The sequence below is a fragment of the Sutcliffiella sp. NPDC057660 genome, from assembly GCF_042800035.1.
Taxonomy (GTDB): domain Bacteria; phylum Bacillota; class Bacilli; order Bacillales; family Bacillaceae_I; genus Sutcliffiella_A.
In genome coordinates, this window is the sequence record NZ_JBHVHV010000003.1 from 1 (window position 1) to 230,686 (window position 230,686).

General features: G+C 42.1%; 223 protein-coding genes, 3 pseudogenes, 6 riboswitches and 1 other annotated feature (1 of these 233 cut by a window edge). Of the genes and pseudogenes, 163 read left to right on the forward strand and 63 right to left on the reverse strand.

The window, feature by feature from the left end:
• Positions 1-350: 350 nt before the first annotated feature.
• Together ACFVAD_RS03240 and ACFVAD_RS03245 are read left to right on the forward strand one after the other, a co-directional pair.
• A complete protein-coding gene (locus ACFVAD_RS03240) occupies positions 351-1,166 on the forward strand; it encodes a GNAT family N-acetyltransferase (RefSeq protein ID WP_386636057.1) in 816 nt (271 codons plus the stop codon).
• Positions 1,167-1,258: 92 nt separating this feature from the next.
• Positions 1,259-1,990, forward strand: a complete 732-nt coding sequence (locus ACFVAD_RS03245) for a phosphatase PAP2 family protein (RefSeq protein WP_386636059.1) — start codon at positions 1,259-1,261, stop codon at positions 1,988-1,990.
• A 39-nt stretch (positions 1,991-2,029) separates the two neighbouring features.
• Here ACFVAD_RS03245 and ACFVAD_RS03250 read toward each other — a convergent pair whose 3' ends face one another.
• A complete protein-coding gene (locus tag ACFVAD_RS03250; RefSeq protein WP_386636061.1) occupies positions 2,030-2,635 on the reverse strand; it encodes a hypothetical protein in 606 nt (201 codons plus the stop codon).
• 94 nt (positions 2,636-2,729) lie between these two features.
• Here ACFVAD_RS03250 and ACFVAD_RS03255 point away from each other — a divergent pair, with 94 nt between their 5' ends.
• The 4 genes from ACFVAD_RS03255 to kynB all read left to right on the forward strand — a co-directional run bounded on the left by ACFVAD_RS03255 (position 2,730) and on the right by kynB (position 5,682).
• Positions 2,730-3,296, forward strand: coding sequence for a hypothetical protein (locus tag ACFVAD_RS03255; RefSeq protein WP_386636063.1), 567 nt, complete (start codon positions 2,730-2,732; stop codon positions 3,294-3,296).
• Positions 3,297-3,428: 132 nt separating this feature from the next.
• A complete protein-coding gene (locus tag ACFVAD_RS03260) occupies positions 3,429-3,656 on the forward strand; it encodes a hypothetical protein (protein ID WP_386636065.1) in 228 nt (75 codons plus the stop codon).
• Between the two features lie 132 nt (positions 3,657-3,788).
• Positions 3,789-5,048 carry a kynureninase gene (gene kynU, locus ACFVAD_RS03265; RefSeq protein ID WP_386636067.1) on the forward strand — a complete coding sequence of 420 codons (1,260 nt, stop codon included), beginning with the start codon at positions 3,789-3,791 and terminating at the stop codon, positions 5,046-5,048.
• A gap of 7 nt (positions 5,049-5,055) precedes the next feature.
• On the forward strand, positions 5,056-5,682 hold the full coding sequence (kynB, locus tag ACFVAD_RS03270) for an arylformamidase (protein ID WP_386636069.1): 627 nt from the start codon (positions 5,056-5,058) through the stop codon (positions 5,680-5,682).
• A 55-nt stretch (positions 5,683-5,737) separates the two neighbouring features.
• On the opposite strand, the gene ACFVAD_RS03275 is transcribed toward kynB, so the two are convergent.
• From ACFVAD_RS03275 to ACFVAD_RS03285, 3 genes are read right to left on the reverse strand one after another with little or no spacing between them, the layout of a single operon-like run.
• Positions 5,738-6,877: a Ger(x)C family spore germination protein gene (locus ACFVAD_RS03275; RefSeq protein ID WP_386636071.1), complete on the reverse strand. Its 1,140-nt coding sequence runs from the start codon at positions 6,875-6,877 to the stop codon at positions 5,738-5,740.
• Positions 6,861-7,970 carry a GerAB/ArcD/ProY family transporter gene (locus ACFVAD_RS03280; protein ID WP_386636073.1) on the reverse strand — a complete coding sequence of 370 codons (1,110 nt, stop codon included), beginning with the start codon at positions 7,968-7,970 and terminating at the stop codon, positions 6,861-6,863. The genes ACFVAD_RS03275 and ACFVAD_RS03280 overlap by 17 nt, the downstream gene beginning before the upstream one ends.
• A gap of 12 nt (positions 7,971-7,982) precedes the next feature.
• Positions 7,983-9,428, reverse strand: a complete 1,446-nt coding sequence (locus ACFVAD_RS03285) for a spore germination protein (protein ID WP_386636075.1) — start codon at positions 9,426-9,428, stop codon at positions 7,983-7,985.
• A gap of 131 nt (positions 9,429-9,559) precedes the next feature.
• Here ACFVAD_RS03285 and ACFVAD_RS03290 point away from each other — a divergent pair, with 131 nt between their 5' ends.
• Together ACFVAD_RS03290 and ACFVAD_RS03295 are read left to right on the forward strand one after the other, a co-directional pair.
• A complete protein-coding gene (locus ACFVAD_RS03290) occupies positions 9,560-11,860 on the forward strand; it encodes an ATP-dependent DNA helicase (RefSeq protein ID WP_386636077.1) in 2,301 nt (766 codons plus the stop codon).
• A gap of 274 nt (positions 11,861-12,134) precedes the next feature.
• On the forward strand, positions 12,135-12,323 hold the full coding sequence (locus ACFVAD_RS03295; RefSeq protein WP_386636079.1) for a stress protein: 189 nt from the start codon (positions 12,135-12,137) through the stop codon (positions 12,321-12,323).
• A 38-nt stretch (positions 12,324-12,361) separates the two neighbouring features.
• On the opposite strand, the gene ACFVAD_RS03300 is transcribed toward ACFVAD_RS03295, so the two are convergent.
• Positions 12,362-13,486, reverse strand: coding sequence for a mechanosensitive ion channel family protein (locus ACFVAD_RS03300; RefSeq protein WP_386636081.1), 1,125 nt, complete (start codon positions 13,484-13,486; stop codon positions 12,362-12,364).
• 225 nt (positions 13,487-13,711) lie between these two features.
• On the opposite strand from ACFVAD_RS03300, the gene ACFVAD_RS03305 reads away from it, so the two are divergent.
• The 3 genes from ACFVAD_RS03305 to ACFVAD_RS03315 all read left to right on the forward strand — a co-directional run bounded on the left by ACFVAD_RS03305 (position 13,712) and on the right by ACFVAD_RS03315 (position 16,631).
• Entirely contained in the window at positions 13,712-14,629 is a 918-nt protein-coding gene (locus ACFVAD_RS03305; protein ID WP_386636083.1) for an ABC transporter permease subunit, read from the forward strand.
• An 11-nt stretch (positions 14,630-14,640) separates the two neighbouring features.
• Positions 14,641-15,531: an ABC transporter permease gene (locus ACFVAD_RS03310; RefSeq protein ID WP_386636085.1), complete on the forward strand. Its 891-nt coding sequence runs from the start codon at positions 14,641-14,643 to the stop codon at positions 15,529-15,531.
• A gap of 86 nt (positions 15,532-15,617) precedes the next feature.
• Positions 15,618-16,631 (forward strand): YeiH family protein, encoded by a 1,014-nt coding sequence (locus tag ACFVAD_RS03315; RefSeq protein WP_386636087.1) that lies wholly within the window; start codon positions 15,618-15,620, stop codon positions 16,629-16,631.
• 715 nt (positions 16,632-17,346) lie between these two features.
• Here ACFVAD_RS03315 and ACFVAD_RS03320 read toward each other — a convergent pair.
• Together ACFVAD_RS03320 and ACFVAD_RS03325 are read right to left on the reverse strand one after the other, a co-directional pair.
• Positions 17,347-17,622, reverse strand: a complete 276-nt coding sequence (locus ACFVAD_RS03320) for a hypothetical protein (protein ID WP_386636089.1) — start codon at positions 17,620-17,622, stop codon at positions 17,347-17,349.
• Between the two features lie 89 nt (positions 17,623-17,711).
• Positions 17,712-19,550 (reverse strand): DNA ligase D, encoded by a 1,839-nt coding sequence (locus ACFVAD_RS03325; protein WP_386636091.1) that lies wholly within the window; start codon positions 19,548-19,550, stop codon positions 17,712-17,714.
• A gap of 79 nt (positions 19,551-19,629) precedes the next feature.
• On the opposite strand from ACFVAD_RS03325, the gene ACFVAD_RS03330 reads away from it, so the two are divergent.
• The gene (locus tag ACFVAD_RS03330) at positions 19,630-20,151 is read left to right on the forward strand and encodes a D-glycero-alpha-D-manno-heptose-1,7-bisphosphate 7-phosphatase (protein WP_386636093.1); all 522 of its coding nucleotides are present in this window, start codon (positions 19,630-19,632) and stop codon (positions 20,149-20,151) included.
• 14 nt (positions 20,152-20,165) lie between these two features.
• Here the strand turns inward: ACFVAD_RS03330 and ku are convergent, their stop codons facing one another.
• Positions 20,166-21,059: a non-homologous end joining protein Ku gene (gene ku / locus ACFVAD_RS03335; protein ID WP_386636095.1), complete on the reverse strand. Its 894-nt coding sequence runs from the start codon at positions 21,057-21,059 to the stop codon at positions 20,166-20,168.
• Positions 21,060-21,229: 170 nt separating this feature from the next.
• Between ku and ACFVAD_RS03340 the strand changes: the two genes are divergently transcribed.
• The 3 genes from ACFVAD_RS03340 (at position 21,230) to ACFVAD_RS03350 (ending at position 24,663) form a co-directional block, all read left to right on the forward strand.
• Complete coding sequence (locus ACFVAD_RS03340; RefSeq protein ID WP_386636097.1) at positions 21,230-22,318, forward strand: SDR family oxidoreductase; 1,089 nt, start codon at positions 21,230-21,232, stop codon at positions 22,316-22,318.
• A 478-nt stretch (positions 22,319-22,796) separates the two neighbouring features.
• Positions 22,797-23,579 carry an RNA polymerase sigma factor SigI gene (gene sigI, locus ACFVAD_RS03345; protein ID WP_386636099.1) on the forward strand — a complete coding sequence of 261 codons (783 nt, stop codon included), beginning with the start codon at positions 22,797-22,799 and terminating at the stop codon, positions 23,577-23,579.
• Positions 23,548-24,663: an anti-sigma factor domain-containing protein gene (locus ACFVAD_RS03350; RefSeq protein ID WP_386636101.1), complete on the forward strand. Its 1,116-nt coding sequence runs from the start codon at positions 23,548-23,550 to the stop codon at positions 24,661-24,663. Before sigI ends, ACFVAD_RS03350 begins: the two co-directional genes overlap by 32 nt.
• 140 nt (positions 24,664-24,803) lie before the next feature.
• Here the strand turns inward: ACFVAD_RS03350 and ACFVAD_RS03355 are convergent, their stop codons facing one another.
• Entirely contained in the window at positions 24,804-24,995 is a 192-nt protein-coding gene (locus tag ACFVAD_RS03355; protein ID WP_204419739.1) for an alpha/beta-type small acid-soluble spore protein, read from the reverse strand.
• 199 nt (positions 24,996-25,194) lie between these two features.
• Here ACFVAD_RS03355 and ACFVAD_RS03360 point away from each other — a divergent pair, with 199 nt between their 5' ends.
• Together ACFVAD_RS03360 and bcbE are read left to right on the forward strand one after the other, a co-directional pair.
• Positions 25,195-26,544, forward strand: a complete 1,350-nt coding sequence (locus ACFVAD_RS03360) for a TrkH family potassium uptake protein (protein WP_386636593.1) — start codon at positions 25,195-25,197, stop codon at positions 26,542-26,544.
• A 164-nt stretch (positions 26,545-26,708) separates the two neighbouring features.
• A complete protein-coding gene (bcbE, locus tag ACFVAD_RS03365) occupies positions 26,709-27,920 on the forward strand; it encodes a bacillibactin exporter BcbE (protein WP_386636104.1) in 1,212 nt (403 codons plus the stop codon).
• Between the two features lie 66 nt (positions 27,921-27,986).
• Here the strand turns inward: bcbE and ACFVAD_RS03370 are convergent, their stop codons facing one another.
• Positions 27,987-28,331 carry a DUF3905 domain-containing protein gene (locus ACFVAD_RS03370; RefSeq protein WP_386636595.1) on the reverse strand — a complete coding sequence of 115 codons (345 nt, stop codon included), beginning with the start codon at positions 28,329-28,331 and terminating at the stop codon, positions 27,987-27,989.
• 85 nt (positions 28,332-28,416) lie between these two features.
• Between ACFVAD_RS03370 and ACFVAD_RS03375 the strand changes: the two genes are divergently transcribed.
• Genes ACFVAD_RS03375 through ACFVAD_RS03385 form a run of 3 tightly spaced genes read left to right on the forward strand, consistent with a single transcriptional unit; the run spans position 28,417 to position 28,933 of the window.
• Positions 28,417-28,575 carry a hypothetical protein gene (locus ACFVAD_RS03375; RefSeq protein WP_386636106.1) on the forward strand — a complete coding sequence of 53 codons (159 nt, stop codon included), beginning with the start codon at positions 28,417-28,419 and terminating at the stop codon, positions 28,573-28,575.
• Positions 28,576-28,580: 5 nt separating this feature from the next.
• Complete coding sequence (locus ACFVAD_RS03380; protein WP_386636108.1) at positions 28,581-28,736, forward strand: hypothetical protein; 156 nt, start codon at positions 28,581-28,583, stop codon at positions 28,734-28,736.
• A 23-nt stretch (positions 28,737-28,759) separates the two neighbouring features.
• A complete protein-coding gene (locus ACFVAD_RS03385) occupies positions 28,760-28,933 on the forward strand; it encodes a hypothetical protein (RefSeq protein ID WP_386636110.1) in 174 nt (57 codons plus the stop codon).
• A 2-nt stretch (positions 28,934-28,935) separates the two neighbouring features.
• Here the strand turns inward: ACFVAD_RS03385 and ACFVAD_RS03390 are convergent, their stop codons facing one another.
• Entirely contained in the window at positions 28,936-30,699 is a 1,764-nt protein-coding gene (locus ACFVAD_RS03390) for a B12-binding domain-containing radical SAM protein (RefSeq protein ID WP_386636112.1), read from the reverse strand.
• 298 nt (positions 30,700-30,997) lie between these two features.
• On the opposite strand from ACFVAD_RS03390, the gene ACFVAD_RS03395 reads away from it, so the two are divergent.
• The 3 genes from ACFVAD_RS03395 (at position 30,998) to ACFVAD_RS03405 (ending at position 34,598) form a co-directional block, all read left to right on the forward strand.
• Complete coding sequence (locus ACFVAD_RS03395; protein WP_386636114.1) at positions 30,998-33,208, forward strand: PAS domain S-box protein; 2,211 nt, start codon at positions 30,998-31,000, stop codon at positions 33,206-33,208.
• A gap of 25 nt (positions 33,209-33,233) precedes the next feature.
• On the forward strand, positions 33,234-33,719 hold the full coding sequence (locus ACFVAD_RS03400) for a methylated-DNA--[protein]-cysteine S-methyltransferase (RefSeq protein WP_386636116.1): 486 nt from the start codon (positions 33,234-33,236) through the stop codon (positions 33,717-33,719).
• Positions 33,720-34,019: 300 nt separating this feature from the next.
• On the forward strand, positions 34,020-34,598 hold the full coding sequence (locus ACFVAD_RS03405) for a DUF2087 domain-containing protein (RefSeq protein WP_386636118.1): 579 nt from the start codon (positions 34,020-34,022) through the stop codon (positions 34,596-34,598).
• A gap of 40 nt (positions 34,599-34,638) precedes the next feature.
• Here ACFVAD_RS03405 and mtnA read toward each other — a convergent pair whose 3' ends face one another.
• Complete coding sequence (gene mtnA, locus ACFVAD_RS03410) at positions 34,639-35,685, reverse strand: S-methyl-5-thioribose-1-phosphate isomerase (RefSeq protein ID WP_386636120.1); 1,047 nt, start codon at positions 35,683-35,685, stop codon at positions 34,639-34,641.
• Positions 35,686-35,691: 6 nt separating this feature from the next.
• Positions 35,692-36,882: an S-methyl-5-thioribose kinase gene (gene mtnK / locus ACFVAD_RS03415; protein ID WP_386636122.1), complete on the reverse strand. Its 1,191-nt coding sequence runs from the start codon at positions 36,880-36,882 to the stop codon at positions 35,692-35,694.
• Positions 36,883-36,978: 96 nt separating this feature from the next.
• Positions 36,979-37,135: riboswitch (SAM riboswitch) on the reverse strand.
• 345 nt (positions 37,136-37,480) lie between these two features.
• On the opposite strand from mtnK, the gene cspD reads away from it, so the two are divergent.
• Positions 37,481-37,678, forward strand: a complete 198-nt coding sequence (cspD, locus tag ACFVAD_RS03420; protein WP_010192350.1) for a cold-shock protein CspD — start codon at positions 37,481-37,483, stop codon at positions 37,676-37,678.
• 1,302 nt (positions 37,679-38,980) lie between these two features.
• Here cspD and ACFVAD_RS03425 read toward each other — a convergent pair.
• Positions 38,981-39,763, reverse strand: coding sequence for a carbon-nitrogen family hydrolase (locus ACFVAD_RS03425; RefSeq protein WP_386636125.1), 783 nt, complete (start codon positions 39,761-39,763; stop codon positions 38,981-38,983).
• A 124-nt stretch (positions 39,764-39,887) separates the two neighbouring features.
• Between ACFVAD_RS03425 and ACFVAD_RS03430 the strand changes: the two genes are divergently transcribed.
• From ACFVAD_RS03430 to cbpA, 7 genes are all read left to right on the forward strand, one after another.
• Positions 39,888-41,060 carry a pyridoxal phosphate-dependent aminotransferase gene (locus tag ACFVAD_RS03430; RefSeq protein WP_386636127.1) on the forward strand — a complete coding sequence of 391 codons (1,173 nt, stop codon included), beginning with the start codon at positions 39,888-39,890 and terminating at the stop codon, positions 41,058-41,060.
• An 89-nt stretch (positions 41,061-41,149) separates the two neighbouring features.
• A riboswitch (SAM riboswitch) is annotated at positions 41,150-41,256 on the forward strand.
• A gap of 89 nt (positions 41,257-41,345) precedes the next feature.
• Positions 41,346-42,590 (forward strand): 2,3-diketo-5-methylthiopentyl-1-phosphate enolase, encoded by a 1,245-nt coding sequence (gene mtnW / locus ACFVAD_RS03435; RefSeq protein WP_386636129.1) that lies wholly within the window; start codon positions 41,346-41,348, stop codon positions 42,588-42,590.
• A complete protein-coding gene (locus tag ACFVAD_RS03440) occupies positions 42,587-43,252 on the forward strand; it encodes a 2-hydroxy-3-keto-5-methylthiopentenyl-1-phosphate phosphatase (protein ID WP_386636131.1) in 666 nt (221 codons plus the stop codon). Before mtnW ends, ACFVAD_RS03440 begins: the two co-directional genes overlap by 4 nt.
• A complete protein-coding gene (locus ACFVAD_RS03445) occupies positions 43,249-43,890 on the forward strand; it encodes a methylthioribulose 1-phosphate dehydratase (RefSeq protein WP_386636133.1) in 642 nt (213 codons plus the stop codon). Before ACFVAD_RS03440 ends, ACFVAD_RS03445 begins: the two co-directional genes overlap by 4 nt.
• A 26-nt stretch (positions 43,891-43,916) precedes the next feature.
• The gene (locus ACFVAD_RS03450) at positions 43,917-44,456 is read left to right on the forward strand and encodes a 1,2-dihydroxy-3-keto-5-methylthiopentene dioxygenase (RefSeq protein ID WP_386636135.1); all 540 of its coding nucleotides are present in this window, start codon (positions 43,917-43,919) and stop codon (positions 44,454-44,456) included.
• 120 nt (positions 44,457-44,576) lie between these two features.
• Positions 44,577-45,917, forward strand: coding sequence for a CoA-disulfide reductase (locus ACFVAD_RS03455; RefSeq protein WP_386636137.1), 1,341 nt, complete (start codon positions 44,577-44,579; stop codon positions 45,915-45,917).
• 123 nt (positions 45,918-46,040) lie between these two features.
• Entirely contained in the window at positions 46,041-46,679 is a 639-nt protein-coding gene (gene cbpA, locus ACFVAD_RS03460) for a cyclic di-AMP binding protein CbpA (RefSeq protein ID WP_386636139.1), read from the forward strand.
• A gap of 48 nt (positions 46,680-46,727) precedes the next feature.
• Here cbpA and ACFVAD_RS03465 read toward each other — a convergent pair whose 3' ends face one another.
• On the reverse strand, positions 46,728-47,507 hold the full coding sequence (locus tag ACFVAD_RS03465; RefSeq protein WP_386636141.1) for a divergent polysaccharide deacetylase family protein: 780 nt from the start codon (positions 47,505-47,507) through the stop codon (positions 46,728-46,730).
• 266 nt (positions 47,508-47,773) lie between these two features.
• On the opposite strand from ACFVAD_RS03465, the gene ACFVAD_RS03470 reads away from it, so the two are divergent.
• Positions 47,774-47,953, forward strand: coding sequence for a Spo0E family sporulation regulatory protein-aspartic acid phosphatase (locus ACFVAD_RS03470; protein WP_386636143.1), 180 nt, complete (start codon positions 47,774-47,776; stop codon positions 47,951-47,953).
• A gap of 23 nt (positions 47,954-47,976) precedes the next feature.
• On the opposite strand, the gene ACFVAD_RS03475 is transcribed toward ACFVAD_RS03470, so the two are convergent.
• Positions 47,977-48,708 carry a ZIP family metal transporter gene (locus ACFVAD_RS03475; protein ID WP_386636145.1) on the reverse strand — a complete coding sequence of 244 codons (732 nt, stop codon included), beginning with the start codon at positions 48,706-48,708 and terminating at the stop codon, positions 47,977-47,979.
• Between the two features lie 337 nt (positions 48,709-49,045).
• On the opposite strand from ACFVAD_RS03475, the gene ACFVAD_RS03480 reads away from it, so the two are divergent.
• The 5 genes from ACFVAD_RS03480 (at position 49,046) to ACFVAD_RS03500 (ending at position 54,479) form a co-directional block, all read left to right on the forward strand.
• On the forward strand, positions 49,046-49,498 hold the full coding sequence (locus ACFVAD_RS03480) for a MarR family winged helix-turn-helix transcriptional regulator (RefSeq protein ID WP_386636147.1): 453 nt from the start codon (positions 49,046-49,048) through the stop codon (positions 49,496-49,498).
• Positions 49,499-49,662: 164 nt separating this feature from the next.
• Positions 49,663-51,357, forward strand: coding sequence for a M3 family oligoendopeptidase (locus tag ACFVAD_RS03485; protein ID WP_386636149.1), 1,695 nt, complete (start codon positions 49,663-49,665; stop codon positions 51,355-51,357).
• Between the two features lie 251 nt (positions 51,358-51,608).
• On the forward strand, positions 51,609-53,099 hold the full coding sequence (locus tag ACFVAD_RS03490) for a UDP-N-acetylmuramoyl-L-alanyl-D-glutamate--2,6-diaminopimelate ligase (RefSeq protein ID WP_386636151.1): 1,491 nt from the start codon (positions 51,609-51,611) through the stop codon (positions 53,097-53,099).
• Between the two features lie 104 nt (positions 53,100-53,203).
• The gene (locus ACFVAD_RS03495) at positions 53,204-54,124 is read left to right on the forward strand and encodes a polysaccharide deacetylase family protein (RefSeq protein ID WP_386636153.1); all 921 of its coding nucleotides are present in this window, start codon (positions 53,204-53,206) and stop codon (positions 54,122-54,124) included.
• A 76-nt stretch (positions 54,125-54,200) separates the two neighbouring features.
• On the forward strand, positions 54,201-54,479 hold the full coding sequence (locus ACFVAD_RS03500; protein WP_386636155.1) for a hypothetical protein: 279 nt from the start codon (positions 54,201-54,203) through the stop codon (positions 54,477-54,479).
• 515 nt (positions 54,480-54,994) lie between these two features.
• Here the strand turns inward: ACFVAD_RS03500 and ACFVAD_RS03505 are convergent.
• Complete coding sequence (locus ACFVAD_RS03505) at positions 54,995-57,118, reverse strand: ATP-dependent Clp protease ATP-binding subunit (RefSeq protein WP_386636157.1); 2,124 nt, start codon at positions 57,116-57,118, stop codon at positions 54,995-54,997.
• 214 nt (positions 57,119-57,332) lie between these two features.
• A riboswitch (SAM riboswitch) is annotated at positions 57,333-57,437 on the forward strand.
• Between the two features lie 159 nt (positions 57,438-57,596).
• Positions 57,597-57,718, forward strand: a riboswitch (SAM riboswitch).
• A 184-nt stretch (positions 57,719-57,902) separates the two neighbouring features.
• On the opposite strand from ACFVAD_RS03505, the gene ACFVAD_RS03510 reads away from it, so the two are divergent.
• The 4 genes from ACFVAD_RS03510 to ACFVAD_RS03525 all read left to right on the forward strand — a co-directional run bounded on the left by ACFVAD_RS03510 (position 57,903) and on the right by ACFVAD_RS03525 (position 62,720).
• Positions 57,903-59,222 (forward strand): O-acetylhomoserine aminocarboxypropyltransferase/cysteine synthase family protein, encoded by a 1,320-nt coding sequence (locus tag ACFVAD_RS03510; RefSeq protein ID WP_386636159.1) that lies wholly within the window; start codon positions 57,903-57,905, stop codon positions 59,220-59,222.
• Between the two features lie 21 nt (positions 59,223-59,243).
• Positions 59,244-60,344 (forward strand): homoserine O-acetyltransferase MetX, encoded by a 1,101-nt coding sequence (gene metX / locus ACFVAD_RS03515; RefSeq protein ID WP_386636161.1) that lies wholly within the window; start codon positions 59,244-59,246, stop codon positions 60,342-60,344.
• Positions 60,337-61,542 (forward strand): homoserine dehydrogenase, encoded by a 1,206-nt coding sequence (locus tag ACFVAD_RS03520; RefSeq protein WP_386636163.1) that lies wholly within the window; start codon positions 60,337-60,339, stop codon positions 61,540-61,542. The genes metX and ACFVAD_RS03520 overlap by 8 nt, the downstream gene beginning before the upstream one ends.
• 155 nt (positions 61,543-61,697) lie before the next feature.
• Entirely contained in the window at positions 61,698-62,720 is a 1,023-nt protein-coding gene (locus ACFVAD_RS03525) for a YkvI family membrane protein (protein WP_386636165.1), read from the forward strand.
• Between the two features lie 63 nt (positions 62,721-62,783).
• On the opposite strand, the gene ACFVAD_RS03530 is transcribed toward ACFVAD_RS03525, so the two are convergent.
• The 3 genes from ACFVAD_RS03530 to ACFVAD_RS03540 form a co-directional block, all read right to left on the reverse strand.
• Positions 62,784-63,185, reverse strand: a complete 402-nt coding sequence (locus ACFVAD_RS03530; protein WP_386636167.1) for a hypothetical protein — start codon at positions 63,183-63,185, stop codon at positions 62,784-62,786.
• On the reverse strand, positions 63,161-63,349 hold the full coding sequence (locus tag ACFVAD_RS03535; RefSeq protein ID WP_386636169.1) for a hypothetical protein: 189 nt from the start codon (positions 63,347-63,349) through the stop codon (positions 63,161-63,163). The genes ACFVAD_RS03530 and ACFVAD_RS03535 overlap by 25 nt, the downstream gene beginning before the upstream one ends.
• A 433-nt stretch (positions 63,350-63,782) precedes the next feature.
• Positions 63,783-64,394 (reverse strand): CPBP family intramembrane glutamic endopeptidase, encoded by a 612-nt coding sequence (locus ACFVAD_RS03540; protein ID WP_386636171.1) that lies wholly within the window; start codon positions 64,392-64,394, stop codon positions 63,783-63,785.
• A 115-nt stretch (positions 64,395-64,509) separates the two neighbouring features.
• Here ACFVAD_RS03540 and ACFVAD_RS03545 point away from each other — a divergent pair, with 115 nt between their 5' ends.
• The 3 genes from ACFVAD_RS03545 (at position 64,510) to ACFVAD_RS03555 (ending at position 66,045) form a co-directional block, all read left to right on the forward strand.
• Positions 64,510-64,632: a DUF6254 family protein gene (locus ACFVAD_RS03545; RefSeq protein WP_386636173.1), complete on the forward strand. Its 123-nt coding sequence runs from the start codon at positions 64,510-64,512 to the stop codon at positions 64,630-64,632.
• A 173-nt stretch (positions 64,633-64,805) separates the two neighbouring features.
• The gene (locus tag ACFVAD_RS03550) at positions 64,806-65,570 is read left to right on the forward strand and encodes a hypothetical protein (RefSeq protein ID WP_386636175.1); all 765 of its coding nucleotides are present in this window, start codon (positions 64,806-64,808) and stop codon (positions 65,568-65,570) included.
• A gap of 16 nt (positions 65,571-65,586) precedes the next feature.
• A complete protein-coding gene (locus tag ACFVAD_RS03555; RefSeq protein ID WP_386636177.1) occupies positions 65,587-66,045 on the forward strand; it encodes a hypothetical protein in 459 nt (152 codons plus the stop codon).
• Between the two features lie 114 nt (positions 66,046-66,159).
• On the opposite strand, the gene ACFVAD_RS03560 is transcribed toward ACFVAD_RS03555, so the two are convergent.
• On the reverse strand, positions 66,160-67,494 hold the full coding sequence (locus tag ACFVAD_RS03560; RefSeq protein ID WP_386636179.1) for a DUF2254 domain-containing protein: 1,335 nt from the start codon (positions 67,492-67,494) through the stop codon (positions 66,160-66,162).
• A gap of 103 nt (positions 67,495-67,597) precedes the next feature.
• Positions 67,598-67,643: riboswitch (PreQ1 riboswitch) on the forward strand.
• 129 nt (positions 67,644-67,772) lie between these two features.
• Between ACFVAD_RS03560 and queC the strand changes: the two genes are divergently transcribed.
• From queC to queF, 4 genes are read left to right on the forward strand one after another with little or no spacing between them, the layout of a single operon-like run.
• Positions 67,773-68,444, forward strand: a complete 672-nt coding sequence (gene queC / locus ACFVAD_RS03565) for a 7-cyano-7-deazaguanine synthase QueC (RefSeq protein ID WP_386636181.1) — start codon at positions 67,773-67,775, stop codon at positions 68,442-68,444.
• Positions 68,441-68,887, forward strand: a complete 447-nt coding sequence (gene queD / locus ACFVAD_RS03570) for a 6-carboxytetrahydropterin synthase QueD (RefSeq protein ID WP_386636183.1) — start codon at positions 68,441-68,443, stop codon at positions 68,885-68,887. Before queC ends, queD begins: the two co-directional genes overlap by 4 nt.
• Positions 68,884-69,603 (forward strand): 7-carboxy-7-deazaguanine synthase QueE, encoded by a 720-nt coding sequence (gene queE / locus ACFVAD_RS03575; RefSeq protein ID WP_386636185.1) that lies wholly within the window; start codon positions 68,884-68,886, stop codon positions 69,601-69,603. The genes queD and queE overlap by 4 nt, the downstream gene beginning before the upstream one ends.
• Positions 69,604-69,621: 18 nt before the next feature.
• Positions 69,622-70,119: a preQ(1) synthase gene (gene queF / locus ACFVAD_RS03580; RefSeq protein ID WP_204418261.1), complete on the forward strand. Its 498-nt coding sequence runs from the start codon at positions 69,622-69,624 to the stop codon at positions 70,117-70,119.
• Positions 70,120-71,097: 978 nt separating this feature from the next.
• Here the strand turns inward: queF and ACFVAD_RS03585 are convergent.
• A complete protein-coding gene (locus ACFVAD_RS03585) occupies positions 71,098-72,849 on the reverse strand; it encodes an AAA family ATPase (protein ID WP_386636188.1) in 1,752 nt (583 codons plus the stop codon).
• A gap of 62 nt (positions 72,850-72,911) precedes the next feature.
• Here ACFVAD_RS03585 and ACFVAD_RS03590 point away from each other — a divergent pair.
• The 5 genes and pseudogenes from ACFVAD_RS03590 to ACFVAD_RS03610 form a co-directional block, all read left to right on the forward strand.
• Positions 72,912-73,136: pseudogene (locus ACFVAD_RS03590) on the forward strand (tunnelling fold family protein); the annotation flags it as partial.
• A gap of 126 nt (positions 73,137-73,262) precedes the next feature.
• Positions 73,263-73,467 (forward strand): annotated as a pseudogene (locus ACFVAD_RS03595) (hypothetical protein).
• A 50-nt stretch (positions 73,468-73,517) separates the two neighbouring features.
• The gene (locus ACFVAD_RS03600; protein WP_386636190.1) at positions 73,518-74,531 is read left to right on the forward strand and encodes a DUF3231 family protein; all 1,014 of its coding nucleotides are present in this window, start codon (positions 73,518-73,520) and stop codon (positions 74,529-74,531) included.
• Positions 74,532-74,590: 59 nt separating this feature from the next.
• Entirely contained in the window at positions 74,591-75,259 is a 669-nt protein-coding gene (locus ACFVAD_RS03605; RefSeq protein ID WP_386636192.1) for an oxidoreductase, read from the forward strand.
• 89 nt (positions 75,260-75,348) lie between these two features.
• A complete protein-coding gene (locus tag ACFVAD_RS03610; RefSeq protein ID WP_224838724.1) occupies positions 75,349-75,663 on the forward strand; it encodes an AbrB/MazE/SpoVT family DNA-binding domain-containing protein in 315 nt (104 codons plus the stop codon).
• Between the two features lie 96 nt (positions 75,664-75,759).
• Here the strand turns inward: ACFVAD_RS03610 and ACFVAD_RS03615 are convergent, their stop codons facing one another.
• A complete protein-coding gene (locus tag ACFVAD_RS03615; protein WP_386636195.1) occupies positions 75,760-75,936 on the reverse strand; it encodes a YkvS family protein in 177 nt (58 codons plus the stop codon).
• 349 nt (positions 75,937-76,285) lie between these two features.
• Between ACFVAD_RS03615 and ACFVAD_RS03620 the strand changes: the two genes are divergently transcribed.
• A complete protein-coding gene (locus tag ACFVAD_RS03620) occupies positions 76,286-76,480 on the forward strand; it encodes a hypothetical protein (protein ID WP_386636197.1) in 195 nt (64 codons plus the stop codon).
• 52 nt (positions 76,481-76,532) lie between these two features.
• On the opposite strand, the gene ACFVAD_RS03625 is transcribed toward ACFVAD_RS03620, so the two are convergent.
• Entirely contained in the window at positions 76,533-77,006 is a 474-nt protein-coding gene (locus ACFVAD_RS03625) for a sigma-70 family RNA polymerase sigma factor (RefSeq protein WP_386636199.1), read from the reverse strand.
• A 206-nt stretch (positions 77,007-77,212) separates the two neighbouring features.
• Here ACFVAD_RS03625 and ACFVAD_RS03630 point away from each other — a divergent pair, with 206 nt between their 5' ends.
• The 9 genes from ACFVAD_RS03630 to ACFVAD_RS03670 all read left to right on the forward strand — a co-directional run bounded on the left by ACFVAD_RS03630 (position 77,213) and on the right by ACFVAD_RS03670 (position 84,405).
• The gene (locus ACFVAD_RS03630) at positions 77,213-77,545 is read left to right on the forward strand and encodes a hypothetical protein (protein ID WP_386636201.1); all 333 of its coding nucleotides are present in this window, start codon (positions 77,213-77,215) and stop codon (positions 77,543-77,545) included.
• Positions 77,546-77,796: 251 nt separating this feature from the next.
• Positions 77,797-79,227, forward strand: coding sequence for a spore germination protein (locus ACFVAD_RS03635; RefSeq protein WP_386636597.1), 1,431 nt, complete (start codon positions 77,797-77,799; stop codon positions 79,225-79,227).
• Positions 79,228-79,257: 30 nt separating this feature from the next.
• Positions 79,258-80,352 (forward strand): GerAB/ArcD/ProY family transporter, encoded by a 1,095-nt coding sequence (locus ACFVAD_RS03640; protein ID WP_386636599.1) that lies wholly within the window; start codon positions 79,258-79,260, stop codon positions 80,350-80,352.
• On the forward strand, positions 80,339-81,412 hold the full coding sequence (locus tag ACFVAD_RS03645) for a Ger(x)C family spore germination protein (RefSeq protein WP_386636203.1): 1,074 nt from the start codon (positions 80,339-80,341) through the stop codon (positions 81,410-81,412). Before ACFVAD_RS03640 ends, ACFVAD_RS03645 begins: the two co-directional genes overlap by 14 nt.
• 62 nt (positions 81,413-81,474) lie before the next feature.
• Positions 81,475-82,437, forward strand: a complete 963-nt coding sequence (locus ACFVAD_RS03650; protein ID WP_386636205.1) for a nucleoside hydrolase — start codon at positions 81,475-81,477, stop codon at positions 82,435-82,437.
• Between the two features lie 130 nt (positions 82,438-82,567).
• Positions 82,568-82,948, forward strand: coding sequence for a cytochrome-c oxidase (locus ACFVAD_RS03655; RefSeq protein WP_386636207.1), 381 nt, complete (start codon positions 82,568-82,570; stop codon positions 82,946-82,948).
• A 131-nt stretch (positions 82,949-83,079) separates the two neighbouring features.
• Positions 83,080-83,892, forward strand: a complete 813-nt coding sequence (locus ACFVAD_RS03660) for an AAC(3) family N-acetyltransferase (protein WP_386636209.1) — start codon at positions 83,080-83,082, stop codon at positions 83,890-83,892.
• Between the two features lie 4 nt (positions 83,893-83,896).
• Entirely contained in the window at positions 83,897-84,214 is a 318-nt protein-coding gene (locus ACFVAD_RS03665) for a TIGR04104 family putative zinc finger protein (RefSeq protein WP_386636211.1), read from the forward strand.
• A gap of 32 nt (positions 84,215-84,246) precedes the next feature.
• Entirely contained in the window at positions 84,247-84,405 is a 159-nt protein-coding gene (locus tag ACFVAD_RS03670) for a hypothetical protein (protein ID WP_386636213.1), read from the forward strand.
• A 61-nt stretch (positions 84,406-84,466) separates the two neighbouring features.
• Here ACFVAD_RS03670 and ACFVAD_RS03675 read toward each other — a convergent pair whose 3' ends face one another.
• Positions 84,467-84,622: a hypothetical protein gene (locus ACFVAD_RS03675; RefSeq protein WP_204418275.1), complete on the reverse strand. Its 156-nt coding sequence runs from the start codon at positions 84,620-84,622 to the stop codon at positions 84,467-84,469.
• 298 nt (positions 84,623-84,920) lie between these two features.
• Here ACFVAD_RS03675 and ACFVAD_RS03680 point away from each other — a divergent pair, with 298 nt between their 5' ends.
• The 12 genes from ACFVAD_RS03680 (at position 84,921) to ACFVAD_RS03735 (ending at position 93,783) form a co-directional block, all read left to right on the forward strand.
• Positions 84,921-85,700: a hypothetical protein gene (locus tag ACFVAD_RS03680; RefSeq protein WP_386636215.1), complete on the forward strand. Its 780-nt coding sequence runs from the start codon at positions 84,921-84,923 to the stop codon at positions 85,698-85,700.
• Entirely contained in the window at positions 85,697-86,077 is a 381-nt protein-coding gene (locus ACFVAD_RS03685; protein WP_386636217.1) for a GntR family transcriptional regulator, read from the forward strand. Before ACFVAD_RS03680 ends, ACFVAD_RS03685 begins: the two co-directional genes overlap by 4 nt.
• Positions 86,070-86,774 (forward strand): ABC transporter ATP-binding protein, encoded by a 705-nt coding sequence (locus ACFVAD_RS03690; RefSeq protein WP_386636219.1) that lies wholly within the window; start codon positions 86,070-86,072, stop codon positions 86,772-86,774. The genes ACFVAD_RS03685 and ACFVAD_RS03690 overlap by 8 nt, the downstream gene beginning before the upstream one ends.
• A gap of 2 nt (positions 86,775-86,776) precedes the next feature.
• The gene (locus ACFVAD_RS03695) at positions 86,777-87,544 is read left to right on the forward strand and encodes a hypothetical protein (RefSeq protein ID WP_386636221.1); all 768 of its coding nucleotides are present in this window, start codon (positions 86,777-86,779) and stop codon (positions 87,542-87,544) included.
• Between the two features lie 212 nt (positions 87,545-87,756).
• Entirely contained in the window at positions 87,757-88,671 is a 915-nt protein-coding gene (locus tag ACFVAD_RS03700; RefSeq protein ID WP_386636223.1) for an ABC transporter ATP-binding protein, read from the forward strand.
• 1 nt (position 88,672) lies between these two features.
• A complete protein-coding gene (locus ACFVAD_RS03705; RefSeq protein WP_386636225.1) occupies positions 88,673-89,629 on the forward strand; it encodes an ABC transporter permease in 957 nt (318 codons plus the stop codon).
• A gap of 77 nt (positions 89,630-89,706) precedes the next feature.
• Positions 89,707-89,955 (forward strand): hypothetical protein, encoded by a 249-nt coding sequence (locus tag ACFVAD_RS03710; RefSeq protein ID WP_386636227.1) that lies wholly within the window; start codon positions 89,707-89,709, stop codon positions 89,953-89,955.
• 52 nt (positions 89,956-90,007) lie between these two features.
• Positions 90,008-90,337 (forward strand): hypothetical protein, encoded by a 330-nt coding sequence (locus ACFVAD_RS03715; RefSeq protein WP_386636229.1) that lies wholly within the window; start codon positions 90,008-90,010, stop codon positions 90,335-90,337.
• A complete protein-coding gene (locus ACFVAD_RS03720; RefSeq protein ID WP_386636231.1) occupies positions 90,325-91,323 on the forward strand; it encodes a nuclease-related domain-containing protein in 999 nt (332 codons plus the stop codon). Before ACFVAD_RS03715 ends, ACFVAD_RS03720 begins: the two co-directional genes overlap by 13 nt.
• A gap of 94 nt (positions 91,324-91,417) precedes the next feature.
• On the forward strand, positions 91,418-92,122 hold the full coding sequence (locus ACFVAD_RS03725) for an ABC transporter ATP-binding protein (protein WP_386636233.1): 705 nt from the start codon (positions 91,418-91,420) through the stop codon (positions 92,120-92,122).
• Positions 92,106-93,434, forward strand: coding sequence for an ABC transporter permease (locus tag ACFVAD_RS03730; RefSeq protein ID WP_386636235.1), 1,329 nt, complete (start codon positions 92,106-92,108; stop codon positions 93,432-93,434). Before ACFVAD_RS03725 ends, ACFVAD_RS03730 begins: the two co-directional genes overlap by 17 nt.
• 109 nt (positions 93,435-93,543) lie before the next feature.
• A complete protein-coding gene (locus tag ACFVAD_RS03735) occupies positions 93,544-93,783 on the forward strand; it encodes a hypothetical protein (RefSeq protein ID WP_386636237.1) in 240 nt (79 codons plus the stop codon).
• A 72-nt stretch (positions 93,784-93,855) separates the two neighbouring features.
• Here the strand turns inward: ACFVAD_RS03735 and ACFVAD_RS03740 are convergent, their stop codons facing one another.
• The 3 genes from ACFVAD_RS03740 to ACFVAD_RS03750 all read right to left on the reverse strand — a co-directional run bounded on the left by ACFVAD_RS03740 (position 93,856) and on the right by ACFVAD_RS03750 (position 96,590).
• A complete protein-coding gene (locus tag ACFVAD_RS03740; protein ID WP_386636239.1) occupies positions 93,856-94,311 on the reverse strand; it encodes a DUF2269 family protein in 456 nt (151 codons plus the stop codon).
• Between the two features lie 87 nt (positions 94,312-94,398).
• A complete protein-coding gene (gene argS, locus ACFVAD_RS03745; protein ID WP_386636241.1) occupies positions 94,399-96,093 on the reverse strand; it encodes an arginine--tRNA ligase in 1,695 nt (564 codons plus the stop codon).
• A 52-nt stretch (positions 96,094-96,145) separates the two neighbouring features.
• Positions 96,146-96,343: a binding site (T-box leader), on the reverse strand.
• 52 nt (positions 96,344-96,395) lie between these two features.
• Complete coding sequence (locus ACFVAD_RS03750) at positions 96,396-96,590, reverse strand: aspartyl-phosphate phosphatase Spo0E family protein (protein ID WP_386636243.1); 195 nt, start codon at positions 96,588-96,590, stop codon at positions 96,396-96,398.
• 292 nt (positions 96,591-96,882) lie between these two features.
• Here ACFVAD_RS03750 and ACFVAD_RS03755 point away from each other — a divergent pair, with 292 nt between their 5' ends.
• Positions 96,883-97,200 carry a hypothetical protein gene (locus ACFVAD_RS03755; RefSeq protein WP_386636245.1) on the forward strand — a complete coding sequence of 106 codons (318 nt, stop codon included), beginning with the start codon at positions 96,883-96,885 and terminating at the stop codon, positions 97,198-97,200.
• Positions 97,201-97,243: 43 nt separating this feature from the next.
• Here ACFVAD_RS03755 and ACFVAD_RS03760 read toward each other — a convergent pair whose 3' ends face one another.
• The 3 genes from ACFVAD_RS03760 to ACFVAD_RS03770 form a co-directional block, all read right to left on the reverse strand.
• Entirely contained in the window at positions 97,244-98,023 is a 780-nt protein-coding gene (locus ACFVAD_RS03760; RefSeq protein ID WP_386636247.1) for an alpha/beta fold hydrolase, read from the reverse strand.
• Between the two features lie 22 nt (positions 98,024-98,045).
• On the reverse strand, positions 98,046-98,504 hold the full coding sequence (locus ACFVAD_RS03765; RefSeq protein ID WP_386636249.1) for a hypothetical protein: 459 nt from the start codon (positions 98,502-98,504) through the stop codon (positions 98,046-98,048).
• 238 nt (positions 98,505-98,742) lie between these two features.
• A complete protein-coding gene (locus tag ACFVAD_RS03770) occupies positions 98,743-98,850 on the reverse strand; it encodes a YjcZ family sporulation protein (RefSeq protein WP_386636251.1) in 108 nt (35 codons plus the stop codon).
• 173 nt (positions 98,851-99,023) lie between these two features.
• Here ACFVAD_RS03770 and ACFVAD_RS03775 point away from each other — a divergent pair, with 173 nt between their 5' ends.
• The 14 genes from ACFVAD_RS03775 to hutG all read left to right on the forward strand — a co-directional run bounded on the left by ACFVAD_RS03775 (position 99,024) and on the right by hutG (position 114,921).
• Positions 99,024-99,920, forward strand: a complete 897-nt coding sequence (locus tag ACFVAD_RS03775) for a manganese catalase family protein (protein ID WP_386636253.1) — start codon at positions 99,024-99,026, stop codon at positions 99,918-99,920.
• 152 nt (positions 99,921-100,072) lie between these two features.
• A complete protein-coding gene (locus ACFVAD_RS03780) occupies positions 100,073-100,891 on the forward strand; it encodes a C40 family peptidase (protein ID WP_386636255.1) in 819 nt (272 codons plus the stop codon).
• 662 nt (positions 100,892-101,553) lie between these two features.
• Positions 101,554-102,114, forward strand: coding sequence for an RNA polymerase sigma factor (locus tag ACFVAD_RS03785; RefSeq protein ID WP_386636257.1), 561 nt, complete (start codon positions 101,554-101,556; stop codon positions 102,112-102,114).
• The gene (locus ACFVAD_RS03790; protein WP_386636259.1) at positions 102,101-103,597 is read left to right on the forward strand and encodes a zf-HC2 domain-containing protein; all 1,497 of its coding nucleotides are present in this window, start codon (positions 102,101-102,103) and stop codon (positions 103,595-103,597) included. Before ACFVAD_RS03785 ends, ACFVAD_RS03790 begins: the two co-directional genes overlap by 14 nt.
• Before the next feature lie 152 nt (positions 103,598-103,749).
• The gene (locus ACFVAD_RS03795; RefSeq protein WP_386636261.1) at positions 103,750-105,861 is read left to right on the forward strand and encodes an RNA polymerase sigma factor; all 2,112 of its coding nucleotides are present in this window, start codon (positions 103,750-103,752) and stop codon (positions 105,859-105,861) included.
• Positions 105,862-106,040: 179 nt separating this feature from the next.
• Positions 106,041-106,820, forward strand: a complete 780-nt coding sequence (locus tag ACFVAD_RS03800; protein WP_386636263.1) for an SDR family NAD(P)-dependent oxidoreductase — start codon at positions 106,041-106,043, stop codon at positions 106,818-106,820.
• Between the two features lie 70 nt (positions 106,821-106,890).
• On the forward strand, positions 106,891-107,193 hold the full coding sequence (locus tag ACFVAD_RS03805) for an ArsR/SmtB family transcription factor (protein ID WP_386636265.1): 303 nt from the start codon (positions 106,891-106,893) through the stop codon (positions 107,191-107,193).
• Between the two features lie 163 nt (positions 107,194-107,356).
• Positions 107,357-108,142: an SDR family oxidoreductase gene (locus ACFVAD_RS03810; protein WP_386636267.1), complete on the forward strand. Its 786-nt coding sequence runs from the start codon at positions 107,357-107,359 to the stop codon at positions 108,140-108,142.
• 28 nt (positions 108,143-108,170) lie between these two features.
• Positions 108,171-108,785 (forward strand): hypothetical protein, encoded by a 615-nt coding sequence (locus ACFVAD_RS03815; RefSeq protein ID WP_386636269.1) that lies wholly within the window; start codon positions 108,171-108,173, stop codon positions 108,783-108,785.
• Positions 108,786-108,866: 81 nt separating this feature from the next.
• Positions 108,867-109,307, forward strand: a complete 441-nt coding sequence (hutP, locus tag ACFVAD_RS03820; protein ID WP_386636271.1) for a histidine utilization transcription antiterminator HutP — start codon at positions 108,867-108,869, stop codon at positions 109,305-109,307.
• 119 nt (positions 109,308-109,426) lie between these two features.
• Complete coding sequence (gene hutH / locus ACFVAD_RS03825; RefSeq protein ID WP_386636273.1) at positions 109,427-110,926, forward strand: histidine ammonia-lyase; 1,500 nt, start codon at positions 109,427-109,429, stop codon at positions 110,924-110,926.
• Between the two features lie 115 nt (positions 110,927-111,041).
• On the forward strand, positions 111,042-112,706 hold the full coding sequence (hutU, locus tag ACFVAD_RS03830) for a urocanate hydratase (protein WP_386636275.1): 1,665 nt from the start codon (positions 111,042-111,044) through the stop codon (positions 112,704-112,706).
• A gap of 3 nt (positions 112,707-112,709) precedes the next feature.
• Positions 112,710-113,969 carry an imidazolonepropionase gene (hutI, locus tag ACFVAD_RS03835; RefSeq protein WP_386636277.1) on the forward strand — a complete coding sequence of 420 codons (1,260 nt, stop codon included), beginning with the start codon at positions 112,710-112,712 and terminating at the stop codon, positions 113,967-113,969.
• Between the two features lie 10 nt (positions 113,970-113,979).
• Positions 113,980-114,921 carry a formimidoylglutamase gene (hutG, locus tag ACFVAD_RS03840; protein ID WP_386636601.1) on the forward strand — a complete coding sequence of 314 codons (942 nt, stop codon included), beginning with the start codon at positions 113,980-113,982 and terminating at the stop codon, positions 114,919-114,921.
• 37 nt (positions 114,922-114,958) lie between these two features.
• Here hutG and ACFVAD_RS03845 read toward each other — a convergent pair whose 3' ends face one another.
• Positions 114,959-115,834 carry an NAD(P)-dependent oxidoreductase gene (locus ACFVAD_RS03845; protein WP_386636279.1) on the reverse strand — a complete coding sequence of 292 codons (876 nt, stop codon included), beginning with the start codon at positions 115,832-115,834 and terminating at the stop codon, positions 114,959-114,961.
• A 303-nt stretch (positions 115,835-116,137) separates the two neighbouring features.
• Here ACFVAD_RS03845 and ACFVAD_RS03850 point away from each other — a divergent pair, with 303 nt between their 5' ends.
• From ACFVAD_RS03850 to ACFVAD_RS03885, 8 genes are all read left to right on the forward strand, one after another.
• Positions 116,138-118,027, forward strand: a complete 1,890-nt coding sequence (locus ACFVAD_RS03850; protein WP_386636281.1) for a PAS domain S-box protein — start codon at positions 116,138-116,140, stop codon at positions 118,025-118,027.
• Between the two features lie 193 nt (positions 118,028-118,220).
• The gene (locus ACFVAD_RS03855; protein ID WP_386636283.1) at positions 118,221-120,062 is read left to right on the forward strand and encodes a GAF domain-containing sensor histidine kinase; all 1,842 of its coding nucleotides are present in this window, start codon (positions 118,221-118,223) and stop codon (positions 120,060-120,062) included.
• Positions 120,055-120,693, forward strand: a complete 639-nt coding sequence (locus tag ACFVAD_RS03860; RefSeq protein WP_386636285.1) for a response regulator — start codon at positions 120,055-120,057, stop codon at positions 120,691-120,693. Before ACFVAD_RS03855 ends, ACFVAD_RS03860 begins: the two co-directional genes overlap by 8 nt.
• A 104-nt stretch (positions 120,694-120,797) precedes the next feature.
• Positions 120,798-122,141, forward strand: a complete 1,344-nt coding sequence (locus ACFVAD_RS03865) for a sodium-dependent transporter (protein WP_386636288.1) — start codon at positions 120,798-120,800, stop codon at positions 122,139-122,141.
• 181 nt (positions 122,142-122,322) lie between these two features.
• On the forward strand, positions 122,323-123,753 hold the full coding sequence (locus tag ACFVAD_RS03870) for a S8 family serine peptidase (protein WP_386636290.1): 1,431 nt from the start codon (positions 122,323-122,325) through the stop codon (positions 123,751-123,753).
• Between the two features lie 41 nt (positions 123,754-123,794).
• Entirely contained in the window at positions 123,795-126,248 is a 2,454-nt protein-coding gene (locus tag ACFVAD_RS03875; RefSeq protein ID WP_386636292.1) for a S8 family peptidase, read from the forward strand.
• A 360-nt stretch (positions 126,249-126,608) separates the two neighbouring features.
• Positions 126,609-127,748 carry a S8 family peptidase gene (locus ACFVAD_RS03880; protein ID WP_386636294.1) on the forward strand — a complete coding sequence of 380 codons (1,140 nt, stop codon included), beginning with the start codon at positions 126,609-126,611 and terminating at the stop codon, positions 127,746-127,748.
• A gap of 269 nt (positions 127,749-128,017) precedes the next feature.
• A complete protein-coding gene (locus ACFVAD_RS03885) occupies positions 128,018-129,142 on the forward strand; it encodes a S8 family peptidase (RefSeq protein ID WP_386636296.1) in 1,125 nt (374 codons plus the stop codon).
• A 92-nt stretch (positions 129,143-129,234) separates the two neighbouring features.
• Here ACFVAD_RS03885 and ACFVAD_RS03890 read toward each other — a convergent pair whose 3' ends face one another.
• On the reverse strand, positions 129,235-130,392 hold the full coding sequence (locus ACFVAD_RS03890; protein ID WP_386636604.1) for an aminotransferase A: 1,158 nt from the start codon (positions 130,390-130,392) through the stop codon (positions 129,235-129,237).
• Positions 130,393-130,542: 150 nt separating this feature from the next.
• Here ACFVAD_RS03890 and ACFVAD_RS03895 point away from each other — a divergent pair, with 150 nt between their 5' ends.
• Both ACFVAD_RS03895 and ACFVAD_RS03900 read left to right on the forward strand, forming a co-directional pair.
• Positions 130,543-130,995, forward strand: coding sequence for a DMT family transporter (locus ACFVAD_RS03895; RefSeq protein ID WP_386636298.1), 453 nt, complete (start codon positions 130,543-130,545; stop codon positions 130,993-130,995).
• A gap of 288 nt (positions 130,996-131,283) precedes the next feature.
• Complete coding sequence (locus tag ACFVAD_RS03900) at positions 131,284-131,496, forward strand: hypothetical protein (RefSeq protein WP_386636300.1); 213 nt, start codon at positions 131,284-131,286, stop codon at positions 131,494-131,496.
• 39 nt (positions 131,497-131,535) lie between these two features.
• On the opposite strand, the gene ACFVAD_RS03905 is transcribed toward ACFVAD_RS03900, so the two are convergent.
• The gene (locus tag ACFVAD_RS03905) at positions 131,536-131,772 is read right to left on the reverse strand and encodes an IDEAL domain-containing protein (protein WP_386636302.1); all 237 of its coding nucleotides are present in this window, start codon (positions 131,770-131,772) and stop codon (positions 131,536-131,538) included.
• Positions 131,773-132,186: 414 nt separating this feature from the next.
• Between ACFVAD_RS03905 and ACFVAD_RS03910 the strand changes: the two are divergent.
• Positions 132,187-133,532: pseudogene (locus ACFVAD_RS03910) on the forward strand (NCS2 family permease).
• A gap of 49 nt (positions 133,533-133,581) precedes the next feature.
• On the opposite strand, the gene ACFVAD_RS03915 reads toward ACFVAD_RS03910, so the two are convergent.
• Complete coding sequence (locus tag ACFVAD_RS03915; protein ID WP_386636304.1) at positions 133,582-134,133, reverse strand: PadR family transcriptional regulator; 552 nt, start codon at positions 134,131-134,133, stop codon at positions 133,582-133,584.
• 316 nt (positions 134,134-134,449) lie between these two features.
• Here ACFVAD_RS03915 and ACFVAD_RS03920 point away from each other — a divergent pair, with 316 nt between their 5' ends.
• Complete coding sequence (locus ACFVAD_RS03920) at positions 134,450-135,715, forward strand: ATP-binding protein (RefSeq protein WP_386636306.1); 1,266 nt, start codon at positions 134,450-134,452, stop codon at positions 135,713-135,715.
• A gap of 238 nt (positions 135,716-135,953) precedes the next feature.
• Here the strand turns inward: ACFVAD_RS03920 and ACFVAD_RS03925 are convergent, their stop codons facing one another.
• The gene (locus ACFVAD_RS03925) at positions 135,954-136,373 is read right to left on the reverse strand and encodes a hypothetical protein (RefSeq protein ID WP_386636308.1); all 420 of its coding nucleotides are present in this window, start codon (positions 136,371-136,373) and stop codon (positions 135,954-135,956) included.
• A gap of 409 nt (positions 136,374-136,782) precedes the next feature.
• Between ACFVAD_RS03925 and ACFVAD_RS03930 the strand changes: the two genes are divergently transcribed.
• The 7 genes from ACFVAD_RS03930 to ACFVAD_RS03960 all read left to right on the forward strand — a co-directional run bounded on the left by ACFVAD_RS03930 (position 136,783) and on the right by ACFVAD_RS03960 (position 140,748).
• The gene (locus tag ACFVAD_RS03930) at positions 136,783-137,046 is read left to right on the forward strand and encodes a hypothetical protein (RefSeq protein WP_386636310.1); all 264 of its coding nucleotides are present in this window, start codon (positions 136,783-136,785) and stop codon (positions 137,044-137,046) included.
• A gap of 181 nt (positions 137,047-137,227) precedes the next feature.
• Positions 137,228-138,472, forward strand: coding sequence for an MFS transporter (locus ACFVAD_RS03935; RefSeq protein ID WP_386636606.1), 1,245 nt, complete (start codon positions 137,228-137,230; stop codon positions 138,470-138,472).
• Between the two features lie 180 nt (positions 138,473-138,652).
• Entirely contained in the window at positions 138,653-139,099 is a 447-nt protein-coding gene (locus ACFVAD_RS03940) for a redoxin domain-containing protein (RefSeq protein WP_386636312.1), read from the forward strand.
• 220 nt (positions 139,100-139,319) lie between these two features.
• Positions 139,320-139,754 (forward strand): Hsp20/alpha crystallin family protein, encoded by a 435-nt coding sequence (locus ACFVAD_RS03945; protein ID WP_386636314.1) that lies wholly within the window; start codon positions 139,320-139,322, stop codon positions 139,752-139,754.
• 17 nt (positions 139,755-139,771) lie between these two features.
• Positions 139,772-139,984 (forward strand): hypothetical protein, encoded by a 213-nt coding sequence (locus ACFVAD_RS03950; RefSeq protein ID WP_386636316.1) that lies wholly within the window; start codon positions 139,772-139,774, stop codon positions 139,982-139,984.
• 15 nt (positions 139,985-139,999) lie between these two features.
• On the forward strand, positions 140,000-140,452 hold the full coding sequence (locus tag ACFVAD_RS03955; protein WP_386636318.1) for a hypothetical protein: 453 nt from the start codon (positions 140,000-140,002) through the stop codon (positions 140,450-140,452).
• The gene (locus tag ACFVAD_RS03960; protein ID WP_386636320.1) at positions 140,449-140,748 is read left to right on the forward strand and encodes a hypothetical protein; all 300 of its coding nucleotides are present in this window, start codon (positions 140,449-140,451) and stop codon (positions 140,746-140,748) included. Before ACFVAD_RS03955 ends, ACFVAD_RS03960 begins: the two co-directional genes overlap by 4 nt.
• Here the strand turns inward: ACFVAD_RS03960 and ACFVAD_RS03965 are convergent.
• Positions 140,745-140,993: a hypothetical protein gene (locus ACFVAD_RS03965; protein WP_386636322.1), complete on the reverse strand. Its 249-nt coding sequence runs from the start codon at positions 140,991-140,993 to the stop codon at positions 140,745-140,747. The genes ACFVAD_RS03960 and ACFVAD_RS03965 overlap by 4 nt on opposite strands.
• Positions 140,994-141,006: 13 nt before the next feature.
• Entirely contained in the window at positions 141,007-141,252 is a 246-nt protein-coding gene (locus tag ACFVAD_RS03970; RefSeq protein ID WP_386636324.1) for a hypothetical protein, read from the reverse strand.
• A 204-nt stretch (positions 141,253-141,456) separates the two neighbouring features.
• On the opposite strand from ACFVAD_RS03970, the gene ACFVAD_RS03975 reads away from it, so the two are divergent.
• Both ACFVAD_RS03975 and ACFVAD_RS03980 read left to right on the forward strand, forming a co-directional pair.
• Positions 141,457-141,726: an HPr family phosphocarrier protein gene (locus ACFVAD_RS03975; protein ID WP_386636326.1), complete on the forward strand. Its 270-nt coding sequence runs from the start codon at positions 141,457-141,459 to the stop codon at positions 141,724-141,726.
• Positions 141,727-141,891: 165 nt separating this feature from the next.
• Complete coding sequence (locus tag ACFVAD_RS03980; RefSeq protein WP_386636328.1) at positions 141,892-142,881, forward strand: acyltransferase family protein; 990 nt, start codon at positions 141,892-141,894, stop codon at positions 142,879-142,881.
• A 105-nt stretch (positions 142,882-142,986) separates the two neighbouring features.
• Here ACFVAD_RS03980 and ACFVAD_RS03985 read toward each other — a convergent pair whose 3' ends face one another.
• Positions 142,987-143,367 (reverse strand): VOC family protein, encoded by a 381-nt coding sequence (locus ACFVAD_RS03985; protein WP_386636330.1) that lies wholly within the window; start codon positions 143,365-143,367, stop codon positions 142,987-142,989.
• A 145-nt stretch (positions 143,368-143,512) separates the two neighbouring features.
• The gene (locus ACFVAD_RS03990; protein ID WP_386636332.1) at positions 143,513-143,776 is read right to left on the reverse strand and encodes a hypothetical protein; all 264 of its coding nucleotides are present in this window, start codon (positions 143,774-143,776) and stop codon (positions 143,513-143,515) included.
• 500 nt (positions 143,777-144,276) lie between these two features.
• Here ACFVAD_RS03990 and abc-f point away from each other — a divergent pair, with 500 nt between their 5' ends.
• Entirely contained in the window at positions 144,277-146,007 is a 1,731-nt protein-coding gene (abc-f, locus tag ACFVAD_RS03995; RefSeq protein WP_386636334.1) for a ribosomal protection-like ABC-F family protein, read from the forward strand.
• Between the two features lie 56 nt (positions 146,008-146,063).
• Here abc-f and ACFVAD_RS04000 read toward each other — a convergent pair whose 3' ends face one another.
• The 7 genes from ACFVAD_RS04000 to ACFVAD_RS04030 all read right to left on the reverse strand — a co-directional run bounded on the left by ACFVAD_RS04000 (position 146,064) and on the right by ACFVAD_RS04030 (position 152,851).
• Positions 146,064-146,741, reverse strand: a complete 678-nt coding sequence (locus ACFVAD_RS04000; protein ID WP_386636336.1) for a LysM peptidoglycan-binding domain-containing protein — start codon at positions 146,739-146,741, stop codon at positions 146,064-146,066.
• Positions 146,742-147,073: 332 nt separating this feature from the next.
• Positions 147,074-147,841, reverse strand: a complete 768-nt coding sequence (locus ACFVAD_RS04005; RefSeq protein WP_386636338.1) for an aminoglycoside adenylyltransferase domain-containing protein — start codon at positions 147,839-147,841, stop codon at positions 147,074-147,076.
• Positions 147,842-147,907: 66 nt separating this feature from the next.
• A complete protein-coding gene (locus tag ACFVAD_RS04010; protein ID WP_386636341.1) occupies positions 147,908-148,945 on the reverse strand; it encodes an NAD-dependent epimerase/dehydratase family protein in 1,038 nt (345 codons plus the stop codon).
• A gap of 114 nt (positions 148,946-149,059) precedes the next feature.
• Positions 149,060-150,124, reverse strand: a complete 1,065-nt coding sequence (locus tag ACFVAD_RS04015) for an AbrB family transcriptional regulator (RefSeq protein ID WP_386636343.1) — start codon at positions 150,122-150,124, stop codon at positions 149,060-149,062.
• A gap of 137 nt (positions 150,125-150,261) precedes the next feature.
• On the reverse strand, positions 150,262-151,065 hold the full coding sequence (locus ACFVAD_RS04020) for an ABC transporter permease (protein WP_386636345.1): 804 nt from the start codon (positions 151,063-151,065) through the stop codon (positions 150,262-150,264).
• A 6-nt stretch (positions 151,066-151,071) separates the two neighbouring features.
• A complete protein-coding gene (locus ACFVAD_RS04025; RefSeq protein ID WP_386636347.1) occupies positions 151,072-151,863 on the reverse strand; it encodes an ABC transporter permease in 792 nt (263 codons plus the stop codon).
• Positions 151,826-152,851, reverse strand: a complete 1,026-nt coding sequence (locus tag ACFVAD_RS04030) for an ABC transporter ATP-binding protein (RefSeq protein ID WP_386636349.1) — start codon at positions 152,849-152,851, stop codon at positions 151,826-151,828. Before ACFVAD_RS04030 ends, ACFVAD_RS04025 begins: the two co-directional genes overlap by 38 nt.
• Before the next feature lie 277 nt (positions 152,852-153,128).
• Between ACFVAD_RS04030 and ACFVAD_RS04035 the strand changes: the two genes are divergently transcribed.
• The gene (locus tag ACFVAD_RS04035; protein WP_386636351.1) at positions 153,129-162,605 is read left to right on the forward strand and encodes a carboxypeptidase regulatory-like domain-containing protein; all 9,477 of its coding nucleotides are present in this window, start codon (positions 153,129-153,131) and stop codon (positions 162,603-162,605) included.
• An 88-nt stretch (positions 162,606-162,693) separates the two neighbouring features.
• On the opposite strand, the gene ACFVAD_RS04040 is transcribed toward ACFVAD_RS04035, so the two are convergent.
• On the reverse strand, positions 162,694-162,873 hold the full coding sequence (locus ACFVAD_RS04040) for a DUF3970 family protein (protein WP_386636353.1): 180 nt from the start codon (positions 162,871-162,873) through the stop codon (positions 162,694-162,696).
• A 175-nt stretch (positions 162,874-163,048) separates the two neighbouring features.
• Here ACFVAD_RS04040 and ACFVAD_RS04045 point away from each other — a divergent pair, with 175 nt between their 5' ends.
• Together ACFVAD_RS04045 and rsgA are read left to right on the forward strand one after the other, a co-directional pair.
• Positions 163,049-164,245 carry an MFS transporter gene (locus ACFVAD_RS04045; protein WP_386636355.1) on the forward strand — a complete coding sequence of 399 codons (1,197 nt, stop codon included), beginning with the start codon at positions 163,049-163,051 and terminating at the stop codon, positions 164,243-164,245.
• A gap of 317 nt (positions 164,246-164,562) precedes the next feature.
• Entirely contained in the window at positions 164,563-165,624 is a 1,062-nt protein-coding gene (rsgA, locus tag ACFVAD_RS04050; RefSeq protein WP_386636357.1) for a ribosome small subunit-dependent GTPase A, read from the forward strand.
• A 101-nt stretch (positions 165,625-165,725) separates the two neighbouring features.
• Here rsgA and ACFVAD_RS04055 read toward each other — a convergent pair whose 3' ends face one another.
• Positions 165,726-166,514: an alpha/beta fold hydrolase gene (locus ACFVAD_RS04055; RefSeq protein WP_386636359.1), complete on the reverse strand. Its 789-nt coding sequence runs from the start codon at positions 166,512-166,514 to the stop codon at positions 165,726-165,728.
• Positions 166,515-166,779: 265 nt separating this feature from the next.
• Positions 166,780-166,956, forward strand: a riboswitch (cobalamin riboswitch).
• 313 nt (positions 166,957-167,269) lie between these two features.
• On the opposite strand from ACFVAD_RS04055, the gene ACFVAD_RS04060 reads away from it, so the two are divergent.
• The 5 genes from ACFVAD_RS04060 to ACFVAD_RS04080 all read left to right on the forward strand — a co-directional run bounded on the left by ACFVAD_RS04060 (position 167,270) and on the right by ACFVAD_RS04080 (position 170,528).
• Positions 167,270-167,740, forward strand: a complete 471-nt coding sequence (locus tag ACFVAD_RS04060) for an acyl-CoA thioesterase (protein WP_386636361.1) — start codon at positions 167,270-167,272, stop codon at positions 167,738-167,740.
• Between the two features lie 66 nt (positions 167,741-167,806).
• Complete coding sequence (locus tag ACFVAD_RS04065) at positions 167,807-168,532, forward strand: YwaF family protein (RefSeq protein ID WP_386636363.1); 726 nt, start codon at positions 167,807-167,809, stop codon at positions 168,530-168,532.
• A 639-nt stretch (positions 168,533-169,171) separates the two neighbouring features.
• Entirely contained in the window at positions 169,172-169,438 is a 267-nt protein-coding gene (locus ACFVAD_RS04070; RefSeq protein ID WP_386636365.1) for a hypothetical protein, read from the forward strand.
• Positions 169,439-169,593: 155 nt separating this feature from the next.
• Entirely contained in the window at positions 169,594-169,920 is a 327-nt protein-coding gene (locus ACFVAD_RS04075; RefSeq protein WP_386636367.1) for a cyclic-phosphate processing receiver domain-containing protein, read from the forward strand.
• Between the two features lie 104 nt (positions 169,921-170,024).
• A complete protein-coding gene (locus tag ACFVAD_RS04080) occupies positions 170,025-170,528 on the forward strand; it encodes a mismatch-specific DNA-glycosylase (RefSeq protein ID WP_386636369.1) in 504 nt (167 codons plus the stop codon).
• Positions 170,529-170,778: 250 nt separating this feature from the next.
• Here the strand turns inward: ACFVAD_RS04080 and ACFVAD_RS04085 are convergent, their stop codons facing one another.
• Positions 170,779-171,936 carry an ROK family transcriptional regulator gene (locus ACFVAD_RS04085; protein WP_386636371.1) on the reverse strand — a complete coding sequence of 386 codons (1,158 nt, stop codon included), beginning with the start codon at positions 171,934-171,936 and terminating at the stop codon, positions 170,779-170,781.
• A gap of 137 nt (positions 171,937-172,073) precedes the next feature.
• Here ACFVAD_RS04085 and uxaC point away from each other — a divergent pair, with 137 nt between their 5' ends.
• The 5 genes from uxaC to ACFVAD_RS04110 are packed head-to-tail and all read left to right on the forward strand — an operon-like array spanning position 172,074 to position 177,071.
• Positions 172,074-173,498, forward strand: a complete 1,425-nt coding sequence (uxaC, locus tag ACFVAD_RS04090; RefSeq protein ID WP_386636373.1) for a glucuronate isomerase — start codon at positions 172,074-172,076, stop codon at positions 173,496-173,498.
• Positions 173,495-174,550 carry a mannonate dehydratase gene (uxuA, locus tag ACFVAD_RS04095; protein WP_386636375.1) on the forward strand — a complete coding sequence of 352 codons (1,056 nt, stop codon included), beginning with the start codon at positions 173,495-173,497 and terminating at the stop codon, positions 174,548-174,550. Before uxaC ends, uxuA begins: the two co-directional genes overlap by 4 nt.
• Positions 174,547-175,395, forward strand: coding sequence for an SDR family oxidoreductase (locus tag ACFVAD_RS04100; RefSeq protein ID WP_386636377.1), 849 nt, complete (start codon positions 174,547-174,549; stop codon positions 175,393-175,395). Before uxuA ends, ACFVAD_RS04100 begins: the two co-directional genes overlap by 4 nt.
• 21 nt (positions 175,396-175,416) lie before the next feature.
• Positions 175,417-176,064: a bifunctional 4-hydroxy-2-oxoglutarate aldolase/2-dehydro-3-deoxy-phosphogluconate aldolase gene (locus ACFVAD_RS04105; protein ID WP_386636379.1), complete on the forward strand. Its 648-nt coding sequence runs from the start codon at positions 175,417-175,419 to the stop codon at positions 176,062-176,064.
• Between the two features lie 2 nt (positions 176,065-176,066).
• Complete coding sequence (locus ACFVAD_RS04110; RefSeq protein WP_386636608.1) at positions 176,067-177,071, forward strand: PfkB family carbohydrate kinase; 1,005 nt, start codon at positions 176,067-176,069, stop codon at positions 177,069-177,071.
• Positions 177,072-177,164: 93 nt separating this feature from the next.
• On the opposite strand, the gene ACFVAD_RS04115 is transcribed toward ACFVAD_RS04110, so the two are convergent.
• The 4 genes from ACFVAD_RS04115 to ACFVAD_RS04130 form a co-directional block, all read right to left on the reverse strand.
• Complete coding sequence (locus ACFVAD_RS04115) at positions 177,165-177,425, reverse strand: hypothetical protein (RefSeq protein WP_386636381.1); 261 nt, start codon at positions 177,423-177,425, stop codon at positions 177,165-177,167.
• 199 nt (positions 177,426-177,624) lie between these two features.
• Positions 177,625-178,056, reverse strand: a complete 432-nt coding sequence (locus ACFVAD_RS04120) for a DUF1801 domain-containing protein (protein WP_386636383.1) — start codon at positions 178,054-178,056, stop codon at positions 177,625-177,627.
• 212 nt (positions 178,057-178,268) lie between these two features.
• Positions 178,269-179,096, reverse strand: coding sequence for an STAS domain-containing protein (locus ACFVAD_RS04125; protein WP_386636385.1), 828 nt, complete (start codon positions 179,094-179,096; stop codon positions 178,269-178,271).
• Between the two features lie 14 nt (positions 179,097-179,110).
• On the reverse strand, positions 179,111-180,073 hold the full coding sequence (locus ACFVAD_RS04130; RefSeq protein ID WP_386636387.1) for a D-2-hydroxyacid dehydrogenase: 963 nt from the start codon (positions 180,071-180,073) through the stop codon (positions 179,111-179,113).
• A gap of 267 nt (positions 180,074-180,340) precedes the next feature.
• Here ACFVAD_RS04130 and ACFVAD_RS04135 point away from each other — a divergent pair, with 267 nt between their 5' ends.
• From ACFVAD_RS04135 to ACFVAD_RS04180, 10 genes are all read left to right on the forward strand, one after another.
• Complete coding sequence (locus tag ACFVAD_RS04135; protein WP_386636389.1) at positions 180,341-181,108, forward strand: 3-hydroxyacyl-CoA dehydrogenase; 768 nt, start codon at positions 180,341-180,343, stop codon at positions 181,106-181,108.
• Positions 181,109-181,233: 125 nt separating this feature from the next.
• On the forward strand, positions 181,234-183,309 hold the full coding sequence (locus tag ACFVAD_RS04140) for a sigma 54-interacting transcriptional regulator (protein ID WP_386636391.1): 2,076 nt from the start codon (positions 181,234-181,236) through the stop codon (positions 183,307-183,309).
• 354 nt (positions 183,310-183,663) lie between these two features.
• Entirely contained in the window at positions 183,664-185,190 is a 1,527-nt protein-coding gene (locus ACFVAD_RS04145) for a class I adenylate-forming enzyme family protein (RefSeq protein ID WP_386636393.1), read from the forward strand.
• Between the two features lie 40 nt (positions 185,191-185,230).
• The gene (locus ACFVAD_RS04150) at positions 185,231-186,376 is read left to right on the forward strand and encodes an acyl-CoA dehydrogenase family protein (protein ID WP_386636610.1); all 1,146 of its coding nucleotides are present in this window, start codon (positions 185,231-185,233) and stop codon (positions 186,374-186,376) included.
• 19 nt (positions 186,377-186,395) lie between these two features.
• Positions 186,396-187,547: a thiolase family protein gene (locus tag ACFVAD_RS04155; protein ID WP_386636395.1), complete on the forward strand. Its 1,152-nt coding sequence runs from the start codon at positions 186,396-186,398 to the stop codon at positions 187,545-187,547.
• A gap of 24 nt (positions 187,548-187,571) precedes the next feature.
• The gene (locus ACFVAD_RS04160; protein WP_386636396.1) at positions 187,572-189,146 is read left to right on the forward strand and encodes a fatty acid--CoA ligase; all 1,575 of its coding nucleotides are present in this window, start codon (positions 187,572-187,574) and stop codon (positions 189,144-189,146) included.
• Entirely contained in the window at positions 189,143-190,246 is a 1,104-nt protein-coding gene (locus ACFVAD_RS04165; RefSeq protein WP_386636398.1) for a CaiB/BaiF CoA transferase family protein, read from the forward strand. Before ACFVAD_RS04160 ends, ACFVAD_RS04165 begins: the two co-directional genes overlap by 4 nt.
• A 58-nt stretch (positions 190,247-190,304) precedes the next feature.
• Complete coding sequence (locus ACFVAD_RS04170; protein ID WP_386636400.1) at positions 190,305-191,927, forward strand: long-chain fatty acid--CoA ligase; 1,623 nt, start codon at positions 190,305-190,307, stop codon at positions 191,925-191,927.
• Positions 191,928-192,405: 478 nt separating this feature from the next.
• On the forward strand, positions 192,406-193,296 hold the full coding sequence (locus ACFVAD_RS04175) for a TIGR01777 family oxidoreductase (RefSeq protein WP_386636402.1): 891 nt from the start codon (positions 192,406-192,408) through the stop codon (positions 193,294-193,296).
• A 133-nt stretch (positions 193,297-193,429) separates the two neighbouring features.
• The gene (locus ACFVAD_RS04180; RefSeq protein WP_386636404.1) at positions 193,430-193,807 is read left to right on the forward strand and encodes a TraR/DksA family transcriptional regulator; all 378 of its coding nucleotides are present in this window, start codon (positions 193,430-193,432) and stop codon (positions 193,805-193,807) included.
• Positions 193,808-194,160: 353 nt separating this feature from the next.
• Here ACFVAD_RS04180 and ACFVAD_RS04185 read toward each other — a convergent pair whose 3' ends face one another.
• Entirely contained in the window at positions 194,161-194,880 is a 720-nt protein-coding gene (locus ACFVAD_RS04185) for a GntR family transcriptional regulator (RefSeq protein WP_386636406.1), read from the reverse strand.
• A 292-nt stretch (positions 194,881-195,172) separates the two neighbouring features.
• Here ACFVAD_RS04185 and ACFVAD_RS04190 point away from each other — a divergent pair, with 292 nt between their 5' ends.
• From ACFVAD_RS04190 to ACFVAD_RS04220, 7 genes are all read left to right on the forward strand, one after another.
• The gene (locus tag ACFVAD_RS04190) at positions 195,173-195,478 is read left to right on the forward strand and encodes a PTS sugar transporter subunit IIB (RefSeq protein ID WP_386636408.1); all 306 of its coding nucleotides are present in this window, start codon (positions 195,173-195,175) and stop codon (positions 195,476-195,478) included.
• A 4-nt stretch (positions 195,479-195,482) separates the two neighbouring features.
• Complete coding sequence (locus tag ACFVAD_RS04195) at positions 195,483-196,820, forward strand: PTS sugar transporter subunit IIC (RefSeq protein ID WP_386636411.1); 1,338 nt, start codon at positions 195,483-195,485, stop codon at positions 196,818-196,820.
• Positions 196,813-197,136 (forward strand): PTS sugar transporter subunit IIA, encoded by a 324-nt coding sequence (locus tag ACFVAD_RS04200; RefSeq protein WP_386636413.1) that lies wholly within the window; start codon positions 196,813-196,815, stop codon positions 197,134-197,136. The genes ACFVAD_RS04195 and ACFVAD_RS04200 overlap by 8 nt, the downstream gene beginning before the upstream one ends.
• 5 nt (positions 197,137-197,141) lie before the next feature.
• Positions 197,142-198,485: a 6-phospho-beta-glucosidase gene (locus ACFVAD_RS04205; protein ID WP_386636415.1), complete on the forward strand. Its 1,344-nt coding sequence runs from the start codon at positions 197,142-197,144 to the stop codon at positions 198,483-198,485.
• A gap of 21 nt (positions 198,486-198,506) precedes the next feature.
• The gene (gene chbG, locus ACFVAD_RS04210) at positions 198,507-199,217 is read left to right on the forward strand and encodes a chitin disaccharide deacetylase (protein WP_386636417.1); all 711 of its coding nucleotides are present in this window, start codon (positions 198,507-198,509) and stop codon (positions 199,215-199,217) included.
• 119 nt (positions 199,218-199,336) lie between these two features.
• The gene (locus ACFVAD_RS04215) at positions 199,337-199,906 is read left to right on the forward strand and encodes a TetR/AcrR family transcriptional regulator (RefSeq protein ID WP_386636419.1); all 570 of its coding nucleotides are present in this window, start codon (positions 199,337-199,339) and stop codon (positions 199,904-199,906) included.
• Between the two features lie 52 nt (positions 199,907-199,958).
• Positions 199,959-200,900, forward strand: a complete 942-nt coding sequence (locus ACFVAD_RS04220) for an NAD(P)H-binding protein (RefSeq protein ID WP_386636421.1) — start codon at positions 199,959-199,961, stop codon at positions 200,898-200,900.
• A 287-nt stretch (positions 200,901-201,187) separates the two neighbouring features.
• Here ACFVAD_RS04220 and ACFVAD_RS04225 read toward each other — a convergent pair whose 3' ends face one another.
• The 3 genes from ACFVAD_RS04225 to ACFVAD_RS04235 all read right to left on the reverse strand — a co-directional run bounded on the left by ACFVAD_RS04225 (position 201,188) and on the right by ACFVAD_RS04235 (position 204,777).
• Positions 201,188-202,471 (reverse strand): ATP-binding protein, encoded by a 1,284-nt coding sequence (locus tag ACFVAD_RS04225; RefSeq protein WP_386636423.1) that lies wholly within the window; start codon positions 202,469-202,471, stop codon positions 201,188-201,190.
• 85 nt (positions 202,472-202,556) lie between these two features.
• The gene (locus ACFVAD_RS04230; protein ID WP_386636425.1) at positions 202,557-203,912 is read right to left on the reverse strand and encodes an MFS transporter; all 1,356 of its coding nucleotides are present in this window, start codon (positions 203,910-203,912) and stop codon (positions 202,557-202,559) included.
• Between the two features lie 19 nt (positions 203,913-203,931).
• Entirely contained in the window at positions 203,932-204,777 is an 846-nt protein-coding gene (locus ACFVAD_RS04235; RefSeq protein ID WP_386636427.1) for a patatin-like phospholipase family protein, read from the reverse strand.
• A 190-nt stretch (positions 204,778-204,967) separates the two neighbouring features.
• Here ACFVAD_RS04235 and ilvA point away from each other — a divergent pair, with 190 nt between their 5' ends.
• From ilvA to ACFVAD_RS04290, 11 genes are all read left to right on the forward strand, one after another.
• The gene (ilvA, locus tag ACFVAD_RS04240) at positions 204,968-206,227 is read left to right on the forward strand and encodes a threonine ammonia-lyase IlvA (protein WP_386636429.1); all 1,260 of its coding nucleotides are present in this window, start codon (positions 204,968-204,970) and stop codon (positions 206,225-206,227) included.
• Between the two features lie 530 nt (positions 206,228-206,757).
• Positions 206,758-207,702, forward strand: a complete 945-nt coding sequence (ilvE, locus tag ACFVAD_RS04245) for a branched-chain-amino-acid transaminase (protein WP_386636431.1) — start codon at positions 206,758-206,760, stop codon at positions 207,700-207,702.
• Between the two features lie 144 nt (positions 207,703-207,846).
• Entirely contained in the window at positions 207,847-209,514 is a 1,668-nt protein-coding gene (ilvD, locus tag ACFVAD_RS04250) for a dihydroxy-acid dehydratase (RefSeq protein ID WP_386636433.1), read from the forward strand.
• 21 nt (positions 209,515-209,535) lie between these two features.
• Complete coding sequence (gene ilvB / locus ACFVAD_RS04255; protein ID WP_386636435.1) at positions 209,536-211,251, forward strand: biosynthetic-type acetolactate synthase large subunit; 1,716 nt, start codon at positions 209,536-209,538, stop codon at positions 211,249-211,251.
• Positions 211,248-211,505 carry an acetolactate synthase small subunit gene (ilvN, locus tag ACFVAD_RS04260; protein ID WP_204419415.1) on the forward strand — a complete coding sequence of 86 codons (258 nt, stop codon included), beginning with the start codon at positions 211,248-211,250 and terminating at the stop codon, positions 211,503-211,505. The genes ilvB and ilvN overlap by 4 nt, the downstream gene beginning before the upstream one ends.
• Positions 211,506-211,533: 28 nt before the next feature.
• Positions 211,534-212,559: a ketol-acid reductoisomerase gene (gene ilvC, locus ACFVAD_RS04265; protein WP_386636437.1), complete on the forward strand. Its 1,026-nt coding sequence runs from the start codon at positions 211,534-211,536 to the stop codon at positions 212,557-212,559.
• Entirely contained in the window at positions 212,546-214,096 is a 1,551-nt protein-coding gene (locus ACFVAD_RS04270) for a 2-isopropylmalate synthase (RefSeq protein WP_386636439.1), read from the forward strand. Before ilvC ends, ACFVAD_RS04270 begins: the two co-directional genes overlap by 14 nt.
• Entirely contained in the window at positions 214,093-215,184 is a 1,092-nt protein-coding gene (gene leuB / locus ACFVAD_RS04275) for a 3-isopropylmalate dehydrogenase (RefSeq protein ID WP_386636441.1), read from the forward strand. The genes ACFVAD_RS04270 and leuB overlap by 4 nt, the downstream gene beginning before the upstream one ends.
• 41 nt (positions 215,185-215,225) lie before the next feature.
• Positions 215,226-216,647, forward strand: coding sequence for a 3-isopropylmalate dehydratase large subunit (leuC, locus tag ACFVAD_RS04280; RefSeq protein WP_386636612.1), 1,422 nt, complete (start codon positions 215,226-215,228; stop codon positions 216,645-216,647).
• A complete protein-coding gene (gene leuD, locus ACFVAD_RS04285) occupies positions 216,647-217,252 on the forward strand; it encodes a 3-isopropylmalate dehydratase small subunit (protein WP_386636443.1) in 606 nt (201 codons plus the stop codon). The genes leuC and leuD overlap by 1 nt, the downstream gene beginning before the upstream one ends.
• A 260-nt stretch (positions 217,253-217,512) precedes the next feature.
• The gene (locus ACFVAD_RS04290; RefSeq protein WP_386636445.1) at positions 217,513-218,457 is read left to right on the forward strand and encodes a DUF6612 family protein; all 945 of its coding nucleotides are present in this window, start codon (positions 217,513-217,515) and stop codon (positions 218,455-218,457) included.
• A gap of 58 nt (positions 218,458-218,515) precedes the next feature.
• Here ACFVAD_RS04290 and ACFVAD_RS04295 read toward each other — a convergent pair whose 3' ends face one another.
• Entirely contained in the window at positions 218,516-219,070 is a 555-nt protein-coding gene (locus ACFVAD_RS04295; protein WP_386636447.1) for a hypothetical protein, read from the reverse strand.
• A gap of 115 nt (positions 219,071-219,185) precedes the next feature.
• On the opposite strand from ACFVAD_RS04295, the gene ACFVAD_RS04300 reads away from it, so the two are divergent.
• From ACFVAD_RS04300 to ACFVAD_RS04310, 3 genes are all read left to right on the forward strand, one after another.
• A complete protein-coding gene (locus ACFVAD_RS04300) occupies positions 219,186-220,112 on the forward strand; it encodes a phosphatidate cytidylyltransferase (RefSeq protein ID WP_386636449.1) in 927 nt (308 codons plus the stop codon).
• Positions 220,113-220,174: 62 nt separating this feature from the next.
• On the forward strand, positions 220,175-220,738 hold the full coding sequence (locus ACFVAD_RS04305; RefSeq protein ID WP_386636614.1) for a sugar O-acetyltransferase: 564 nt from the start codon (positions 220,175-220,177) through the stop codon (positions 220,736-220,738).
• Positions 220,739-220,875: 137 nt separating this feature from the next.
• The gene (locus tag ACFVAD_RS04310) at positions 220,876-221,274 is read left to right on the forward strand and encodes a hypothetical protein (protein WP_386636451.1); all 399 of its coding nucleotides are present in this window, start codon (positions 220,876-220,878) and stop codon (positions 221,272-221,274) included.
• Between the two features lie 59 nt (positions 221,275-221,333).
• On the opposite strand, the gene ACFVAD_RS04315 is transcribed toward ACFVAD_RS04310, so the two are convergent.
• The gene (locus tag ACFVAD_RS04315; protein WP_386636453.1) at positions 221,334-222,476 is read right to left on the reverse strand and encodes a glycosyltransferase family 2 protein; all 1,143 of its coding nucleotides are present in this window, start codon (positions 222,474-222,476) and stop codon (positions 221,334-221,336) included.
• 402 nt (positions 222,477-222,878) lie between these two features.
• Positions 222,879-223,316 carry a cell wall hydrolase gene (locus tag ACFVAD_RS04320; RefSeq protein ID WP_386636455.1) on the reverse strand — a complete coding sequence of 146 codons (438 nt, stop codon included), beginning with the start codon at positions 223,314-223,316 and terminating at the stop codon, positions 222,879-222,881.
• Positions 223,317-223,525: 209 nt separating this feature from the next.
• Here ACFVAD_RS04320 and ACFVAD_RS04325 point away from each other — a divergent pair, with 209 nt between their 5' ends.
• From ACFVAD_RS04325 to safA, 7 genes are all read left to right on the forward strand, one after another.
• On the forward strand, positions 223,526-224,443 hold the full coding sequence (locus ACFVAD_RS04325) for an ABC transporter permease subunit (RefSeq protein ID WP_386636457.1): 918 nt from the start codon (positions 223,526-223,528) through the stop codon (positions 224,441-224,443).
• A gap of 47 nt (positions 224,444-224,490) precedes the next feature.
• Entirely contained in the window at positions 224,491-225,345 is an 855-nt protein-coding gene (locus ACFVAD_RS04330) for an ABC transporter permease (RefSeq protein ID WP_386636459.1), read from the forward strand.
• Positions 225,346-225,538: 193 nt separating this feature from the next.
• Entirely contained in the window at positions 225,539-226,186 is a 648-nt protein-coding gene (locus ACFVAD_RS04335) for an SDR family oxidoreductase (protein ID WP_386636461.1), read from the forward strand.
• Between the two features lie 69 nt (positions 226,187-226,255).
• Entirely contained in the window at positions 226,256-226,831 is a 576-nt protein-coding gene (locus tag ACFVAD_RS04340) for a YdcF family protein (RefSeq protein WP_386636463.1), read from the forward strand.
• Positions 226,832-226,924: 93 nt separating this feature from the next.
• On the forward strand, positions 226,925-227,437 hold the full coding sequence (locus ACFVAD_RS04345) for a threonine/serine exporter family protein (RefSeq protein ID WP_386636616.1): 513 nt from the start codon (positions 226,925-226,927) through the stop codon (positions 227,435-227,437).
• A complete protein-coding gene (locus ACFVAD_RS04350; protein WP_386636465.1) occupies positions 227,434-228,186 on the forward strand; it encodes a threonine/serine exporter family protein in 753 nt (250 codons plus the stop codon). The genes ACFVAD_RS04345 and ACFVAD_RS04350 overlap by 4 nt, the downstream gene beginning before the upstream one ends.
• Positions 228,187-228,559: 373 nt before the next feature.
• Positions 228,560-229,180, forward strand: coding sequence for a SafA/ExsA family spore coat assembly protein (gene safA / locus ACFVAD_RS04355; RefSeq protein ID WP_386636467.1), 621 nt, complete (start codon positions 228,560-228,562; stop codon positions 229,178-229,180).
• Positions 229,181-229,431: 251 nt separating this feature from the next.
• Here the strand turns inward: safA and ACFVAD_RS04360 are convergent, their stop codons facing one another.
• A complete protein-coding gene (locus ACFVAD_RS04360) occupies positions 229,432-230,166 on the reverse strand; it encodes a sugar isomerase domain-containing protein (RefSeq protein ID WP_386636469.1) in 735 nt (244 codons plus the stop codon).
• A 15-nt stretch (positions 230,167-230,181) separates the two neighbouring features.
• Positions 230,182-230,686 carry the 3' portion of a GntR family transcriptional regulator gene (locus tag ACFVAD_RS04365; protein WP_386636471.1) on the reverse strand. Its footprint extends 224 nt past the window's final position, so 505 of the gene's 729 nt are visible here — the last part of the coding sequence; its start codon lies beyond the right edge, outside the window; its stop codon occupies positions 230,182-230,184.

Consider the following 230,686-nt stretch of genomic DNA (forward strand, 5'->3'; position numbering starts at 1 on the left):
TTATTGTGTGGAGGGAAGCTCGAAAAGTCCATCATAAAGCAAATGAAGGACCTTTTCATGGTGTAGCGTGCTCAAAAAGTCCATCATGAAGCGAATGAAGGACCTTTTCATGGTGCAGGAAGCTCAAAAAGTCCATCATAAAGCGAATGAAGGACCTTTTCATGGTGTAGCGTGCTCAAAAAGTCCATCATAAAGCAAATGAAGGACCTTTCCATGGTGAAGCGTGCTCAAAAAGTCCATCATGCAATCTTCCTTCAAAAAAAACTCTTCCAAGAATTACAACTCTCAAGTAAAATATGAGAATATTCTTTTAGGTTGGAATTTTCTAACCTTGTATAGGAGGAAGAGAAATGATTCGACAACTAACGGAAGCAGATCATGAAATCTGCTACGACCTAGTGAAGGAACAAGCTGCAGAAAATTTATTCATTATAGGTGATATCGAAGCGTATGGCTATGAACAGGATTTTCAAAAGCTATGGGGGGACTTCGACGAGAACGGAGAACTTCGTGCAGTGCTGCTAAAATACCAGGAAAATTTTATTCCTTACGCAAAGCAGCAGAGGGATTTTGATGCGGAGGGTTTTGCGGAAATTATGCTGCAGGATCCGGATTTCTCCATGATGTCTGGCCTTAAAGACATAACGGAACGATTGGAGCCATTCTTAAGTGGCCGACTTAAGCGTAAAAGAGAGACCTATTATGCGAAATGCACCAAACTGAATTCTTCCACAACGGAAAATGTATCAACGACTGATGTGTACCTGGCTGTCCCTGAGGATGCGGAGGAACTGGTGGAGCTGCTGAATGGCGTTCCGGAATTCAGCGACTCCATTATTACTGTCGAACGAAAGCGCAGGGGGATTGAGAAAGGGGTATCTCGATCTTACTTTATAAAAGAAGATGGAAGAATGGTTTCTACTGCTTCCACTACAGCCGAAAATTCCTTATCAGCAATGGTTGTCGGTGTAGCGACCTTGCTTGAATATAAGAAAAAGGGATATGCCACGCAATGCATGGTAAAGCTTTGTCATCAATTACTCCAGGAAGGGAAAGAATTGTGCCTGTTTTATGATAATCCAGCAGCGGGAGCCATTTATAAGCGGATCGGTTTTCAGGATATCGGCTTCTGGATGATGTATTCGTATAATAAAATGAAGGGCTGAAACTATTCATTCGTTTTTAGGACGTTTATCAATTTTTCATAGTGGAATATAAGAAATATTATGAAAAAATTGTTGTGATAGGATGAAGCGTCTTGAAGATAACGAAATTATTAATGAAATCGTTGAACTCTGGTTATTTAAGAGAAAAATGGGTTGCCATCTTTCTAGTTCTGCTTGGTATGGCAGTCAGTGTGTCAGCCGGGGTGTTATTTCTGGAACTGGCAGATGAGGTCATGGAAGAGGAAAAGTTTGCGTTCGATCAGGCGATCATGAGCTTCCTTCGATTACATGAATATGATCTGGTATTTGCGAAAATGAAAATTATTACAGAAGCTGGATCGGTATGGTGGATTGCTTCTGTTACAGCAATCACTGCAGTATTCCTCTGGTTCTACAGAAAGGATAGATGGGGTGTCCTGTTTTTCATCATTGCAAATGGTGGTGGAGGACTTCTCGTCCTGCTGTTGAAACATATGTTCCAGCGTCCTCGCCCATCTTTAAATCCGGCCTATGATGGGCATGGGTTCAGTTTCCCTAGCGGCCATGCTACAGGTAGTATCATACTTTATGGATTCTTGATTTATTTGATTGCTAGGGAAAGAAAAATTATCATCGGTAGAATCGCTGTAATTACCGGATTGCTGTTCCTTACAGTCTTTGTAGGGTTGAGCAGAGTTTATTTGGATGTCCATTACCCGAGTGATATTCTGGGAGGGTTTGCCGTAGGAACGATATGGCTGTTATTTTGCCTCTTTTCCTTGGAAGTTTCAAAGATAAAAGGAAAACGAGCTTTTATAGGCAACTTGATTTCTCATAGAAATTGAAAAAGAGGACAGGGATGTCATCATACCCCTGTCCTCTTTTCATTTGGATTTCTTCTCTTGTTCTACTTGCTCCATGTACTTGTCGAGCAAAACCTCTTGATCATTGGTTTCATATTTTTTCTCCAGGACCGGTATCAATTTTTCCCATGAAAGGGCTTGTTTATATAGCTCACGATCGAATTCATGATTCAGTTCCACTATAGAAAGCTTCAATGCATCCGCAAACGCTTTTTGCTGAGGTATATCACTTTGATCTGGCCCTGCTGATATCCACTGATCCAGTTCTTCTTCTGTTACTTTCACTTCGTATTTCTCTTCTGCCACAGTTATCCAGGCTTGGTTTTCTGTCTGATTTTTCTTGGCTATTTTCAAAGCCTCATCTGGTGTCAAATCCCTCTTATTTGATAATTTCTCATCACCGAGCGCTCTTATCACCCACTTTTCCAATGTTTTATCCGCAAGATCCATGGCTTTGGCTCGCGCTACCACATCTTCAAAAATAAAAACATATTCCCCGTAGTTGAGTTCAGTATTAGCAAAAAAATTATCTAGTGGGGCATCTGTAGAAGGTTCATTTTGTTCCTGACAACCTATTAACATTAGTAGAAGAATGACGATAATAAAGATAGTTGATTGTTTTTTCATAAGCTTCACCTGTTGTTTTTCTTTTATCCTACCAAGAAACAGGAAGATGAGCAAAAAGAAACCTATTAATTAAGAATGAAAGGGAGTGACTTCCTTGTTTAAATATATGTTGAATCTATTATTTATTTTAATAGTAGGCCTAGTGGGATATCATTTTTTCGATTTTATCGATGAAGGATCGCTTTTTTCCTCCACCACTTTAGCTTCTGTACAGGAAATCGAGCATAAGGAATATGAGGAAAGTGTTATCTACCAGCCAGATCGCGAGGTAACCACTTTAGAGACATTAAGCGTCCAGCATAGCTATCTTAATGATATTACAGGATGGGGAGGCGTGGAAACGACGAACATCCGTAGTCTGATTACCTCTGACGAGTGGAAGGAACTTAAAGCTGCAGTCAATTGGATGAAGACAGAAGGATTTGCCCCATCCAAGATACTCAATGATATGGAAAATGCTCATGGATTTATTTTACTTGTGGAAAGGGAGGGAGACAGAACGGCCCTTCGTTATCTGCACCGAATTTTTCATGACCTGGATGTGACGTTAAATGAAGTGACGGAAGAAGAGGGTGATACAACCATTTGGGGTGTCACACATGCCTTTGGGAATAACCGCGATATAAGAAAAGCAAATAACCATTTGAAGAATAATTTCTGAGGTAGGCGACAGGTTTCACGCCTTCCTTTTTTTATTGGATTAAAAAGTTTGAAAAATTAGATAATATATAAAGGTTTTTGTCCTTCTTTGTAGAAATAGTAATGTGTTGAAAGGAGAGAAGGAGGAATCATAGTGAAAATCACAGAATTTATGGGGAATAAGGTATGTACCCTTATTATGGAATCCGATGGTCATAAAGTGAAAATTGAGTTTATGTATTCAGAACATCATCCAGAAATTCTTGACTATAGCTTTCGAATCAATGGCAATCCTTCCTTGCAGACAAGAAACAGAGTAAACGACTTGGCCGAAAAGAAAATGCATGCACTTTTCTTTGAACTTACACAAAATGTAATCTAATCGACTCTTCTTATGAAGGGTCTTTTTATATGACTTTTTCTACCCCTTTTGTTGGAGTATTGCTTGTTTGCATTCACAGAAAAATGAGATAATAAGAATGAAGGGGAGTGGTAGATTCATATGAGGATTACAATGGAGAAAATGAAAAAGTGGGATAGCGAGGATGATCTAAAGGGCTATCGCAATGAATTTTACATAAATGAAAATGGAATTTATCTTGATGGCAATTCACTGGGTTTATTGTCAAAAAGAGCGGAACAAGCTTTGCTCGACATACTTGATTCGTGGAAGAATCTAGGTATCGACGGATGGATGAAAGGGGATAACCCTTGGTTCTATTTTGCTGAAAGTCTTGGGGGATTGAGTGCGCCATTGGTTGGGGCAAAAAAGGAAGAAGTCATCGTAACGGGCTCCACAACCGGTAACCTGCATCAGCTTCTTGCGACATTTTATGAACCAAAAGGGCGTAGAACAAAAATTGTCGCTGACGCATTGAATTTCCCATCTGATATCTATGCCATCCAGAGTATGTTGAAGTTGAAAGGATACGCCCCTGCAGAACATCTCATTCAAGTGGAAAGCAGGGATGGAAGGGTTATAGATGAGCACGATATATTGGCTGCGTTGAACGAGGAGGTTGCTTTACTCATTTTGCCGACTGTCCTTTACCGTAGCGGCCAATTATTAGATATTCAAAAGATAACACACGAAGCCCATAAACATGGAATTTTGGTGGGGTGGGATGGCTGCCACTCAGTTGGTGCGATTCCTCATCAGTTTCATGAGTGGGATGTGGATTTTGCCTACTGGTGCAATTATAAATATTTGAATTCAGGTCCTGGAGGAGTAGGAGCACTTTTCGTTCATGAAAAGCACAATGGCCGGACACCTGGTCTAACTGGTTGGTTTGGTTCCAAGAAAGAAAAGCAGTTTGACATGGAGCATCACTTTACACCTGCTGATACGAGTGGGACCTATCAGATTGGTACACCGCATATTTTCAGCATGGCACCGTTACTTGGATCACTTAGAATGTTTGAAGAGGTCGGAATGGATAGGATCCGAAAAAAATCGCTGCATCAAACAAAAATCCTGATGGACCTCATTGAACAGGAGCTGTCGGAATACCATTTTGTCATTGCCAATCCTACCGAGGACCGCTATAGAGGTGGCCATGTGAGCCTTGAGCATCCGGAAGCTGCAAGGATATGCAAATCTTTAAAGGAGCATGGAGTGGTCCCTGATTTCAGAAAGCCTTCCATTATAAGGCTGGCACCGGTTGCCCTATACACAACGTACGAAGAGATTTATCGGATGGTCGCCATTCTGAAAGATATCATGCAGGATAAGCATTACGAAAAATTCTCAAATGAACGAGAAGTAGTAGCCTAGGAGGATCATGATGATCATATACGATATTTCACGGAAACTTCATACCGAAACACCAACATGGCCCAGTGATACACCATTCTCCTATTCCCTGAACTGGACAAAAGAAGAATCGGGGTCTGTTAATGTGGGAAGCATCGAAATGAGTGTACATACTGGGACGCATGTGGATGCACCTTATCATTTTGATGAGAATGGAGCAAAGGTCGACCAGCTTGAACTGTCTGTTTTTATTGGTCCGGCAATTGTATTGAAGGTGTCCAAGCTTAAGGGGCTGGATCGTGGGAAATTGAAAGAGCTGTTAAAAGGACATGAGAAGAAACGTGTTTTATTTAAGACAGACTCTTGGGAGGATGAAGCGGCATTTCCTGGGAGTATTCCCTCTTTGAATCCTGAAGCAGTGGCTGTTTTAAAAGAAATGTCTGTTCCATTGATTGGAGTAGACCTCCCGAGTGTTGATCAGTTGGATAGTAAAGAACTTAGCATACATCATCTTCTTCATGAAGCGGACATCGCCATTCTGGAGGGGATTGATTTAAGGGACGTGGAGGAAGGGGAATACGAGTTGATTGCACTGCCCTTAAAAATAGCCGGTGCAGATGGCAGTCCTGTAAGAGCGGTGCTTGTAGGGGAATAGTTGCATTTAATGACCTCGGATAAGAAAGTGTCCGAGGTCATTAAAATTGTCAGAATTAGTTGATTATTCCGGTCCCTGTTATTTTCACACTTATCTTGGGGATTATTTCGATATTTGGATAGGTCTCCCTCCATTTTAATTCTTCCCAGATTGAATGGTGGTGCACCCGGAGTTCCTCACCGATTTTTAGAACATCACTATTGGCTTCCTGGATTGTTGCGATGATGGGATTGGACTTCTCTTCAATGATTGCAGCAGCTTTTTCAGCCAGCTTGTCCACTTTTTGTTTATCTAGAGGGCTGTTCTTGGGATATTCTGCAATCGAGGTGCTTAACTCAAGGTGCACCTCAACCTTTATGGAATCAGGAGAATCTGCCTGGATTTTAATGGTGGGTTTAGACTTATTTATATTTATAGTCATATACTGATTTCTTACAATCTTTTCATCTCCGTGTACATTAAGGACCAATTGAGTTTTCTTCCCCTTATGGCCAGCCATCAGCAGCAATATTGTTGCATCAGAAGGGGGCAGAATATCCCCGGTAAAGACTTTACCGCTGATTAGTCCGACTCCGCTAATCTGTATATCATGAGGTTCTATTCTCTCGATAACAGGTAAAACAAAATCAGAAGATGGATCAAACATTATAGGACAAATCGTTTGGACAGTTTCATTTGCGATAATGGTATTTTCTTCGCCATTTTCCAAAAGGTCGGTTACAGCTTCGGTCAGCAATGTTTCTTTAATGGTTCCCATCTCAATAACACTGGACGCATTACCTTTTGTGATGGCAAGCTTTGCTCCAAGTGGTGCTCGTGGATCTCGGTATAGAATATCAAGTATGGAATACAGATCCTCTCTTGCCAGGTCTTCACCGATTAGATATACCCTCATCTTGCTGGGAGAGAACTCACCAGGTATTTTCCTATCCAGCTGCAACCGGGTATCCCTCAGTGTAATTCCTGATGCCTTTACAATAGCAACTGTCGCCTCTCCAGGCTCACCGCCGATGCTGACTTTTTTCGATTCTCTAATTGCAATCGAGGAAAGTATTTCTTCGTTTTCCCCCTTGTCAAATCCAACTGTAAACACAAGCTTTAAATCTTTTAGTAAACGTTGATCCCAGCAGGACGTAAGAAGCAAAAGACAGACTATCATGGTAATGGTGACGGAAAGCTTACGTTGACGGGACATGTTTTTTCTCCTTTCTATTTTTTTTCTTGAAAAATCCAAAAATCAATAAGGAGATTGGCAAGAAAAAGACAAATGAGTAGATGATGTATTGGAATAAGGAGTCTATCTTCTGAATAACGAATTTATCCTGCAAGAAGAAGCCTGAAATAAAAATAGGAATAACGATAATAGGTACAAACGGGGAATGGGACTCAGCATGAAACAGCTCCTTCAACCCTTTGCTGGCTTGGTACAAGTAAATGATAAAGGAATTTGTCATCGGTATGACCCATATGGACAAGAAAATCAAGTCAAGCCTTTCAATAATCTCAAAAGAAATAGCCTTTAACATATAGAGCACTGGCTCAGGCACTAATGTCATTTCCACCGGGCTAAAAATAATCAAGCTCGTGAAAACGAGAAAGGTGTAGATGGATATGGTAGTGACGTTCGCTAAGGTGAGTGTTTTGAATGTTTTACTTTTATCCTTTAAGAGTGGATAAATCATCAGGATAATTTCAAACCCAGTTAAGGCGATAAGTACATCCTTTACTGCAATGAAAATGTTTTTTATGCCGCCTTCCCCTACCGGTAGTATATAAGCTAAATTTGCATCGCGATAAACGGTTGAGACCAGTAGGATGAAGAATAGAATAACTCCAGTGGACAAACTGAAAAACCTGGCAATCGTTAAAATGTTATCTGTAGCCAGGTATACCGCTACAATGATAATTAATATATAAATAATCCAAAAAGGTGTCAATGTGAGAATCCATTTATTGATGAGACCTGTCTGCAGGACAGCTACAAGGGCTGCTACAGCAGTAAAGTAAAGTATATAGGCAACAATCATAATGGAACCAATGAACTTTCCGAACAGATGCTTCATGATTTGATAAATGTTTTTCTCAGGAAACCATCTAGATATGGTCAGAAAAATAAGTAACCATATCTGCAGGACAATACCAGCAAGTATTGTGGAAATCCAGCCGTCCCCCTTGGCTGTACTATGAACAGCAAAGGGGAGGGATAGAATTCCGACACCCATTTGCGACTGAATGATAATAAAATAAAGCTGACCTTGGCTTATTGATTTCTCACTTGCCTTTAGCATGAAAAATTCTCCTTAGGTTCTCGTCTTTTTCTTCATTCTTGGTTGTGTATCACTTGGTCGGGATTTGAAAAAAGGCAGTGGGGTCCTGATAATGGTATCTTTCATCTCCGAAAATCTTAAAGTGGTAAATGGTGCGAAAAATGGCGTGCCGAATGATTCCAATTTGCACAAGTGTATCAGTACAAACATCAAAAAAAAGCTCATTCCAATAAACCCGAACAGTGACGCCAAAATCATGAATGGAAATCCGAGCAAGCGAATGGATGAACCCATTTCAGAGATTGGAACAACGAACGAAGAAATGGCAGTGATGGCAACAACAATAATCATCGTATTGGATACCAGGTTTGCTTCCACTACGGCTGTTCCGATTACAAGTCCACCAACCACCCCGATAGTCTGGGCAATGGGGTTTGGAAGTCTGATTGATGCCTCACGCAAAATCTCCAAGGTTATTTGCATTGCCAACGCTTCCACGAGTGGCGGATACGGCACATATTCCAGGGAAGATTTAATGGAAACCACAATCTCCGTGGGGAGCACTTCATAATGGTAGGAAACAATCGCTATATAAGTTGCGGGAAGTGCAATTGTTATAAGGAAACCCATAATTCTTAAAAACCTGATAAAAGAGCCGAAATACCACCTGCTATTATAATCATCCGGCGATTGGAAGAAAGAAAAAAATGTTACTGGTGCAATTAAAGCGCTCGGACTATTATCTGCAATAACTGCAATCCGCCCATCCATAAGATTTGCAACCGTCCTATCAGGCCTCTCTGTACTTAACAGGGTGGGAAAAATGGATACATTATCGCTGATATATTCCTCAATATGCCCAGGTGCCAAAATGTAATCTGTATCGATGTCCGATAGACGCTTTTCCAAGTTGGCGACAGTTTTCCCGTTTGCTAAATGATCCAGGTAAATCATTGCCACTTTTGTATGGGAGTCGTTGCCGATTGAAAAATACTTGATTTTCAATTTTGGGTTTTGAAGCCTCTTTCGTATCAGATAGATATTGGTGCCTAATGTTTCGACGAAGCCTTCATGTGCCCCTCGGATAATGGTCTCGCTTCCGGGTTCAGTAATGTTTCTTTCTGTCAGCAGCTGTGACTGGAAGATCATCGCAAGAGAGTTATCTCTTTGTAACAAGATGGAGTTCCCTTCCAAAAGAAATTTTGAGATTTCCTTAATACTACTTGTTTCTTTGATAAATGCCTGAGGAAGCAATTCCTTAACATTGTCCGAGTTGCTGATATGAATTGGTTTTATTATTTCCTGCTCAATTATTTTCTTTTCTGTAATACTTTCTATGTAAATAAGAAACGCATCCTTCTCCTGATAGGGTGTATAATCCACGACGAAGTCTTCGGAATGAACAAACGCTTCCCGCAGAATCATGATATTCTCATCAAGATTTGTAGAAAGCACCCCATTCGCTTTCTTCTGTGTCATGAAAATTACACCTCCGATTTTACTAAACTACCCAATTACTATATTTTCCTGAGTTCATGAAATATTTATGCATTACTTCCAATATTCTTTTGTTATACTTGACCTATTATGTGAACGGTAGGGGTTATGGAATGGATAAGAATGTTTCCCTTAAGATATCTGTCAGAAAGCTTGTGGAGTTTGCAGAGATGGGCGGCAGCATAGACTCCCGTTTTGTTGGAACGAATATCATGCAGGAAGGGACGAAAACACATCAGCGTCTTCAGGGCAGTCGTGGCGAAGATTATGAAAAAGAAGTGCATCTGTCAATCGACTATGCATACCAGTCAATTCTTCTTCAGATCGAAGGTAGATGCGATGGGATTTTCCGTGATGAAAAAGAAACGATCATCGAAGAAATTAAGACAACTGCAAGAGAGCTGTCCAATTTGACGGAGGAAGATTTTCCGACATACTGGGCCCAGGTTAAGATGTATGCCTATATTTATGCCAAAAAGCAGGAGCTTGAAAATATTTCTGTGCGACTCCTTTTTGCCAAACGGGACAGCCTGGAGGAGAGGGTTTTCACGAAAAACTATTCCTTGAATGAACTCGAGGACTATGCGGAAGGCATTGTAATGGAATATATGGACTTTATGGGGACCATACTTGACTCCGTACAACTTAGAAATGAGAGTCTAAAACAACTTTCTTTCCCGTTTCCAAGCTATCGGGAGGGGCAGAAGGATTTAGCCAAAGCGGTATTTAAAACTATTAAGGAAAAGAAGCGGCTTTTCGCCAAAGCTGCCACCGGGATCGGAAAGACGATTTCGACCATCTATCCCACTCTGCTTGCCATCGGAGAAAAAGAGTGCGAGAAAATGATTTACCTTACCGCCAAAACGGTAACAAGGCAGGTGGCGGAAGAAGCTTTTCAACGATTAATCGAAAACGGTTTGCATCTTAAAGTGGTTACCATAACTGCAAAGGAAAAGGTCTGCTTTCAGGAAGAGGTTCGCTGTCAAAAGGAGTTCTGTCCTTTTGCCGATGGCTATTATGACAGACTTAAAGATGGCCTGAAAGACATCCTGGCCAATGAGCTGATCATGAACCGACAGGTAATCGAGGCATATGCCCGCAAGCATCAGCTTTGCCCTTTTGAATTTTCCCTCGACCTTGCGTTGTATGCCGATGCTGTTATCTGTGACTATAATTACTTCTTTGATCCAAAAGTAAGGATGCAGAGATGGAGTGAGTTCCATAGAGACACCATCGTCCTGATTGATGAAGCGCATAATCTTGCAGACCGCGCCAGGGAGATGTACTCTGCCTCCATTTCCAAATCGGTGTTCCTGCAAACAGGCAGAATCATGAAAGACATAGACAAAGAGCTTTATGGAAAGCTTAAAGCGGTAAATGATGGTCTGTTGGAGTGGAGGAAAGAGCTGCTTGATGAAAATTTGTTTGTTTTACCAGAGAAGCCGCACCACATTGTTGAGCTTGTGGCAGCACTGGTGGAAGAATGTGAAAGATGGCTCAAGGCTAACACTTCTGGTGCAGGTTATGAAGAAGTACTGACTTGCTTCTATGACGGACAGGCCTTTATAAGAGTGGCAAAAGAATACAATGCGAACTTCAAGACGATAGTCACTATTCATAAAAGTGAAGTACATGTGAAGCTCGCATGTCTCGACCCATCTTCTGTGATTAGATCTTTAACGAAGAAGGTTTTTGCCACTGTGTTTTTCTCAGCTACGATGCAGCCGCTCGGCTATTATCAGACAGTGCTCGGCGGGGAAAAAGAGGACTATCATATTTCTATTGAATCCCCCTTCAAAAGGGAGCAGCTTGAGGTGTATGGTCATGCAGTTTCCACAAAATACCGTAATCGGGACAAATCCATCGAGCCGATTATCAGATCGATCATTTCAACCTTTCATTCAAAGGAAGGGAACTTTTTGGTGTTCTTCCCTTCATATGAGTATTTAATGCAGGTATATGATGCTTATATGAAAACCGATTTGCCTGATCATGTGAGGACGATTGTCCAGCAGCCTGCAATGACTGAGGCGGACAGGGAAGTCTTTTTGAAAAATTTCCAGGCACGCACGGATACGCTGCTCGGTTTTGCAGTTCTCGGTGGGGTATTTGCAGAGGGCATCGATCTAGTTGGAGACCGACTGAATGGAGTTGCCATTATCGGTGTCGGACTTCCTAAGATCACTTTGGAAAGAAATGTCATGAAAGAACATTTCGAGGAGCAGGGCTACGATGGTTTTGATTTTGCCTATGTTTATCCCGGTATGAATAAGGTGCAGCAGGCCGGCGGTAGATTAATCCGAACCGAAAAGGATTCTGGCTTTATCTTGCTTATCGATGACCGCTACTACACCTCCAAATATCGAAGACTGCTTCCCCCTGAATGGCAGAACTTCAAAGATCTGAGAGTTTGAAACACTTATGCTTGTTAAAGACTTTATGTTAATTTGCCTAGCTGGTGATTGGAGCAATAGGCGAAGACTCCTGCGGGAGGTGGCGTTTAGTGGAGACCCCGCAGGCGAAGCCGAGGAGGCTCCATTAACGCCCCGCGGAAAGCGCAGCCTAGTGCGGAAATCAACAGCGGTTTTTAACAGGACCATTCTTTTATAAAAATTTACATTCCCTTTATGTGAAATCAATATTTGTTGGCTATGATATGGTTAAACATTTGTTTAAGGGTGATGGCCCATGAAGGGAAATTTAAAAAAGGCTTTGGAACTGCAAAGGGAATATTATATCAATAAGCTCCTTCTGATTGGAGTTTATGACTCGCTTATATTGGAGGGCATGACAACAACCGAATTAAAGGATGAATATAACTATTTTTATTATGATGTGCCCAGCAGGAAATGGAATGCAAAACGGAAAGAAATTTAAAAAAACCTAGTCTCCTGAGGAGAACTAGGTTTTTTTGATTAATTTACACTATACTCTTTTTTCAGCTCCTGCTGTGCATCTTTCCCGATATGAAGAGTCCGGGTAGGGAAGGCGATGACCACTTCTTCCTCTTCCAGGATTTCCATGATCTTGAAATTCACATCTTCTTTGACCTTCAGAAATTCTGCCCACATGACAGTGCTGGTAAAGAAGTAGATGAATACATTCATGCTGCTAGCCCCAAAATTATCAAATCGAACGAGAATGGTTTCCTGATGTACTTCCGAATGGCCGCGGAGCAGCTGTTCGATTCGTCGAGTTACCGTTTCAAGTTTTACTCTGGAAGTATCATATTGGAGTCCAAGCTCGAAAGTGATCTGACGCTTGCCCATTTTCGACCAATTGGTGATGGGCTCATTCGAAAGCGTGGCATTTGGAACAGTAACCACTGCTTGGGCAAAGGTTCGGATCCTTGTGCTTCGGAAAGAGATATCCTCGACAACCCCCTCCACACTAGGAGTTTTAATCCAATCACCCATCGTAAAAGGCTTTTCTGTCACGATGATGAATCCGCCTAAGAGGTTTTTGATGGATTCCTGAGCGGCAAGTGCAAACGCTAACCCTCCAAGTCCAAGTCCTGCAACAAAACCGCCTACATTATAATCCCACTCTTCAAGAACAATGCTCAATGTCAATGCGATTAAAATGAAGCGTAATACCTTGGTGAAAAAAGGCATCACAATCTTATCCACTTCAAAGTCCAATTTAGTAGATAGCTTCGAAAAAAGTACGGATGAAGAAGGGATAAAATTGAATACTCCCCATGCAATCAAGAAAATGATGGAAGAGCGCATCAGCCTTGATAGTGTGGCTGCCTCCATCAGTTCAAAAGGAGCCGCCTTTAAAGCGAAGAACAGACCTAATATCACAAAGAAGGTACGTACCGGTTTATCAAAGGCTATTACTATATAAGTAAATAGATCGGTTGGTGTCTTTTTGGATAGTGACAGGATCATTTTGAAAAAATATTTGGTGAACAGTTTTCTCCATAAGAGAAAGAAGAACAGAATCAGAAGGGCAACACCCAGATCCATCCAGAAATCCATATCTGTCCAGAAATCATAAGTAAATGTTTCGGTAAAGCCATTTAAGAATTTGCTCAAAGGTTTAGACCTCCCATAGATCAATATGTTCGAAGCTGCTTGGCTCCGTAATTCATCATGTCTATCAATCTATTATAAAGCATAATAATACTACTTTCAGATCCGTATTTCAATTGATAAAGAACTCTCTATTTTTTGAAAAATATATATTTTTATAGAATTCAAAATAATATAGTGGTAGTATTTTACTATATTTATTTCGGTTTTCGTAAAATGGGGGCTATTATGCAAATAACATGGAATATCACGAAATCGTTTCTATTCTTTCTTTTTGTAGCAATTCTTCTGATGTTAGCAGTTCTATTCCCTAGGTCTCCTGATATTGGTGTATCAGGTAATGCGATGACGCTTGAGTATGGCTACGAATTTTCTTGGGAGGCCTATAGGCATAATATATCCCTGTTTTTGGATGACGTGACAGACAGAGGGACGCTGGGTTTTACGAGATACAATAATCCGGCCGAAGAAGAAATTGGTTTACATATGGCAAGAAGTCTGAAGGTTATCATCACCGCCTTTATGATTACGATGATTTTTGGGGTCCTGAAGGGAATTTATGATTTTTATGATCGATGGGGTGGATGGAATATTTTTGGTAAAGGACTGACTTGGATTGTCCAGTCGATTCCTGATTTCTTTCTATTAATCTGTCTGCAATGGTTGATCATCTTCTACCTCCCATCGATAAGGATCTTCGGGCACGATCATTGGTACAGCTTTTTGCTGCCCGCCTTTCTGGTATCCTTGTATCCGATGATGTATGTGGCAAGGATCACATCCGCTGCACTAAGCAACGAAAAAGGAAAGCCTTATATTCAAGTGGCAAGGTCAAAGGGACTGACCGGTAAAAAGGTGCTGTGGAAGCATATGCTACGCAACAGTCTCTATCCTATATTTTCCAACTTGCCTGCGATGATGCTTTATCTCTTGTCAAATCTATTGATTGTGGAGTATTTATTGGACTACCGGGGTGCAGCCTATCGGATGTTTCAGGCATTTGATGTAAGCAGGGCCCTTTCAGGAAGTATGAAGTTTATCAATGAGTCGGGATTGATAATCGGGTTCGGATTAAGCTTCATGATGATTGTGTTTATTTCTCAGCTAATCAGCCTTTTCGTGCTGAAGCTCGTAGAACCAAGGTAGGTGATAGTTAGATGAAACGGAATTGGACGTTAATTGTGGGGAGTTCCTTTTTACTCTTTTTGGTATTGGTAACGTTGGCTGGTCCATTCTTACCTTTCATTGATACGGTACTGGAAAGCAAACGGGTCGTCTTTACGCAGGATGGCATTGAAACCGCGCCATTTGAACCTTCGGAAAAACATTTTTTCGGCACAGATAGAGAGGGCAGGGATTTACTAAGTGTTATTGTTGTAGGTGCCAAGGATACCCTGCTTCTGATTCTGGGAGTTGCTATATTGAGGTATAGCATTGCCATGCTGCTGGCATTATTGTCGATTAACAAAAAAGGTCCTGCAAACTGGGTCCTGCAGGGCTGGCACCAGATTTTCTCTGCACTTCCTGTTATCTTTTCTGCAATCATCCTATTGAACCTTCCAATATTTGTGTTCAACGATAATCGCTTTATCTGGGCTATTATCATTCTTGCTTGCATTGAAGTGGGACGTGTCGGCACGGTTCTGCAAAATCAGTTTTATCGAATCAAACGCACTCCATATGTGGAAGCTGGTATCACAGTAGGGGTTTCCTCGTTTACATTGTTTACAAAGTACTATATTCCGAATGCATTACCTGAACTGATTGTTCAGTTCTTTCTTGATTTGGGGAGGATTGCGTTATTGATCGGACAGCTGGGGATTTTCAGTATTTTTATTACTCAGGAATTTGTCCAGCTTTCCTACGGATCCGGGGAAATCATGAATACGAGTTTTAACTGGGCCACTCTTCTGGGTGAGGCGAGAGGCGATGTCATCCGCTCGTTCTGGATTCCGTTCTTCCCGGCCTTGGCACTGGCGTTTGCTGTATTGACATTCAATATTTTTGGAGAGGGCCTGAGAAAACATTTCCATCGTTTAGAAGCCTAAAGACTGTCGAAAATTCTCGACAGTTTTTCTTTTGTTCTTTAGAATAATAAAGGTGTCTGAAAAATAGTTCGTTAGGAGAAATAACGATGGGAACAAATCAAGATAATATGCAAATGTTTACTCATAAATTGCCTGCATGGTTGCCTGGAACCATTTTCGTCTTCCTGATTGCTTTGGCAGGAAAAGCTTTTGGAAATCTTTTTCCGGCCATAGGTGGAGTCATTTTTGCGCTCCTGCTTGGGATTATACTGCGGAACAGCTTTAAGCTGAATGAGAGGTTTCTACCAGGAATCCAATTTGTTGTACAAAAAATGTTGAAAGTCGCGATTGTACTGTTAGGTGCGACGTTAAGCATAGGTAGCATATTGGATATAGGCTCACAGTCCATATTAGTTATTTTGCTGGTAGTGACCGGCGGTATTCTAGTGACCCTATTGGCAGGAAAGATTCTGAAAATCGATAAAATGCTAAGCTTACTGATTGGAGTAGGTACAAGCATTTGTGGAGCAACGGCGATATCTGTTGTGAAAGGGGTCATTCAGTCAAAGGAAACAGTCACAGCCTATGCAATCTCCACGATTTTCTTCTTCAATATATTGGCAACGCTGCTATATCCGTGGATTGGTCAGTGGCTGGATCTTACTGTCCTGCAGTTTGGAATCTGGATTGGGACCTCCATCCATGATACATCATCGGTTGTTGCTGTCGGATATCTTGTAGGAGAGGACGTCGGGGAAGTCGCTACAACAGTAAAGCTTGTACGGACTCTGTTCATTCTTCCGTTGGTGCTCGCCATTTCTTTTATCATTGTAAATAAGAGTGATGAAAGTGCCAGCATTAAAGGGGCATTTCCCTTATTTATCATCGGGTTCCTTGTCATGAGCACTTTGTATTCTGTCGGTGTTGTTTCACAAGGAGTAAGCGCTTGGCTTGGATCTGTTGCCAAGTTTCTGATTATCATGGTCATGGCTGGCGTCGGCCTTCAGGTGGAATGGAAGAAATTTCGTGCATTGGGCTTGAAGCCTTTTATTGCTGGGTTTATCGCCTCAGTGTTTGTAGCGACATTAAGCTTGATCTATGTTTTAAATATGATTGATTAGCACCCTGGGACTCAGGGTGCTTTTTTTAGCGGGTTTGATTGAAAGCGTTTTCGTCGTATCCAGATTCAGCATTTTTTTATAAAAGGCTGTTTTCGCATTCATTGTTGCTTTAGATGAAATATACACATCAAATGTAGTCCGTTGATTGCAGCGAGGGACACAAGATTCCCCGGGGACGGATGGGAGCCTCCTCGGCTTCGCCTGTGGGGTCTCCCATGCCCTCTACTATCCCGCAGGAGTCAAGTGTCCTCCGCTACAATCAACTCACGTGTTAAACTTTATTTGCCAAAATGAAGTTTTTTAAAGTCAATCAAATTGGTTACTGAAATAAAAAATTGAGACAAAATCCAATTTTTCTATCTTAGTAAAGCAAATTTTATACTTTGATTCACCCCTGTTGGTTGTAGTGCAAGGTGTGAGACTCCTTGAAAATGCAAGCATTTTCTGCGTGCGATGTATCGCTGCCGGAGCCTTCCTTGTCCTGCGGGAGCAGCGTGTCAAGGGAGACCCCGCAGGCGCAAAGCGCCGAGGAGGCTCCCGAGGCCGCCCGCGATCGCTGCCGCCTGTAACGGAGACCAACAGGGTGTTTAATGTTACCATCTTATCTTTAGCCCAGTCCTATTCTTAAAGCAACAATATATAAGAGAGAAATCCTTATTAAATTCAATTCAAGTCACAAAAACCAAGCTCACCATTTTGAAGGTCAGCTTGGTTTTTATGAGATGATATCCTCTCTTTCAGACGGCATATCTATCTGCTGTAAGAGTACATTGCGGAGGGACGCCAGATAAAATGGGGACAGCATGGATGTGATGTCCTGCCAGTTATCCAGATTGGGCCGATAGACAATCAGCTTAACTTCCTGCAACGTAGTTTTTTGGAGATAGAGCCGGTATCGACGACTTTCCACCGGCTCTGTTTCATCCACAAACTCCAATATTAAGGTCTGGTCCATTTCTATGATTGGATGGACTATCGCAAAGGCCTGCAAAATGATCACCTTTCCCAATTAGAAGCCGATTCACAGACTGAATAGAGCTTCCTTCTTTTAATGACCATTTTTTCCAAACCTCTGACATCCTATACTTTTTTCAAAAAGGAGAGAACCTGTTCGAAGGGTTGCTGAGCTTGGGATTTTAGGTAGTCCTTGAAAGGGTCGCCCTTTTCTTTCAAACGTTCCATTACACTAAAGACCGTGAAAAACTCCGGTCTTAGATTTGTATTCACTTCGCTCCAATACAGGGGTGCGGCCACTGTAGGCTTAGTATTTCCTCTTAAAGAGTAAGGGGAAATGATGGTTTTTCCTTCTCCGTGCTGGATATAGTCTACATAGATTTTATTTCCTCGCCTCTTTTTTAAGCGCTCAATTGTAAATATGTCCGGCTCTGTGCTTACAAGATACTGTGCGATGAATTCCGTGAAAATTCTCGTGTCTTCATAAGTGAACGTCTTTTCAGGAAGAGGGAGATAAACTTGCAGCCCCTTTCTTCCTGAGGTTTTCACAAAGGCCTGAAGCTCCAGTTGTTCAAATACCTTTTGCATCATAATTGCGCCTTTAACTGCCCCGGAGAAATGTTCCACGGACGGAGGATCTAAATCAAATACAATTTCACAAGGGGAACTGTCTCCAATCTTCTGAAAAGGGATGTGGAATTCCAGAGCCAGCTGATTTCCAAGCCATAGAAGGGTTTCGAGATTATTGCATACGATATATCGGATGCCTTCCTCAAGTGATGTTTCTACAAATGGAGGGGCATAATCAGGACAGTTCTTTTGGTAGAAGCCCTCACCGAACATTCCATGTGGAAAGCGGATTGTAGTCAGTAGCCGATTTTTCAGAAAAGGGAGAATGTATGGTGAAACCTCCTTTAAATATTGTAGATAATCTAATTTTGTCACAGATTCATCCTTCCAAAGAGGTTTCTCCGGATGGGTGACAGTCACCGACTTTGGGAGGTTGATGTCCGCTTTCTGGAGGTTTTCAATTCTGCAATCCTTCACTTGGACGTCAAACCTGAAGCGGTAGAATTCCGGGTGCCGCAGTTGACCCTGATACAGCTCCAGATAATAAAGATCAATACAAATTCCAGGCTCCACATATATGAAATGACTATCTTCTTTATAGCTGTTCTCTTTTATTACCGATATGAGTGCTTGGCGTTCATCTGTACTCATCCCGTGGGAAAAGAGACCGATAGGGACGATGCCGGAATTTTTATAAAGTCCAACATGAAAAAAACCATTTTCCTTTTGATACGAAGTAATGAAACAAGTAATGATCTTATAGTTTTTTATTTTGATCCAGTCATTGGTTCGTTTGCCTTGTCGGTAAAGACTCCTTACCTTCTTAGCTATCATGCCTTCTCCATCCTCCATCTTAATTTTCTCCCAAAGAGTGTCTGCTTCTTTATGGAAAGGGACATATTGTAAAGGGGAGGAGCTGTCTGCAGTTGGAGATAATGGCAGTTGTAAGGTGGAAAAAAGATTCTTCAGTTTTTCCTTTCTTTTGAATAACGGTGTATCAAAAAGTGATTCATTCTTCATGTGCAGCAAATCAAAGACCAGATATGTTGAAGGGATGGAATGAGCGAGTGCTTCAACTTTTTCTGTTTTTTTTGTTCTGCCCCGCTTTTGAATGGCAGAAAAATCGGCTTTCTCCGAAGAGGCGAGAATGGCTATTTCCCCGTCTAAAATTAATGGGAGCGCCTGCTGAATAACGTCATTTTTCAGTAGGTTTCCCAGGAAGTTTACCACTTCAGGAAACTGATTGTTCAATAACTTACCATTTCTGCTTTGTAGCGAGATATTATCCTTTTCAAGGAAGAGAAGACACCGAAATCCGTCGTATTTTACTTCATACACCCAGTCTTCCCCGATTGGAGGATCACGGTGTAAACTCAATAGCATAGGTTTAACCATTGTAGAAATCCTTTCCTCTTGATTATCTTTACATCTATTTTGCTTTAGAAAAATAAAACTATGTCAAGAAGGTGATGTTTTGTACCAAGGAGTGTTTCTTGACCGGGATGGCGTTATCAATGAAGTACTGACAAAACGGGTCAAATTTGTTAATAACCCCGATGATTTCCACTTTCTTCCTGGATCTTTGGAAGGGATAAGATTACTGACTGAAGCGGGATTCAAGCTGTTTGTCGTTACCAACCAGGGAGGAGTGGGCCTTGGCTTTATGAAAAGCCACATGCTCGAGGATATTCATAGGTATATGCTTAAAGAGATCAGTGCTGCCGGGGGAAGAATTGAGGAAGTGGCAGCCTGTATCCATAAGCCGCATGAAGGGTGTTTGTGCAGAAAGCCTGGGCCGAAGATGATTGTTGATCTTGCGGAAAGTCATGAAATCGATTTAGCACGGTCATATATGATAGGGGACAGGGAAGTCGATATAGAGGCAGGAAATGCGGCAGGAACAAGAACCGTATTCATCGGGGACGAAGTCGGGGTGGCTGATTACCATTTCGCTTCCTTGTTGGATGCTGCGCAATGGCTTGTTAACCATAAGTAAAGCGGCCAGCTTGTTTAGCTGGTCGCTTTCTTGCGTGTTGTACGTTTTTTAGGTTTCGCTTTTTCATTCTCGCTTTTTGGCTCAGCAGTTTTCTTTGCTTCTGTTTTCTTTTTGGCAGGTTTCAATTCCTGATCCTTAGTGCGCTCTATACTCGCCTGAAGGGCGCTCATAAGATCAACGACATTGGTTTTGCCTCCCGCGTCATTGGGTGTTGCAGTTCCTTCCTGGTTGTTCACTTTTTCTTCTATTAGAGCGAGGACAGCTTCCCGATAGTCATCATGGTATTTTTCTGGATCGAATTCGGTGGTCAACTGGTCGATCAGCATGATGGCCGTCTTCAATTCCTGTTCGTTCACATCCGCTTTTTCCGGCACACTTGGTACTTCGCCAACTTCTCTCACTTCGTCCGGATAATGAACGGTTTCCATGACCAGGCAATTTTGGTATACCCGAACAATCGCAAGCTGCTTCTTGGAGCGGATCGTAATTTCCGCCACCCCTATTTTTTGGGAGCTTTCCAGCGCTTCGCGGAGAAGAGAGTAAGCCTTGCTGCCGTTTTCGCCAGGTCCCAGAAAGTAGGATCGGTTGAAATAGATGGGATCAATGTCCTTAAGCTTCACAAAATCAATGATTTTCACGCTTTTATCCTCGTGTTGTTCTTTCAATTGTTTCAGTTCTTCATCATCCAAAATGACATATTTCCCTTTTACATATTCATATCCTTTAACAAGGTCGCTTGTATCCACCTCTTTATCGCAATTCGGACAGACCTTTTCATACTTGATTGGGGTATTGCACTCTTTATGAAGAGTGCGAAGCTTGATATCCTTGTCCTCGGTTGCAGAATACATTTTTATGGGGATATTGACAAGACCGAAGCTAATTGAGCCCTTCCACATAGTATGCATGGTTCTCACCTTACTTTTCACATTTATTTTAATTATTTGGCTACATTAAACACCGCTGTTGATTTCCGCACTAGGTTGCGCTTTTAGATAAAAGCACTTTTTTTGTGCTTCCTGTTAGTTTATCCTGAAAAAAAGAGAAGAGTATTTCAAATATTGGAAGGAGGGAAATTATGTGCGGTTATTTTTTTACGGGGTTTCCAGGATTCATCTGTCAGGAGCTGGTGAAAGAATTACTGAGTGAAGAACAGCAGCTGAGAAAGTTGTATTTGTTGGTGCTTCCTACAATGAAAAGCCAGGCAATCCCCATTATACAAAACTTTCAGCGCCAATATCCTGGTACAAGCATTACGCTCATTGAAGGTGATATTACTCAGCCGAATTTGATGATAAATGACAAGGAATTAGCCTTGTTAAGGCAAGAGGTGCATTATGTTTTCCATTTGGCAGCGGTCTATGATTTGGCCGTAAAAAAGGAAATCGCCTATCAAGTAAATGTTAATGGGACAAAGCAGGTTCTTGAATGGCTTAAAACATTATCCAACCTGAAGAGGTTTGTGTATTTTAGTACAGCATATATCGCTGGTCTGAGAGAAGGCATCATCTATGAACAGGAGCTGGAGCATTCAGCGGGTTTTAAAAATCATTATGAGCATACAAAATATCTTGCCGAGGTGCTGGTTGAGATGGAGAAACAGGTGATTCCTACCACAATTATCCGTCCAGGTATCGTTAAGGGGCACAGCGAGACAGGGGAGACAATAAAGTTTGATGGGCCCTATTTTATACTGAATTTTCTTGATACCCTGAAATTCCTGCCGTTCATACCACACCTTGGAAGAGGGGAAGCGGAGTTTAATGTTGTACCAATTGACTATATTGTAAAGGGAACCTGTCATCTTGCATTTTCGGAAAAGGCTGAAGGGAAAACCCTGCATTTAACGAACCCGTCGCCTATCACAATTAGGGAGGCTTACAGTATTTTGACTGAAATTCACCTTCAAAAAGCTCCAAAAGGATCCATTCCTCTTACACTTGCGAAATCATTTTTGTGTGTCCCAACTGCAAGAAAGTGGTTGAAGGTCGAACGACAGGCATTAGACTATTTCACTTGGAAGGGTAGCTTTGATTGTTCAGAAGCGAGAAGGATTTTAACGGAAACCGAAATCAACTGTCCATCTTTTATAGAAACTGCAGAATGTATGGTGAAGTATTATAACGAGCACAAGTCCAACCGGACAAAACATATTCAGATTAGCTAAATAAGGAATGAAGCTAGCCTGAACGTCCGGGTTGGCTTCTTATTTTTTGTAATTTAGTAATCATATTGACACGGCAGGGTTGGGTAATTCGAAGTATTATAAAATTATTTTTTGTTTCTCCCCCGCAAAAATTGAAACATTCGCGTAACATTTGGTGATAGTGAAACAGCTTTCATAAAATGTAAAAGGAGGAATTAAGCAGAAATAGCAACTTTCATGGTTGAAATTGGATTATTTTATTCGCATTTAGGGTCATTACATAAGAAAGGGAAACAAAACAGTAAAAAGGGTTTGTGCAACTTTGTTGCACAAAAGTGTCTTAACAGGTTTTTACATTGACATTTTCTAGAGAAAACGTCACCTTTATATATAGAAAGGTGTCTTTTTCGAGATAATGAAAAAGCCTCCTTCTTAAAATTTGCTTAATATATGGACTCATAGATACTAAAATATCATGATTCATTAAGCAGGGAGAGAGGTGAGGCCAGTGCTGAGCCTACTTTTTAAAATCGGCAAGCGACGCACCAAGTCCCTCGAGGATGAAGTGCTAGAGATTCAAGCTGGCAATCTACAATTACAAAACCAATTAATTAGTAAATATAAACCATTTATCGCAAAGGCTGTATCCTCTGTCTGTAAAAGATATATAAATGAGACGGATGATGAATTCAGCATAGGATTGATTGCATTTAATGAAGCAATTGAAAAATACTCAAAAGACAAGGGAAGTTCCCTTTTATCCTTTGCAGAATTGATCATCAAACGCAGGGTGATCGATTATATAAGAAAAGAAAGCAAAAACATAACGGTAACGATGTCAGAGCAGGATGTTGATCAGGATGATTATGCATCAAATAAGATTGAAGCAACTTTATCAGTCGAAGAATTCCAGAAGCAAATCCATCAGGAGCAGCGTAAAGAAGAAATTCTATACTACCAGACTGTCCTTAAAGATTTTGGTCTTACTTTTTCAGACCTTCTGGAATGTTCACCAAAGCACGCGGATGCCCGCCAAAATGCTATAGAGGTTGCGCATACATTGGTTCAAAACCAGGAGTTGAAGAAGCATCTCTTTGAGAAGAAGATGCTGCCGATGAAACACCTTGAAGGTTTGGTTGATGTGAGCAGAAAAACAATAGAACGTAACCGGAAATACATTATCGCGGTATCCATTATTTTATCGGGGGATTATATATATTTGAAAGATTATTTAAAAGGGGCGGTTACGGTTGAAAAAAGGGATTGTGCTCGAAGTTCATGATGACTATGTCACAATGCTCACCCCGGATGGAGAGTTTTTGAAGTCCAGAAAACAAAAGGGGCAAGTGGATATCGGGGAGGAAATCATTTTTTTTCCTTTACATAGGGGCGCAACGGAAAAGAGGAAACTGTCATCTTTTCTCAAGATGAAGTGGGCTATTGTTACAATGCTTACTGCAGCAGTTTTGTTCCTGTCCTTCTATCCGAAATATGTAAACAATCAAGTTTATGCATACGTTTCATTGGATGTGAATCCAAGCCTGGAGTTGGGTCTGAATAAGAATATGCAGGTGGTTTCCATTGATGCCTTTAACGATGAAGCAAAATTGCTGCTACCCCGTTTGGGCGATTGGAAAAATGAAGATCTAAGTAAAGTTTCTTCTGACATCATGGAGTTGATTCGCCAAGACGGCTATCTCAAGGCAGGTGGGGAGATTGTCATCGCATCTGTTCTCCCAGACAGCGAAAATCTGGTGTTGAAAAAGAAAATCCAAAATGAAATAACATCATTATCTAAAAATTTCCAGGTGGAAAACATCAGTGTAACCACAATAGAGACTACGAGTGAAAAACGTGATGAAGCAATTAAGCAAGGGGTTTCTCCTGGTACATATGTTCAAAACGAACGTAAAACGGAACTGGTCGATTCTGAAGATACGTCAAAAGCAACAGAATTGAAAGAGGAAATTCAGGTTGTACCAAGCAAAGTTAGCGAAGTTGAGCAACTAAAGGTGAAAACTGAGCTGGAAAAGCCGCAACTTCCTGAAGCAGTTCCGAACAAAAATTGGAAAGATGCAGAAGGAAAACAAGAGAGAAAACAGCTGCATGATGAAACAAAGGACCAAAGAAAAGAAAATCGTGACAACCTTAAAGAAGAGAAAAAAGAATACCGCGAGCAGGAAAAAGGGGAAAAACCGGATCAAAGAGAAGAACGAAAACAAGAACGAAAACAAGAACGGGAACAAGAACGGGAACAAAGACGTGAGGAAAGAAAAGAAGAGCAGAACCAACGTAAGGAAGATAGAAAAAATGAGCGTGGGCAAAACAATAACGACCATCATAACCGAGACAAAGACAGACACTAATTAATTTTGACTAATGCTATTATCCAACTTATAATATTTTCAGAAAGGCTCCTTAAATCGGGAGTCTTCTTCTTGTTTATTTGAATCTGCAACAAAGTAATCCCAGAGCCTAAAGCCCTGGGACTCGCCAATTTATTTAATTATTTTCCTTTAAGTTGGGATTGTGCTTGAGCTACTAGGCGTTTGGTAATTTCTCCACCGACAGAACCGTTTGAACGGGATACTGTGTCGGAACCGAGTGTTACGCCAAACTCTTGAGCGATTTCGTATTTGATTTGATCTAAAGCCTGTTCTATACCAGGAACCAATAACTTGTTGCTGCTTCTAGCCATGGTAATCACTCCTTTTTTATATACAACTTTTGTAGTTAAGTTGTATAGTTAGTATGAGGCAAAAGAAACAATCAATACTAGTAAGTATCACACAAAACATGTAATATAATGAGGATTATGAAACTTTTTCAAACGAAGGTCGTACATAAAATAAGAAATCAGAAAACAGTTTCACATTGAAAGGGTTCCTATGATAAAAATAAAAAATGCATTCAGTAACAAAATACATCATTTTTCACCAGCACAGTTGATTTTCACTTTCTATTTAGTTGCGGTAGTGGTAGCCGTCTCGTTGCTGAGCTTACCGGTTGCCAGACAGGAGGGTGCTGACTGGACATTTATCAATGCATTGTTCACTGCAGTCAGTGCTGTCAGTGTAACTGGTCTAACAACTGTAAGTATAGTGGATACTTTCACAGTACCAGGTATCATTATTTTAGCTTTTGTTCTGCAGTTCGGTGGAGTAGGAGTAATGGCAGTTGGTACGTTCATCTGGCTCATCCTGGGGAGGAAAATCGGGCTGAAAGAAAGAAGATTGATGATGATCGACCAAAATCAATCTAATCTATCTGGAATTGTGAAGATGATAAAACAGATCCTTATTCTCATTCTTACCATTGAAATTATAGGAGCATTGATATTGGGAACATATTATTTATCCTATTATCCATCATGGCAGGAAGCCTATTTGCATGGTTTCTTTGCATCTGTCAGTGCCACGACAAATGGAGGATTCGATATAACAGGGCAATCGTTGGTGCCTTTTGCAAAGGACTATTTTGTTCAATTCATTACCATCATTCTGATCATTACCGGAGCCATCGGTTTTCCCGTTCTGGTAGAAGTCAAAGAATTTATTGCAAATAAAGGGGGCCGATTCAGGTTTTCCCTTTTCACAAAAATCACAACTATTACATTTGCCTGCTTGATTACCTTTGGAACAGTTGCCATTCTTCTAATGGAATTCAATCACTTCTTTAAAGGGATGTCTTGGCATGAGTCCTTTTTTTATGCGCTGTTTCAATCTGTTACTACTAGGAGCGGGGGGCTCGCAACCATGGATGTGAGTGAATTTACGCTTCCCACCCTGCTGATTATGAGTGGACTGATGTTTATCGGTGCCTCACCAAGTTCAGTTGGGGGCGGTATAAGAACGACCACCTTTGCTCTGAATATCTTGTTCTTATTCCATTTTGCGCGAGGCAATAAGTCCATTAAATTATTCCGCAGGGAAATCCATGAGGAAGATCTGATCAAATCGCTCGTTGTATTACTGCTTGCTATATTCATATGCTCCTCCGCAGTAATCATCTTAAGCATTACAGAAAATTTCACCCTGATACAAATCTTGTTTGAGGTGTGTTCTGCGTTCGGAACTACCGGGCTTTCCATGGGAATTACCCCAGATCTGACCACCATCGGAAAATGCGTGATCATGTGTCTGATGTTCATCGGGAGAGTAGGCTTGCTCACATTCCTATTCATACTCGAAAGCAGGCAAAAACCTCCAAAATACCATTATCCAGTTGAACGGGTCATTATTGGATAACTATACGTAAAAGTAAAAGGCCAGTCACTCACTGAAAAGCAGAGTGACTGGCCTTTTGACGTTGAGGAGGAATTTCCTGCCGGGGTCTGGCCCCTAATCGTAATATTTTTTGGCTTTTGGATTCATATTAAGAGGGATGAAATAATTTAAGGTAGGTACGCGAGATGGAACATGAGAAAAAATGGGCAATTGCTTCGCTGGCATCGATACCATTGGTCATGACTCTTGGTAATTCGATGTTGATTCCTGTTTTGCCTACTATAGAGAAGAAGCTTGAGATAACTTCTTTTCAAGTAAGTATGATTATTACAGTGTATTCTATTGTTGCGATTATTTTAATTCCTATTGCAGGATATTTGTCAGACCGACTGGGACGAAAAGCTGTCATCATTCCAAGTCTGATCATTACGGCAATCGGAGGTGTTGTTTCAGGCTGGGCAGGCTGGAAAATGAATGACCCATATTGGATCATTCTGGTAGGACGGACCTTGCAGGGGGTGGGAGCTGCCGGGGCGGCGCCAATTGTGATGCCTCTTGTAGGTGATATGTTCAAAAGTGACTCTGAAGTAAGCAAAAATTTAGGGATTATTGAAACCTCCAATACACTTGGCAAAGTGTTAAGTCCCATTTTAGGTGCAGTTTTGGCCGGTTTCTTCTGGTTTCTGCCCTTTTTTTCTATACCGGTCTTTTGTCTAGTTTCTATTCTATTAATGATTTTTCTGGTGAAATCGCCAAAGAAAAAAGAAGAGCCGCTGCCATTTAAAGAATTTCTTCAAGCCGTAAAAGCCATTTTTAAAAAGGACTGCAAATGGTTACTAGCCATTTTCTTTATCGGTTGTATATTGATGTTTGTCCTATTCGGGGTTTTATTTTATTTATCAGATCTATTGGAGAAAAAGCATCAGATCGATGGAATCAAAAAAGGACTTTTCCTGGCTGTTCCATTGGCATCACTTTGTATTGCCTCCTTTATCACTGGAAAGAAAATCGACAAAAATAAAGTATTGATGAAATGGCTGATTGTCATCAGTATTGCGGTCTTAGGCGGGGCGGTTTTCGCCAACAGCTTCTTTTCCAATGTATGGGTCACCATGGGTCTTTTCCTTATAGGTGGGATCGGTATCGGGGTGGCGCTGCCAAGTCTTGATGCGCTTATCACCGAAGGAATAGAGAAAGAGGAAAGAGGGACAATTACATCCATCTATAGCTCCATGCGATTTATTGGAGTGGCATTAGGTCCGCCAATGGTGGCGTTATTGATTAAAAAGTCAGACAATATGATGTTCTATGTATTGGCTGGAACTTGTGCCGCTGCTCTACTTATTTCTTTCAAAGGTATTGATCCGCCTAAGGGTGAAGAAAACTCCACCGGATAATTGTTAATCAGGAAAGGCAAAAAGCAGCCAGAGTAAATGCTCTCGCTGCTTTCTCTTTTCTTGCTTTCAGTCTCTTCCATAGCTAACATCCTTATCGGGATGTGTGAAAGGTACACCTTGAGGCTTCTTTGACTTTTCCACAAGCTCGCGATTTTCGCTTGAGTTCCATCCAATATCATTGGTCGGATGCACCCATTGATCTCCTGCCATGACAGAGGGGTCCACCTCATCGTTCCAGTTGTTCAAGGGAGATTCTTCTGAATTGTACAAGCTATCCCCTATTACAACACCATGCTCATTCACAAATGGTGGCTGCATTTTAATACCGGACCCTTTAAATGAAGGGGAATTAATTTGATGGGGCATCGTCTCCTCCATAAAAGGGTTTTCGAGGTCTTTATTTTTTTTCATCATCAGTTTTCACCTCCGTGGGGTATAGTTTTAGCATTTCTATTAAATAAATAAGTATGTAAGAAATGAAAAGGAGATGGGCTTGATGCACATGGAATATGGATATGCAAACATTCCCGAAGAGAAGCTTGGTGCCATTACAAAACTCGAAAACCAAATGAGGGAAGAGCTAGGGGAAGAGATTGTATTAATCGCTTATGAAAAAAACGCAAACGGGCAAGATAAACATAATTCAAGGGGGTGAAGAGTATGGCAAAACGGAAAGTGGCACATGATGCAGCAAAAAATAATAACAAGACACCGAAGGAAAGTCTGCCTGACACAGAGTTTGCAGCAGAGTATCAGACAGAGGATATGATCCGGGGTGCAAATCGCAACTCGAAAAAGGGAAGACAAGGCAGGTAAGGAGGATCTAAGGAGGATCAATAATGGACAAAGGTGCAAAAAAGAAAAAGCAGAAGCAGGCACATAAAAAGGATCATGCCATTCCTGAAAACAGATTGAAAGAGGAATTCGGTCCTGAGTTTGGAGATCCGAATGCCGCGAAAGCCTTCGAGGGTGCCATCGTGTCTAAAAATAAAAGCAAAAATAAAAAATGCTAGCATCAGCTAGCATTTTTTACTGTTGATTCCGGAATGGGAAAGACTTCCGTCTGATTCGTGGATTGATCGAAATACACGAGCAGATAGCTTTCCGCTTGTTTGATTTCACCCGTCTGCAAATAGTGAGAAAGATCGAAGGAAACAGATTCAAGCATGGTGTGCTTATACAATTCTTTTTCGTTAAGCTTCAATGTCGTGAATTTTTCCCCCAATAGTTCCGGTGACTGCAAGACGTTTTGATAAAGTGAAGATCGATCCTGCTTGGTCAGCTTGTCCTGCCACCAGGGCTTACGTGGTTTGAATTTCTGATGAAGAAGATAGTCGTACTTCATCAGACTTTCTACAACGGTAAGGGAATTCCGATCGGATTCTTCCAGGAAAGCATAAAGACGTTTGTATAGATCCTCGAGCTGATGGCCTATTCTCGCCCATCCCTGCTTATCCCAAAAAGAGCCGAAGTCCTGGAAAAAGTCGAAAGGCGTAGGGAAGACATTTGTCACCAGATGCTCCACAGTCGTATCCATTCTATGGTCATTCCAGAACTTCTCCAATACATCCTCTACCTGTTTAATACGAATGATATCATCAAAGCTCAATATGTTATTGCCCAAGATTTCATATGGAGCATGGTCCATGTAGATATAGTCATGCTCGTGGGCGCGAATTCGAAGTCCTGTTCCACGAAGCATTTTCAAAAAGCCAAGCTGAAGCTCCTCAGGTCGAAGCGCAAATACATCGTTGAACGTATTCTTGAAGGAATCGTAATTCTCTTCAGGCAGGCCTGCAATTAAATCAAGGTGCTGGTCGATTTTGCCGCCTTCCTTGACCATCGTCACCGTTCTTGATAGCTTAGCGAAATTCTGTTTACGCATAACGAGCTCGTTGGTCGCATCGTTTGTCGACTGCACGCCAATTTCAAATCGGAACAATCCTGCAGGAGCTTCTTCATTTAAAAATTGAATAACTTCCGGACGCATGATATCTGCAGTGATTTCAAATTGGAATACCGTTCCTGGCTTATGTTCATCGATTAAAAAGCGGAACATCTCCATCGCATAGCTTCTGCTGATATTGAAAGTCCGATCGACGAATTTAATTGTTTTTGCCCCGTTATCCATCAAAAATCTGATATCATCTTTTACTTTCTCACGGTCAAAGTAGCGAACTCCCACTTCAATGGAGGATAAGCAAAATTGGCAGCTGAAAGGACAACCGCGGCTTGTTTCAAAATAGGTAACGCGTTTTCCAAGCTGGGATAAATCTTCCTCGAAACGGTATGGCGAAGGAAGCTCCTTCAAGTCGACCTTATTGCGCTGTGGAGAAATTTTCTTTTCCTCGTCCTTGCGATATGCAAGACCACTGATGGAAGAGAAGTCTTTGTCCCCATTCAATTGCTCCAATAGTTGCTTGAACGTAATTTCCCCTTCGCCGATGACAATAAAATCCGCATCGCTCAGGCGGTCGAGCCAGTAGGAAACATCATAGGTCACCTCAGGTCCGCCAAGGACAATAATCAGATCCGGGTTTACCTTCTTTAACATACTCATGACTTTTATGGTCTCTTCGATATTCCAGATATAGCAGCTGAAGCCGATAACATCCGGCTTTTTCTGAATGAGATCGGAAACGATGTTCATGACGGGATCCTTTATCGTATACTCAACAAGATCCACTGTATATTCAGGTTCTGCATATGCTTTCAAATAGCGAATGGCTAGATTCGTATGAATGTATTTGGCATTGAGAGTTGTCGCAATTATTTTCATTTTAAGTCCATCAAACTCCTAGTAAATAATCTAGTTTTACAAAATTAACTATAACTAATATATCTTATCATAATAAAGGACAGCAGGGTAACGAATTCCTCATTTTCGGCATCCGAGTAATAATCCCCTCCCCTGCCATTTACTACCTTCCATTATCTACAAAAAAACTCGTAATATTACAAAAGTATTTCTGAAATGACTTTTTTATTGCTTTATGTGTCGTAGAAAAGGAATTTCAGGGTAAGCGTAGAAGTTGTTAGAGGGATATAAAAATAACTATTTTTATGGGGGAAGAGTGATGATCCAACACATGGTGAAGGAAGAAACCAAAAAGTTGGAAGCAAAAGTAGAAGAGTTGCAGCAAAAACTCCATGCCATGGAGAAGCAGAATATGTTTTTACAGCTTACTTTTGAACACGCCAATGATGCAATCATTTTGTTTAATAGAAACCTTGAATTTTTTCAAGTTAACAATAAAGCCTGTGAGCTGTTTGAGCTTTCCAAAGAACAATTGCTTCAAAGGAATCTCTATGAATTCCTTGATCTGATGTCAAAAGAGGAAGTGAACTACCAGGAAGCCCAATTGGATAAATTGGGGGAAGCCGAAAATGAGCTGATTCTGCGAATGGATGATGGAAAGGTTAAGTTTGTCGAGTATTCGGCAGTGCGAAACCCAGATGAAAGTGGACTGGACATCTGCATCATCCGGGATGTTACCTCCAAAAAGTATCTGGAAAATGAAACGAACAAAAGCAAGCAGATGTATCATGATGTATTCAATAGGGCTGTTGATGGTATTGTCGTTTTTGATAAAGAAGGTTTCTTCATTGATGTAAACCCGGCTTTCTGCTCTAACTTTGCCATGTCAAAACTGGATTTACTACAGTCAAAGCTGGATGATTTTGTAGATAATGATGCGAGATATAAAGTGGAGAAAATCTGGCTCTTACTGGACAAATATGGACGAGTGAGAGGTGAGCTTCCTGTACTGCTACATAATGGGGAAAGGAAGAGATTTGAGGTCACCATCACTGCAAACATCTATGATGACTATTATTTGGCTATTATGCGCGACGTGACCGAAAAGCGAAATATGGAGCTGCAGCTTCAAAAAAGCGAGGAAAGATTCCGGGAAATGTTCCAGCACGCATTGGATGGCATTGTACTGGTGGACAATTTCGGAAATATCATGCGCGCGAACCCTGCTGCCAGCAGAGCCTTCGAACTGCCTTTGGATGAACTGGAGAAATCAAAGCTGCAGCAGTTTGTCCAAAAGGGAACAAGCAAAGTACCTACCATCATCAAAGAGTTCAATAAAAAAGGCGAGATTCGTGAGGAACTTGAGTTCCATATGCCGAATGGGCAAATGAAGCTCTTGGAATTTACAGCTAATAAGGGCATCATTGACGGATATAATATGATCATTTTCAGGAATGTCAGTGAGCGAAGAAAAATGGAAAAGGATCTTCGCGAGAGTGAACAGAAATTCCGCAAGATTTTCAATAACGCGATGGATGGCATTATCCTTTGGGATGATTCCTGCACAATCATTGATGCAAATCCGAATGCCAGCAAGATCTTTGAGCTTTCGCGGGAAGAGTTGATGGCACAATGCCTGAAGCAGTATATTCCGATGGAACAGATAGAAGAAATGAAGCATCTATGGGATCAGTGTGAAGAAAATGAAGAGTTGAGTGGAGAACTGTGCCATGATTATGGTAAAGGTCCGCGTATTTTTGAGTTCTCGGCAAAAAAGAATGTAGTGGAAGGTCTTCATATGACCATTTTCAGGAATATTACTGAGAAACGTGAAATGGAAGACCAACTCCGCAAATCAGATACACTGACTGTGGTGGGCGAGCTTGCGGCTGGCATCGCACATGAAATAAGGAACCCCATGACAGCATTAAAAGGATTTATCCAGCTACTGCAAAATAGTATGGAAGACGGTCAGTATGCCATGTACTTTGATGTCATTACATCAGAACTAAAACGGATCGAGTCGATCATTACGGAATTCCTGGTTCTTGCAAAACCACAAGCCATTTCCTATCAGCAAAAGAGCGTGGTCAAAATTATGCAGGATACCCTGGATCTCTTAAGTGCACAGGCTGCACTTGAAAATGTCCAGTTCGCAAGCTTCAATGAAGAAGAGTTACCGGACGTCTATTGTGAACCAAATCAATTAAAACAGGTTTTTATCAATATTCTTAAAAATGCCATAGAGGTAATGCCAAAGGGTGGGACGGTTACTGTAAACCTTCAGCAATTGGAAAGCAGGCACCTCTTGATCTCCATCAAAGATGAGGGGTTGGGCATTCCAGGAGACAAAATTAAGAAACTTGGGGAACCTTTCTACACGACAAAAGACAGGGGAACAGGCCTGGGTCTTATGGTAAGCTATAAAATTGTGGAAGAGCATAATGGTACAATAGAGGTGGAAAGTGAATTGGGGAAGGGTACAACCTTCCATATCAAGCTGCCAATCACCCAAACCTTGAAAAGTTAAGTAAATTAAGACGAAGGAGATTTTCATGTATACCTATAAAAAGATGAATTCCCCGATTGGCCCATTATTCATTCTTTGTGATAATCAAAGCCTGGTTTCCATTCTGTTTGAAGAGAAGGAGTTAATTGAAAAATATCATTCAGCTAAGATGGATGAAGCTTCAGTACATGCTATGTGCGCATTGGTGGAGGAGCAATTAACCGAGTACTTTAATGGAGAAAGAATGGACTTCAGCATTCCAGTGAACTTGGAAGGCACTCCTTTTCAGATGGAAGTATGGGAAGCTCTAAGCAAAATTCCATATGGAACAGTAAAAAGCTATCAGGAAATTGCAGTGGAAATCAATCGTCCACTTGCTGTAAGGGCAGTCGGACAGGCAAACAGGAGAAATTCCTTGCCAATCATTATTCCATGCCATCGGGTGAACGGGAAGAATCAGGCGCTAGTCGGTTATGCCGGTGATAGGATAGGAATGAAAGAACAGCTATTAAAGTTAGAGGGTGTACGGTAGGGGGAAAGCCCCTATCGTATTTTTTTGTACAATCTTTATATAACCTGTATCAATTTTGTGAAAAACACATATTATTTACTAACACTAAAAAAGTTGCGTCGGTGCAAAAAAAGGGAGTGGAAGAAAGATGGGTAAAACAAATAAAATAGCCTTTTATACAAATGTATTATCTAAACTTCAAATAATCAGTGAACAGGAAAAAGAATTAATACTAAAGAATATGACAAAAAAAGGTTGAAAAACACATCAAATTCGATTATTATCTAATTAGATGGATATCAAATTGAAGAGGGTGTTTCTTTGCAGTTAAATAAGCTGGTCAGTTTTCATAAGGCGTTGGGAGATCAGACAAGGATTAAACTTCTCGTATTGCTTGCAGCCGAGCAGCCTTTAAGCGGACAAGTGCTGGCAGAAAAGTTGGGAGTCAGAGCACCGACCATTTCCCATCATATTGCAAAACTGAAGGAAGTAAGTGCCGTTTATGAACGAAGAGAAAAGAATACCATTTTTTATTTTCTGAATGAAAAATCATTGAAACAGCATTCGGAGGCGCTGTTTCATGTACTGAACAGGGGGAGAAGTGAGGTGGAGAACATGGAGAAGGATAAAGAAAAGACTCAAATACTACAAAATTTCTTATTGCCGAGCGGTTTGCTGAAGACTATTCCGGCACAGAGAAAAAAGAAGCTGATCATTTTTGAATATATCATCAAGGATCTGGAAATAGGAAAAAAATATACGGAAAAAGAGATTAACGAACATATCAGGCAATTCCATGAAGATTACGCAACAATCAGACGAGAATTCATCATCAACCATTATATGTATCGGGAAAATGGAATCTATGAATTGAATCCGAAAGAGATGTGGGCGAAATAAAGGACATGGCACATGAAAAATGTGCCATGTCCTTATTATTTCAGGTGAACAACTCTTTGATCTTCGAGCGATAATCTCCCTTAATGATGCCTTTTTCGGTAATGATGGCGGTAATGTATTCATTAGGTGTGACATCAAATGCGGGGTTGAAGACGGAAATCCCCTGAGGAGCCACCAACTGCCCTCCAATATGAGTCACTTCTTCGGAAGCTCTCTCTTCAATGATGATTTCCCTTCCCGTTTCCTTTGTCAGGTCAAAAGTGGATAGTGGGGCCGCAACATAGAATGGAATGTTAAATGCATTTGCCAAGATAGCAAGTCCGAATGTCCCAATTTTATTGGCGGTATCACCATTTGAAGTAATTCTGTCAGCACCAACAATAATGGCATTGATCCCTTTTGATTGGATGGTATGAGCAGCCATATTATCCGTAATCAGCGTAACATCCACACCAGCCTGCTGAAGCTCCCATGCCGTAAGCCTGGCACCCTGCAGAACCGGTCGTGTTTCGCATGCATAAACACTTAACGGAAAGTTCCTTTCTTTTGCAAGGTAGAAGGGGGAAAGGGCTGTTCCATATCTTGCCGTTGCAATGGATCCAGCGTTACATATCGTCAGCACTTTATCACCTTTATGGAATAGGCTTAGCGCATGCTCTCCGATCTCCCTGCAGGTTGCTTCATCTTCCATCTGGATATTGATAGCTTCGTGAATAAGAATCGTTTTCGCCTCATTCACAGAAGAAGCAGTTGTACAAACGGATAGAAGGCGCTCCAAAGCCCAGAACAGATTGACGGCAGTTGGTCTCGAGCTAGCCAGATAATCACTGTCCTTTTTTAGCCTAACCTGAAAATCAGTGATACTTGAAGAGTTGTAATCTTGAGCGGATAAGGCAAGTCCATAGGCTGCTGCAATGCCAATGGCAGGGGCTCCCCGTACTTTTAATGTCACGATTGCATCAAAAACATCCTGTAGGGTGCGAAGTTCTAGAAAAACGGTTTCCTGCGGCAATTTTTGCTGATCAAGTAATTGGATGTGGGTATCTTTCCATTCTACGGAAAGTGGTATGTTAGTCAGGGTAGTCATGGTGTTTTATTCTCCTCTTTTTGCTTTCTCCAATAAACGCTCCAAATCTTTTGTGCTGATAATGGTTGATTGCTGCAATATAAGTTGGCGCCCGAGTTCGATAGCAATCTTTTTACTAGCCAATCTTCTAGTTGAATCCTCGATACCATCCAGGTCTGCAACATGTGCCAAACCGATAGTGCGACGGATCAGTTCGCATCCGGCAAAGCCTATGGAATCTTTGAAATAATCCCTGAGAACATATTCGAGATACCCATCTGTTCTGGTGAAAGCTTCTACGCTTGAAGTCTGCCAAAGTGTAGTAAAGGTCTTCTCGAAAGTTTCCCAAACCTGATGAAGATGATAATGGATAATTTCATTGTTTTCTGTCCGTGTGATTGCCTGAAACAAAAGGTTGGCAAAAAATTGACCGATATCAAATCCAGCTGGTCCGAAGAAAGCGAACTCGGGATCAATCACTTTGGTGTCTGTTTCATTGGCAAAAATACTGCCTGTATGTAGATCCCCATGAAGCAGGGCTTCTCCATGTGTCAAGAACTTATACTTCAGTTTAGCAACTTCGAGTTTGAGAGAATCATCCTGCCAAAGTCCTTTAACCGTTCCTTTCAGTTCAGGTTCATAATCATTGGTCTCGCTATCATGGAAAGGGTCGGTGAAAACAAGATCTTCAGTAATTTTGCAGAGCTCAGGATTGCTGAAGGCTTGCTGCAATCTTTTTTTCACTTGCTGATTACAGCCGAAATCAGAAGTGAAAAATAAGGTTTTTGCCAAATATTCACCGATATGCTGTGATAATTTCGGGTAAGCTTTCCCTGCAATAAATCCGCTTCTCACAATGTCGAGATGGGAAAGATCCTCCATGATGGTTAACGCTTTGACTTCATCAGTATGGTGAACTTGCGGAACAAGCTCTGGAACTAATGGAATCGCATTTTTAAGATAGTTCCCCTCGATGGTTGCACGATGCAAGGTCAAAGGCCAGCTTTCCCCGACTACCTTGGCATATGGCAGGGCCTGTTTGATGATGAGCGCTTTATCGTTCTCATCCTGTATGTGAAAAACGAGGTTTAGATTTCCGTCTCCGATTTCCTTGCATCGAAGTTGATCGTGTTCCTGGAAGTATCCCAATTCCTTTATTAATTGAATGGCGGTAGTTTCCGTTAATGGCTCATAGCCTTCTTTTAGTGCAATTGTCATGTTTATTCCCCCATATTGTAAATTGTCAAAGGAGGGGCAGTGAAAAATAAAAGCCCCTTTCCATAAGAAAGAGGCTTGAAGATTTGATCTTCTCCCCTCTTATCTGCCAGAAATGATTTCTGCTGGAATTAGCACCGTGCCTTATGGGACTCAAGGTTCCGGCGTTAAAAGTTAACGCCCCGTCTCGCGACAGTATTACAGTCGGTTGCTGGGTTTCATCGGGCCAAATCCCTCCACCTGCTCTTGATAAGAGATCGTGAAAATATATCTCACGAATGTATTGAATTGTTGGAAAATTATCACTTGCTGAAAATAATACCAAGCCAAAAAGAGAATTGTCAACTACTTTTTTGGAGAAAGCTTTTGACTTTTTTTAGTATGGTTCGTAAAAATCGGTCGGGAAAGCTGATGTCTAACAACTAGAATAGTATGAATTCTTTGGATAAAACCTTGAAAAATAAATTGTCACCTGTTATTATTAAACTATTATTTTTGTTCGTCATGATGCAAAGTCAGAAACAAGTTTTCGTCTTGAAGTGGAATGTAGAGCAAGAATAGTAATATTATTTACGTGGGTAAACCACAAGGAGGAACAAACATGTTACAAGGTAAAGTAAAATGGTTCAATGCAGAAAAAGGTTTCGGTTTTATCGAAGTTGAAGGTCAAGATGATGTATTCGTACACTTCTCCGCTATCCAAGGCGAAGGCTTCAAAACTTTAGAAGAAGGTCAAGAAGTTTCTTTCGAAATCGTTGAAGGTGCTCGTGGACCTCAAGCTGCTAACGTTACAAAATAATGCTAGCCAAATAGAAAAGGATCCCAACTTGTTGGGGTCCTTTTTGTTTTGGGTTTTTATGGGTAGAATGTTTTCTAGCATTGAGAGTGTCGGTAGAATTTGGAGGGTATGATCAATTGGCTGATATCTGCCATAAAACAGCCGGTTGAGACCACGATAACGGGAAAATACAAGAATGATGGTCTCAAAAGGGCCGGTTGAGACCACGATAACGGGAAAATACAAGAATGGTGGTCACAAAAGGGCCGGTTGAGACCACGATAACGGAAAAATACAAGAATGGTGGTCTCAAAAGGGCCGGTTGAGACCACGTGAACGAGGAAATACAAGAATGGTGGTCACAAAACGTCCGGTTGAGACCACGATAACGGGGAAATACAAGAATCGTGGTCTCAAAAGGGCCGGTTGAGACCACGATAACGGGAAATACAAGAATGGTGGTCTCAAAACGTCCGGTTGAGACCACGTGAACGAGGAAATACAAGAATGGTGGTCACAAAAGGGCCGGTTGAGACCACGATAACGGGAAAATACAAGAATGATGGTCCCAAAACGTCCGGTTGAGACCACGATAACGGGGAAATACAAGAATGATGGTCTCAAAACGTCCGGTTGAGACCACGATAACGGGAAAATACAAGAATGATGGTCTCAAAAGGGCCGGTTGAGACCACGTAAACGGGGAAATACAAGAATGGTGGTCTCAAAACGTCCGGTTGAGACCGCGATAACGGGAAAATACAAGAATGATGGTCTCAAAACAGCCGGTTGAGACCACGATAACGGGAAATACAAGAATGATGGTCTCAAAACGTCCGGTTGAGACCACGATAACGGGGAAATACAAGAATGGTGGTCTCAAAACGTCCGGTTGAGACCGCGATAACGGGAAAATACAAGAATGGTGGTCTCAAAAGGGCCGGTTGAGACCACGATAACGGGAAAATACAAGAATGATGGTCTCAAAAGGGCCGGTTGAGACCACGATAACGGAAAAATACAAGAATGATGGTCTCAAAAGGGCCGGTTGAGACCACGATAACGGGGAAATACAAGAATGGTGGTCTCAAAAGGGCCGGTTGAGACCACGATAACGGGAAAATACAAGAATGGTGGTCACAAAAGGGCCGGTTGAGACCACGATAACGGGGAAATACAAGAATGGTGGTCTCAAAAGGGCCCTTTTGCTGAGGTCAGTATAAAAAAAGTTGTTAACCCCTTCTCCTTCCAAATCTCCAACTAAAATCTAAAAGCTAAAAAAATCCACCTTCAACAAAAAAGGTGGAGCCAAATAACAATATTTTAATAGTATTGCGGCCTTCTATCCTCAAAGATAGGAATCTGCTTTCTTACCTCATCAACCTTAGCCAGATCGATCGTGGCTGAGATGGTTTCAGCTCCTACTCCTGCTTCAGCAAGGATCTCTCCCCATGGATCGATAATCATGGAATGTCCTGCAAACTCATTTTTAGGGTCTGAGCCGGATCGGTTGCAGGCAATCACATAGCATTGGTTTTCAATCGCTCTTGCAATCAATAAAGTCCTCCAATGCGCGACTCTTGCCAATGGCCACTCCGCAACAACGAAGATGGCTTTGGCATTTTTCGTGGTATGCGCGCGGATCCACTCCGGAAACCTGATGTCGTAACAGATGAAGCCTGCGCAGTTTTCCCCATCAAGATTAAACATTCCATCTGTTTTTCCTGGCTGAAGGAAATGGTGTTCATCCATTAGGCGAAACAGATGCAATTTGCTGTATTCACCTGCAACCTCCCCGTCTTTATTAATTGTAAGCATCGTGTTGTAGATCCCTCGGTTGGTCTTTTTAGCAATGGACCCCCCGACAATATGGGCATTCTGTTCCTTTGCGAGCGATTTCAGGAATTTGGTCGTTACAAATCCTCCCGAGTCTGCAATTCTATCAAGTCTGCCCAGATCATAGCCTGTGGACCAGAGCTCGGGTAGAACGATAATGTCCGGATTATCTTTTCCTGCTTCTTTTACAAGCTCACACACTTTCTCTATATTGGCTTCGGGGTTTCCGAAGGCGATATCAAACTGAATGCATGCAATTTTCCATTTCATGTGGTGGCCCCCCTTATTGAGAAAAAATTGTTTTTTATTTTTTTAAAAATTTCTTTACAAGTTGTTTTTAACATTATATGATTTGTGACTAGGATTTCAAGAATTTTTTAAGTAGGTGAGCAAAATGAAACTTTTCCAAAAATCTGAACTATTAGATCAGCTGCCGACTCAATTTTTTGCCTCCCTGGTGCAAAAGGTGGGAAGGGTGGTTGCCGAGGGGCATGATGTCATCAATCTTGGACAAGGTAACCCAGATCAGCCGACGCCTGAACATATTGTACGTTCTTTGCAACAAGCTGTAGATAACCCCATCCATCATAAATATTCACCATTCAGGGGCAACGACTTTTTTAAAGAGGCGATAGTCGAATTTTATAAAAGAGAATACAACGTAACGCTCGACCCGAAAACGGAAGTGGCGGTACTATTTGGCGGCAAAGCAGGTCTTGTTGAAATTCCGCAATGCTTGTTGAATGAAGGAGATACTGTGCTTGTACCAGATCCCGGCTATCCCGATTACTGGTCAGGGGTTGCCCTTGCAAAAGCACAAATGGAATATATGCCGTTAAAAGAAGTATATCATTTTTTACCAAATTATGAAGATATAGATGAAAGTGTTTTGGATAAAGCGAAGCTGATGTTTTTGAACTATCCCAATAATCCCACTGGTGCAGTTGCCACATCAAAATTTTTCGAGGAGACGGTAGACCTGGCGGATAAGCATGATATTTGTGTTGTACATGATTTCGCATATGGAGCCATCGGATTTGAAGGGAAAAGACCGCTAAGCTTTCTGCAGACTCCGGGTGCGAAAGAAGTGGGAATTGAGATTTATACACTATCCAAGACATATAACATGGCAGGCTGGCGTGTTGGATTTGCTGTCGGCAACCCCAGTGTCATAGAGGCAATCAATCTACTGCAGGACCATATGTATGTGAGCATCTTTGGTGCGGTACAGGAAGCTGCGACGACAGCCCTGCTGGAATCGCAGAAATGTGTGGAAGAGCTGGTGGACCTTTATGCAAAAAGAAGGGATATCCTCATTAAAGGGCTGCAGGAAATAGGATGGGAAGTTACTGCGCCGCAAGGCTCTTTTTTTGCCTGGTTAAAGGTTCCCGAAGGATTCACATCCTCTGAATTTGCCGATAAACTGCTAGATGAGGCTCATGTGGTCGTGGCGCCGGGAATAGGATTCGGATCCCATGGTGAAGGCTATGTGCGTGTAGGTCTGCTGACAAGTACTGAACGTCTGAAGGATGCGGTGCAAAGGATTCAAAAACTGCATATTTTCTGAATACTTTGTTGACAACTAGCCGGAAGGATGTCATAATTCCTGTTAGATTTCTTTTATTTTAACCTTAAAAATATTATATATATTGCGTTTTCTTATCAAGAGCAGGTGGAGGGACTAGCCCGATGACACCCGGCAACCGACTTATGTACATAAGCACGGTGCTAAATCTTGCAGCTTTAATGCTGGGAGATAAGAGGATGTTAGGATGCCTAACCTCTTCTTATCGAAGAGGTTTTTTAGTGCTTACATATCATACCATTTCACGTGATTGAAAGGATGACAGATATGAGTGAAATTATTGCCACATACCTAGTACATGACAGAAAAGGGAACTTGGAAAAAAAAGCTGAGGGTATTGCCCTTGGTTTGACAGTGGGTTCTTGGACAGATTTGCCGCTTTTGGATCAGGAACAGCTGAAAAAACATAAGGGCAGGGTGGTTCATGTCCAGGAACTTGAACCAAGCGAGAGGGTGAACAGCTATATCGGAAGCACCGTCACCAGAGGGATAATCCAAATCGGTTACCCGAGCTTAAACTTCAGCAATGATCTACCTGCAATATTGACAACTGTGTTCGGGAAGCTCTCCTTGGACGGTGAAATCAAGCTGTTAGATTTGGAGTTTTCGAGTGAACTGAAAAGCCTATTCCCCGGACCAAAGTTCGGTGTGGAGGGAATCAGGGAACTGACGGGGATAACCGATCGTCCGTATGTCATGAGCATTTTTAAAGGTGTAATTGGCAGGGACCTCGCATTCCTTGGAAATCAACTTCGGGAACAGGCACTTGGAGGAGTCGATTTTATCAAGGATGATGAAATCCTTTTTGAGAATCCGCTCACGCCATTTGAAAAGAGAATTGCAGTCGGCAAGAAAGTTTTGGAGGAAGTTTACGAAAAGACAGGGCATCGTGCCCGCTATGCTGTCAATCTTACAGGCCGAACGTTTGAATTGAGGGAAAAAGCGAAGCGGGCAGTGGAGCTAGGTGCAGACATTTTACTATTCAATGTTTTTGCTTATGGATTGGACGTGTTACAGTGTCTTGCTGAGGATAAAAATATCCAGATACCGATCATGGCACACCCTGCAGTAAGTGGGGCAAGTACTCCATCAGAGTTTTATGGGATTTCCAACGAACTTCTTCTTGGAAAACTAGTTAGGTACGCTGGAGCCGACTTTTCCTTGTTTCCTTCCCCCTATGGCAGTGTCGCATTGCCAAAGAAGGAAGCACTGGGAATCAGAAACAGCTTAACAAAGGTCGAAGATGGAATGAAAGCTGCCCTGCCTGTACCATCAGCTGGAATCCATCCAGGCCTTGTACCGCAGCTTTATCAGGATTTTGGATTGGATTCTGTCATCAATGCAGGTGGAGGAATCCATGGACACGCTTTGGGCGCCATTGGCGGTGGTTCGGCTTTCAGACAGGCGGTTAATGGAGTGTTGGCTGGAAAAACCTTGAGCGAACAGGCTGAAACGAACCCGGAACTGAAACTCGCAATTGAACAATGGGGCAGTTTGGAGGTTGCAAAATGAGTGCAGGTCAGCCAATGATATTTTGTGATTTTGATGGAACGGTAACAGACAGTGACAACATCATTGCCATTATGAAGAAATATGCCCCACTTGAGTGGAATGAATTAAAGGATAAAGTTCTTTCGCAGGAGATATCCATCCGGGAAGGAGTGGGGAAAATGTTTTCCCTGCTTCCCTCAAACCAAAGGGAAGAAATCAGCACGTACATTTTAGAACATGCCGCGATCAGAAGAGGATTTCATGAGTTTGTGGAATACACGAGGAACCAGCAGATTCCACTTTATATTGTGTCAGGAGGAATAGACTTTTTTGTGGAGCCTCTGCTGAGTGGAATTGTGCCCCGGGGCCAAATCTACTGCAATGAGTCTGATTTTTCAGGAGAGAGCATCAGGATTCACTGGCCGCATTCTTGTGATGAGGAATGCCAAAACGAATGCGGGTGCTGCAAACCATCAGTCATTCGTAAACTTGCAGATAAGGACACTTATAAAATAGTGATTGGTGATTCCATTACAGATCTGCAAGCGGCGAAAATGGCGGATAAAGTAATAGCCAGGGATTTTCTGATTGAAAAATGCAATGAGCAATCCATTAACTATGAAGCATTTGAAGACTTCTTCGATGTGATAAAGATACTGAAGAAGCAGGAGGTGTCATCATGAGTATTCAGATAGCAAGGTGGAATGAGCTTGCAGATGTGAAGGAGGAGCTGGCTGGCCGCGATTGGTTTTTTGGAACAAGTGGAAATCTTTCGATCAAAGTAACAGATCATCCTTTGACTTTTTTTGTATCAGCAAGTGGTAAGGATAAGCGGAAAAGAACACCGGAAGATTTTCTGCTAGTAAACTATGCTGGGGAAGCGGTGGAAGAGACCATTCTGTTGCCTTCCGCCGAGACACTGCTTCATGTGGAAGTGTACGGCAAGTCAAATGCCGGTTGCTCCCTTCACGTCCATACGGTCGACAATAATGTCATTTCGCAATTATATGCAGAGCAGAAGGAGATAGTCTTTACAGGCCAGGAAATTATAAAAGCCTTGGGGATTTGGGAAGAGGATGCCTCTGTCAGCATTCCAATTATTAAAAACCATGCTGATATTCCAAAACTTGCGAGGGAGTTTTCAAAGCACATTCATGGAGACAGTGGTGCTGTGCTGATCCAAAATCACGGAATTACGGTCTGGGGAAAAACGGCATTTGAAGCGAAAAAACACCTGGAAGCATGGGAATTCCTGTTTTCCTATCACTTAAAGCTTTTAAGCGTGAAAAACAGTATTAGAGCAAGCTTGCAGGTCCATTAAAAATAAACCTTGAGGAGGAAAAAAGAATGGCTGAAATCAGAATTCATCAAACAAACGAAAGAATCAAAGTACAAGAAAAAGTGGAATCCTTTTTGACTGAAAATGAAGTAATTTATGAAAAGTGGGATACCTCCAAGCTGCCTGATTATCTTCAGGAGAATTTTGCACTGACAGAAGAAAATAAAGAGGAAATCCTAGCTGCCTATCAGAGTGAAATTGCGGACATTTCGGCAAGACGTGGATACAGAGCACAGGATGTCATCTCCTTATCCGATACCACTCCTAACCTGGAACAGCTTTTGCAGAATTTCAATAAAGAGCATCATCACACCGATGATGAGGTCCGCTATATTGTGAGCGGCCATGGGATTTTTGTCATTCAAGGCAAGGACGGCAGCTTTTTCGACGTGGAACTGGAGCCTGGAGATCTGATAAGTGTACCACCAAATGTCCGTCATTATTTTACCCTCATGGAGGACAGAAAGGTCGTAGCCATACGGATTTTCGTTACGACTGAAGGATGGGTTCCAATTTATGAGAGCCAGACAGAACAGATAAATAACTAAGTAACGAGAGGCATTTGAGTGATATGATTTTCACTCAAATGTCTTTTTTTATGAGTAATCCCCCCTTAAAGAGGGAATATAATGGAAGGTGATGAACTGATGCAAATAGGAGGCTATTTTATGGAGCATATAGTGATAATTGGTGGAATAGCGGGTGGCATGAGTGCGGCTTCCAAGCTTAGAAGACTAAAGGAAGATGTAAAAATAACCGTCTTTGAAAAGGATGAACATATTTCATATGGTGCCTGCGGTCTACCCTACTACATATCTGGAGTGACAGCGTCGCACGAAGACCTATTGGCGAGGACTGTAGAGGATTTCGAGAAACGGAATATCCAGGTACATATTCAGCATGAAGTCAAAAAAGTGGTGCCAGAGCGAAGAGTAGTGCTTGTCCAAAATCTCCAATCCGGCGAAATGATGGAAGTGAACTATAATAAACTACTGATAGCTACCGGATCAAAACCAATTGTTCCTCCATTTGTACCAAAGGATGCAGAGAATGTCTTTACTTTAAAGACCCTTAAAGATGGAATGGACATGAGAAAATACTTTCAAGAAAGAAAAGATGTGAAGAGGGTTGGGATAATCGGTGGTGGGTATATAGGGATGGAACTGGTCGAAACGATGATGGAATTACAAAAGGAAGTAACGGTCATCGAATTGCAGCCACATATCCTTCCTAACTATGATCAGGATATGGCTGAAATCTTGGAGGATTGCCTAAAAGACAGGGTGAAAATCCTGACTGGCGAAGAAGTCAAGGAGCTTCACGTTGTGGAAGGGAAGGTTACCAGCGTAAGCACGGATAAAGGGAAGTATGATGTGGATGCAGTTATCGTGAACATCGGGAATAAACCTAACACGGAGTTTGTCAAAGGTATTGGACTGAATATGCTAGATAATGGTGCCATCATTGTTGACAAACAGCAGCAAACCAGCATTCCTGCCATCTATGCTGCCGGGGACTGCGCGACAAGTAACCATCTTCTTTTGCAAAAGCCTGTTAATATTGCTTTAGGTACTACAGCCAATAAACATGGAAGAGTCGCAGCGGATAACATGGCTGGAATCCCGAATTCCTTTCAGGGAATACTTGGCACGAACGTAGTGAAAATTATGGATTGGACAGCTGCGATGACTGGATTGACGGAAAAATCTGCTAGACAGGAGAATGTAAACTTTAAAACAGTAAAAGTTGAAACAAATAGCCATGCTTCCTATTATCCTAATGCGTTGCCTTTTCACATTAAACTTGTCTATGAAAAAGAGTCAAAGAAACTGCTTGGCGCACAAATACTTGGTCAGGATGAAAGTGCGGCAAAACGGATAGATATCTATGCAACAGCCATTACATGCGGATTGACGACAGAACAGATTGGTATGCTGGACTTAAGTTACGCACCACCCTATGCAACAGTTTGGGATGCGGTTCAGATTGCAGCAAATGCGGCAAAATAAGAGGAAAATTAATAAGAATTAAAAGTTTTAATATTATGAATTTTCTTTACCTTTTTATGCGAATATGCTAATGTAAAAGTAGTTTTATCTACATAAATAGATGTGTTTTGGAGGAGTGAGGGAATGAAAGTACGTTATAATTTTGTGCCTAAGCAAGATGTACAGTATTGTGAGCCGAACTATACGGTGAAGGACGCGTATGAGAAAATTAAAGAGACAGGTTACCGCTGCATTCCCATCCTGGAGGATAATGGGAGAAGCTTTGTAGGGCTAGTCTATAAAGTGCACTTACTGGATTACCTATACGAGGGGAAAGGATCTGAAAACGATTCTGTGGAGTCCCTTATCCAAAATAAAGATGCATTCATTTTTGAGGAGGACTCCTTTTTCCAAGCGTTTTTCACAATTAAACGACTGCCATTCATTGCTGTACTGAACGAGGGTAATGAATTTCTCGGGATTCTGACTCATGCAAACGTCATGGATGTACTTGCTGATTCATTTGGAATGAAAACTGGGGGTTACACCTTGACCATCGCCACAATTGAACATAAAGGGGCAATAAAGGATCTTGTTACCATGCTGAAGGACATCAACATTGACGGCATGCTTACGCTTGATAACGGGGAGAAATATTTAAGACGGATCATCGTGAACCTCCCTGCCGAGCTACCTGAGGATAAACTGAATAAGATTGTGAAAAAGCTGGAAGAGAAAGAGTTCAGGGTGACACATGTCGATCAGATTGATGTTATGAAGTAATACAGCCGTAAAACGAGCATCTTCCCATAGGGAAAAGATGCTCGTTTTTTATTGTGGAGTGGTAATCAACTCTTTTTCTATGAGGATAGTCGATAAAGTGACAGGCTCAGCTTTTTTCTTGAGTGCAGGAATATATTGTTTCAGAACACTGGCTGTCTTTTCACCTGCAATGCCCACATGACCGATGGCAATGATACTATCATCTACTTCTGTTTTTCTGATGAGCTGGTTAGTCTGCTTTACGATATGGTTGGTTGTGTAAACCTCATCAAAAAACAATTCATTTTCCAAATAGGGTACAGAAAGTTCTGTGGCAATTTTTGAAACGACACTTTTTCTTGAGGTTTTACTGTCCAGATAGTAGAGGTGCCTTTCTTTGCAGATACCAAGGATAATCCGCATCACACGCTCATCTGAAGTGGCTTTTGATCCCATATGGTTATTGATTCCAACGGCGAAAGGAACGGCATCAATTGCCGCATTTACTCGCTTTGCAATTTCTTTATTGGAGAGGTCCGTTGTGATGGCTCCGGGACCCAGCCAGCTCCTCTTCCCTTTAACGGGTTCCATTGGAAGATGTAATATGACCTCGTGCCCCAATTCATGCGCAAGCTCCGCATCCTCTTTTGTTGTAGAAAGAAACGGCATCACCGCAATAGTCAACTTGACTGGCAGATGAAGAATTTCTTCGGTCCCCTTCATGTCATTGCCGAAATCATCAATTACAATGGCTACTCTATTACTATTCTGATGGTGCTCCTCTGCATAAATGACGATGCTGCCTAAAAACACTGATAATACGGATAAAATAGCGATGAGATTTTTCAACTTTACCACTCATTTCTAAGATGCTGTATAAGGTTTGTTATTAGGATTTTGGTGAGGTTCCATTCGACAAGATTCTCGCATTTTAATATTTTTTTGCTGGCAAATATCCTTTATTACTTTCATTTTGCACAAAATCTGTGTATTCATGCGGTCGGGTGAAAAAACTTTGTGAAAAGATTGTCTAATATTGCGATTCTATTTACATTAATAGAAATTTTTGTAATAATTCGAAAAGGAGAGCAGAGAGATAAAAGGAGCGAATTACATTGTCGTATGAAGGGTATGTAGAGAACCTATTGATTCTCATTAAAGAGAAAAGGGACTCTATGATTGTTTTGGCCAATAAAACGGGTTATATCAGTGATCAAACAATTAAATGCAGCCAGGATTTAGACAAGCTAATTTATGAGTATCAAAAAATGATCTACCAAAAGAAGTCCATATAAAAAACCATTCCAAAAGAGAATGGTTAGAAGATCTGAATCAGCCAGATCATGAATAAAAGCCCAAAGATGAAAGAGTAGGTGGAAGTGGTTTCATATCCATCACCATGGCTCTCAGGAATGAGTTCTTTATAAATGATATAAAGCATCGCTCCTGCCGCAAACGCAAGACCATAAGGTACCAAATTCGAAACGATGGAAGTAAGGTAAAAGCCCAATAAGGCCATTGGAATTTCCACTGCTCCGGTTAATGTAGCTACAAGGAATGCTTTAACTCGATTGATTTTTTGATTCATGAGGAAAAGCGCAACCAGAAATCCCTCAGGAGCATTTTGTAAACCAATCGCAAAAGCGATCAAATTTCCCGTATCATTTGCATCCGATGCATAACTGACCCCAACAGACAACCCCTCAGGTATATTGTGCAGTGTGATGGCTGCAACGATAAGCATGGCTTTCTGGTCGAATTCGATACCTTTTCTATTATGTTCAAGGTCTATATGGGGAATGGATTTTTCCAGCAATGTTAAGGTAAAGACACCCAATAATAGTCCTATCGATAAGGGGAGGATCCCTCCGTAGTTTAGTGCCTCAGGTATAAGGCTTAAGGTGGCGGCTGCCATCATGATGCCGGCAGTGAACGCTAATAGTATATCCTTCCATCTGTGTGAAATGGAATTTTTAAGAAAGAGAATCGGTAATGCTCCTAGACCTGTAGACATGGCAGCAAGGATGCTGCCTGTTAATGCTTCATTCATCACTAGTTTCCTTTCAAGGCTTTTCTTTGCCAGTAAGTAAATTGATTGTTCAGAAAAGGCTGCATAAAACTGCTCGAAGCAGTTTTTTATTTTGGTGTTAATTTATTTTTGATTATATAAAAATTAGGATATCGAGTAAATGAAAGGGAAAGCTACAAGGAAAATGTTCATTCCCCATTGTTCCATATTTTATCATACTTCTACTTAACATTGCCGAATCGACCAATTTATAGTTAAGGAAGAAGGAATTACATATTTTTCAACTTGGATTGACGAATGAAGAAGTTTACTATAACATTGGTTTTAATTCAAGATATTTGAAAAAGGAATGAAGATCATGACAAATAGAAACGATTTAGATGTCTCCCTAAAATTATTCATTGTACTTTCCAGAGCATACCGAGCCATTAATGATAAAGCCAATCAGTCCATTCAACGCTTTGACCTGAATCCAACTGAATTCGCAGTGTTGGAGCTTCTCTATCATAAGGGCGATCAGCCGTTGCAGCAAATAGGTGGGAAGATCCTGTTGGCAAGCGGAAGTATCACCTATGTAGTGGATAAATTAGAAGGCAAAGGGTTGCTTGCCCGCAAAGCATGTGCAAAAGATCGCCGAGTGACCTATGCACAGATTACGGAGGCAGGAAAAAATCTACTCCAAAACATCTTTCCGCAGCATGAACAACAAATACACAACCTGCTTGCCGGACTTCAAACAGAAGAAAAAGAGCAGGCAATCGACCTCTTTAAAAAACTCGGGCACTTTGCTGCCCAAACAGAAAAAAACTGACGGGAGTCAGTTTTTTTTTTGGTTTAATAAAGGGCCAATCAAAGGCCATTAAATAAAGGGCCATAAATAAAGGGCCATAAATAAAGGGCCAGACCCCGGCAGGATAATGCCGATTTATGTAGAATATTAAAGGGTGAATATTGTTTATAAAGGGGACGTTTATTATGAGATTTGAAGAGTTTGCATATACACGGCCAAATATGGATGAGGTCGAGAGCAGGTATAATGCTGCGTTGGTTAGGTTCGAGGGGGCTACTTCCGCTCAGGAGCAGGAGGAAGCGATCAAGGAAATCAATGAAATCAGAAATGAGTTAAGCACGGATTTTAATCTAGTGTACATTCGCCATTCCATTGATACTACAGATGAGTTCTACAAGGAAGAACAAGATTTTCTGGACGAAGTAGAGCCCTTGACAAAAGCATTGGATACAAAATATTATAAAGCACTTGTTAAATCTCCATTCCGGAATGAGCTGGAGAAAAAATGGGGGACTCAGCTTTTCTCATTGGCTGAATGTGAATTGAAAACATTTGATGATTCCATCATAGAAGACCTTCAGCATGAGAATAAACTTACGACAAAGTATTCCAAGCTAATCGCATCAGCAAAGATCTCATTCGATGGGAAAGAGTTGACGTTGGCGCAGTTGGACCCGTTTACGGAGTCGACAGACAGAGAAATGCGTAAAAAGGCAAGTGAAGCGAAGTTCGGCTTCTTTAATGAGAATAAAGAAGAATTTGATGATATTTTTGATCAACTGGTCAAACTACGCACCAAGATTGCCCAAAAACTTGGATACAAGAACTTTGTTGAGCTTGGTTATGCAAGAATGACACGTACAGACTATGATGCTGATATGGTAGCCAAATTCCGTGATCAGGTGAAGGAATATATTGTTCCATTAACTGAAAAATTGAAAGAAAGACAACAAGCGCGCATTGGTGTCCAGGATTTGAAGTATTACGATGAGGGCTTTAAATTCAAAACCGGAAATGCTACACCAAAAGGGACTCCTGAATGGATTATTGAGAATGGAAGCAAGATGTACGAGGAGCTATCACAGGAAACAAAAGAGTTCTTCCAATTCATGATCGACAAGAACCTGATGGACCTAGTGGCGAAAAAAGGGAAGGAAGCAGGAGGGTATTGTACCTATATCCCAACCTACAAAACACCTTATATCTTCTCGAATTTCAATGGTACAAGCGGCGATATCGATGTATTGACACATGAAGCGGGACACGCTTTTCAGGTATACATGAGCAGAGATTTCGATGTGCCTGAATATAATTGGCCTACCTATGAAGCATGTGAGATCCATTCGATGAGTATGGAGTTCTTCACATGGCCATGGATGGAGCTTTTCTTTAAGGAAGATACGGATAAATATAAATTCTCCCATCTGAGCAGTGCAATTTCATTCCTGCCTTATGGTGTAGCGGTGGATGAATTCCAGCATTTTGTTTATGAGAATCCGGAAGCAACTCCTGCAGAGAGAAACAAAGCATGGCGGGAAATTGAGGATAAATATCTTCCAAACCGAGATTATGATGGAAATGATTATTTGCAATCTGGCGGTTTCTGGCAACGCCAAGGTCATATTTACCGAACGCCTTTCTATTATATTGACTATACATTGGCTCAAATCTGCGCACTTCAATATTGGAAACTTTCACAGGAGAACCCGGCAGAAGCATGGAAATCCTATCTAGAGCTCTGTAAATTGGGAGGAAGCAAATCTTTCACAGAATTGGTAAAATTCGCGCAACTTCGATCTCCATTCGAGGATGGCTGTGTGGAATCAGTTGTAGGGGAAATTGAAAACTATCTGAACAGTGTAGATGATAAAGTATTATAAAAGAAAGCTGTCGGTATATCGGCAGCTTTTTCCAACGAATTCAGGGCATTTCCGACAACATTCTACTTTCCCTTTTCCCTTTACTTTTGTAGAATGGTAGTTATATAGTGAATAAATGGCTTCGATATTGATTATAGTTATTATTTGTCAATATTCGGTTAAATACATATTCAACTAATTGAAGATACTACAATAAGACGCATTGACTTCGTTTAAAAATAATATTTAGTATCAGAAAAGGAAGTGACCCTATGAATACAAATTCTTTATTTTCAAAAGTGCAAACACAAAAAATCTATGGGGAATTCCCGATTTCCATTTCTAATATTTTTTCCGATTCCAGACAGGTAACAGTGGATTCCGTCTTTGTCTGTATTAAAGGATATACAGTCGATGGCCACCGATATATTTCCTCGGCCATTGAAAAAGGTGCGAAAGTGATCGTGGTAGAGGATCTGCCGGAAATGCTGCATGAAGATGTCTGCTATGTGAAGGTGAGAGATACGGAAAGAGCACTGGGCCAGCTTGCGAATGCATTTTTTGACTACCCTTCCACCAAGCTTAGAATTGTCGGAGTTACAGGAACGAATGGGAAAACGACAGTGACAAGCGTCATTAATTCAGTGATGAGAAATGAAGGATATAAGACGGGCCTCAGTGGTACGATTGAAATCGATATCGATGGGGAAAAGTTCGAAAGCAAGAACACAACAAGTGATGTACTGACTATGCAAAGAATGTTGAAGGACATGGTTGATGCAGGTGTGACTGATGTTGTAATGGAAGTGTCCTCCCATGGACTTCTGCTTGGACGTTTGGCTGGTGTGGAGTTCCAGAATGGTGTGTTTACCAATCTGACACAGGACCATTTGGATTTTCACGGGACCATGGAAAATTATAAAAACGCAAAAGGGCTGCTCTTTTCCCAGCTCGGACAGGATCTCCGTAAAGACAAAGCGGCAATTCTAAATATGGATGATGATGCTTCCAAGGATTATATCAGTATGACGAGTGCCAGAATCATTTCATACGGGATCAACAATGATGCTGATTTCAGAGCGAGTGATCTGGAGTTTTTCGAAAATAAAACAGCCTTCACTTTACATACGGATTTTGGGGAGTACAGAATGGAAGTACCGTTTGTAGGTGAATTCAACGTTTACAATATTCTTTCCGTTATCTGTGTACTTTGGGACAAAGGAATGCCTTTTGCTAGAATTCTTAAACATCTAAGTGAGGTAACACCACCTAGTGGCCGGATGGAAACATTGCACACAGGGGATCAACGAAATGTCATTATTGATTATGCCCATACGGAGGATGCAATCGGGAAGGTGCTCGACAGTATTAAGATGTTCTCCAAAGGGAGTATCATATCCATTATTGGGACAGGCGGTAATCGAGATAAGGATAAACGTCCAAAGATGGGCAGGATTGCAACAGAGAAATCAGATTACGTCATCTTCACCACCGATAATCCATTGGACGAGCCATATGATGAAATCATCAACGGAATGGCCGCCGGGGCAGTGGATGACAGGTTTGAATGTATCGGTGACCGTGAACAGGCGATTTTCAGGGCCATCGAACTTGCTAAAGAAGACGATGTTGTATTAATAGCAGGTAAAGGACATGAAAATTACCAATTGATTGGTACAGAGTCTGTTCCTTTTAACGATGGGGAAGTAGCATTAAGGGCAATCAGAACATATCCACTTACAGAAAGTATTCCGACAACATAGATTTTACACATACCAACTGACTGAAGTGCATGGGTTTCCATGAATAATGCTTCAGTCAGTTTTTTTATTTATTATGAAGTAAATTGTCGAAAAGGGATGTTGATATGAGGGGAACCATTGGGGGAGTTTTCTTCATCTCTATCTTATTGTTGGTTGCCTGTAGTGGTCTAGAAGTGAGCACAACAAAGGAACCTGTAAGAGGGGATGAAAAAGTAAAAGAGGAGAAACCTGTTCAAAGAGAAGAAACAAAGGTGGAGGAGTTGCCAGAACTGACGGAGGAAGAACTCCACAAGCAAGAGGCCTTGGAGGAACTGACAAAAAGGGAAAATGAAGTTCTGAACCATAGTGATTATGGGGAGTCCAATGAATTCCATGAATTTGTTACAGGTGTAAAAACAAGGATGAAAACCGATGAAAAAGTCATAGCATTAACATTGGATGCATGCGGAGGAGAAAATGGCAGCGGATATGATGATGAACTGATCAGTTTCCTGGATCAGCATAACATTAAGGCGAACCTATTTTTGAATGCCAGATGGATAGAAGCGCAGCCCACTATTTTTATGGAACTTGCAAACAATTCTTTATTTACGATAGAAAATCATGGTACAGAACACCGGCCTTTATCCACTATCCCCCGTTCTGCCTGGGGCATAGAGAGTACAGCTTCAAAAGAGGAAATCGTAGCGGAAATTATCGGGAATCAGAAAATGATATTGGAGCATACAGGAAAGCTTCCAAAACATTTTCGCTCGGGAACTGCTTTTTACGATGATGTATCGGTTAAAATAGCCCAGGACCTTGGTTTGGAAGTAGTGAACTTTGATATTCTAGGTGATGCTGGAGCCACTTTTACCGCGGATCAAGTGAAAGAATCCATCCTTCAGGCAACTTCCGGATCGATTGTGATCCTTCACATGAATCACCCGGAAAGCGGGACAGCTGAAGGAGTAAAGATGGCAGTTCTAAATTTATTGGAACAGGGCTTCAGCTTTGTTCACTTACAGGATTATGAACTGGAATAATATAATCTATTACAATTCAGTTACAGCTACATAAAAAATTTGATGCAGGTCACGATAACAGAGGGAGGTTGATGTCGTGGCCTGTTTTTGTCATCTTTTATTTTCGGCAATGCTGTTTTTAAACTTTTCTGCGTGTCAATCAATAATCAAAATAGATCAAGCTCAAGAGAAGATGCCAAATCCGTATGTTATTGTCCTGATAAAAAATTCGAAAGAAGAATATCAATTGGGATTAAAGAATGATAATACGCAGAAACAGAGAAGGCGTAATCGTGTGCCTGAATTCAAAAGCCGTGGATTTCGTCTGATCATTATAAATAAAGGCTCTTTTCGCAATCCCATTGTTGCTATTTAGATAAGGTGTAGTCTTTAAATTTAGCCGTTGATTTCCGCTACAGACACTTGCTTTCCGCGGGGACGGATGGGAGCCTCCTCGGCTTCGCCTGTGGGGTCTCCCATGCCCTCTACTCTCCCGCAGGAGTCAAGTGTCCTCCGCTACAATCAACTCAGTTTTTATAACATTATTTGCTCCGTTGAAATGAAAAAATGAGACAAAGTCCAATTTTTCAAATTTTAGAAAGGCAGATTTTATACTATTATTCACCCCTGTTGGTTGGAGTGCAAGGTGTGAGACTCCTGCGGGAGATAGCGGTTGACTTGAGACCCCACAGGCAAAGCCGAGGAGGCTCAAGCAGCGCCCCGCGGAAAGCGAATGCCTGGAACAGAGACCAGCAGGGAGTTTAATGGTGACATTTTATCTTTAGCCCAGCTCTATGCAAAAAGCAACAAACTTTACGAAAAGAGCCTAAATAAAAAAGGCTTGTTGGTCACCAATTAGAAAATGGTGACCAACAAGCCTCAAATCGCAAATTAGTTAACATTTACTTTCAATTCTTCCTGTTCAACCTCCACTTGAAGAGAAGTAGGGATGTAATCAAGCTCCAGTAAAATATCAGCGATGGCATCTTCTACATGTTCCTGAATAAGTCGGCGTAATGGTCTAGCCCCAAACTGAGGATGGTAGCCCTTATCAGCCAACCATTCCTTTGCAGCTTCCGATAAATAGAGTTTACACTGATGCTCTTCGATCAGCATACCTGACAAATCATTAATCAGAATATCGACAATCTGACGCATATGCTCTTTTTCAAGCTTTGCAAATTCAATGATATTATCAAATCGGTTAAGGAACTCCGGTTTGAAATAGGACGACAAGGAATCCAGTATAGAACCTTGCACTGTATTTTCGTGCTTCTCAAAACCTACTGTAATCCTCTTGTCTGTAACACCTGCGTTACTTGTCATGATAATCACAGTGTCTTTGAAGCTGACAGTTCTTCCTTGGCTGTCCGTCAGCCTGCCATCCTCCATTACCTGAAGAAACAGCTGGAGCACATCAGGATGGGCTTTTTCCATTTCATCAAGCAGTACAATGCTGTAAGGGTTGCGGCGAACCTTTTCTGTCAACTGTCCAGCTTCCTCATGCCCGATATACCCTGGTGGAGATCCAATTAGTTTGGATACTGAATGCTTTTCCATGTATTCACTCATGTCAAAACGGATAAATGCATCCTTTGAACCAAAAAGCTCTTCGGCAAGTGATTTGGTAAGCTCTGTTTTACCAACCCCAGTAGGACCGACAAAAAGGAAGGAACCAATAGGTCGTTCTTTTCTTTTAAGACCTGCACGACTTCTGCGAATTGCTTTTGCAATCTTTTGGACTGCATTTTTTTGTCCAATCACTTTTTTATTTAAATTTGCCTCGAGATCACGAAGCTTTACTTGTTCTTCCTGTTGCAGTTTTCCAACAGGAATGCCAGTTTTTTCTTCTATGATTGCATAGATGTCATTCAGTGTAACTTCAAGTTTTTTCGCAGTGGAGCTATTTCTACTCTGCTCAAGTTTTGCTTCTTCATCTCTCAGCTTTGCAGCGTATTCGTATTTCTCTTCATCCAAAGCTTTTTGTTTTTCATTTTCAATCTGTGCCAGTCGGTAGTTAATTCTCTCCGCGTCCATTACATCCAAGGTTAAATTCTTCTTAGATCCTGCTTCATCAAGCAAATCAATGGCTTTATCAGGCAGGAAACGATCCTGAATATAGCGGTGTGACAGGCTGACGCAGGCATTTATCGCTTCTTCAGTATAGGAAACCTGATGGAATTCCTCGTATTTGGATTGGATACCTTTAATGATCTCAATAGCCTTTTCAGGAGTAGGCTCTTTTACCATAACAGGTTGAAAGCGTCGTTCCAATGCAGCATCCTTTTCTATTTGCCGGTATTCCTTCAAGGTTGTAGCCCCGATGAGCTGCAACTCACCTCTGGCCAATGCCGGTTTCAGCAAATTACCTGCATCCATGGACCCTTCCGCAGAACCTGCTCCTACAATTAAGTGCAATTCATCCACAAAAAGGATGACATTTTTTCTTTCCTGCAGTTCGTGGATGATTTGCTTCAGTCTTTCTTCAAATTGACCTCTAATACCTGTATTGGCAACAAGTGAGGCGACATCCAACAGATAGATTTCTTTATTCTGAAGCTTGGCAGGAACATCTCCGGTAGAAATATTAAGTGCAAGTCCTTCTGCAATGGCTGTTTTACCTACTCCAGGTTCCCCGATTAGTACGGGATTGTTCTTGTTTCGTCTGTTTAGAATTTCAATTACTTTCTTGATTTCTTTTTCTCTTCCCACAACAGGGTCAATCAATCCTGCTTTAGCAAGATTCGTTACATTTTTGGCTAATTTGTCCAGAATTCCACCGCCGTGTCTGGACTCTTTAGAATCTTTGGAATTTGACTCTTTATTAGGTCGATGATCATGCTCCCAAAATGGAGTGTGTCCGGAAAATCCTTGCAAGAATCCAGACGGCGTCTGTAATTTTGCTCTTTCTTCTTCAAAGCAGGATGAGCATAGGACAAGTTGCTTTTGTTCTGAATTAAATTGGAACTTAACATGAATAGTTGCTTGATTCTCTTCGCATTTTTGACAAATCATTCTTTGCTTCCTCCTTGAGAATTGTTTGACTTTCTTTGACCATTAAGGTTTAGCCATAGTATACTTTGACCTTTTTTGACTTTCAAGTATTTTGCCTGTTGGTAAATAATAGATATTATTTATTCGGTATATTTAGAAAAGTTTGTTGACTTCAGCTTGAGACTGTTGTTATAATTGCAAAAAGTATTTTTCTTTTAAAATCAAATAGCAAAACTTCTTATTAAGAGCGGTGGAGGGACAGACCCTGTGAAGCCCGGCAACCTTCAATGATGTTGAAAAGGTGCTAATTTCTGCAGAATTTTTTTCTGAGAGATAAGAAGAGGACCTTCAATGAAAGCCTCTTCTTATAGAAGAGGCTTTTTATCTGTTCAAAAAGGGGGAAAATTAAAAGTAATATTATCCGTTATTACTCAATATGGTAGATAGTAAATCAATCATACATTTAATGAATTAACGTAATGAACAAAAAACTGAATATCTCTTATCGAGAGTGACCGAGGGATCAGGCCCTATGAAGTCCGGCAACCATCAGGAACAGTTAATCTATTTCTGAAAAGGTGCTAATTCCTGCAGGCGGACTATGCGCCTGACAGATAAGAGGAGGAAAAAACCTCTTCTTATGAAGGGGTTTTTATTTTTAGCGGTAATAACACCGCTGTTGATTTCGCACTAGGCTTCGCTTTCCGCGGAAAGCGAACACCTGGAACGGAAATCAACAGGAATACGGAACACTCACTTATTTTAAGGGTAGCATTTATTAAAAATTAAAAACGGAGGTAATGACATGACCAATACAAATGATGCTTATCAATTAGAAACGCTATTGTTACACGGAGGGCAAACTCCTGATCCGACTACCGGTTCCAGAGCAGTTCCCATCTATCAGACAACATCGTATGTGTTCAATGATACTGAGCATGCCCAGAATTTATTTGCCCTAAATGAATTCGGCAACATCTATACGAGAATTGGAAACCCGACAGTCGATGTGCTGGAAAAGAGAATTGCGCTGTTGGAAGGTGGAGTGGCGGCCGTTGCAACCAGCTCCGGCATGGCTGCAATAGCATTTGCCATATTAAACATTGCCCATGCCGGTGATGAGATCGTTGCAGCAGGAAATCTGTATGGAGGAACCTATAATCTATTTGCTGTCACATTGCCGAAGTATGGGATAAAAGTGCTCTTTGTGGATGGAACGGATCCTGAGAACTTCAGAAAGGCGATAACCCCAAAAACCAAAGCGATTTTCGGCGAAATCATTGGAAATCCAAGCTTACATGTTTTAGATGTTGAAGGTGTTGCCAATGTTGCACATGATCATGACATACCACTCATTATAGATAATACTTTTGCATCTCCATATCTTTGCAATCCGATCAAGTGGGGAGCGGATATTGTGGTGCATTCGGCAACTAAATGGATTGGCGGCCATGGAACGACAATCGGAGGAATTGTGGTGGATGGAGGTACATTCAACTGGGATAATCCTAAATTCCAAGACTTTACTGAACCGGATGAAAGCTATAATGGCATTCGTTATGCAGAAGCCTTCGGAAACCTTGCTTATGCTGTTAAGCTTCGTGTCCAGCTTTTGCGCGATTTTGGCGCATGCTTAAGTCCTCAAAGTGCATTTCTTCTTCTACAAGGATTGGAGACGCTTCACCTAAGGGTGGAAAAGCATAACGAAAATGCAACAGAGCTTGCAAGATTCCTACAAGATCATCCCGCTGTTGAGTGGGTATCCCACCCTAGTCTTCAAGGACATCCGGCGCATGCATCCGCTCAAAAGTATTTGAGAAACGGATATGGTTCCATTCTAAATTTCGGAATTAAAGGTGGAAGAGAAGCGGGAAGAAAAGCCATTGATTCCATCAAGCTTTGGTCACATGTAGCCAATGTAGGAGACGCTAAATCCTTGATTATTCATCCAGCATCAACCACTCATCAGCAGCTTACAGGGGAAGATTTGAAAAAGACAGGCGTAACAGAAGATTTGATTCGCCTATCTGTAGGAATTGAATCCATCGAAGATCTGAAAAAGGATCTGGACCAGGCACTTTTCACAGCAACAGGAAAATCCACTTTGAAAGTGGAAAGCATCTGATATGAAAAGGGTGGAAGGACAGTGACAGAGTGTGATTGCAAAACAACTGCCGGTAGTGTAGGGATCGAGCGACTGGTGCTTGAGAGTGGAGAAGTATTGGGGAAAGTGGAAATTGCCTATGAAAGGGTTGGAAATAAGAATAGAGAACTTATTATAGTCTGTCATGCCTTGACAGGAAACCAATTTGCAAGAGGATCCGAGGAAGAAAAAGGCTGGTGGCATTCCTTTATCGGTCCCGGATCCTATATTGATACAAATGACTATCAAGTAATAACGATGAATGTTCTAGGAGGGTGTAATGGCTCCACAGGTCCAACCTCACTAGATCCAAAAACTGGTAAAAAATACGGAAGCAAGTTTCCGTCCATTACAATCAGAGATATGGTGCATGCTCAATATTTGGCATTAAGGGAGCTTGGGTATTCCGAAGCGAAAGCTGTTATTGGAGGCTCTTTAGGGGGAATGCAGGTGCTCGAATGGGGAGTATTATATCCGGATTATGCAGATATTCTTATTCCTATGGCTGTAACTCCTTATTTTACTGATTATGCACTGGCTTTTAACTGTATTGGAAGAAGCGCCATTATATCAGACCCACGTTGGAATAATGGAGATTATCAGGAAAATGAAATATTGAAAGGTCTTGAAATAGCCAGAATGGTTGGTCTGGTAACATATCGCTCCTCAAGTTTATTCAATCATCGTTTTAACAGGGAACAAAAACATGCGCATGGGGATTCCGACATTGAATATCAGGTGGATTCCTATATGAAATACCAGGGTGAGAAGTTCGCACGACGTTTTGATGCCAACAGCTATCTTTGTCTTTTGAGGGCAATGGACCAGTTTGATATTGGCTGGGAACGAAATGGCTGGAGGCAAGCACTGAGCCAAATTAACAGCAAAGTGTGTATGATAGGCTTTTCAAAAGACCTGCTTTATCCCACCAGTATGATAAGAGAAGCAGTGGAGGAACTGAAAGCCCATGGAATATCTGCAAATTTTGTTGAGGTTGAAACAGAATTCGGACATGATGGCTTCTTGGTTGAGTTTGACAAATGGGGGATGGAAGTAAAGCGATTGCTTGAGGAAAAAGAGAGAAAGGAAGTGACACATGTCTAAAATAAATGTGGCCCTATTGGGATATGGAACGGTTGGTAAGGGGGTATATCGTACGATTGAATCACATCAAAACCGTTTACAGAGGTTATTGGGAAAAGAGGTTAAAGTTGTTGCCATTCTTGTTCGAAATTTAGAAAAACATGTGGCGCCGGATGAACAGGTCCTACTTACAGCGGACTTTGAGGATATCTTATCACTTCCGGATCTTCATATTGTCATTGATGCAATTGTCGGCAGGGAACCTGGATTCACTTATCTGAAAAAAGCAATCGATAAGGGTTGTCATGTTGTTACTGCGAATAAAGAAATGTTTGCATTTCATGGAACCGAGCTGCAGGCTCTGGCTCTGGAAAAAGGAGTTGGATTGGGCTATGAGGCGACCGTCGCAGGAGGAATCCCCATCATCCAAACAATTTGCCAGCTTCTTCAGGTCAATCATTTTCTAAAAATCGAGGGTATTCTTAACGGAACCTCCAACTTCATATTAACGAATATGAGAAAGTTGGGGAGCACATTTGCTGAGACGCTCCAGCTTGCAAAAGAAAATGGCTATGCTGAATCTGATCCTACCAATGATATTGAAGGATATGATGCTCTTTATAAAGGCTTAGTAATGAGTCAACTGATTTATGGAGATCAGCCTTGTATCGATAGCGTCAAAAGAAAGGGAATAACACACATTCAGCCGCAGCATATGAAGGTTGCAGAGGAAGCGGATTTGAGGTTCAAACATGTGGTCACTCTTTTCAAGTCAAACAATGAAATCCAATGTAAGGTGGAACCTGTTCTTGTATCAGAATCCCATCCTTTCTATCAAGTCGAAGGGGTTCAAAACAGTGTTTCCATTACAACCGATCTGTTGGGGACTTTGCAGCTGCAGGGTCCAGGGGCTGGCATGTTTCCTACAGCAAGTGCAGTCCTAGAAGACATCATTCAGTTGGAAAAAGAACCCAAAGCATCTCCTGCGGCAAAAGATTCTGTTGCTGACCAGGATTCTTTATTACAATGGGTTATCTTTAGTGAATATCCTAAAATAGAAAATTTCGGACAAAGCATTTCGGTCATCGAAAAGCTGGATGATACAGCCTGGATTATAGAGGGTGAGGATATTCCTTCAGTGGTGCCACAAGGTTCGAGTGCAACCATATTCCCGTTAAAAGGGAGGTATGAAAGAAAGAAATTGCCCCTCCAAGTTTAATAGTTACTAGCAAATACTTGTTAGCGGAATGTTTAAAAAGCCCTTATCAAAAAACGCTTCTTTCCTGACTGCCTGTCTCATATAATGTGACAAGCAGTTTTTTCATTTTCAATGTGGAGAGGACGCAAAAAAATAGTTTAGGGGTGGGGGCGCGGTTGAGTAGAAGTTGGCTTGGTGCCTTTCAGATAGGTGCGGTTTATGTTGGGACAATAGTGGGAGCAGGTTTTGCAACCGGAAAAGAGATTGTCCAATTTTTCACCCAATATGGTTGGATAGGTTTCTTCTCCATCTTAATCAGTGGGTTTTTATTCATTTGGCTTGGCACGAAAATGATGCTGGTTTCCAAGAGGATAAAGGCGACTTCCTATAAAGAGTTTAATGAGTATCTGTTTGGGGTGTCTGCGGGTACAGTAGTCAACCTTTTCATGCTCATCATTTTGACCTGCGTCGGAGCAGTGATGCTGTCCGGGGCAGGTGCTGTATTTGAAGAACAGCTGGGCTGGCATTATCAGCTTGGGTTATTGCTGACAGTCGGATTGGCTGTGTGTGTTGTGTTAATAGGTGTCAAAGGGTTGGTGGGTGTCAACATTGTGGTGGTGCCTATCATGATTGCTTTTAGTTTTTTCATTGCGGGAAATGCCTTAATGGAGCACGGCCTCGATTTCCTGACCCTAGCATCGCAGCAGCCGTCATGGAAGGGGTGGATTTCCCCTGTTACGTATGTCGCCTTCAACTTGGCAATGGCACAGCCTGTTCTTGTACCTCTTGCAACTGAGGTCGATGATGAATGGGTCATTAAACGTGGCGGTTTTATAGGTGGCCTTGTCCTTTGCTTCATCTTGATAACCTGTCATATCTCCATCGCCTCACTGCCGAATTTCCAGACGTTTGAAATTCCTATGGCAGAGGTTGTGAAGCTTGGGATGATCTCTTTTTTCGGTATGTATGTGTTTGTCATTTACGGAGAGATTTTTACTTCTGTTGTCAGCGATATTTTCGGTTTGCAACGTCAGTTGGAAAGCATGTGGAATATTCCACGCTATATCGTAACGATTGTTCTGGTTTCAATCATATATACGATCAGCCAGATTGGCTATGGAAGTTTAATTGAACACCTCTATCCACTATTCGGCTATATAAGTATCGCATTTCTGATACTTTTGATTGTGAGGAAATGAGACAGGCAGGAAAACCGTTCATGGTTTCCCTGCCTGTCTTCATTTTTAGATTATCTCCTGTTGTCATCTTACAAACATCGCTACTATTGCAACAACAGGAATTGCTGCCATTAAAGCATTTCCTACAAGGAAAAGGGAATTAATCGTACTTTTGACTTCCGGGTAGTTCGCTGTGAGTTCATTTCGTTTTAGAAGATTTAAAATGGCATTTATCACAACACTAACGACGACTATCACTAATGGGATAATCAGGTCTGCGTCAGAATCAGCCAATGTCATAAATCCAAAAACAATCAAGACTATCGGAAGAGCTTCAATAAATGCTACAAACATAAAAAGCCTTGTTTGTATTTGAGAGATGTTCTCCGGGTGCATAGCCAGCCTTTCCATACTTGACCTGAGCAGTAAAGCTATTCCAAAGCATGCGACAACAGCTGCTATCACAAATAGATATATGGCATCCATACTTGTTCCTCCTTCTTCCATTTTCCAAAGGCTGTTTTCGCATTCATTGTTGCTATTTCTATAAATGTAAACATTAAATGTAGCCCGTTGATTTCCGTTCCGGACACTTGCTTTCCGCGGGGACGGATGGGAGCCTCCTCGGCTTCGCCTGTGGGGTCTCCCATGCCCTCTACTCTCCCGCAGGAGTCAAGTGTCCTCCACTACAATCAACTCACGAGTTATACATTATTTGCTATTAGGAAGAGCCTCAAAAAAAATTAAATTCGCTACTAAAATGAAAATTTATATAATATGTAATTTTTGTATATTTAGTATGGCAAACTTTTAACTATGAGGCACCCCTGTTGGTCGGAGTGCAAGGTGTGAGACTCCTGCGGGAGCAGCGTGTCAAGGGAGACCCCGCAGGCGCAAAGCGCCGAGGAGGCTCCCGAGGCCGCCCGCGGAAAGCGAACACCTGGAACGGAGACCAACAGGGTGTTTAATGTTGACATCTTATCTTTAGTCCAGTCCTATGCTAAAAGCAACAATCTTTACGAACAGAGCCTATCCAAGAAATAATTTTACCTTATTGAGGGGAGAAGGGTAAATATACAATTATTAAAAATTCAAAGGCATCACGACAAGCAACCAGATATCAAACACCAAATGGGAAATAATGATCAGCACCAAAGATCGTTTCCATTCGAATAATGCCCCCCAGGCGATACCTGCTGTAAAAGCAGCAGCCATAAGCATAAGGTTTCCGGACCATAAATGTGCAAATGCATAAAGACAGGCAGAAATCATAACACCTGCAGGACCGTTTTTCCATATTGAAATTGAACCCTGAATATATCCTCTCCAAAAAATCTCCTCACCCGGTACAATAATGAGTACCAGTAGCAGATAATGCCATATCTCTGATGGACCCACAATCGTATATAATCCTTTAACTTGTGTAAGGAAAGGAAGATCAAAGAGCTTGATAACAAAATAGGTCAAGAAAAAAACAAGATAAAGCAAACTGCCTGAAACGACACCAATGAGTACAGACTTAATGGAAGGTATCAGTGAAATATCACGTTGGCGTGTGAATTTCAGGCTTATAAAAAGTAGAAGTGTTAATGCTAGCGGGAATAAATGCCAAAAAAAATCGCTAAAAGTAAAGCTGATACCAATCAGGATATTGGCCAATATCCACAAGGGCAGGATTGATTTAATTGAATTCATAATCAACATTCCTTTTTTGTTGTTGCAACTATTGTAGCAGAAGAACATGTCTGTCGAATAATTGTTTTTCCATAAACAAATCATAAGAACAAGCTTGCGAAAGGAGCAGATAAGGATGACACAATCAAAGAGTCAGCAGGAACGACAAAGAAAAGTACGAAAGCAATCACAAAATGGGCATGGAAAAGTCAAGAGCTTCGAACAATTAGCGGATGAAGCGGGAAAGAAGAGCCATTAAATAAAATCTCTTAAAATAAATGGCACATCCATTTTGGGGTGCCATTTATTTTATTCACCTTTAAAGATATCTCAAAAATAATTCTTATGTCCCGTTTTCATTTACAGCTGTATAGTGGCCGGGCTTCTATCGCATACTATGGGAAGAAAAAACAGGTGAATGGGGTAGGCAGAATGGGCGAAAGCTACAAGAAAAAGAGATATGCTGCGATAATCAGTCCGTTTACAACGAGCATACTTCATTACCGCAAACCTTTTGTTGTGGCCTGGTGGGCCGCTTCTTTCCCCGGCTTTGGACATTTTATGTTAAATAAGTATTTGACGGCATTCATTTTAATTTCCTGGGAAGTCTTGATAAACAACGCTGCCCATCTGAACGAAGCCATCTATCTTTCCATGATAGGAAGGTTTGAGGAGGCGGTGGGGGTTTTAGATCAGCGTTGGATCATTTTATACATAAGCATGTACGTCTTTTCGATTTGGGACAGCTATCGTTTAACCATTGAAATGAATAAGCATTATACCATGGCATATCGGGATAATTTTCCGATTATCATCAAAAACACAAGTTCGCTTGAAATTAATCTTATGGATAAAAAGAGCCCGATCCTTGCTTTATTCTGGTCGCTGTTGACACCAGGACTAGGAAATTTATACGTTACAAGAATTCTATCGGTTATATTTATCTTAACGTGGTGGATGATTATCACATACCAGGCGAATGTATACACTGCCATCCACTTTACATTAATGGGAGATTTCAGTCATGCCAGACAGGCACTAATCCCTCAATGGCTTCTATTTATCCCATCAATCTATTGTTTTGCAGCATATGATTCCTATGTAAGCGCCGTTGAAATCAATAAGCTCCTAGACCGGTATATGAGCAGGGAGCTGAAGGAAAAATTTCAAGATCTCAATTTTAAAATGCCATTATAGAAAAGAGATGAATGTAATGTACATTTTCGCGACCTTTAAATATAACATGGAAATGGAACTTACATTACGTGAATTGGAAGAGCTCGGTCTATCCAAGGATCAGTTGCTTGTTATTCCTTTGGATAAGGTCAAATACCAATCCAAATTGATTGATTCGATGCATCGTTCAGATGGGCGCAGTTTATTGGATCTATCCGCAATTTTTGGAATCATCTTTATGCTGCTGGGTGTTATTTACGGATATGTTTTATATTTGGGACCAATTCTATGCGGACTTATTGGATTGGTCTTTGGAGTGGTATTAGGGTTTCTGGTCGACTACTATACTACGAAGAAAAGTGAGAAGAATATGAGGAAGCGTGGATCGGATGCAGATTTAATTTTGTTGATACGTTGTGAAAAGGAGAAACAGGAAAAGATAGAAAAAGTCCTCTGGAATAATCTTGTTCTAGGTGTAGGTGTGTTGGAAAGGTAAAAAGGCTACTAAAATCAGGTACCTGAAATAGGTGCCTTTTTTGTTGGAATACCCCCCCATCCTACCCTTTTTAGTCAGAAGGTTGTGGACAGAGGGAAAGGTAGGAGATTAGAATTATTGAAACATAACATGGGTAAACTCCTTTGACCTACTCAGTGAAAACAATAATTCTTTCAAGCTCTGATTAAGTCGGAGTTTCTCCATATCAAGGTAATTTTCACTTTTCATCGCTTCAATTGCGTGTTGGGTAAACTTCCATATCTCCTCCTTTCTGGGTCCATCAGAATGGTTGGAGATAATGGTAAGTGCATGAAATAAAGAAGTGACAACATCATAATCCGATTTCCCGTAGCGTATGAGGGAGGAAAATGAGATATTCAGGTATTCAAAAAAATCAGGATTACGTACTATCACTCTCAAATTTCTATTTTTATCATTAAAGTATGGTGCGGCTTCAGGCATGGAACTCAGTCTAGAAAGTATGGTGCTCAATTGCTCGATGCAATGTATGGCAGTAATCGGATCATTTATGCTTGCTGAAAGCGCTCTCACACCAATTTCTGTAACCTTTCGTATGCCAAACTCTACATCCTCCAAGGGTGCACGTGCAAGGGATACTGAGATATGGGACATGAATAATTCTTTAGAAATATCCTTTTCATTTTTATAAATGGCCAACAAGGGAGTATCTCCGTTTACATAGTCCCCTTGCTTACGTTCTACCTTTACAATGCATTCGTATTTGCAAGAAGTCTCTACCAATGAGGGGATATCTATATATTGGATGTATCCTGCTTTATCGCTCATATATATAATCGGTTTTTTTGTTGCAATATCTTGGCTTTCCCAATCATCCCATGGAGAATCAATCTGTGCATTTTCTTTACTCAGGAAACGGTCTTCCATACTACCAATGGTTTTCACAGTTATATTGTGCAGTAGATTACTCACTTGAATCCATGTTGTCACATGATGGATAAAGAAGACGAAGACAATCAAGCAGAGTATGGCAATGGCAACGGCGAATGCAGGGACAAGGAATAGTTGCTTTTCCTCGGTCTCTTTTAGTAAAAGCAGTAAAAGAATACAATAGATAAAACCACCGGTAAAGATACCTAACACCCTTTGAGTGGCATGGTCTGTAATGAAATTTTGCAGAGCCCTTGGTGAAAACTGCGACAGATAAGTGGTCAGCACTACAAGAATCGTGGAAAAAGTGATGGTAGTCATCGTCAGTAAAGATGAAGCGATTGAACTAAGTATCGTTTGCGAAAGAGAAATATCCGATAAAAGAATAATGGGAATCCAAGTGCTCCTTCCTCCTGATTCGAGTAGTAGATGATCAACAAATAACGTTATAATTGCCAAGAAGGCAGAAAGTATCCCATAGAACGCTGGTAGATACAAAAAGCTGCTTTTTATCCTTAAAAGTGCAGCTGATTTTGCCATTTACATTCCTTCTTTCCTTCATAGTAAAAGATAGTAGATTGTTACGATGAAATATGTTATAGTATCAAAGTTGAATTGAATAAAGTCTACGCAACTGGTTGCAGTAGGAGAGGTTCTAGCAAATACCCTCTATAAAAAACTAAGGACTGAACATAACTATATTCCTTAGGATATAGTTTTTTTTATTTGTTCCGATGTTATACGCTAGCCTCCATAATCAGGTAGCGTTTTTTCTGTTTTAAATAGAATTAGTTCGTATGTAAGGAGAGGTTTTTACCATGAAAAGACAAGAGAAGGCGATGGTAGTATTCAGCGGCGGCCAGGATAGCACAACTTGCTTACTATGGGCAATGCGTGAATTTGCTGAAGTGGAAGCTGTAACCTTCCATTACGGTCAGCGGCATGAATTGGAGATAGAATGTGCCAAGGGCATTGCGAAAGAGCTCGGAGTGAATCATCGTGTGCTGGATATGTCACTCTTAAGTCAGTTGACTCCAAATGCTCTAACTCGATCTGATATTGAGATTGAGGAAAAAGAAGGCGAACTTCCTAGCACATTTGTGGATGGAAGAAACCTGCTATTCCTATCCTTTGCAGCAGTTGCAGCCAAGCAGATGGGTGCAAAGCATATTGTTACCGGTGTATGTGAAACGGATTTCAGCGGCTACCCCGACTGCAGGGATGTTTTCATCAAATCCATGAATGTCACACTCAACCTTTCCATGGATTACCCATTTGTCATTGATACACCATTGATGTGGCTGAACAAAGCGGAAACCTGGCAGCTGGCAGATGAATTGGGTGCCCTGGATTTCGTAAGAACCAAAACCTTGACATGCTATAATGGAGTCATTTCAGATGGATGTGGGGAGTGCCCGGCATGTAAACTTCGAAAGCGTGGACTCGATGAGTATCTGGCAATAAAGGATAAAGGGGTTGTGTCCTCATGATGCAACAGATGTATCCACAGGTTTTTCATGATTTCCAATATGAACTCAATAAGGATATGCATATTGCAGCCGCACACTATATCCCCTCTGATGCGGCTGGAAAATGCAAGCAGGTCCATGGGCATACTTACTTTGTCAATGTTACAGTTGGCGGGGATGATCTTGATGAAGCTGGTTTTTTGGTTAATTTCAAAGATCTGAAGGTGCTTTTACATGATAAGTTTGACCATACCATTTTAAATGACCATGTAGATGTTTTCCGCTCTGACAACCCCGACTACTTTCCGACAACGGAAGTAGTGGCGAGGGTCATGTGGGAGACAATCGAGAACCATTTGGCGGGACTTCCCAATAAACCGACTTGCCTGCAGGTATTTGTACGTGAAACACCTACCAGCTATGTGGTCTATCGCCCGAAGAAGAAAGGGAAGAAGGATCAATGAGTACCAAACTACCAGTATTAGAGATTTTTGGACCTACCGTGCAAGGGGAAGGGATGGTCATCGGTAGAAAAACCATGTTTGTACGGACCTCTGGCTGTGATTATCAATGTTCCTGGTGTGATTCAGCATTCACATGGGATGGCAGTGCAAAGGCTGATATCCTTCTGCTGACTCCTGAAGAGATTTGGGAGCGCTTGGTAGGGATTGGTGGTAAGAAATTCAACCATGTTACCATATCCGGCGGTAATCCGGCTTTGTTAAAAAACATGGGAGAGCTTGTAGAGCTCTTACACCAGAACAATATTCAGGTCGCACTTGAGACTCAAGGCAGCAGGTGGCAGGATTGGCTCTCTGATATTGATGATCTGACCATTTCCCCAAAACCGCCAAGCTCCTTGATAGAAACTGATTTTAATGTGCTTGATGCTATCATCTCACGTATAAAAGCAGAACAGACATCATTGAAGGTCGTAGTGTTTAATAAAGACGATTTGGCTTATGCTAAAAAAGTCCATAACAGATATCCGCAGTTATCCTTTTTTGTGCAGGTGGGGAACGACGACACCGTCACAGAGGATAATGATAAATTGATTCAAAAGCTTCTGGCTCAGTACGAATGGCTGATCGAAGAAGTGATGCAAGACGAGGAACTGAATAATGTAAGAGTGCTGCCGCAGCTGCATACCCTTGTATGGGGAAACAAGCGGGGGGTATAGATCAGAGGAGTGTTAAATATGTCAGGAAGAAAAGATCATGAACTTGAAGGTGTCACCCTTTTAGGAAACCAAGGAACAAGCTATCTATTCAACTACTCTCCGGATGTCCTGGAGACATTTGAAAACAAGCACCCGAACAGGGACTATTTTGTCAAATTCAACTGCCCTGAGTTCACCAGCCTATGCCCGAAAACCAATCAACCCGATTTTGCAACCATCTATATCAGCTATATTCCGGGAGAACTGATGGTGGAAAGCAAATCACTGAAGCTCTATCTTTTCAGCTTCCGCAACCACGGAGATTTCCATGAGGATTGCATGAATATCATCATGAATGACTTGATTGAATTGATGGACCCGCGCTATATCGAAGTATGGGGCAAATTTACCCCGCGTGGGGGCATCAGCATCGATCCGTACACAAACTACGGAAAACCGGGAACCAAATATGAGGAAATGGCGCAATACAGACTGATGAACCATGACCTCTATCCTGAAAAGATAGATAACCGTTAATAACCGTTTTAAATTCTTGTCACATATTTTGATTAATCAGTGACCAAGAATGTGACTAAAATAATATGATGTGACCAGCATAATAAAAGGTATCTTTATATGAGATACCTCAGACTGTAGACAAACTCGTGATGATTCGAGGTTGTCTACAGTTTTTTTGTATCAGTATAATAAAGCCCGTTGATTTCCGTTCCAGGCACTGCGCTTTCCGCGGGCGGTCCGGGAGCCTCCTCGACGCTGCGCGTCTGCGGGGTCTCCCTTGTCCCTTCCTCCCGCAGGAGTCTCCGTGCCTTCCACTCCAATCAACTGAGTTTTCTAAACTTTTTGTGGAACGATAACCACGTGTATTTTAAAAAATATATAGATAACACGTGAGGTGATAAAGATGTTTTCGAAAAACAATCCTATCCAACGAGATCAACTAGAGATGGTTGCGTTAGACCAGCTTGTGCCAAACGATCATTTAGTGCGCAAGATGGAAGCAGCGCTTGATTTTTGCTTTATTTACGATCTGGGCTAACAACAGTTGCTTGCACTTCCATTTCTTTTGCAAGATTTTGCGGCAGAGTTAACTTTAGGTTTCTTGATTTCATATTATCCTCCTGAAGAGGGAGTGTCCGACGAATGAGTAGTCTCATAATTATGAGACTCTCTTTATTATAAAGAGCTGAATGTAACGAATTCACCAGAATTAGTTCTCAACCAATAATATCCTTCTTTTATTTCAAAAGAGGCTGTTTAAATGTGTATACATTGCTTGGGTCTTAATACATAAAAAAGACCACCAAGATAACGGTAGTCAAAATATGGGAACTAAGGTAGGTATGAATATTCGCAGTAATTGCTATTTATATATATTCTTCTAATGTTGCATCTGTTAGTGACGCAGGGGCATTGATGAATTGTTCAAGGATCTGCTCTATTCAGTTTTAAGAGATGTACTTGACAGAGAGAACTCAATTCTATTGTGTAAATTTATTAATCCTTCCACCATTCAATTATTTTCTTTATCAAAGGAAAGACTAATGCCTGTTCCTTTGACATTTCTTCTGCGACTTTCTCTCCGATGAGAGCCTTCCTACTATTAGGTAATTCAGGTATCTCATCGAAATTACTGTGATTAAGGTTCTCGATGACTGTATTCAGTACACTAGCGAGGATTTCTTTTGGATACATGTTTTCAATAGTTCTATACTCTTTTAATAAAACACAACTTACGTCGGCAGCATTGCATTCCTGCTCATAATTCAACTTTGATGATTTAATATTTCCGCCTTCTTCTATGCTTTTTCGTAAATCACTATCAATAATAACAATGCATTTATCATGGATTTTTTTTAAGTCTCTTGGAGGAATTGCAAATAAGTTTTCCCCTCCTAAAGGAACAATTAGTAATCCTTCATTCTCAATATCCAAATCTGCTTTATCCAAAAGGGTAGTCAATACTTTTACTTCAGTTTGTCCCTCTACAAAAATAAGTCCGTTAGCGGTTAATGATAGAGGAAGATAGGAACCTAAAGCGTGAAAGGCTTCCTCCTTTTTTTCTAAATCAACAAGACGACTAGTTGTTTTGTTTCCGTCATGTTCAATTAAGTACAATTTATCTTTAACTTTTAATTTTTGCATAAGAAAAGGTGAATGAGTTGAGAGGATAACACGCAACTCGAACTCTCTGGAGAGCATTTTAAGTAATTTTAAGAATCTTACTTGTAGTTTTGGATGTAAACCATTTTCAGGTTCATCGACGAAAACTATACTTGTGTTAGTGTGCTTTCTAAGCAGTTTTGATATCATGTATAAAACATTTGTTATTCCTGCTCCACTTCTACTTAAAGGATGTCTTTGTAGTATCTTATTCTTTGTCCAAGAGAGGAAAAGGTCTTCTTTAATAAATTCACTAACAGGATTATCTATTTCAATTCTTTCTAGGTCTGGAAATAAAACTTTACAATAATCAAAGAATCTCCTGAATTCTCCGTTCCTTCTACTTTCTTCCTTGCTTATTTCTTTGAAAAACTCAACTAATTCAGATGTGACTTCTTTATTAACGTCTATTTCTTCCAATTTTTGATTAAATAGTTTATCTCTAGTGCTGCTAGGAATTAGTAAAGAATCCAGATTTTGAAAAAAATCTCGCACTCCATATTCAATAACTAATTCGTATAGGTGTTCTGTGAATTCTAAAAATTCGCCAATTTTACTGTCTTCACTATAATTGAAATAGTTGAAGCAAAAGGAATTGAATAATTCTTTATCAACAAAATCATTAATCTGCAAAAATAAGTAGCTGCTAGGGTCAAATAAAACATTAAGAGTAATCTTTAAATCTCTTAAAAACTCATTCACTGCCTCAATCGTGACATAGATCTCTATAGCATTAAGTTGAGAGAGGTATTTTTCTAATACTCTCTTCTTTACATCGAAAATTTTGTTAATTTGAATTTGATTAAGTTGAACTTCATATTTTACAGTTGGGTGGTCTGTTAGTTGTCCTTCCACTTCATCAAAAAATCTACTACCCTCTAAAGCAGCTAACCTTCTAAATTGTATAGACTCTCCAATTCTGCTATTTGTAATTATTTGTGTACTTAAAAAACATGCTATTAAAGCAGAAGTCTTACCAGAATTATTTGCTCCTGTTAGTACAGTTAACTCACCAAGATCTAGTTTTAGAGGAGGATAAATCCCAATAGAACGATACCCCTTAACAGTAATGCTTTGAATTTTCATTATTTCCTCCATAGGTTTCATGTTTTTACATATTATACTAGTTTACCGATATATATACAAATAACCTCTGGGACTTTCACGAGGACTGCATGAATATCATCATGAATGACCTGATTGAATTGATGGACCCTCGCTATATCGAAGTATGGGGGAAATTCACCCCGCGTGGCGGCATCAGCATCGATCCGTACACAAACTATGGAAAACCGGGAACAAAATATGAGGAAATGGCACAATACAGACTGATGAACCATGACCTCTACCCTGAAAAGATAGATAACCGTTAATACCCGTTAGAGGCTGAGACAAAAGTGATTTAGTCTAAATAAAACCCGAACTAATTTGAATTTTTAAATCAAATTAGTTCGGGTCTTTTTTCGAGTATGCGTTTAGTTTATAGGTTAAACCAGCGGTTGATTGGAGTGCAAGACGAAGACTCCTGCGGGAGAAGTGGCCAATGTGAGACCCCGCAGGCGAAGCCGAGGAGGCTCACGGGTCACCCGCGGAAAGCGAAGTCTTGCACGGAAATCAATAGCGGTATTTAGAGCCGATCCCTATATTGTTAGTGTTTTGTCAGCATTTTTTAGTTTTGGCCCACGCTCATTTTTTTTTTGCTAAAAAGGGAAGAAGGTGAAAATAATAAATACTGACAAAAGGAGGAATTCAGAATGTCTCATGAGATGGTGAAGCTTTCATGCGCAGAAATCAGTACACTATGGACGTTATACCTTAATAATTCAATGTCTGTTTATGTGTTAAAATACTACCTTGAATATGTCGAGGATCCTGAAATACGAAAGGTGATTGCAGAGGCCTATGATATAGCCTCGGATAATGAACAAGAAATCAAACATATTTTTTGGAAGGAACAATATCCGCTGCCGATCGCTTTCTCTGAAAATGACCTTAATCTCAAAGCACCTCGTCTATTTGCGGATACTTTCAAGCTGTTTTACGTCCTTCAAATGGCTAAAATCGGTTTGGTTACATATGGAGGCTGTCTTGCAACAGTATCGCGGAAAGATATTCGTTCCTTATATCAAACCTTCCTTCTCAAAACAGTAGATATTTTTCAAAACGTGACAGATCTTCTGCTTGAAAAAGGGCTGTATGTAAAGAAACCATACACGACAATCCCATCAAAAGCCGAGATGGTCGAGTCCACGAAATACTTCAGTGGAATAAACCCTTTTATTTACAAACGAACTCTTAATGCAATAGAAGTTACTCATCTGAGTATGAATATTGAGACAAACCAGATAGGGATGATGCTAAGTACAGCCTTTTCCCAATGTGCGATGAATGAAGACGTGCGGGAATATATGAAAAAAGCGAAGCAATTGGCTAAAAATCATATTCATACATTTATAAATACGTTGACTAAGGATGATGTGCAGGGCCCGATGTCTTCCGATTTTTCCATTACCGCATCAACCTTACCGCCATTTTCTGATAAGCTTATGATGTTTCATACAAGTCTCATGACGGCAGCAGGTATAGGCAATTACGCAACAGCCGCTGCTGCAAGCCAAAGAAGCGATCTGGTCATTAAGTATGAAAAGTTGTCTTCCGAAGTAGCGCTGCTTGCTAAAGAAGGTGCAGATCTTATGGTGAAAAACTTATGGATGGAAAAACCGCCTTCCACAGCAGACCGGAACAGATTGGCTGACAAAGCTCATTAGTTGTAGGAATTTGAAGGATTTGATATAAAGAGAATAGAATTAGGAAGAGGAGAAACTTTATGAATAAGAAAAAGAATGCTTTAATCCTTGGGTCTACAGGATTGATCGGGAGTCAGTTGACGAATGAGATTTTGGAAAATTCAGAATACGAAACCGTTTGTACATTAGTGAGAAGGCCGACCAGCCTAAAACATCCTAAGCTGAAGGAAGTAGTTACAGACTTCTCAAGGCTTTCCGAAAATACGGGAGCGTTTCAGGTTGATGAAGTATTCATCTGCTTAGGCACCACTCGCAAGAAGGCAGGATCAAAGGAAAATTTTATTAAGGTCGACCATGATTATGTCGTAGAAGCAGCAAGACTGGCAAATGCTCAGGGTGTACAAAGGATTGCCGTCGTTTCTGCAATTGGCGCAGACTCTGAATCCCGTTTTTTTTATAATAGAATTAAAGGTCAGATGGAAGAGGCGGTAAGCGGTATCGGAATCCCATCTACCTATTTCTTCCGACCTTCTTTGCTCTTGGGAGACAGAAAGGAATTTCGACCAGGTGAGAAAATGGGAGAATGGCTCGGAAAAGCAATACAGCCTATATTGATAGGAAAACTAATAAAATACAGGTCCGTTGAAGGCAAAGTAGTGGCAAAAGCAATGGTTGCATTTATGAAAAATAGTAAAAATGGAGTACACCTTGTAGAGTCAGATCTAATACAAAAGATAGGCAGCCTATGACTAATGTTAGTTTTTCCTGTAACATCTGCAATTTTCGTTTTCTATTTGAAATATAAGGGAATACATTTAAAAAAATAGGAGTGTATATCATGTGCCATTATAAGGAATTGCGGAGAATTCGAAAATCTGGCCATTTAACCATTCCCAAAACAATAAGAGAACAGCTGGAAATTTCTGATGGCGATGTATTGATGATTATGGAAAAACCGCTGGGCTTAGTGATGAAGCCGATCGAAGAACAACATGTATTCAACGAGTCCGTCGTTTCGAATAATGGAAAAGTGAATATACCCGTAGAAATCAGAAGAAACCTGAATATAAGCGAAGAAACCCATTTTACTGTAAAACTTGATAAGGAAAAAAGTGCGGTTGTATTAGATATTTTAGAAGAGGAATTGGGTTAATTGGTGAAACACAGAGCAAAAAAGGAAGATTGCATTTGGCAACTTCCTTTTCCTTCTCTGGTAATGGAAATCCAGAGCATTTGAATTGTATCAGTATTATCCTATGACCTTGTAGTTTTTATGATTGACAACTGTTCTTTGTTCCAGCTCCAGATCACGATAGTTATTCATGTAAGTCAGATCGACTATAACAGAGTTTTCATTCACCTTTTCTACTACTCCTTGCAAACCTTCTCTAAATTCAATAATATTCCCCACTTCTGCCTTTTTCATCTTCTCTCTCCTTAAAAAGTTTTGTATATGTTAAATACTAAAGAATGGATTAAAAAAGTTATTATATACATTTTGCATTATTTTTGTAAAAACGTAAATAGTTTGAAGATAGTTTTTTCTAAATTTTCATTTAATTTAACTGTAACACTTATTATTAATGGGCATATTATGAAGGGAGTAATAATTTGTGAAGAGCACATTAACTCTAATCATTTTATTCCTTATCCCCCATAGAATCCCTTCTCCAAAAAAAGAAGGGGTTTTTTCTTTTCAAATGAAGCCTTTTCTGAAATAATACGATATTATAATAATAATCTTGACATATGAGAGACGAAGGTGAGGAAAGGTCATGAACGAAGAGTTGGCTGCAGAAATTCTGGATAAATTGAAAAATGGTGAACTTCATCAATATCTGGTGACAAAAGAGGAGTTCATGGAGTTCCGAAAAGTGCTCGTCTCCAGAGACGACTTTAAGCATTTTCGGGGAATTGCAAAACATAATGGCGAAGTGATCTACCAATACATGCAAGAGGCAAGAAGCTGAACCTTATCTTAAATGGGATAACAGCGGGTAAAAACCGTTGTTATCCCATTTACTATAGCATCACATTTTTTAAATTTCTTAACGCCCCTCTTCTCCAGGATTTCACTGCACTCGCTGTCGCCCCTGTCTCAAAGGCAATTTCCTCTATTTTCTTATTATTTATGATATATTCTACTAGCCATTTTCTTTGATTTTCTGTAAGATTCTGAGTGTAGGCTTCCATGTCTTCCCTAATGGTGGATTCATGGTAGGGGATGGCATCCAATTTAAAATCGTCAGAAGGCTCTTCTGTCGCTGCAAACTTGATTTCTTTTTTTAGGTAATTAAGCAATTTTCCCCGAATGGTGGAATATGCATAGGAAGTAAATGCTCCTTTTTCCGCTTCAAAAGTAACAGTAGCTTCCCAGAGTGCAATCATACCCTCCTGCAAGTAATAATCTTGATTTTTATAAATGTGAAGCGAATGGATAATATGATGAATCATGGGAGTAAATTGCTTTAGTACCTCTTCAAAGGGTTCCTTCATGTCTGTGATCCTTTTGAAAAGCCGGCTCTTCATTATTCCGCGGTACTTACAATGTAGGGTGTTTTTATTAATCCTGCACATCTCAGAATAAATGGTATGTGCTTAGTCAAATAGGTAGTTTATTAAGTTTTCAATGGTGTTATTTGGAAAATGGAGGTTACCTGCATTGAAATACAAAGAATTTAATAGAAAAAGGGGTAATGGCCATGGAGCATAAAAAGGAAAATGAAAATAAGCTGACCAACCAACAGATGTACTTATGGAAGAATGATCAGGAGAAGACTGTACAGGGGTTCCTATTGTTTCCGGAAAATGTCCCCGATATCCAGTACATAAAAAAGCTCCTGCGTCATATCTATATGGCAAAAGAGATGATAAAGATGTCCATATGGTTTGAAGGTGATGTTATACAGATAACAGGGCGGATCCAATCCTTCCGATATAAAGCAAACAGGCTGACGATTAAAGATATAGATAAAAACACGTACCATATTCGATTATTTGATGTGGTGGAGATTATCAGACGTCCACAAAGATAATAGTTGTTAAATGAAGAGTCCTTATGCGGGCTCTTTATTTTTTTTTTGCGTAATCATGCAAATCCGGAAAGAAGTGCATTGGATTTTATTGTATATTAAGGCGCTTTCTAGGAAAAATAACATATACAAGAATGGTCAGAGGAGGGTTTAGGTTGAAGAATGTTTTTCAAAAGCTTTTTAAATCAAAAACCAAATCTAAATCCGATTCAGGACTTGTCGAAAATTTGACAGTAAATGAACTGATTGCTCAGATGAATAAGTCAGTTGATTTCCTCCGTTTCACATGTAATACGGAGGATGGAAGAAAAAAAGTTTGGGTGAACTACTATTTCACTCTTATAGATACTGATTTCTTGCATCGGGATATTCTTCATGTTATTACAACAAAACCCTGGAATAGTCTGGAGGATCTAAAAAGTCTACTTCCAATTGAAGTGGTATCCATTTCAAAGGATTCAAATGAAATTAGGGATAAGATGCTATCCGGGTTTATGTTCATCCAAATTCATGAACATGATCAGATAGGATTACTTGTGAGATCAGAGTTTGTTCAAACACGTGCGGTTTCCTTACCTGAAGTGGAATTCAGTGTAATCGGCCCGAAAGAGTCATTTGTAGAAAATATCGATTCTAATTTGAACCTGATTCGAAGAAGGCTGAAAACTCCGATGCTGACGGTGGAACAGCAGCAATTAGGATCAATATCAAGAACGAAAATAGCCATTCTCTACATCGATGGCATCACAAATACAAATAATGTAGCGACCGTCAAAGAACGCCTATCAGAAGTCCAGTACGACCATATTAATGATAGTTCCTATATTACTCAGCTAATCTCTGATAATGCAAATACAATATTTCCGTTGCTTTTGGATACGGAAAGGCCTGACCGTGTTACTTCCGCTTTAGTTGAAGGGAAGGTGGTAATCATGGTGGACGGGTCCCCACATGGACTGATCGGGCCAACAACACTAGTAGAATTCTTCTCCTCATTCGAGGATTACTATTTAAGCTATTGGCTGTCTTCTTTCTTCCGGTTAATACGACTTTTCGGCGTTGCCTTTTCCATCTTGGTGACTCCGGTCTATGTTGCCGTTCTGACCTACCATTATGAGCTTATTCCAAAAGATTTGCTAAGCACGTTGATTTCATCCAGAAGAGAGGTACCATTGCCCCCGATACTGGAGGCGATTTTCTTGGAATTGACAATCGAATTATTAAGAGAAGCTGGAGCCCGATTACCGACAAAAGTAGGTCAAACTATCGGTATCGTGGGCGGGATCGTAATTGGAACGGCCTCGGTGGAAGCTGGGCTTACGAGTAATGTACTACTCATTATCGTAGCCCTGGCTGCACTGGCCTCCTTTACAACTCCTGTTTACAAAATGGGTAATACCATCCGCCTATTAAGGTTCCCATTCTTATTGTTTGCTGAGTTATGGGGATTGCTCGGCATAGTCTTTTGCTTTTGCATACTTGCTACCCATCTATTAAGATTAACTTCTTTGAACAAGCCGTACTTGGAGCCGATCTATCCGCCGCGAGTCCAAGATATGAAAGATGCTTTATTGCGCTTTCCATTTTCCTTTCAAACTAAACGGCCTAATCAATTAAGAACGCAGAAAAAAGAGAGAATGGCAATGAAAAAGAAACGGAAACCAAAGGATATTGATGGCGAGTAGCCAATGAAGGGAGGCAGTACATTGCAACAGGTGCCAAAGAAGTTTCAGGTTTCACCTTTTTTAGTGTTTTTTCTGATTCATAGCACACAGTTTGGGGTTGGGGCACTAGGCTTCCAGAGGATTATTGCAATGTCTGCCGGATATGATGCCTGGATAGGAATAATTATATTTGGGTTATACACGAACTTCATTATCTATTTCATCTATAAAATTTGTGAAAAGAGTAACGGGGATCTTGCGAGTGCCCACCGATTGGCATTTGGAAAGTGGATTGGGAACCTTTTCAATCTCTTATTTGTTGTATATTTTATTTTTACAACGGTAACAGTACTCAGAACCTATATAGAAGTGATTCAGGTTTGGCTTTTTCCCGATTTTAAGACTTGGCTGTTTTCCTTGTTCTTCCTGATTCTCGTCTATTACATTATTACCGGGGGTTTCAGGGTGATTACCGGAATCTCCTTCATGGGAGTCGTTCTACCTTCTTATCTGGTATTGACGCTAATCCTACCTTTGAAATATGCCGATTTCAGAAATCTTTTACCCATATTCGATCACCCAATTAAAGACATCTTGATATCAGGGAAGGATATGACCTTAAGTATGCTGGGGTTTGAAACCCTGCTCATTTTCTATCCGTTTGTAAGCAATCCTGAAAAATCAAAAAAGTGGGCTCATCTCGGAGTTTTTGCGACTTCTTTTCTTTACCTATTCCTTACACTTGTAACCTTTGCCTATTTCAGTGAAGGCAAACTGGAGAAAAATATTTGGGCTACACTTTCCATCTGGAAAATCATTGAGCTGCCATTTGTTGAACGGATGGAGTATATAGGGATAGCAAACTGGTGCCTTATCATACTTCCCAACGTATGTGTGTTTCTTTGGTGCTCCAGCCGTCTGGCTAAACGAGTCTTCCATACCAAGCACAGAACCACCCTCATCATTATCACAATATTAGTTTTTTGTGTGATGCAATTGTTTGAAGATAGGAAACTCATCAATGAGTTGAATAACTATTTGGGGCAGATCGGGTTCTACATGGGGTATGTATATATCCCGGTCCTGTTTGGAATAGTATCTTTTGCAAATTGGAGAAAGGAGAGGAAAGCAAATGCTTCTGCGTAAATGTAGTATTTTCACATTTTGCATTTTTCTCCTTACAGGATGCTTGGAAAAGGAAATCGTTGACGATATCAATATCGAGAGTGTTGAGGGGTTTGATCTTGTTGAAGGTGATGATGTAATGGGGACTTTCGTCATTCCGATTTATCAGGCGGATAAATCCATTTCAAATGAAACGTTTTCTGCTGTAGCAAATATGAATAGGAATCTATTAAGTGAGCTACAGAAAAAATCATCAGCACCCATTGTAAACGGTAGCTTGGAAGTAGTTCTTTTTAACAATGAATTAGCCGAAAAAGGAATAGTAAAACTAATCGATGCCCTACAAAGGGATGCAAGTATAGGGACTGGTCTATATCTGTCAGTCGTGGATGGTCAGGTTAAGGAAATATTAGAAGGGAATTATGGAACAGAGGGAACAGGGAATTATTTAGCCAATCTCCTTAAACATAATATAGAACGCAGGGATGTACCGACCACTAACTTACATGTTTTTCTGTCCGACTTTTATCAGAAAGGGAAAGACCCGAATCTTCCTTATCTTAAATTGGTCGATGGAAAGGTTATGATAATCGGGGCGGTTGTGATGAAGAAGGGAAAGCTCGCAACTATCGTCCCAAATGAGCAGCTTTTCTATTTTAAATTTCTTGTGGATGATTATACAGATGGAGCACTTACAATTAAATTGCCCAACAAAGAGGAATACGTTGCTTTAAGAAGTATCAAAACAAAAAGAAAGGTTGAGGTGAAATGGAAAAATGGTGAACCCCAATTTCATGTTCATCTCAAAATGGATGGGCTTGTCAGAGAGTATTCCGGGGGAAAGGTGGATCCTAAAAAGATTAAAGAGTTCCAGAAAGCGTTCGAAAAGGATCTCGAAAAGAAGTCATCCGAATTGATCATTTCCTTTCAAAAGGAAAATGTCGATCCTGTCGGCTTTGGTTATGAAGCCAAATCCCGAAAAAGAGGGTTTGATTTTAAAAAATGGGAAGAGCAGTATCCAAATGTAAAAATAATAGTAACGTCCGAAGTGAGAATAATCGGAACCGGTATTACGGAATAAGGAAAAATCAAGACACAACAGAATATATTTAAGAAAGCTACTCAACCGAGGGGGAGAGGGAAATGCCGCAAAAAGTCTTGTTATTCTGTGATCCGGGCATCGATGATTCATTGGCGATCATCTATGGAATTTTAAGTCCGAAAATTGAATTGGTCGGGATAGTGACCAGCTATGGAAATGTGAATCAAGAACAGGCTTCGCAGAATGTTGCTTATTTATTGGAATTGGCAGACAGCAGCGGTGTGGTATTGATCGGTGGTGCAAAGGGACCGTTGTCTGGGGAATTCACGCCATTTTATCCGGAAATCCACGGGGAGGAAGGGCTGGGTCCTATCCGTCCTCCAGCCACCATTAAAGGGGAGTTGCTCAACTTTGATACGATATTTAAAATAATTGAAGAGTATGGAAAGGAACTGCTAATTGTCGATGTAGGAAGAAGTACATCGCTCGCCTTGGCGTTTAATCTGGCAGGGGAGAAAATAATGAATTCCGTCAAGGGATATTATTTGATGGGAGGGGCTTTTCTGGTCCCTGGAAATGTTACAGCAGGGGCAGAGGCAAACTTTTATGGAGACCAGCTTGCTGCGGAAATTGTAACGAGCAAAGTGAAGAACGGGGTAGTCTACCCTCTGAACGTGACAAATGATGCAATCATTACACCGGAAATCATCAATGATATTGTGGCAACTGAAAATAATCCATACCAGCCTCTGATGAAATCCATTTTCGATTATTATTTTGAAGCATATCAGAAGCTTGTCCCAGGTATTAAAGGGAGTCCTCTACATGATGTCCTTACCTTATTTGCCATTTCCACTCCGGAGGCATTTAAATATGTGGAGCGGAAAATTTTTATCGGAACAGGAGAGAATGACCTGCGCGGGGTAAGCATAGCCGACTTCCGACCAAAGCCTGATATAAAACCGGGGGAGAACAAGGTTGCAATCGCCATTGAAGTTGACACACAGCCTTTTATTGAAGATTTTATTCAAGTGATGACCAATAAACTGCAAACCTCAGAATAATAGTTTATTAGATATTTAAAAGAGGTTAACGTATTATTCTATATATGGAAATTTTCTGGTTCTAAGGTATTGCTGTTATACGTATAAATAGGTGTAGATTACTAGCGTATACAGGAATGGGGGACGGGGAATGGGAATCAGATTAATAAAGATTTCAGCGGTGTATTTTTTGATTGGGGTTGGAATCGGGTATTATATGTCAACGGCACACGATTACAGTCTTACACCTGTACATGTTCACATCAATCTCCTGGGCTGGAGCTCATTGACGCTTGCGGGTATCATTTATCATTTATTCCCAACAATTGGAAAAACAAAGCTTGCTCTCAGCCACTTCTGGCTGCATAATATCGGCCTGCCATTAATGATGATCGGTTTGGCATTTGCAGTTCACGGCAATGACTCCTACTTGATCGCAACGATTATCGGTGCCAATTTAACTACTTTAGGTGTTCTATTATTTGTAATTAATATCCTGAAGAATCTTAAACAGCCTGTAGAGGCAGAATAATGAAAAGGAGGATGTACAGCAATGGCTGCTCACATCCTCCTTTTTATTCCTATTTTCAGATAATTATATATTCCTTTAATCATAGATTTGATATGATAAGTATAGATGCTTTTCGATAAGGAAGTGATAGCATGACACTGCATGAAGAGAAGATAAAGTCCACATTGGTCACGAAATCCTCCTTGATAGATGATTTTAGGAAACTTGGAATAAGAGAGGGACAAACCTTGCTTGTCCATTCTTCACTGAGTAAAATCGGCTGGGTATGCGGGGCACAGGTAGCAGTCATTCAGGCATTGCAGGAAGTGCTGACCGACAAGGGGACTCTGGTGATGCCGACCCACACCGGAGATAATAGTGATCCCAGCGAGTGGCAACATCCTCCTGTTCCTTCTGAATGGTGGGATACGATAAAAGTGGAGACCCCCGCTTTTGACCCGGACATTACTCCTACCTATAAAATGGGTGTAGTACCTGAGTCGTTCCGCAGTTTTCCAAATGTTGTTCGCAGCAGCCATCCGACACTTTCCTTTGCTGCGTGGGGACAGCATAAATATTTTGTAACTGATGGACATGGTCTTGACGAAGGCTTAGGGGAGCATTCCCCATTGGCAAGAATCTATGACTTGAAAGGGAGTGTCCTCTTACTAGGAGTGGACTATGAAAACAATACATCCATGCATCTTGCGGAACACCGACAGCCTGAAAAGACGCTTATAAAAGCGAGGAGTGCCCTCATGGAAGATGGGGCAAGAGTCTGGAAGGAATATCAGACAATATCCTATCAGGACGAAATATTCAATCAGATTGGCAAAAAGTTTGAACTGGGATTTGAGGTCAAACAAGGGTATATAGGAAAAGCTTTTTCACGGTTGATGGACCAGAAGGAGCTAGTGGATTATACATATGAATATTTTTTAAATTTATCAACCTCTAAGGAGTAAAAGCATGTCATTTCAACAATGTTTAAGCTGTAAAGAAAAGATAACATATTCCGAGAAACTGGCTTCCATTTTCTTCGGTTATCGGCCCATAAGCTGCAGAGCGTGTGGAACGGTCCATGAAGTGGACGAGCGATACCGTTTTTTGTTTTCCTTGTATACAGTCATGATCCCGGTCATTTTGGTTTATATCATAACGGCAATGTTTAGCATCGAATCACGGTTGGTTCAGGTTTTATTGGTATTACTTCTTGCGAGTGGCAGTGTTTTTTATGCAGGGACCAGAATAAGCTATCATAAAAGCAAGGTCCAGCCAAATAGATAGAGAAGCAGGAACGAAGTATAAGGGGGCAAAGAATGGAATCTATCTTTTATGCTGTAGTAGCTGTCATTATCCTCTACATCCCAATGTTCTACCGGTTAAATCGTACTCTTAGAAAGCTTGAAGACAGAATGGTTGATTTGGAAACGAAATGGGAAACTAGAAATGTTGTTCCGCTGCAAAAAAAGAAGTAGTAGAACAATATAAACGAAAACGAGAGGACCTCCAAGTGGGGATCCTCTCGTTTTTTGTTTTTCATACCTGATTTAATACCCAAATTAAAAACGTTGCAACAATAGCTAGTGAAAGTGCATGAAGAACGAATGAACTGATGAATTCCTTTGCTAATACTAAATAATGAAACTGACTTCTAGATTTGTTGCGGACAATTCTTCTTCCTCTTGTATCCATCACTTCACTCCTAAACACATGAAGAAATTAGTAATTTTATTATACAAAATATTCTAATAAATATTAAGTGATTATAGAGAAATTTGTAAAAAAAACTAAATTTATGTACATCCTTGTCAGTAGCTGTTGAGTAGTTCAGACGTAATTGTTTTATCGGCATAATATTATTTAAGTTAAGGGATCATGTCGAAAAAAATTAAGGAGAAAGCCTATTGACTGTCGAGATTGACTTAGTGTACTATCTAACTAGAACACGGTGTATGATTACATTAGTACACTAGTATTTTCGGGAGGGATTATGATGAATGCTGCATTCAGGGGGTTGTTAAGGAAAGAATGGTTGATTTCCAGGCAAACTTTTCTGTTTACTACACTAGGACTGCTAAGTGGGTGGCTAATATCACTCGGCTTTTCCATCTATCACGATCAACCTGGTATCGGGCTTGTGGTGACTACAATGATACTTGGAGGGCATATTTTTTATATCGCTGTCTTTTTGATCAGCGGATTAATAATGGAGGGGAGAACCCAACTGTGGCTGCACTCGCCTCAATCAGCCTTTAAAATCCTGTTAAGCAAAGTAGTAACTGGATTGTACTTGCATCTTGCCAGCTTCAGTATCTTTATCCTGGCAATAATCGTACTATTCGAAGCCTTTCCAACGCTCGATGATTTCAACTATTTCACTTTATTTATCTCCGGGGGGGTTGGGATAACAGCAATCGGGATCGAAATGGGCCTTTATCTGCTTTTTTACTGGGCTTTCTATCACGCAACAGGTACTCTCCCGGTTCTTGGCAAGTATAAAGTGCTTATTACTATTTCATTTGCTTTTCTCTTACATTCCCTTCTTGCTTACCTCGGAGACACTTCATTTGTAAATTTTATTTCAGGTCTATGGCCTTTGCCATTTGATCATATTGTAGGTCTTTATTTTGAAGTGGCGGATGGAGGAGGAACCATTAATCCTGACAGTAATCCGCTGACAGTTGGCTATCTACTTCTGTATCTCTTCAGAATTTCAATTTGGGTTTCAATTTCTGCTTGGCTCTTGGAGAAGGTGGTGGAAGTGAAATGAGTAATAAATATAATGCGGATAAACCGATTTATCTGCAGATCATTGACCGGATAAGCAGGGAAATCGTCCGTGGGGTCATTAAGCCTGGAGATAAACTGCCATCTGTACGGGAAATGGCGATTCAATCTGGGGTCAATCCAAATACGATTCAACGAACCTATAGTGAATTGGAGAGGATGGAGGTCGTGGAAACAAAAAGGGGACAGGGAACGTTTGTGACAGAGAATCTGGGGATGGTAGTGGAATTGAAGAAATCGATGCAGGCAAGTGTTGTAGAGAACTTTGTCAAAAGTATGAGAGAAATAGGTGTTGTGGAAACGGAAATCATCAACAGTGTGGAAGAATTCTTATCCAAGGGGGAAGGGAAGCATGATTAGATTTGATAAAGTCACAAAAAGGTTCGGTAAGGATTATGCAATAAAGGACGGAAACCTTGTTCTCGAACAGGGGAAAATAATCGGTCTCCTCGGACCAAATGGAAGCGGAAAATCAACGAGCCTGAAGTTAATGGCTGGACTTGTGAAACCGAATAATGGGGAGGTAACCGTCAATGGTAAAGTTGCCACACGAAGAGTAGCAAAGACCGTTGCTTATCTGACAGAACTCGATTTCTATTATGAACCGTTTACAGTAAATGACATGGTACAATTTTACGCTTCACAGTTTGTAGATTTCCGCATGGAAAAAGCGGAAGAACTACTTCGGTTCATGAAATTGGAGAGTGGGAAAAAAATAAAGCAGTTATCCAAAGGGAACAGAGGGCGCCTGAAATTGGTGTTGGCCCTGGCTCGTGAGGCGGATTACATCCTACTCGATGAACCATTTTCCGGTTTGGATCCGATGGTCAGAGACTCGATAGTGAAGGGGCTTCTGACCTACGTGGACTTCGGAAGACAAACGATTGTCATAGCTACTCATGAAATTGATGAGATTGAGCCACTGCTTGATGAAGTTATTTTAATAAAAAATGGAAACTTTTTGGCCCAAGAAAACGTAGAACAGATTAGGGAAGTGGATGGGCTGTCTGTGAAGGATTGGATGATCCGCTCATTTGAAGAGAGAGCGGAGGGATGAGCATGGATGTCATGAAGGGATTGATTGTGAAGGATTGGAAGTTGTCTTTTAAAGCAATGTGGCAAAATCTTTCCGTCCTTTTTATTGTATGGCTGATTAGTATAGGATTGGCAATGTATTATAATGACCCACTAATTGTAACAGGTATAGGAGGAATACTTCTAAGTGCCCACATCTTCTATATTGGGGTAGATATAGCAATCAGTCTGCATAAGGAAACCAAATCCATGCAATGGCTGCATAACCCAAATTCATCACTTACCTTACTGTCTAGCAAACTTTTTGTCTCTTTCATTACCTTCCTGTTTTCTCTTCTTATTACCGGAGGGCTTCTGTTGCTTTCGACTTCACTGCTCGAAACGCCAATATGGAAGCAGAGTGAAGAGCTATGGGAAATCGGTGTATTATTCTTAGCGATTGTCTTCGTGAGCTTGTATTTAGGTACCTGGTTGATGTTTATCTGGACAATGATCAAATGTGTAAGTATTAAGGGTGCAATAGGAAGTACGATACAGGCACTTATAGGGTTATTGGGATTACTTATTTTCTATCTTCATCAACTTTTTTTCAAATCAACAGTATACGGGAAGTTAAATGAACTTGGAAAGCTATCATTTCCAACTTTTGAAGCAACTTTTGAAAATGAGGCTGTCTCATTCGGGATGCAGATGGAAGACACATCTCTCGGTATTATTGCCTTTTATGCATTAATTAGCATTGGATTATTGCTACTATCTGCATGGTGTATGGAAAAGAAAATGGAAATGTAAAGCGATTAAGCTCTTTTCATAACATTTGTTGCTTATGATTGTAAAAAATCGGCTTTTGGATTTTTTACAGTGATTATGTACGCAATATTTAAAGAGTAAATGATATTTTATCTCGAAAAGAGCACGAAGGCAGATAAATTTACGTGTTTTTATTGTATTCGTCAAAAGCAACAATTTATGCGAAAACTGCCAATGATTAAGGGGGAAAAGGAATGAATGAAATAGCTGTAAAGCTTACAAATGTCAGCAAAGAAATTAAGGGGAAAAAGATTATCAAGGATGTTTCCTTTGAGGTGTACAAAGGGGAAGTGTTCGGCTTCCTAGGACCAAACGGAGCAGGTAAAACCACGACCATTCGGATGATGGTGGGTTTGATGGGCATCACATCAGGTGATATTTTCATAGATGGGGCAAGCATAAAAACCGATTATGAGAAAGCGGTCAGCCATGTAGGTGCCATCGTCGAAAACCCGGAAATGTATAAATTTCTGACGGGCTATCAGAATCTGATGCAGTATGCCCGCATGGTACCTGGCATATCCGAAGCTCGCTTAGCGGAAGTGATTGAACTGGTGGGTTTGACAGACCGTATTAAAGAAAAGGTGAAAACCTATTCCCTCGGTATGAGGCAGCGCTTAGGAATTGCTCAGGCCCTGCTACATAATCCTAAAGTTTTGATCCTTGATGAGCCGACCAATGGCCTGGATCCAGCAGGTATCAGGGAAATCCGTGATTATTTAAGAAAACTTGCACAGGAAGAGCAAATGGCCATTGTGGTTTCAAGCCATCTGTTGTCGGAAATGGAATTGATGTGTGACCGGATCGGCATCATCCAGCAGGGAGAACTACTGGATATCCAAAGCATCCGTGACTTTATCCAGGATGGCGTGTCCTCGTATCAATTTACTGTCTCACCAATGGGTGAAGCGCAGCAATTGTTGGAAGCGGCCGGTTTGGCAGTGACTGCGACGGATATAAATCTCCAGGTTGTCCTTGAAAAAGAGAGAGTACCAGAAATAGTGGCAAGTTTAGTAGAAAACAAGATTGCAATTTTTGAAGTAAAAGAAGTGACAAAAACCCTCGAAGACAAGTTCCTGGAAAAAACGTCACAGAAGCGAGGTGCCTAGTATGATAAACCTGGTACAAAATGAACTGATCAAATGGTTCCGCCGCCCAAGCTTTTATGTTATGAGCATCATTCTAATCGGACTATCCGTTATCGGCGTGGTATTCACAATCATGATGGGGTCCATGATGGATGACCCAAATCAAGGCCAAGAACAACAGCTTGGCTGGAAAGAACAGCTTCAACAGGATAACGAAAGCCTTAAAATGTCAATGGATGCTGAGCCCGACCGTGAGCACGGATACTTGGACCGGCAATATGCACTAAACGAATACCGTATACAAAATGATTTGGAGCCTTCATCCGAGAACTCTGTATGGACATATATTCAAGACAATCTGGGTTTGACAAGCATCATCACCCTTTTCGTGGTAATCATTGCAGGAGGTACCATCGCCAGTGAATTTACCTGGGGTACGATCAAGCTCCTTATGATACGTCCAATAAAAAGAAGCAGGATCTTGGTTGCCAAATACCTTTCCGTTCTGGTATTCATGTTCATCTTCTTCTTCATTTTCTTTGTGACCTCCTTTATTGCTGGGGCCATTGCTTTCGGAATGGAGACTGCACCGGAACTATTATATATGAATGGAGAAGTTTTCGAGCTTCATCCACTAGTCTTTATCTTATTTAAACTTCTATTGAGCTCTCTTGGCGTTATCATGTTTGCCACCATCGCTTTCATGATTTCCAGTGTATTCCGTAACAACTCCCTGGCAATTGGTATCTCGCTCTTCCTGCTTTTTACAGGTGCACAGATCACCCAATTAATCGGAATGAAATTCGAGTGGGCGAAATATTCGCCATTCGCCAATACCAACTTCAATGCTTTAATCGATGGCATGCCAATCGTTGCAGGTACCACAATCTGGTTTTCGGTAGTGATGTATCTTCTGTATTTTGTATTGCTGCATGTTGTCAGTTTCATTACTTTTGTGAAGAGGGATATTGCGGCATAGGGTTATATGGTGAACCACCTTTCATATATTTGGGGAGAGGTGGTTTTTTTGTGCGCGAAAACTTGGTTCTGCAATAAATGAGCGGTTTTTTCAAAAGAGGTAATAATCAACGTCAAGACCACCATAAAGAGAAGCAAATGATGACCGACCGGCGCAAACATATGCGAAAAGGGAAGCGTGAGAATGTCATGAGGTTACGTGAGAATAGCGGAGAGAAGCGTGAGGATAAAAGCGAGTTGCGTGACGATAGACAGGAGATACGTGAAAATATCAGCAGGTTGCGTGAGAATAGGCACAAATCTCCCTTTGAAAAGGCCAGCAACTAACTCAGGGATGCAAATAAATGAGCGGTTTTTATCAAACGAGGTAATAATCAACGTGAAGCCCCACCATAAAAAGAAGCAAATGATGATCGACTGGCGCAAACACATGCGAAAAGGGGTGCGTGAGGATGTCATGAGGTTACGTGAGAATAGCAGAGAGAAGCGTGAGGATAAAAGTGAATTACGTGAGAATATAAAGGTATTACGTAAGAATAACCAAGTATTGCATGAAGATAGACTGCAATCCCCCATTAAAAAGTCCTCAAAACATCAATCCCAGCAAGCAACATTCAAAAACATGCCGAACAATGCCTCTGCAAAAAGGTATTTGAAGTATTTTGTCAAATATGTCTACTATCACGAAAAAAGGATGTGTTGTATTTGACCGTAAAGAAAGCTAGAACCGTTTCTTTGAAAATAAGGAAATTGAAATCTGCTAATAGAAGATTATTAGTCACAGACCCAAGCTACTCTAAAGTAGAATCAGAACTTTCAAAATGTTTGGCGGGGTATAAAGGGGAACAAAGATTGGATTACTATGTAAGCCGATGGACGGGTCCGGGACAGGAGTTTTTAGTACTGAATGATTTAAGGTTATCCAACAAAGATGTACATTTTCAAATTGACACCTTGATACTGTTTCATAGCTTTTACTTGGCATTAGAGGCAAAAAATATGAGTGGAATATTGGAATTCGATCCGGTATATCAGCAGTTGATTCAAACTACTAAAAGAAACAATGTAGAAATGAAGGAATACTATTTTGATCCGATATGCCAGGTGCAGAATCAAAAGGCTCAACTTCAACAATGGTTGAAAAATAAGAAACTTCCTGATTTACCAGGTGAATGTTTAGTAGTATTAACAAATTCGAATTCTTTCGTAAAAGCGATCTCCAATCCTAACATGGTAGAAAGGTATGTGACAAAGGGAATCGGCCTTACCCAAAAGATGGATATGCTGGTGAAAAGGTATTCCAAAGAAGTTATATCCTTGAAAGACCTCCGTAAAACTGCTGCATCACTCATCAAATCCAATGAACCTCTTCAAACAAATCCCTTACAGAGATTTAACATCCAATACGAACATTTACAAAAAGGCGTATATTGCAGAAAGTGTGAAAGCATGAGCTTTAAAAGATTCAGATCAATTTGGAGATGTGTCATTTGCAACTCAGTATCAAAAGACACACATATGAACGATTTGGAAGATTATTTTCTGTTGGTGAAGCCTACTATCTCTGTTTCTGAACTAAAGGACTTTCTGGGGCTGGATCACATTTCAACCGCAAGAAGGATGGTGCAATCGTTACAATTAAACTATGTTGGTCGTACAAACGGTAGACAATATACTCTTCCGTTTTCCCATTAAATAATTCCCCCACCAATCCAAAACCTTTCCACCCCCTATTTCGTTTAAACCAATGTATCGATACAAAAAACAAAAGAATAGGTGAATGATAGTTATGATAAAGGTGAGCAAACTTTCTCATGATTTTATTGTGGGTAAGAAAAATAAAGAAACGCGAGTATCCGTCCTGAAGAATGTGGATATGTCCATTTATGAAGGAGAGATTGTTTCCATCGTGGGAAAAAGCGGTTCAGGCAAGTCGACGCTACTGAACTTGATGAGCGGGTTTATGAAGCCGACGTCCGGAACAATTGAAATTGCAGGAACGGATGTGACGAAGCTTACGGAAGCGGAATGGTCCGATTTCCGGCTCAAGAATATCGGCTTCATTTTTCAAAGCTTTCAGCTGATTCCGAGTATGAGTGCGTTCAGCAATGTGGAATTGCCCCTCAAAATAAAGGGGATATCGAAAAACGAGAGAAGAACTCGAGTACTCGAGGTATTGGACCGTGTCGGATTGAAGGGATTCGAGGAATACTATCCTAGTGAACTTTCAGGCGGTCAGCAGCAGAGGGTAGGTATCGCCAGAGCATTGATAACGAGACCTGGTATCATTTTTGCGGATGAGCCTACCGGAAGCTTGGACAGTGAAACGGAGCTGGAATTCCTGAATTTCATTCAAGAGTTGAATACAAAGGAAGGCATCACTTTTGTCATTATTACGCATGACAAAGATGTTGCAAGTGTTGCGCACCGTACGATTGAGCTGGCAGAGGGCAGTGTGATGGAAAGAGGAGAATTGTATGAAGTTCAAAGATAAATTTCAATTTGTAAGGGAAAATATGAAAAAGAATCGAAGTCGTGTTTTCATGACGATTCTCGCAACCGCGATGGGATGTGCCTTTTTAATGGTGCTGGCTTCTGTCGGGTTTGGCTTGCAGGAAACAATCATCAAGGATGTCACGCAAAACGGTGTGGTAACCGAGGTCGAGGTCAGCGGAAAAAGTAACGGAGATAATCCTGAGACAAGCGCAAGACTTACCCAAAGCGATATTGAATACTTTGAGGAAATGGAAAATGTGCATACTGTTGTTCGCCGGAAGCAACTGGATAACTGGGAATCCTTCTATACCTTGGAGGACTTTGCAAGTTATCCCGAAACAAGGGTCGTGCACTATCCATCTGAGAAAAAAGCGGGATTTTCCCTGTCTGAAGGGCGCATGCCTGAATCTCCGAATGAGGTGGTGGTCGGGTATCATCTAAAGGAAACGTTTGGCAAGGAAGTGGACGGTCAGTATCAGGAATACCAGGATAGTCTGATTGGAAAAGAGATAATTTTGTCGATCCCGCAGTTTTTCGATGAGAAAAAAGAAACGAAGGAATTCACGCTTACGATTGTCGGGATTGCGGAAGAGCCTGTCAATAAAAACAGCTACCAGAATTTTGTCAATATTACGGAAGAGAAAATGAAGGAAATTGAAGATTTTACAGGAACTGCGTATGGCGCTTTGTTAGATCCATCCATTTCTGAAGAGGCGAGGGAGACTTTGAAAAGCCAGGAATCTTCCTATTCCTATCTTGGTGTATATGCAACAGACATGGAACATGTACAAGGTATACTTGATAATGCTAGGGCGGATGGATATTATGCGTACTCTCCAATTGAGCAGCTAAAGGAAATCAATCTATTGTTTGCGGTTTTGAAAGTCGGTCTTTTGTTTGTGGGAACCATTGCCGTCATCATCGCTTCTATCGGGATTTTCAATACGATGAGCATGGCAGTTACCGAGCGGACCCAGGATATCGGAATCATGAAAGCGATTGGCGGAAGCCCGAAAATGATCAAGAGTCTTTTCCTGATGGAAAGCGCCTATATTGGAATCATCGGAGCATTAATTGGGACAGCTGCCTCCTACATGATCAGTTTTGGTGTAAATCTGGCATTGCCTCATATTATTAAGATGGTGTTCAACGAAGAGATGGGTACAGAGGTTATGCTTTCTTATATTCCGTGGTCATTGACTGCAATCTGTGTGGGAATCAGTTTGGTCGTTGCCATTCTATCAGGTCTGAAACCTGCTGCAAAGGCTACAAGAATAGATGTATTAAAAGCTTTACGGAGAGATATTTAACACAAGCTACTGCCTTTCATTGGATAGGCAGTTTTTTTATGAGCGGAAGGTGGTATAGAAGAAGAAAAGATTTACTTCGAACGACACCTAAAAAAGAAGGTAGTAAAAAATGAAATTGTTGAACGTTTCCTATATGAAAAAAGGGCAAATGATTGGCTTCTTTGATACGTTCCCTCATTCCAAGGTGCTTTTTTCCCGCGTGAAAAAATATTATTTTGTTTCCACCGTCTACTGGGATGAGAGGGATCAGGTTGTGACTCGATCGGATCTGGAAAAAATGGAGCTGCTCTTGAACAGTTATTTTGGAACGGAATCTAACTATAAAAACCGTAAAGCCTGGGCAGATTGATGTACAAAAAAATAGGTCAATGCCTTAGACTCATTTGTCATCCAAAGAGGGGGTAAGGAACTGACCTATTTTTCATGTCGGTTTGACGACCATCAGCAGGAAAATCAAGAAGCCCAGGAATGATACGAACATATACAGATTACTGAGGGCATTCAAGCCTAACACATGTTTAAGAGGCAATTGGGTGGAAGCTCGATTATCCGGATGAAGCAACCACTGCTGGAGTTCATATAGTCGTGGAGAAATAAAACCTATTACAAGGACCTGAATGGCAAGGTAAAGCAGAAGGGGTGCAAAAAGCCAGAACTGGAGAATGGAACCATATTCCCCAAATATTACGAGCAGAATACCGGTAATGACAGCGATTGTTCCACCGATTTTTGGGAAATAATCCAGTTTGTGCTGCAGAAGTATGTTATGTCGCAGGTCAGTGATGGTTTGATGTTTTCGCAATAGAATATTTCCGAAAAATGTGGGGCCAATTCCGACGATTGCAACCAAGACATGAAACCATACCAGCCATTTCATAGGCATCCCCCCAATAGATTATTACTATAATATATGAGAGAGTGGCAGGTTTCATGTGCTGGGATGTAATATTTACAGAGAATGTCATTACATTTCTTCAGGAGCACCCATTCCTAATAAATGTAAGCTTTCCTGGATAACGAGTGTCGTAGCATACACTAATGAAAGTCTACTCCCTTTTTCCTCATCCTCTGTCAGGAATTTCTGATGGCCGTACCAACTGTTGAAGCTTTGACAAACATCCACAATATACTTTGCAATAATGGATGGGTCGAAACCCTCACAAGCTTTCGTCAATGTCCCCGGAAACTCATATAGTAATTTTGAAAGATTCCAGGAATAGTCATCATTAAGTCCTTGTGATGGAGCATGCCCTGGAGCAGACCAGGAGGCTTTTCTTAAAATGGAACATGCCCGGGCATGGGTGTATTGTACATAAGGGCCGGTTTCCCCTTCAAATTTGAGCATATCTGCCAATGAGAATTCAATGGAGTTCAATCTGAAATTTTTCAGATCGTGAAAGATGATGGCGCCGACTCCCACAAGTCTTGCAACCTCCTGCTTGTTCGGTAGATGAGGATTCTTGGCTGCAATATTGCTTTCTGCAAGTTCAATGGCCTCTTGAATCACTTTTTCCAGGAGTATTATTTTTCCTTTCCGGGTGGACATTTTCTTACCATCCTTCAATAAAAGGCCAAACGGGATATGGTGCATATCCTCTGCCCAGCGTTCTCCCATTTTTTGAACAACAGATTTTACTTGTTGGAAATGGACAGTCTGCTCCTGGCCGACGATATAAAGAGCTTTTGCGAAGTTATACTCCTTTTTCCGATAAAAGGCGGCAGCCAGATCCCGGGTTGCGTAAAGTGTTGCGCCGTCCGATTTTCTGATCAAGCATGGAGGCAAGGACAGGCTTTCATCCAGTTCGACCACTTCGGCACCTTCCGAGAGTGTTAATAGATTCAACTCTTTTAAACGATTGATGATAGCCTCCATTTTATCGTTATAAAAAGCTTCCCCGTTAAAGGAATCAAATTCGATGCCGAGCAGATCATAGATTCGCTGGAATTCATGGAGAGACTCCTCGCGAAACCAATTCCACAGGGCCAATGCTTCCTCATTTCCGTCCTCCAATCTTTTGAACCATAGCCGTCCCTCGTCATCCAATGACGGATCGGTTTCGGCTTCTTGATGGAACTTCACATACAATTTTAATAGTTCAGGTATTGGGTTTTTCCGGACGGCTTCCGCTGACCCCCATTTTAAATAGGCGGCAATAAGCTTTCCAAACTGAGTACCCCAATCTCCCAGGTAGTTGATGCGGACCGTTTGATAGCCACATTTCTCCAGAATGTTTGCCAGTGAATTGCCGATAACCGTGGATCGCAGATGTCCCATGGAGAATGGCTTGGCGATATTGGGGGAGGAAAGGTCGAGTACAACGTTTTCTCCCTTCCCGATTTGAAGGTTTCCAAAATCTTTTCCCGAAGCAATAATGGTTGAAACAATTTCCTTCTGGACCTTTTCTTTCTGCAAAAAGAAATTGACATAAGGGCCAACTGCTTCCGTTTTCATCACCCATGGATGATGAATCATGGAGGAAAGGGACGTTGCAATGGCTGGTGGTGCCTGTTTTTTTAATTTGGCAAGGTCAAATACCGGGAAGGCATAATCTCCGTGCTGTGCGTACTTTGGCTTCTCGATTCTACTGGCAATCTGTTCAATCGACAGTTCCGGAAATGCATGCTGAATGGATTCAGCTATCATCTGTTTGATGTCCATAACTAACACTCTCCTTTTTGAAAATATAAAAAAGCCCGTCCCTTCAACTTAATGAAGAGACGAGCTTTGTAATCCCGCGGTACCACTCTTATTGCTTTTCCCAAAATGAAAAGCCTCTTTTATCCGCTAAAGGGGATAAACCTGATCCATTTCCAAAGTGCGCTTCCCTTATCGCATCGCATTAGGCTTCCACCGTCCCTAACTCGCTATTGTCCCGCCGATAAGCTACTCTCTTTTTCATTAATGGCTTTTACATGAATTTTAATTAATTATAAAGGTTTTTATTAAAGTTTCAATAGGTATTATCGCTTGAGATTGTTTTTCCTTGTACGCTGATCAGTTGTAAAATCAATTGTTGGAGGAATGAGAATGTTCATCATTTCATCCAGTTCTTGACTTAATTTTATCGTTTCATTAGAGGTTAAACCTGTTTTTTTAGCAGTCTGCATCATCTGATTGCGCTTTTTTTCTACTGCAAGTTGTATAAGTTTCATCATGTTCACTCCCTCTAACGATATATCCCATTATAAAGGAAAATGAACTGTAAGAAAATAGGTTATGTGTAAAAAGGAGGTATTATCGTAAAAAACTTCGTTAAACGAAAAGAGGCATATATTGTACATCTTTAAATAAGGGATGGTTAACTCGAAAAAGGTAAGTTCTTCACTTCTTTTGTCGAGAGGCAGGGATTGGGGAAGGCATCGGCGAAAAATGATTTAGAAGTCTAGAAAAAAATAATGGTATAGTAAGTTTTTGTTGCAAATACAATGAGCCAAGGGGGATTGTGCGATGAAAACGAAAGTGGAGAGTATGGAAAAAATGAATGTGTACGCCAATGAAATGGTTAGGCTATTGGTAAAAGACGGGGCAGGGCTGCAGCAGGACCAGCTCAGGAAAGCACTTGAAAATGTCCTTCGTGCCATGGTGGATATGACCAATATTCAATTGGGCCGTGAGAAGGATGCCCAAGCAACGCTTCAGACCACATTAACGAGGATGAGAATTGCGCATAATTGTTTATTCCCATATGCAACCAGTCGCGTTCAAAGTAAGATTCACATAGCAAAGGCTCTTGAAATACAAAAAATAATTATTCCTACAAAATAAGTATCCATGGACCATATGCTAACTGCATGAGGTCTTTGCTTTTTTAGGGAATAGTAATTTTCCTGATGAAAGAGTGTACAACGGCATTGAATTCGTCCGGGAATTTTGTGGGAACCTGGTGTTTGGCTTTTCCGATATAAATGACTTGCGTCTCGGGGTGGAAAGATTTGAATTCATTCTGATAGTGGTGGACATAGTAATCCCTTTGTCCATAAACAAGCAGAATCGGTGCTTTGATATCAGCGATTCTTGTTGTGCAATCATACCTCATTCCCTCTTGATACATCTGAGAAAGAATATTGGCATCTGTTTTATTTATGTAAGTTTCAAGTTCCATTCCGAATTCCTTTGTGTAGGCGTGGGCATTTCCGATAACTTTTGCCAAAAGCGGTACAGCATGAAGCTTTGCCGCAAGAATGCCAAGAAGAAACTCTCCAAATAATAGGGAGGAATTAACTTTAGGGAAAGCCCCAACTAGTATGAGCCCCTTTGCAAGACTTGGGTAAGTGATGGCAAATTCCATGGCAATGGATGCGCCATTTGAATAGCCTATCAATATCAATCTATTCAGTTCCAACTGCTGGCAAACATCGTAAATGTCCTGAGCGAGTAATGGGAAGTGAATCTTCTTTTGATTGCTGCCGCTTTTTCCATTTCCTCGCAGGTCCAGTAGCAATAACCGATATCTCTTAGCCAATGATAGCTGTTGGGTGAAGGTAATGTGCCCCATTCCTGGAGGGTGAATAAAGACAAGTGTGAGGGATCCACTTCCAATAAGACGGTAGTAGATATCGACATTATCCCTTGTAGTAGCATAAGGCAAGAATGCTCACTCCTTCTCTAGATTATTCAGTGTAGTAATGCATGAGTATCTCTCTTACGAGTAGTCCAAATGCAATTCCAGGTATGACAAAAACCATTGGGAGCCAGACTGGTCCAAGAATTGTTCCGTACACTTTTATCTTTGCTGATAGCATAAGGCCTACAGTGACAAAATAGGCACAGCTTACAAATGGCAGGTAGGAAAAAGGCGCGCTTCCACCACCGGCATCCTTATATGCATCCCACATCGCAAAAAAGTACAGGCAAGGATAGAACATCAACCACAAATAGTTTGCCTCTTCAAAAGCCCGCTTGATTTCACCATTGAAACTATACATGATAACGGAGTTGAAGTTGGCTTGTACATTAATGAGGACCTCTAAAAAAATGAATACAATGCCCTTGATATACCGTTTGTTCAATAATTGGCCGAATCCTGGTAAGGCAATGCTCCATAACAACCTTTCCAAAGACTTATTCATCGTACAAACTCATTTTATTGTAATTCCAGAACCGTGCCTCAGAACAATCGAACTCCTGCGGATGTGAAATTGCTATTCTTTTTTGGGTAATAGGCAGGGATGTATTCATTGCTAATATTCCTCCAACCAACACTTAATCTACACTTATGCTAGCCTATATTTGAGTAAATTATGTTTATTTATGATATTAAAATGAAAAACGCAGAGAAAATCTCTACGTTTCATACATCACCCATTATTAACAAAGGTAAGCTGCACCTATTATCACTAGAAGAATGAACAAAATGATGAATAATGTGAAACCAGAGCCATGTTGATCGCATCTTCCGCCTTCTGCTTTACTCATTAAACGTATCTCCTTTCAAGCTAAGATACGATACTTTATGTTGCAAACACCCAGGATGTATGGGCGTATGCCCTAGAGATTGGAACTCTTTTCGGAGATTGTAATAGGACAGAACCCATAAAACATAAAAGTAAATAGCGATATTTAATTGCTAGTGCAAGGGAGGGAATACCGTGATTAAAAGGATAAATAAACTGCAGATCGAATTGCCGATGCCCAAAAGTCCAGATCCGAATGGAGCGGCAGCGGTGCAGGAGCTGCTTGGCGGGAAGTTCGGTGAGATGTCCACCCTGAATAACTACATGTTCCAATCTTTCAATTTTCGTAATAAGAAAAAGCTGAAACCATTTTATGATCTGGTTGCAAGCATTACAGCCGAGGAATTCGGACATGTAGAACTTGTGACAAATACAATAAATTTGATGCTGAAGGGTGTAACGTATCCTGCGAACCCGAATGCAGCCCCTTTGAGAAATACCAAAGACCTTCGAAACACCCACCACTATATCGTTAATGCACAAACAGGAATGCCGGCTGATTCCATGGGGAGAGCATGGACGGGGGATAATGTTTTTAACAGCGGTAATCTCGTTCTTGACCTGCTTCATAATTTCTTTCTGGAGTGTGGGGCAAGAACCCATAAGATGAGGGTGTATGAGATGACAGATAATCCTGTAGCAAGAGAGATGATCGGGTATCTCCTTGTAAGAGGAGGCGTTCATGTCGTCGCCTATGCAAAAGCATTGGAAATCGCGACAGGTGTTGACATAACGAAAATGGTTCCAATCCCTTCTTTAGAGAACAGGGCATTCGAAACAACAAGAAAATTTGAAGCAGAAGGAATTCATCGAAAGCTGTACACCTTTAGCGAAAATGATTACAAGGACGTCGCGCTCATTTGGAAAGGCAGTCATCCGGAGGACGGTGGTAAGCTTGAAGTAATTCAAGGCACCCCTCAAGGAGGCCCAATCCCTGATTTGGAAGATCTTCCTGAGGAGTTTGCACCTGGAATATCACCGGAAGATTTTATGGAAATTGCCAAAAGACTGCAGCGTTCAGCTGGAATATAAGAATTTATACTCCTGGGAAAATAGCCAGGGGTATTTTTTATCCATATTATGGTATTATAGGAAATTATATTAGCGTTATTTGTTGGAAAATTCATGCTAAGATAATTTTGTATTGATTAACAAATTGTGAGAATAGAGGAGAATTGTACATCATGAAAAAGAAAATCATGGCAGGAGCCCTTGTAACGACATTCTTGTTTTCCGGACAAGCTTTTGCTGCTGACTATACTGTTAAATCCGGAGATTCATTATCTGCTATTGCAAAAAGCCACGAGACTACATTGAACGGATTACTCAGTTTAAACCCAGGCATAAAAGATGCAAACCGAATCTATGTGGGTCAAAAAATTACGGTCCCGAACGGCTCTGCACCAGCTGCAAGCACACCGAGTCAGCCGGCACCGGTTACGACGAGTACATACACCATCAAAAGTGGTGATTCGCTATCCATAGTGGCACAACGCCACAAAGTAACCCTGCAGGCATTATTGAATGCCAATCCTTCAATCAAGGATGCCAATCGCATTTATGTAGGACAGGTTATTTCAATACCGGGTGCAGGACAAACTATACCTGTAAGTGGGGATACCGCTTGGCAGACCAAAGCGAATGCGATCATTGAAAGCGGGAAGAAATATTTAGGTGCCGGCTATCTGTATGGTGCATCGACTACAAGAACAGATGCATTTGACTGCTCCTCCTTCACTTTAAGAGTATTTCAGGAAAATGGGATCAGCCTGCCAAGAACATCTGCTCAGCAAGCGAATGTCGGGAAGGAAGTTCCGCTATCACAAGTGCGAAAAGGGGACTTGGTTTTCTTTGATACAGACGGAAATGGAACAATCAATCACGTTTCCATCGTTGTGGACGGAAGCACCATTCTGCATTCTGCCACTTCAACCGGAGTTGCCTATGCAACGATGAATACCTATTGGAAGCCACGGGCGGTGAAGGCAGTAAGAGTTTTCTAATTTACAAAAGATTTAAAATTTGTTTATTTTGGGTTAATAAAAAGGAAGTATAGTATGGTTATAAGGTTGTTCTTTAAAGCCTTGTTGCAACAAGGATAGGCTGCACCTTTTCCATGTCGTGAAATACTCCCCTTTTCATAATAGAAACCTAGCAGCCACAACTAATTAATCATGAAGGCGACCTTACCCAAATGCTGCCTTCGCAATAAAAGGAGATGTGTCGGACACATCTCCTTTTTGCATGGGTACTTTTCCTCCGCCACAAGTCGTAGATTCCATCCTTACTTAGCGGGAGGAAATAATGGTTGAAAGAACGAGTGTAAACCATCCTGCAGTACGTATTAATTAAATCCTGATCATTCTATAATTTGGTTATAACAAATCAAAGGGATGATGGAGGATGAAAACAATGCTGTCACTCATTTTCGGTAGTAAAAAGAACCAGGATGTTTTAAACAAGCATGCTTCAATAGATGAGAAAAGAAGAGAAATATTCGCTAAATTTTTTTATCTTAACAAATATTGAGCATGAAAAAAGAAGTCGCAGGCCCTGCGGCTTCTTTTTGTATAATGGTAATAGAAATTTTAATAAAAAAATGAGATTTTTTAAAAGCTCATCTCGTTATACATAATGAAAGTCAGATGTGAAGTGAGGTTAGAGGATGCAGGACGATTCCTATTATATAAAAGAAGTGCTTCGAGGGGATAAGCAGGCCTATTCCTTCCTGATAAACCGCTACAGTAACAAGCTTTATGCAGTCATTTTAAGAATGGTGAAAAATCCCGAGGATGCAAAAGACCTGGTACAGGAATGTTTGATCAAGGCCTATTCACAGCTTGAAAAGTATGAAAGCACAGGAAGCTTTGCAAGCTGGCTGTACCGTTTGTCCATTAATCATTGCATGGACCAGTTCCGGAAGAAGAGGTTTCAGCTAGTGGAGCTGCAGGAAGAATCTAATCAATCAAACCCGGCAGTTACACCTGAGAGCCAGTATTTGCAAAAAGAAAAATATGAACATTTGGATAAGCTGTTGGAGCTTTTACCACAGGAAGACAGAATGATTCTTCTATTGAAATACACGAGAGATCTAAGCTACGAGGAAATAAGTGAACTTATGGGGCAGCCCATCAGTACGGTGAGGAACAAAATTCACAGAGCAAAGAAAAAGATGAGAAAAGAGCTTATGCAGCAGAAAGGAGGGTATTTTCATGAAATGCTTTAATTTTGATACATTGGCAGCCTATTTTGACGGAATCCTGGATGAGACAGAATCCAAAATGGTTGAAAAGCATCTGGAGTTCTGCCCGGTGTGTCGGGAGGTGCTGGATGCTTTAAAAAGAGAGGATGCATTTTTACTAGAGGCCATTCAAGCACCGAAACTTCCGCATGATTTCGATCAACACGTCATGAAAGATTTAAAGCCCTATACAAATATAAAGAAAAAGCGGTCATGGAAATTTCAGTTTTTAACTGCTGCAAGTATTGTGTTGGCATTTGGACTAGGTGCGTCGATGTATCCGCAGCTGAACACTTTCTTTGGAGAAGGGTCAGTAGTCGGTGAACCAGGACAACAGAATGTTGAAAAAGCCTTATATAGTGTGGAAGACAATGGTGTGACTTTCAACATCACAGAAGTAAGCGCAAGCCCTGTCAAAATAGAAATTTTTTATGAAATAGAACCTACAGAGGAAATGCTGGAAAGATTCAGAGGTAATCTGCTAGATAATGAAATGAATAATGTTCTGGTGTCCAAAGACTATGAGCTTCCTTCCATTATCCTTAAATCAGAGAATGGTAAAGAAGTTCCTTTTGAAAACCTAGATTTTACGAGACCAGATAGTTGGAATGGTTCGATAATTTTATTTCCTCGTGACGCCCCCCCTAATCATTTAGCAGTTGACATTGAAATCAATGAAATAATGGCTGAAAAGGGAAATTGGTCATTTTCTATACCTATAGATATGACAGAATCCAAAAAAGAAACCACGATGCTTAAGTTAGATGATACGCTTGGAATAGAAGGTCTATATCAACTGCAGCTGCTTGAATGGATAAATGCACCAAATGCAAAAATGCTGACGCTCGAGTCAACATTTTCTGATGAGGAAATGGCTAGGGTTCAGAGTTCCATGAAGGGGCGTGAAGAATTCCACTTCTGGCTTGAGCCGATTTACAATGTAAAAACTGTAGCGGGAAGGGTATTGCTTTACAGTGGTGCCAGTGTCTCTTCCACCAACGGTAATCACTTTTTGATGGAAACGGAATTTAGTTTAACTGAAAGAGGGGAAAGGCCATCTGAAAATAATAAAGAAGGAGAAAAACATATTTTTGAGCTGAACGGATTTTCAGTAAAGGAACCAGTGGTTGCGCAATTTAACCTGGATATTGAACAGGGAACGCACATATTGGACAAAAAGGCGACTGATGAGTGGATCCTTACCGGCTATACAGCAAAACTGATTGATGGGATGCTGAAAGTGAAGGTAACTGGTAAAACCAGCATCGAACATGCAATAACGGTAGAGTGGGAGAGAACTGGGCAGGATGCTGAAACAAGTTATTCGTCGATAAATGATGAAGGAGGATTCGAATTGGAATTTGAAATGACAGGTGCTTCGGACAGTGTTCAATCAGTCAACCTTGATTTCCTTTCCATCGATAAAACCGTGTTGCTTCCTGAACCGATAAACGTCCCTTTGGATTAATGAAAAAGGCAGAAGTTAACCTTTGAAATTCAGGTTCGCTTCTGCCTTTTTGTAAATGTTCGCATAATTCAGTGAAAATAAGGAAGGGAATGGTATAATGGATTGAGAGATAAAAAAGTCACCGAGAACTATTTAAAAGGGTGGAAGATGGAATGATCGAGGAGACAGTGAAGGTTAAAAGTATTTTAGACGGCAACAAGGATGCCTATGATTCTATCATTGAACGATATAAAAACAGATTGTATGGCGTAACTCTCAGGATGGTAGGTTCCGAGGGCGAAGCGGAGAGATTGGTGGAAAACAGTTTTATTGCGGCCTATGAAAGGCTAGCCCAGTATGAAGAGAAGGAGTTCTTTTCCGATTGGCTTTACCGCCAGACACTCACACTTATCAAATCGGAGGTGGCTTCTTCCAGGAAAACCACCCCAGAGGACTATATCCAATTCTACAATCCTCGTTTTCTTGAGATAGAAGAAGCGATTGCAAATCTTGAGAGCAACAACCGCTTTGAATTCCTGCTTCACCATGCTCTTGCAGAAACACCTGAAAAGCTTGCAGTGTTCCTGGATGAACAGGTAGAGGACATCAAAGGGAGATATCAGCAATCACTTAAGGCTATAAGAGGAAGACTGCTGGAGTTTGATGCGGAGACTGGCAATGAAGAATGCCTTTCTTTCGAAGAGCTTATTCAATATTTTGATGAAGACCTTAAGGAAGAGGAAAAAGAAGAATTTGAGGACCATCTGGAGTTCTGCCCTTCCTGTCGAGAAGTCCTGATAAGCTTGAAAGCGGAGAAAAGAGGCTTGGAGGACGTCATCCATTCACCGAAACTGGAAGAGGATTTCAATAGGAGAGTACTGAACAAACTTACTCCATATGCAAAAAAAGTGCCAAAGCACCGCACCTGGAAATACCAGCTTGGTGTGATAGGGATCATGGCTGCAGTCTTCATGATTGGGGCTATCGTGGTACCTAACCTGAAGCCTTTGGCGAATAAAGTGGCCACGTACATAGAGTATGGCACCATCTACAACGTCTGGACGGAAGGTACGTATAAGGCAACAGATGAAGATGTGTCGTTTGAAGTGACAAGTGTGGATATCGATCCTTTACATATGGTGGTCTATTATGAGGCTAAAAGGAAAGATCAAATCATTCCTAATTTTATGGATTTTGATATATACGAGCTCAATGCAGTGGAGCTTATCGATGAAAAAGGAAAGAAATATCCGATTGAAGTGTCTCAGCCGTTAGGCAGCATGTTCTATACACCGCAGGGGAATGAAACAGACCAGGAAGAAGATGAGCGCCAATCATTTGTTATCAAGGCTGTAGAGGAGGATAAGCTGCCGGATAAGTTTGTCCTTAAATTCAATTTTAGCAGAATGCATGGCATTCCAGGCAATTGGGACTTAGAAGTACCCATTAGGTATGACAAAGTGGAGGATAATCTTAAAGTAGTGGAATTGAATGAAATTAAGGAGATTGATGGAAAGATAGAGGTAGAGTTCCTCAAGATGATCTATGGAAAGCATGGAAGCCGATTGACTTACCATGTTAGATTGAAGGAAGAAGAAAAGAGGCGGCTGGAAAACCTTTTGAAGGAAACAAAAGATGCTGATCCTGTTCTGGAACGCTATCAAAACGCCTACGCTGACATTCAATTGCTAAATCAGGAAGGTCAATATATGGTTCCACTCTACTTTCACTCTCAAATGATGGAATGGACACCAGGTGAATTGATCACCCAGGACTACTCCCTTTATCATTATGACTATGAAAAATATGAAAATCTCGGAAAAACATCGGCGAATGGCCCTTACTTCGCCGATGTCAGGAATATTCATTACAACGAGCCTTCATTTGTCTCACTTTCCCTCCCTTTGGAGGAAGCTGAAAATAAACCACTAAATATTGAACTGGAAGGGTTGACTCTGAAGGATTTGACTGTAAGGCATAAAGAGAATGGGGATGAAGACAAAAGCTATCAAATCCTAATAAATGCAGTTAAAAATAAGGGCAAAAGTGAAAAGCAATTCAATTGGAATGTAGTCGGAGAAAACGGGGAGTATCTGGAGTTGCATTATATGGGTAATCACATACCTCCAGACATAGAAGGAGAATTTGAGCTGTTTAATGCGGAGATATTCCCTAGAGGCATCCAGAACGAGATTGAAAAAGTCACTCTTAAGGCAGAAGGTGCCTATAATGTATACATGTTTGATGAAGGCGAATTAAGAATTCCGCTGTTTGAAGAGGAGTAGAAAACTGAAACAACCGGTTATCCTTTTAACCGGTTGTTCCGTTTTGTAAGGGATGAGGCATGGTTAATGGCATGAAAAAATTTGGAAACACTTCAAAGTTTACAGGTTGGATAAAATTATGTATATTATGTTTAAATGTTTAAACATTTAATTATACGAACGGAAAGGAAGATAAATAGATGAATAATCAAACAGTATTAATTACAGGTGCTTCAAATGGCATAGGTAAAGAGCTTGCGTACCATTTTGCGAAAGATAAGTATTCCTTGATTTTAGTAGCGAGAAGTGTGGATAAGTTGGAAATGCTGGCAGCAGAGCTTAGGGAGAAATACGCGGTCGAGGTGAAAGTGAAAGCTAAGGACATATCCAATGAGGATGCCATTCATCAATTGGCACAAGAGCTGAAGGACGAAAATGTAAAGGTAGATGTACTTGTAAACAATGCAGGATATGGATTATTTGGGGATTTCGTGACGACGGATGTAAAAGACGAACTCGGAATGATTGACTTGAATGTTCGAAGCCTTACACTTCTCTCCAAATTGTTTTTACCAGGGATGCTTGAGAGGGACCGTGGTGGCATTCTGAATGTGGCATCTGTTGCTGCTTTTATGCCCGGACCGTTTATGGCCGTATATTATGCGACGAAAGCATTTGTTCTCTCCTTTTCAGAAGCATTGGCAAATGAAGTGAAGGGAACGAATATTACAGTGTCTGCATTATGTCCGGGACCTACTGAAACAGGCTTTGGTGACAGGGCAGATCTAGGTAAATCCAAGCTGTTCGACGGATCCTTGTCATCTGCGGAAATTGTTGCGCAAGTGGCATACCGGGAGTTCAAAAAGGGAAAAGTTATTGTTGTGCCAGGGATGCAGAACAAATTCCTTACCAAACTGATCCGGTTCCTTCCAAGAGAAGCAGTAACCAATATTGTCCGGAGCGTGCAGGCAAAAAAATAGAAGATAATGTCCGAAGCTGCCAGTTTCTTGGTATACTATAGGCAAAGATGCAGGATGAAGGTGTTGGACTATGAATCAAAGTGCTATTCAAACTTTCCGGGATTGTATCCCTTTATTTCAGGTGCTAGCCGATGAAGCGAGACAGGATATCATCCTTCTGCTTGCTGAACAGGAATCACTTACCGTAAATGAAATCGCGGAGTCTTCCCGGTTATCAAGGCCGGCAATCTCCCACCATTTGAAAATATTAAGAGACAATAAGCTGGTTTCCATTGAACAGAAGGGGACACAGCGGATTTATTCCCTGACCCTCGATACCTCGGTCAACATGCTGAAAAAACTGATCGAGTTGGTGGAAAAGGAATGTTTATAAATTGTCTACTTGGAAAGAACCGCGATTTTAGATTGCGGTTCTTTTATTTTTCATATAACACCACCATCGATATTACTTCCTTATCTGAGTAATCAAATACGTTACACCGGATAAAGTAAGCGCTATAATAAAGTAGATACATATTTTGAAAGGACGTGTACATATGGAATTGAATCTTGAAGGTAAAACAGCACTTGTAATGGCATCGAGCCAAGGGTTGGGCAAAGCGATTGCCACAGTTTTTGTGAAAGAAGGGATGAATGTCGTACTTGCAAGCCGGAATGAAGAAAAACTGAATGAGGTTCAAACTGAACTCGAAAATCTGCAGGGCGGTAAGGTGAGGTATATCCGGACAGATATCACGCAACCTGATCAAATTAAACAAGCCGTGCAGCATACAGTTGATTCTTTTGGGCAATTGGACATCCTAATAAATAACGCTGGTGGTCCCCCTGCCGGTACGTTTGAGCAGATAACAGATGAGCAGTGGCAGCAATCTTTTGAATTGAACCTATTAAGCTATGTGAGAATGATTCGCGAGGCACTGCCACATCTGAAGAAAAATGGCGGGAAGATTATCAATATAGCGTCATCGTCTATCAAAGAGCCGATTCCGGGTTTGCTTTTATCCAATACGTTCCGGACAGGGATTGTCGGAATGACGAAAACGTTGGCTAGTGAGCTGGCGAAGGACCGTATCCTCATTAACACGGTGGCACCAGGCAGAATAGCTACGGACCGAGTTGCGTTTCTGGATGAAGTCAACGCGGAAAAACAAGGAATCACAAAGGGTGAAATGGAAGAGAAAATGAAAAATACAATTCCCCTTGGTCGATACGGGGAGCCGGAAGAGTTCGCAAAGGTCGTTACCTTCCTTGTATCTGATGCGAACAGCTATATGACCGGAAGCTCCTTCCTTGTGGATGGCGGGATGGTCAAATCGATCTAACGGTGAAGAGAAGGGAAAATAGAAATAGATGAAACATTTATTACTGCTTATAGTCATCGGTTTTGCGATTGGAATTGTTCTTGGGTTCATGAATATTGCCTTTAATTTCTGGATTTTTGTCGCACTTCTTGTTGTTGCATTCTTTGCTTTATCTTTTCAGGACATCCGATTCATGTTTCTTTCAAGAGATGTGGTAAGAATAGAAAAGTACCTGCAAAAGAAAAGGCATGAGCCATACTACGGCTTCATTTTGGAGCTCGCGAACGGAAATCTGCCTGAAGCGAAAAAGCAGCTGGAAGACCTTGAAAAGAAGTGGAAGGGTAAAAAGACTGCAATATTCCGGGCTCAGTATTATTTGCGTGCCGGAAATATCGTAAGGGCTAAAGAAGAGGTTGAATTAATCGACCAGCAGGATATGAAAAATTATGTCCTTGCCGCCATTGCCGCTATGGAAAAAGATGATGCAAAGGTGGAAGAGTTGAAAGGAAGTCTCAAAAAGGACTGGATGAATCATGTGATTGAAACAGAGAGAGCCAAGAATAAGAAAAATTTTGCTTTGGCAAAGGAAAACAAGGAACTGGCTCTAGCTTCTACAAAAGGACTGCAATATTTTATGATTCATAAAGAATATGAAAATCTATAACTTGACAGGAAAGCTTATTCAATTTTAAACTTAAACTAGTTGATAGTTATTAGAAAATTTTCAGTATTGAGGAAAATGCAGATGGTCTTAGCTATAGAACGCAGAATTGGAAAGTTTGCCGTGCTGCTCTCGATGAGTACGGAAAAGGATGAATTTATTTTTACTCTTCCGGAGCAATGGAGTACATGTTTAGGAAAAGTTGGCTCAATGGATTCCCAAAAGGTGGTAGCTGCTATAGAAACGGCAGCCAAAAGGGAAGGAATCATCAAATCCGATGGCTATAGGGAAACACATGCTCTCTACCATGCTATCATGGATGCCTTAAGCGGCGTAACACGCGGTCAGGTTCAGCTTGGTTCAGTGATGCGTACAGTTGGTCTTCGGTTTGCAGTGGTAAGGGGAAACCCGTATGAAGAGGTGGAAGAGGGCGACTGGATTGCAGTTGCGCTTTATGGGACAATTGGTGCTCCAGTGCGAGGATCGGAGCATGAGACAATTGGACTTGGCATCAATCACATTTAAATAGAAACTATGCCCATAGTTGCTGATTTATAGGGGGCTGTACTTTAATGAACGTTTAACGTTTGTTAAAGTGCGGCCCTCTTTTGTATTTTTATTGATTAGAGAGAGGAATGATTCATGTGATTATATTAAATGGGCAGTCGTTGACTTTGGAGAAAATGAAGGCGATTTTGTTTGATAAGGAGAAGGTGGCGCCTTGTAAGGAAGCGATGCAGCGGGTAGTCGGAAGCAGGGCGGCTGTGGAGAATATAGTGCTGGAAGGTCAAGTGGTGTACGGAATTACGACTGGATTTGGGAAATTCAGTGATGTGCTTATCCCGGTTGAAGAAACTGAAATATTGCAGAAGCATCTTATCCATTCCCATGCTTGCGGGGTTGGGGAAGCTTTTTCTGAAGTGATTGGAAGAGCGATGCTTGTCCTTCGTGCAAATGCATTATTGAAGGGCTTTTCGGGTGTAAGGCCAGTTATCATTGAACGCCTGCTGGAGTATGTAAATGAGGGAATCCATCCGGTCGTCCCTCAGCAAGGCTCTCTAGGGGCTAGTGGAGATCTGGCTCCCCTATCCCATCTTGCATTGACACTGCTAGGAGAAGGAGAAGTGTTTTATCATGGCGAAAAGGTTCATACGAGTGTTGTATTGGCTAAAAAAGGGATCGTACCCCTTGAGTTGAAGGCAAAAGAGGGTCTGGCACTCATTAATGGAACCCAGGCAATGACGGCTGTCGGGGTGGTGGCATATCTAGAGGCTGAGAAGCTTGCATTTCAGGCGGAGTCAATTGCCGCGCTGACATTCGAAGGTTTGGAAGGGATTGTCGATGCATTGGACGAAGATGTGCATCTTGTAAGGGGTTATCCGGAACAGGTGGAAGTGGCTGCAAGAATCAGAACCCTTTTACATGGGAGCAAGCTCGTAACAAGTCAGGGCCAAAAGCGTGTTCAGGATGCGTATTCACTAAGGTGCATCCCTCAGGTGCATGGGGCCTCATGGCAGGTCCTCGGCTATGTGAAGGAGAAGCTTGAGATTGAAATGAATGCAGCGACAGATAATCCTCTGATTTTTGGTGACGGTGAAAAAGTCATCTCAGGTGGAAACTTTCACGGACAGCCGATTGCATTCGCAATGGATTTCCTGAAACTAGGAATGGCGGAGCTTGCCAATATATCAGAGCGTCGGATAGAACGATTGGTAAATCCCCAATTGAACGACTTGCCGCCATTTCTTAGTGCCAAGCCGGGGCTTCAATCGGGAGCCATGATCATGCAGTATTGTGCTGCTTCCCTGGTGTCGGAGAACAAAACCTTGGCTCATCCGGCAAGTGTGGACTCCATTCCGTCATCGGCGAATCAGGAAGATCATGTAAGCATGGGTACCATTGGAGCAAGACACGCCCATCAGATCATAGCAAATGTCAGGAGAGTCCTGGCCATCGAATGGATGTGCGCCATGCAAGCTGTGGAATACCGAGGAGTTCACCTTGCTGCCCCACTCATGCAAAAATGGCACCAGGAAGGAAGAGGCATCGTACCAAGCATCATCGAAGACCGCATCTTCTCCAAGGACATCGAAGCCCTCACCGAATGGATGCAACATCGGGGGAGTGTACTGTGCGGAGCGTGAAATTCCTGCTGGGGTCTGGCCCCAACATAAAATTTTTTTTAGTACAGTAAATTTCAAAACCTTTTAAGGTGATATATACAAAATAACAATCTAGTAAACGGGAGGATGAAGAAGGATGGAAAAAGTAAATGTAATCAGAGCACCTCGTGGGAGTGAGTTGAATACGAAGGGTTGGGTGCAGGAGGCTGCGCTGCGGATGCTGATGAACAATTTGGATCCTGAGGTTGCAGAGATTCCGAGTGAGCTTGTGGTGTACGGAGGAATAGGGAAAGCAGCACGAAATTGGGAAAGTTTTGATGCGATAGTCGCCTCCTTGAAGGAATTGAAGAATGATGAAACGCTTCTTATCCAATCTGGTAAGCCTGTTGCAGTATTTCGCAGTCATGAAGATGCCCCGCGCGTACTTTTGGCCAATTCAAACCTGGTCCCTAAATGGGCAAATTGGGAGCACTTCCATGAGCTGGATAAGAAGGGCCTAATGATGTATGGGCAAATGACAGCCGGAAGCTGGATTTACATCGGGACACAGGGGATTCTCCAGGGTACCTATGAAACCTTTGCGGAAGCGGCAAAGCAACATTTCAACAATACGCTTAAAGGCACCATCACTGTTACTGCCGGACTTGGAGGAATGGGCGGGGCTCAGCCATTGGCAGTAACCATGAATGGCGGAGTATGTATTGCGATTGAGGTGGATGAACACCGCATCGACCGACGCATTGAAACGAGATATAGCGATGTGAAAATGACAAACCTGGATGAGGCAATCAAAAAAGCTGAAGAGTATAAGGCTGCAGGCAAGCCATTATCCATCGGGCTTTTAGGGAATGCGGCAGAAATCCTGCCACAGCTTGTTTCGAAGGGATTCACACCTGATCTTTTAACAGACCAGACATCTGCCCACGATCCGCTAAATGGCTATATCCCTGTTGGTATGACTTTGACAGAGGCGTGCTCGCTCAGAAGCTCCGAGTCTGAGAAACTGGTGAAGCTTGCGAAGGAAAGCATGGCCATTCATGTCAAGTCGATGCTTGAGCTTCAGGAAAAAGGTGCAATCACATTTGATTATGGGAATAACATCCGCCAGGTCGCTTTTGACGAGGGAGTGAAGGACGCCTTTGACTTCCCTGGGTTTGTGCCAGCCTTTATCCGTCCTCAATTCTGTGAAGGTAAAGGTCCGTTCCGCTGGGTGGCGCTTTCGGGAGACCCGGAGGACATCTATAAAACGGATGAAGTGATATTAAGGGAGTTTGCGGATAATGACCACCTATGCAACTGGATTAAAATGGCGCGGGAAAAGGTGGCATTCCAAGGGCTGCCTTCCCGTATCTGCTGGCTTGGATATGGAGAACGGGCCCGTTTCGGCAAAATCATCAACGAGATGGTAGCAAGTGGGGAACTGTCTGCACCGATTGTCATTGGACGCGATCATCTTGACTGCGGCTCAGTGGCATCGCCGAACCGGGAAACGGAAGCAATGCTCGATGGCAGTGATGCAGTGGCGGACTGGCCGATTTTAAACGCCCTTATCAATGGAGTGAATGGTGCGAGCTGGGTATCCGTCCATCACGGCGGAGGGGTCGGAATGGGATACTCCCTCCACGCAGGAATGGTAATAGTCGCCGATGGAACGGAAGCGGCCGCAAGAAGACTTGATCGAGTATTAACCTCCGATCCGGGGATGGGTGTAGTCCGTCATGCAGACGCTGGATATGAGCTTGCCAAAAAAGTGGCGAAAGAAAAAGGTGTTCACATACCAATGTTGAAGGAGAGTGAATAAAAAATGCAGCTTGACACTCTCTTAATCAATTGCGGCCAACTTCTGACAATGGATCATGACTCCGCACATGCCAAAGGAGAACAGATGGGTTATTTGCCACATATTAAAAATGGGGCGATCGGCTGGAAGGACGGCATCATAGCATTTATCGGCACATCCGTGGAAGCAGAAGGTCTGGAAAGCTCAAAAGTGCTAGATTGCCAGGGGCTGCTCGTCACACCAGGACTGGTTGATCCACACACCCATCTCGTTTTCGGGGGATCAAGGGAGCATGAAATCGCATTAAAACAACAAGGTGTGCCATACTTGGAAATCCTTAAGCAGGGTGGGGGCATCCACTCCACCGTAGAGGCTACACGAAATGCAAGCTTTGAAGATTTGTATGAGAAAGCGACTTTCCATCTTAAAAGATTGATCAGCTATGGCATCACCACAGTAGAAGCAAAAAGCGGCTATGGTTTGGAGAAGCATGCTGAATTGAAACAGCTGGAGGTAGTGAAAAAGCTGAAAGAAGACACAAACATGGAGATCGCCTCCACGTTTTTGGGCGCACATGCGATACCTAAGGAGTACAAGGAAAACCCGGACGCATTTCTTCTCGAAATGTCAGAGCTCTTTCAGGAAATAAAAGAAAAAGAACTCGCCGAGTTTGTGGATATTTTCTGTGAGGAAGGCGTCTTTACAATCGAGCAATCAAAAAAATTCCTCGAACTAGCCAAAGAGACGGGCTTTGCGGTGAAAATTCATGCGGATGAAATAGTCTCTTTAGGCGGAACGGAGCTGGCCATTATTCTTGGAGCAGCCTCCGCTGATCATCTTATCGCAGCGTCGGACCAAGCGGTGGAAATGTTCGGCAACTCTGATACGGTAGCTGTTCTCTTACCAGGAACTACCTTTTATCTGAATAAAGATTCCTATGCCAAAGCGCGTCAAATCATAAATGGAGGGGGAGCGGTTGCGCTTGCGACAGACTTTAATCCTGGAAGCTCTCCAACGGAAAACATCCAATTCATCATGAATCTTGCCATGCTCAAGCTGAAGATGACATGTGAAGAGATCTGGAACGCTGTAACGGTCAATGCAGCTAAAGCCATTCATAAGGACGATGTGTCCGGCAGACTTAAGGTCGGTCGAAAAGCGGATGTAGTGGTATGGAACGCCCTGAACTATCAATACGTTCCTTATCATTATGGGGTGAATCATGTGCATACCGTTTTCCAAAATGGCCTTGAGGTAGCAAAGGGAGGTGCCTATCTTGAATAGGCTTCCTTACATGCAAAAAGCAGGTGGACCGGCATTTGTGGACCGGAATTATCCGAAGGCAGCGGAGCTTCTGCAGTCGTGGGACGGGAAGAAGGCGGTGGAGGGACTCGCACTGATTGGAGTGCCTCTTTCCAAGCCTTCCATCAGTCATTCAGGTGCAAGCTTTACGCCTGGCGTGTTTCGAAGGTTGCTGCAGTCTTACTCCACTTATGCTGTAGAAGATGAGACTGAGCTACTTTCATCGCCAAAGCTGTCTGATATGGGAGATATCGTCATGCATGCCACCCTTGTGGAGGAATCCTACCGCAGGATAGAAGAGGCGGTATCGTGCTTGATGGATGCGCATCCATCATGCCTTCCAATTTTTATTGGAGGAGATCACTCCATCACCTATTCCACGCTCAAAGGTCTTTCAGGAAAAAAAGGGGCGGTTGGTGTCATCCAATTTGATGCGCATCATGATCTCCGCAATACAGAGGACGGGGGACCGACAAATGGTACTCCTTTCAGAAGATTGCTGGAAGCCGATCTTCTGAAAGGGGAGCATCTTGTCCAGATCGGGATTAGAAATTATTCCAACAGTGCATTTTACCACCAGTATGCACGTGAACAGGGCGTGACAATCTTCTCGATGGCTGATGTGAAAAAACAGGGAATCGCTCAAGTTATGAAGTCTGCCATTCAATACCTGGAGGAAAAAGTGGATCATATCTATGTATCCGTCGATATTGATGTACTTGATCAGGCATTTGCACCGGGCTGCCCAGCGATAGGACCGGGTGGGTTGACAAGTAATCAGCTTTTAGAGGCCATCCATCTATTGGGGAAGCATGAGAAGGTGTGTGGCCTTGATATGGTGGAAATTGATCCAACCATTGATTTTAGGGATATGACGACTCGCGTGGCTGTGTTTTGTCTTCTTGAGTTTATGCGTGGGCGTAAATCTAAGTAAAAAAGCTTTGGCCGTTGTTGGCCAAAGCTTTTCGCAATTACTTCTTCCACAATTTATACAACGCTTGAGTACCGCTGTTTTCTTCTCCGCTTTGCGATAATTTCACATACATTTCCTTCGCCAGTGCCAATCCCGGTACATCTAAGCCCATCCGCTCCGCTTCATCCAGTGCGATCTCCATATCTTTGATGAAGTGCTTGACGAAAAACCCCGGTTCAAAATTATCGGCAATGATTCTTGGAGCAAGATTACTTAGTGACCAGCTCCCTGCCGCCCCGCTAGAAATGCTCTTCAGTACATCTTCCGGATTCAAACCTGCTGCTTCTGCGTAGGCAAGCGCCTCACAAACTCCGATCATGTTTGTAGCGATGGCAATTTGATTGCACATTTTGGTATGCTGCCCGGCTCCGGCACCACCCTGATGGATGATGTTTGATCCCATTGCCTCAAAGACTGGAAGACATGATTCAAAGGAAGATTTGTCTCCTCCAACCATAATCGTCAGTCTTGCTTCCCTGGCACCAATATCCCCACCGGAAACCGGGGCATCCAAGCTATGAAGTTGACGCTCCTTTGCTTCAAGAAAGATCTGCTTCGCAAGGGTCGGGGTGGAAGTGGTCATATCGATGACAAATGACCCACTTTTAGCATTTGCAAGAATCCCTTCTTCACCGAAATACACTTCCTCTACATCCTTGGGATATCCGACCATCGTAATTACATAGTCCGCTTCCCTAACAGCCTCACCAGGACTTCCTGCCCAACTGGCCCCCTGTGCCAAAAGAGCCTCCGCCTTCTCCCTAGAACGTGTATACACAACCACATCATACCCTCTACTAATCAAATGGCCTGCCATGCTGCGCCCCATCACACCAGTTCCAATAAACGCAACCTTTTTCGCTTCTACATTCATGTTCAAATTCCTCCCGGGGTCTGGCCCCCTATTTAAATTTTTATAATCATTGTTTTATTATTATACCAAATGTGTGGTTTCGGGCTATATTGGTATAGTTTAAATCTTGTGGAAATTAGCCATTTAATAATAGAAATACGCTTTTTGGATGTGGTGAGAGAGTTGTAATGTGTGATTATATTTAATTTGTTATAATATTTAGAAAAATAAAGAAATTTGTAGTATAATAGGGAATGTTGGAAATAATACACATCATTCAAGAATTGACAAATAGATTGATAGGATTACAAGGGAGGAAGAACGTTGGAAAAGCCTAACTCTTTGTTGAAAAAAGGAAATAACCAACATATAGAATCCATTTCAAAAATTCATCTCATCATAATCATATCTCCGACAGGCAACATTCAATATGCCTCTTCCTCATGTGCCTCCTTACTTGGTTATCACAAGCAAGAACTCATAGACACAAAGCTGGAAGACTGGATACATACAGAGGATCTTTATTTAATTGAGAGTTTGATTTACCAACCTTCCCACCAGGCACAATGTTTTTTTCGAATGAAAAGGAAACATCATGGATTCGTATGGATGGAAGCTGTACTTTCAGAAATACAGGATCCTGTACAACAATTTGAAAAAGAAATTGTACTGAAAATGTCTCAAACAATGGATATAGGTTGTGCATCCCCCCAACAATCTAACTTTACTTTGAAGACCGAGGAGAATGGTCAAGAAAATAGCACGAAGGTAAAAGAAAGCAGAGAGTTAAAAGAAAGCAAAGAGTTAAAAGAGAAAGAAGAAGGCTACTCCGCATTTGACTTGATTGAGCATCTACCGAATGGGCTTTTTTTAACGGTCGATGGGGTCATTAAATATGTCAATGAATCAGGTACAAGAATGCTTGGCGCCTGCCAAAAAAGCCAGTTGATCGATACTTCGGTCTATGACTACATCGAAGAGACCTTCCATGATATTGTGAAGCAGCGAATCAGATCGGTACAGCAGGGTTTTCGTGTGGGGCTCATGGAACAAAGGTGGTATCGCCTGGACGGAAGAATGATAGAAGTGGAGATCATTTCGAATCAGACTATGTACAAGGGGCAGCCGGCTTCCTTTGTGATGCTGATGGACATTTCGCATCGGAAAAACTTTCACAAGATATTGCAGAATAGTAGGGAACGTTTTCGGATGCTCGTGCAAAACTCCATTGATACAATAGCGGTCATTTGTGAAGAGAAATGGACATTCATCAACGAGTCGGGAGTGAAGATGCTCGAAGTCGACAGCTATGGGGAACTGATCGGTCAAAGTGTCTATCAAAATATTGACAAAGAAGACCTTCAGCATATATGGAAGACGATACATACTCATACCAACGGGAAAAAGCTGCCTGCCTTTGAACAGGAATGGACTACCATGAAGGGGAATAAGCTCTACACGGAAGTGGTGGGGATTCCCACTACATATCTTGGGAAAAATGCTATGCAGGTGATCATTCGGGATATTTCGGAGAAAAAGCAGGCAGAGGCAGTGATGCTTCAATCGGAAAAGTTGTCTGTTGCTGGCCAGCTAGCTGCTGGAATAGCGCATGAAATACGAAACCCACTGACCGCCATAAAAGGGTTCTTTAAACTCCTTGAGCGGGAAATGGACCAAAAGAAAGAGTATTTTCATATCATTGAGTCGGAGTTGAGCAGAATCGAATTGATTCTTAGCGAACTTCTGTTACTTGCTAAGCCTCATAAGGTCCGTATTCAACAAGTTTCCTTGGATACATTGCTTAAAGATGTCACGACCCTACTCGAAACGCAGGCTATCATGAATAATGTCTGGTTTGAAATGAAGCTTGATGCCAAGGACCCGTTTATACAATGTGATGACAATCAAGTGAAACAGGTATTCATCAATCTCATTAAAAATGGAATAGAAGCTATGTCAGAAGGTGGGAACATTTTCATTGAAACGGAGGATGATGGGGTAGAAGTGATCATCCGGATCAGAGACGAAGGCTCGGGGATTCCGGAAGAAATAATAGCCCGCCTAGGGGAGCCGTTCTTTACCACCAAAACCACGGGTACGGGACTCGGGCTGATGATCACCTTCAATATCATCAAGAACCATCATGGTACTGTCAGTGTCAAGAGTGAAGTGGAACAAGGGACTACCTTTGAAGTTCGATTTCCAAAAGTTTGAAGCCTAATACTTTTGTACTAATAAATATATTCCTTTTTACTAATAGTCTTTTGACTCCTTTTTCATTACGATAGATATGTGCCAATGTGGTACGAGGAACTCCAGTTGGGAAGTGAGAATTCATTGTGCCAGCTGGAGTTCCTCTTTCTATTGATACAGATCACATAAACCATTGGAAACGGCAGGGAATAATATGAACAAGAAATGGAAGGGGCTACACATCTCACAACTTTATATGGGGCTTGTAACTGTAATCGGATGGGGTCTAGTACTTTCTCAAGTGCTATCCCTATCCCCGGTTGAAGTATCATTCACTCTCGTTTTATTGATTGTTTTTCTAGGAGTTTGTGAGTATTATCCAATGCCAGTGCCAAAAGGGCACACTACCCTTACATTTCCGATCATCTATATGATCTACGTGGTGTTCGGGTTGGATCTGGTAATAATCACTTATGCGTCTATCGTTCTGGCAATCAACCTCAGTCACCGGAGACCACTGCGTATCATGCTTTTCAATCCGTCCCAGCTGGTAATCAGCTTTTATTTGGCACATGTATTCCATCAAATTATCATGGAAACCTTTCTGACAGGCAGTCTTAATCCAATATTGGATGGATTGCTTGGCTTTTCATTAATGATCACTCTCTTTTATGTGTTGAATAACGCGATTGTAGATATTGTTCTATGGCTAAGGCCGGAACCCTATACATTCAAAGTATGGTGGGGAAAAACACAGGGGGAACTCATCAGCTTTGTCGTATCCTTTATATATGGTTGCCTCATACATATACTGGGCAGTCAAAATCGTGGAGAAGTAGACATCTTCTCATTCTTCTTCTTCTTTTCTCCGCTCGTGGGACTATCCTTGCTCAGTTCCATCATATCCCGTCTGAAAACAGAGAAAAACCGGATCCGGGCTTTATTCCAATTCTCAACTGAACTGAACAAGTCCATTCCTTCCAGAGGGTGGGAAAAACTTACAAGAAAACTGCTGCAAGAATTGATGCCTTTTGAAGACTGCATACTTTTTGTGAAAAATGAAAAAGGTATCTGGGACCACACAATCATTGATGGGAAAATTCTATCCCATATGCCAATTAATGATATTCTCCTTGAATTGGAGAATATTTCGCAAATTCAGGTTTATGATCATAAGAAAGCAGGAAAAGGACCATTAGCACCATTATTGAGAGCCTCCTCACGGTCTGTTGTATATGCACCATTATTATTTGAAGGCCAATCAATAGGCTGTTTTGTCGTGACAAAAGGCCGCACCAAGAGCTTTACAATCGAGGATACCCGTTCCATTGCGACGATTGCCAACCAGCTGGCAGTATTTTTGAAAACGAGACAGCTAGTTAGCGAGCAGGAGCGAAGAATCATTCTCGAAGAGCGGAACAGGATTGCTCATGACATTCACGACGGTATCGCACAAACACTGGCAGGTGCTGTCATGAAGCTGGATACCTCCTATAAAAAACTGGAAACTCATCCTTCAGACGCCAAGCTCCTTATAGCGGACAGCATCAAGAAGCTGCGGGAAAGCCTTAAGGATGTGAGGGACTCCATCTATGCACTCCGTCCCTACCCAACCGAGCAGCTGGGATTTCATTTGGCCTTGGAAAAAAAGATAGAGGAGCTGAAAAAAGATCCATCCTTCTCTGTGGATATTCAGCTTCAGGTCCGTGGAAATCGGGGGGCCATTAGTCCGATGACAGAAAAAGTCATGTTCAGCGTGTTCCAGGAAAGCATCCAAAACTGCCTGAAGCATGCGAATGCCAGCCATCTACATATACTGATCAGCTACCAGTCAGATCATATTGTATTGAAAATGAAGGATAATGGTCAAGGGTTCTCCTTGTATCATGCCATGATCAAAGCGATGAATCAGCCTCATTACGGTATTCTGCAAATGAATGAAGCGGCAGAGAAAATAGGTGCTGCCCTTCAAATTGACAGCAAACCGAACGAGGGAACGGAAATTACACTAACAGTTCCCAAATTGGGGTTAGAAGGAGAGATTGAAAATGATTAATGTCATGCTTGTGGATGATCATGCCATACTAAGGGATTGTCTAAAAACCATCATTTCTTTGGAAAGTGACATGGAAGTGGTGGGGGAAGCCACTGGGGGAGCAGAAATGGAAGTCTTATTAAAGAGTAAAAGTCCGGACGTCATCGTGATGGATATTAACATGCCTGAGCTAAATGGAATAGAACTTACTAAAATTGTGAAAAAAGAATATCCTGCCGTAAAAGTGTTAATCCTTACAATGTATAAGCATGATGAATATTTCATGTCTGCATTAAAAGAGGGGGCGGATGGATATCTATTGAAAGATTCCCCTTCCGAACAGGTTATTGATGCCATCCGTACGGTTCATCGAGGGGAATCCATCATTCATCCTGCGATGACCAAAAAGCTCATCAGCTATCATCAGCAGGAGACCCAGGTAAAAGAGGATACTGTTCTGACAGAAAGGGAGAAGGAGGTTCTCGTTTGCCTTGTAGAGGGACTTTCCAATAAAGAGATTGCAGCGCGTCTTTTTATCAGTGATAAAACGGTAAAAATCCATGTGAGTAAAATTTTCAAAAAGCTGGATGTGAAAAGTAGATCCCAAGTAGTCATCTATGCCGTGCAGCATAAATTGGTACCGCTTCCTTAGGAGGGATTACACACTTTTCTGGATTATGACTGAATATTCCTTATACAAACACAAGAATCGTTAGTATCATAATAGACTAATCTTTGAAATAGGAGTTTTTCATAATGACACAGCATGAGCAATGGACATCAAAAATCGGCTTTATTTTAGCGGCAGCAGGTTCTGCCATAGGTCTCGGCGCCATCTGGAAATTCCCATATATGGCCGGAACCAATGGTGGAGGAATTTTCTTTTTAATTTTTATACTATTCACTCTCCTAATTGGTGCTCCAATGTTACTGGCAGAATTTATTATCGGAAGGTCCACTCAAAAGGATGCGATTTCCTCCTATAAAATGCTTGCCAAAGGGTCAAAATGGCATCTTATAGGGGTATTGGGTGTTGTTGCCTCTTTTATTCTCCTTTCCTTCTACAGTGTAGTGGGCGGTTGGATTGTCACTTATCTTGGGAAAAGCTTTATGGGAAGGTTATCCAATTTCACTTTGGATGAATATAGTGGGCTTTTTGAACAGACCATAGCAAGCCCGTATTTAGCGCTGATTGCACAGTTCATCTTTATTCTCATTACCATCTATGTGGTACAGGCTGGTGTACAAAGCGGGATAGAAAAAGCAAGTAAAATATTAATGCCATTATTATTTATCATCTTTCTTCTTCTTCTGGTCCGCTCCTTGACATTGGAAGGCGCGTGGGAGGGAGTCCGATTCTTCCTTCAGCCAAACCTGTCACTCATCACACCCAATACATTCCTGATGGCATTGGGACAAGCACTTTTTTCCTTAAGTGTTGGTATTTCCATCATGGTTACATACAGCTCCTACCTGACAAAAGGCGAAAACCTTGTCAAATCAGCGGGATCTGTGGTCGGATTGAATATTATTATCTCTCTATTGTCTGGTCTGGTCATTTTCCCAGCGGTATTCGCGCTTGGAATGCAACCGGACGAGGGTCCGGGATTAGTTTTTGTTATTCTTCCTGCAGTGTTTGATCAGCTGCCATTCGGAGTAATCTTCCTTGCAATGTTTATGATTCTATTGTTATTCGCAACACTGACCTCTGCATTTTCCATTTTGGAAATCATTGTTGCTGTTATTGTGAAGGATAACCAGGAGAAAAGAAAAAAGGTAGCCTGGATTACTGGAATCATCATTTTCATCATGGGTATACCATCTGCATTATCTTTTGGGGTCCTATCAGATATTACGATTGACGGGTTGATCATCTTTGATGCAGCCGATTATCTTGTCACAAACATTGCATTGCCTGTTGGGGCATTGCTGATCTCCATATTTGTAGGCTATCGTATTCCCAAGGATATTTTAAAGGACGAATTCTTCCAGGGGTCAACCGTAAAAAAATCGGTATTTTCCATCTGGTACTATCTTATACGTTATGTAGTCCCTGTTGGAATACTTCTCGTCTTTATTCAATCACTCGGATTTATCTAAAAAGCAAACACCGTAGCTCATGCTGCGGTGTTTTTTATGTTTTCCTACTACCAAGGTACTAAATAAGATAGTACGGATACTCTGTCTTTTATAACTGATGACTAATAGTTATGCCTTTGTGGGTATGAGAAAATACAGGTAATTATCTTACTATTCCAAAAGTTGAGAAAGGGGAAACGGAATGAAAAAAAGTGTGTCTTATTTATCAATGGGGGTTTTAATACTTGGGATGCTTTTCACAGTTTTATGGGTGCAAGTGCCTGCAACAACACAGGCAAATGTCAATAATCCCGCATTTTTGGATACGGCATTAGAAGAGGTTCTACAAACAGCAAAGGGTCCGGTTGAGGTTATCATCACATTTGATCATGATGGCGGCATCCAGCAAGAACAGGTAGATCTTTTAAAAGGGCTTGGAATAAAAAAGGGCATCACATTTGAAAGCTTGCCGGTTGCAGGTTTACTTGCTACGAAACAGCAAGTGGAAAAGCTGCTTGAAGAGGAAAGTGTCGTTTCCATTTATTTCAACAAAAGGCTTCAGTATGAAAATGAGGGTTCAACTTCCTATACGGGAGTAGATAAGGTTAGAACGGATGAAGAGCTCCGCACCCAGAATGGAGGTTTGCCGATAAGCGGAAAAGATATCGGAGTGGTGGTAAACGACAGTGGAGTCGATGGGACGCACCATGATATCAAGCTTGGACGTAACCTCGTGCAGAACGTGTTTGCAAGCTCCAATCTGAACGCACTGACGGGTATTCTTCCTATCACATATGTGGAAAATGTACCAAATACCGATTCCGACTCTGGTCACGGCACACATGTGACAGGAACTGTAGGTGGAACAGGAGCTATGTCCGGTGGGAAATATGAAGGTGTTGCTCCTGGCGCGAAATTGATTGGATACGGTTCAGGAGCCGTGGTTGCCATGCTAGATACGATCGGGGGCTTTGATTATGCCTTGACCCATCAGCAGGAATATAACATTCGGATCATAACCAATTCCTGGGGCGAAACAAGTGATGCAGGAACAGATTTTGACCCGTTCGATCCGATAAATATTGCAACAAAGAAACTTTATGACCGTGGCATCATTACTGTATTTTCAGCAGGTAATTCCGGTTCTGAAGAGGCGACCATCTCCGGCAACTATAAAAAAGCACCATGGGTCATAACGGTGGCGGCTGGTAACAAGGATGGAGAACTTGCAGATTTTTCTTCACGAGGAGTGAAAGACAACGGGGGAAGTGTAGAGGTGGATGGCACCACCTACATGTGGGAGGATAGTCCAACCATCACGGCTCCTGGTGTGGACATTATCTCTACAAGAGTGATTTCTCCACTATCAGCATTAAGCGCGCAGAAGGATGTGGAATATATTGACCCTGCTCACCTGCCGTATTACACCACCTTCAGTGGCACCTCCATGGCAGCACCACATGTTGCAGGAATCATCGCACTGCTGTTGGAGGTAAATCCAACCCTCGATACATTTGAAATAAAAGAAATCTTACAAACCAGTGCTACCAATATGGAAGGCTATGAAAAATGGGAAGTTGGCTCTGGTTATGTCAACGCTTATGAAGCAGTTAAGCTAGCCAAAATCTATTAATTGAACAGGAAAATAAAAAATAAATGAAAAGAGGTTACTCTATGAAAAAAATGTTTGCTGCTTCATGTGCCCTGATTCTGATCTTTTCCATGTTTACCACTGTTTTTGCTCAGTCCATGTCATTCACAGGATCTGTGGTAAATGAAAAGGTATGGTCGGTTTTAAGTGATGCTACAAGTACGGCACAAGTGATAGTTACTTTCAAAGGAGAAGAAAAGGCAAGCTCAGAACAGCTAGGGCTGCTTGAGGAAATTGGCATCACATCAGCAGTTACAATGAATTCCTTGCCGATAGTGGGGATAGTTGCGACCAAAAGGCAAATAGAAAAATTGGAGGCTTCTCCAGAAGTCCTTTCCATATACCTGAATGAAGAACTGACATACTACAATGCAGAGTCCACAGACGTAACAGGGGTCAATAAGCTGCGTACCGACGATTCCTTCCGTGAAAAGAATGGCGGCTTGCCTGTCTCGGGTAAGGGTGTCGGGGTAGTGGTAAATGATAGTGGAGTAGATGGAACGCACAAAGACCATGAGCTAGGACGCAACTTGGTGCAGAACGTCCTTGGGTCTACTAACCTTCAAAGTATTACAGGAATTCTCCCATTCTCCTATACAGAAAATGTCCCAAATACCGATACTAACTCCGGACACGGAACACATGTGGCAGGAACTGTGGGTGGAACGGGTGCAATGTCTGGAGGAAAGTATGAAGGAGCTGCACCTGGTGCAAGTTTAATAGGATATGGTTCAGGTGGAGCATTGTTTGTACTGGATGGAATCGGAGGATTCGATTACGCGATCACCCATCAACAGGAATATGACATTCGAGTTATTACAAATTCCTGGGGCTCCAGTGGTGAATTCGATCCGAACCATCCCATCAATATTGCTAGTAAAAAAGCCTTTGATCGTGGCATAGTTGTTCTTTTTGCAGCAGGCAACGAAGGACCAGCCGAAAATACACACAACCCTTACGCAAAAGCACCATGGGTAATTTCTGTAGCAGCAGGTGTGAAGGACGGAACATTAGCTGACTTCTCCTCCCGTGGAACAAAAGGGGTAGGGGGAAGTTTTACAATGGATGGTAAAGAATGGACGTGGGAAAATCGGCCGACTGTGACAGCACCTGGTGTGGATATCATATCTACGAAAGTCATATCACCACTTACGGCATTGGCTGCTGAAAAGGATGCGGAATTGATAGAGCCGGCACATTTGCCATATTATACGACGATGAGTGGAACCTCTATGGCAACACCACATGTAGCCGGAATTGTTGCATTGATGCTAGAGGCAAACCAATCATTATCACCTGATGAGGTGAAAAAAATACTGCAAGCGACTGCGACGAATATGCCAGGCTATGAAACTTGGGAAGTTGGAGCAGGATATGTGAATGCATATGCAGCAGTAGATGCTTCGTTTGAAAACAAAAATTATGGATCTACTCTAACTATGAATCAAACTTATCATTCAAATGTGGAGACATCCACATCAAGAGAAGAATTTGAAATGGAGAATTCATTGTTGACAGATGGGCATTATGAATTTGCTGTAGAAGAAGGTTTGACCAGCTTAATGGCAAGAGTTGATGGAAAGGGTCTTTTGGAGGAAACGGGTAACCCTATCAATCTCGTCTTGATTGCACCAGATGGAACAGAGTACAGCTCGGGGGTAAGTTTACTTTTCCCACTTTATACTGATCGGGTGGTACTGGTTGATAATCCCGTGCCTGGTACTTGGAAAGCGGAGATTCGAGGACTAAGAGGGAACGAGCTGAACCCTATAGGAATATCGCTTCCTGAAACTGTAAGAGGTTCCTTTGCTTTTACAAAAATCAATGGATTTACCGGTCTGAGTGATATTGCTGGGCATCCCGCGGAAGCGGCCATCCAACAAGGTGTGAAAGAACGACTTTTTGATGGATACAAGGATGGTACGTTCAAACCGAACTCCAAACTCACAAGGATGGATATGGCCAAATCTCTTCTTTTCGGAGCGGAGATACGTCAAAGTCTGCCTTCGCAAGGATCTTTTGCTGATGTGCCAAAAGACGATCTTCCTTTTGCCGAGGCAGTGGTTGCCAATGGTGCGGCGTTTCGAGATCAATCACATCAGCTAAAGGGAGTGATGCAACCGGCATCACCAGGAAAGTTCTCTCCAAAAGGCAGTGTCACAAAAGCCGAGCTTGCCTATACACTAGTACAGAGCTTAGGCCTGGAAAAAGAAGCACTGGATCATTCGGGAGATGTGAAGGTTACCTATAAAGATGAGCGCATCGTGCTGAAAGATCAAACAAACATCCCCGACGCCTTAAAAGGGTATGTACAAGTGGCATTAGACCTGAATATTCTAAATGCAAATTTTTCTGTGACGCAAGGAAAATATGATCTGAAGCCAAAAGTCGAAGCAACCTTTGCGCCTGGAGAAATAGTAACAAGAGGAGATTTCGCTGTGGCATTTACAAGATATTATCATGTGTACTTCAACTGAAAAATAGACAGTGATTATGGAAGAAGGAACGGAAACATTCCTTCTTCTTTTTAATTTGAGTTGGGAAAGTACGAAAGCATTTTCTTCAATAGAATGTCTGAAAATCACCTGCTTTCCCAAGCAATAAGTTCTTCAGCCAAAAATAAGATAGGTTGTGCAAGAAAAAGTGGGGGAAGGAGGAAAAGGAACGATACGTATCTTTACATAATTTCTCATTGGGCAACCAGGGCCGAAAAACAGGAACTAAAACTATGTTGAAGGCACAACTTTCCCAATATGAAATTAATATGACAGGTGGTAGACTAGCGTTAATAGCTCTTAATGTTAAGAATTATCAAAAAACTAAAGGGAGTGGAATGATTGAAAAATTGGATTAAAGGATTTTCAGTATTCATTGTAGCGTTGTTGGCATTCTCATTGTCGTTCGGATCTGCACAAGCTAATGCACAGGGACCAAGTGTTAATGAAAAGAAGCAATATCTAGTAGGATTTAAAACAAACGCAAAAGCTTTTTCAGCTAAAAACATGATTACCACTGCAGGCGGGGAAGTGGAACATGTATATAGTTATATGGATGTACAGCTTGTAACTCTTCCTGAAAAAGCTGCACTGGCATTGAAAAACAATCCAAACATCGCATTTGTGGAAGAGGATGCAGCAGTATATGCAACAGCTCAATCCACACCATGGGGCGTAACACATATTAATGCACATAAAGCACATACTGCAAATGTTACCGGGTCCGGAGTAAAGGTAGCGGTATTAGATACTGGGATTGATGCTAGCCATCCTGACCTGAATGTAAAAGGCGGCGTAAGCTTTGTCTCCGGCGAGCCAAGTGGATTGACGGACGGAAACGGTCATGGCACACACGTTGCCGGGACGGTAGCTGCATTAAATAATACAGCGGGAGTATTAGGTGTAGCATATAATGCAGATCTTTACGCAGTAAAAGTATTGAGCGCTTCCGGAAGCGGTTCTTTAAGTGGTATTGCTCAAGGGATCGAGTGGGCAATTGCAAATGATATGGATGTAATCAATATGAGTCTAGGTGGAAGTTCAGGTTCTACAGCTTTAAAACAGGCTTGTGACAATGCATATGCAAGCGGCATTGTTGTAGTAGCGGCTGCTGGAAATTCCGGAACAAGAGGCAACCAGAATACGATCGGTTATCCGGCTCGATACAGCTCCGTTATTGCAGTTGGTGCAGTTGATTCCAGCAATAATAGAGCATCCTTCTCCAGTGTAGGAGCAGAATTAGAAGTGATGGCTCCTGGCGTGAGTATCCTTAGTACAACTCCAGGAAACAGCTATTCTTCCTTCAATGGAACATCAATGGCTGCTCCTCATGTCGCAGGAGCAGCAGCATTGATCAAAGCCAAATACCCTAGTCTATCAGCCTCTCAAATTCGTGACCGCTTAAAAAATACAACAACTCCTCTCGGTGCTGCTTTCTATTATGGAAAAGGAGTCATCAATGTGGAGAAAGCTTTACAATAATTTGATGACATTCCCCTTTTTTATCAATAGAACACCTGACAATTTGTCGGGTGTTTTTTTGGTTTTATGATAGGAAAGATATAAATATGATAATAAAGTCACAGGGAAATACCATGATAAACCATTGGGAAATCGACAATGATATCTCCATTTAAAAGCCCAAAATGCTTACCTGCTTTCCCAATAACAATCCCTTACAAGCTATGCTAACATCAAAAGTAACTAAATAATTAGATTATTTAGAATTTTGATAAGGGGATGTTCTACCTATGAAAAAGATTTTATCCGTATTATTGGCAATTGCTTTGGTGCTCTCGTTTTCATTTACACCAGGGGAAGCAAGTGCAAAAGGAAAGCCGTTATTCAAAGATTATTTGATTGGGTTGAAGAATCCTGTCTCCAAACAGACAAACAAAATAGTTTCCACTTTGGGTGGATCGGTTAATCATCAATTCAAACATATGAATGTCCTGCAGGTCACGCTGCCTGAAGTGGCAGTCGCAGCTTTGGAGAAAAATCCACTGGTAGAATATGTTGAAGAGGATATCGAGTATAAAATTGATGCCCAAACGGTTCCTTATGGAATTCCCCATATTAAGGCTGATGTTGCACATTCCCAATCGGTGATAGGGTCAGGAGTTAAGGTCGCAGTATTGGACACTGGTATTGATGCGAGTCATGAAGATCTGAATGTGGCGGGTGGAGCGAGCTTTGTAGCGGATGAGCCTGATGCATTAACAGATGGAAATGGTCATGGGACACATGTGGCAGGTACTATTGCTGCTTTAAACAATAACGTTGGGGTAGTTGGTGTGTCATATGATGTGGATTTATACGCTGTTAAGGTACTAAGCGGAGCGGGAAGTGGGACTTTAAGCGGCATTGCCCAGGGAATTGAATGGGCAATTGACAATGATATGGATGTCATTAACATGAGTTTGGGTGGCAGTACGGGATCATCCACTTTAAAACAGGCAAGTGATAATGCTTATAATAGCGGGATTGTTGTGGTAGCTGCTGCAGGTAATAGTGGTTCTTTCTTTGGACTGATCAATACCATCGGATATCCGGCAAGATACGATTCCGTGATTGCAGTAGGGGCAGTGGATTCAAGTAATAACCGTGCTTCATTCTCGAGTGTCGGCAGTCAGCTTGAAGTGATGGCTCCGGGTGTTGACATTAACAGCACGCTGCCAGGCAACCAGTATGGAGCTTTGAATGGAACTTCCATGGCCTCACCTCATGTGGCAGGAGCAGCTGCGCTGATTCTAGCGAAATATCCTAACATGACAAATGTGGAAGTCAGGCAAAAACTTCGCGAAACCGCAACAAACCTTGGATCTGCCTTTAATTATGGACATGGTGTCATTAATGTGGAGGAAGCATTGAAATAAGAAAGTGGCGGATGGAAATATAAAAAAGAACAGGGGGGAACCTCCTGTTCTTTTTTATTGTTAACATAACAACCGGGGCCAGACCCCTGTTGTTATGTCAACTCCAATAAAAACTTCTCCATCCGATCCATCGCTTGTTCCAATGTTTCCATCGTATATGCATAGGACAGGCGGACGTATCCTTCTCCAAGTGTTGAAAAAGCACTTCCAGGTACAACTGCAACGCCTGCCTCCTTAACCATTTTCAATGAGAATTCAAAGGAGGACATATTGTATTTTTCAATTGAAGGAAACAAATAGAATGCACCGGACGGTTTTACAACATCCAATCCCATGGATATCAATCTGCTGTATACATACTCCATTCTTTCCTGATACTGTTCTTTCATTTCCAACGCATCATCTATGCCGTTCGTTAATGCTTCGAGTGCCGCATATTGAGAAATGGAGGAGGTGCAGGATACATTATATTGATGAACCTTCAGCATCTGCTTCATTAAGTATTCCGGTCCGAAGACCAATCCAATACGCCAGCCAGTCATTGAGTGGGACTTTGAAACACCGTTGATGACGATGGTTTTATCTCTCATTCCTTGAATAGTGGAGATTGAATGATGTTCATGATCAAATACCAATTCACTATATATTTCATCGGATAGAACAAAGATATCTTTATCCTCTAAAAGAGCAGCGATTTTCAGCAATTCCTCCCTTGGGAGCGTAACACCTGTTGGGTTTGAAGGATAAGGAAGAATGATGCATCGAGTCTTTTCTGAAATATGTTGTTGAAGCAGTTCTGCGGTCAATTTAAAATCGGTAGTGGTAGTGTCGACATGGACAGGAATTGCACCACAAAGTTTAATGATTGGCTCATAACCGGGATATACCGGTCCGGGTAATATGACTTCTGTGCCGGGTTCAAGGATGGTGCGCAGTGCAATGTCAATACCTTGGCTAGCACCGACAGTCACTATCACCTCAGCTTCCGGGTTATACGTTTGTCCATATTTTTCGGCTACAAATGTGCAGGCAGCTTTTCTCAATTCCAGTATTCCTGCATTATGGGTATAACTTGTTTGATTTGCTTCTATAGCTTGGATTGCAGCTTCCTTCACATGATTGGGGGTGGAAAAGTCAGGCTGCCCAATTGTAAGTGAAAGTACATCATCGTACTGTGTAACCAAATTGAAAAACTTGCGAATGCCTGATATCTCAATATTTCGAACGTTCTTGTTGATTAGATGCTCCATCATTAAACTCCTTTTTATATCTCAATTCCGGATAGGGCTGATATCACTTTCTACATAGTATAAGCGAGTTTTTTTCTCCTGTCCAAAGGAATATTCAGAAGAATGTAGTATAAGTATTAACAGTTGTCTCGAACGGAAGGAGTAGTTGAATTGGTTAAAATATGTTTTGTCCTCATCGCATTTTTAGGTGGGATACTTGGAGGTATCCAAGCTCCTGTAAACAGTCAGCTCGGGAAAAGGATTGGAAGTCTGGAAGCCTCGTTTGTTTCGTTTTTCATCGGGACCTTATTTCTACTTTTATTAACAACCTTCTTTGGTAAGGGGAATCTGATGCAGTTACAGAGTGTTCCAAAATGGCAGCTGGTTGGGGGGTTCCTTGGAGCATGCTTTGTCACATTTGTCATCATGGCTGTACCTAAAATAGGTGTGGCATTAACTATTATTTCGTTAATCATAGGACAGATGATCGTAAGCATGGTGATCGATCATTTTGGATTATTCGGTTCAGCGAAAATCGCCTTGAATAATCAAAGACTTTTGGGTGTCGTTCTGATGCTGATTGCCCTTGTTATTATTTATCGCGGGACAGTTGTAGTAAAATAAGTGAGATTCCAAATGTTGATATATAGGTATGAAGTGGGGAATCATGGTGCCCAGATTGGTTAAAAACAACCTCAAGTGTAAACATGTTTACGAGGGAAGTCCTACAAAAATATGAAACAAGTAGGATAGGAAAAAAATAACATGTGCGGTATGATATTATTGAACACAGAATATTCGCATAAGTCAAAATATTTACCTTCTCCATTGCCTTACGTAATGTTACTCCTTTCATCTTAGTATTACTGGGATTTGGTGTCTGTTGGATTCCGTCTGAAAGGGGAAAGAGTAATGGATATTTTGTTTGAGATTTGGTTGAGGTTGTTTGAAGTGTACGCGGAAGATTTGTTTTTTCAAGGTGAATCATCAGGGGTCTTTTCATTCTTGCTCATTGGTGTATTGGCTTATCTGTTCAAGCAAGAGAAAACAGGGCAGAATAGCAATGGCTGTTCCTGCTGCAGAAAAGAAAGAGAAAAGAAGCATACAGATGAGTCATCCCAATAATATGCAATAATAAAGAAGCGGATGCTGTCCGCTTCTTTATTAATTAATGTGGGAAAACTGATTTAGCAGTTCATTATATTCAGTTGATAGACGCTTGAATTTTTCCTGATTTCTAATACTTAGCGCTTGATCGATTTCTTTCATCAGCCGTTTTTTATGATATTGAAATACAGAGGAGTCTACAATGAGTTGTGCCATTTTCTCCTCTTTCGTCATATCTAGACTTTGGATATTCGATACAGATTGTTCTGGTTGAAAAGCAAAATGTTTATTCATAATTTTTACCCCCTGTGCGCAATTTTGGTATTGTGTAACGGGTTAATCATGAAAGGAAAGGTAGATGGAAATCCACCTGCTCCTTTGTCCTATTATCTGATATTTTACTGGATTTGTGAAGAAGTATTTTTAGAAAATTTAGATATATCAGAAAAAATAGTGGAATCTCTGTTAATAAGTGCCAGCTGACAATGGCCATTAGTTTAATTGGTTAATTTTTATATACCCAGAACTCTTTGGATGAAAACAAAGTAGAACAAGTTCTATCTATCCTTTCAAATGTGCAATCCTTAAAAATCACCAAAAAAGCGGATGATAGTATATCTATTCAAAATTCATACTTGTTTTTTGTTGAATAAACGAATATTATTATATAGGTTTTATTAATACATTCGTTTTTTGGGGGATTAAATAGTGATTGAAAAATTATTTGGACTAAAAGAATCTGGAACAAACATAAGGACGGAAGTGTTGGCGGGTGTTACTACCTTCCTTACAATGGTATATATCGTGATTGTGAATCCTGCGATTCTATCAGCAGCAGGAATTCCTTTTGACCAAGTTTTCATGGCTACCATTATTGCAGCAGTTGTGGGAACATTAACAATGGGACTATTAGCAAAATATCCTGTTGCAGTCGCACCTGGAATGGGACTGAATGCATATTTCACAACGGTAGTCGCAAGTCAGGGCCTAACCTATCAAGCTGTTCTTGGAACTGTATTTCTGGCAGGACTTATTATTATACTATTAAGTTTGACGAATCTTAGGAAAGCTCTGATTGAAGCTATCCCAGCATAAGTTTGACGAATCTTAGGAAAGCTCTGATTGAAGCTATCCCAGCACCATTAAAATATGGTATAACAGCTGGAATTGGATTGTTCATCGCATTTCTCGGGCTGAAAATGGCAGGTATTGTACAACCGAATGAAGCAACGGTGATTACACTTGGTGATTTAACGGAGCCTGCAACAGCCCTAGCCATCGGGGGATTGATTTTAACGTTGATACTCATGGCCAAAAGAGTGACAGGTGCCTTGTTTTTCGGGATGATTGCGACGGCGGTAGCGGGGTACTTTATGAACCTATTGAAATTCGATGGGTATTATTCTGTTCCGCCTCTGCCAACCTTCATCAATTTGGGAGAAGCTGTAAGCGGAGTGTTTTCCAACAGTTTATTTACAGTTGTTTTTGCATTTGTTTTAGTGACAATCTTTGACTCCACCGGGACGCTTGTCGGTGTATCTGAGCAGGGTGGCTTTATGAAAAACGGAAAGCTGCCTCGTACCAAGCAGGCTACCTTATCCGATTCGTTTGCTACCACAATCGGAGCAGCATTTGGTACTAGCCCATCATGTGCTTACATTGAATCATCGTCAGGAGTTGCGGCAGGAGGGAGAACCGGATTGACTGCAGTGGTAGTCGCGGGGTTATTCTTATTCTCGATGATCTTTTCTCCATTTATTTCGGCAATCTCCATGCTGCCAGCCATTACAGCACCAATTTTGATAATTGTAGGTTGTTTCATGATGGAAGGCCTTGCAAAGATAATGTGGAACCAGTTTGATGAGGCATTCCCTGCATTTGCCATTATTCTCATTATGCCGCTTACTTCAAGCATTGCTACAGGAATTGCCTTCGGATTTATTTTGTATCCGATCATGAAGGCTGTCTCCGGAAAGTGGAAGGAAGTACACCCTCTCATTTACATTTTTGCGGTGATATTCCTAGTTCAAATGATTTTCTTCCCGATGCATTGATAATCGATTAAACAAAAACGAGCAAGGGCCTCTTGGCCGATGCTCGTTTTTAATTTCTATCTTTCTTTTCAAATAATCCGTCCTTTGCATCCTGGTGTAATTTCTCAAGCCAAGTCAGCTCCACTTTACATAATTCATGAGCGTTTTCCATAATGGAAACAGATCCATGGGGAGCGCCTACACCGTAAAGTTGATATACTCTCTCAAGCATTTCCAATTGAAACTTTGTGTGTTCAATCCGCTCTTTCAAAATATTGGTAATCATGTCGGAATCCCAAAGGTGAATAAAAGCGAGTGCTGTATACATGGGATGATAATAATTCGTTTCAGCTTGGAACTGTTTTTTTAACAGCTCTTGAAAAGTTTTTTTTCCTTTTTCGGTAATATAGTAAATGGTTTTATCAGGTCTTGTCTGATCCTTTACGACTTCCCGTACAGCTATGTGCTCCTGTTTCAGCAGCTTTTCTACAGCGTAGTACAATGAGCCTTTTGCCAATTTGATATAATGCTCCATATGCCTCTCCTGCATCACCTGCTGCATTTCATAGGGATGTTTATCCCCTTCCATCAGGAGTCCAAGTATTACGAGCTTCATTGCCATATTCATGCACCTTCTTATTGAAACTTCTTCATCAACAGATTTGTATCCTTCTATTATAAAGGAAAGAGGTGTTCAATTCCTAAAAATAAAATTATCCTTGATTCTTAAGGGGAGAATGCAAAAGCCGATTATTTGTATCGGATTTTGCGGTTTTGTGATTTTAACGGTATTTCGACTAGACAGTTTTTGAATGTAGAACCTATAATAGGGAAGGTATGCTTTCTGGTGATAGGTACAATATAGAAAGTACAAGCAAGATTACCATTGATTTTCTGCTTTAGAAAATTGATGTACGGTAATGGAGGAACCCCCTTTAATGATCTATCTGATTAAACCCTTAATCGTCAATATAACCATCATTTTTTCGCTGTTATTCAATTCGAATATGTTTTTCCCTTTTAGTAAACGGAAGCCGTTGAATTTCAAGCAGCAAACGGTATTTGCTCTCTTCAGTGCATTTGCAGCTCTGTTATGTATGCTTTATCCAATTGAAACGCTGGAGGAAACACATTTTGATCTCAGAATGATTCCTATTATGCTAGTAACATTATACGGAGGTGCTTATCCCGGACTTTTAAGTGCAGTCATCGTTTCTGTGGTTAGATATTTCATCGGAGGAGAGTTCCTCTATGTTGGAATTGCCGTTTCCATCTTGGCTTTTATAGTTGCGGTCACTTTTCGCCCGGTTTTCTTAAAAAGTGCAAATAAGGGATTGTACGGTCTTTTTATTCTGATCTTTTATTACTCCGGTTATATTTTTATCCTCTACAACACTGTCTCTTTTCTGGAGATGAGTTTTTATCTGGTATACTTTCTTGCTTTTGCTGCGACATTTCTTTCATTAATTTATGTAGTGGAGCATTTAATTTTGGCGAACCAGCAATTTGATGAAACATTGTACCTCGAGAAATTATCCACCATTGGGCAAATGGCGGCTGCCTTTGCCCATGAAATTCGCAACCCTATTACAACTGTTCGTGGATTTATCCAGTATTTGAATACGGACACCAAGGATGAGAGACTGCAACAGTTTGCCCCTTTAATCCTGGACGAGCTTGATCGTACAAATAAAATCATAACCAATTATCTTACTGTGGCAAAACCTACATCTTTTTCATTGAAGTTCGTTGACTTGAATTTGGTACTATCCGATTCTGTCGAACTGCTGAGGCCATTTGGTTCATATAGAAATGTATCCTTGGAGCTTGAATTGGAAGGAACGCATTTCATCTATACGGATGAACAACATCTGAAACAAGCGATCATGAACATTATTAAGAATGGAATAGAATCCATAGATGAGGAAAAGGGTGGCTTTGTTAAAATAGAGAAAAAGCCTGGAGATACAAAGGGGTCTGTGATTATTACATTCATTGATAACGGCATAGGGATGTCAGAAGAACAGCTGGAAAAAATAGGTCTTCCATATTATACGACCAAGTCAAAAGGTACCGGATTAGGCAGCATGATAACGAACAGGCTCGTACATGAAATGAAAGGCAAAATACTTTATGATAGCAAGGTGAAACATGGCACGAAGGTGACAGTGATTTTACCTACAGCCAGCCATTATCGAAATTGAAAAGGCAGACTGAGACAATTGTCTTGGTCTGCCTTTTTTGCTGAAGGATATTTCAGCATAAATTGTTGCTATTGACGTACTCAAAGTAATCACGTTATAGTACTAGTCCTCGTGCTCTTTTCCGTATAGTAAATTCTTTATCACATTGAATAATATCAAGGGAAATGCTGTAAAAAATCCAAAAGCCGATTTTTCACGGACACAAAGCAACAAACTTTATGAAAAGAGCGTTGCGGACTTATTTTTTCTCCAACGATACTTTCCCGGACTCCGGGTCTACCTTATACCATCCACGGGTCATTTTTTCCGGCTGGTTATTGAAATGAACCAGATCGTATACATGAAAAAGGTAATGGTCATCCTTAAAACCTTCAAAAGTGACTGACATACTCTCGTTGTTACCCACTTGAAGATGCTTCTTTACAAGTAGTTTAGCGTCTTCTTTGGAATAAAAGCTTTTTTCGGATTTCATATTCTCTGCAGCCGACGGGAACTGATTTCTTGCCCCTATCAACATTTCTTCATTAGAAGGAACATCACCTGTATGTTGTGTCTCGGTCAAAGTGGGGGAGTTTCCTTGTGCTTCATTGTTTCCGTCTAGTATACCACACCCACTCGCCATTACTAGCACTGTAAAAAGGAAGAATAGCACTCTCATTATTTCATTCTGCTCCAATCAAATGTATTTACTATTAGTATGATTAAGGGAAAAGGGTACTATTCATTTTTTTACTGAGTGTTGAATGTGCAAACATGTTCATATCATTTTAATAGGCTCTTTTAACAAAGATTGTTGCATCAAATGTAGCCCGTTGATTTCCGCTCCGGACACAAGATTCGCCGGGGACGGATGGGAGCCTCCTCGGCTTCGCCTGTGGGGTCTCCCATGCCCTCTACTCTCCCGCAGGAGTCAAGTGTCCTCCGCTACAATCAACTCAGTTTTTTAACATTATTTGCTCTACTGAAATGAAAAAAAATGAGACAAAGTCCAATTTTTCAAACTTTAGGAAATCAAATTTTATTCTATGATTCACCCCTGTTGGTTGGAGTGCAAGGTGTGAGACTCCTTGAAAATGCAAGCATTTTCTGCGTGCGATGTATTGCTGCCGCAGCCTTCCTTGTCCTGCGGGAGCAGCGTGTCAAGGGAGACCCCACAGGCGCAAAGCGCCGAGGAGACTCCCGAGGCCGCCATGGATAAGCGAACGCCTGGAACGGAGACCAACAGGGAGTTTAATGTTGACACCTTATCTTTAACCCAGTCCTACTTAAAACAACAATCTTTACGAAAAGAGCATTTTAATAAGAAACGTTTACTAGGGATTTCCCGCTGAACATTAACTTCACCTTAAATCTGAGTAAAGAAGAAGGAGTGCGAGGATTCATTAGAGAATACTTCCTTTATCAATAATTATTGGGGGAAAGAATGTGGCAAACTTAGAGAATAAAGTCGAAAGTCAATTATACAAGGAACAAAAACCAAGGTCTCCGTGGCAGCTTTATTTTTCATTACCTATACTATCCTGGGCCCTATATGACTTTGCTAACACTATTTTTTCGTCAAATATCATTACGATTTTCTTTCCTTTCTATCTGCAGGAGGTCATTGGAACCAATGAAAGGATGGACCAGATCGCCAGCACCTTTTTATCCTATGCAAACGCTACGGCCAGTTTCTTTCTCGTTCTCTTTTCTCCATTGTTCGGTGTACTGATTGATCGTACAGGAAAAAGAAAGTCATATATCATTCCGTTTACACTGATGGCCGTATTCTGCACCATTTTCATGGGAGTATTTGCTTCATTTGAGAGCAGTCAATTACTTTTCGGATTGCCTATTACCTTTAGTGCAGTATTACTTTTGTTTGTGGTTGCCAAATTCTTTTTCCACTCATCCTTAATTTTCTACGATACGATGATGCCGGATCTCGGTTCGAAAAAAGAGATGCCACTCATTTCGGGATTCGGGATTGCAGTAGGCTACTTGGGAACACTTTTAGGTTTAACCGTCTACCTTTATGTGGGGGACAGTGGTTTCCACCGTGCATTTATCCCTACAGGCCTATTATTTTTACTGTTTTCCCTGCCATTATTTTTCATCTACAAAGATAAACCGTTACAAGTTAAGGAAAAGAAGTCATTTATCAGCGGCTATCAGGAAATCCTGCAGACCTTTAAGGAAATGCGCATATACCGGCCAGTTTTCCTGTTTATGATCGCTTACTTCTTCATCAACGATGCCATCGCAACAGCGATTGCCATGATGGCAATCTATGCTCGGTCTATCGGAGGATTTACAGCTTCTGAATTCATCCTGCTGTATTTGGTTTCCACCGTATCAAGTATCATCGGCTCTTTTATTTACGGATATATTTCAAAGAGGATTGGATCGAAATATGCTGTTGTATCTGTGGCGGGCTTGTTGATTGTTGCGTTGTTATTCGCCGTGTTTTCCATTGCTCCATGGATGCTTTGGACGGCTGGAAGCCTGTTTGGAGTAGCGTTGGGTGCCACCTGGGTCACATCCAGAACATTCATCATTGAATTGACCCCTGAAGGGAAAAGGGGCCAATTCTTCGGTCTGTTTGCTTTCTCAGGCAAAGTGTCCTCCATTGTCGGCCCATTAATTTATGGAACAATCACTCTTCTATTGGCGAGCTATGGAAATATTGCCAGCAGAACGGCACTTGGTTCATTGATAATACTTGCCTTCATAGGACTTGTGGTGACATTGAAGGTGCCATACAAAAAAGAAGCATAGAAAAAAGGGAGCTGAACCGGCTTCCTTTTTAATTTGTGTGTGTGCTTATTATTTTAATTATCTTTTTGTAATTAATACAATCTGTATTGACAGATAAGCAGTTAGAAAATATAATATAAAATATATTATATAATAATTATTATAAAAAAGTAATTGGTATAGATGAAAGGGAGAATAGACATGAAACTTAGAGAACAAATGCCTGAATTGACAGGTGCAACAGAATGGATTAATGAAGAAGTGACAAAAGACGACCTAATTGGGAAACCAACGCTTATTCACTTCTGGTCTGTGAGCTGTTATTTATGTAAAGAGGCAATGCCGGAAATCAATGATCTTCGCGATGAATATGATGACGAGTTAAACGTTGTGGCAGTTCACATGCCGCGATCCGAGGATGACCTTGATCTAGGTGTAATTCGCTCGATGGCAATGGGACATGATATTACCCAGCCGATCTTTGTAGATAGTGAACACAAATTGACAGATGCCTTTGAAAATAAATATGTGCCAGCCTACTACGTTTTTGATGCAGAAGGAAACCTGCGTCACTTCCGGGCAGGAGGAAGCGGCATGAACATGCTGAAAAAACGTATCAACAGGGTTCTTGGTGTAGAAGAGAAGTAAAGAATAAGGGGCCAGACCCCTTTTATTATTAAAGCAGCCTTGCTGGGGAATTTCCCTGTCAGGCTGCTTTTTTAGTCATTTTTGAGGAACATATAATTGCTTTTTAAAGCTCGTTTCAATCAAGCTCGTAATAATTAGTCCACCAAGTCACATATACATAAAGAGATACATTATTTGAAACATGCAGGAGGTATTTTTGACGGTACAGGGGAGGAGGGAGATGAAGAAGAATAGCAAGCAGGGTAATCCATGGGAAAACATGAATGAGAAAATAGATGATGTCCTGGGGGAGAAGTTCTGGAAGGATGTATTGCCTGTCATTCCCAAAAGGGTTCCATTAATAGATATATATGAAACACCTACACATGGATATATGGTACTGGAGCTTCCAGGACTTAATTCCTCAAAGGATGTAGAGCTATCCGTCCAAAATAATCAGCTCTTTATAAAAGGGACCATCCCCTACCCTTATCAGATGCCAAAAGAGAACCTCCTTCAAAGTGAGAGATTCTTCGGTACATTCAAGCGTGTGATTTCCATCCCCTTTTCCTTTGTTCCACAGAAATTGACAGCCCAATACAAGCAAGGAGTACTTTTGTTGACCTTTCAAAAATCAAAGCAGGAAATTCAGGTTGAAATTGATTTCCAAGACTGATATCGGGAGCTGAAAAGATGAAATTTGAATTTCATTCATTCAAAGTAGACACCCTGATGAATTCCTCTTCACTTAACAAAGGAGAAAATACAATTTTTAATGTTAAAGCCCAGAAGCAGGAAAATGAAGGGGTGGGTACTATGGTCGGGGAAAAGAATCGGATGGATAATAATACTAGTATGGTCAGGAATCAAAGTGGTAAAGAGTCGAATGAACAAAATCAAATTTAGCTGGTTGTGATCATAATGATTGAAAATAACTATAATGTTGATGACAAAGTCAAAGAACTTGAACACAAACTGGCTAGTCTTATTAATGAGATAGAAGAAATGAAAAAGGAGCGCACTATCCATTACCATATACAGCATCTGGAAATAAAAGAGGCCGCATTTGAACAGCTCCATTACCATTTGGAATCCATCAGTATTGAAAACTTAAGCCGAACCTTGAATATAGGCAATAATTTTGATGGAGGAGTACAGGGAGAGCTGCACCCTTCCCAATCTGACATGCCAAAACAAAAGATCCCCTCCATTCCTCTAAAGGGGAAGGTCGTGGATAAAACAAAATCAAATAAGCAGCAAAATATTGTGAAATCTTACTCAAAACAGAAGGAACAACCCCAAAAGGATCTTGTTCTAACTCCGAAAACCAAGGGCTACTCGGTCACCTTTAAGAAAAAGGAGGAAAACCAATGAGTTCTCCATATTCCCCCAATTTTTTCATAGGCAGTATCCGTATAGGAGTGGTTGAGAGTGCCTCCTGCATAAACATGGGGAACAATTACCCTGCACAGTTTCAAAGCAATAAAAAACATAATCAGGGGATTGGTAATATCAGCGGAGATGAAAATGATATCCATGAAACCAAAAGTTTGGTAAGCGACTCGTCCTTTATCGATATGCTTCACCAGCTGGAAAATCAGGAACTTCCTCTATGGCTCCAGGATGTCATAAAGGAAAAGCAAGGCATGGACTCTGATGATGAAAATTAGCTGCTGGATTTAACCTGAACGGGCATATCAACCATATCCGGGTCATATACAATGTTCATATTGGAGGAAGAATGATTGTCTGTACCTACGACCATTCCAAAACCCATATTTGCTTTTTGGCTGGTACTCCAATTTGACTGGACGTTGTGCCCGGTGAAAACTCCGGAGCTATTCATGATGGAGTTTATTTCAATCCGATCTAGAAGGAAGTGGACATGCAATGTCTGTTTTTTTGTATTGCGCATAGTGGCCTCCATCCTAGAATTGGGCACTCGGCTGAGGGTTGTTCAGTTCAGGATTCGTAATGGTCGTATCAACTCCATCCGTATCAATGACCACATTGAATACTCCGTTAATGCCTACCACCCCGATTTCAATTCCATTTCCCATATTGATTTTTCCTTGTGTCGACCAGTCCGGTTGATTATTTTGACCTGTGGAAACCGCCGAACTCTTACTGATGGAGTTCACATTTATTTGGTTGAAGATAATGGATACTGGCAATGTATTTCCCTCCTCCATACTTGATTGTATTCAGTGTATGAAATAATTGGGAGATAGTTATCAATTCTTAAAAAAAATTATTAATCAAATTTGTGTGCGATTTTATATAGAATTAGGCAAAAGTACTATTTTACAAAAGTTAATCATGATTTTATTTACCTTGTCATACCATATATAAATTTTAAGCAATAGTTGGGGGAAATCATGATGGTAACAAAGCAGATTATCGTTGCACTTACGAATGGACTTCACTCGAAAACAGCCCAATCCTTTGTCCAAAAGGCGCTTGCTTTCCAATCTGAAATCAAAGTGGTGCGTCACAGCAAAATAGTGGATGGAAAAAGCATTCTTGGCCTTCTTTCCTTGGGGATAGAATGCGGCAATGTCGTAACGGTGAAGGCGGAAGGTTTGGATGAAAAAGAAGCGGTGTCAATGTTGTCATCATTTCTAAAAAATGAAATAAATGTTGAATAATCCGACACGCAGAGAACGGAGCTGCGTGTATTTCTTTACAGAAAATAACATTGATAAGACGGACAGGTTTCCTTTATACTTTCCGAATATATATGTTGCTAGGTTTATTACTTCAATAAATCTGGGTAAATATCTTCGTATAGAACAGAAACGGAGGAGAACATCATGAAAACTCGCGATTCCTTCTTTGACAATGCGAAGTTTATCCTAATCTTTTTAGTCGTATTTGGGCACATCATATCCCCTTATCGAACAAATGATGAATGGATTGTGTCCATCTATCACTTTATCTTCATCTTTCATATGCCGGCATTCATTTTATTGGCCGGACACTTTAGTACTAACTTTCATAAAAAAGGATACTATACAAAAATAGTGACAAGATTGCTGGTGCCATACCTTATTTTGCAGACCATCTATACGTTGTTCTATAGCCAGCTTTATGCATCAACGGAATATTCCCTGCAATATTTCACACCAAGATGGGCCATGTGGTTCCTGTTGAGTATGATTGCCTGGAAGCTGATGTTACCGCTATTTGCCAAGCTGAAAGCCAGATACAGTGTACCTTTGGCGCTTGCCTTGGGAGTGGGAATAGGATTTTTCGAGATATCCGCGCGTTTCCTGAGCCTTGATAGAACATTTTACTTCTTTCCGTTCTTCCTGATCGGGTATTATCTCACGAAAACGGATCTATTTGAACGTGTGAAAAACGGGGCTTATCGCCCATATGCTGCTGGATTCCTGGTTCTTCTGTTTGTAGCTATCTACATCGTTTTAGGTGGAATTGATGGTGCAAGTATCCTTTATGGGACCTACACATTCTCTTCTGTGATTGACATGTTGGGCCGTGTTGGCATCTATGCAGGAAGTTTTCTCGTTACACTTGCATTCTTTGCCCTAGTTCCTAAAGAGAAATATTTCTTCACAGGAATCGGAAGAAGATCATTTTATGTGTACATCCTTCACGGATTTATCATTAAATGGTTCTTTGAGACAAGCTTCAGTGAGGCAATACACTCAACATCGGGCTATATACTTCTTATTATGATGAGTATCGTAGTCACCTTCATTACAGGAAATAAATATGTCGTAAAAGCAATACAGACGCCTTTTGGATATATGAAAGAAGGATTATCCTTGAAGAACGGCTGAAAATGAAGAACCTCCACGGTGAAGGAGGTTCTTTTTTAATATTCTTCTTTTCGTTTCAACCAATCCTTTAAATGGAGTGTTCCTAAATGAGGAGCAGGTGCACCCTCAAGTGCTGTTATATATTCCATCTGGATCGGAGAAATAATAGCTCGCAGATGGCATCCACGAATGGACTACTGCATCAGTCGTCTTAAGCCCAAAGCTTTCCGTCAAGGTGATGTCCTTTCCTTGCAAAAATGCAGGGATTTTGAGTAACTGGTCAAATTCCACATAAAATGCAAAATGTGCAGGAATAAATTTCTCCTTCGTGACCTCCCATATGCCAAGCATCTGCTCCTTTTTATCCGGGTCCCCAAGCCAGAAAAAAGCTACCCTTCTTTCTTGAATGACAATGGCAAGCGTCAATCCAAGCTTCTCGTAAAAACTGATGGCTTCCTCTAAATTCCTTGTTTTTATATGCGTTTCAAAAAGTTTTGAGTTCTTCATCCCTGATACCCCTTTTAAATTTTATACTATAAGTTTACACCGCTACGAGTGCAGGAAATCCATGCTTGGAAGTATTCTTTTCTACATCTTTAGCAGGGGAAACAAAAAAACCGCGAATCCCATAATGGGACTAGCAGTCAGGTGATCATATATTATTTATACGCTCCGTTGCCTTCATTCTTGTGACCTTCCATATGCCTAGCAAGGAAAGCAGGGTGGTCATGGTGATGAGAATAGGCAGGAGGCCGGTTAATCTGGCAATAACACTGTAAAGGATGGCAATGGAAACCATGGGTATGATGACAACGAGGAACTGTATCTTTCTATTTAGCATGGTCATTAAACTGCTACCGAGATAAACGATGATACCGAGCAGAAGGACGGACAAAAGTGTTAACAAATAATCCATTTTACGGCATATCCTCCGTTAATATTAGTAGTGGATGAACACTGTCTTCCTAATATTATACCATAAATATATAGGAATATTCAGAAAGTGCCCAAGCGGAATTTACCTATTTGTATTGACAGGCAGGGATAGGGAAAATATACTAATAGAGAAATCAATACGAGAAAAGGAAGGTACAAGGTGCGATGTGGAATTAATCTGATTTTTAGGAGAGAACTCATGATGATGAATAAAATGAGGAACCTAGAGAATTGGATTAGTCTGCCCATTTTGCCTTCCATAAGCATCGTTTGAAGACCACTAGCTATTTTGCATAGTGTTTTTTACGATACTTCATTGCGTAAAAGGCTTATTTAAGCATGGCACGTTTTCATGCACAGGACTTATCTTGAACCTCTCTAGGTACCTAGGGAGGTTTTTTTTGCGATGATTGATAAAGCTGCTCATTTTTTTATTGCCAAAACAAATAAAAACAATTAAGCAATGAGGAGGTGCTGTGTATGAGAAACATTATTCTACAAGCTAAGAACATCAACAAAAGCTTCGGAGAAAGAAATATTTTGAAAGACATTACGTTGGACATAAGAAACGGGGAGAGAATTGGGCTTGTTGGTTGGAATGGATCAGGGAAAACTACCCTGATGAGAATTCTGCAGGGACTGATAATGCCGGATGAAGGAAGTATCACCAAGTATCCGCAAGAGTTGAGTATAGGATATCTTCCCCAATCCACAGATTATGAAGGACTCCTTGATGATCATGTGTTATCTGATAATGAAGAACTTCTTTTGAGGACGACAAGCAGATTGGGTCTGGAAAAGCTGCAGCATTGGGAGAAGGAGCGTTATCAACATTTAAGTGGTGGAGAAAGGTTGAAGCTTGCACTAGCAGCAATCTGGGCAAAAAAACCTTCTCTCATATTCCTTGATGAACCTACCAACCACCTGGACTTGAAAGGAGTTAACTGGCTGGTGGATGAGCTGAATCTTTTCCATGGAGCGGCAGTAATCATTTCCCATGATAGATATTTCCTGGATAGAAGCGTCACGAAAGTGTACGAAATCGAGGAAGGTCAGTTAAAGGAGTATGTAGGGAACTATACCGATTACCGGAATGAAAAGCAACGCCAATTTGAACAGCAGGTGAGAGATTACGATAAACAACAACGGAAAATTCAAATGGTGGAAAGCCAGATTGCAACCCTTAAGCAATGGTCTGAGAAAGCGCATCGGGAGGCTGGAAAAGACAGGGGCGATTCCGAAAATAGACAGATGGGGTTAAAAGAGTTCGAAAGAGTCAAGGCCAAAAAGAAAGACAATCAGATCAAGTCGAAGACAAAAAGGCTGGAGCTTGAGCTTTCCAAAAATAAAGTGGAAAAACCAAAAGAGGAAGCGCAGGTGCTATTTGACTTTGAAGCAAGTGGTAAGCGTGGTAAGAGAATTCTTGAGGCAAAAGGGTTAACAAAGGAGTTTGGTGATCGCATTCTGTTTAAGCAAAGTCATTTTTATGTAAAGCATGGGGAGAAGATGGGGTTACTTGGATCAAATGGTGCAGGAAAAACGACTTTTATCAACATGTTGTTGGGAAGTGAGCCCATTTCAAAAGGATCTCTATGGAAAAGCGAAACCCTGAAAATAGCGTATTTGAGTCAGGATGTTAGTGATATGCCGTCGGGCAAAACAGCGATGGAATATCTGGATCTGAGCGGCTGGGAGAGGGTTTCAAAAGCTAGATCCATTTTTGCTAACATGGGAATGAAAGAAGAGAAGCTTCTAAAACCGATTTCCTCCCTTAGTCTGGGTGAACGAACTCGTGTCAAGCTGGTATATATGATTATGCAGGAATATGATGTATTGATTCTTGACGAACCGACTAACCACTTGGATCTTCCAAGCAGGGAACAGCTAGAGGAAACCTTGGCAAGCTTCCAGGGAACTTTGATTGTTGTTTCACATGACCGGTATTTTATCGAAAAGCTATGCGATAAGCTACTCCTGATTGAAAATCAGAAAATCAAAAGAGTGGAAATGGGATTAAAGGAATATGATGAAAAGCTAAAACAAAAGGTGGAGCCGGATAAAAAAGAAAAACAAGAAATGCTTGCTCTCTTGGATACGAAGATCACTGAACTATTAGGAAAAATAAGTATGGTAGTTCCAGGCACTGAAGCGTATGCAGAAATGGATGGAAAGCTATTGGAACTGATGAAAAGAAAAAGGGAAATCGGATAAGCGAAAAGACTTGGGTGAAAATTCATCCAAGTCTTTTTTTGTTTTCCATATAGGTATCAATTCAACTTAAGCTTATCTCCGACATAAATAGTATTGGAAGTCAGCTCGTTTAACTCTTTCAGACTTTTTACGGTAGTGCCATATTTCTTGGCAATGGAGTATAATGTGTCCCCTTTTTTAATTGTGATCGTATAGCTTTCGGGAGCAGGTGTCACATATAATTTTTCGCCGAGTTTAATAGTGGACGATGTTAATCCATTCCACTGCTTAAGATCAGTTACGGATGTATCGTATTTGTTGGCCAAGGAATACAGTGTATCGCCCTTTTTTACGGTGATGATTATAGGAGCTTTCACTAACAGTTTCTGTCCGGTGTAGATCATGTTGGATGAAAGATTGTTCCAGGCTTTCAATTTGGATACGGTGGTGTCATGCTCCTTGGACAGGGAGTAGAGCGTATCACCTTTTTTGACCTTTACTACGGACGCCTCCTGTATAATAAGCATTTTCCCTGCGATGATCTTTGAAGAGTTAAGATCATTCATCTCTTTCAGTTCTTCGATGGAAACGCCATATCTTTTCGACAGGCTGTATAGCGTATCGCCTTTTTTAATGACAATTTCCTCCTTGTAATAAGAGGCTGCTGATGCCGTTTCATGGGAGGAAAATCCCATTGCACCTGATAATCCAAGTGATAAAGCTAAAGCCAACGCTATTTTTTGATGTTTTTTCATGTTGTACACTCCAGTATGTCAATTTTTTTGCTTCACACTTACTTTGACGCAGCTGAAGGAATTTTGTCGCTTGTTTATTGAAAAAGGATGAGCCTGTTTTTGTTTATTTGAATTCAGTTTTACATAGAAAAAAAGGGGCGACCCTATTAAACACCGCTGTTGATTTCCGCACTAGGCTGCGCTTTCCGCGGGGCGCTGCTGGAGCCTCCTCAGGCTTCGCCCTGCGGGGTCTCCAGCCTACCGCTTTCTCCCGCAGGAGTCTTCGCCTATTGCTCCAATCAACAGCTAGATACATAAACCTAGCCTTACGATTAATAAGAAAAGCACAGCCATCAGGTTTGGTGGCTGTGCTGCTTTGTTTTTAATGCATGGATTTCCTCGAGTATATAATCGGCAAAACTAGAGAGTTCATTATTATTAAAGTCAGGTTCATCGGTTACTCCTACATAACTGGCAAGGCACTCAGAAATAAGTTTACTGTTTAATGATGATTTTATTCCCCATTCACCAGCTTCTTTTTTAGAAGAGACGACACCTTCCTTCAGGAAGTAAAGCACCCTGCATAAGTTTAATACGTAATACACCGGGTTTTCTACAATCCCTGTTTTGGCATCCTCCACATCCTTTACGATAGAATCAACATAAAAGCTGCTATCAATCGGATGGAAGGTCTTTTTAACATCTTTCCCATATAAGGTTGCACCTCTATTATAGGTAACTACTATATGTGCTGCGAGATCCGGGTCCAGGAACCCTTCACCACCACAAATAAATTGGTCATCAATCAAATAGTTGGGATGGAAGAAATGCAGCTCAAAGGGGGTAGGATAGGTGAAGTCATTTAAGTATTTTTCCTGGATAATGCTCATCTCCAATGGGTTTTGGTGACCCTGGGTAATCGGGAGGAGGCGGCTGATCATGCTTCTTTTTGTCTCATCTGCCACGCCGTCTTTCACCACCACCAAAAGATCGACATCGCTTCTATTCCGGTTGAAGCAGCCCATTGCAATAGAACCGTGGATATAGATCCCGATTAAGTTGTCTTGAAGTTCCTCAATAAAAACATGTCCGATTTTATTTAAATACTTTTTTAAGTCCATATGATTGAACCTCCATCTGTGAAATGTAATAAGGAGCCGGAAATCGACTCCTTATACATCCTAAGTCTATGATAACTGGCTGCTCTTCCAAGCATCCAGCACTTCTTTTTCCTTGTCTCTATGAATTCCGGCTTTTCGTTCTTCGTCGCTTCTAGTCTGTTCCCAATCAAGTATATCCTTGATTGTATCTTCTACAGGACGAACAGTCAGCCGATGCTGAAGGGCTTTTTCAATGCTTATCGTACTGGCACCACGCCATGGCTCGCCGCCTTCTGTCAGAGGATGTTCTTCTGGTATCCATAAGGGCATTTCCGTCCAAGGAGCCACTTTGTTTTCGAGTAAAAAGCCTTCATCCGCCCATACCAGCTCTGCATCTGAGTTTGATACCGCTTTGCAGGACAGAAGGAATTCCTCCATGGTCATGGGAGTCGTTGGCCCAGTGACATTGAACACACCAGAAACCCGCTCGTCCGCCATCTTTAATATCCAGAGAGCCATATCCCTGGCATCAATCATCTGCACATTGCGATCTTTTCTTCCTGGAGCCAGGACTTCTCCGCCTTCTGCAATCCTTTTTACCCAATATGGAAATCTATCTGAGTAATCAAGGGGACCTACAAGCAGACCGGAACGTACATGCAGCACTTTACCGGGCATGTTATTCTCTGCAGCCTCTTCACTCATTGCTTTCAAAGCGCCGTAATGCATATTGATCTGCTCGGTTGTACCATAACCGATTTTTTCTACTTCAGCATCTGACAATGTAAGGACAGGATAGCCTTCATCCAGGCCATGGGGGATCCAGTCCTTGTACACGGAAATACTGGATATGAAGGTGTAGTGGTCCACTTTGTCAGCCAATACTTTTGTGGCTTCCGTTAATTGCAGCGGAGTAAACCCGCAGGTATCGATGGCAACATCCCATTTGCCTGCTTCAAGCAATGCTAAATCCTTGTTGCGGTCCCCGATAATCGTTTCTACCTGAGGGAATAGTTCTTGATGATTGCCGCGATTGAATAGTGTTATTTCATGACCCTGCTTTAATGCTTCTTCGACTATGAATCTACCTAAAAATCGAGTGCCGCCAATCACTAAAATTTTCATATGTATGCCTCCAGGAATATTTTGATAGTAACTAATTCTATGTATATTGGAGTTTCTCCTTTAAATGACCGGTAAATTAAATAGCCCACACCAAAGTGTGGGCTACTTCAGCTTTTAAGCTGCTCTAGTGGATTCCAGCTTTCTGCCAAAATACCATTTTAACGCAGGTGGCACCACTATGATGATAAACAAGAGGCGAACAAGCTGCAGGGCACTGACGACTGCAGGGTCTCCTCCTACAGTGGACGCGGTCAATACCATTTCGATCAGACCACCCGGGGCTACACTTAAAATGGCGGTCGGCAGATTCAAGGAGGTGAAAGCGGCCAAGCCTGCACCTAAGCCGAATGAAACAAGAATGAGGGTGAGTGTAAGGCCAAAGTAGACAAAGCAGTATTTTCCCCCAAGCTTCAGATCGGCAAAGGCAATTCCTTTGCCCATCCCGATGCCAACAGTGATTTGCGCCACAATCAGCAGCAGGGGTGGCAGAGTTGCCATGTCGATAAATAGGATGTTCATGATTGCTGTCAGAGCCATTGGGACTATGACAATTCCTGCAGGGATCCTTTTCCGAAAAAGAATTCCTCCTGTTACAGGGATGGCAAACCAGGCATAATCCCATCCACCGAAAACATAGTTTGCGCCAGGAAGGACAGTATCCAATCCAGTCCCCGAATTTGTAAAGGTATGAACCACTACAAAGGGAACAAGAAACAGGACAGTGAGCAAACGGACAGTTTGAAAAATTACGACGAGAGAAGAACGTGCATTCAGGGATTCACTGGCAATGACCATTTCTGAAAGCCCTCCCGGTATGGATCCAAATACGCTTGTTATCCTATCAACAGGTATCCAGCGAGTGACAAGGACACTATTCAGGATGCTGATTCCCACTAGAATAATGGTGGAAACGACATAAGGCAACACATATGGTCCGACGGTATTTAACGTATCTGCTGTAAAGTAAAGCCCGAAGAACATCCCCAGTATCAAAAATCCGCTTTGTTTGAGAGGATCAGGACAATGCATCTTCCGCTTGCTAAGCCCTTGGTAAAGCATGACGAAGGTCAACGCTCCCAGGACCCACGGTAAGGGGAGACCTCCCAGGAAAAATAAATATCCACCAATCGCTCCTACTATATATGTTTCCGCTAATTGGATATAAGGAATATTTCGCATTCCTAAACACTCCTTTAATTCGATAAAGCAATTGTAACATAAATGGAAAATGAAAAGAGGGTTTTTTTCGGTATGCGAAGTATGCTAACAGAAAAACCGGACGATGCCAGTGCATCATTCGGTTTAAAACATACTCATTAACTCCCTGTACTCGTAAAAGCTCGAATCCCCCTGTTCCAAAACCAATAAGCGATCATAAAGGATGCCGCAGCAATGACAGGCGTCAATACCGGCAGCCATATATGCTCGTTTCCCTCGAAAAAGTAGGTGGCAGGATAGAATGCTGTAAATCCGTACGGTACCACCCAGGTTATGATCAGTGTAATGGCGCGGGGATAGATCGTTAAAGGATATCTTGCAAATTCACTTAATTGGAACACGGATACGACGATTGGAAGACTGTCTACCATCCAAAAAGAGAAAGTGATAAAAAACAGGTTGATGGCGACAAAAATGATTCCGCTCGAAAGGATAAATACAAGGAGCATAAGAATCGTGCCTATCGACCACTGAATATCGAGATGTGCACTTGCAATGGAAAGTACAATTCCCCCGATTATCAGTTGACCGAAGCCATCCTGCTGTACCCGCTCAGCTACCACCTGGAAAAATGGATTCACGGGGCGAAGAAGGAGCCGGTCGAAATTCCCTGTCTGTACATATTGCCATCCAAGCGTCCAGAGATTATCAAAGAATATGTGATGAATGGAACGCCCTAAAAAGGCGATGGCATAAATGAAAAGAATTTCATAAAAGGTCCAGCCTTTCAGCACATCAATATGGTCAAACACAATCTTCAGGAAGAACAGGGCAGTGAACTGCTGCACCATCACTGAAAATAGCCCGATGAAAAAATCTGTCTTATACTCCATCATCACCTTCAGATGATTGGCAAAATATCTACTATATAAAAAGCTATATCTTTTTGTTTTTTTCCACATATCCCTTTATCCTCCAAACACCGTAACTTTTTTCACAGCCTGTGACCACACAATCCGAACAAGGAAAAATAGGGCAACAAGCCAGAAAAATTGAGTGGCGACGGCCATCAATGCCTCGGTTCCAAATGGTATCTGACCTGTATAAATGGCGACAGGTACAAAAATCATGGCCTGAAAAGGAAGGAAGCTTGAAACCTGCTGAAACCAGTCAGGAAAGAGTGTCAAAGGGATGAGGGCCCCGGAAAAGAACTTGATGACTGCTTCCCGTAATACTCGTAAACCCCACACATTTACCGTCCAGAATGCCAGTACGCCGATGATCAGGTCCAGTTGTGTTCCAATCAGAACCCCTATAATCATACTTGGAAGGAATAACAGGAAGCTTTGCCAGGATAAAGGGGCTTGGATTCCGATAAACACCATAGCCACGATGAACATAGGGATCGTGGTGCGGACAAAACTATTTGCTTTGGATCCGAAATCCATGAAAATCAGTTTGGTCAGATAGTCATAGGGCTTCAATAGTTCCAGTGCAATATCCCCATTCTTGATGTTGCGCGCAAGCTGGTCCCCTGCACCGGAAACATAGCTCTCCAGCATCATTGCGATGACTACATAGGTAATCATGCTATCAAAGGATATGGCTGAAATTTCTGTTCGATTCTGATATACAGCAAGCCAAAAGAAATACATGATCGACAAACGCAGCAGGGTGGAGACCACATCTGCCCAGTACCAGGCTATATATGCGGTTTCGATTTTAATTTGAGATTTTAACAGCTCCCAGTACTTGCTCATGGTCCAACCCCCGCTCATAAATTTCTTGGACTACCTTTTCGATTCCAGGTTCCGTTACGGTAAAGTCGTTGATGACATGATGCTTCATCACTTCTGCAATGATTTGGCTGCCGTTGATGTCCTGATTGTTGAAATGAAGCAGAAGCTGTGAATCCGCCATTTCTTTGAGTACATAATCCTGCAGGGCTATTGGTATAACAAAGTCTTCCGTAGATTCTTCAAGTTCCAATTTTACGGTACGGTTATACTTTGTTGTCTTCTTCAATTCTATTAAACTGCCGTCATAGATGATGGTACCCTTATCTATGATGATAATGCGGTTGCAGAGCTCTTCTATATCCTGCATATCATGAGTGGTCAAAATGATGGTCGTTTCATGCTCGCGGTTCATCTGCTTGATGAACTCACGAATTTTTATCTTGACTGATGCATCCAAGCCGATAGTCGGTTCATCGAGATAGACGACTGATGGATTATGCAAGAAAGCAGCTGCCAGTTCACAGCGCATCTTCTGACCGAGTGACAACTGGCGAACCGGGATGGGAAGAAGAGGCTCAAGATCCAGAACCTCTTTGAATTTTTCAATATTCCTTTGATATGCTTCTTCCGGTATTTCATAGATGTGCTTTAGCAGCTGCAAGGATTCCTGTACAGGGATATCCCAGAATAATTGCGTTCTTTGACCGAACACGGCACCGATGTTTTTCGCATTTTTGGTCCTATTTTTATATGGGATGATTCCCCCCACGACCACTTCGCCGGCATCAGGAGTCAGGATTCCACTGATCATTTTGATTGTGGTGGATTTTCCCGCCCCATTGGAACCAATGTATCCGACGATTTCCCCTTTTGGAATATGGAAGCTGATATTATCTACAGCTGTCTTTTTGATATATCTTCTCTTGAATAATGCACGGATGGCTCCCCTGAGACCTGGTTCCCGTTCAAATAATCTGTAATATTTGCTTATGTTTTTTACTTCTATCATTCTTGTATTTCCCCCTTGATTGCGGCCGTGAAAGCACTAACAAAAGAATATTATATAGGTAGATAATGGAATAAGATAGTGGTTTTATAAAATTTTGTAATAGAGTAATTGAATTATCGACAAAAAGTGGTCATTCTAATTACTTAGGATTTCGACAAACGTAATAGGGAAATAGATTCATATTTGTCAAAAAAATCAAAAAATTATAATAATAAACAGGGATTCGTCGTTTTTTCCTGTATTTAGTAAAGCGAATCAATTTTTTGGGGGTGGCTGGATGTACAGGGGGAAAAAGAAAAGCAAGAGGAGATTGGTAGCACTACTCTTCATATGCCTTTTAGTTGTCAGCATTTTTTTACCACAGCTTGGACGTGCAACTGAAGTAACAGATGCTGAGACAACTGGCCAGGCGTTGCAGCTTCAAGATGTCGCTCTGGAGAAAGAGCGGGAAAAGGAATACAGGGAAAACGAGCTATTGGAAGGGACTCCTGGCGAGGTGGAGCTTACAAGCATTTTGAATGGTCTCGGCTGGGAAGCTCCTCCTCTTGGTACAGAAGAGAAAGAGGAGCATAATACAGATGAAAAGCTGGAGGATGCAGTGCTTGATCAGCTTGAAGAAAATGGAATGGTGAATATTATCGTCCGTTTAAAGGATAAGCCGGATGTAGAGGGCTTGTTTGAAGCTGCAAAGGAGAAAAAGCAAAGGGTGGAGCGAGTTCGGGAAGTGAAGGAGCAACTCGAAACACACGCTGAAGCATCCCAGAAAGGAATTGAAAAAGCCCTTGTAGCACTTGAGGAGAGGGGGCATGTGAAAAACAAGTCCTCCTTATGGGTGATTAATGGCCTTTCCATGACTGTGGACAAAGCAGCGTTGGAAGAACTGAAAATGCGCGATGACATTGAAAAGATAACATTAGATAAAATCATCGAGATAGAGGAAAGCAAGGTGGAGGATAGCAAACCAAATTTGCCGGAATGGGGCTTGGAAAAAATCTTCGCCACGAAGGTGTGGGGAGATTATGGGCTAAGAGGTAAAGGGATTGTGATAGGAATCATGGATTCAGGTGTTGACTACAAGCACGAAGCATTGGCTCATAACTATCGGGGGAGAGATGGAGAACATCAATATTCCTGGATAGATGTGTCCGGTCAGAACTATGCTGTCCCTTCTGATGGATTTGGACATGGTACACATGTTGCTGGAACTGCAGTTGGTGGCGGGAATGGTGCACCGATCGGAGTTGCACCGGAAGCGGAATGGATTGCGGCCAAAATCTTCACAGACGGTGGTGCAGCGACTACTTCGGGTATACATCGGGCTTTCGAATGGTTTATGGCACCAGGAGGGGATCCATCCAAGGCTCCTCATATTGTCAACAACTCCTGGGGAAGTGCAGCCACTTATAATACGGAATTCTATGAAGATGTGAGGGCCTGGATCGCCGCAGGGATTTTCCCGTTGTTTGCAGGCGGCAATGATGGTCCAGGATCCCAGACAATCGGATCACCGGGCAGTTTTCCGGAGAGTTTCACCATTGGTGCGACAGACATCAACGATCAGGTTGCCTCCTTTTCCAGTCGTGGACCTGTTTACTGGACGGATGAAGCGGGAAATTCTGTTCGATTTGTCAAACCGGATGTTTCTGCTCCAGGTCATCAGATCTATTCAGCGTGGCCGGGAGTCAAAGGAGAAGGGAAATATAGAACACTTAGCGGTACGTCGATGGCCACTCCGCATGTTGCAGGTTCCATCGCCCTTTTACTTCAGGCAAATCCAAACTTGTCCGTTGACAATATTAAGGATTTGTTGCAGCGCACTGCAAGAGTAGAACCGTATATGGGCAACCTGCCAAATGATCAATACGGAAATGGAATCGTGAACATCTATCAGGCGGTTACAGAAACAGCCTTCGCAGGGAAATTGACTGGAACTGTCGACGGTGTGGAAGGCGTCCCTGTCACCATACATATTCCTTCACAGGAGGTAAAGGTGGAAGTGACGGATGGAATGTTTGATATAGCCATCCGGGAAGGCACACACCAGGTGAAAGTGGAAGCATTCGGTTATCAGACACTTAAAACGGAAGTGACAATCAAAAAAGGGGAAGAGACCCGTGTGGAATGGATGCTTGAACCGGCAGTCGCATTTGAAATTAGCGGGAAGGTAATGGAAAAGAATTCAGGGGTTCCAGTTCCTTTTGCCTATGTAAGACTGAAAGGAACTCCTTTGCAGACAGTGAGAACCGATTCACAAGGGGAATTTGTAGTTGAACAAGTCCCTGAAGGAATATACGAACTAATGGTAACAGGGGAAGGAATCGAAGGGACTTCCATGCAGATGGAGGTGAAAGGAGTCCAACAATTAATAATAGAAGTGGTGGCAATCGCATCAGAGCAGGCACCAAACTGGACAACTGTAAACAATAACTACCAGAGAAATGCCGTTTCCCCTTATGGAATCGATGTGAATGTTCTCGGTTCAAGCTGGGAATATGCAACTGGAACGAAAGGGCAAATCCTCTTTTCGAGCCCGGCAGCAAATGATAGGTTTGTGATATTTACCACGGAGCGTGGATGGGTAACTGCTCTTGATACAGAAACAGGGGAAGAGGCATGGAGCATCCGCCTTGGGAGCACCAACCGTTCCTCTCCGACCATAGTAGAGAATACGTTATTTGTTTCAGGGGGACAGGACGGGAATATTTATGCTCTAGATCTTGCAAGCGGAAATATGAAGTGGAGCAAGAGGATCGGTCAGCCGTCTGTCTATGAATCTCCCATCTACCATGATGGAAGGGTTTATGTGGGGTCGGGATTAACCGAAAATCCCAGTGTGTATGCACTGGATGCAGACAATGGAAATATCATATGGTCTACTGAATTAGGTGGGGCATCCTTCTTTGGCGGTGCCATGGGTGAAGGGTATCTCTTTTACGGATCCTATGAAAATATGACACTGCGTGCATTGGACATGGTAGACGGGTCCATTGTCTGGAGTACCACACTCTCGGATGAAGGGTTTGCTTCAAAACCTGTATTTCACCAGGGAAAGGTTTATGTTCAGAGTTCGAATTTTGGAACAGGGTCCGGTACCCTGCATGCCATTAATGCTTCCACGGGAGAGATAGTATGGCAAAAAACAGGTATTGGCGACTCTCAGGCAGGATCACCGATTGTCTTCGAAGACATGGTCATTGCAGGTTCTTCCAACCAGCCTATACTTCGTGCGTTTCACAAGGATACGGGTGATGTGATTTGGAGCAACCGTTCTGTTGGAACGACAATGAATAATGGATCCGTAACTGCAAATGGAATACTTTTTTTCGCGGGAACAAGCGGCTATATACATGCCATTGATGCCTATTCCGGATCTGTGCTTAAAGATTTTACGCTGCCTGATTATAGCACTTCTGGTGTGGCGGTTCTTGCAGGAAATGTCTTGGTACCTCATCGCAATGGCATCATCAGCTTTCAGGCACCTGGAATTCTTGAAGGGACCATATCCGGGATGGAAGGAGAAGTGGTTGAAGCAACGGTTTCTGTAAAGGAGACCAAATCGGAAACAGATGCTTTCGAAAATGGAACTTACAGCTTTAAGCATAAGCCTGGGGACTATACGCTGAAGGTTGCTTCCTATGGGAAAAAGCAGATTGAACAGGAAATAAGGTTTGTTTCAGGATTCACGGAAAAGAGGGACTTCGTACTCGAAGATGCCGAAACCGGCTCCCTATCCCTTATTGTAAAGGATAAGAGAACTGCTCAGCCATTGGAGGCAGTAAAAGTGACAGTCCAATCGACACCACTCGAAGAGGCAACAAGCTCTGCCGGAACGCTAATTTTCGAAGAGGTATATGAAGGAACCTTCCTTTTGGAACTTTCCTTGAATGGCTATAAAAAGGTTCAGCAGGAAGTAGTAATCAAAGCGGGAGAGTCAACAGTTCTGGAAATACAGATGCAGCCGTTCGATATTGCAGTATTGGATGACTGGGAGGGAGAAGTAACCACGATTCTGAATCGCAATGGATTTTTGGCAGAAGAAAGAAACTGGGATATTGTAGAGGACATTTTCAGGTATGAAGTTGTCTATCTGAATGGCGCATACGGATCGGAAGGATGGAAACCTGATGCCAAGTTGTTCATTGAATTGATTGAAAAGGCAAGGGAGCATGATGTGAATCTAGTGTTTGCGGACTCCTGGGGTGCCAACTATGGGTCAGTCGGGCAGCTTGTGGAGTTTACCGAAGACCCGAAGGAACTAGCCCATTTTTATGGAATGGGTCAGGTCCGGATGCAAGTAGATGTGGCACATCCAATTTTCAAAGACCTTGAGCAAGGGGAACGGGTTACCCTCTTCACAAGGACTGGCGAATTTGCATGGTTCAATCAATACTCCGGAAGGCATATAGGAACAATAGGAAGTACAACACAGGGGATGAAGGGTAGTGGAGTGGCATACAAAGCAGTTTCCGAAAACAGTGCTCATCTGCTTCTTTCCAATCATGGTGCATCCCCTTGGATATCACCATTGCAGGGCTGGCTGCCTGACATGCAGTCGCTCCTGTTCAATGGATTACGTTTTCTAACTGACACAGAGTTTGGTGCGGTAACGGGTACTGTTATGAATGCGGAAGGTACTCCGGTTCAAGCGGAAATCGGAATTGTGGAAACCAACGTCTCCACAATGACAGAAGGAGAAACTGCTTCCTTTGAGCTCTTCCATGATGAAGGGGTATATACACTGGAAATCAGGGCGGAGGGCTATGCCACCCAAACCCAGCAGGTGAATATCGAGCATGGCCGTCCCGAGCAGGTTACTATTGTTCTTACTTCGACAAACGGAGATAAGATATCGGGATTTGTATCGGATGGAATGACAAAGCAGCCTCAGTCAGATGCGTTGGTGAAATTGATAAAAGATAATACTGTGGTTGTGGAAGAAGTAACCCCAGCGAATGGCAGATTCGAGTTTACCGGACTTGAATATGGGACTTATATTCTTCTGATAGAAAAAGAAGGGTACATCCAGGTGAAGCAATCCATAGAGGTGGGGAGAGCCCAGGAGGAATTGCAGCTTGAGATGTTCCCCACACCTCAGGTAGCGGTAATAGGTGACTATTGGCAAACAGATAAAAATTTCAAATCCACGATGATGGATGCGGGAATTCCTGTAACGGAGCTTCTCATCGCGAATGCTTCAGATGAGATCGGTAATTATGATGTTGTGTTTGTCAATGAAGTAAGCACCAGTTCTTTGACAAAAGCCGCTTTTGAAACTTTGATGAAAAAAGCGGATGAAGCACAGACAAGTATCATATTCGGGGATTCGTATTTTGTAGGATCCGGGATTAATCATCTAGTGAGACATAGGGAGGATCCGGAAGTACGGTCTACCATCAGCAATACTACCAAATCAGCAGGATATGTGGTAGAAGAGGAGCATTCTTTGTTCACTAGCAGAGCGGCAGGTGATTTTATCGAGCTTCTCATTCCTTCAGGCAGTAGGATTGCTGCATTTGACAACTACAGCGGATATACAATCGCTTCTGTTGCCCATGAAGGGAATCCGGCATCCCATGGTGGTGGAATAGCCTACAAACCGAGAACCTCTGGAAGCATGGAATTATTGATGAGTGCCCATGGTTTTGGAACCTATCATCATAAGGACCATTACACGGTTGAAGGAAAACAGCTGCTAGTAGATGCCGTGCTTTGGGCTGCTTATTCGGAATTCAGTGAGATAACAGGAGTAATAACGGACGAAGAAGGAAACCCGCTCCAAGCTTCGGTAAAAGTGGAGGGAACTGATTTCCATACAACGACAGATCCCGTAACAGGACAATATTCCATTGCCATCAAGGATGGGGATTATCAGATAAAAGTCGAAAGCTACGGCTATGATGCATTGACCATTCCAGTCTCCGTCAATGCAAATCTGGAGCCACTAGCAACAGCGATGAAGGTAGATGATAGAGTCAGCTTCATAACAGGTCAGGTTCAAAATGAAAATGACGGTTCTTCTGTGACAGATGTTACTGTCGAAGTGAATGGTGTACCAAGGGAAACGGTGTCCGCCGTACAAGGAAGGTATACGCTTGAGAGACTGATGCCGGGAACCTATGACATTATGTTTAAAAAGGAAGGCTATATTCATAAGAAAGTACAGGTGGAGATTGGTGCAGGGGAAGAGCTGGAACTTAATGTCACCTTGAGACCTTCCCCCACAATCGGGGTGATTGTGGATTCCACATCTTCCGGTTCAGTCACCATGAAGGACTACTTGGAAGGTAAAGGCTACAAAGTTTTGAATATGCATTATACGGATTTGGATGTGCTGGAGCAAGTAGATCTTGTCATAGCAAATTCAGATTATGACAATAGCAAGATTCCAACTGCACAGGAGTTCAAAGCTTTCCAGCAGGCATTGAACCTAACGGAAACTTCTGTGATATGGACAGGCCAGAACGGCGGCCGAGGGTCTATCAGATACCTCTATGAATATGAGGAGAATCCTTCTGTCGAGTTCAAGGGATCAAGTAGCGGTGCACAAGCATTAGTGAAGAATGAGCATCCTATAGTTGAAGGGGTGCCATTGAATGAAGCATTCCCTGTGAAGAACAACTACAATTATCATTATGCTTTTGACGGTTATGATGGGGTATCACTTGTAGACCTTCAGAATGCTTCAGGTGATCGACTCGGCAGTATGATCGCCTATAAGGGCAGAACGGTAAACTCTGTGGAAATCCTGTTAGCCAACTTTACATTCAGCGCATCCTATCATCCTGGAGCTCCAGATTATTTTGATCCAGTTAGAGAGAGGATTTTAATTAATTCCATCGATTGGGCGATTTATAACCAGGAATCAATTACTGGAGAACTATACGGGACAGTTAAAAACGAGCAGGATATGCCTCTGCAGGCAAAGGTGACAGTTCAGGAAACAGGAAGAATGGTAGAGACCAACCAGCAAGGGGAATTTTATCTGTCCCTGGCGGAAGGAAGCTACACTGTATCCATTGAATCGTTCGGTCATCTGACAAAGGAGTTTTCCGTGGATATCCAAAACGGGGAAACCTTGCAGGAGACCTTCGTGCTTTCAACCGATCAGGGAGGGGTAATCACAGCCACTCTAAGGGATGCCATTACAAATGAGCCGATTGAAGGGGGAGCTGTCACCATCATTGGGACACCTGTTACTGGGACCACCGATCATAATGGTCAATTCCAGGCTGTTGTCCCAGTGGGAACGTATTCGGTACGAGCCACTGCCCCGGGTTATGCAGCAAATGTCCAGGATGGATTGATGGTAGAAAACGGTGGGGAAGTGAATACCTCCTTCCTGCTTCAAACGTCTGAAAAAATTGCTGTCGTTGCAACGTCCCTTAATGGAAACAGGATAAAGGGATTATTGGATCAGCGTGGCTATGATTCGGAGTTGATTTTGAATAACAATATGCAGCAGTTAATCGATAACTTGAGTGACTATGCATTAGTCATTTTCAACGACAAGCATTCTAGCATGACTTCGGCGCAATTCCAAGCATTCATTGCAAAGGCGGACCAGCAGCAGGTAAGTATCATATTTGCTTCCCAGTACAGTGGAGGAACAATTAGAGATCTTTCCGATATCACTGGGGATCCAAGTTCAGTAAGGTGGGGGTATGAAGTTGGTCAAATTCAGGTGAAAGTGCTGCATGATCACCCTATCTTTGCTGGATTTATGTCAGAATATATCACAATCCTGTCAAATGGAACAAGCAGCCAGCAGTATTTTGCATATGATGCCTACAGTGGGACCACTATTGGGGAAATCACCCATTCGGACAAAGGTGTACTAGGAAAAGGTATCGGCTACAAATTCAGTAGTGCAAACTCAGTGCACGTTCTTTTATCAGGCCTGCAAGCTGGCAGCTATGGTCATCCGGAAAGCCGCTGGACCAATGAAGCAAAACAGCTTTACTTTAATGCGATTGACTGGGCTATTTCTGCCAGCCTCGGGGAAGTGAACGGAAAAGTCACCAATGCAGAAGGAGAAGGAATTCCAAATGCGGTGGTGAAAATCGAGGCGCTTGGAATGGAGACAAGAACAAATACCTTAGGTCATTATCGTCTTGGTGTCGGAACGGGAACTTATGAATTGGAAGTTATTGCCCGCGGTTATGAGGAGCAGACCAAGACAGTGGAGATTACACAGCTGGGAGAAGCGGTTGTGGCTGATTTCGAACTGTTGAAAGTGGATGGTGTTTCCATCTCCCTTAGTACAACCGATGTGGTGACCGGTGTTCCATTGGAAGGTGCAACGGTCAAATTGACCGCATTGGATGACTCAGGCTTGAAGGATGAGGGTGTGACTGATGAACTTGGTGCTATCAGATTTGGAGATTTGCTGGCAGGAGACTATGAGATTACAGTGGAGAAAGAAGGCTATCTTACTCACTTGGAAACCTTGAGCCTCACCAATGAAGATTTGGAAATTTCAGTAGCACTTAACCCGATAAGAGTTGCTGTTCTTGAAGACTGGAATAGCCAAATTACAAACTTCCTGAATGAAGAAGAACTATATGCAGAAGCCCGTGATTGGGGAATGGTGGATGACATATCCAATTATGAACTGGTAGTAGTGAACAGCAAAAATGGAACAAAGGAAGAGCTTCAGGCCCTGATGGAGGCTGCACAAGAGTATGAGGTTAGTCTGGTGTTTGTTGGTACCTGGGGAATCGGGGAAGGATCCATCCCTTTGCTTGGGGAATTGGAAGGCTATCCACAACTAGATCAGCAGGGCTACAATGAGGGAGCCGTGAAGCTTCAAATTCAACCGGAACACCCTATCTACAAAGATATCACAGCTGATGAAAAAGGGTATGTGGCGATTCATGCTGAAAAGAGTCCTTACTCCACCTTCAAAGACTATCCTGGAATTATAGTTGGAAGTATGGTTGTAGACGATCAAAGTAAAGGTACAGCGATTGCCTACCAGTATAAAGGGAAAAAACATATGCAACTTTTAATGTCTTCTTTCGCAGTTACAAACGTTATTGGACCTAATAGCGGCTGGACCGAAGATGGAAGAAAAATATTTATTCAAGCACTGGAATTTGCCATGAATATGGAGCAACCTGTTCCTGGGGCGCCAGTTTGGGAGGAAGAGATTGTACGAACAGGGGACAAACCTGTCAAGGTATCTGGGCATGGAGAACCATTTGCAACGGTTCACATCTATTTGGAAAAAGGAAAGGAACGTATCAAATTGACTTCTGTCGAGGTCGGAGCAGATGGTAGCTTTCAGGCTGAACTGTTTTTAAAAAATGGAAGCAACAAAATTCTCGCTCAAACCGAAAATTATTCAGGAGTGGGTGATTGGAGTGATAAGCTTGAAATCATTATAATCGGAAAGCCGCTCGACAAACCTGGCATTCCCAGAGTCCCTGAAAAGCTATCGAAACCGATCATTATTCCTGTACCAATAGAACCTGTAAAGCCTATGGGAGAAAAGGAAATGCACAGTTCCATTTCCATGAAACTCTCATCTATTGAAGCAGGTCTGCTTGTTGAATGGAATGATATAGGAGCCGATATGTATGAAGTGTTCAAAGGTGGAAGGAGTGTGGCAACGGTTATAGATGGATTGCAATTTTTGGACATCGAAGCCGTGGATGATCCGGGAAATGCTGTCTACCACGTCGTAGGGTATCTCGGTGGAAAGACAGTTGGCAAAAGTGAAATTGAAAAAAGCGAAGTAGAAACAGAAAACTAAATAAATTCCTCTAAATAGCATTGGGTCTTCTTTTGAAAAGAGATGGCCTGATGCTTTTTTCTCTCTTAAAATTACTGCATTTGGTGTTTCAATCTTTTCCCTTCAACCCCAGCTCCAAATAGATTCTGACTTCCTTGGAATTCTTATATTTAGGATTTCTGCTGGAATCATAGTCCTTAGATACATATTTCACATCATAAGTCTCTTCAAAAGATCCAATAAGCTTCTTCATTTCTTCCGTAGTTCCGGACATTCTGATTTTCACCATTTACATTACATCCTTTCTGAATAAAGAAGAAATTATAGCACGGACTTCTTTTCCCTACAAGTACCAGCTGTACTTTTCATTGACACTGAATAAGAAAAGTCATAAGATACTTAAGGTGATTATTGATACGACACACGAAATAAATGAACAATTTATATAGAAAGAGGGAGTTATATTGGCACCTGAGCAGCGTAAGAAAATGTTAGTTTTAATGGTCAATATGTTTATCGCCGTCGGTAGCTTCGGTATCATCATCCCGATCCTTCCAGCCTATCTGGAATCCATCGGTGAGGGAGGGATGGCGGCAGGATTGATGATTGCAATTTTTGCTGGTGCGCAGCTTGTGATGTCTCCTGTTGCTGGAAAATGGGCCGATCAATATGGTCGCAGAATAATGATCATTCTGGGACTTGCGGGTCTGACACTCTCCATGTTTGTGTTTTATGGCTTTGATTCGGTTTGGATGCTGTATTTATCTCGTGTAATAGGAGGAGTCGGTGCGGCACTGCTGATTCCGGCACTATTTGCTTATGTTGCGGATATTACAACGATGGAGCAGCGTGCAAAAGGGAATAGTTATATTTCGGCCGCAATGTCACTCGGGATTGTCATTGGACCGGGAATAGGCGGATTTCTGGCGGATTTCGGTCTGAAAATGCCACTTTTGGTTTCAGCGTTGATTTCACTCCTTGCGACAGTCTTTTCCATTTTGGTCCTGAAGGAAAGTAAAGAAAAGGATATGCATCAAGCGATGCCAACCGATACAGATCCAATGGTAAAAAAACTGGTTCAATCCGTAAGAAAACCATATTTCATTCCGCTTGTCATCACGCTTGTGATGAGCTTCGGTTTAATGGCATATGAATCTGTTCTAGGATTATTTATAGACAACCAGTATGGGGCAACTCCGCAGGAAATTGCTCTGATGATTACTGCTACAGGAATTGTAAGTGTGATTGTACAGTTGTTTGTCGTAGATCGGATCGTTCGACTTTTCGGTGAAGGGAAGGTATTGAATATCTTCATTACCGTAGCAGCTGCCGGATTCTTTTTGTCCCTGTTTGCTTCGAGCTACACCTTTTTCTTTGTCATTACATTAATAATCTTTTTGGCTACTTCCATCCTGCGACCTGTAATCAATACCTTGATCTCCAAACTTGCAGGAAATGAACAAGGCTTCGCGATGGGAATGAACAATGCCTATATGAGCATCGGAAATGTTCTCGGGCCGACATTTGCAGGAATTTTGTATGACGTGAACATCTCTTATCCGTTCATTCTTGGACTTGTCATCTTAAGCTTTACTGTCACACTATCCATGTCCTGGCAGAATCGTGAGCGTAAGAAACTGCAACAAATAGAAGCGAATTAAAACGGTCGGATAAATTCTCCACTTTTGTCTATTTACTTTTTGCTTAAAATAATCTATTATAATCTTTGTAATATAAATTTTCTGAAAGCGAGGGATGTTTTATGGAACGATTAATTGAAATGAACGTTAACCAATTAAATAAAACAGCACAGCCCTTGCAAGGTAATCGTTAATTTCCTTTCCGATATGGATAATACCGTAGATTCCCATGGGCTGTGCAATCAGCGCCATGGTTTATAAATTTTTATGAAAAGACCGTGAGAGCGGTCTTTTTGTTTTACCCAAAATTAATCTACTTTCCATTGGAGGAATAAACATTGAAACGTAATGAACTAGGTTGGAACGACTATTTGAATAATGAATTTGCACTTTACGAAGAGCAAGGCTTCACAGTTGGAAGAGTCATGCTTGAACATAAAAGAATATATCGTGTCGAAACGGATAACGGTGAGTATTTGGCAGAGGTATCCGGAAAATATCGATTTGAGGCGGAAAGCCGCGAGGACTACCCTGCAGTAGGCGATTGGGTTGTCCTCAGTGAAAGGCAGAGTGAAAGGAAAGCTACCATTCAGGCGCTGCTTCCTCGCTTCAGCAAGTTTTCCAGAAAAGCAGCAGGACTTACGACGGAAGAGCAAATTGTTGCGGCAAACGTGGATACCGTCTTTTTGGTACAATCGCTGAACTATGATTTTAATGCAAGAAGATTGGAACGTTACTTGATTATGGCTTGGGAGAGCGGGGCAACCCCAGTAATCGTCCTCACCAAGGCTGACTTGTGTGAGGATGTGGCAGCAAGAATAAAGGATGTTGAAGCTGTTGCATTGGGTGTTCCGGTATTTGCAGTCAGTGTGAAAGATGAAACGGGACTAGAAGAGTTGGCTCCTTATTTTACTACAGGTAAAACTGTTGCACTTCTGGGCTCTTCTGGAGCAGGGAAATCGACCTTGACGAACTTCCTGTTAGGAGAAGAAAAGCAGGTCATCCAAGAGGTGAGGGGTGACGATGATAAGGGAAGGCACACCACTACCTATCGGGAACTGTATCTTTTGCCCACTGGCGGGCTTGTACTTGATACGCCTGGTATGAGGGAGCTGCAGCTATGGGAGGCTGACGGGGCAACGGTCGGTCAGAGCTTTCAGGATGTGGAAGAACTTGCTGAACAATGCTATTTCAGAGATTGCAAGCATGAGAACGAGCCAAGCTGCGCGGTGCGGGAAGCAATCCGTGAAGGAACATTGGAGGAAGCAAGATATCAAAGCTATGTGAAGCTGCAAAGGGAACTTGCCTATCTGGAACGAAAAACAAACAAACGGGCACAATTGGCAGAGAAGGATAAATGGAAGAAAATCTCGACAAGTGTGAAAAGTAAGAAGAAATAGCATGCAAAAACACAAGGAAATGGCTCCTTGTGTTTTTTAATTGGAAAAGAAATGGAGCCTATGAAAAAGAAGCTGAACACCAAGTTCAGCTTCATCACCATCTATGCAGTAATCTGCACCTTGTTTGCACTCTTCATAAAGGAAACAGCAAGATCATTGAATTTTTCACTTTCTTCAATATTGCAAACATGACCGCAATTTTCGATGATTTCCATTGTAGCGTTTTCTTCGTTGGCTGCATATTTCTTTGTGCTTTCCAGGAACATGTGGTCTTCAGAACCCGATATATACAGCTTCGGGATTTTGTTTTCAGTCTCAGCCAATCTATCGTAGGTGGTGTACCCGTTCAGTCCGGATAATACCCACCCCAGATAAGCTTCTTTGGAGAGTTTATAAGCTTCCTTGATGAAAGCTTTCCGGGAATCTGAGTGATTGCTTTTTGGTAACAGTACTCTCGCAAAAATTCTATAAGGAACCATATGAGGGAGCATTTTTCTCAGTGGATAAAAGACGGAAAGTCGGCAAAGGAACTCCCCCCATTTTTTTAACTTTGGCGTAGCGCCTCCTAAAATCATCGACTTGATTGAAGAGGGTGAGCGCAGCGCAATTTCCTGCATAATAATGGTGCCAAGTGAAATGCCAACAAAATGGGCGGATTTTATTTTTAAGATATTCAGAATTTCAAGGGTTTTATCGGAAGAATACTCAAATAGATCCACACCTTTTGGATATGGAGATTTTCCATGTCCCGGTAAATCTAGTAAAAGTACATTATATTCGGAACGGAAGGGCTTCAATTGCTTGTAGAAAATGGAGTAGTTTCCTCCAAATCCATGGAAGAGCACAATCCATTCTTTTGATGTAGGGTGAATGAGTGTTTTATAGAACATAGGTTTCCTCACTTATGTTGCATATTTATATTTAGGAATACATACCCGGTTAATGGGGTAGAAAAACTTGCAAGTTTAAGTATACACACTAATACAGCCTTTTCTCAACCTTCTTTTTCTTACTATTTTGTGACAATGGAACCATGTATGGGGTATCGCACTATTCTTTGAGGCACTTCCCTTCAAAATACGCGTCGAAAATCTACAGAATATTCATTTACTAGAAGATATTGTTTAATGGTAGAATATAGTGGCAATATCAATTTAATCATCCAATCAATTAGATGTGCACGCACTTAATAGGGAATCTGGTGAAAGTCCAGAACTGTACCCGCAACTGTAAAGCTGACGAAATAGAGAACCCACTATTACTTTTGAGTATGGGAAGGGCTAGATTAGGGAGAAGCTAAGTCAGGAGACCTGTCTGATTGATGAAGTACTATCTTCTTCGGGAGGTGAGAGATAGAACGAGGGATCGAAATGAAGGCTTTTTTATCAAGGCTTCTTTCTGCATCCGTCTTTCACTCATCCTTTTGCAGGGTGAGTTTTTTTAATTGGCACTTTTAAACACCGCTGTTGATTTCCGCACTAGGCTGCGCTTTCCGCGGGGCGGTGCTGGCGCCTCCTCGGGCTTCGCCCTGTGGGGTCTCCAGCCTACCGCTGCCTCCCGCAGGAGTCTTCGCCTATTGCTCCAATCAACAGCTAGATACACCAAACATCTCTTGTTTTTTACTAATGAGGAGGATTATTAACTTATGAATACCAACAATTCCGTTTCATCCGATCAATCAAGGACCATACAGACAAGGTTGGTTCTGCCGCCGGATACGAATCATATGGGTACCATTTTTGGAGGAGTGATTCTATCCTACATAGATGAAATTGCCGCAATTACTGCTATGAAGCATTCCAGGAACGTAGTTGTGACTGCTAGCATCGACCAAGTGACTTTTCTTTCACCTGCGAAGGTCGGGGATATTCTGACTCTCGAGGCGATAGTGGCCTCCACAGGGAGGACATCCATGGAGATTTTTGTAAAAGTGGAAAATGAAAATTATGAAACAGGTGAAAAAACGACAACCACCACATCTTTTTTGACGATGGTGGCAAAAGGAAAAGATGGAAGGCCAACTCCGGTTCCAGGAGTAATTCCTGTGACAGATGCAGAAAAAATGCTTTTCAACAGTGCTTCAGAGCGCAAAAAGAAACGTCTGGAAAAAAGATAGCAGGAATTTAGCGTGGTTTAGTAGAGATATGGAAGAAGAAATGAACATGAAAGGCGGTGGTGAGAAGTGGTCGATTCATATACTGACCCGAATGCTCTAATGGAAGGGACACTACTCTTGTCATCGTCCCATATATTAGCGCTGGTTATCGCATTGTCGCTCATTTTACTGTTGTACTTTCTACGCAATGGAAAATACACCAATGTGTATGCTAGGTGGGTCATTTTTGGATGCCTTCTATTGTCAGAGGCATGGCTGAACTATTGGTATATTACGACCGATATGTGGAATACAAGCTACACCCTCCCTTTTCAGCTATGCTCCATCAGCTTGTATCTGTGCATGTGGATGCTTTTTACCAGGCAAACCTGGACATTTGAAGTGGTATATTTCCTGGGACTTGGTGGTGCGCTACAGGCATTGCTTACGCCAGAGCTTTTTTATGATTTTCCCCACTTTCGTTTTCTGCATTTCTTTGCGGCACATATTGCCATCATCCTGTCGGTTTTTTATATGCTATGGGTGGAAAAGAAGTCTGTTACAATAAAATCCATGTGGAAAGCGTTTGGCGCGCTACAGCTTATTGCCATCCTGGTATTCTTTATTAATAAGCAAACTGGAGGAAACTATATGTTTCTGGCCAGGAAACCTTCAAATGCCAGCATCATCGATTTGCTCGGACCATATCCATGGTACATCCTTTCGCTGGAATTGGTGGTTATCGTCATGTTTCTCATTCTTTACGCCCCACTACTGATTCTGAAAAAGAAAGCTTCACAAACTATAGACTAGGAAAAAGCATAATAAAGAGGCTGGGACAAAAGTGTTTTAGCCTAAGTAAAAACCGAACTAATTTGAGTTTTCGTTCAAATTAGTTCGGTTTTTTAAAAGTATTAAAATATGCATTTAGGTTTTAGATTACTCTAGCGGTTGATTGGAGTGCAAGACGAAGACTCCTTGAAAATGCGAGCATTTTCTGCGTGCGATGCATGGCTTACGAAGCCTTCCTTGTCCTGCGGGAGCAGTGGCCAATGTGAGACCCCGCAGGCGAAGCCGAGGAGGCTCACGGGTCACCCGCTGAAAGCGAAGTCTTGCACGGAAATCAATAGCGGTATTTAGAGCCGGTACTTAAATTATTCGTCTTTTTGATAGATATTTCATTAGTATTTCTTTAACGTATTTTTCACATACTTATATACGCCGAAAAAGATCACAGCAAAAACTATTACAACAAGTACATCTATTAAGACACCCATCCCATTTCCTCCGGTACATTTTACTTATAATATATCTTTAATTCCCCCAATTTTCAATGGAAGGCTGCTGGTCCCTGTTCGAACCTACAACATTTTGTAACAGTCCTGTCACATTCCCGCATTTCGTCATAGTATGTAGAAAAGCCGGAAAGGGGGGACATGGGTGGGAACCCCAATGAAATATATTCTTACCTTATTATTGATAGCTTCCATTCTTTATGGGGGATTGGCTGCATTGACGTTTAATTCCATTCAAATAAAAATCGAGAAGCTGGAAGTGCTGGAACAAGAGTTATTGGATAAAGAAGAAAAAGGTGAAGTTTCCTATACCTTTAAACAGGCCTACCTTAAGGAATATAATACGTATGTGCGTCTGCAAATACGCCTTCAATCATTTTGGATGAAGTGGATTTTTGATTTTCCAGAGTATAAAAAGCCATAGTGTTTCCCCTGATAATATTGGTACATTATTCCTTAGAAAAGGCGTCCAACCCTTGCTGATAAAGGCTTTTGGTTTTACCTTCAACCGTATAGGAAAAAACTAGTAACCAAAGTATGTTACACTATACGTAAGTCGAAATAGTTGGAGGGATCATCTTGAAAATAAATGTCTTTCTAGATGATAGTCGCACATGTCCAGAAGGGTATATCCTTGCTGAAGACATTGACGAATGCCTCACCTTGTTAGAGAATAATTCGATCGAGCATCTATCGTTGGATCATGACTTACTCAATAGACATCGGAATGGTCTTATGCTCGTTCAAATTATGGTGGAGAATGAACTATATGCAGAAAGAATTACGATTCATTCTGCAAACTCGGTTGGCAGTAAAGCAATGTACAAATACTTTAAACAAGCACAGGAAGAATTGAAAATGCCACAGTCGATAAAAGTGATTTTAAGGCCACTACCTTTATTTTAATAGATAACAATGCAAAAATCAGACGAAAGTAACCGTTCCTACTTCGTTTGGTTTTTTATTTTTGTTAAAATTGACGAAAAGAGAAATGAAATGAGGGATGTGAGTTGGATTTCATCTACGATCATATTAAAAAAGATCTTGATATTTTATTTGTTGGTTTCAATCCAAGCATACGCTCAGGGGAAACGGGCCATCACTATGCCAACCCGAATAACCGCTTCTGGACTATTTTACATCAATCGGGAATTACTCCAAGAAAATATGCCCCTACAGAGGATTTCAAACTTCTCGAGTTGAATTTTGGTCTCACCAATATCGTCTCCAGACCTACTGTCGGTGCAGCAGACATTACGAGAGAAGAATACAGAGCAGGACGAAAAGAACTGAAAAGAAAAATCGAATTAAACAAGCCCAGAATAGTCTGCTTTGTCGGAAAAGGAGTCTATCAAGAATATAGGGGGCATCGGCAAATTGATTGGGGAGTCCAGGAGAGACCGGTAGTTCCAGGTACAATTGAATTTGTCGCACCGTCTTCAAGCGGACTGGTAAGGATGAAGCTGGAAGAGATAGTAGCAATCTACAGGGAACTGAATTCATTAATAAAATAGTAAATCGGTTTGTTGAGTAGCTCATCATAAGAATCATGATGAGCATTTTGCGAGGTTGTAGAAAGGAAAAAGCCCATCATAAGGATTATGACGAGCTTTTTGCGAGGTTGTAGAAAGGAAAAAGCTCATCATAAGGATCATGACGAGCTTTTTGCGAGGTTGTAGAAAGGATAAAGCTCATCATAAGAATCATGAAGAGCTTTTTACGAGGTTATAGAAAGGAAAAAGCCAATCATTCTCCTCCGGCCCCCTATTCATGTGACCAATCAATGTGATCCATCTTCAAAAATTCTTTGATCACCGTTGCACTCGCACCAAGCATGCAGGCATTTTTTCCAAGTGATGATAATTTTAACTCCTTGCGATGGTTCATGGAGGAGGTCAAATTCTCTTTGACTTTATTCAAAATTTCCGGATGATGGGAAAATATTTCACAGTTGATAATGACGGTCTCAGGATTGAGGATATTTATGATATTGTTAACGCCGATAGCCAGGTGATTGGTATAGTCCTTGATAACTTCCTCCAATTCCTCTATTCTGCTTTCCATGAATCGATGTATTTCCTCAACAGAGCAGTCCGTTCTTCCGATTCTTTCCCTTATTGACTGTAGCAGAACTTTTTCGGAAGCATATTGTTCCCAGCATCCCTTATTTCCGCATGTGCAGGTACGCCCGTCAGGTTCCATGATCATGTGGCCAACTTCGCCTGAAAAGCCTTCATATCCAAGGAATAGCTTCCGTTGAATGATGATGCCCATCCCGATTCCGGAATACGTTGTAATGCATACAAGGTCGGTACTTTCTTTGGAAAATACTTGTTCTGCAACTGCACAAAGATTAGAGTTATTGGCAATAAAAACAGGAACCTGAAAAAAAGATTCCAGGGATCTTTTTAAATCTAAATTCCTCCATCGATGCTGTGGGGTATAAACAATGTTCTGATTATTATCCACGATTCCGTGTACTCCAAGCCCGATGCCGATAATGCCGTACCGTGAAACCGGCAAAGTAGCATTTATTTCCAAAATGATCGTTTTCAATTTTTCTTCCACGGCAGGAAAGCTTGAATCTTCAATTGGGTGAGTTTCTTTTGTAACAATATTTCCCTTGAGATCTGTGGCTGCTATGCTGATGCACGTCACATCAATATCAATTCCAACCGCATATGCAGCAGATTCGTTCATGGATAGAAAAATCGGTTTTCTTCCGCCAGATGAGAACTCTGCATATGTTTCCACTAATAGTCCTTCTTCGACCAAGTCAGCAATCTGTGAAGAAACTGTCGCCTTGTTCAAACCTGTTAACTTGGCAATCTCTGCACGGGAGATGCTTTTGTGCTGCATTATTTTTTCCAATATGATTTTTCGATTTAATTGCCGGATAAATGACGCATCACCAGTATTCAAAGGAATTCCTCCATAGATGTGATTTGAAATTATTGAATAGTGTGTAAATTAACTATTGATAAGAAAATAAGGGATGTGTATGATTATATAAAAAATAGTTTGTTTAGTAAACAAACTAAGTGGAAGGGTGCAAAAAAATGAATGCATTTATCCATGATGATTTTTTGTTGACTAATAAAATGGCTAAGACACTTTACCATGATTACGCAAAGGAACAGCCTATCTATGACTATCACTGCCATTTGGATCCAAAGGAAATTTGGGAAAATAAGCAATTCTCTTCCATTGCAGAAATATGGCTTGCTGGCGACCATTATAAATGGCGTGCCATGCGCTTAAACGGAGTTTCTGAGAAATATATTACAGGAACGGCAACTGATAAGGATAAGTTTTTCCAATGGGCGAAAACTGTACCACATACATTGGGGAATCCATTGTTTCATTGGACACATCTAGAGCTGGCTAGGTATTTTGACTTTTATGAATTGCTAAACTCGGACACTGCAGATAGAGTTTGGAATAGCACAAATGCAATGCTTGAAGGAGATTCCTTACGGACAAGGGAGCTTATTAAAGGATCGAAAGTGGAAATGATCGGTACGACGGATGATCCGACAGATACCCTCGAGTTCCATGAACGGTTAGCAGAGGATAAAACATGGAAAACAAAAGTGCTGCCGACATTCCGTCCTGATAAGGGAATAGAAATAACGAAGGATACTTTTCTTCCTTGGATTCAAAAGCTTTCCAGTGTTACAGATAAAGAGATTGAAAGATTGGACGATCTGCTTGATGCCTTAAGGAAGAGAGTGGACTATTTTCATGAGAAAGGAGCTCGACTTTCCGATCATGGAATAAGCGAAATGGTTTTTGAGACTGCCACGAAAACCGAAGTAGAAGCTATATTCCAAAAGGCATTGAGTGATACCCCGCTGTCCGTGGTGGAAGCGAGAAAATATAAGACTTTCATCCTTTTATTTTTGGGTCAAGTGTACGCGGAAAAGGGATGGACGATGCAGCTGCATATCGGTGCGATGAGAAACAACAACAAAAGGATGTTCCAGATGGTAGGGGCGGATGCCGGGTTCGATACGATTGAAGATCACCCTGTGGCACAGCCCCTGGCCATGTTTCTGGATGCGCTTGATCACAACAATCAATTGCCAAAGACCATACTCTATAATTTAAATCCAAAAGACAATTTCATATTTGCTTCATTGGCAGGGAGCTACCATGAAGAAGGAATACCAGGTAAGGTTCAGTTTGGTTCCGGATGGTGGTATAACGATCAGAAGGATGGAATGGAGAGGCAGATGACAGACTTGGCCAATATCGGTCTGCTAAGCAAATTTATAGGGATGCTGACAGATTCTCGCAGCTTTTTATCCTATACAAGGCACGAATATTTCCGCCGTATCCTTTGCAATATGCTTGGAGGCTGGGTTGAAAAAGGCGAGGCGCCACATGATGAGAGATTGCTTGGATCGATGGTGAAAAGTGTATCCTATGAAAATGCAAAGAATTATTTTGATCGTGCAACCATTTCGGAGGTGAGAAAATGAAGCTGGCTTTTCGTTGGTATGGAGAGGTTGACAGTATTACGCTCGAGTATATCCGCCAAATTCCCGGGATGAAAGGAATTGTATCGGCAATCTATGATATCCCTGTCGGGGAAGTATGGCCACTGGAGAAAATCAATCATTTGATGAATGTGATTGAAAAGAATGGCTTATCTCTCGCTGTAATTGAAAGCGTTCCCGTTCATGAGGATATAAAATTGGGTCTCCCTACAAGGGATAAGTACATTTCCAACTACAAGGAGACATTAAGGAATCTTGCGAGCGCAGGTGTGGAAGTAGTCTGCTATAATTTCATGCCTGTCTTTGATTGGACTCGATCGGATCTTGACTACCTGCTGGAGGATGGGTCAACCACCTTGATCCACGATGAAGATGCAATAGAAAAAATGAATCCTTCTTCAGGAGGGTTGGCTTTGCCCGGCTGGGACGCTTCTTATAAAGATGGTGAACTGAAGGGCCTTCTGGAGTCCTATCAAGATGTCACCGAAGAAAGGCTTTGGGAGAACCTTGCATATTTTTTAAATGAGATCATACCGGTTGCGGAAGAGGTATCCATTAAAATGGCCATACATCCCGATGATCCACCATGGTCTATTTTCGGTTTGCCGAGAATCATCACAGATGCAGAAAGTTTACAGAGATTGATAGATGTACAGCAAAGCCCATCCAATGGCATTACCTTCTGCACGGGGTCATTTGGGGCAAGGGCAGATAATGATCTTCCAGGGATGATTCGCGCTTTCGGTTCAAGAATCCATTTTGCACACTGTAGGAATGTAAAACGTACTGGACCAAAGTCCTTTGAAGAGACCTCTCATCTTTCATCAGACGGTTCTGTCGATATGGTGGAGGTATTGAAGGCATATCAGGATATCGGATTTACAGGGCCACTCCGTCCGGATCATGGCAGAATGATTTGGGGAGAAACAGGGCGTGCGGGATATGGACTGTATGACAGGGCGCTTGGTGCGGTTTACCTTAATGGAATCTGGGAAGCCCTCAACAAAGTGAAAGGGGTGGAGCAATCAACATGAATCTTCCTTTCAGGGTGAATCTAGAGGGGAAAGTGATTGTGGTTACCGGCGGAAGCGGGGTGCTGGGCTCGGCGTTTTGTGAAGCTTTGGCCGAATGCGGTGCAAAGGTTGCCATCATAGGAAGAACGGAACAAAAAGTGCAGCAGCTTGCGACTGTTATCAACGGAAATGGTGGTACAGCTATCGGATTGGCTGCCAATGTAATGGATAAGTCGGAATTGGAGAATGCCAGAGAGAAAATCCAGCTGGAATTTGGCACCTGCGATATATTGATCAACGGTGCAGGTGGCAATCACCCCAAGGGTACTACAGACCTTGAATATTTTAATCAGGGAGACCTGCAAAAAGATGTCCGGACATTTTTTGATTTGGATGAAGAAGGAATCAATTATGTTTTCCAATTGAATTTCCTTGGGACCCTTCTTCCATCACAGGTATTCGGAAGAGATATGGTAGAGAAAAAAAGCGGAACGATTATCAATATTTCATCGATGAATGCATTTTCTCCATTGACCAAAATTCCTGCCTATAGTGGAGCGAAGGCAGCGGTCAGCAATTTCACGCAATGGCTTGCTGTACATATGTCAAAAGCAGGTGTGAGAGTGAACGCCATTGCACCGGGATTTTTCCTGACAGACCAGAACAGGTCGCTTCTATTGAAGAAAGAAGGTTTGCTCACGGAACGCGCTGAGAAAATAATAGCGCAAACCCCAATGGCCCGTTTCGGTGAAGGTCAGGAATTAATTGGCACACTGCTCTGGCTAGTGGATGATCGTGCTTCAGGTTTTGTGAATGGAGTGGTCGTGCCGGTTGACGGCGGATTTTCCGCATACTCAGGGGTATAAATGAAAAGGGGGATGGAAGGAATGAAACGGTATCAGGTGTTACAACGGCTTGTCGAGCAAGGTATTGTGGCAATTATCCGAGCGGAAAGTCCGGAAGGGGGCCAAAAGTTGGCAGAAGCATGTGCAGAAGGAGGGGTGACGGCCATTGAGGTGACTTTTACCGTTCCTGATGCGGATAAAGTGATTGCGTCACTTAAGGATAATAAGGGACTGCTTGTTGGAGCAGGGACTGTCCTTGATATGGAAACAGCCCGGATCGCCATTTTGGCCGGGGCGGATTATATTGTCAGTCCCTGCTTCAACATGGAAACGGCAAAACTCTGCAACAGATATCAAGTTCCTTACCTTCCTGGGTGCATGACAGTAAAGGAAGTGGTGGAAGCATTGGAATATGGTGTGGATATCATCAAATTCTTCCCAGGTAACCTGTTTTCACCGGACGCGATAAAAGCCTTTAAGGGACCAATCCCACAGGCTTCCTTTATGCCTACAGGTGGAGTAACCCTGGACAATGTCGGTGATTGGTTCAAGGCTGGGGCAATCGCAGTGGGAGTAGGGGGAGAGCTGACTGCTCCAGCAAAACAAGGAAACTACCATGGGGTAACTGAATTGGCAAGGCAGTTTTTCAAGAAGGTACATGAGAGCAGAACAGTGGGTGTAAGACTTTGAAAGTGGTGACTTTCGGTGAATTGATGATGCGCCTTACCCCTCCGAATTACAGCAGGATTGTGCAGACTACCGAGTTTCAGGCGGTCTTCGGAGGTGGAGAGGCTAATGTAGCCGCCTCTCTGGCATTGTTTGGACATAAGGTTCAGTTTGTGACGAAGCTGCCTGAAAATGATTTGGGAACAAGTGCCCTCAGGCATCTGGAACAGCAAAGAGTCCATACTGACTTCATTGCCAGGGGAGGAGAAAGATTAGGGCTTTATTTTTTAGAGCAGGGTATGTCGGTCAGGCCTTCTCAAGTCATCTATGATCGGAAAAATTCTTCCATTGCCAAAGCACGCCAGGAAGATTTTGATTGGGAGGAGATTTTTGAAGGAGCCGACCTTTTTCATACATCCGGGATAACGCTTGGAATAAGTGATGCTGCAAGAGAAATTGCATTGACTGCTATCAAAGCGGCGAAAAACAGGGGCATCAAGACAAGCTTTGATATAAACTATCGAAGTAAGCTGTGGGGGATGGAAGAGGCTCGGGAAGCAATAAAATCCATTCTCCCCTATGTGGATATCTGTTTTGGAGGCTATTTGGATGCAGTAAATATACTAGGGTTAAAGAGTTCAGTTTCAGACGGGAATAGAGAAAAGCTTTATGAGGATCTTTTTCAGCAGATTTGCACCTTTTATGGAGTGAAAAAGGTGATTTGCACGTATAGGGAGACACATTCCGTAATGAAGCATTCTCTTACAGGTTATCTCTATTCAAGGGGCGAAGGCATTCTTACCACAGATTCGCAGACCTTTGACATACTTGATCGGGTCGGAGGGGGAGATGCGTTTGCGGCAGGCTATCTCCACGGGCATATTTCAGGTTGGAGCGATGAGGACAGTTTGACCTTTGCATTGGGTGCTTCCGTGTTGAAACACACCATTTCAGGTGATGCAAACCTGGCAACAGAAAGGGAAGTAAGAGCCTTTTTGGAACATAAGGGGGTAAGTGGGATTGTAAGGTAGGGTAATGAAAGACTTGCTATGCTAACCATGCATTCCTTTGTTCTCCTAAGAGAAATCAAAAACCCTCTCAATATGAAAAGAGAGGGTTTCTGATTACCTTAAATGTTTCGTGACATCATTGTTTTCCTGCAAGCTCCTTAATGCCTGTTTTATTTCTAGCATATTTTCAATCTGAAGGGTCAGGGTATGCTTGATCAATGAATTTTTATCCTGTTGTCCATCCTTAAAATGGGTAATGGCACTTTTCAGTAAGGTAGTGTCATTTTTCATGGAAACTTGTTCTTTCTGTATTTGTAGTTGGATCGCTTTTATTTCTTTAAGCTCTGAAAGTATCTCGTTTAATACTTTTTCCATTTTTTCGCTCCCTTTGGTTGTCCTATGCAACCTGTTCTTTTGCAAAATACCTCAAAAAAGCTAACAAACCAAGTACATATAGTATAAATTCACTTTTTTGCCAGTCTTTAAACTACAAGTTGCGATAATTACTTCTTCTCGTTTTGGAAGTAAAGAAAAAAGCAAATGAATGGGAGATCTTCCCAAGCATTTGCTTCTTTTAGTTAGTATTGTTATTTGGGTAGGTATCCTGTAGAAAACGCACAGATTGTTCTATCAACTTTTTTAATACTGCCACATCCACGTCAGCCAGATTGTTGATGTACACACATGCTTTGCCGGTGGTATGCTTGCCGAAATTCTCCAGCAGCTCTTCACGTTGTGTGTCACCTGTTGCGAAATAGAGACTTATCTTAGCCTTCCTTGGGGAAAATCCTACGAGAGGTGCATCCCCTTCATGGCCGGTTGGATATTTATAGTGATAGGATCCAAAGCCGATGATGCTCGGGCCCCACATTTTTGCTTGATAGCCCGTTGTTTCAGTAAAGATATCCAACAACTTATAAGCATCCTCCCGCTTCGTTGGATTTTCTACATTTTCAATGAATTCTACAACACTTCTATCATTTTCCTTCGTTTTTAACTCGTACATAAAAGAACTCCTTTTTGTTTATGGCTGTTTTTGCAGAAATTGTTGCTTTTGACGAATACAACATATACACGTTAATTCACCTACCATCGTGCTCTTTTCGGTGTAATAGATAATTATTTTTTAAACAATACGTAGTTGTTCTCAGTAAAAAATCCAAAAGCCGATTTTTCGTGGTCATAAGCAACATTCTTTACGAAAAGAGCCTTGTTTATTTACCGATTAAAAGCCAATGCTCCGGCAAGGGTTGGTTTTATGGAAACATTATTAAAGGAAAGTCCAAGATTGACAGTCGTTTGCGCAATTTCCGGGCGAATCCCCGAAAGAGAACATTTTACACCAATGAGGGTCAGGGCTTTGATCAACTGGAAAATCTGATCTGCCACCATGGTATCAATAATCACTACTCCTGATAGATCAATGAAAAGATGGTTGATTCCGAGCTTTGAACATTGCTCCAGGGTATGCTCCAGCATAAATTTTGCTCTGCCTGTATCGATATCTCCCACTAAAGGAAGCAACGCTCGATTATTGTCCAAGGCAATGACAGGGGAGCTCAGTTCCTGGATCATCTCCTGCTGTGCTTTGAGTTTCTGTTCGGAGACTTTCTGATGCTCTTCCACAAACCTCAGGACTACTTTGTCAAAGGCTTTAATAATCATATTGTTCCAAGTAATTTCATTATTTTTGTATGATTCATGGGTCGTGACGAACTCATGTATAAATTGAATATACTGTTCCCTTACTCTGAAAAACTCTCTTATTGTAAAGTGGATAGGGGTATTCAGGTGCTGCTCGTCCTGTGCGATGGATAAGATCCAATTCTGGAAATCATGGAAGAACTTTGTTTCCTCTTCAACGAATATCTTGCAAAGGTGCAAGTGGAAATCATAGTTTTGCTTTTTTAATGTTTGAATGACTTCCGGGTTTGTGGACGCATATACACCTGTTGAATTCTGTGTATCCAAACTTTCATACCACTGCTCTGTAAGGACTTTCGCTTTGTTTAACAAAAATGAATGCAATTCTTCATTTCTATGCATACTTACATCTCCTCTTAGTAGCCTTTAGAATAATCAACCAAATTGATTGGGGGCTGTTTCCCTTCTAGATAGTCCATGAGATTAGGCAGGAAGATATTCTCTATGACCCTTTTTGTATAGTGCTCCGTTGACCCTGAAGTATGGGGTGTGATGATGACATTTTCCATTTCCCACAAAGGACTAGTTTCTTCAAGTGGTTCTTTCACAAATACATCCAGTCCTGCTCCGGCAAGTTCTCCAGTTTGCAATGCTTCCACAAGCTCATCTTCCTTTACGATTTCGCCTCTGCCGATATTGATGATGAAGGAGGATTTTTTCATTAACCTAAATTCCTTTTCTCCAAACATTTGGAAGGTATGCGGGGTCAATGGAAGCGTGATTACTACATAATCGCACTCGGGGAGTACATGGTGAAGTTCTTCGGGAGTAAACATGTTATCCACGTTATCTGTCTCTTTACCGGAATTCCTTACGCCGAGTACTCTCATTCCAAACGCCTTGGCAATCTTTGCTGTTTCTTTCCCGATTTCCCCGACGCCTATGATCCCGATTGTCTTTCCGTGCATTTCGAGGTTCATATGGGCATGGTGCCATTTCTTTTCCTGTTGATTTTTTACATACGTATGTATTTTTCTAGTGAGTCCAAGCATCAAGCCAATAATGGTTTCCGAGATGGGATATGCATGTACACCATTCGCGCTTGTGAGTGCTATTTCTTTAGAAGCAAGCTTTTCAAGGGGCATGGTGTTCACCCCGGCACTCCAGGCTTGTATCCAACGGAGCTCAGAGTACTCACGAAGGGACAACTCCTCAAGGTCCTTCTTCCAACCGGCGATGATTTCCGCCTTATTGGCATATGGTGCCCAGACATCCTTTTCCTTACCTACAATCAGTTCCCAATCAGGAGCCAGTGCTTTGATTTTTTGTGTATACTCATCGCCGATATCCTGCGTTATAACCATGATTCGCTTTTTCATGATGAATGTCCTCCAGTACTAGTATTAACTATATCTTACCAAAATAGTGGAAAAGTTAGAAATAATAAGAACTCTTTGTAGGGATATTTCATAATTAGTAGAATAATTTTTCCAAAGTGTGGAAGCTGGGAAAAGAGATGTAGTAAAAAAATGCAGATTTCGGATAGACTGTCCAATTATTGAACACATACCTCATAAAATTGCCCGTTCTATATTGGCATGCTTATTGCATTAAAAACAGTAAGCAATTTAATAGGGGGTTATGAAATGAAGGTTGAAAATATTTGTGCACTTGTAACAGGGGGTGCATCAGGTCTTGGAGAAGCGACAGTAAGAAATATTGTAGAAAAAGGCGGAAAGGCACTTATTTTGGATCTTTCGGAAAAGCGTGGCAGAATGCTTGTAGAGGAGCTTGGTAATTCGGTCCTCTACTTCAAAACGGACGTGACCAGTGAAGAGGATGTAAGAGCAGCCTTGAAGCAAGGGATAGAAAAGATTGGTTCTATAAATGCAGTAGTAAATTGTGCAGGTATTGGCGTTGCGCAAAAGGTTCTAAGCAGGAAGGGAACACATCCTCTTGATCATTTTTCTAAAGTGATCTCCATCAACCTGATCGGCTCCTTCAATGTCATCAGGCTTGCTGCGGAAAGAATGGCATTGAATGAACCGAATGCCGAGGGCGAGCGTGGGGTAATCATCAATACAGCTTCCGTTGCCGCATTTGATGGACAGATCGGACAGGCTGCCTATTCTGCTTCAAAGGGTGGCATTGTTGGGATGACACTACCGATTGCAAGAGAGCTTGCCGCTTTCGGTATCAGGGTGATGACGATAGCACCCGGACTGTTCCATACACCGATGTTTGATTCTCTGCCGATAGAAGCGAGAGACTCTTTAGGAAAGATGGTGCCGTTCCCGCCTCGACTTGGATATCCACAGGAATATGCCCAGCTTGTTCAAAGCATTATGGAAAATCCGATGATGAATGGGGATACCATCCGTCTCGATGGTGCCATCCGCATGCAGCCGAAATAATTGCCGCAATGGAGGGTGGGAATCTTTTTTAGTGGATTCCCGCTCTTTTTTTAATTCAATTTTCTAACAATTCACGCTGTTTTCCTTTACAATGGAAGTATCCGATGGCAAAGGGGATTATTGTGATGATTCCATTAAAAGATATGATAACACCGGTCCGGTATAGGATAACTGCAGACACCTCCTTAAGACAAGCACTGGCAATAATGAGAGAAAACAAGTGGAATCTATTGCCTGTCACCAATAAGGATCATAGGCTTGTAGGTGTTTTCACCAGATCGAGCTTATATAGAATGATTATGGAACAACTGGACTTGGAAACACCTATAAGGGACTACATAAAAGAAAACGTATCGACACTTTCCATCACTACCTCCTATTCCGAAGTGGAAAGTATAGTCCGGACGAGCGCAGTTGGTACTGGGGTGGTCGTCGATGATGCAGAGAGGGTAGTCGGACTTTTTACAAAAACGGATATGGTATTGAGCCTCTTGAAAGCGACAAGTACATTAAAAGATCAGCTTGATACGGTACTGACACATTCAACTATCGGGGTAGTGATGACAGATGAGAACAAACAGATCATCTATGTAAACGAACGTGTTTGCATGATGACCGGGAGAAAGTCATCAGAGCTGCAATCTACCGGTCTATTATCTGTTTTTCCCGAAGCAGGACAAGCCTTGGAGAGTGGGGCTCCTTTTCATCCAATGAAAGTGGAAAGATTGAAAGCGGTACTCACCATGACATCCTATGAGAATGTCCGAAACAAAATAGGTCATATTATCCTTTTTCAGGATTTGTCTGAGATTGAAAACATTGCTACGGAACTTGAATCAGTAAAAAGCTTGAAGCTCTCCCTTCAGACAGCCATTGATCACGCGTACGACGGAATCATGATGACGGATGAAAAACAGTACATACAAATGGTCAGTCCATCATTATTGGAGCTATTTCAAATAGAGCAGAAAGATATCCTGTTTAAAAGAGCGGATAAGGTATTCCCGCAATTTCAACTCTCCAAAGTCTATGAAAGTGAAGCAGCGGAAGTCAGCGATTTCAAAGAAATCAACGGAATTAAATACATTGTCCATCGCATCCCGATTCTGCAGGATGGCAAGGTGGTTGGTGCGATCGGGAAAATCATGTACCGGCAGTTGAATGAAGTAAGTGAGCTTTTCAAAAAGCTTCAAAAAGCGGAAAACAAAGCGAACTATTATCATTCCGAATATCAGAAGGCGGAGTCTGCGAAATTTACCTGGGACCATATTATAAGCAAGGACCCCTATATGGAAAAGCTGAAGAAAAGTGCGACAAAAGCTGCAAAAGGCAGGTCTACCGTCCTGATCCGCGGGGAAAGCGGAACAGGTAAAGAATTGTTCGCCCATGCAGTCCACAACAGCTCAGCCCGTAAAGAAGGTAAGTTTGTAGTGGTGAACTGCGCAGCAATACCGGAGGATCTGTTGGAATCGGAGTTTTTTGGCTATGAAGACGGGGCATTTACCGGTGCGAGGAATAAGGGGAAAATCGGGAAATTCGATCTTGCCAATGGTGGTACACTTTTCTTGGACGAAATAGGGGACATGTCTTTGAATCTTCAGGCAAAACTTCTTCGTGTACTGCAGGAAAGGGAATTTTACCGGGTTGGAGGGACCAAGCGGATTCAAGTGGATGTCCGGATTATTGCCGCTACCAATCGGAACCTGGAAGAGATGGTGAAAGAGGGAATATTTCGTGAGGATTTATACTACCGTTTAAATGTGATTTCTTTTCATATTCCACCGCTCCGGGATAGAGTAGGCGATATTCCATTGTTGATCGGGAAAATGGTGACAGAACTGAATGCCGCTTTAAATACGTCAATCACAGGGATGGATACTCTTGCAAGAGATGTCCTGGAAACCTATCATTGGCCAGGGAATGTCCGTGAACTTCGTAACGTCATGGAAAGGGCGATGACATTTGCGGAGCATGGCAAAATCCAGCTTGAGGATCTTCCGGAATATATGGTGGTAAAGCGGCGTGAGAAACACATAGCTTCCTATTTGCCGGAGGTGAAAATGGCTGAGAGCGCAGAAAGGAATGCCATCGAAAATGCGCTCGAAAAGACAAACGGAAACAAAGCGAAGGCTGCCCGTATATTGGGGATAAGCAGATCTGGGCTTTATGAGAAAATTAAGAAGTATCAGTTGTTAAGATGAAGGAAAGAGCAGTCCGATTAATCTTCAGAATCATGTCAGAAGTGTCCATTTTGCGGACACTTTTTTTGTTTATTAATTTGGTTGTGTTAAAGAAAAAGTGTTGATTTTCAAGGTCACCAGCTGTTGATTGGAGCAATAGGCGAAGACTCCTGCGGGAGGTAGCGGTTAGTGGAGACCCCGCAGGCAACGCCGAGGAGGCTCCACAAGCGCCCCGCGGAAAGCGAAGCCTAGTGCGGAAATCAACAGCGGTGTTTAACAGAGCCATAAAATAAATCAGGGTAACTCAACTGCGTTTAGAATATTGGCACAATTCTTGCATGATGACTATTAACACCCATTAAAGGAGGATGAAAGATGAACATTGGAATGTATTTATCGCAAAATGCCAGAAAAGTGCCTGAAAAACTTGCAATAAGCTGTGAGGACAGGTCCTACAACTACGATCAGTTTAATCGGGAGGTTAACAGGCTCGCAAATGGATTATTTGATACCGGACTACTGACCAAAGGTGACAAAATTGCTTTCATGATGAAAAACTCCGACCATTTTGTGTTCTCTTATTTTGCAGGAGCAAAAATAGGAGCAGTCATCGTACCTATGAATTTTCGTTTAACCTCTTCGGAAATAAGCTATATCCTGGATCAGTCGGAGGCGAAGGCGGTTATTTGTGACAGTGAATTTGAAGAGGTTATCCAAAAGGCTATGGAAGGTTCCTCAGTTCAAACGGTGGTGGTCGTGGGAACAGCCAAAATTCCTGAGCACCGCTCCTACCATGAAATCCTCTCTGTAAACGAACAGGACCCGGATATCGCAGTCATGGAAACTGATGATCTGGAAATTCTCTATACTTCAGGAACGACAGGCCGTCCTAAAGGCGCATTATTCGATCATCGCCGTATATTCAATGTAGGTTTATCAATGATGATCAGTATGGGAATCAATCAACAAGAGCGATTTCTACATATTGCACCGCTTTTCCATTCGGCACAATTGAACCTTTTTCTTGTATCAGGAGTGGTCCTTGGAGCAACCCATTATATTCACAGGGACTTCCATCCGGTTCATACCCTTCAAGCAATACAGGAGCATAAGATTACCCACTTTTTCGGAGTCCCTGCGATGTTCAACTTCCTCCTGCAGGTTCCAAATGCAGGCGACTATGATCTGTCATCCATTAAACGCTGTGGATATGGCGCTGCACCGATGGCACCGGAACTCGTAAAAAAGAGCATGAACCTTTTTAAGAATGATCAGTTCTACAATCTCTGCGGTCTGACAGAAGCGGGACCAAATGGAATATTGCTTGATCCAAATGGCCATAAAAATCATCTCGGGAAAAACGGCAAGCCTTCCTTCCTGACAGAAGCCAAGGTGGTTGATGAAGCAGGCCGGGAGATTGCACCAGGTGCGGTCGGTGAATTTGTCCTTCGGGGTGAATCCATCATGAAAGAATATTATAGAAAACCAGAAGAAACGAAAGCGACACTAAAAGAGGGATGGCTTTATACAGGAGATTTGGCCACGGTTGACGAAGAAGGTAATATCACCTTGGTGGACCGCAAAAAAGATATGATCATCTCTGGCGGCGAAAATGTCTATTCCATAGAAGTGGAAGAAGTTCTCTATGAACATCCACAGGTTTTGGAGGCAGCAATTATCGGATTGCCTGATGAAGTATGGGGAGAAGCGGTATGTGCTGTAGTTGTCCCCCATAAAGAACAGATGGTAGATGAAGAAGAACTGAAGCAGTTCTGCCGCCAGAAGCTCGCAGGCTACAAGGTGCCGAGAAGAATCTTTATCGAAGAGGCACTTCCCCGAAATGCATCCGGGAAAATACTGAAATATCAGCTTCGGCAGCAACTAAATAAAGTGAAGGCTTAGAGGTGGTAAAATGAAATCGCTTTCAACGAAAAAGGGAAAGATGGAGCATCCATACTTGACCGGGGAGCATCATCAATTTCGCAAGTCTTTAAGGAAGTTTTTAGAGAAGGAAGCGTATCCCTTTTATGAGGAGTGGGAAGAAAACAGAATCATTCCCAGGTCTTTTTGGGAGAAGATGGGGGAACAGGGCTATCTATGCCCCGATATCGAGGAAAAGTATGGGGGAAGTGAAACGGACTGGGGCTATTCGGTTGTAATCAACGAAGAGCTTGAACGGGTAGGTACAGGCTTGATCGGGATTGCGCTTCATAACGACATTGTTGTACCATATCTAACCTCATTTGGGACAGATGAGCAGAAGGAACGCTGGCTGCCCCATTGCGTTAATGGTAAAACCATTACCGCAATCGCGATGACCGAGCCGGGAACGGGATCGGATCTGGCGAATATCAAGACGACAGCAAGGCTAGAAGGCGACTATTATATCGTAAATGGAGCGAAGACTTTTATCACCAACGGCATCCATGCTGACCTCGTAATCGTTGCATGCAAAACGGATACAGAGATCCGGCCAAAGCATAAAGGTGTCAGTCTGCTTGTTATCGAGAGGGGACATCCAGGCTTCAGCAGGGGGAGAAAGCTGGATAAAGTGGGGCTGCATTGCCAGGATACTGCAGAATTGTATTTTGAAGATTGCAAGGTGCCAAGAGAGAATCTCTTGGGTGAAGAAGGAAAAGGCTTTCTATATTTGATGGAAAAGCTGCAGCAGGAGCGTCTTCTTGTCGCGATTGGTGCCCAGGTTGCCTCTGAGGAGATGCTGCAGGACACGATTGACTATGTAAAAAGCAGGGAGGCATTCGGGAAGCCTGTCAGCCAGTTCCAGAACACGCAATTCAAGATTGCGGAAATGGCGACAGACGTCGAAATGGGCAGGGCTTTTCTGGATAGATTGATCGGTGAGCATATGCTTGGGGAAAATGTTGTCACAAAAGTCTCCATGGCAAAATGGAAGCTGACGGAGATTGCCCGCAATATCGCAACACAATGCATGCAACTGCATGGTGGCTATGGCTATATGGAAGAATACAAGATTGCAAGAAGATACCGTGATATTCCGGTAGCAAGCATCTATGCCGGAACGAATGACATCATGAAAACCATCATTGCAAAAAATCTGGGTTTATAGAGAAGGGAAGGTATTCAACATGAGAGAAGTCGTCATTGTCGAAGGGGTACGCTCCCCGGTAGGAAGAAGAAACGGACTATTAAAGGATATGAGACCGGACGATTTGGCCGGTGAAGTTTTGAAGGAACTTGTTAACAGAGCTGGTATTGATGCCGGGATGGTCGAGGATGTCATTCTGGGATGTGTGACGCAATCCGGGGAGCAGGCTGGGGATATAGCAAGGGTCGCTGCACTTATTGCCGGTTTTCCAATTGAGGTGCCAGGCACCACCCTTGACCGCCAATGCGGATCCAGCCAGCAGGCTGTCCATTTTGCTGCCCAGGCGATTTTGGCTGGGGATATGGATATTGTGATAGCTGGCGGTGTGGAAAATATGTCTCGTGTACCGATGGGATCCAACTATCAGAAGGCACCATTCAGTGACAAGCTGACGGAGCGCTATGAAATGATCAACCAGGGATTGTCAGCAGAACGAATTGCCGAAAACTATGGATTTACAAGAGAAGATTTGGACCGGTTCTCTTATGAGAGTCACCAGAAGGCGTTGAAAGCACAAGCGGAGGGCTATTTTGATAAAGAAATCATGCCTTTGGAGGTGACTCTGCCTGATGGGACGACCACTCTAATGAAGGAGGATTCTGGTCCGAGGGCAGAAACGTCAGTCGAAGCACTTGGTGGGCTAAAAACAGTCTTCAAGGATGATGGCGTGATCCATGCCGGGAATGCAAGTCAAATCAGTGACGGTGCAGCGGCACTTCTCCTCATGACAAAAGAAAAGGCATTGGAGCTTGGGTTGAAGCCCCGTTTCAAAGTCCATACAAGAGTAGTGGTCGGTTCGGACCCGACCTTGATGCTGACAGGGCCAATCCCTGCCACGGAAAAGGTTCTGGATAAGTCCGGGCTCTCGCTTGAAGATATCGACATTTTTGAAGTGAATGAGGCATTTGCTCCTGTACCAATGGCATGGCTGAAGGAGACAGGGGCAGATCCGGTTAAGCTGAATCCGAATGGAGGTGCGATTGCCCTAGGTCACCCACTTGGAGCAAGCGGGGCCAGAATCATGGTCAGCATGATGCATGAACTTGAGCGGACGGGCGGTAGATATGGGCTGCAGACGATGTGTGAAGGTCATGGCATGGCGAACGCGACAATTATTGAACGGTTAACCTAAACTACAAGGTTCAGGAGGAGAAAGATGTCTATTACCATAGCGAAAATCTTTGATCTTGCCGTACAGAAGTTTCCGGATAAAGAAGCGTTATACGATGTAAGGAAGAATGTCCGTCTAACCTATAAAGAATGGGATCATGAAGTGAACAAACTAGCCAATGCGTTTTTACAGGCAGGTGTGAAAAAAGGGGATAGGGTATCCACTTTTCTTTTTAACACGGAAGAACTGGCTACAACCATGCTAGCTTGTGCAAAAATCGGCGCTGTCTTCAATCCGATCAATTTTAGGCTTGGAGCGGAAGAGGTTGCTTACATTCTTGAGGATGCACAACCGAAAATCGTGGTGATGGAGCAGGCGCTTGAGCATGTAGTTTCCCAGATTAGCAATCGTTTTGGAGAGATCAGCTTCTGGAAAATTGACGGGGAACCGGCAAGCTATGCCGCAAGCTATCAGGATAAGGTAGCTGCAGCCCCAGATCGAGTGGTGGAATCGGACGTCCAGGAAAGTGACATCTATGCCATCATGTACACAAGCGGTACGACAGGAAGACCTAAGGGTGTCATCCACCTTCATCGTGAAATGGCGGAGCAGAGCCTGATTGTGATTTCGGCAACCAGACTGGAAGCTTTTGATGTTGGTCTCGTGACAGCACCGATGTTTCATTGTGCGGAGCTGCATTGTGCGATGATACCAAGAATACATGTGGGGGCAAGCAATGTCATTCTTCATCATTTTGAGCCGAAAAAAGTGCTGCAGCTGATCCAGGAGGAAAAGGTGACGAAGTTCTTTGCTGCACCGACCATGTGGAACATGCTCCTTCAGGAAAACCTGAACAACTATAATTTGAAGAGCCTGAAGCTTGGGTTATACGGGGCAGCACCAATGGCGCCTGCGCTTGTACGCGCCTGCCACGAGCAGCTTGGCATTTCACTTGTACAAGCTTATGGGATGACGGAAATGGGCCCTGCCATCACTTTTTTATCGGAAAAAGATCAGCTGACAAAGGCAGGCTCTGCCGGCCAGGCGTGCTTGAACCATGAGATCCGTATTGTAAGGACGAATGAAAATGGCCCATCAGATCCTGATGATGTGGTACAGGCAGGGGAAGCAGGAGAAATCATTGTCAAAGGACCTTGTATGATGAAGGGCTACTTCAATAGGGAAGAAGCAACACAACACTCCATGTATAAAGGCTGGTATCACTCGGGGGATATCGGTTATCTCGATGAGGAAGGTTATCTATGGGTAAAAGACCGCGTGGATGACATGATCATAAGCGGCGGTGAGAATATCTATCCCCGTGAGGTAGAGGATGTCCTATATGAACATAAGGGAATTCTCGACATTGCGGTGGTCGGTCTGCCTGATGACAGGTGGGGTGAAACCGTCACGGCGTTTGTGGTGAAAAAAGATCCTTCCCTTACTGAAGAGGAATTGGATCAATGGTGTCAGGGCAGCTCCAGGCTCGCCCGATATAAGCGACCAAGAAAATATATGTTTGTTGAGGCGCTTCCCCGAAATGCCAGCGGAAAAATCCAGAAGTTTGTCCTGAGAAAACAGATGGAGGAAATCTACATGGGAGAAGAAGCGTCCACATGATAGAGGGAATGCTCGAAGGAATCAGAGTGATTGATTTTACCAACTACCTTCCTGGACCTTTTGCCTCACAGCGATTGGCGGAGCTCGGAGCGGAAATCATCAAGATCGAGTCCGTGCATGGTGATCCAGCCCGTCACACCGGATTGAAAAGGGATGGGACGGGCATTGTCTATCTTGCAAACAACCGGGGGAAAAAGAGCATTTCGGTGGATCTGAAAAAGGAAGGCTCCCGGGATTTAATAATGGGACTGATTGATAGTTCAGACGTTGTGATGGAGAGCTATCGGCCTGGTGTGATGAATAAATTAGGGATCGACTATGAATCTATCAAAAAAAGAAACGAAAAAATCGTCTACTGTTCCATCACTGGCTACGGAGCCAAGGGTGAATGGAGCAGTCTTGGAAGCCATGATTTGAACTATATGGCTCTAAGTGGAGTGCTCGCACAACTGAAGGATAAGTCAGGTAGACCCATACATCCTTACATTACAATAGCCGACTATTTTGGCAGTTTTGCAGCATGCGAACGAATTCTTGCTGCACTTTTATCAAAGATAAGGACCGGCAATGGCAGCTATCATTGCATCTCCATTACGGATGTGATGGCATCCTTGATGGGAAATCATTTGGCTATCCATGAGGCGATAGGGGAGTCAAGTGGCATCACTCAACTTAATGGGGAAATCTTATGCTATGGAATCTATAAAACTAAGGATGGAAGATTTATCACACTCGGTGCGTTGGAGCCGAAGTTCTGGGTAAACTTCTGTGATGCCGTCGACAGGCAGGAGTGGAAAACAGCTCAATTCTCGGTCCAAAGAGAGAGCAATCCTGTTTTTATGGCTCTGAAAAAACTGTTCCAGAGCAAAAGCTTTGTGGAGTGGATTGAGTTTGGTAGACAGGTTGATTGCTGTATAGCGCCAGTTTTGGAAGTTGGGGAACTGGAAGCCTTCCCTTATTTTCAGGAAAAGGGAATCGTGTACAGAAACGAAGAAGGGCATCTCGAAGTGAATATGCATGATGGTTCCGTAAAGGATAAAGGCAAGCCGCCAATTCTCGGAGAGCATAATAGTCTGCTTGATTCAGAGGTTCGGCAATGAAAACCTTTTCAGTAAAACTGCAATCTATAAAAAGTGAATGAGGAAGGGGTAATGCACAATGATGAATGTACCTATGACTGTCAGTTCGCTACTAGAAAGAGCAGAAAAGTTTTTTCCGAATAAAGAGGTGGTTTCACGCACTCTTTCAGGTGTCGAGCGCTTTTCCTACAGAAAGATAGGGGAGCGGACAAGAAGGCTTTCGAGTGCACTTGAGAAGTTAGGTGTGCAAAGAGGGGATAGAGTAGGGACGTTTGCATGGAACCATCATCGTCACCTTGAAACCTATTTCGGGATTCCAGGTATGGGTGCAGTGCTGCATACAATCAATATCCGCCTGGCACCGGAGCATGTCTCCTATATTGTGAACCATGCGGAGGATGTTGTACTCCTTGTGGATGAAGACCTCCTGCCGCTGGTGGAACGTGTCAAGGACCAACTTGACACGGTAAAAGCCTTCATCATAATGTCTGATAAAGAAGAACTCCCAGCAACAAGCCTGCATCCTGTGTTTTCCTATGAGGATCTATTGGAGGAAGGCGACCCTAACTATTCCTTTGTAAAAGACATAGATGAAAATGACCCTGCAGGTATGTGCTATACCTCAGCAACGACCGGAAATCCAAAAGGTGTCGTCTATTCCCATCGATCCCTGGTACTCCACAGCTTTGCACTTGGACTGGCTGACACTGCGGGTCTATCTGAATATGATACATGCATGCCGGTTGTGCCAATGTTCCACGCGAATGCATGGGGCCTTCCATTTGCAGCAACCTGGTTCGGGACGACACAGGTTCTGCCTGGACCGCAGTTTACACCACAGCTGCTAGCGGAGCTTATTGAGCAGGAGAATATCACCCTCACTGCAGGGGTGCCGACCATCTGGCTGGGCCTTTTAAATGAACTGGAAAAAGGAACATACGATACATCGAGTCTTCGAGCCATTCTATGTGGCGGGTCCGCTGCTCCAAGAGGAATGATCAAGGCCTTTGAAACAAAATATGGCATTCCGTTCCTTCATGCATATGGAATGACGGAGACGACTCCCCTGGCGACGGTCTCCCGTCTGAAGAGCCATCAGACCGACCTTGATGAAGAAAAGATGCTTGATATCCGCTCCATGCAGGGCCTCCTTGTTCCGGGATTGGATATGAAGGTAATCGGACCGGACGGAGAAGTGAAATGGGATGGACAGGAAATGGGCGAGCTGTGCCTGCGGGGGCCATGGATTGCAGACGAGTATTACAAGGATGAAAGATCCAAGGATGCCTTCAGGGATGGATGGCTCCATACCGGTGATGTCGTCACCATAGATCCGGAAGGCGTCGTGAAAATAGTCGATAGAACGAAGGATCTGATAAAAAGCGGAGGAGAGTGGATTTCATCCGTTGATCTTGAGAATGCAATAATGGCACACGAAGCAGTCTTTGAAGCAAGCGTGGTGGCTGTTCCCCATGATGAATGGCAAGAAAGGCCAGTCGCATGTGTGGTTCTGAAGGAAGCGTATAAAGGCAAAGTGGAGAAGCAGGAAATCCTTGACTTCATTGCACCACAGTTCGCCAAATGGTGGCTTCCTGATGAAGTGATCTTTATGGAGGAGATTCCGAAAACCTCTGTAGGGAAATTCCTGAAGCGGGCGCTCCGGGATATGGTGACAAAGGAAATGAGCGGAGTAGTGGAATAGGGTTTTTACTTGTAGCGGGTTTCCGATTTTGGGAGGCTCGCTTTTTTGTTGATCACAGGGGGATGAAAGGGTGGGTTCACGGGTGCACTGGTGCACGGGTGTAGTGCCTAGTTAATTGTCGATTTGTGCGTTTTATCGATATCTGATCCATTTTTGTGGATATATGGAATTTTCCATTGAAATATTTATATTTTCGTTGAAATAGAAATCTGGTTCGATTCATTGATATATCGAAGCTTCCGTGGATATCAGGAATTTCCCAAGGTTATTAAGGATGCATTTTAAAGAGATTATGCCGCTTTTTTTGTTGTACCTCAAAGATGAGATGAAGTCACCCTATAAATACCGAAAATCCCAACAATTGTATCCTTTGAAGTGATAATATAGTAGAAGCACATTATCAAATTATACTCAGTTGAATATGTACATAAGTGAATCATATACAAACAAATATTGTCGTGGAAAGGACAGTGCCTATATGAATAAAAGAGTTGTACTAGCTGGAGGAACAGGCTTTATCGGGAAATATCTGGAGAATGAATTTCTGCAAAAAGGCTATGAAGTGAAGATTATCTCCAGACAGCCGCAGCATATATCCTGGGAGGACAAAAAAGGAATAATAGCTGCTTTAGAAGGATCGGAAATGCTAATTAATCTTGCTGGAAAGTCCGTTGATTGCCGCTACAATGATCATAATAAAAAGGTGATCATGGATTCAAGAACAGAAACGACTGAAATACTTGGAAAAGCTGTACTTGAAGCTTTGCAGCCCCCTGAATTATGGATCAATTCCAGCACGGCAACCATTTATCGTCATGCAGAGGATAGGCCGATGACGGAGGTAAGCGGGGATATCGGAACAGGTTTCTCGGTGGATGTAGCGAAGGCATGGGAAGAGAGCCTATTCCAGTTTCAGCTACCAAAAACCAGACAAATAGCACTAAGGATTGCCATCGTGCTAGGGAAAGATGGCGGTGTCATGATACCGTTCAAGAACTTGGTAAAATTCGGGTTGGGCGGAGTACAGGGACCAGGAAGCCAGATGTTCAGCTGGATACATATCGAGGATGTCCATCAAATTATCCTTTTCCTGAAAAAGCGAAAAGATCTTAGCGGAGTATTTAATTGCGCTGCTCCAAATCCCATTTCAAACCGGGAGTTCATGGCTTCGCTAAGGCAAAAAATGAATCGGAGAATCGGTCTGCCTTCCCCGGAATGGCTGCTTGAAATAGGCGCAGTTGTCATAAGGACTGAAACAGAATTAATCTTAAAGAGCAGATGGGTGATACCAGAGAGGCTGGAGCAGGAAGGGTATACCTTCCAGTATGAAAAAATCAATGAAGCATTGGATGAAATTATCAAAAGCTAATATCGAGTGGTTGTCCCTCTTTGTGGAAGATATGATAGACCAGTATAAACGGAACAACTTCCATCATAGCCCCTGATGCGTTTTAATTTCCGGAAAAAAGGGAATGTTCCTTATAGTCAGAAGGGAGCAGATTATGATGAAATTATCAAAAAATGAAATTAGTACAATGAAGCAGAAGCTGATCGCAATGAAAAAGAGTATAGAGGAAAAACAGGAAAATAGCTTGCTGGACGAGTCCATGATGGAATCGACCGGTGATATCACAACCGGTATCGGCAATCATCTTGCAGAAGGAAATGCAGAGCGTGTCGACCGGGAACAGGAACAAACCTTTGAACAGATTGATGAAAAGGTTCTTGGAGAAATTGATGATGCCTTAGATCGGATCGAAGAAGGTTCTTATGGTGTTTGCGTTGATACAGGAGAAGAGATTCCTTATGAACGTTTGGAAGCATTGCCGTATGCAAAAAGGACTGCAGAAGCGCAGGAGAAATATGATAAAGGATATTGATTTTCGATAAAAGAGGCTGGGGCAAAAGTGTTTTAGTCTGAGAAAAACCCGAACTAATTTGAGTTTTAAGATCAAATTAGTTCGGGTTTTTTATTTATTCAAATATACGTTTAGTTTTTAGGTTACTCCAGCGGTTGATTGGAGTGCAAGACGAAGACTCCTGCGGTAGCAGTGGCCAATGTGAGACCCCGTAGGCGAAGCCGAGAAGGCTCACGGGTCACCCGCGGAAAGCGAAGTCTTGCACGGAAATCCATAGCGGTTTTTAGAGCCGGTACTTAAATTGTTCGTCTTTTGTAAGAGTTTTTTGTTTTGTCCCATCCTCTTTCCATTTACTGAAAGTTTCTATAAAAAAATTAATAATTCCTTTCAATGACAAAATTGGCCATATCTCCCCGGAAAATTGTCTTCGAATATTCTATGACACTATCATCTTCTATATAGGCATACGTTTCCAACGAAAAGCAGGGAGATCCGACAGGGATATTCAATATCTCATGCATTTCCTTGGTCGCAGCCACGATCTCCAGGTACTCCACTGTTTTTTTAATATGAGCATTATATTCCTTCTGCAAATGACTGTATAAAGAATTTTCACAACCCTTTACATTAAGTCCTGGTGTCTTTCTCCATGGAAGATATGCAACTTCGTATTGCAGAGGCTCCTCATTTACTTCCCTGATCCTGACTAATTTGTTAACTGGATCTCCTTTTTCAAGTTCAAAGATTTCCTCGAGGGAAGAATCTGCTTGAATAACATCCAGACTTACAACTTTTATCGAGGGGTTTTTTCCCTGCATTGCTACTTGTTCAGAGAAGTTCTCCACTGTTGATGTAAGCTTTTGTTTGACTTTTTTTCCAGCTACAAATGTTCCGCTTCCTTGCTGCTTATATACATAGCCTTCCAAAGCAAGCTGCTGAAGGGAGGTTCTCACTGTTGTCCTACTGACCCCGAATTTTTCACAAAACTCCGCTTCTGTAGGCAATTTGGTGTCGGGCATATATTCACCGGACTGGATAAGCTCCAGTATCATCTCTTTCACTTGAATATGTAAAGCATTCTCTTCTTTTGACATGACCATACAACCTCCTAAAGATAGATTAATGACAAAACATGTAAATTGTCAAATATTTTAAAAAATAATTTGTTATAACAAATAATATTTGTATTGATTTAGCATATATTTATTATTACAATTATAGTACAACAACGACTATTTCTCTGTAAATGCAAGATTATATAAGAGTGGAGGGGGAAATGCCATAGAGATAAAAATTGTATCGCATAAGCGGGAAGAGCATGATATTTTAAAAGAAAGATTCATAAAAAAACAATTTGTAACCGCTTACTTGGATGGGGGAGAATCTATGAATATTCTACTATGTTGTTCTGCTGGAATGTCTACGAGTCTATTAGTTAGCAAAATGGAAAAAAGTGCAATCTCCAAAGGGATTGAATGCAAGATTTGGGCTGTGGGAAGTACAGAAGTGAAGAATCATCTCAATCAAGCGGATGTTCTACTGTTGGGACCCCAGGTTCGATATATGGTAAACCAATTGAAGAATGAGGTAAATGGAAGGATTCCTGTAGAAGCGATTAATCCCATGCACTACGGATTGTGCAATGGAGAAGAAGTTCTGAACCGTGCAATTGCATTAGCAAAGGGGGAATAGGGCTGTGAGAGATTTTCTTGAAAAATATATTATGCCAACAGCAGTGAAGTTCGGTAACAATCGTCACCTATTGGCCGTCAGGGACGCTTTGATAGGCATGATCGCCATTACCATGATCGGTTCCTTTGCCGTTCTATTGAATAATCTGGGATCCATTATCAAACCGTATGGAAAAATGATGGAGAGCATTTTCGGTCCAACATGGACGACTTTGGGTGGCGACATTTGGTGGGGAACCTTTGCATTTATGACTATTTTTGCTGTATTTGGTATATCTCATAAACTGGCAAAATCCTATGGAGATGATGGATTTGAAGCAATGCTCATCTCAGCTGCCTGCTTTTTCCTCCTGATTCCGCAAGTGGCAAACGTACCTGAAACAGAAGGCGCTTGGGGATTCATCGGATGGGGTTATTTCAATTCAACCGCACTTTTTACTGGTATTATTGTCGCATTGGCTGCTACAGAGGTTTTCATTCGATTAACGAGAGTAAAAGCCTTTATCATCCGTTTGCCGGAAGGGGTTCCACCAGCTGTTGCAGGGGCATTTGCCAAACTAATACCAGGGATGCTTACGATTTTAAGTTTCGGAATATTCGGATTGCTATTCAGAATGCTTTCGGATGGTAAGCCGTTAAACGATTGGCTTAATGCTGTTTTGGTAGCTCCATTGACTAGTGCTGCCGATTCCCTCTTCTTTGCAATACTGATTGTTCTTCTGGTACATGTATTCTGGGCAGTAGGTCTCCATGGTCCGAATATCCTGGGAGGCATCACCACTCCACTTTTCACGTCTCTCGGAACAAAGAATACGGATTTGTATGCAATGGGAGTGACGGATCTAGATAAGTACGCCATCCTCGCAGGTCCTTTCCTTGATGCGTTTGTCTACCTCGGTGGATCGGGAGCAACCTTGGGACTGATCATTGCCATGTTTTTGGCTGCGAGAAAAAGGCATAAGCAGCTGCTTGCCTTGGGTACGCCTCCTGGGGTATTTCAAATCAATGAACCTTTGCTTTTCGGTCTTCCGATTGTATTAAATCCGCTATGGCTGATTCCGTTCATTACAGCTCCAGTAATCATGACAATTGTTGCATATACGGCAATAAAAATCGGATGGGTCTATCCGGTTGTAACTGCAAGCATCCCGTGGGTGACTCCTGCAGGTATTGGTGGCTATTTGGCAACTGGTGGCCATATTTCCGGAGCTGTATTGGCCCTTGTCAACCTGGCGATTTCGATTGTCATATACCTGCCTTTTGTGTATATCAACGCTAAAATAGATGAGAAAAAACTGCAAAATAAAATTGATGTTAATGTAGGGAGTCATATTGATGCATAAAGAAAAATTATACGATATATCCTTTCAATTGATACTTTACAGCGGTAATGCCAGAAGCATGGCAATGGAAGCCCTCCAGGAAGCGAAAAAAGGGAACGTCGACCGTTCCAGAAGTCTTTTAGAAGATGCGGATAATGAGTTTCTGCAAGCGCATCGCTTTCAAACGGAACTGATTCAAGCGGAGGCAGGTGGGGACAATTATGATATTCCCATCCTGCTTGTTCATGCACAGGACCATTTGATGAACGCTTTGACAGTGAAGGATTTAGTAAGGGAGTTTATTGATCTGTACGATAAGCTTCATGAGAGAGGATAGTTGCAATGAAAAGTAAGGGATTGAAAATAGTTACAATAGGCGGGGGTTCCAGCTACACTCCGGAACTGATAGAAGGGTTTATCAAACGCTTTGAGGAATTACCGGTTAAGGAAATCTGGCTGGTGGACATTGAAGAAGGAAAAGAGAAGCTGGATATTGTCGGAAATCTGGCGAAACGGATGGTTCAAAAGGCTGGGGTGCCTATTGATATCCATTTGACATTAGATCGCAGAAAAGCACTAAAAGACGCAGACTTTGTGACCACCCAATTCCGGGTAGGCTTATTGGAGGCCAGAGCAAAGGATGAGCGAATTCCGTTGAAGTACGGAGTCCTTGGTCAGGAAACGAACGGCCCTGGTGGTTTTTTTAAAGCCTTGCGCACCATTCCTGTAATTCTCGAAATCTGCAAGGAAATGGAGGAGCTCTGCCCGGATGCTTGGCTCATCAATTTTACCAATCCAGCAGGAATGATTACGGAAGCGGTGATCCGGAACACAAACATCAAGAGAGTGGTAGGATTATGTAATGTGCCCATCGGGATGGAAATGGGGGCTGCAAAGCTACTCGATGTGGAGCACTCCAGGGTTAGAATTGATTTTGCTGGGCTAAATCATTTGGTTTATGGACTGGATGTATTTGTAGATGGAATAAGTGTGAAGGAAAAGTTAATTACGCTGCTTTCGGATCCGGACAAATCGGTGACAATGAATAATATCCATGCAATGGGCTGGGAGCCTGAATTCCTTAAAGCACTCAATCTCTTTCCATGCCCTTATCATGCATACTATTATAAAACCAGAGAAATGGTAGAGAAAGAGATTCAAGCATCCAAAGAAGACGGGACCAGAGCGGAAGTGGTGAAAAAGCTGGAGGATGCACTGTTTGAACTCTATAAAAATCCAATGCTTACCGAAAAGCCATTGCAGCTTGAGCAGCGAGGAGGAGCGTATTACAGTGATGCTGCATGCAGGTTGATTCTTTCCATCTACACTGATAAAAGGGATATTCAGCCGGTCAACACAAAGAACGATGGTGCAATAAAAGGGATTCCCCACAACTCAGCAGTGGAAATCAGCTGCATCATCACAAAGGAAGGACCAAAGCCTATTGCTGTAGGGGAGCTGCCGGTACCAGTCCAAGGGCTGATACAATCAATTAAATCGTTTGAAAGGGTTACAATTGAGGCAGCCATCACCGGAAACTATGAAACTGCGCTCTTGGCATTAACGATTAATCCTCTAGTAGGGTCAGACAAAATTGCAAAAAAGATCTTGGATGAAATGCTTGAAGCCCACAAAGTTTATCTGCCGAATTTCTTTAACAACGAAAATATTATCCTATCAAGTTAAAAGGAGAAAGGGGAGGGTGATGTGATTCGCCTTATAGTCAATTTGGATGATTTTGGATTGTGTCGCGGGGTTAACTACGGAATACTGGATTCCCACCTATACGGCATTCTAAACTCCACTACAATGATGATGAACACCCCAGGAACAGAGCATGCAATAGCCCAGGCAAAACAGACCCCTTCCCTGAAGGTTGGCATCCATCTGGTCCTGACTTGCGGTAAACCCCTATCCGGTAACGTCCCATCACTGGTTGGGAAGGAAGGAGCATTCCATACGTTACCACATGCTATGCAAAACAAGGATCTTCTCGATTTGGAGGAAGTGGAAAAGGAATGGACCGCGCAGATTGAAAAGTTCCTGCAGACAGGTCTAAAGCCTACTCATTTGGACAGCCATCATCACATCCATACATGGGAAGAGCTTTTGCCGGTTGTCCAACGGCTATCCATCACTTATGGCCTTCCTGTCCGCGCTAATGGTCATGAACATTTAAGAGGGGTGACTGCCTTTACTGACATTTGTTTGCTGGATTTTTACGGACATGGAGTCAGAGAGGATTATTTTCAGAATTTGCCTAAAAGGGTGGGAACAGATACGACAGTGGAGGTAATGTGTCATCCAGCTTATGTGGATACATATCTGATGAAGGAATCCTCCTATAATCTCCACCGCCTGAAAGAATTGGAAATATTGATTCACACAAAACTGTCAGAGGCAATCGAGCTTGTATAAGAAGTAGGGAGGGCTGGTCATTACTAAGCCCTCTTTTTCATGCGAAAAATGTGTTGACATTATTTTCTATCTCCTCTATATTTTAATTAAACAGTGGTCAATTAAATGGAGGGGCTTTTATGTCACCAAGAAAATCTGTCGCACAGGAGCTTACCCAGGAGAAAATCATGATAGCTGCGCGGGAGCTTTTCACAAGCAAGGGCTACCAGCATGTCTCCATGAGGCAGATAGCTACGTCACTCGGTTATAGCCATGGAGCCCTATACTATCATTTTAAGAATAAAGCGGAACTGTTTTATGCGATGATCGAAAACGATTTTAAATGGTTGGATCAGTGGCTTGATGAAGTTTTAGCAACTGATCTGACAAACGAAGAGAAAATTCGTGAAGTACTGTTGAAGTTCATTCAATTCGGTCTTGAGAACAAAAGTCATTATGAAATGATGTTTATGGTGGGGGACGAGGATGTTCGCAACTATATCAATACTGGTCCGAATAAATCCTATGAGAAATTTGCATATTCGCTTGTCACATTGAGTAATCATAGGATATCCATTCAAAAAACTTGGTCCGTTTTTCTATCTTTACATGGCTTTGTCAGTCATTATTGCAGATGTGAGGAGAGCTTCCAGGATGTGGAGCTGTTAGCAAAAGGGCATGTAGATTTTATCCTGAAATCCTTGGGATAAAATTTTTTATTGATATTTGACCGGTGGTTAATTAATGGGGAGGGATTTGATTATGAAAAAAGCGTTAGTAATTGGTGCATCAGGTGGAATGGGGTATGCCATCATAAAGGAGTTAGTAAGCCGAGGTATTGAGGCTGTAGCCTTTGCAAGAGGTGGAGGGAAACTGGGGGAATTATTTGGAGAAGAAGAATTAGTGACGATTCAGGCAGGGGATGCCGGGAATACGCAACAGCTAATAGAAGCTGCCCAAGGATGTGACGTCATCTTTCATGCCTTGAATATCCCTTACTCACAATGGAAAGAAAAGTTACCTTCAATCGTAAAGAATATTCTAAAAGCTGCCGAACTGACAGGAGCAAAACTTGCAGTTGTCGATAACATCTATGCTTATGGAAAAAGCAATGCAAAGTTATTAACAGAGGGAACAGAGAAAAGACCTCATACGAAAAAAGGGAAAATCCGTTTAGAAATGGAACAACTGATTTTCAATTCAGACGTACCTGCTTTCATTGCACACTTTCCAGATTTCTATGGACCCAATGCAACCAATACCTACATGCATTATACGCTGGACCAAATAGTATCCAAAAATAAAGCGGGATATGTAGGTCCGAAAACTATTGCAAGAGAATTCCTCCTCACCACTGATGGAGCCAAAGCAATGGTCACGTTGGCACTTCACCCGAATGCTTACGGACAGAACTGGAATATTCCTGCCAACAGTACCATTACAGGTAATGAACTGGAGCTATTGATAAAGAATGAACTGGGAGAGAAAAAGTCTCTCTACTCCATCTCAAAACCGATGTTTGCTTTTTTCAGCTTGTTTGCCGGTAAGGACATGAGAGAGGGGCTGGAGATGCAGTATATTGCCAATGAGGAAACAATCCTTTCTGGATCGAAATATGAGAACGAAATTGGCCCCCTCCCCCGGACTTCATACGAAGATGGGTTGAAGGAGACAATTCAATATATGAAAAATGGGAAGAGATGAGCAGGGGAAGATGAAGAGGCTGAACATGAATATCTATTCGTATTGATAGCCTAATGGATTTTATGAGCGATTAACCGGAATGAAATGGCCATCAGTGGCGTGCTAATGGCTATTATGAACAATAATTCCAATGAGAAGGCCAATAGCGACGTGCTAATGGCCTTTTCAACAGTATTCCACTGAGTGTTCAATAACCTTTTCCATTTTTTAAATGGTCTAATACACAAAAATATCAAAAAATAACTGACAAACATTTTGAAATCTTTTCGGACAGCCCATTCGTTTAATTAATCATTCACAAAGCCCAAAGAACTTGTCGTCTTTTCCGTATCCCAGGTATGATTATTTTTTTTCCGGTTGTCTGTTTGAAGTTCCTTGCAGATTTTCTCGATGTCAACCTCTTTTTCATAGTGCCACTGCAAAGCAACAGAGGTATAGAGCTCGTTAAGCTGGGCGTAGGAAAACTCTTCTGTCAGAGAGCCGATATGGTACAACTCTTCCTCTGAAACGAATTGCCCCATTTTCTTCTTCTTCAGATAGCCCACTCGCAGCTCTTTTGTAGGCAATTTTATTTCATAGGCACGGTCAAACCGTCCAGATCTATTTATCAGAGCTGGATCGATTTTCTCAGGGTAGTTGGTTGTCCCAATGAGGAATATCCCTTCCTTTGAAGTGGCTCCATCCAGTGTATTTAGAAACACAGAGCGGACTTCTACAGGCATGGAATCAATATCTTCTATCACAAGCACCATGGGAGTCATCCGGTTTACGGTGGAAAACACTTCATGGACTGAATAACTCGATGTATGCTCGGTAATTTGCCAATATGCTACCGGTGCGGTAATACTGTTTGCGATCGATTTTACCAAAGTGGTTTTCCCATTCCCTGGTTTTCCGTAAAGAAGAATCCCCCTCTTATACGGGATATTATACGTTTGAAAGAATGAACCGCTTTCTGTGAAAAATTCATCAATTGAACGGTAAATCTCCTTTTTCAAAGTTTCCTCCAAGAACACATCATTCCTTGTTACGAATGAGGTAATCTTTTCCTTTGAATTGTCGATTCCGTTTTCTGTATCAGTAAAAACGGTGACATAGTTTTTGGTGTACTCTCGTTTTCTTTTAATAATATAGTTCAAGAAAGCGATTAAGCAGTCATTAGTTTTAGCTAGAATAAAGTCATGGGTTGTTTCACTATGAATCATGAATATTGGTGAACGTGCCAATGCTACTTGAAATGCAGGGTAGTAATAAACGGTATTGGTGATCCTCGGCTTGATCAGGAACTCGAGGTGTTTATCGCAATGGTTGGAGGAAATGGTTCTTGTCTCAATTCCATCAAATATATATGAGACAACGTCCACCGTATCTGGATAAAGCTCAAGGTCCTCCTCCAAAACCTCCCACAACTCGTTGGAGGTTTCATCGTCTGCATACTTGTGGAATACAAACCCGTACTTCTCTTCTAGTAAACTAGTAATTCTATGAACCACATAACCATAGTCATAAAAGCCCTCAATCTCTTCCTTTTTTGTATCCGAAAATTTAATCAAATAAGATGTCTTGTTCATCAATGGCCTTCTTCCATAAAATGTTTTTATTCTTATTCTACTTGCCTAGATAGGTTCAATCAATAAAAAAAGCCTCTAGAAGAGACTATTTTTGTTTGTTTTTCCGATAAAGTAAAAATACAGCAAGGGTCAAGGATAATATTATGGTCAGTCCAATAAAGATATTTCGGTAGGAAGATACCACAGATATCCCGGATTGCCACACGAGAAGAAGTCCGGTTAATGCCACTCCAAATGCTCCTCCAAAAAACTGGACAAGCTGGGCAATTCCCATTCCTGCTCCAAGTTGCTTTTTGTCGAGAATCCTGGAGATTTCATTGGAAATGCTCGAGGTTAATGCTGAAAATCCTGTACTCATGAACATATAGGTAAATAAAATGGCGTAGGGCGAAAGCACTCCGAAAATTGCAAAGGACAAAGTTGCAACGATTAGAAAGCTTTCTCCGAATAAGATCAATGGCATATTCCCGAAACGGTCGATCAGTCTGCCTATGAATTGAGCAGCAATAGCGGAAAGAATGGCACCAGGAAATATCAACAATCCGATGGTGGCCGGCTCCTTTTCAAAAATTACAGAAAGCATGATCGGCATCAGGAAGAGTGATGAAAAATGGGTGACAAATGCACCAAAGCCTATAAAGAGAAGCTTTGTAAATTGTCTGTCTTTTAATAATGCAGGTTGGATGAAGGGCATTGGAATCCGATGAATATGCCACCAGAGCCAGCCAAGAATAACCAGGCTCACGAGTAATACTGGAATTGAGAAGCTCGATAGGTAAAGGAGAAGGCCTGTCACACCAAGTCCGATCAATATGCTGCCTATAATATCAAATTTCCCTTTCTGCACTTCTTCATAAGGCAGTAGACGCCTGAAAATAGGGAGCAAAAGCAAAACAAAGCCTGTAACCATGAAAAGATAATGCCACCCTAAATACTGGGTAATCATGCCTCCAATAACAGGACCAAGTCCAAAGCCCAGGCTTGCTGCAGATGAGATGAAAGCCATAGCTTTGCCTCGGCGGGAGATCGGTATGTATCTTCCTGCAAGCACCATCGCCAGGCCAGGTACTGCTCCGGCTCCGGCAGCCTGAAGGAGTCTGGCCACCAATAGCAAGTAAAAATCTTTTGATAAAAAGCCAATAATGGAGGAAATTGCCAATAAACTTAAACCGATGGTCAACAGTCGGCGTATAGGAAGAAAGTCCGATAATCGGCTGTATGTCAATGTCGCGATAGCAAAGACAATCGAATAGCCTGACACTATCCAGGAAGCGGCTGAAGAGGAAAGTGACAGCTCCCTCAGAACACTGGGGAGGGCAACGTTGAACATCGTCGTATTCATGACCACCAGCCAAACGGTAATGCTCCAGAAGAGTATCACTTTACTTTCTTGAAGTACAGGCTGCTCAACTGCCTGTGTGTTGGTCGAATCCAGCCCCATAGCGATCACCAAGTTTCTATTATTTTTCTAAAAAAGCAAGAAGCTTCTCATAGTTATTTTTTGCATCCTGCCAACCTAGTTCATATAAATCTATAAGCCTCTGCTGGTTCTTTTCAATCCGACTGACCGGAAGCGGCTTGCTTGGTTGGAATAGGAAGGTGGTTCCTTGCTCTTTCTCTTTTTCAATATAGTCGAGTGTATCATTATATAGCTGATAACGGGTCTGTAGTTTTTCAGAAATGATCGGATATTGCTTATATTTGAAAAGAGATGAAAAGCGGCTTGCTTTCTTCTTATAACCAACAGGCTTCGTCAATATGACAACATTTTTATCGAACCCGTCCTGCTGCGCTTTTTTTATTGGGATGGGATCAATGATTCCTCCATCCAATAAAAATTTATCCTGATATGCTACTGTAGGTGCTACAAAGGGGAGTGAGCTGGAAGCCCGGATCAACTGCAGCATGCTTTCCCCATGCTCATCCATATGATAATAAATGGGTTCACCTGTCATACAATCTGTTGTCACCACGACAAATTGCTCGGTTCTTTTCAGGAATGTCTCATAATCATACGGCACAAGCCTGTTAGGAATTTCATCAAAAACGAAATCCATATCAAATAGCTGTTTCTTCTTCCAATAGTTGCGATAGGAAAGGTAACGCGGGTCCTTCACGAATTCGATATTCACCTGTCTGTTTCTGCCTTTTTGCCTCGACAGGTAGGAAGCAGCCATGCAAGCACCGGCGGAAACGCCTATCACATAAGGAAAATAAAGGTCCTTTTCCATGAAGTATTCCAAAACGCCTGCAGTATATACGCCTCTCATTCCGCCGCCTTCCAATACAAGTCCACTATTTAGCATATGATACCCCTCTTTTTTTAATAAGTGTTATTGTACCAAAACTTGTTTCGACTTGTCAGAGTGGATGCTCGGGTTTTTAGCCTTACCAAACTGTGGATTCTGAAAATTCGGGTAGTGACAGCCGCCATCAAGCTGTTGTACAATAATTCACAATATTCTTTCCGATCAGCTTGAAAGGAGCGGGTGAGTAATGAAAGTGCTACATAACGGGGTACGGGTAGAAGATATCGAGCATGCCAGAGAGGTGTTGAAGGATGTTGTGGTACGGACTCCTTTGCAGTTGGATCCCATTTTATCGGAGCGATATCAGTGCAAGGTCTATTTGAAAAGAGAGGATCTTCAGGTAGTGCGTTCGTTTAAAATCAGGGGAGCCTATTATCTGGTTCAAAGCCTCACTGATGAACAAAGGAAAAGAGGGGTAGTATGTGCGAGTGCGGGAAATCATGCCCAAGGAGTGGCCTATGCCTGTAAAAAGCTCGGCATCAAGGGGAAAATCTATATGCCTACAACCACACCGCGGCAAAAGGTTTCCCGGGTTGAATTTTTTGGCGGTGATTTTACAGAAGTCGTCCTGACAGGGGACACCTATGATGACTCCTATCAAAAAGCCTGGGAGGTGTGTGAACAGGAAGGCATGAAATTCGTTCACCCATTTGATGATCCTCTCACCATAACCGGACAGGGAACGGTTGGTCTGGAAGTGATGGAGCAGCTTGACGAGGAATGCTCCCATGTGTTTTTGGGGATCGGGGGTGGCGGTCTGGTGTCCGGAGTGGGATCTTATTTGAAAAGTGTAGCCCCACATACAAAAATCATCGGGGTAGAGCCGATGGGTGCGCCAGGGATGAAACAATCCATCTCCATGAATGAAGTGGTCATCTTAGAGGAAATTGACAGCTTTGTAGACGGTGCTGCAGTAAAACAGGTAGGGCAGCTCTCTTTTGAAATGGCAAAAGAAATAGTGGATGATATCGTCCTTGTTCCGGAAGGGAAGGTGTGTACCACCATCCTCAACCTATACAACGAAAATGCAATCATTGCAGAACCAGCCGGTGCACTTTCAATTGCCGCACTTGATTTCTACAAAGAGGAAATCAAGGGAAAAGCGGTTGTCTGTGTGGTGAGCGGAGGGAACAATGACTTGGATCGGATGCAGGAAATGAAGGAACGCTCGCTGATCTATGAGGGACTAAAGCACTATTTTATCGTCAATTTCCCCCAAAGAGCCGGGGCACTCCGTGAATTCATGGAAGAAGTACTTGGCGAAACAGATGATATAACCCGCTTTGAATACACAAAAAAGAACAATAGGGACAAAGGGCCTGTTCTGGTAGGAGTGGAGCTCAGGCAGCCTGAGGATTACTTTTCCCTGATCGAACGGATGAAAAAGAAAGGCTTTACCTATTTGGAAATCAATAAGGATAAGCAGCTGTTTAATTTATTAATATAATATAAACAAGGTAAAGAAAAGGACGGGAAATCTCGTTCTTTTTTCTGTTTATACGAAAGTAAAAGGGGGTATGTAAATTTTTTTTACAAGGTTATTGTAAACGTTTTCTTTGTTGATGGGACAAAAATGAAAGCGCTTTAAAATAGTCTGTAAAATTAGAATTATCTGAATTTAGGTGTTGACGACCTGTATGGACGGTATTAAAATAACATCAACTCAAACAAACTTTGAGTACGGAAATAACAATTCCCTTATCAGGAGGGTATCTAGGGTTCCGATGTTTTCAGGAAAATAAAGCGGTGAAGTAATGAAATGATCTTTCGTTTTTACACCATGATTTTTCTGTAGCATGACTGGTCCAAGCGATACCAGCATCATCCCTGGCGATGATGTACACCGTGAGGAAAAAAGCCTCTACGGATAGGTTCTGATTGACGCACAACGTGTATTCAACCTGTCTAAGGGGCAACTTTTTAACTCTCATTTATCAGAATATTCAATTAATAAAACAGAGAAAGAGGAGATTAGCTATGTGTAGATACATCTATATGAATGGCCAATTAGTAGAAAAAGAGAAGGCAGTTGTATCTGTATATGATCACGGGTTCCTTTACGGAGATGGCATCTTTGAAGGTATCCGAATGTACGACGGAAATGTTTTCCGCCTTCGTGAGCATCTTGAAAGACTTTATGATTCAGCAAGATCCATTCTTTTAAACATCCCCTATACCATGTCTGAGCTAGAGGACATTATCGTCGAGACCCTGAGGAAAAACAAGCTGTATGACACAGCCTACATTCGATTGGTGGTTTCCAGAGGCGTCGGCGATCTCGGTTTAGATCCCACAAAATGCAAAACTCCAAATCTGATTGTCATTGCCGAGCAGCTGGCATTATTCCCGAAAGAACTGTACGACGTTGGTATTAGCATGGTGACGGTTCCTACCAGAAGGAACCGTCCGGATATCCTAAGTCCGAAAGTAAAATCACTCAATTATCTCAATAACATCATGGTGAAAGCCGAAGCCAACATGGCAGGAGCGAATGAGGCTCTGACTTTAAATACGGAAGGCTATGTTGCAGAGGGATCTGGACAGAACATCTTTATCGTTAAAGGGAAAAAGCTCCTGACCCCACCAACCTATGTAGGAGCGTTAGAGGGAATCACCCGAAACGCAATCATCGATCTGGCAAAGGACCTGGGCTATGATGTTCGTGAAGAGCCATTCACAAGACATGACGTATATGTGGCAGATGAAGTATTCCTGACAGGAACGGCGGCGGAGGTCATTCCAGTTGTAAGTCTGGACGCACGGATGATTGCGGACGGAAAGCCGGGAAAAGAAACACACAATCTGCTCAACCACTTCCGCAAACTTGTAGTGGAAGACGGACTGAAAGTATATCCGGAAAAAAACCAGGTTGGTTGGGAAATCAGCGGCGGCGTCTTGCTTGGTGAAGCACTGAATCATTGATTGGTTGTATGATTCAACTTTGAATCTAGTGCAAAATTGATAATTGTTCTTTGAATCTTTAAAAAGGTGCCTGACACTCACCGCTTTAAAGCGATGAGGGTCAGGCACCACCACAAAGCACCACAAAGGAGTGAACCGACTAAAATGAGAAGCAATACAATCAAAAGAGGAATCGACCGGGCTCCCCATCGCAGCTTGCTGCGGGCGGCTGGAGTAAAGGATGAAGATATGGATAAGCCGTTCATCGGCGTTTGCAATTCCTATGTGGATATTATCCCAGGACATATGCATCTAAATAAATTTGCGGAAGTGGTGAAAGATGCCATTCGGCAAGCGGGAGGTGTTCCTTTCGAATTCAATACCATCGGAGTGGATGACGGGATTGCGATGGGGCATATCGGAATGCGCTACTCTCTGCCCAGCAGGGAATTGATTGCCGACTCAGCGGAAACAGTTATTAATGCACACTGGTTTGATGGGGTATTCTACATTCCCAATTGCGATAAAATCACTCCTGGAATGCTGATGGCGGCAGCAAGAACCAATGTACCTGCAGTTTTCGTTTCAGGAGGACCGATGGAGGCTGGCCGGACAAAGGATGGTGCGCCATTGTCCCTTGTATCAGTCTTTGAAGGGGTCGGAAGCGTGCTTGCCGGTAAAATGAGCCGTGAAGAGCTTCTTGAAATCGAATCGAGCGCCTGTCCAACCTGTGGTTCCTGTTCTGGAATGTTTACAGCAAATTCGATGAATACATTGATGGAAATGCTTGGAGTGGCCCTGCCTGGGAACGGTACCATGGTCGCTACTTCAGAAGGACGCCACCAGCTGATCCGGGATGCGGCCAAACATCTCATGAGGCAGATTGAAGAAGATGTGAGGCCACGCGATATTATAACAAAAGAAGCGATTGATGACGCTTTTGCATTGGATATGGCGATGGGCGGCTCCACGAATACCGTTCTACATACACTCGCCATTGCCCATGAGGCAGGGATTGAATACAAACTCGAAGATATCAATAAAATCGCAGAGCGGGTGCCATACCTTTGCAAAGTAAGCCCCGCTTCCGACTATAGCATGGAAGACGTCCATGAAGCAGGAGGAGTCAGTGCCATCATCAAGGAGCTTTGCCAAATAGAAGGCGCAATCCATCCAGAGCGATTGACGATTTCCGGCCAGAGCATTCAGGAAGTTGTCGAACATGCCCAGATTGTCAATGACAGGGTGATCAGGAGAAAAGACAATCCATATAGCCCTGTTGGCGGCCTCAGCATCCTTTTTGGAAATCTTGCACCAAACGGGGGAGTAATCAAGGTGGGGGCAGTGGATCCGTCCATCAAGTCCTTTACCGGGGAAGCAATCATCTATGAATCTCAGGAAGAGGCACAAAAAGGAATTGATAGTGGCCAGGTCAGAGAAGGTCATGTTGTAGTCATCCGTTATGAGGGTCCAAAAGGAGGACCGGGAATGCCTGAGATGCTGGCACCCACTTCATCCATTGCAGGCAGAGGTTTATCGACAAAAGTAGCGTTGATTACAGATGGCAGGTTCTCAGGGGCCACAAGAGGAATTTCCATTGGTCATATATCTCCCGAAGCAGCAGAAGGTGGCCCTATTGCATTTGTGGAAAATGGGGACACCATTCAGATAGATTTAGAGAAACGCACCATTTATCTGCTAGTGGAAAAAGAAGAATTGGAAGCCCGTAAAACCAATTGGCAGCCGCCGGAGCCGAAAGTCAAAAGCGGATACTTGGCAAGATATGCGGCCCTCGTCACTTCTGCAAATACAGGCGGTGTATTGAAAGTATAAAAATAAGGAGGTGGAGAACAAATGAGTACAGCAGAAACTAGTGGCACAAAAGTGGCGCAAAAAATATTGACAGGATCTCGCATGATAGTGGAGGCCTTGAAGGAAGAGAAGGTAGAGGTGATATTCGGTTATCCTGGCGGGGCAGTCCTTAATATTTATGATGCATTATATGATGGAGGCATTCCTCATCTATTAACAAGACATGAGCAGGGTGCGATTCATGCAGCAGAAGGATATGCGCGCATTACAGGCAAACCCGGAGTCGTGATTGCCACCTCTGGTCCCGGTGCCACGAATATCGTGACAGGTCTGGCGGATGCAATGATAGATTCTTTGCCGCTTGTAGTCATTACCGGTCAGGTAAATTCACAGGTACTTGGATCAGATGCTTTCCAGGAAGCACCGATTCTTGGAATTTCCATGCCGATTACAAAACATAATTTCCAAGTCCAGGATGTAAATGAACTGCCAAGAATATTCAAGGAAGCTTTCCATATTGCTTCAACAGGGAGACCTGGACCAGTTCTGATCGACATTCCCAAAGACATAACAGCTACCCCAGGAATCTACGATTATTCCAAAGAGGTACATCTGCCGGGATACAAATTACAAACAGAGCCAGATCTTGACAGGATCAAAAAGGTGGCGCAGGCCATCAAAAAAGCCGACAAGCCGGTCATTCTTGCAGGTGCAGGAGTTCTCCACAGTAAAGCAACAAATCTACTAAAAGAGTTCGTTGCCAAAACGACCATTCCTGTAGCCAACACCTTATTGGGATTGGGAAGTTTCCCCCATGACCATCCTTTGTTTCTGGGAATGGCAGGGATGCATGGAACCTATACGGCCAATATGGCTTTGTATGAAGCAGATCTAATCATCAATATCGGGGCAAGATTTGATGATAGGTTGACGGGCAACCTGCAGGAGTTTGCTAAATTCGCAAAAGTTGTCCATTTTGATATCGATCCATCGGAAATCGGAAAAAATGTACCGACAGATTACCCAGTAGTCGGCGATGCCTCAAATTCTCTTAAACTCCTATTGAATGAAGCTCTGGAAACAGGGGATAAAGGGGAGTGGCTGGAACGCTTGCTTCAATCAAAGGAAGAATTTCCTTTATGGTATGTAGAAGATGGAAAAACATTCAAGCCACAGCGATTATTGGAATTGGTTCATGAGCTCTCCAAAGGGGAAGCCATTATCACAACGGATGTCGGCCAGCATCAAATGTGGGCAGCGCAGTTCCATGGTTTCTCTCAGCCTGACAGATGGGTAACATCCGGTGGCTTGGGGACAATGGGATTTGGCTTACCGGCAGCAATCGGCGCCCAGGTGGCTGAAAGGGATGCAACAGTGATAGCTGTCCTTGGGGATGCCGGGTTCCAGATGACGCTTCAGGAGCTGGCCGTTCTAAAAGAATATAAGCTTCCTGTTAAAGTGGTGCTCGTCAATAATCAGTCCATGGGAATGGTACGCCAATGGCAGCAGCTGTTCTATCAGGAAAGATATTCGGAATCCCTATTGCCCAATCAGCCGGATTATGTGAAGCTATCGGATGCTTTTGGAATCAAAGCGGCCGTCGTTCAGAATGAAGAGGAGTTTCGAACTGCTTTTGCCCTAGCACTTGCAACAGATGAACCTTATCTCTTGGACTGCCGGGTGACACCGACGGAGAACGTCTATCCGATGATTGCCCCTGGAAAAGGAATTCAACAAATGGAAGGTGTGAAACCATGAAGCGGACACTCTCGCTCCTTGTGAACAATCAGTTGGGTGTATTGAACAGGTTGACCAACCTGTTTTTACGAAAAGGACTGAATATTGAAAGCCTGGCCGTCGCACCAGTCAATGAATCGTCCATCTCCCTTATGACCATTGTCGTCAATGTGGTGGAGGAGCAGGAAGTAGAAAGAATAAAGCTCCAGCTGGATAAGCAAATTGACGTTATACAAATTACAGACATTTCCGAGCAGATCGCTCTTTCCAATTAACTGAATTTTACAAAAAGGAGGAAGAAAAATGGCAGCAAAAATGTATTATAACGATGACATTTCACAGGCGGCATTAAATGGGAAAACGGTGGCAGTGGTAGGGTATGGATCGCAAGGTCATGCACATGCACAAAACTTAAGGGACAGCGGAGTGGAAGTGGTAGTGGGGGTTCGACCCGGAGGATCCTGGCAAAAGGCCCAGGAGGACGGATTCCAGGTATCTTCTGTAGCTGAAGCAGTGGCAAAGGCGGATGTTGTCATGGTCCTGCTCCCGGATGAAAGGCAGCCGGAAGTGTTCAAACAGGAAATTGAGCCACATCTGACTGCTGGTAAAGCGTTGGCGTTTGCACATGGATTCAATGTCCATTTCCATCAGGTTGTTCCACCGAAAGATGTTGATGTATTCTTAGTCGCACCTAAGGGACCAGGCCACTTGGTTAGACGCGTGTTTGAAGAAGGCGGCGGAGTTCCAGCTCTTTTTGCAGTCCATCAGGATGCCTCTGGGGAAGCGAAAGAAGTTGCTTTGGCTTACAGCAAAGCTGTTGGAGCGGGAAGAGCCGCGGTAATGGAAACAACATTTAAAGAAGAAACGGAAACAGATCTCTTCGGGGAGCAGGCTGTTCTATGCGGAGGGACGACTGCACTGGTAAAAGCAGGTTTCGAGACACTCGTGGAAGCGGGCTATCAGCCGGAAGTCGCATATTTTGAGTGTTTGCACGAGCTGAAGCTTATTGTGGACCTTTTATATGAGTCAGGTTTGGAAGGAATGAGATATAGCATCTCAGACACTGCACAGTGGGGCGACTTTACAGCAGGTCCACGGGTAGTAAATGATGGTACCAAAGATGAAATGAGAAAGATCCTATCGGAAATCCAATCAGGTCAGTTCGCAAAAGGATGGGTGCTCGAGAACCAAGTGAATCGTCCGATGTTCCATGCAATCAATGAACAGGAAAAACAACATCCACTCGAAGTGGTAGGAAGGGAGCTCCGCGCAAAGATGCCATTCATCCAATCGAAGAAGAAGGGAGTGGTTGGAAGTGCGAAAGGTTGACATATTTGATACCACATTAAGAGACGGAGAACAGTCAGCAGGAGTCAATCTTCACCCCCATGAAAAGCTTGAAATTGCCCTTCAATTGGAAAGGTATGGTGTGGATGTGATGGAGGCAGGTTTTCCTGCTTCCTCCTATGGGGATTTCCAGGCGGTCCAGCAGATTGCCAGGACGATCAAGAAAGCTAGGGTAGTAGGATTGGCAAGAGCAGTGAAGTCGGATATTGATGCAGTCTATGAAGCAGTCAAAGATGCAGCAAAACCCGGAATCCATGTTTTTCTGGCAACATCGCCCATTCATATGGAATATAAGCTGAAGAAGAAGCCGAAAGAAGTGGTGGAAGCGGCTGTTCAGGCAGTGGAATATGCTTCCCGCTTTTTTACACATGTCCAATGGTCTGCAGAGGATGCAACAAGAAGTGAATGGCCTTTTTTGGCGCATATCATTGAAAAGGTCATTGATGCAGGAGCAACTGTCATCAATCTTCCGGACACGGTTGGATATACAACACCAGACGAATATGCTCAGTTAATCACATATATTAAAAATCATGTCCCCAACATCAATAAAGTTAAACTATCGGCTCATTGCCATGACGATTTGGGGATGGCTGTCTCGAACTCATTATCAGCCATTCAAAGTGGTGTTGATCAAATCGAAGGGACCATAAATGGTATAGGAGAACGTGCAGGCAACGCTTCCTTGGAGGAAATCATCGTAGCACTGCAAATAAGAAAAGATATCTACGGAGTGGAAACGAATATTGATCTGACCCAGACAGTCAGAACAAGCAATCTCGTCAGCAAGCTGACAGGTATGATTGTCCCGCAAAACAAAGCGGTAGTGGGAGCAAATGCTTTTGCACATGAATCCGGCATTCACCAGGATGGCGTCCTGAAAAATAAAAGCACCTATGAAGTGATCAATCCGGAGATGGTCGGTCTCCACTCTAACAAGATGGTCTTAGGTAAACACTCCGGAAGCCATGCCTTCAAGCAAAGATGCGAGGAACTTGGTCTCTACTTAAATGAAGAGGAAGGCAAGAAACTGTTCAAGGCGTTCAAGGATTTGACGGCCAAAAAGAAAGAAGTCACAGAAGACGACATCTTTGCCCTTATGATGGACTCTTCGGTAAAGGGATTGTTTCCACATTATCGAATGGAAACCCTGCAAATCTCCTACGGTTCCAATATTATTCCAACTACAACCATTGCCATCAAGACTGAAGATGGGGCGGTTCTGCAGGAGTCGGCTACAGGGAAGGGAAGCGTCGAATCGGTATATAACACGATATCCAGAATCCTTAAAAAAGACATTTCCCTATTGGATTACCGCATTCAATCCACAACCTATGGCAGTGATGCCCTTGCCGAGGTCTATGTGAAAATAAAGTGTGACAAAGAGGTGAGCAGCGGGAGGGGCATCGAGCATGATGTATTGGAAGCATCAGCAAAAGCTTATTTGGATGCAGTCAACCGACTGTCCATCAAGGAGAAGTTTGCAAGTTATGCAGCCAAAGGAGTGGAGGTCAGTTGAGCAGCTATAAAATTGCCGTGTTACCTGGTGACGGAATCGGTCCTGAGGTAGTAAAGGAAGCAGTCCTTCTACTTGAAGAGATCGGATCACAATATAATCATCAATTTGAATTTATGTATGGAAAAATTGGAGGAGTTGCCGTGGATGATGCGGGAACTCCTCTTCCCGAAGAAACAGTGGAAATTTGTAAAAAGAGTGATGCCGTTCTCCTGGGTGCGGTCGGTGGACCGAAATGGGACAGCGAAGCCCCTGAACGAAAGCCGGAGACCGGATTGCTTGGCATCCGGAAAGCTTTACAGCTATATGCCAACCTGCGGCCTGTTACGCTGTTTTCATCCTTGATTCATAGTTCCCCGCTAAAAAGAGAGGTAGTTCTGGCCACTGATATATTAATAGTCCGTGAGCTTACAGGAGGCATTTATTTCGGGTCTCCCAGGGAACGAAGAGTAGGGGAAAATGGAGTGGAAGTGGTAGATACACTCTATTACACCGAACAGGAAATGGAACGCATTATCCGGAAGGGCTTTGAACTCGCACAAGGCCGTAAAAGAAAGATCACTTCTGTGGATAAAGCGAATGTATTGGAAAGCAGCAGACTCTGGCGGGAAGTGGCGAACCGGGTTGCTTCAGATTATCCTGATGTGGAATTAAGCCATATGCTTGTTGACAATGCAGCGATGCAGCTGATCCGTAATCCCAGACAATTTGATGTCATTGTGACGGAAAACATGTTTGGGGACATATTGAGTGACGAAGCATCAATGCTGACAGGCTCTCTGGGAATGCTGCCGTCAGCAAGCTTGGGAGTGGAAGGTCCGGGTCTCTATGAACCAATTCATGGTTCAGCACCTGATATTGCAGGAAAGGATATTGCCAATCCACTTGCCACGATTTTATCGACAGCTTTGCTTTTGAGGCATTCACTGGGATTGATGGATGAAGCAGATGCAGTCGAGAAAGCTGTGGAACAAGCCCTTGAACAGGGATATCGTACGCATGATATTGGCAGTGAATGGGAGAGGGTGCTGTGTACCACACAAATGGGAGAAGTGGTGAGAGGCTATCTGAAGGCACCTATCAAGAGTTGATAGGAAAAGTAATGGAAATTATGATGCGGAAGGTGAGTGACATGCAGCCGAGAACATTATTCGAAAAGATTTGGGATCAGCATACAGTCGTGAAAGAAGACAATAAGCCCAATTTATTATACATTGATTTGCATCTGGTACATGAGGTTACATCTCCCCAGGCTTTTGAAGGATTAAGATTGAACGGAAGAAAGGTCAGACAGCCTGAACTCACATTTGCCACCATGGACCATAACGTGCCAACTATAAATCCTTTTCATGTCACAGATGAGATTGCTGCGAAACAGATGAGTACCTTGGAAAAAAACTGTAAGGAATTCGGTATCCGTTTGGCAGACTTGAATAGTGCCGATCAGGGGATTGTTCACGTAATTGGCCCCGAATTGGGTCTGACCCTTCCAGGGAAAACGATTGTGTGCGGAGATAGCCATACCTCTACACACGGGGCATTCGGTGCATTGGCATTTGGGATCGGCACAAGCGAAGTGGAGCATGTCCTTGCCACACAATGCCTGTGGCAATCAAAACCGAAAACATTGAAGATTGATTTCCAAGGGCTCAGGCCACTTGGGGTATCAGCCAAGGATATCATCCTGGCCGTAATTGCAAAATACGGGACGTCTTTTGGTACAGGATATGTACTGGAGTTCACAGGAAAAGTCATCGAAGATATGTCCATGGAGGAAAGGATGACCATTTGCAACATGGCAATTGAAGCAGGTGCACGGGCGGGTCTTGTTGCACCGGATGAAACCACCTTCTCCTATCTGAAAGGAAGAAAATATGCACCTGTCGGAGAAGAACGGGATCGTGCCGAGGTGGAGTGGTACGCGTTAAGATCGGATGTAGGTGCAGTATATGATAAAGTGATTGACTTTGATATCACCAATCTCGAACCACAAGTCACATGGGGAACCAACCCATCGATGGGAACATCAATCAGTGGATTGGTGCCAGACCCTGCAGATATCCAAAGTGAAACAGAAAAAAAGTCTGTTGCACAAGCCATTGAATATATGGGATTGAAGCCAGGAATGAAGATTACAGATATTATCATCGACTATGTTTTCATCGGTTCCTGTACCAACTCCCGAATAGAAGATCTGCGAGAGGCAGCAGAGGTTGCCAAGGGAAGAACAGTTTCACCTGGTGTTACAGCTCTAGTGGTGCCCGGATCTAAAAATGTAAAGCAGCAAGCAGAATCAGAGGGCTTACATGAAGTGTTTTTGGAAGCCGGTTTTGAATGGAGGGAAGCGGGCTGCAGCATGTGCCTTAGCATGAATCCTGATGTAGTTCCAGCCGGAAAGCGCTGTGCCTCCACCTCCAACCGGAACTTTGAAGGCAGACAAGGAAGAGGTGCGCGCACGCATCTCGTCAGTCCTGCAATGGCTGCCGCTGCCGCAGTAAAAGGACATTTTGTTCATGTAAACGAACTGAGGGTTGAAAAGGAGGGGGTTGTGTAATGGAGCCACTTGTTACTCATACCGGAAAAGTCATCCCCTTGGATAAAGCGAATGTGGACACAGATCAAATCATTCCGAAACAGTTTCTAAAAAGAATTGAACGAACTGGATTTGGCCAGTTTCTATTCTACGATTGGAGATTTGACGACCAAGGAAAGCCAAACGAGAAATTTGTGATGAACCAAGCAGTATATGACGGAGCGTCCATCCTATTGGCGCGCAGCAATTTTGGATGCGGCTCCTCTAGAGAGCATGCTCCCTGGGCACTCTTGGATTATGGGATTAAAGTGGTGATCTCGTCCTCATTTGCAGATATCTTCTATAATAATTGCTTTAAAAATGGGATATTGCCTATTCGTTTAACAGAAGAAGAGGTGGAGGAGCTATTTATAAAGGCCGAATCAGGAAAGCTGAAAGTGACTGTAAATCTGGAGTTACAAGAGCTTTCCACGAGTGAAGGTGATACCTATTCCTTTGAAACGGATCCTTATCGAAAAAAGATGCTGTTAAAAGGACTTGACGATATCGGATTGACGGAGATGTATACCGAACGGATTGCAGAATATGAAAAGACAAGAAAATCCTACAAAACAATTGTTTCATAATATGGACATCTTTCAAGTTAAACTAAGACAGAGCTGGTCTCCAGGCTCTGTTTTTTATTATTTATGCACATTTCGTAAAGAATGTTGAAATAACATAGTTCCATTTAACTAAAATTACATTTTATGTAACTTTAGTTAAGGAGAGTCGTAGATATAGTGGAACCCCTATCAATAATTATTTTGAAAAAATGTTATATTTACCCTTTTTCGGGATAAGAAGTAGGGTGGATAAAAAAGAAACGTGAACAGGAGAGGATCAAGTGAGAGAGTTGAAATTGTGGTTGGTTGGTATTCTGGCGGTAATGATGTTGGCTGCGTGTGGAAATTCAACGGCCGGAAATGGTGAACAGAATAATGCGTCATCAAACAATAAGGAAGCCGACAATGCAGCAGAGGCAGAAGAGCAGGATAATACGGAGAACGAATCCATGACGGCTGATGAGGTTCTTCAAAAATCAATGGAAGCAATGGCAGCACTTAACAGCTATAGCATGGAGATGACTTCCGAGCAGGAAATCACGATGGAAGGGGAAGAGCCGATCAATATGGTCACCTCCACCAAGACGGATATGACACTTGATCCTGTTGCGATGTATCAAGTAAACTCCGTGGAAGATGCAGAAAGCATGATGGAGGGAATGGAGACGGAATCTTACTTTACTGCAGACGGTTTTTTCATCTTTGACCAGACGGCAGGGCAATGGTTTAAGATGCCTGATGAGTTTGCTTCAGAATTGAATTCCTTATCTGACATGCAGACCAATCCTGCCCAGCAGCTTGAGATGCTGAAAGGGTATTCCGATGAAATGAAGCTGACGGAAGAGGGGGATGTATACATACTTAACTTCTCTGGTTCCGGTGAGCAATACAATGAAATGATCTCCATGTTCGGCAGTATGATGGGCGAGGAGATGGGTGGCATGATGGAGGAGATGATGTCCATGATGTCTATCAATCAGCTGGACTATGAACTTCATATTGACAAGGAAACCTTCTACCAAACTAAGATTGTCATGATGATGGATATGGAAATGGATATCGAAGGGGAAAAAATAACAAGCATCCAGAACATGAATTCAACCCTATCAAATTTTGATGAGGTTGGCGATATCACCATTCCACAGGAGGTTTTGGATACTGCCGAAGAAATTTCCCTTGAAGATATGCAGCAGATGGAAAACACCAATCAAGATGGTGGTGTGTAAGGAGAATAGAAAAAGGACGTAAGCAGTATATGGCTTTTCGTCCTTTTTCATGGACCAGTCATTTTACACGTAATTTAACAGGCTCATAATCATACAGTTTCCCTTCATACATCCATTCCAATCTATCGCTTTTGCGGAAGTCATCCGGTGTGGCCAGGGAAGGGAGCTTATCCCAGAGCTTGATTCCGGATCTGTGCAGGACATCGGAGACAAATTGCGAACAGAAGTAAGTGGAGTCGATTTCAACCGGTTCATTGATGGAAACGCCCAAAACACCCAAAAGGTTATAGAACCATTTCTTCTCCTTCTTCTGAAACACCCCGATGATGCGCCTCATCTTCTCAACCTCTCTTTTTGTAACAGGAAGTTTATAGATGACACATGTGGTGCCGGGATAATTACGGTAGGTACCGAACTCGACATCCTCTTTGACAAATCCGCCATTCAGAGGGTTACTCGGTTTCTTACGACCAAAACTGTATAGCTCCATCAGGTCTGAATCAAAAGACAACGATACGTGATTGTAGGGTGCCTTTGTGTATTTTTTTATGGAACGGGTAAACAGTGTACCGGTATCTGTCAGTAATATATAGACGTGTGCTTGGTTCATCATTAATCAAACCCCAGACTTATAGAATAATAGAAAGAATTCTCCCTTTTATTATACAATTTCTCTTGACCAAATTTAACCATTAATTTCATAATAAAGGAGAGATAGGGGGAAAAACATGTTCATGTTCGAAATAGAAGCGGTCATTACCTTGCTGGTCATTGCCTTAGGGCTTATTATTTTCAGCCTTGCTTTATTGATTGTTAAAAAGAAAAATCCATCAAAGGATTTTTCTGATCTGTCTGTCAGGTCAAAAACCTGGTGGGGGATGCTTGTGGTCTTCAGTATTGCCACACTTTTTCATCCTATGGTTTCATTATTCGCACTGATGTTTTTATGTTTCTTTTCATTAAAAGAGTATTTTTCCATATTAAAAACCAGGAAGGTTGATCGACAGCTTTTTCTTTGGGCATATCTTTCGATTCCACTGCAGTTTTATTGGATCTATATAGGCTGGTATGGTATGTTCATTGTGTTTATCCCGGTTTATGTCTTTCTCTTCTTGCCCCTTCCTCGAATCCTGGGAAAAGGGACGGTAGGTTTTCTTCGTTCGGTTAGCTCCACTCAATGGGGATTGATGCTGATGGTGTTCGGATTGAGTCATCTTGCGTTCTATCAGACGGCATCACCAGAATACGGTGCCAACCTGGTACTCTTTTTGGTAGTCCTTACACAACTGCATGACGTGGTACAGTTCCTCGTATCCGTCTTTATTGGAAAAAGGAAGGTCGTACCATCCTCCAACCCGAATATTACCTGGGAAGGATTTATCATTTCCACCTTTGTGACGACAGGAGTCTCCTATAACCTGTATGCCTACCTTACACCTTTGGATGAGCTTTTCGGGATTTTATCCGGTTTGATTATTAGTGTTGCCTGCTTTGGAGGAAGCTTAGCCGTTTCCGTGTTAAAACGGGACCTTCTGATCGGAGAGAACGAAAAATCCGCTGTGATTAAGAAAAGCTATTTGACGCGCGTGGACAGTCTGGCATATTCGGCACCGATTTTCTTCCATGTGATACGATATTATTTTGACTTTATGTAGGAATCAAACATGATACGATAGATGCATCAATTATAGAAAGATTGAGAGGTGGAACAGTAATGATGTTTAGTGAAAAAGAAAAAATGCTTGCTGGCGTTTTATATGAGCCATGGGACGAGCAGCTTCAGGCCGAAAGAATCGAAGCCAGAAGACTTGTAAGATTAATAAATGGAACAATGGAAACTGAAGGTGACAAAAGGGTCCGGTTATTAAAGGAGCTTTTCGGCTCCACAGGGGAACATGTATTTCTAGAACCGAATTTCCGTTGTGATTACGGCTACAACATCCATGTTGGGGAGAACTTCTTTGCCAACTTTGACTGTTGCATTCTGGATGTTTGCAAAGTCGAGTTCGGTGACAATTGCATGCTGGCACCAGGTGTCCATATTTATACAGCTACACATCCGATCGATCCAGTAGAAAGATGCAAGGGACCTGAATACGGGAAGCCCGTCAAGATTGGAAACAATGTCTGGCTTGGAGGCTCATCTGTCATCAACCCAGGTGTAACAATAGGGGATAATGTAGTGGTAGCGTCAGGGGCAGTAGTGACAAAGGACGTTCCACCAAATGTGATTGTTGCAGGAAATCCTGCAAGAATCATTAAAGAGATTGAAGTAAAATAATAGAAAGTATCATGAATCAGTGGAATCGTTGCATATAATGTAACGATTCTTCTTTTTTATGCCATTATTAGCAAAAGGATTTTCACTCCTTTTTATCGAAACATACATACTAGGAGATTTGGAGCGGGAGGGACGAGTTGTTGGAAAAAGAGGAGCATTCATTATTTGATCAGCCGGTTATTGCCTTCGGTTTACCCATACTAATCATGCTTTTCGGCGTTTTTTTGCTTGTGGAAGCCCATAACTCCGGAAAGCTCAAATACATACCTGTCGTTTTCATTCTGCTTGGGCTGTCAGAAATCATTCGGGCCGTTATGAGACGCCACTACCGCCCAACCAAGAAGAAGCGTGCAGAAATAAACCAGAAAAGTGGACATGTCGCCTATATACTGATGGCCACAAGCGTGGTTTTATCTGTGCTTCTTTTGATCATGGAAAAGATATCGGTGGAAATGGTCCTCTATGTCCAGCTTTCCATGGCGATTGTGGTGTACCCGCTGTTGAAGCTGATTCTTCTTGTTAGACATTTTGACTGAAAAAAGAACCCCTTAGCCTGAGTGCTAATGGGTTCTTTTTGTGGAAAGGGAGGCACCCTTTATTTTTTCAATTCTTTCAAAGAATAAAAGGTGCCCCTCCAGACGATTCCACCCCTTATGGCTGTCAGAATGGTAGCTCTGATAATACTGTAGATGAATAGAACTGCTGTGATGGGAAGGGCGATAAAATACTTGTTGGCACCTTTCGTCATTTTATCAGCAGTCTGATTATAAGAAAGAAACAACATTAGAATACTAAATGCGTATAAAGTTCTTGTAGCCCCATCTGTCATGAACAAAGCCAGATAAGGCCAGATTTGTGAAGCAAAAAGTCCGGTAATGGCGATCAGGACCATCAGGTAGCTATAGAATAGGCCTGCAAATGTATTTTTTTCAAGTCCAATCAATGCGGACTTCAAGGAAGGGTACCATTCTACGGACAGATTCTTCTGTGCCAATGCCAGGTGCTGTCTTTTACCTGCCCTTTTAAGCGCTTTTCCTAGTATAAGGTCATCATCCGGGCGCATTTTCAACTGTTCATGTGTACCTGCATGAAGATAGGCTTCACGAGCCAGGAGATTGAAAGCGCCAATTCCGATAGCCGTTTTACTTTTTGGGTCATTGGATTTCCATGGCCGCTTGAAATAGGAAAAACCAAAAAGGAAAAAGGAGACAAAAGCGTTTGTCCAAAATCCTTTCCCTTTAAGATTTGGAGCCAACGTCAAATGATCAAGCTCTTCTTGATATAGATATGAAAGCGCCTTGGCAATCGTGTCCTTTTCATAATAGATATCGGCATCTGTAAACAGGATGAGCTCCCCTTTGCTAGCTGTAAACCCCTGCTGAAGGGCGTGATTCTTTCCAAGCCAGCCTGAGGGAAGAGAGGAAAGGTGGATTACATTCATTCTTGGTTCCTTTTCTGCTACCTGATCCAGTATGACTCCAGTCTGATCTGTAGAACGGTCATTGACGACAATCCATTCAATGTGGGGGTATGACTGTGAGAACTGGGAATGAAGACTGCCCTTGATGTGTTCCTGTTCATTTCTTGCAGCAACAATGATGGAGAGCAGAGGACCACGTTTAATCGTTTTTTGGTTTATTGGAATCTGTTCAAGCTTGGTTATTTTTTTCATGCCAATGGCTGCATCAATCCATACAACTAACCAGAATATGCAGGTGAAAGCCGCTAAGTAGATCATCCATTCACTCCCCTTGTTTACCTATCATAGCAAAACAAGAAGGCAAGAGACAAAAACTTAATGTTTTATGGTAGAATATAGAAAAATGTTTTTGGGTGTGATTTCATTGATTTGGGTATTTTTTCTATCGTTTACTTTACTTGTTGCCATTTTCTTTTATTTTTTGAATTTATCATTAAAGAAGCATCACGAGATATATGGAACAAAATTTGTTCGCCCTTCCATGTGTGTGGCCTGCGGAAAAGAATTCTTCAATGGCAGCTCCAATTTTTGTGATGAATGTAAAAGAAAAAGAGGAGCTAATGCTTGATCTATATAAAAAGGGAACTCCTGTTTTAAACCTGGAAGTTCCCTTTTTGTTTTGTTTTGCTGAAAAACATTCAAAAATAGGTAAGCTTATACTCAGGTATAAACGCTGGCACATGTTCCAGGTTTTGGTTCATAATAACAATGCTGTTTAAATTGACCTGCAAAAGGTTGATCATACCATGTTGGAGGACAAGGTGCATATGGATTGAAATACCAAAGTGCATATTTCCCTGGGTGTTGTCTCCAGTAATCCAAATTCTTTTTAGCTAATCTTTTTTCAACACCTCTCGCTCTGTTATAAAATACATTCCCCTTCTGAACAGCTTCAAAAGAATAATTACCGCCTTGTACTTGAAAAATAACTTGAGGAATGGTTCTTACTTGTTTAAAGTCCAAACAATCCGCTATTGCTCGATTCACAATTACATTGCCAACATACAGCATTCCTTGTTTTCCTTCGCCTTCTGCTTCCGCACGCATCATTCTTGCCATTAAGGCCACGTCTGAATCGGTATATTTTACTCTTGCCATGTATCTCACCCCATCCATATTGTATGAAAAAAGCCTAAATTGATGTCATTATTTAAGTGTTTTTACAATATATGCATCCAAACGGAACCCGTTAATATTGAAACCTTTTAAAATGAATCGCATCTAATTAAGAATTTTTTGACAATTAACTTTTAATATATAGTACAATATTCATAAAAATGGTCGATTTTTTGAAACGGAGGGTATTTATGGAATTAAAAAAAGAAACTTTGAGACTAACGGCTGCAGTCATGATTGCCATTGTGTTTTTAATTTTGATGGTGTTCTTTCCTAGAACGCAGGAAATAATGGTATATGGACCTGCCGGGACATTGGATTTTGGATATAGACTGGACATTAACCAGTATAAAGCAGACATCGTTCAATATTTTCAACATATTTGGAAGGAGAAAAGCTTAGGCGGGACGATGTTTCAAACGGTGAGTGTGGAAGAGGAAATTGCACGCTATTATCCTAAAAGTCTGCTTATAATAGGTATCTCCTTTCTATTAAGCATAGTTTTGGGAGTATGGAAGGGGATATTCGATTACCGGAACATGAATACGAAAAAAAATCTTCTGGGGAATGGCACTACATGGGCTTTTCAATCCATTCCTGATTTCTTTGTTGTGTTCGTCTTCTTTTGTATTTCCTTTTATTTTCTTCCTCATGAAAGAATTTTCAGCAACAGCAACTGGTACAGCTTTCTGGCACCAGCCATTCTTGTATCCATCTACCCGACCATGTATGTGGCAAGGCTGACCTGTGTATCCCTGCTTAACCAGGATGGACAAGATTACATTCGGACAGCATTTTCAAAAGGCTACAAAACCAAACAGGTGATATATAGACATATTCTTAGAAATAGTTCAATAGATTTGGTGGGCAATCTGCCTACCATCATGATTGTCATCATCTCCAACCTTTTGATGGTAGAGTACCTCACAGGTTTTGAAGGAGCGGCAAACCGGCTATTCGTAGCCATGGGGGGCAGACAGATTTCCGGATTTACAGCTCCTATAGAAGCAGAGCTAGTCCTGGGGTTGGCAGTTTGTTTTATGCTTACTGTCCTAGCTGTACATATACTGAAATTGGCATTATTAGCAAAACTGGTTAAACAGGGGTGAGGTATACAGTGCTACATAATAGATACTTGTTTATAGGAACATTTTTATTGTTTATTTTAATTCTTATAGCAGTGGCCGGCCCTTTTATTCCTTATGTCAAAGAAGGTATTGAAGGCTCACGGGTGCTTTTCCCTGAGCGGGGTGTGATTGAGACTGCACCATTCCCACCCTCTCCGGATTTTCCAACCGGTTCGGACCGTGAAGGCAGAAATCTTATCAGTGTGCTTGTTATGGGGGCAAAGGACACGCTGGTTGTCATCTTCTGCATCGCTTTTATCCGATACACCTTTGGAATAATATTAGGGACGGTCGCTTCTTTCAGTGGCAGGTTCCTCACTAATCTCCTGAACATTTGGGACCAGACATTTTCAAGCCTGCCGGTCATTTTTTTCACGATTCTTTTTCTCAATCTTCCTTTCTTGATTTTTTTAGAAACCCGCTTCTGGATAGTGATCCTCAGTATCGCTTTGGTGGAGGTTGGAAGGGTAGGTGTGCTGATCAGGGACCAGCTCCTGCAGATAAAAGGGACTCCATATGTGGAAGCGGGCATTGTAGTTGGGCTAACCCCAATTGGCTTAGCGAAAAACTATTACCTTCCCAATCTGCTGCCGACACTTATCGTCAACTTCTTCTTTGATATTGGAAGAGTGGCCTTGATTATAGGCCAGCTTGGAATTTTCTCGATATTTGTGACCCAGGAATTCGTTCAACTTGGATCAGGGTGGGGAGAAATCAGGAATACAAGCTTCAATTGGCCAACCATCCTGGGAGAAGCGAGAAAGGACATCTACACAGCCATCTGGATTCCCATAAACGCCGCCGTAGCTATCATGTTTGTTGTGTTCACTTTCAATATCCTAGGTGAAGGACTTAGAAAATATTTCCATAGATTAGGTGCGTAATGAAATGAGGCATGTCAAAGTAGTTCAATGGGCACTTCCTTCGTAAACTCTCATATGGATGAATGATTTCCCTTCTACAGGGTAGTATTATAAAAAGAATGCAACCACTAGCAATCTGTCATAAGCAGTACTTTTGCATATGGTTGTCGCTTCTGAAATAATGGCTAATAAACCTTGAGGGAGTGTGATAGGGATGAGAGTACTAGTGGTTGGTGCAAATGGGCAGATAGGTTCCAAGCTGGTAAGAATGCTTCAAGAGGATGATAGATATACACCTGTTGCCATGGTTAGAAAAGAAGAGCAGTCTGAGAAATTCCAAAGTGAAGGCATTGAAACCGTACTTGCCGATCTGGAGGGACCGGTAAAGGATCTAGAAAATGCAGTGAAAGGAAATGATGCAATCATTTTCACCGCAGGATCTGGTGGCAGTACAGGTCTCGACAAAACCTTGCTCATCGACCTTGATGGTGCAGTGAAGGTGATGGAGGCTGCAGAAAATACACAGGTAAAACGGTTCATCCTCGTAAGTGCCCTACAGGCCCACAATCGGGATAACTGGAACGAAGAAATAAGACCATATTATGTGGCCAAGCACTATGCCGATAAAATGTTGGAATCAAGCAGCCTCGATTATACAATCGTCAGACCTGGAGGGCTTATGAACGAACCTGGTACCGGCACCATACAACTGGGATTGAACCTTGAAAGGGGCACTATTCCACGTGAAGATGTTGCAAGAATGTTATTGGAGGTTCTATCGGCCCAAAATAGTTATCGTACAGCTTTTGATGTCATCTCAGGTGAAGTTGCCATTGAAAAAGCTGTAAAAGAAATTAACTAGTGATTTTTTGAAACCAAAGCCCCTATTCATTCGTTAAATTAATAGACGAAAGAAGAGGGGTTATTATTCATGAAAAAGAAAAAATGGATAAAGTGGCTATTACCATTCGCAATTATTTTAGCCTTATATATTGTGATTGTTCACATCTTCATTTATCAGACTGCAAAAGAACAGCCTCCAAGCGACCTTGATTATTTGATTGTACTTGGTGCAAGGGTGAGAGGGGAACAGATGACATTGGCATTACGTTATAGAGTGGAAGCGGCTCTGAAATATCTCGAAGAAAACCCCGAGACGAAGGTCATTGTCTCCGGTGGACAGGGACCAGGAGAAGATATCACAGAGGCCGAAGCGATGGAGCGGTATTTTCTAAAGAATGGTGTGAGTGAGGAGCGGGTCATCAAAGAGGGTCTTTCCACGACCACCTATGAAAACCTGAGTTTTTCCAAACAGTTTATGGATGAAGGTTCATCAGTTGCCATCGTAAGTAATGACTTCCACCTATTCCGGGCATCCATCATTGCCGAGCGTCTTGGTTTCCATGAGGTACATACCCTTCCTGGAAAAACCCCTAAAATAGCTATTTTCAAGCTTTGGACACGGGAGTATTTTGCAGTAGCGAAGACATGGTTGGTGGATCGGTAGAAGGGTGGAGTTGGTATCCTTTCAAAAAAAATAGTCAAGGTAAGAGACATCAGGATTTGACAGCCTGATGTTTTTTTTGGGTCTTTGGCAGATTTGCTTTATAATAGGCTTTATCACATTGGTAGAGGTGAAGCAATGGAGTATCTTCTTTCACAGATCATTTTCAGTTTTATTGCTTCGACCGGGTTCGGAGTGATATTTAATGCACCTAGAAATTCCTTGATCCATTGCGGATTTGTAGGAATGGTCGGGTGGATTTCTTACATACTTTTAGCTGATTCCGGAGTGGATCCTGTTATCGCTTCTTTTGTAGGGGCTTTTGCCGTTGCATTGGTAGGCCATATCATGGCGAAAAGATTCCGGATGCCCATGATCATTTTCAGCGTGGCAGGCATCATCCCGCTTGTTCCAGGAGGATTGGCTTATAACGCGATGAGACAGGTGGCTGAAAATGACTATCTGGCTGCTATTCCTCTTGCAGCAAAAGCATTTATGATTTCCGGTGCGATAGCCATGGGACTGGTGTTTGCCGAGGTTATTGTACAAATTTTAATGAAGGCTTTCAGAAAACCGAGTGTGGCCGCTGGTAATGAGGTGGGAAAATGAATGAAATGGTTGAGCATAATGAAGAAAAGGTACTGAAGGTTTGTCTACTGGCCGGCAGAATCATGATGGAAAGCGGCGCAGAGACATACAGGGTGGAAGATACGATGACACGGATTGCTGCGGCGTATGGTATCACGGAAGCACACAGTTTTGTCACGCCTACGGGAATAATTGTTTCCTTACAGGGTGTAAGCCCGACTCAACTGGTGAGAATCAGTAACCGGACCACCGATTTGGAAAAGGTGGCAAGAGTAAATGGTATTTCAAGGAGGATAGCTGGTGGAAGTCTGGACATGGATGAAGCATTTGTTTTGTTGAAAGAGCTGGAATCTGCACAGCTGTTTTTTTCAAATTGGCTTCAAATAGCAGCTGCTGCAATCGTAAGTGGATCGTTCCTTATCATGTTCAAAGGTATCTGGACAGATTTTTTCCCCGCTTTGCTTATTGGAGGAGTAGGCTACACCAGCTTATTGATCATTCAGCATTATACAAAGGTCAAATTCTTCGCCGAGTTTATTTCCGCGCTTGTCATAGGACTCATGGCTTTTCAATTGGTAGCCATCGGAGTGGGGGAGGAATTGGATAAAATCATAATCGGTTCAGTCATGCCACTTGTTCCCGGGCTCCTTATCACCAATGCAGTCCGTGACCTGATGGTGGGTCACTTTGTATCGGGCCTTTCAAAAGGAGCGGAAGCTTTTCTTACCGCGTTCGCGATTGGGGCGGGAGTGGCGGTTGTGTTTTTGTGAGAGGATGTTGGGAAGGGAGCGTTGGTGCTTCCTTCTTTTTCGCAATCAGGATGGAGCCAATGCTGATTGCACACAGAATTTTGTGGTTATGAACCGGAGATGGTATGCGTGAAATGTCGCATATCGCGTTTTATCGATATCAAACTTGTCTAGTTCTGTCACCTTTCAAATTCTCCAATCCATGAACCTCCGTCACACAGGCACAAATAAAGGAAGGGTATACTTCTTCAACTAAACTGAAAGAAAATGAACCGACTGTTATACCCACTCCAAAACTTTCCATTACAAGTAAGACAAACATTCCATAGGTGTTTTTCCTATTTTACAATAATTTCTTCTTTCTCTTTTACATGTTTCATATTAAAGTAATAGTATGAAAACTTTACAGAAAGTCCTCATAACATTGTCGATTGTCGCTATAGTCTTAGGTGGAAATACAGCAGCACTTGCCGCAACTACTCATACGGTACAGTCCGGTGATACGATGTGGAAGATTGCAGTGAAATATCAGGTGGGAGTATCGGAAGTTATTCAAGCCAATCCGGCAGTCAAAAATCCGAATATGATCTACCCTGGACAGAAGCTTAATATTCCAGAATTAGGAGAGGTGAAATCAGCAGAAGAGCAGGTTGCAGCTCTGGTGAACCAGGAGCGCAGCAAGTATGGGCTCAAGCCTATGAAATTGAACTGGGAGTTATCTAGAGTAGCAAGATACAAGTCTCAGGATATGATAGACAAGAATTATTTCAGCCACACATCACCAACATACGGATCTCCGTTTACGATGATGAAGAACTTTGGTATTTCTTACCGAGCAGCAGGAGAAAACATTGCTGCTGGGCAAAAAACACCACAAGAGGTCATGAATGCTTGGATGAATAGTGAAGGACATAGAAAGAATATTCTTTCGAGCCAATACACTGAAATTGGTGTGGGTTATGCGAAAGGCGGCTCTTACGGCCATTACTGGACACAGATGTTTATCTCAAAATAATTGGTCAGGCAGCGAAGCGAATGGAGCTTCGCTGCTTTTTTGTTTTGGAAAAATTCTACGATTCTTCCAAAATATACTATAAAATAGGATTCTCCGTCTCCAAATTTCTCTATTCTTTAGGTATCATATTGATTATACAAAAAGACCCTATAGAGAGCACTTTTTTCAAGTGTCTCCTCTATAGGGTACATTTATGATAGCCAGGCTCTTTTCCTATTGCACCCGAAGTGGTGGGCAATGTTAACTTACTTTTAAAAGAATTCAATTCTCTTTCCATACTTATTTATCAATTCGTTATTGTGATCCTCAGAACCGTCAACATTCCCGCTTTTAAATATAGGAATCTCCAATCCCCGTTTAATAAGGAGTTCAACGGAATTAACAATTATTTGATTCAGGATGGCTGCATTTATGATAGTGGACCCTGGCCCTATACTATTAGTTGAATGATGATGATGTAATGTTATTAAGGCATCTCCTACAGGGATAAGATTATCAAGTGCAATATCAGCTGAAGCCGCTAAATGTAAACCTGTAGAATGACGAGAAGCAAGGGGGTGGTATGCATGAGATGATATAGTCATGACCCTCAATCCCATCTTTTTCCCATACTGGGCAACATCTATCGGGACAGGATTCCTTCCAGATGTGGAGACAACCAATAAAACATCATTTGTTTGGAATGGTTGGGAGGGGAGAAAGGTTTTTGCGAACAAGGGATCTTTCTCTAAATCAGAGGAACGTAGAGCACCCTTATGCAGCATGAGATCTTCCACAAATAAAGGTCTGATTGGGACAATTCCACCTGCTCTATAGAATACTTCTTCTGCGATCATGTGGGAGTGGCCGCATCCAAAAACATGTAGAATACCTTCATTTCCAAAGCAGTCAGCAAGGAGAGAGGATGCCTGCTCTATCTCCATACTGTTTTTTTCCTCCACTTTTGTCAGGAGCTGTTGAACAGCTGATAAATAACTCGTATCCATGATACCTCTCCCTTACTATTCAAATCTCTTCATTTTGATGAAGAATTTATAACGGTCTCCCCTATAGTGGGATTTTACTAGTTCCAGAGGAGTCCCATCTTGTAGAAAAGTATTTCGCTTAATGTATAACATTGGATGATCTTTATTGATTTTTAAAAGTCTGGCATCTTCACTGGAAGCTTGTATGGATTCAATCATCTGATCTGCGTGGGCAATTTCAAGGTTCAGCTTCTCTTCGATATAAGCATAAATGGAAGTGTTTACGACTTCTTCCGTTAGTCCTTTTACTAAATTGGCAGAGATGTAATTTGTCTCAAGTGCCATCGGTTCACCATCAGCCAAACGTATCCTTTTTATCTCATAAACAGGTGCATGTTCCTTAATATGAAGTTCATCAGCTATATTAATGGAGGCTGGCACTATTTCAAAATGAATCAATTCACTTGTCGGGTTCATCCCTCGTTTTTTCATATCCTCTGTAAAGGAGGTTAAGCCCTGAAGTGGCTGTTCGATTTTTTTA

What these genes read in the sequence shown, in the direction of transcription:
- ACFVAD_RS03240 (WP_386636057.1), top strand. Translation starts at nt 351, where the DNA reads ATGATTCGACAACTAACGGAAGCAGATCATGAAATCTGCTACGACCTA.
- ACFVAD_RS03250 (WP_386636061.1), bottom strand. Translation starts at nt 2,635, where the DNA reads ATGAAAAAACAATCAACTATCTTTATTATCGTCATTCTTCTACTAATG.
- kynU (WP_386636067.1), top strand. Translation starts at nt 3,789, where the DNA reads ATGGAGAAAATGAAAAAGTGGGATAGCGAGGATGATCTAAAGGGCTAT.
- kynB (WP_386636069.1), top strand. Translation starts at nt 5,056, where the DNA reads ATGATGATCATATACGATATTTCACGGAAACTTCATACCGAAACACCA.
- ACFVAD_RS03275 (WP_386636071.1), bottom strand. Translation starts at nt 6,877, where the DNA reads ATGTCCCGTCAACGTAAGCTTTCCGTCACCATTACCATGATAGTCTGT.
- ACFVAD_RS03280 (WP_386636073.1), bottom strand. Translation starts at nt 7,970, where the DNA reads ATGCTAAAGGCAAGTGAGAAATCAATAAGCCAAGGTCAGCTTTATTTT.
- ACFVAD_RS03285 (WP_386636075.1), bottom strand. Translation starts at nt 9,428, where the DNA reads ATGACACAGAAGAAAGCGAATGGGGTGCTTTCTACAAATCTTGATGAG.
- ACFVAD_RS03290 (WP_386636077.1), top strand. Translation starts at nt 9,560, where the DNA reads ATGGATAAGAATGTTTCCCTTAAGATATCTGTCAGAAAGCTTGTGGAG.
- ACFVAD_RS03295 (WP_386636079.1), top strand. Translation starts at nt 12,135, where the DNA reads ATGAAGGGAAATTTAAAAAAGGCTTTGGAACTGCAAAGGGAATATTAT.
- ACFVAD_RS03305 (WP_386636083.1), top strand. Translation starts at nt 13,712, where the DNA reads ATGCAAATAACATGGAATATCACGAAATCGTTTCTATTCTTTCTTTTT.
- ACFVAD_RS03310 (WP_386636085.1), top strand. Translation starts at nt 14,641, where the DNA reads ATGAAACGGAATTGGACGTTAATTGTGGGGAGTTCCTTTTTACTCTTT.
- ACFVAD_RS03315 (WP_386636087.1), top strand. Translation starts at nt 15,618, where the DNA reads ATGGGAACAAATCAAGATAATATGCAAATGTTTACTCATAAATTGCCT.
- ACFVAD_RS03325 (WP_386636091.1), bottom strand. Translation starts at nt 19,550, where the DNA reads ATGGTTAAACCTATGCTATTGAGTTTACACCGTGATCCTCCAATCGGG.
- ku (WP_386636095.1), bottom strand. Translation starts at nt 21,059, where the DNA reads ATGCATACTATGTGGAAGGGCTCAATTAGCTTCGGTCTTGTCAATATC.
- ACFVAD_RS03340 (WP_386636097.1), top strand. Translation starts at nt 21,230, where the DNA reads ATGTGCGGTTATTTTTTTACGGGGTTTCCAGGATTCATCTGTCAGGAG.
- ACFVAD_RS03355 (WP_204419739.1), bottom strand. Translation starts at nt 24,995, where the DNA reads ATGGCTAGAAGCAGCAACAAGTTATTGGTTCCTGGTATAGAACAGGCT.
- bcbE (WP_386636104.1), top strand. Translation starts at nt 26,709, where the DNA reads ATGGAACATGAGAAAAAATGGGCAATTGCTTCGCTGGCATCGATACCA.
- ACFVAD_RS03370 (WP_386636595.1), bottom strand. Translation starts at nt 28,331, where the DNA reads ATGAAAAAAAATAAAGACCTCGAAAACCCTTTTATGGAGGAGACGATG.
- ACFVAD_RS03375 (WP_386636106.1), top strand. Translation starts at nt 28,417, where the DNA reads ATGCACATGGAATATGGATATGCAAACATTCCCGAAGAGAAGCTTGGT.
- ACFVAD_RS03380 (WP_386636108.1), top strand. Translation starts at nt 28,581, where the DNA reads ATGGCAAAACGGAAAGTGGCACATGATGCAGCAAAAAATAATAACAAG.
- ACFVAD_RS03385 (WP_386636110.1), top strand. Translation starts at nt 28,760, where the DNA reads ATGGACAAAGGTGCAAAAAAGAAAAAGCAGAAGCAGGCACATAAAAAG.
- ACFVAD_RS03390 (WP_386636112.1), bottom strand. Translation starts at nt 30,699, where the DNA reads ATGAAAATAATTGCGACAACTCTCAATGCCAAATACATTCATACGAAT.
- ACFVAD_RS03395 (WP_386636114.1), top strand. Translation starts at nt 30,998, where the DNA reads ATGATCCAACACATGGTGAAGGAAGAAACCAAAAAGTTGGAAGCAAAA.
- ACFVAD_RS03400 (WP_386636116.1), top strand. Translation starts at nt 33,234, where the DNA reads ATGTATACCTATAAAAAGATGAATTCCCCGATTGGCCCATTATTCATT.
- mtnA (WP_386636120.1), bottom strand. Translation starts at nt 35,685, where the DNA reads ATGACTACCCTGACTAACATACCACTTTCCGTAGAATGGAAAGATACC.
- mtnK (WP_386636122.1), bottom strand. Translation starts at nt 36,882, where the DNA reads ATGACAATTGCACTAAAAGAAGGCTATGAGCCATTAACGGAAACTACC.
- cspD (WP_010192350.1), top strand. Translation starts at nt 37,481, where the DNA reads ATGTTACAAGGTAAAGTAAAATGGTTCAATGCAGAAAAAGGTTTCGGT.
- ACFVAD_RS03425 (WP_386636125.1), bottom strand. Translation starts at nt 39,763, where the DNA reads ATGAAATGGAAAATTGCATGCATTCAGTTTGATATCGCCTTCGGAAAC.
- ACFVAD_RS03430 (WP_386636127.1), top strand. Translation starts at nt 39,888, where the DNA reads ATGAAACTTTTCCAAAAATCTGAACTATTAGATCAGCTGCCGACTCAA.
- mtnW (WP_386636129.1), top strand. Translation starts at nt 41,346, where the DNA reads ATGAGTGAAATTATTGCCACATACCTAGTACATGACAGAAAAGGGAAC.
- ACFVAD_RS03440 (WP_386636131.1), top strand. Translation starts at nt 42,587, where the DNA reads ATGAGTGCAGGTCAGCCAATGATATTTTGTGATTTTGATGGAACGGTA.
- ACFVAD_RS03445 (WP_386636133.1), top strand. Translation starts at nt 43,249, where the DNA reads ATGAGTATTCAGATAGCAAGGTGGAATGAGCTTGCAGATGTGAAGGAG.
- ACFVAD_RS03450 (WP_386636135.1), top strand. Translation starts at nt 43,917, where the DNA reads ATGGCTGAAATCAGAATTCATCAAACAAACGAAAGAATCAAAGTACAA.
- ACFVAD_RS03455 (WP_386636137.1), top strand. Translation starts at nt 44,577, where the DNA reads ATGGAGCATATAGTGATAATTGGTGGAATAGCGGGTGGCATGAGTGCG.
- cbpA (WP_386636139.1), top strand. Translation starts at nt 46,041, where the DNA reads ATGAAAGTACGTTATAATTTTGTGCCTAAGCAAGATGTACAGTATTGT.
- ACFVAD_RS03475 (WP_386636145.1), bottom strand. Translation starts at nt 48,708, where the DNA reads ATGAATGAAGCATTAACAGGCAGCATCCTTGCTGCCATGTCTACAGGT.
- ACFVAD_RS03480 (WP_386636147.1), top strand. Translation starts at nt 49,046, where the DNA reads ATGACAAATAGAAACGATTTAGATGTCTCCCTAAAATTATTCATTGTA.
- ACFVAD_RS03485 (WP_386636149.1), top strand. Translation starts at nt 49,663, where the DNA reads ATGAGATTTGAAGAGTTTGCATATACACGGCCAAATATGGATGAGGTC.
- ACFVAD_RS03490 (WP_386636151.1), top strand. Translation starts at nt 51,609, where the DNA reads ATGAATACAAATTCTTTATTTTCAAAAGTGCAAACACAAAAAATCTAT.
- ACFVAD_RS03495 (WP_386636153.1), top strand. Translation starts at nt 53,204, where the DNA reads ATGAGGGGAACCATTGGGGGAGTTTTCTTCATCTCTATCTTATTGTTG.
- ACFVAD_RS03505 (WP_386636157.1), bottom strand. Translation starts at nt 57,118, where the DNA reads ATGATTTGTCAAAAATGCGAAGAGAATCAAGCAACTATTCATGTTAAG.
- ACFVAD_RS03510 (WP_386636159.1), top strand. Translation starts at nt 57,903, where the DNA reads ATGACCAATACAAATGATGCTTATCAATTAGAAACGCTATTGTTACAC.
- ACFVAD_RS03520 (WP_386636163.1), top strand. Translation starts at nt 60,337, where the DNA reads ATGTCTAAAATAAATGTGGCCCTATTGGGATATGGAACGGTTGGTAAG.
- ACFVAD_RS03530 (WP_386636167.1), bottom strand. Translation starts at nt 63,185, where the DNA reads ATGGATGCCATATATCTATTTGTGATAGCAGCTGTTGTCGCATGCTTT.
- ACFVAD_RS03535 (WP_386636169.1), bottom strand. Translation starts at nt 63,349, where the DNA reads ATGGGAGACCCCACAGGCGAAGCCGAGGAGGCTCCCATCCGTCCCCGC.
- ACFVAD_RS03540 (WP_386636171.1), bottom strand. Translation starts at nt 64,394, where the DNA reads ATGAATTCAATTAAATCAATCCTGCCCTTGTGGATATTGGCCAATATC.
- ACFVAD_RS03545 (WP_386636173.1), top strand. Translation starts at nt 64,510, where the DNA reads ATGACACAATCAAAGAGTCAGCAGGAACGACAAAGAAAAGTACGAAAG.
- ACFVAD_RS03550 (WP_386636175.1), top strand. Translation starts at nt 64,806, where the DNA reads ATGGGCGAAAGCTACAAGAAAAAGAGATATGCTGCGATAATCAGTCCG.
- ACFVAD_RS03555 (WP_386636177.1), top strand. Translation starts at nt 65,587, where the DNA reads ATGTACATTTTCGCGACCTTTAAATATAACATGGAAATGGAACTTACA.
- ACFVAD_RS03560 (WP_386636179.1), bottom strand. Translation starts at nt 67,494, where the DNA reads ATGGCAAAATCAGCTGCACTTTTAAGGATAAAAAGCAGCTTTTTGTAT.
- queC (WP_386636181.1), top strand. Translation starts at nt 67,773, where the DNA reads ATGAAAAGACAAGAGAAGGCGATGGTAGTATTCAGCGGCGGCCAGGAT.
- queD (WP_386636183.1), top strand. Translation starts at nt 68,441, where the DNA reads ATGATGCAACAGATGTATCCACAGGTTTTTCATGATTTCCAATATGAA.
- queE (WP_386636185.1), top strand. Translation starts at nt 68,884, where the DNA reads ATGAGTACCAAACTACCAGTATTAGAGATTTTTGGACCTACCGTGCAA.
- queF (WP_204418261.1), top strand. Translation starts at nt 69,622, where the DNA reads ATGTCAGGAAGAAAAGATCATGAACTTGAAGGTGTCACCCTTTTAGGA.
- ACFVAD_RS03585 (WP_386636188.1), bottom strand. Translation starts at nt 72,849, where the DNA reads ATGAAAATTCAAAGCATTACTGTTAAGGGGTATCGTTCTATTGGGATT.
- ACFVAD_RS03600 (WP_386636190.1), top strand. Translation starts at nt 73,518, where the DNA reads ATGTCTCATGAGATGGTGAAGCTTTCATGCGCAGAAATCAGTACACTA.
- ACFVAD_RS03605 (WP_386636192.1), top strand. Translation starts at nt 74,591, where the DNA reads ATGAATAAGAAAAAGAATGCTTTAATCCTTGGGTCTACAGGATTGATC.
- ACFVAD_RS03610 (WP_224838724.1), top strand. Translation starts at nt 75,349, where the DNA reads ATGTGCCATTATAAGGAATTGCGGAGAATTCGAAAATCTGGCCATTTA.
- ACFVAD_RS03615 (WP_386636195.1), bottom strand. Translation starts at nt 75,936, where the DNA reads ATGAAAAAGGCAGAAGTGGGGAATATTATTGAATTTAGAGAAGGTTTG.
- ACFVAD_RS03620 (WP_386636197.1), top strand. Translation starts at nt 76,286, where the DNA reads ATGAACGAAGAGTTGGCTGCAGAAATTCTGGATAAATTGAAAAATGGT.
- ACFVAD_RS03625 (WP_386636199.1), bottom strand. Translation starts at nt 77,006, where the DNA reads ATGAAGGAACCCTTTGAAGAGGTACTAAAGCAATTTACTCCCATGATT.
- ACFVAD_RS03630 (WP_386636201.1), top strand. Translation starts at nt 77,213, where the DNA reads ATGGAGCATAAAAAGGAAAATGAAAATAAGCTGACCAACCAACAGATG.
- ACFVAD_RS03635 (WP_386636597.1), top strand. Translation starts at nt 77,797, where the DNA reads ATGAATAAGTCAGTTGATTTCCTCCGTTTCACATGTAATACGGAGGAT.
- ACFVAD_RS03645 (WP_386636203.1), top strand. Translation starts at nt 80,339, where the DNA reads ATGCTTCTGCGTAAATGTAGTATTTTCACATTTTGCATTTTTCTCCTT.
- ACFVAD_RS03650 (WP_386636205.1), top strand. Translation starts at nt 81,475, where the DNA reads ATGCCGCAAAAAGTCTTGTTATTCTGTGATCCGGGCATCGATGATTCA.
- ACFVAD_RS03655 (WP_386636207.1), top strand. Translation starts at nt 82,568, where the DNA reads ATGGGAATCAGATTAATAAAGATTTCAGCGGTGTATTTTTTGATTGGG.
- ACFVAD_RS03660 (WP_386636209.1), top strand. Translation starts at nt 83,080, where the DNA reads ATGACACTGCATGAAGAGAAGATAAAGTCCACATTGGTCACGAAATCC.
- ACFVAD_RS03665 (WP_386636211.1), top strand. Translation starts at nt 83,897, where the DNA reads ATGTCATTTCAACAATGTTTAAGCTGTAAAGAAAAGATAACATATTCC.
- ACFVAD_RS03670 (WP_386636213.1), top strand. Translation starts at nt 84,247, where the DNA reads ATGGAATCTATCTTTTATGCTGTAGTAGCTGTCATTATCCTCTACATC.
- ACFVAD_RS03675 (WP_204418275.1), bottom strand. Translation starts at nt 84,622, where the DNA reads ATGGATACAAGAGGAAGAAGAATTGTCCGCAACAAATCTAGAAGTCAG.
- ACFVAD_RS03680 (WP_386636215.1), top strand. Translation starts at nt 84,921, where the DNA reads ATGATGAATGCTGCATTCAGGGGGTTGTTAAGGAAAGAATGGTTGATT.
- ACFVAD_RS03685 (WP_386636217.1), top strand. Translation starts at nt 85,697, where the DNA reads ATGAGTAATAAATATAATGCGGATAAACCGATTTATCTGCAGATCATT.
- ACFVAD_RS03690 (WP_386636219.1), top strand. Translation starts at nt 86,070, where the DNA reads ATGATTAGATTTGATAAAGTCACAAAAAGGTTCGGTAAGGATTATGCA.
- ACFVAD_RS03695 (WP_386636221.1), top strand. Translation starts at nt 86,777, where the DNA reads ATGGATGTCATGAAGGGATTGATTGTGAAGGATTGGAAGTTGTCTTTT.
- ACFVAD_RS03700 (WP_386636223.1), top strand. Translation starts at nt 87,757, where the DNA reads ATGAATGAAATAGCTGTAAAGCTTACAAATGTCAGCAAAGAAATTAAG.
- ACFVAD_RS03705 (WP_386636225.1), top strand. Translation starts at nt 88,673, where the DNA reads ATGATAAACCTGGTACAAAATGAACTGATCAAATGGTTCCGCCGCCCA.
- ACFVAD_RS03710 (WP_386636227.1), top strand. Translation starts at nt 89,707, where the DNA reads ATGAGCGGTTTTTTCAAAAGAGGTAATAATCAACGTCAAGACCACCAT.
- ACFVAD_RS03725 (WP_386636233.1), top strand. Translation starts at nt 91,418, where the DNA reads ATGATAAAGGTGAGCAAACTTTCTCATGATTTTATTGTGGGTAAGAAA.
- ACFVAD_RS03730 (WP_386636235.1), top strand. Translation starts at nt 92,106, where the DNA reads ATGAAGTTCAAAGATAAATTTCAATTTGTAAGGGAAAATATGAAAAAG.
- ACFVAD_RS03735 (WP_386636237.1), top strand. Translation starts at nt 93,544, where the DNA reads ATGAAATTGTTGAACGTTTCCTATATGAAAAAAGGGCAAATGATTGGC.
- ACFVAD_RS03740 (WP_386636239.1), bottom strand. Translation starts at nt 94,311, where the DNA reads ATGAAATGGCTGGTATGGTTTCATGTCTTGGTTGCAATCGTCGGAATT.
- argS (WP_386636241.1), bottom strand. Translation starts at nt 96,093, where the DNA reads ATGGACATCAAACAGATGATAGCTGAATCCATTCAGCATGCATTTCCG.
- ACFVAD_RS03750 (WP_386636243.1), bottom strand. Translation starts at nt 96,590, where the DNA reads ATGATGAAACTTATACAACTTGCAGTAGAAAAAAAGCGCAATCAGATG.
- ACFVAD_RS03755 (WP_386636245.1), top strand. Translation starts at nt 96,883, where the DNA reads ATGAAAACGAAAGTGGAGAGTATGGAAAAAATGAATGTGTACGCCAAT.
- ACFVAD_RS03765 (WP_386636249.1), bottom strand. Translation starts at nt 98,504, where the DNA reads ATGAATAAGTCTTTGGAAAGGTTGTTATGGAGCATTGCCTTACCAGGA.
- ACFVAD_RS03770 (WP_386636251.1), bottom strand. Translation starts at nt 98,850, where the DNA reads ATGAGTAAAGCAGAAGGCGGAAGATGCGATCAACATGGCTCTGGTTTC.
- ACFVAD_RS03780 (WP_386636255.1), top strand. Translation starts at nt 100,073, where the DNA reads ATGAAAAAGAAAATCATGGCAGGAGCCCTTGTAACGACATTCTTGTTT.
- ACFVAD_RS03785 (WP_386636257.1), top strand. Translation starts at nt 101,554, where the DNA reads ATGCAGGACGATTCCTATTATATAAAAGAAGTGCTTCGAGGGGATAAG.
- ACFVAD_RS03790 (WP_386636259.1), top strand. Translation starts at nt 102,101, where the DNA reads ATGAAATGCTTTAATTTTGATACATTGGCAGCCTATTTTGACGGAATC.
- ACFVAD_RS03795 (WP_386636261.1), top strand. Translation starts at nt 103,750, where the DNA reads ATGATCGAGGAGACAGTGAAGGTTAAAAGTATTTTAGACGGCAACAAG.
- ACFVAD_RS03800 (WP_386636263.1), top strand. Translation starts at nt 106,041, where the DNA reads ATGAATAATCAAACAGTATTAATTACAGGTGCTTCAAATGGCATAGGT.
- ACFVAD_RS03805 (WP_386636265.1), top strand. Translation starts at nt 106,891, where the DNA reads ATGAATCAAAGTGCTATTCAAACTTTCCGGGATTGTATCCCTTTATTT.
- ACFVAD_RS03810 (WP_386636267.1), top strand. Translation starts at nt 107,357, where the DNA reads ATGGAATTGAATCTTGAAGGTAAAACAGCACTTGTAATGGCATCGAGC.
- ACFVAD_RS03815 (WP_386636269.1), top strand. Translation starts at nt 108,171, where the DNA reads ATGAAACATTTATTACTGCTTATAGTCATCGGTTTTGCGATTGGAATT.
- hutP (WP_386636271.1), top strand. Translation starts at nt 108,867, where the DNA reads ATGGTCTTAGCTATAGAACGCAGAATTGGAAAGTTTGCCGTGCTGCTC.
- hutU (WP_386636275.1), top strand. Translation starts at nt 111,042, where the DNA reads ATGGAAAAAGTAAATGTAATCAGAGCACCTCGTGGGAGTGAGTTGAAT.
- hutI (WP_386636277.1), top strand. Translation starts at nt 112,710, where the DNA reads ATGCAGCTTGACACTCTCTTAATCAATTGCGGCCAACTTCTGACAATG.
- hutG (WP_386636601.1), top strand. Translation starts at nt 113,980, where the DNA reads ATGCAAAAAGCAGGTGGACCGGCATTTGTGGACCGGAATTATCCGAAG.
- ACFVAD_RS03845 (WP_386636279.1), bottom strand. Translation starts at nt 115,834, where the DNA reads ATGAATGTAGAAGCGAAAAAGGTTGCGTTTATTGGAACTGGTGTGATG.
- ACFVAD_RS03855 (WP_386636283.1), top strand. Translation starts at nt 118,221, where the DNA reads ATGAACAAGAAATGGAAGGGGCTACACATCTCACAACTTTATATGGGG.
- ACFVAD_RS03860 (WP_386636285.1), top strand. Translation starts at nt 120,055, where the DNA reads ATGATTAATGTCATGCTTGTGGATGATCATGCCATACTAAGGGATTGT.
- ACFVAD_RS03865 (WP_386636288.1), top strand. Translation starts at nt 120,798, where the DNA reads ATGACACAGCATGAGCAATGGACATCAAAAATCGGCTTTATTTTAGCG.
- ACFVAD_RS03870 (WP_386636290.1), top strand. Translation starts at nt 122,323, where the DNA reads ATGAAAAAAAGTGTGTCTTATTTATCAATGGGGGTTTTAATACTTGGG.
- ACFVAD_RS03875 (WP_386636292.1), top strand. Translation starts at nt 123,795, where the DNA reads ATGAAAAAAATGTTTGCTGCTTCATGTGCCCTGATTCTGATCTTTTCC.
- ACFVAD_RS03885 (WP_386636296.1), top strand. Translation starts at nt 128,018, where the DNA reads ATGAAAAAGATTTTATCCGTATTATTGGCAATTGCTTTGGTGCTCTCG.
- ACFVAD_RS03890 (WP_386636604.1), bottom strand. Translation starts at nt 130,392, where the DNA reads ATGGAGCATCTAATCAACAAGAACGTTCGAAATATTGAGATATCAGGC.
- ACFVAD_RS03900 (WP_386636300.1), top strand. Translation starts at nt 131,284, where the DNA reads ATGGATATTTTGTTTGAGATTTGGTTGAGGTTGTTTGAAGTGTACGCG.
- ACFVAD_RS03905 (WP_386636302.1), bottom strand. Translation starts at nt 131,772, where the DNA reads ATGAATAAACATTTTGCTTTTCAACCAGAACAATCTGTATCGAATATC.
- ACFVAD_RS03915 (WP_386636304.1), bottom strand. Translation starts at nt 134,133, where the DNA reads ATGGCAATGAAGCTCGTAATACTTGGACTCCTGATGGAAGGGGATAAA.
- ACFVAD_RS03920 (WP_386636306.1), top strand. Translation starts at nt 134,450, where the DNA reads ATGATCTATCTGATTAAACCCTTAATCGTCAATATAACCATCATTTTT.
- ACFVAD_RS03925 (WP_386636308.1), bottom strand. Translation starts at nt 136,373, where the DNA reads ATGAGAGTGCTATTCTTCCTTTTTACAGTGCTAGTAATGGCGAGTGGG.
- ACFVAD_RS03940 (WP_386636312.1), top strand. Translation starts at nt 138,653, where the DNA reads ATGAAACTTAGAGAACAAATGCCTGAATTGACAGGTGCAACAGAATGG.
- ACFVAD_RS03945 (WP_386636314.1), top strand. Translation starts at nt 139,320, where the DNA reads ATGAAGAAGAATAGCAAGCAGGGTAATCCATGGGAAAACATGAATGAG.
- ACFVAD_RS03950 (WP_386636316.1), top strand. Translation starts at nt 139,772, where the DNA reads ATGAAATTTGAATTTCATTCATTCAAAGTAGACACCCTGATGAATTCC.
- ACFVAD_RS03955 (WP_386636318.1), top strand. Translation starts at nt 140,000, where the DNA reads ATGATTGAAAATAACTATAATGTTGATGACAAAGTCAAAGAACTTGAA.
- ACFVAD_RS03960 (WP_386636320.1), top strand. Translation starts at nt 140,449, where the DNA reads ATGAGTTCTCCATATTCCCCCAATTTTTTCATAGGCAGTATCCGTATA.
- ACFVAD_RS03965 (WP_386636322.1), bottom strand. Translation starts at nt 140,993, where the DNA reads ATGCGCAATACAAAAAAACAGACATTGCATGTCCACTTCCTTCTAGAT.
- ACFVAD_RS03975 (WP_386636326.1), top strand. Translation starts at nt 141,457, where the DNA reads ATGATGGTAACAAAGCAGATTATCGTTGCACTTACGAATGGACTTCAC.
- ACFVAD_RS03980 (WP_386636328.1), top strand. Translation starts at nt 141,892, where the DNA reads ATGAAAACTCGCGATTCCTTCTTTGACAATGCGAAGTTTATCCTAATC.
- ACFVAD_RS03985 (WP_386636330.1), bottom strand. Translation starts at nt 143,367, where the DNA reads ATGAAGAACTCAAAACTTTTTGAAACGCATATAAAAACAAGGAATTTA.
- ACFVAD_RS03990 (WP_386636332.1), bottom strand. Translation starts at nt 143,776, where the DNA reads ATGGATTATTTGTTAACACTTTTGTCCGTCCTTCTGCTCGGTATCATC.
- abc-f (WP_386636334.1), top strand. Translation starts at nt 144,277, where the DNA reads ATGAGAAACATTATTCTACAAGCTAAGAACATCAACAAAAGCTTCGGA.
- ACFVAD_RS04000 (WP_386636336.1), bottom strand. Translation starts at nt 146,741, where the DNA reads ATGAAAAAACATCAAAAAATAGCGTTGGCTTTAGCTTTATCACTTGGA.
- ACFVAD_RS04005 (WP_386636338.1), bottom strand. Translation starts at nt 147,841, where the DNA reads ATGGACTTAAAAAAGTATTTAAATAAAATCGGACATGTTTTTATTGAG.
- ACFVAD_RS04010 (WP_386636341.1), bottom strand. Translation starts at nt 148,945, where the DNA reads ATGAAAATTTTAGTGATTGGCGGCACTCGATTTTTAGGTAGATTCATA.
- ACFVAD_RS04015 (WP_386636343.1), bottom strand. Translation starts at nt 150,124, where the DNA reads ATGCGAAATATTCCTTATATCCAATTAGCGGAAACATATATAGTAGGA.
- ACFVAD_RS04020 (WP_386636345.1), bottom strand. Translation starts at nt 151,065, where the DNA reads ATGTGGAAAAAAACAAAAAGATATAGCTTTTTATATAGTAGATATTTT.
- ACFVAD_RS04025 (WP_386636347.1), bottom strand. Translation starts at nt 151,863, where the DNA reads ATGAGCAAGTACTGGGAGCTGTTAAAATCTCAAATTAAAATCGAAACC.
- ACFVAD_RS04030 (WP_386636349.1), bottom strand. Translation starts at nt 152,851, where the DNA reads ATGATAGAAGTAAAAAACATAAGCAAATATTACAGATTATTTGAACGG.
- ACFVAD_RS04035 (WP_386636351.1), top strand. Translation starts at nt 153,129, where the DNA reads ATGTACAGGGGGAAAAAGAAAAGCAAGAGGAGATTGGTAGCACTACTC.
- ACFVAD_RS04040 (WP_386636353.1), bottom strand. Translation starts at nt 162,873, where the DNA reads ATGGTGAAAATCAGAATGTCCGGAACTACGGAAGAAATGAAGAAGCTT.
- ACFVAD_RS04055 (WP_386636359.1), bottom strand. Translation starts at nt 166,514, where the DNA reads ATGTTCTATAAAACACTCATTCACCCTACATCAAAAGAATGGATTGTG.
- ACFVAD_RS04060 (WP_386636361.1), top strand. Translation starts at nt 167,270, where the DNA reads ATGAATACCAACAATTCCGTTTCATCCGATCAATCAAGGACCATACAG.
- ACFVAD_RS04070 (WP_386636365.1), top strand. Translation starts at nt 169,172, where the DNA reads ATGAAATATATTCTTACCTTATTATTGATAGCTTCCATTCTTTATGGG.
- uxaC (WP_386636373.1), top strand. Translation starts at nt 172,074, where the DNA reads ATGAATGCATTTATCCATGATGATTTTTTGTTGACTAATAAAATGGCT.
- uxuA (WP_386636375.1), top strand. Translation starts at nt 173,495, where the DNA reads ATGAAGCTGGCTTTTCGTTGGTATGGAGAGGTTGACAGTATTACGCTC.
- ACFVAD_RS04100 (WP_386636377.1), top strand. Translation starts at nt 174,547, where the DNA reads ATGAATCTTCCTTTCAGGGTGAATCTAGAGGGGAAAGTGATTGTGGTT.
- ACFVAD_RS04105 (WP_386636379.1), top strand. Translation starts at nt 175,417, where the DNA reads ATGAAACGGTATCAGGTGTTACAACGGCTTGTCGAGCAAGGTATTGTG.
- ACFVAD_RS04115 (WP_386636381.1), bottom strand. Translation starts at nt 177,425, where the DNA reads ATGGAAAAAGTATTAAACGAGATACTTTCAGAGCTTAAAGAAATAAAA.
- ACFVAD_RS04120 (WP_386636383.1), bottom strand. Translation starts at nt 178,056, where the DNA reads ATGTACGAGTTAAAAACGAAGGAAAATGATAGAAGTGTTGTAGAATTC.
- ACFVAD_RS04125 (WP_386636385.1), bottom strand. Translation starts at nt 179,096, where the DNA reads ATGCATAGAAATGAAGAATTGCATTCATTTTTGTTAAACAAAGCGAAA.
- ACFVAD_RS04130 (WP_386636387.1), bottom strand. Translation starts at nt 180,073, where the DNA reads ATGAAAAAGCGAATCATGGTTATAACGCAGGATATCGGCGATGAGTAT.
- ACFVAD_RS04135 (WP_386636389.1), top strand. Translation starts at nt 180,341, where the DNA reads ATGAAGGTTGAAAATATTTGTGCACTTGTAACAGGGGGTGCATCAGGT.
- ACFVAD_RS04140 (WP_386636391.1), top strand. Translation starts at nt 181,234, where the DNA reads ATGATTCCATTAAAAGATATGATAACACCGGTCCGGTATAGGATAACT.
- ACFVAD_RS04145 (WP_386636393.1), top strand. Translation starts at nt 183,664, where the DNA reads ATGAACATTGGAATGTATTTATCGCAAAATGCCAGAAAAGTGCCTGAA.
- ACFVAD_RS04150 (WP_386636610.1), top strand. Translation starts at nt 185,231, where the DNA reads ATGGAGCATCCATACTTGACCGGGGAGCATCATCAATTTCGCAAGTCT.
- ACFVAD_RS04155 (WP_386636395.1), top strand. Translation starts at nt 186,396, where the DNA reads ATGAGAGAAGTCGTCATTGTCGAAGGGGTACGCTCCCCGGTAGGAAGA.
- ACFVAD_RS04160 (WP_386636396.1), top strand. Translation starts at nt 187,572, where the DNA reads ATGTCTATTACCATAGCGAAAATCTTTGATCTTGCCGTACAGAAGTTT.
- ACFVAD_RS04165 (WP_386636398.1), top strand. Translation starts at nt 189,143, where the DNA reads ATGATAGAGGGAATGCTCGAAGGAATCAGAGTGATTGATTTTACCAAC.
- ACFVAD_RS04170 (WP_386636400.1), top strand. Translation starts at nt 190,305, where the DNA reads ATGATGAATGTACCTATGACTGTCAGTTCGCTACTAGAAAGAGCAGAA.
- ACFVAD_RS04175 (WP_386636402.1), top strand. Translation starts at nt 192,406, where the DNA reads ATGAATAAAAGAGTTGTACTAGCTGGAGGAACAGGCTTTATCGGGAAA.
- ACFVAD_RS04180 (WP_386636404.1), top strand. Translation starts at nt 193,430, where the DNA reads ATGATGAAATTATCAAAAAATGAAATTAGTACAATGAAGCAGAAGCTG.
- ACFVAD_RS04185 (WP_386636406.1), bottom strand. Translation starts at nt 194,880, where the DNA reads ATGTCAAAAGAAGAGAATGCTTTACATATTCAAGTGAAAGAGATGATA.
- ACFVAD_RS04190 (WP_386636408.1), top strand. Translation starts at nt 195,173, where the DNA reads ATGAATATTCTACTATGTTGTTCTGCTGGAATGTCTACGAGTCTATTA.
- ACFVAD_RS04200 (WP_386636413.1), top strand. Translation starts at nt 196,813, where the DNA reads ATGCATAAAGAAAAATTATACGATATATCCTTTCAATTGATACTTTAC.
- ACFVAD_RS04205 (WP_386636415.1), top strand. Translation starts at nt 197,142, where the DNA reads ATGAAAAGTAAGGGATTGAAAATAGTTACAATAGGCGGGGGTTCCAGC.
- ACFVAD_RS04215 (WP_386636419.1), top strand. Translation starts at nt 199,337, where the DNA reads ATGTCACCAAGAAAATCTGTCGCACAGGAGCTTACCCAGGAGAAAATC.
- ACFVAD_RS04220 (WP_386636421.1), top strand. Translation starts at nt 199,959, where the DNA reads ATGAAAAAAGCGTTAGTAATTGGTGCATCAGGTGGAATGGGGTATGCC.
- ACFVAD_RS04225 (WP_386636423.1), bottom strand. Translation starts at nt 202,471, where the DNA reads ATGAACAAGACATCTTATTTGATTAAATTTTCGGATACAAAAAAGGAA.
- ACFVAD_RS04230 (WP_386636425.1), bottom strand. Translation starts at nt 203,912, where the DNA reads ATGGGGCTGGATTCGACCAACACACAGGCAGTTGAGCAGCCTGTACTT.
- ACFVAD_RS04235 (WP_386636427.1), bottom strand. Translation starts at nt 204,777, where the DNA reads ATGCTAAATAGTGGACTTGTATTGGAAGGCGGCGGAATGAGAGGCGTA.
- ilvA (WP_386636429.1), top strand. Translation starts at nt 204,968, where the DNA reads ATGAAAGTGCTACATAACGGGGTACGGGTAGAAGATATCGAGCATGCC.
- ilvE (WP_386636431.1), top strand. Translation starts at nt 206,758, where the DNA reads ATGTGTAGATACATCTATATGAATGGCCAATTAGTAGAAAAAGAGAAG.
- ilvD (WP_386636433.1), top strand. Translation starts at nt 207,847, where the DNA reads ATGAGAAGCAATACAATCAAAAGAGGAATCGACCGGGCTCCCCATCGC.
- ilvB (WP_386636435.1), top strand. Translation starts at nt 209,536, where the DNA reads ATGAGTACAGCAGAAACTAGTGGCACAAAAGTGGCGCAAAAAATATTG.
- ilvN (WP_204419415.1), top strand. Translation starts at nt 211,248, where the DNA reads ATGAAGCGGACACTCTCGCTCCTTGTGAACAATCAGTTGGGTGTATTG.
- ilvC (WP_386636437.1), top strand. Translation starts at nt 211,534, where the DNA reads ATGGCAGCAAAAATGTATTATAACGATGACATTTCACAGGCGGCATTA.
- leuC (WP_386636612.1), top strand. Translation starts at nt 215,226, where the DNA reads ATGCAGCCGAGAACATTATTCGAAAAGATTTGGGATCAGCATACAGTC.
- leuD (WP_386636443.1), top strand. Translation starts at nt 216,647, where the DNA reads ATGGAGCCACTTGTTACTCATACCGGAAAAGTCATCCCCTTGGATAAA.
- ACFVAD_RS04295 (WP_386636447.1), bottom strand. Translation starts at nt 219,070, where the DNA reads ATGATGAACCAAGCACACGTCTATATATTACTGACAGATACCGGTACA.
- ACFVAD_RS04300 (WP_386636449.1), top strand. Translation starts at nt 219,186, where the DNA reads ATGTTCATGTTCGAAATAGAAGCGGTCATTACCTTGCTGGTCATTGCC.
- ACFVAD_RS04305 (WP_386636614.1), top strand. Translation starts at nt 220,175, where the DNA reads ATGTTTAGTGAAAAAGAAAAAATGCTTGCTGGCGTTTTATATGAGCCA.
- ACFVAD_RS04315 (WP_386636453.1), bottom strand. Translation starts at nt 222,476, where the DNA reads ATGATCTACTTAGCGGCTTTCACCTGCATATTCTGGTTAGTTGTATGG.
- ACFVAD_RS04320 (WP_386636455.1), bottom strand. Translation starts at nt 223,316, where the DNA reads ATGGCAAGAGTAAAATATACCGATTCAGACGTGGCCTTAATGGCAAGA.
- ACFVAD_RS04325 (WP_386636457.1), top strand. Translation starts at nt 223,526, where the DNA reads ATGGAATTAAAAAAAGAAACTTTGAGACTAACGGCTGCAGTCATGATT.
- ACFVAD_RS04335 (WP_386636461.1), top strand. Translation starts at nt 225,539, where the DNA reads ATGAGAGTACTAGTGGTTGGTGCAAATGGGCAGATAGGTTCCAAGCTG.
- ACFVAD_RS04340 (WP_386636463.1), top strand. Translation starts at nt 226,256, where the DNA reads ATGAAAAAGAAAAAATGGATAAAGTGGCTATTACCATTCGCAATTATT.
- ACFVAD_RS04350 (WP_386636465.1), top strand. Translation starts at nt 227,434, where the DNA reads ATGAATGAAATGGTTGAGCATAATGAAGAAAAGGTACTGAAGGTTTGT.
- safA (WP_386636467.1), top strand. Translation starts at nt 228,560, where the DNA reads ATGAAAACTTTACAGAAAGTCCTCATAACATTGTCGATTGTCGCTATA.
- ACFVAD_RS04360 (WP_386636469.1), bottom strand. Translation starts at nt 230,166, where the DNA reads ATGGATACGAGTTATTTATCAGCTGTTCAACAGCTCCTGACAAAAGTG.